The sequence below is a fragment of the Akkermansiaceae bacterium genome, assembly GCA_017798145.1.
Classification (GTDB): domain Bacteria; phylum Verrucomicrobiota; class Verrucomicrobiia; order Verrucomicrobiales; family Akkermansiaceae; genus Luteolibacter.
Genome location: CP059069.1, coordinates 1,324,439 through 1,555,124 on the forward strand (window position 1 = coordinate 1,324,439; position 230,686 = coordinate 1,555,124).

The 230,686-nt window shown below is 61.3% G+C and carries 201 protein-coding genes, 1 tRNA gene, 1 pseudogene, 1 CRISPR repeat array and 1 riboswitch (2 of these 205 cut by a window edge); of the genes and pseudogenes, 98 read left to right on the forward strand and 105 right to left on the reverse strand.

What is annotated here, in order from left to right; translation table 11 throughout:
• The 5 genes from HZ994_05655 to HZ994_05675 all read right to left on the reverse strand — a co-directional run.
• Nucleotides 1-1,262: the 5' portion of a hypothetical protein gene (locus HZ994_05655; GenBank protein ID QTN31834.1), read on the reverse strand. It extends 823 nt beyond the left edge of the window; only the first 1,262 of its 2,085 coding nucleotides appear in the window; the start codon lies at nt 1,260-1,262; its stop codon lies beyond the left edge, outside the window.
• Between the two features lie 62 nt (nt 1,263-1,324).
• On the reverse strand, nt 1,325-2,392 hold the full coding sequence (locus tag HZ994_05660; protein ID QTN31835.1) for an ABC transporter ATP-binding protein: 1,068 nt from the start codon (nt 2,390-2,392) through the stop codon (nt 1,325-1,327).
• Nucleotides 2,393-2,507: 115 nt separating this feature from the next.
• The gene (thiC, locus tag HZ994_05665; GenBank protein ID QTN31836.1) at nt 2,508-4,490 is read right to left on the reverse strand and encodes a phosphomethylpyrimidine synthase ThiC; all 1,983 of its coding nucleotides are present in this window, start codon (nt 4,488-4,490) and stop codon (nt 2,508-2,510) included.
• Nucleotides 4,491-4,546: 56 nt separating this feature from the next.
• A riboswitch (TPP riboswitch) is annotated at nt 4,547-4,660 on the reverse strand.
• Nucleotides 4,661-4,702: 42 nt separating this feature from the next.
• Nucleotides 4,703-5,041 carry a hypothetical protein gene (locus tag HZ994_05670; protein ID QTN31837.1) on the reverse strand — a complete coding sequence of 113 codons (339 nt, stop codon included), beginning with the start codon at nt 5,039-5,041 and terminating at the stop codon, nt 4,703-4,705.
• The gene (locus tag HZ994_05675) at nt 5,025-5,429 is read right to left on the reverse strand and encodes a hypothetical protein (protein QTN31838.1); all 405 of its coding nucleotides are present in this window, start codon (nt 5,427-5,429) and stop codon (nt 5,025-5,027) included. Before HZ994_05675 ends, HZ994_05670 begins: the two co-directional genes overlap by 17 nt.
• A gap of 355 nt (nt 5,430-5,784) precedes the next feature.
• Here HZ994_05675 and lysS point away from each other — a divergent pair, with 355 nt between their 5' ends.
• The 3 genes from lysS (at nt 5,785) to HZ994_05690 (ending at nt 9,984) form a co-directional block, all read left to right on the forward strand.
• Nucleotides 5,785-7,260, forward strand: a complete 1,476-nt coding sequence (lysS, locus tag HZ994_05680) for a lysine--tRNA ligase (GenBank protein ID QTN31839.1) — start codon at nt 5,785-5,787, stop codon at nt 7,258-7,260.
• Nucleotides 7,261-7,477: 217 nt separating this feature from the next.
• Nucleotides 7,478-8,878 carry an RNA polymerase factor sigma-54 gene (gene rpoN, locus HZ994_05685; GenBank protein ID QTN31840.1) on the forward strand — a complete coding sequence of 467 codons (1,401 nt, stop codon included), beginning with the start codon at nt 7,478-7,480 and terminating at the stop codon, nt 8,876-8,878.
• A 26-nt stretch (nt 8,879-8,904) separates the two neighbouring features.
• A complete protein-coding gene (locus HZ994_05690; GenBank protein QTN31841.1) occupies nt 8,905-9,984 on the forward strand; it encodes a M42 family metallopeptidase in 1,080 nt (359 codons plus the stop codon).
• Nucleotides 9,985-9,989: 5 nt separating this feature from the next.
• Here the strand turns inward: HZ994_05690 and HZ994_05695 are convergent, their stop codons facing one another.
• From HZ994_05695 to HZ994_05710, 4 genes are read right to left on the reverse strand one after another with little or no spacing between them, the layout of a single operon-like run.
• A complete protein-coding gene (locus tag HZ994_05695; protein QTN31842.1) occupies nt 9,990-10,589 on the reverse strand; it encodes an alpha-ketoglutarate-dependent dioxygenase AlkB in 600 nt (199 codons plus the stop codon).
• 6 nt (nt 10,590-10,595) lie between these two features.
• Nucleotides 10,596-12,614, reverse strand: a complete 2,019-nt coding sequence (ccsA, locus tag HZ994_05700) for a cytochrome c biogenesis protein CcsA (GenBank protein ID QTN31843.1) — start codon at nt 12,612-12,614, stop codon at nt 10,596-10,598.
• Nucleotides 12,604-13,842 carry a cytochrome c biogenesis protein ResB gene (locus tag HZ994_05705; protein ID QTN31844.1) on the reverse strand — a complete coding sequence of 413 codons (1,239 nt, stop codon included), beginning with the start codon at nt 13,840-13,842 and terminating at the stop codon, nt 12,604-12,606. Before HZ994_05705 ends, ccsA begins: the two co-directional genes overlap by 11 nt.
• An 8-nt stretch (nt 13,843-13,850) precedes the next feature.
• Nucleotides 13,851-14,435, reverse strand: a complete 585-nt coding sequence (locus HZ994_05710) for a hypothetical protein (GenBank protein QTN31845.1) — start codon at nt 14,433-14,435, stop codon at nt 13,851-13,853.
• A 117-nt stretch (nt 14,436-14,552) separates the two neighbouring features.
• Here HZ994_05710 and HZ994_05715 point away from each other — a divergent pair, with 117 nt between their 5' ends.
• The gene (locus HZ994_05715; protein ID QTN31846.1) at nt 14,553-15,443 is read left to right on the forward strand and encodes a phosphatidylserine decarboxylase; all 891 of its coding nucleotides are present in this window, start codon (nt 14,553-14,555) and stop codon (nt 15,441-15,443) included.
• Here the strand turns inward: HZ994_05715 and HZ994_05720 are convergent.
• Nucleotides 15,440-15,811 (reverse strand): DUF3127 domain-containing protein, encoded by a 372-nt coding sequence (locus tag HZ994_05720; GenBank protein ID QTN31847.1) that lies wholly within the window; start codon nt 15,809-15,811, stop codon nt 15,440-15,442. The genes HZ994_05715 and HZ994_05720 overlap by 4 nt on opposite strands.
• A 162-nt stretch (nt 15,812-15,973) precedes the next feature.
• Between HZ994_05720 and HZ994_05725 the strand changes: the two genes are divergently transcribed.
• From HZ994_05725 to HZ994_05740, 4 genes are all read left to right on the forward strand, one after another.
• Entirely contained in the window at nt 15,974-16,921 is a 948-nt protein-coding gene (locus tag HZ994_05725; GenBank protein ID QTN31848.1) for a dihydrodipicolinate synthase family protein, read from the forward strand.
• Between the two features lie 2 nt (nt 16,922-16,923).
• Complete coding sequence (locus HZ994_05730) at nt 16,924-17,907, forward strand: LacI family DNA-binding transcriptional regulator (GenBank protein ID QTN31849.1); 984 nt, start codon at nt 16,924-16,926, stop codon at nt 17,905-17,907.
• Nucleotides 17,908-17,916: 9 nt separating this feature from the next.
• Complete coding sequence (locus HZ994_05735) at nt 17,917-18,729, forward strand: sugar phosphate isomerase/epimerase (protein QTN31850.1); 813 nt, start codon at nt 17,917-17,919, stop codon at nt 18,727-18,729.
• 121 nt (nt 18,730-18,850) lie between these two features.
• Nucleotides 18,851-19,993: a Gfo/Idh/MocA family oxidoreductase gene (locus HZ994_05740; GenBank protein ID QTN31851.1), complete on the forward strand. Its 1,143-nt coding sequence runs from the start codon at nt 18,851-18,853 to the stop codon at nt 19,991-19,993.
• A 24-nt stretch (nt 19,994-20,017) separates the two neighbouring features.
• Here HZ994_05740 and HZ994_05745 read toward each other — a convergent pair whose 3' ends face one another.
• Entirely contained in the window at nt 20,018-20,386 is a 369-nt protein-coding gene (locus tag HZ994_05745) for a type II toxin-antitoxin system death-on-curing family toxin (protein ID QTN31852.1), read from the reverse strand.
• 23 nt (nt 20,387-20,409) lie between these two features.
• Nucleotides 20,410-20,640 carry a hypothetical protein gene (locus HZ994_05750; protein QTN31853.1) on the reverse strand — a complete coding sequence of 77 codons (231 nt, stop codon included), beginning with the start codon at nt 20,638-20,640 and terminating at the stop codon, nt 20,410-20,412.
• A 102-nt stretch (nt 20,641-20,742) separates the two neighbouring features.
• Between HZ994_05750 and HZ994_05755 the strand changes: the two genes are divergently transcribed.
• From HZ994_05755 to HZ994_05770, 4 genes are read left to right on the forward strand one after another with little or no spacing between them, the layout of a single operon-like run.
• Nucleotides 20,743-21,939 carry a phosphoglycerate kinase gene (locus HZ994_05755; protein QTN31854.1) on the forward strand — a complete coding sequence of 399 codons (1,197 nt, stop codon included), beginning with the start codon at nt 20,743-20,745 and terminating at the stop codon, nt 21,937-21,939.
• 30 nt (nt 21,940-21,969) lie between these two features.
• The gene (locus HZ994_05760; GenBank protein ID QTN31855.1) at nt 21,970-22,758 is read left to right on the forward strand and encodes a triose-phosphate isomerase; all 789 of its coding nucleotides are present in this window, start codon (nt 21,970-21,972) and stop codon (nt 22,756-22,758) included.
• A 41-nt stretch (nt 22,759-22,799) separates the two neighbouring features.
• Complete coding sequence (locus HZ994_05765; GenBank protein QTN31856.1) at nt 22,800-23,360, forward strand: heme-binding protein; 561 nt, start codon at nt 22,800-22,802, stop codon at nt 23,358-23,360.
• A 48-nt stretch (nt 23,361-23,408) separates the two neighbouring features.
• On the forward strand, nt 23,409-23,831 hold the full coding sequence (locus HZ994_05770; GenBank protein QTN31857.1) for a hypothetical protein: 423 nt from the start codon (nt 23,409-23,411) through the stop codon (nt 23,829-23,831).
• Between the two features lie 97 nt (nt 23,832-23,928).
• On the opposite strand, the gene HZ994_05775 is transcribed toward HZ994_05770, so the two are convergent.
• The 3 genes from HZ994_05775 to HZ994_05785 are packed head-to-tail and all read right to left on the reverse strand — an operon-like array spanning nt 23,929 to nt 26,346.
• Nucleotides 23,929-25,200, reverse strand: coding sequence for a rhomboid family intramembrane serine protease (locus HZ994_05775; GenBank protein QTN31858.1), 1,272 nt, complete (start codon nt 25,198-25,200; stop codon nt 23,929-23,931).
• 18 nt (nt 25,201-25,218) lie between these two features.
• Nucleotides 25,219-25,779, reverse strand: a complete 561-nt coding sequence (secG, locus tag HZ994_05780) for a preprotein translocase subunit SecG (protein ID QTN31859.1) — start codon at nt 25,777-25,779, stop codon at nt 25,219-25,221.
• Between the two features lie 57 nt (nt 25,780-25,836).
• Nucleotides 25,837-26,346, reverse strand: a complete 510-nt coding sequence (locus HZ994_05785; GenBank protein QTN31860.1) for a DUF5069 domain-containing protein — start codon at nt 26,344-26,346, stop codon at nt 25,837-25,839.
• An 88-nt stretch (nt 26,347-26,434) separates the two neighbouring features.
• On the opposite strand from HZ994_05785, the gene folP reads away from it, so the two are divergent.
• A complete protein-coding gene (folP, locus tag HZ994_05790) occupies nt 26,435-27,265 on the forward strand; it encodes a dihydropteroate synthase (protein ID QTN34326.1) in 831 nt (276 codons plus the stop codon).
• A 65-nt stretch (nt 27,266-27,330) separates the two neighbouring features.
• On the forward strand, nt 27,331-27,663 hold the full coding sequence (locus tag HZ994_05795) for a hypothetical protein (GenBank protein ID QTN31861.1): 333 nt from the start codon (nt 27,331-27,333) through the stop codon (nt 27,661-27,663).
• A 395-nt stretch (nt 27,664-28,058) separates the two neighbouring features.
• On the opposite strand, the gene HZ994_05800 is transcribed toward HZ994_05795, so the two are convergent.
• The 10 genes from HZ994_05800 to HZ994_05845 form a co-directional block, all read right to left on the reverse strand.
• The gene (locus HZ994_05800) at nt 28,059-29,600 is read right to left on the reverse strand and encodes a hypothetical protein (protein ID QTN31862.1); all 1,542 of its coding nucleotides are present in this window, start codon (nt 29,598-29,600) and stop codon (nt 28,059-28,061) included.
• 96 nt (nt 29,601-29,696) lie between these two features.
• Nucleotides 29,697-30,908, reverse strand: a complete 1,212-nt coding sequence (locus HZ994_05805; protein QTN31863.1) for an MFS transporter — start codon at nt 30,906-30,908, stop codon at nt 29,697-29,699.
• 121 nt (nt 30,909-31,029) lie between these two features.
• Nucleotides 31,030-32,088, reverse strand: a complete 1,059-nt coding sequence (locus HZ994_05810) for a host attachment protein (protein QTN31864.1) — start codon at nt 32,086-32,088, stop codon at nt 31,030-31,032.
• A gap of 126 nt (nt 32,089-32,214) precedes the next feature.
• Nucleotides 32,215-33,036: a hypothetical protein gene (locus tag HZ994_05815; protein QTN31865.1), complete on the reverse strand. Its 822-nt coding sequence runs from the start codon at nt 33,034-33,036 to the stop codon at nt 32,215-32,217.
• Nucleotides 33,037-33,098: 62 nt separating this feature from the next.
• Nucleotides 33,099-34,139, reverse strand: coding sequence for an ATP-binding cassette domain-containing protein (locus HZ994_05820; GenBank protein ID QTN31866.1), 1,041 nt, complete (start codon nt 34,137-34,139; stop codon nt 33,099-33,101).
• Nucleotides 34,136-35,116, reverse strand: coding sequence for an ABC transporter ATP-binding protein (locus HZ994_05825; protein ID QTN31867.1), 981 nt, complete (start codon nt 35,114-35,116; stop codon nt 34,136-34,138). The genes HZ994_05820 and HZ994_05825 overlap by 4 nt, the downstream gene beginning before the upstream one ends.
• A complete protein-coding gene (locus tag HZ994_05830; GenBank protein ID QTN31868.1) occupies nt 35,113-37,254 on the reverse strand; it encodes an ABC transporter substrate-binding protein in 2,142 nt (713 codons plus the stop codon). The genes HZ994_05825 and HZ994_05830 overlap by 4 nt, the downstream gene beginning before the upstream one ends.
• Nucleotides 37,254-38,840, reverse strand: a complete 1,587-nt coding sequence (locus HZ994_05835; protein ID QTN31869.1) for an ABC transporter permease subunit — start codon at nt 38,838-38,840, stop codon at nt 37,254-37,256. Before HZ994_05835 ends, HZ994_05830 begins: the two co-directional genes overlap by 1 nt.
• Entirely contained in the window at nt 38,837-40,183 is a 1,347-nt protein-coding gene (locus tag HZ994_05840) for an ABC transporter permease subunit (GenBank protein ID QTN31870.1), read from the reverse strand. Before HZ994_05840 ends, HZ994_05835 begins: the two co-directional genes overlap by 4 nt.
• 53 nt (nt 40,184-40,236) lie before the next feature.
• Nucleotides 40,237-40,539, reverse strand: coding sequence for a hypothetical protein (locus tag HZ994_05845; GenBank protein ID QTN31871.1), 303 nt, complete (start codon nt 40,537-40,539; stop codon nt 40,237-40,239).
• Nucleotides 40,540-40,773: 234 nt separating this feature from the next.
• Between HZ994_05845 and HZ994_05850 the strand changes: the two genes are divergently transcribed.
• The 3 genes from HZ994_05850 to HZ994_05860 all read left to right on the forward strand — a co-directional run bounded on the left by HZ994_05850 (nt 40,774) and on the right by HZ994_05860 (nt 44,279).
• Nucleotides 40,774-41,730: a hypothetical protein gene (locus tag HZ994_05850; protein QTN31872.1), complete on the forward strand. Its 957-nt coding sequence runs from the start codon at nt 40,774-40,776 to the stop codon at nt 41,728-41,730.
• Nucleotides 41,731-41,778: 48 nt separating this feature from the next.
• Nucleotides 41,779-43,542, forward strand: coding sequence for an ATP-binding cassette domain-containing protein (locus HZ994_05855; protein QTN31873.1), 1,764 nt, complete (start codon nt 41,779-41,781; stop codon nt 43,540-43,542).
• A gap of 101 nt (nt 43,543-43,643) precedes the next feature.
• Entirely contained in the window at nt 43,644-44,279 is a 636-nt protein-coding gene (locus tag HZ994_05860; GenBank protein QTN31874.1) for an HAD-IA family hydrolase, read from the forward strand.
• 3 nt (nt 44,280-44,282) lie between these two features.
• Here the strand turns inward: HZ994_05860 and HZ994_05865 are convergent, their stop codons facing one another.
• Nucleotides 44,283-50,132 carry an Ig-like domain-containing protein gene (locus HZ994_05865; GenBank protein ID QTN31875.1) on the reverse strand — a complete coding sequence of 1,950 codons (5,850 nt, stop codon included), beginning with the start codon at nt 50,130-50,132 and terminating at the stop codon, nt 44,283-44,285.
• Between the two features lie 150 nt (nt 50,133-50,282).
• Between HZ994_05865 and HZ994_05870 the strand changes: the two genes are divergently transcribed.
• Nucleotides 50,283-51,497, forward strand: coding sequence for an OmpA family protein (locus HZ994_05870; protein ID QTN31876.1), 1,215 nt, complete (start codon nt 50,283-50,285; stop codon nt 51,495-51,497).
• On the opposite strand, the gene HZ994_05875 is transcribed toward HZ994_05870, so the two are convergent.
• The 8 genes from HZ994_05875 to HZ994_05910 all read right to left on the reverse strand — a co-directional run bounded on the left by HZ994_05875 (nt 51,498) and on the right by HZ994_05910 (nt 58,826).
• Entirely contained in the window at nt 51,498-51,854 is a 357-nt protein-coding gene (locus HZ994_05875; protein QTN31877.1) for a monovalent cation/H(+) antiporter subunit G, read from the reverse strand. It abuts the gene before it with no gap.
• A 21-nt stretch (nt 51,855-51,875) separates the two neighbouring features.
• Nucleotides 51,876-52,187, reverse strand: a complete 312-nt coding sequence (locus HZ994_05880) for a hypothetical protein (GenBank protein ID QTN31878.1) — start codon at nt 52,185-52,187, stop codon at nt 51,876-51,878.
• On the reverse strand, nt 52,159-52,509 hold the full coding sequence (locus HZ994_05885; GenBank protein ID QTN31879.1) for a Na+/H+ antiporter subunit E: 351 nt from the start codon (nt 52,507-52,509) through the stop codon (nt 52,159-52,161). The genes HZ994_05880 and HZ994_05885 overlap by 29 nt, the downstream gene beginning before the upstream one ends.
• On the reverse strand, nt 52,506-54,002 hold the full coding sequence (locus tag HZ994_05890; protein QTN31880.1) for a Na+/H+ antiporter subunit D: 1,497 nt from the start codon (nt 54,000-54,002) through the stop codon (nt 52,506-52,508). Before HZ994_05890 ends, HZ994_05885 begins: the two co-directional genes overlap by 4 nt.
• A complete protein-coding gene (locus HZ994_05895; protein ID QTN31881.1) occupies nt 53,999-54,349 on the reverse strand; it encodes an NADH-quinone oxidoreductase subunit K in 351 nt (116 codons plus the stop codon). The genes HZ994_05890 and HZ994_05895 overlap by 4 nt, the downstream gene beginning before the upstream one ends.
• A complete protein-coding gene (locus HZ994_05900) occupies nt 54,346-54,771 on the reverse strand; it encodes a Na(+)/H(+) antiporter subunit B (GenBank protein ID QTN31882.1) in 426 nt (141 codons plus the stop codon). The genes HZ994_05895 and HZ994_05900 overlap by 4 nt, the downstream gene beginning before the upstream one ends.
• Nucleotides 54,768-57,071 (reverse strand): DUF4040 domain-containing protein, encoded by a 2,304-nt coding sequence (locus tag HZ994_05905; GenBank protein QTN31883.1) that lies wholly within the window; start codon nt 57,069-57,071, stop codon nt 54,768-54,770. Before HZ994_05905 ends, HZ994_05900 begins: the two co-directional genes overlap by 4 nt.
• 168 nt (nt 57,072-57,239) lie before the next feature.
• Nucleotides 57,240-58,826, reverse strand: a complete 1,587-nt coding sequence (locus tag HZ994_05910; protein QTN34327.1) for a putative Na+/H+ antiporter — start codon at nt 58,824-58,826, stop codon at nt 57,240-57,242.
• 167 nt (nt 58,827-58,993) lie between these two features.
• Between HZ994_05910 and proB the strand changes: the two genes are divergently transcribed.
• The 13 genes from proB to HZ994_05975 all read left to right on the forward strand — a co-directional run bounded on the left by proB (nt 58,994) and on the right by HZ994_05975 (nt 73,382).
• On the forward strand, nt 58,994-59,755 hold the full coding sequence (gene proB, locus HZ994_05915) for a glutamate 5-kinase (protein ID QTN31884.1): 762 nt from the start codon (nt 58,994-58,996) through the stop codon (nt 59,753-59,755).
• Between the two features lies 1 nt (nt 59,756).
• Nucleotides 59,757-61,019 carry a glutamate-5-semialdehyde dehydrogenase gene (locus tag HZ994_05920; protein QTN31885.1) on the forward strand — a complete coding sequence of 421 codons (1,263 nt, stop codon included), beginning with the start codon at nt 59,757-59,759 and terminating at the stop codon, nt 61,017-61,019.
• Between the two features lie 46 nt (nt 61,020-61,065).
• Nucleotides 61,066-61,215 carry a hypothetical protein gene (locus tag HZ994_05925; protein QTN31886.1) on the forward strand — a complete coding sequence of 50 codons (150 nt, stop codon included), beginning with the start codon at nt 61,066-61,068 and terminating at the stop codon, nt 61,213-61,215.
• A 388-nt stretch (nt 61,216-61,603) separates the two neighbouring features.
• Nucleotides 61,604-62,056, forward strand: a complete 453-nt coding sequence (locus HZ994_05930) for a hypothetical protein (GenBank protein QTN31887.1) — start codon at nt 61,604-61,606, stop codon at nt 62,054-62,056.
• Nucleotides 62,057-62,540: 484 nt separating this feature from the next.
• Nucleotides 62,541-63,644 carry a 16S rRNA (cytosine(1402)-N(4))-methyltransferase RsmH gene (rsmH, locus tag HZ994_05935; protein QTN31888.1) on the forward strand — a complete coding sequence of 368 codons (1,104 nt, stop codon included), beginning with the start codon at nt 62,541-62,543 and terminating at the stop codon, nt 63,642-63,644.
• A 28-nt stretch (nt 63,645-63,672) separates the two neighbouring features.
• Complete coding sequence (locus tag HZ994_05940) at nt 63,673-64,020, forward strand: hypothetical protein (protein ID QTN31889.1); 348 nt, start codon at nt 63,673-63,675, stop codon at nt 64,018-64,020.
• On the forward strand, nt 64,017-65,930 hold the full coding sequence (locus tag HZ994_05945) for a penicillin-binding protein 2 (protein QTN31890.1): 1,914 nt from the start codon (nt 64,017-64,019) through the stop codon (nt 65,928-65,930). Before HZ994_05940 ends, HZ994_05945 begins: the two co-directional genes overlap by 4 nt.
• A 20-nt stretch (nt 65,931-65,950) precedes the next feature.
• Complete coding sequence (locus tag HZ994_05950; protein ID QTN31891.1) at nt 65,951-67,474, forward strand: UDP-N-acetylmuramoyl-L-alanyl-D-glutamate--2,6-diaminopimelate ligase; 1,524 nt, start codon at nt 65,951-65,953, stop codon at nt 67,472-67,474.
• 39 nt (nt 67,475-67,513) lie between these two features.
• The gene (locus tag HZ994_05955) at nt 67,514-68,875 is read left to right on the forward strand and encodes a UDP-N-acetylmuramoyl-tripeptide--D-alanyl-D-alanine ligase (protein ID QTN31892.1); all 1,362 of its coding nucleotides are present in this window, start codon (nt 67,514-67,516) and stop codon (nt 68,873-68,875) included.
• Nucleotides 68,869-70,083: a phospho-N-acetylmuramoyl-pentapeptide-transferase gene (locus HZ994_05960; protein ID QTN31893.1), complete on the forward strand. Its 1,215-nt coding sequence runs from the start codon at nt 68,869-68,871 to the stop codon at nt 70,081-70,083. The genes HZ994_05955 and HZ994_05960 overlap by 7 nt, the downstream gene beginning before the upstream one ends.
• Nucleotides 70,080-71,399, forward strand: coding sequence for a UDP-N-acetylmuramoyl-L-alanine--D-glutamate ligase (murD, locus tag HZ994_05965; protein ID QTN31894.1), 1,320 nt, complete (start codon nt 70,080-70,082; stop codon nt 71,397-71,399). The genes HZ994_05960 and murD overlap by 4 nt, the downstream gene beginning before the upstream one ends.
• 21 nt (nt 71,400-71,420) lie before the next feature.
• Nucleotides 71,421-72,221 carry a LysM peptidoglycan-binding domain-containing protein gene (locus HZ994_05970; GenBank protein QTN31895.1) on the forward strand — a complete coding sequence of 267 codons (801 nt, stop codon included), beginning with the start codon at nt 71,421-71,423 and terminating at the stop codon, nt 72,219-72,221.
• A 12-nt stretch (nt 72,222-72,233) separates the two neighbouring features.
• Nucleotides 72,234-73,382, forward strand: coding sequence for a cell division protein FtsW (locus HZ994_05975; GenBank protein QTN31896.1), 1,149 nt, complete (start codon nt 72,234-72,236; stop codon nt 73,380-73,382).
• Here the strand turns inward: HZ994_05975 and HZ994_05980 are convergent.
• A complete protein-coding gene (locus tag HZ994_05980; protein ID QTN34328.1) occupies nt 73,379-74,020 on the reverse strand; it encodes an NUDIX hydrolase in 642 nt (213 codons plus the stop codon). The genes HZ994_05975 and HZ994_05980 overlap by 4 nt on opposite strands.
• Before the next feature lie 94 nt (nt 74,021-74,114).
• Between HZ994_05980 and HZ994_05985 the strand changes: the two genes are divergently transcribed.
• Nucleotides 74,115-75,632, forward strand: coding sequence for an arylsulfatase (locus tag HZ994_05985; GenBank protein ID QTN34329.1), 1,518 nt, complete (start codon nt 74,115-74,117; stop codon nt 75,630-75,632).
• The gene (locus HZ994_05990; GenBank protein ID QTN31897.1) at nt 75,629-76,519 is read left to right on the forward strand and encodes an alpha/beta hydrolase; all 891 of its coding nucleotides are present in this window, start codon (nt 75,629-75,631) and stop codon (nt 76,517-76,519) included. Before HZ994_05985 ends, HZ994_05990 begins: the two co-directional genes overlap by 4 nt.
• A gap of 126 nt (nt 76,520-76,645) precedes the next feature.
• Here HZ994_05990 and HZ994_05995 read toward each other — a convergent pair whose 3' ends face one another.
• From HZ994_05995 to HZ994_06010, 4 genes are all read right to left on the reverse strand, one after another.
• On the reverse strand, nt 76,646-77,536 hold the full coding sequence (locus tag HZ994_05995; GenBank protein QTN31898.1) for a pyruvate ferredoxin oxidoreductase: 891 nt from the start codon (nt 77,534-77,536) through the stop codon (nt 76,646-76,648).
• 20 nt (nt 77,537-77,556) lie between these two features.
• Entirely contained in the window at nt 77,557-79,329 is a 1,773-nt protein-coding gene (locus HZ994_06000; GenBank protein QTN31899.1) for a 2-oxoacid:acceptor oxidoreductase subunit alpha, read from the reverse strand.
• 121 nt (nt 79,330-79,450) lie between these two features.
• Nucleotides 79,451-81,568: a sulfatase-like hydrolase/transferase gene (locus HZ994_06005; GenBank protein ID QTN31900.1), complete on the reverse strand. Its 2,118-nt coding sequence runs from the start codon at nt 81,566-81,568 to the stop codon at nt 79,451-79,453.
• 65 nt (nt 81,569-81,633) lie between these two features.
• Nucleotides 81,634-82,749 carry a hypothetical protein gene (locus HZ994_06010; GenBank protein ID QTN31901.1) on the reverse strand — a complete coding sequence of 372 codons (1,116 nt, stop codon included), beginning with the start codon at nt 82,747-82,749 and terminating at the stop codon, nt 81,634-81,636.
• A gap of 71 nt (nt 82,750-82,820) precedes the next feature.
• Between HZ994_06010 and HZ994_06015 the strand changes: the two genes are divergently transcribed.
• The 3 genes from HZ994_06015 to HZ994_06025 all read left to right on the forward strand — a co-directional run bounded on the left by HZ994_06015 (nt 82,821) and on the right by HZ994_06025 (nt 85,857).
• A complete protein-coding gene (locus HZ994_06015) occupies nt 82,821-83,924 on the forward strand; it encodes a hypothetical protein (protein QTN31902.1) in 1,104 nt (367 codons plus the stop codon).
• A 4-nt stretch (nt 83,925-83,928) separates the two neighbouring features.
• Nucleotides 83,929-84,552 carry an HAD family phosphatase gene (locus tag HZ994_06020; protein ID QTN31903.1) on the forward strand — a complete coding sequence of 208 codons (624 nt, stop codon included), beginning with the start codon at nt 83,929-83,931 and terminating at the stop codon, nt 84,550-84,552.
• Between the two features lie 72 nt (nt 84,553-84,624).
• Nucleotides 84,625-85,857: an LL-diaminopimelate aminotransferase gene (locus HZ994_06025; GenBank protein QTN31904.1), complete on the forward strand. Its 1,233-nt coding sequence runs from the start codon at nt 84,625-84,627 to the stop codon at nt 85,855-85,857.
• 99 nt (nt 85,858-85,956) lie between these two features.
• Here the strand turns inward: HZ994_06025 and HZ994_06030 are convergent, their stop codons facing one another.
• Nucleotides 85,957-87,117 carry an FAD-dependent monooxygenase gene (locus HZ994_06030; GenBank protein QTN31905.1) on the reverse strand — a complete coding sequence of 387 codons (1,161 nt, stop codon included), beginning with the start codon at nt 87,115-87,117 and terminating at the stop codon, nt 85,957-85,959.
• The gene (locus tag HZ994_06035) at nt 87,114-88,049 is read right to left on the reverse strand and encodes a TraB/GumN family protein (GenBank protein ID QTN31906.1); all 936 of its coding nucleotides are present in this window, start codon (nt 88,047-88,049) and stop codon (nt 87,114-87,116) included. The genes HZ994_06030 and HZ994_06035 overlap by 4 nt, the downstream gene beginning before the upstream one ends.
• A 102-nt stretch (nt 88,050-88,151) precedes the next feature.
• On the opposite strand from HZ994_06035, the gene HZ994_06040 reads away from it, so the two are divergent.
• Both HZ994_06040 and HZ994_06045 read left to right on the forward strand, forming a co-directional pair.
• Complete coding sequence (locus HZ994_06040; GenBank protein ID QTN31907.1) at nt 88,152-89,066, forward strand: histone deacetylase; 915 nt, start codon at nt 88,152-88,154, stop codon at nt 89,064-89,066.
• An 88-nt stretch (nt 89,067-89,154) separates the two neighbouring features.
• The gene (locus HZ994_06045; GenBank protein QTN31908.1) at nt 89,155-91,056 is read left to right on the forward strand and encodes a serine/threonine protein kinase; all 1,902 of its coding nucleotides are present in this window, start codon (nt 89,155-89,157) and stop codon (nt 91,054-91,056) included.
• Between the two features lie 118 nt (nt 91,057-91,174).
• Here HZ994_06045 and HZ994_06050 read toward each other — a convergent pair whose 3' ends face one another.
• Complete coding sequence (locus tag HZ994_06050; GenBank protein QTN31909.1) at nt 91,175-93,265, reverse strand: elongation factor G; 2,091 nt, start codon at nt 93,263-93,265, stop codon at nt 91,175-91,177.
• A gap of 172 nt (nt 93,266-93,437) precedes the next feature.
• Here HZ994_06050 and pabB point away from each other — a divergent pair, with 172 nt between their 5' ends.
• Both pabB and HZ994_06060 read left to right on the forward strand, forming a co-directional pair.
• Complete coding sequence (gene pabB, locus HZ994_06055; GenBank protein QTN31910.1) at nt 93,438-94,682, forward strand: aminodeoxychorismate synthase component I; 1,245 nt, start codon at nt 93,438-93,440, stop codon at nt 94,680-94,682.
• A 30-nt stretch (nt 94,683-94,712) separates the two neighbouring features.
• The gene (locus tag HZ994_06060; GenBank protein ID QTN31911.1) at nt 94,713-95,177 is read left to right on the forward strand and encodes a biopolymer transporter ExbD; all 465 of its coding nucleotides are present in this window, start codon (nt 94,713-94,715) and stop codon (nt 95,175-95,177) included.
• A 9-nt stretch (nt 95,178-95,186) separates the two neighbouring features.
• On the opposite strand, the pseudogene HZ994_06065 reads toward HZ994_06060, so the two are convergent.
• Together HZ994_06065 and HZ994_06070 are read right to left on the reverse strand one after the other, a co-directional pair.
• Nucleotides 95,187-95,624 (reverse strand): annotated as a pseudogene (locus tag HZ994_06065) (DUF5069 domain-containing protein).
• A gap of 158 nt (nt 95,625-95,782) precedes the next feature.
• Nucleotides 95,783-96,109, reverse strand: a complete 327-nt coding sequence (locus tag HZ994_06070; GenBank protein ID QTN31912.1) for a hypothetical protein — start codon at nt 96,107-96,109, stop codon at nt 95,783-95,785.
• 105 nt (nt 96,110-96,214) lie between these two features.
• On the opposite strand from HZ994_06070, the gene HZ994_06075 reads away from it, so the two are divergent.
• The 6 genes from HZ994_06075 to HZ994_06100 all read left to right on the forward strand — a co-directional run bounded on the left by HZ994_06075 (nt 96,215) and on the right by HZ994_06100 (nt 100,333).
• A complete protein-coding gene (locus tag HZ994_06075; GenBank protein ID QTN31913.1) occupies nt 96,215-96,970 on the forward strand; it encodes a TSUP family transporter in 756 nt (251 codons plus the stop codon).
• Nucleotides 96,971-97,067: 97 nt separating this feature from the next.
• Nucleotides 97,068-97,703, forward strand: coding sequence for a hypothetical protein (locus tag HZ994_06080; GenBank protein QTN31914.1), 636 nt, complete (start codon nt 97,068-97,070; stop codon nt 97,701-97,703).
• Nucleotides 97,704-97,767: 64 nt separating this feature from the next.
• Nucleotides 97,768-98,556 carry a tryptophan synthase subunit alpha gene (locus HZ994_06085; GenBank protein ID QTN31915.1) on the forward strand — a complete coding sequence of 263 codons (789 nt, stop codon included), beginning with the start codon at nt 97,768-97,770 and terminating at the stop codon, nt 98,554-98,556.
• A 53-nt stretch (nt 98,557-98,609) separates the two neighbouring features.
• A complete protein-coding gene (locus HZ994_06090; GenBank protein QTN31916.1) occupies nt 98,610-99,428 on the forward strand; it encodes a diaminopimelate epimerase in 819 nt (272 codons plus the stop codon).
• 83 nt (nt 99,429-99,511) lie between these two features.
• Nucleotides 99,512-100,045: a peptide-methionine (R)-S-oxide reductase MsrB gene (msrB, locus tag HZ994_06095; protein QTN31917.1), complete on the forward strand. Its 534-nt coding sequence runs from the start codon at nt 99,512-99,514 to the stop codon at nt 100,043-100,045.
• Between the two features lie 6 nt (nt 100,046-100,051).
• Entirely contained in the window at nt 100,052-100,333 is a 282-nt protein-coding gene (locus tag HZ994_06100; GenBank protein QTN31918.1) for a hypothetical protein, read from the forward strand.
• 351 nt (nt 100,334-100,684) lie between these two features.
• Here HZ994_06100 and HZ994_06105 read toward each other — a convergent pair whose 3' ends face one another.
• Nucleotides 100,685-100,963 (reverse strand): RNA-binding protein, encoded by a 279-nt coding sequence (locus tag HZ994_06105; GenBank protein ID QTN31919.1) that lies wholly within the window; start codon nt 100,961-100,963, stop codon nt 100,685-100,687.
• Nucleotides 100,964-101,059: 96 nt separating this feature from the next.
• Here HZ994_06105 and HZ994_06110 point away from each other — a divergent pair, with 96 nt between their 5' ends.
• From HZ994_06110 to argB, 5 genes are all read left to right on the forward strand, one after another.
• Complete coding sequence (locus HZ994_06110; GenBank protein QTN31920.1) at nt 101,060-102,523, forward strand: carboxypeptidase M32; 1,464 nt, start codon at nt 101,060-101,062, stop codon at nt 102,521-102,523.
• Nucleotides 102,524-102,564: 41 nt separating this feature from the next.
• Nucleotides 102,565-103,095: a hypothetical protein gene (locus HZ994_06115; GenBank protein QTN31921.1), complete on the forward strand. Its 531-nt coding sequence runs from the start codon at nt 102,565-102,567 to the stop codon at nt 103,093-103,095.
• A gap of 27 nt (nt 103,096-103,122) precedes the next feature.
• Nucleotides 103,123-103,695, forward strand: a complete 573-nt coding sequence (locus HZ994_06120; GenBank protein QTN31922.1) for a dTMP kinase — start codon at nt 103,123-103,125, stop codon at nt 103,693-103,695.
• 60 nt (nt 103,696-103,755) lie between these two features.
• A complete protein-coding gene (locus tag HZ994_06125) occupies nt 103,756-105,153 on the forward strand; it encodes a hypothetical protein (protein ID QTN31923.1) in 1,398 nt (465 codons plus the stop codon).
• 66 nt (nt 105,154-105,219) lie between these two features.
• On the forward strand, nt 105,220-106,089 hold the full coding sequence (gene argB / locus HZ994_06130; GenBank protein ID QTN31924.1) for an acetylglutamate kinase: 870 nt from the start codon (nt 105,220-105,222) through the stop codon (nt 106,087-106,089).
• Here argB and HZ994_06135 read toward each other — a convergent pair.
• The 6 genes from HZ994_06135 to mnmA all read right to left on the reverse strand — a co-directional run bounded on the left by HZ994_06135 (nt 106,086) and on the right by mnmA (nt 109,851).
• Nucleotides 106,086-106,667 (reverse strand): hypothetical protein, encoded by a 582-nt coding sequence (locus tag HZ994_06135; GenBank protein QTN31925.1) that lies wholly within the window; start codon nt 106,665-106,667, stop codon nt 106,086-106,088. The genes argB and HZ994_06135 overlap by 4 nt on opposite strands.
• Before the next feature lie 52 nt (nt 106,668-106,719).
• Nucleotides 106,720-107,031, reverse strand: a complete 312-nt coding sequence (locus HZ994_06140; protein ID QTN34330.1) for a DUF2752 domain-containing protein — start codon at nt 107,029-107,031, stop codon at nt 106,720-106,722.
• A gap of 73 nt (nt 107,032-107,104) precedes the next feature.
• Nucleotides 107,105-107,605 carry a CD225/dispanin family protein gene (locus HZ994_06145; GenBank protein ID QTN31926.1) on the reverse strand — a complete coding sequence of 167 codons (501 nt, stop codon included), beginning with the start codon at nt 107,603-107,605 and terminating at the stop codon, nt 107,105-107,107.
• A 58-nt stretch (nt 107,606-107,663) separates the two neighbouring features.
• Nucleotides 107,664-108,245 (reverse strand): DUF4339 domain-containing protein, encoded by a 582-nt coding sequence (locus HZ994_06150; protein ID QTN31927.1) that lies wholly within the window; start codon nt 108,243-108,245, stop codon nt 107,664-107,666.
• A gap of 53 nt (nt 108,246-108,298) precedes the next feature.
• Entirely contained in the window at nt 108,299-108,676 is a 378-nt protein-coding gene (locus HZ994_06155; GenBank protein QTN31928.1) for a hypothetical protein, read from the reverse strand.
• Between the two features lie 95 nt (nt 108,677-108,771).
• Nucleotides 108,772-109,851 carry a tRNA 2-thiouridine(34) synthase MnmA gene (mnmA, locus tag HZ994_06160; GenBank protein QTN31929.1) on the reverse strand — a complete coding sequence of 360 codons (1,080 nt, stop codon included), beginning with the start codon at nt 109,849-109,851 and terminating at the stop codon, nt 108,772-108,774.
• Nucleotides 109,852-110,422: 571 nt separating this feature from the next.
• Here mnmA and cas9 point away from each other — a divergent pair.
• The 3 genes from cas9 to cas2 are packed head-to-tail and all read left to right on the forward strand — an operon-like array spanning nt 110,423 to nt 114,871.
• Nucleotides 110,423-113,626, forward strand: a complete 3,204-nt coding sequence (gene cas9, locus HZ994_06165) for a type II CRISPR RNA-guided endonuclease Cas9 (protein ID QTN31930.1) — start codon at nt 110,423-110,425, stop codon at nt 113,624-113,626.
• A gap of 10 nt (nt 113,627-113,636) precedes the next feature.
• Nucleotides 113,637-114,539, forward strand: coding sequence for a type II CRISPR-associated endonuclease Cas1 (cas1, locus tag HZ994_06170; protein ID QTN31931.1), 903 nt, complete (start codon nt 113,637-113,639; stop codon nt 114,537-114,539).
• A 2-nt stretch (nt 114,540-114,541) separates the two neighbouring features.
• The gene (gene cas2 / locus HZ994_06175) at nt 114,542-114,871 is read left to right on the forward strand and encodes a CRISPR-associated endonuclease Cas2 (GenBank protein ID QTN31932.1); all 330 of its coding nucleotides are present in this window, start codon (nt 114,542-114,544) and stop codon (nt 114,869-114,871) included.
• A gap of 46 nt (nt 114,872-114,917) precedes the next feature.
• Nucleotides 114,918-116,926: direct repeats of the CRISPR family, unit length 36 nt; unit sequence ATGGTAATTGATCACTGCCTGCGGTCAATCCGCAGC.
• A gap of 480 nt (nt 116,927-117,406) precedes the next feature.
• Here the strand turns inward: cas2 and HZ994_06180 are convergent.
• From HZ994_06180 to HZ994_06190, 3 genes are all read right to left on the reverse strand, one after another.
• Entirely contained in the window at nt 117,407-118,123 is a 717-nt protein-coding gene (locus HZ994_06180) for an AAA family ATPase (protein QTN31933.1), read from the reverse strand.
• Complete coding sequence (locus HZ994_06185) at nt 118,120-118,338, reverse strand: hypothetical protein (GenBank protein ID QTN31934.1); 219 nt, start codon at nt 118,336-118,338, stop codon at nt 118,120-118,122. Before HZ994_06185 ends, HZ994_06180 begins: the two co-directional genes overlap by 4 nt.
• A 408-nt stretch (nt 118,339-118,746) precedes the next feature.
• Nucleotides 118,747-118,908 carry a hypothetical protein gene (locus HZ994_06190; protein ID QTN31935.1) on the reverse strand — a complete coding sequence of 54 codons (162 nt, stop codon included), beginning with the start codon at nt 118,906-118,908 and terminating at the stop codon, nt 118,747-118,749.
• 367 nt (nt 118,909-119,275) lie between these two features.
• Between HZ994_06190 and HZ994_06195 the strand changes: the two genes are divergently transcribed.
• Nucleotides 119,276-119,908 carry a hypothetical protein gene (locus tag HZ994_06195; protein QTN31936.1) on the forward strand — a complete coding sequence of 211 codons (633 nt, stop codon included), beginning with the start codon at nt 119,276-119,278 and terminating at the stop codon, nt 119,906-119,908.
• Nucleotides 119,909-120,536: 628 nt separating this feature from the next.
• Here the strand turns inward: HZ994_06195 and HZ994_06200 are convergent.
• The 3 genes from HZ994_06200 to HZ994_06210 all read right to left on the reverse strand — a co-directional run bounded on the left by HZ994_06200 (nt 120,537) and on the right by HZ994_06210 (nt 123,773).
• Complete coding sequence (locus HZ994_06200) at nt 120,537-121,799, reverse strand: AI-2E family transporter (protein QTN31937.1); 1,263 nt, start codon at nt 121,797-121,799, stop codon at nt 120,537-120,539.
• 207 nt (nt 121,800-122,006) lie between these two features.
• Entirely contained in the window at nt 122,007-122,639 is a 633-nt protein-coding gene (locus tag HZ994_06205; GenBank protein ID QTN31938.1) for a transposase, read from the reverse strand.
• Nucleotides 122,640-122,861: 222 nt separating this feature from the next.
• Nucleotides 122,862-123,773 (reverse strand): class I SAM-dependent rRNA methyltransferase, encoded by a 912-nt coding sequence (locus HZ994_06210; GenBank protein QTN34331.1) that lies wholly within the window; start codon nt 123,771-123,773, stop codon nt 122,862-122,864.
• Nucleotides 123,774-124,205: 432 nt separating this feature from the next.
• Between HZ994_06210 and uxaC the strand changes: the two genes are divergently transcribed.
• The 5 genes from uxaC (at nt 124,206) to HZ994_06235 (ending at nt 129,648) form a co-directional block, all read left to right on the forward strand.
• A complete protein-coding gene (uxaC, locus tag HZ994_06215) occupies nt 124,206-125,609 on the forward strand; it encodes a glucuronate isomerase (GenBank protein QTN31939.1) in 1,404 nt (467 codons plus the stop codon).
• A 138-nt stretch (nt 125,610-125,747) separates the two neighbouring features.
• The gene (locus HZ994_06220; GenBank protein ID QTN31940.1) at nt 125,748-126,818 is read left to right on the forward strand and encodes a lactonase family protein; all 1,071 of its coding nucleotides are present in this window, start codon (nt 125,748-125,750) and stop codon (nt 126,816-126,818) included.
• 65 nt (nt 126,819-126,883) lie between these two features.
• Complete coding sequence (mscL, locus tag HZ994_06225) at nt 126,884-127,261, forward strand: large conductance mechanosensitive channel protein MscL (GenBank protein ID QTN31941.1); 378 nt, start codon at nt 126,884-126,886, stop codon at nt 127,259-127,261.
• 110 nt (nt 127,262-127,371) lie between these two features.
• Nucleotides 127,372-127,848 (forward strand): Lrp/AsnC family transcriptional regulator, encoded by a 477-nt coding sequence (locus HZ994_06230; GenBank protein QTN31942.1) that lies wholly within the window; start codon nt 127,372-127,374, stop codon nt 127,846-127,848.
• Between the two features lie 114 nt (nt 127,849-127,962).
• Entirely contained in the window at nt 127,963-129,648 is a 1,686-nt protein-coding gene (locus HZ994_06235; GenBank protein QTN31943.1) for a DUF4407 domain-containing protein, read from the forward strand.
• A 102-nt stretch (nt 129,649-129,750) separates the two neighbouring features.
• Here the strand turns inward: HZ994_06235 and HZ994_06240 are convergent, their stop codons facing one another.
• The 3 genes from HZ994_06240 to HZ994_06250 all read right to left on the reverse strand — a co-directional run bounded on the left by HZ994_06240 (nt 129,751) and on the right by HZ994_06250 (nt 134,114).
• A complete protein-coding gene (locus tag HZ994_06240) occupies nt 129,751-131,211 on the reverse strand; it encodes an Nramp family divalent metal transporter (protein QTN34332.1) in 1,461 nt (486 codons plus the stop codon).
• 160 nt (nt 131,212-131,371) lie between these two features.
• Nucleotides 131,372-132,430 (reverse strand): alkaline phosphatase family protein, encoded by a 1,059-nt coding sequence (locus HZ994_06245; protein ID QTN31944.1) that lies wholly within the window; start codon nt 132,428-132,430, stop codon nt 131,372-131,374.
• Nucleotides 132,431-132,434: 4 nt separating this feature from the next.
• Nucleotides 132,435-134,114, reverse strand: coding sequence for an FAD-dependent oxidoreductase (locus tag HZ994_06250; GenBank protein ID QTN31945.1), 1,680 nt, complete (start codon nt 134,112-134,114; stop codon nt 132,435-132,437).
• A 248-nt stretch (nt 134,115-134,362) separates the two neighbouring features.
• Between HZ994_06250 and HZ994_06255 the strand changes: the two genes are divergently transcribed.
• The 4 genes from HZ994_06255 (at nt 134,363) to HZ994_06270 (ending at nt 137,475) form a co-directional block, all read left to right on the forward strand.
• Nucleotides 134,363-135,070, forward strand: coding sequence for a PEP-CTERM sorting domain-containing protein (locus tag HZ994_06255; GenBank protein QTN31946.1), 708 nt, complete (start codon nt 134,363-134,365; stop codon nt 135,068-135,070).
• Between the two features lie 105 nt (nt 135,071-135,175).
• A complete protein-coding gene (locus HZ994_06260; GenBank protein ID QTN31947.1) occupies nt 135,176-136,210 on the forward strand; it encodes a ThuA domain-containing protein in 1,035 nt (344 codons plus the stop codon).
• A gap of 15 nt (nt 136,211-136,225) precedes the next feature.
• The gene (locus HZ994_06265) at nt 136,226-136,741 is read left to right on the forward strand and encodes a hypothetical protein (protein QTN31948.1); all 516 of its coding nucleotides are present in this window, start codon (nt 136,226-136,228) and stop codon (nt 136,739-136,741) included.
• Nucleotides 136,742-136,800: 59 nt separating this feature from the next.
• Nucleotides 136,801-137,475 (forward strand): tetratricopeptide repeat protein, encoded by a 675-nt coding sequence (locus HZ994_06270; protein QTN31949.1) that lies wholly within the window; start codon nt 136,801-136,803, stop codon nt 137,473-137,475.
• Between the two features lie 3 nt (nt 137,476-137,478).
• Here HZ994_06270 and HZ994_06275 read toward each other — a convergent pair whose 3' ends face one another.
• From HZ994_06275 to HZ994_06295, 5 genes are all read right to left on the reverse strand, one after another.
• Nucleotides 137,479-138,312 carry a metal ABC transporter permease gene (locus HZ994_06275; protein QTN31950.1) on the reverse strand — a complete coding sequence of 278 codons (834 nt, stop codon included), beginning with the start codon at nt 138,310-138,312 and terminating at the stop codon, nt 137,479-137,481.
• A complete protein-coding gene (locus HZ994_06280) occupies nt 138,309-139,193 on the reverse strand; it encodes a metal ABC transporter permease (GenBank protein ID QTN31951.1) in 885 nt (294 codons plus the stop codon). The genes HZ994_06275 and HZ994_06280 overlap by 4 nt, the downstream gene beginning before the upstream one ends.
• Nucleotides 139,186-140,091: an ATP-binding cassette domain-containing protein gene (locus HZ994_06285; GenBank protein ID QTN31952.1), complete on the reverse strand. Its 906-nt coding sequence runs from the start codon at nt 140,089-140,091 to the stop codon at nt 139,186-139,188. Before HZ994_06285 ends, HZ994_06280 begins: the two co-directional genes overlap by 8 nt.
• Nucleotides 140,088-140,975, reverse strand: a complete 888-nt coding sequence (locus HZ994_06290) for a metal ABC transporter substrate-binding protein (protein QTN31953.1) — start codon at nt 140,973-140,975, stop codon at nt 140,088-140,090. The genes HZ994_06285 and HZ994_06290 overlap by 4 nt, the downstream gene beginning before the upstream one ends.
• Nucleotides 140,976-141,097: 122 nt before the next feature.
• Nucleotides 141,098-141,340 carry a hypothetical protein gene (locus tag HZ994_06295; protein ID QTN30770.1) on the reverse strand — a complete coding sequence of 81 codons (243 nt, stop codon included), beginning with the start codon at nt 141,338-141,340 and terminating at the stop codon, nt 141,098-141,100.
• Nucleotides 141,341-141,555: 215 nt separating this feature from the next.
• On the opposite strand from HZ994_06295, the gene HZ994_06300 reads away from it, so the two are divergent.
• Nucleotides 141,556-142,968, forward strand: a complete 1,413-nt coding sequence (locus HZ994_06300; GenBank protein ID QTN31954.1) for a sulfatase — start codon at nt 141,556-141,558, stop codon at nt 142,966-142,968.
• A gap of 25 nt (nt 142,969-142,993) precedes the next feature.
• Here HZ994_06300 and HZ994_06305 read toward each other — a convergent pair whose 3' ends face one another.
• The 9 genes from HZ994_06305 to HZ994_06345 all read right to left on the reverse strand — a co-directional run bounded on the left by HZ994_06305 (nt 142,994) and on the right by HZ994_06345 (nt 153,666).
• Nucleotides 142,994-144,178: a hypothetical protein gene (locus HZ994_06305; protein ID QTN31955.1), complete on the reverse strand. Its 1,185-nt coding sequence runs from the start codon at nt 144,176-144,178 to the stop codon at nt 142,994-142,996.
• Between the two features lie 44 nt (nt 144,179-144,222).
• Nucleotides 144,223-145,179 (reverse strand): tRNA lysidine(34) synthetase TilS, encoded by a 957-nt coding sequence (gene tilS / locus HZ994_06310; GenBank protein QTN31956.1) that lies wholly within the window; start codon nt 145,177-145,179, stop codon nt 144,223-144,225.
• On the reverse strand, nt 145,169-146,950 hold the full coding sequence (locus HZ994_06315; GenBank protein ID QTN31957.1) for a pseudouridine synthase: 1,782 nt from the start codon (nt 146,948-146,950) through the stop codon (nt 145,169-145,171). Before HZ994_06315 ends, tilS begins: the two co-directional genes overlap by 11 nt.
• A gap of 119 nt (nt 146,951-147,069) precedes the next feature.
• Nucleotides 147,070-147,972 (reverse strand): hypothetical protein, encoded by a 903-nt coding sequence (locus HZ994_06320; GenBank protein QTN31958.1) that lies wholly within the window; start codon nt 147,970-147,972, stop codon nt 147,070-147,072.
• Nucleotides 147,969-148,550, reverse strand: a complete 582-nt coding sequence (locus tag HZ994_06325) for a DUF4339 domain-containing protein (protein ID QTN31959.1) — start codon at nt 148,548-148,550, stop codon at nt 147,969-147,971. The genes HZ994_06320 and HZ994_06325 overlap by 4 nt, the downstream gene beginning before the upstream one ends.
• Nucleotides 148,551-148,561: 11 nt before the next feature.
• Nucleotides 148,562-149,347, reverse strand: coding sequence for a CPBP family intramembrane metalloprotease (locus tag HZ994_06330; GenBank protein ID QTN31960.1), 786 nt, complete (start codon nt 149,345-149,347; stop codon nt 148,562-148,564).
• A 55-nt stretch (nt 149,348-149,402) separates the two neighbouring features.
• Nucleotides 149,403-150,140 (reverse strand): phosphoadenylyl-sulfate reductase, encoded by a 738-nt coding sequence (locus HZ994_06335; protein QTN31961.1) that lies wholly within the window; start codon nt 150,138-150,140, stop codon nt 149,403-149,405.
• A 10-nt stretch (nt 150,141-150,150) separates the two neighbouring features.
• Entirely contained in the window at nt 150,151-151,869 is a 1,719-nt protein-coding gene (locus tag HZ994_06340; protein ID QTN31962.1) for an NADPH-dependent assimilatory sulfite reductase hemoprotein subunit, read from the reverse strand.
• A gap of 33 nt (nt 151,870-151,902) precedes the next feature.
• Nucleotides 151,903-153,666 (reverse strand): assimilatory sulfite reductase (NADPH) flavoprotein subunit, encoded by a 1,764-nt coding sequence (locus tag HZ994_06345; protein ID QTN31963.1) that lies wholly within the window; start codon nt 153,664-153,666, stop codon nt 151,903-151,905.
• Nucleotides 153,667-153,822: 156 nt separating this feature from the next.
• On the opposite strand from HZ994_06345, the gene aroB reads away from it, so the two are divergent.
• A complete protein-coding gene (aroB, locus tag HZ994_06350) occupies nt 153,823-154,905 on the forward strand; it encodes a 3-dehydroquinate synthase (GenBank protein QTN31964.1) in 1,083 nt (360 codons plus the stop codon).
• Between the two features lie 130 nt (nt 154,906-155,035).
• Here the strand turns inward: aroB and HZ994_06355 are convergent, their stop codons facing one another.
• A complete protein-coding gene (locus HZ994_06355) occupies nt 155,036-155,380 on the reverse strand; it encodes a glyoxalase (protein ID QTN31965.1) in 345 nt (114 codons plus the stop codon).
• Between the two features lie 204 nt (nt 155,381-155,584).
• On the opposite strand from HZ994_06355, the gene HZ994_06360 reads away from it, so the two are divergent.
• Nucleotides 155,585-158,305, forward strand: coding sequence for a DEAD/DEAH box helicase family protein (locus HZ994_06360; GenBank protein ID QTN31966.1), 2,721 nt, complete (start codon nt 155,585-155,587; stop codon nt 158,303-158,305).
• Nucleotides 158,306-158,313: 8 nt separating this feature from the next.
• On the opposite strand, the gene HZ994_06365 is transcribed toward HZ994_06360, so the two are convergent.
• The 3 genes from HZ994_06365 to HZ994_06375 are packed head-to-tail and all read right to left on the reverse strand — an operon-like array spanning nt 158,314 to nt 161,409.
• Nucleotides 158,314-159,300 (reverse strand): FAD:protein FMN transferase, encoded by a 987-nt coding sequence (locus HZ994_06365; protein ID QTN31967.1) that lies wholly within the window; start codon nt 159,298-159,300, stop codon nt 158,314-158,316.
• Entirely contained in the window at nt 159,290-160,207 is a 918-nt protein-coding gene (locus HZ994_06370; protein QTN31968.1) for a hypothetical protein, read from the reverse strand. The genes HZ994_06365 and HZ994_06370 overlap by 11 nt, the downstream gene beginning before the upstream one ends.
• A 2-nt stretch (nt 160,208-160,209) precedes the next feature.
• A complete protein-coding gene (locus HZ994_06375) occupies nt 160,210-161,409 on the reverse strand; it encodes an FAD-dependent oxidoreductase (GenBank protein QTN34333.1) in 1,200 nt (399 codons plus the stop codon).
• 196 nt (nt 161,410-161,605) lie between these two features.
• Here HZ994_06375 and HZ994_06380 point away from each other — a divergent pair, with 196 nt between their 5' ends.
• Complete coding sequence (locus HZ994_06380) at nt 161,606-162,712, forward strand: Lrp/AsnC family transcriptional regulator (GenBank protein ID QTN31969.1); 1,107 nt, start codon at nt 161,606-161,608, stop codon at nt 162,710-162,712.
• A 3-nt stretch (nt 162,713-162,715) separates the two neighbouring features.
• Here HZ994_06380 and HZ994_06385 read toward each other — a convergent pair whose 3' ends face one another.
• The gene (locus HZ994_06385) at nt 162,716-163,420 is read right to left on the reverse strand and encodes an acetyl xylan esterase (protein ID QTN31970.1); all 705 of its coding nucleotides are present in this window, start codon (nt 163,418-163,420) and stop codon (nt 162,716-162,718) included.
• 342 nt (nt 163,421-163,762) lie between these two features.
• On the opposite strand from HZ994_06385, the gene HZ994_06390 reads away from it, so the two are divergent.
• The 3 genes from HZ994_06390 to HZ994_06400 all read left to right on the forward strand — a co-directional run bounded on the left by HZ994_06390 (nt 163,763) and on the right by HZ994_06400 (nt 167,982).
• Nucleotides 163,763-164,029, forward strand: a complete 267-nt coding sequence (locus tag HZ994_06390) for a 50S ribosomal protein L28 (GenBank protein QTN31971.1) — start codon at nt 163,763-163,765, stop codon at nt 164,027-164,029.
• Nucleotides 164,030-164,037: 8 nt separating this feature from the next.
• Nucleotides 164,038-165,327, forward strand: a complete 1,290-nt coding sequence (gene lysA, locus HZ994_06395; GenBank protein QTN31972.1) for a diaminopimelate decarboxylase — start codon at nt 164,038-164,040, stop codon at nt 165,325-165,327.
• A gap of 639 nt (nt 165,328-165,966) precedes the next feature.
• A complete protein-coding gene (locus HZ994_06400) occupies nt 165,967-167,982 on the forward strand; it encodes a thioredoxin domain-containing protein (GenBank protein ID QTN31973.1) in 2,016 nt (671 codons plus the stop codon).
• Nucleotides 167,983-167,986: 4 nt separating this feature from the next.
• Here HZ994_06400 and HZ994_06405 read toward each other — a convergent pair whose 3' ends face one another.
• The gene (locus HZ994_06405) at nt 167,987-169,087 is read right to left on the reverse strand and encodes an aminopeptidase (GenBank protein ID QTN31974.1); all 1,101 of its coding nucleotides are present in this window, start codon (nt 169,085-169,087) and stop codon (nt 167,987-167,989) included.
• A 103-nt stretch (nt 169,088-169,190) separates the two neighbouring features.
• On the opposite strand from HZ994_06405, the gene HZ994_06410 reads away from it, so the two are divergent.
• The 7 genes from HZ994_06410 (at nt 169,191) to hemW (ending at nt 174,903) form a co-directional block, all read left to right on the forward strand.
• Nucleotides 169,191-170,297, forward strand: coding sequence for a hypothetical protein (locus HZ994_06410; protein QTN31975.1), 1,107 nt, complete (start codon nt 169,191-169,193; stop codon nt 170,295-170,297).
• Between the two features lie 111 nt (nt 170,298-170,408).
• Nucleotides 170,409-171,518, forward strand: a complete 1,110-nt coding sequence (gene ald, locus HZ994_06415) for an alanine dehydrogenase (protein ID QTN31976.1) — start codon at nt 170,409-170,411, stop codon at nt 171,516-171,518.
• A 31-nt stretch (nt 171,519-171,549) separates the two neighbouring features.
• Nucleotides 171,550-172,326 (forward strand): thiazole synthase, encoded by a 777-nt coding sequence (locus HZ994_06420; protein ID QTN31977.1) that lies wholly within the window; start codon nt 171,550-171,552, stop codon nt 172,324-172,326.
• On the forward strand, nt 172,319-172,615 hold the full coding sequence (locus HZ994_06425) for an N-acetyltransferase (protein QTN31978.1): 297 nt from the start codon (nt 172,319-172,321) through the stop codon (nt 172,613-172,615). The genes HZ994_06420 and HZ994_06425 overlap by 8 nt, the downstream gene beginning before the upstream one ends.
• A gap of 130 nt (nt 172,616-172,745) precedes the next feature.
• Nucleotides 172,746-172,820: transfer RNA gene (locus HZ994_06430), tRNA-Glu, on the forward strand.
• 95 nt (nt 172,821-172,915) lie between these two features.
• On the forward strand, nt 172,916-173,692 hold the full coding sequence (panB, locus tag HZ994_06435; protein ID QTN31979.1) for a 3-methyl-2-oxobutanoate hydroxymethyltransferase: 777 nt from the start codon (nt 172,916-172,918) through the stop codon (nt 173,690-173,692).
• Nucleotides 173,693-173,760: 68 nt separating this feature from the next.
• Nucleotides 173,761-174,903: a radical SAM family heme chaperone HemW gene (gene hemW, locus HZ994_06440; GenBank protein ID QTN34334.1), complete on the forward strand. Its 1,143-nt coding sequence runs from the start codon at nt 173,761-173,763 to the stop codon at nt 174,901-174,903.
• A 59-nt stretch (nt 174,904-174,962) separates the two neighbouring features.
• Here hemW and HZ994_06445 read toward each other — a convergent pair whose 3' ends face one another.
• The 3 genes from HZ994_06445 to HZ994_06455 are packed head-to-tail and all read right to left on the reverse strand — an operon-like array spanning nt 174,963 to nt 178,611.
• Entirely contained in the window at nt 174,963-175,775 is an 813-nt protein-coding gene (locus tag HZ994_06445) for a class I SAM-dependent methyltransferase (protein ID QTN31980.1), read from the reverse strand.
• Between the two features lie 7 nt (nt 175,776-175,782).
• A complete protein-coding gene (locus HZ994_06450; GenBank protein ID QTN31981.1) occupies nt 175,783-177,000 on the reverse strand; it encodes a glycosyltransferase in 1,218 nt (405 codons plus the stop codon).
• A gap of 18 nt (nt 177,001-177,018) precedes the next feature.
• Nucleotides 177,019-178,611 (reverse strand): glycosyltransferase family 39 protein, encoded by a 1,593-nt coding sequence (locus HZ994_06455; protein ID QTN31982.1) that lies wholly within the window; start codon nt 178,609-178,611, stop codon nt 177,019-177,021.
• A gap of 32 nt (nt 178,612-178,643) precedes the next feature.
• On the opposite strand from HZ994_06455, the gene HZ994_06460 reads away from it, so the two are divergent.
• Entirely contained in the window at nt 178,644-179,342 is a 699-nt protein-coding gene (locus HZ994_06460) for a class I SAM-dependent methyltransferase (GenBank protein ID QTN31983.1), read from the forward strand.
• A gap of 6 nt (nt 179,343-179,348) precedes the next feature.
• On the opposite strand, the gene HZ994_06465 is transcribed toward HZ994_06460, so the two are convergent.
• A complete protein-coding gene (locus HZ994_06465; protein QTN31984.1) occupies nt 179,349-180,473 on the reverse strand; it encodes a glycosyltransferase family 2 protein in 1,125 nt (374 codons plus the stop codon).
• 170 nt (nt 180,474-180,643) lie between these two features.
• Here HZ994_06465 and HZ994_06470 point away from each other — a divergent pair, with 170 nt between their 5' ends.
• Nucleotides 180,644-180,889 (forward strand): hypothetical protein, encoded by a 246-nt coding sequence (locus HZ994_06470; GenBank protein ID QTN31985.1) that lies wholly within the window; start codon nt 180,644-180,646, stop codon nt 180,887-180,889.
• Here the strand turns inward: HZ994_06470 and HZ994_06475 are convergent.
• From HZ994_06475 to HZ994_06485, 3 genes are all read right to left on the reverse strand, one after another.
• Nucleotides 180,886-181,983, reverse strand: coding sequence for a hypothetical protein (locus HZ994_06475; protein QTN31986.1), 1,098 nt, complete (start codon nt 181,981-181,983; stop codon nt 180,886-180,888). The two genes, HZ994_06470 and HZ994_06475, sit on opposite strands and share 4 nt — an antisense overlap.
• 7 nt (nt 181,984-181,990) lie before the next feature.
• Nucleotides 181,991-183,121, reverse strand: a complete 1,131-nt coding sequence (locus HZ994_06480) for a glycosyltransferase family 2 protein (protein QTN31987.1) — start codon at nt 183,119-183,121, stop codon at nt 181,991-181,993.
• A 63-nt stretch (nt 183,122-183,184) separates the two neighbouring features.
• Nucleotides 183,185-184,024, reverse strand: a complete 840-nt coding sequence (locus HZ994_06485; protein ID QTN31988.1) for a hypothetical protein — start codon at nt 184,022-184,024, stop codon at nt 183,185-183,187.
• A gap of 171 nt (nt 184,025-184,195) precedes the next feature.
• Here HZ994_06485 and HZ994_06490 point away from each other — a divergent pair, with 171 nt between their 5' ends.
• The 3 genes from HZ994_06490 (at nt 184,196) to HZ994_06500 (ending at nt 186,980) form a co-directional block, all read left to right on the forward strand.
• On the forward strand, nt 184,196-185,527 hold the full coding sequence (locus tag HZ994_06490) for a UDP-glucose/GDP-mannose dehydrogenase family protein (protein QTN31989.1): 1,332 nt from the start codon (nt 184,196-184,198) through the stop codon (nt 185,525-185,527).
• Between the two features lie 84 nt (nt 185,528-185,611).
• The gene (locus HZ994_06495; GenBank protein ID QTN31990.1) at nt 185,612-185,821 is read left to right on the forward strand and encodes a type II secretion system protein; all 210 of its coding nucleotides are present in this window, start codon (nt 185,612-185,614) and stop codon (nt 185,819-185,821) included.
• A 34-nt stretch (nt 185,822-185,855) separates the two neighbouring features.
• A complete protein-coding gene (locus tag HZ994_06500) occupies nt 185,856-186,980 on the forward strand; it encodes an endonuclease/exonuclease/phosphatase family protein (protein ID QTN31991.1) in 1,125 nt (374 codons plus the stop codon).
• Between the two features lie 40 nt (nt 186,981-187,020).
• Here the strand turns inward: HZ994_06500 and HZ994_06505 are convergent, their stop codons facing one another.
• The 3 genes from HZ994_06505 to HZ994_06515 form a co-directional block, all read right to left on the reverse strand.
• On the reverse strand, nt 187,021-188,505 hold the full coding sequence (locus HZ994_06505; protein ID QTN31992.1) for an exopolysaccharide biosynthesis polyprenyl glycosylphosphotransferase: 1,485 nt from the start codon (nt 188,503-188,505) through the stop codon (nt 187,021-187,023).
• Between the two features lie 47 nt (nt 188,506-188,552).
• The gene (locus HZ994_06510; GenBank protein ID QTN31993.1) at nt 188,553-190,766 is read right to left on the reverse strand and encodes a polysaccharide biosynthesis tyrosine autokinase; all 2,214 of its coding nucleotides are present in this window, start codon (nt 190,764-190,766) and stop codon (nt 188,553-188,555) included.
• Nucleotides 190,767-190,833: 67 nt separating this feature from the next.
• Nucleotides 190,834-191,109 (reverse strand): hypothetical protein, encoded by a 276-nt coding sequence (locus HZ994_06515; protein QTN31994.1) that lies wholly within the window; start codon nt 191,107-191,109, stop codon nt 190,834-190,836.
• A 201-nt stretch (nt 191,110-191,310) separates the two neighbouring features.
• On the opposite strand from HZ994_06515, the gene HZ994_06520 reads away from it, so the two are divergent.
• On the forward strand, nt 191,311-192,492 hold the full coding sequence (locus tag HZ994_06520) for a glycosyltransferase (protein QTN31995.1): 1,182 nt from the start codon (nt 191,311-191,313) through the stop codon (nt 192,490-192,492).
• Between the two features lie 15 nt (nt 192,493-192,507).
• Here HZ994_06520 and HZ994_06525 read toward each other — a convergent pair whose 3' ends face one another.
• Both HZ994_06525 and HZ994_06530 read right to left on the reverse strand, forming a co-directional pair.
• Nucleotides 192,508-193,920: an O-antigen ligase family protein gene (locus HZ994_06525; GenBank protein ID QTN31996.1), complete on the reverse strand. Its 1,413-nt coding sequence runs from the start codon at nt 193,918-193,920 to the stop codon at nt 192,508-192,510.
• A gap of 94 nt (nt 193,921-194,014) precedes the next feature.
• Complete coding sequence (locus HZ994_06530; protein ID QTN31997.1) at nt 194,015-195,202, reverse strand: glycosyltransferase; 1,188 nt, start codon at nt 195,200-195,202, stop codon at nt 194,015-194,017.
• A 184-nt stretch (nt 195,203-195,386) separates the two neighbouring features.
• Here HZ994_06530 and HZ994_06535 point away from each other — a divergent pair, with 184 nt between their 5' ends.
• The 4 genes from HZ994_06535 to HZ994_06550 all read left to right on the forward strand — a co-directional run bounded on the left by HZ994_06535 (nt 195,387) and on the right by HZ994_06550 (nt 200,350).
• Nucleotides 195,387-196,817, forward strand: coding sequence for an MBOAT family protein (locus tag HZ994_06535; protein QTN31998.1), 1,431 nt, complete (start codon nt 195,387-195,389; stop codon nt 196,815-196,817).
• A 6-nt stretch (nt 196,818-196,823) separates the two neighbouring features.
• A complete protein-coding gene (locus HZ994_06540; protein ID QTN31999.1) occupies nt 196,824-197,789 on the forward strand; it encodes a hypothetical protein in 966 nt (321 codons plus the stop codon).
• Between the two features lie 93 nt (nt 197,790-197,882).
• Complete coding sequence (locus HZ994_06545) at nt 197,883-199,022, forward strand: glycosyltransferase family 4 protein (GenBank protein ID QTN32000.1); 1,140 nt, start codon at nt 197,883-197,885, stop codon at nt 199,020-199,022.
• Nucleotides 199,019-200,350, forward strand: a complete 1,332-nt coding sequence (locus tag HZ994_06550; protein QTN32001.1) for a hypothetical protein — start codon at nt 199,019-199,021, stop codon at nt 200,348-200,350. The genes HZ994_06545 and HZ994_06550 overlap by 4 nt, the downstream gene beginning before the upstream one ends.
• Nucleotides 200,351-200,369: 19 nt before the next feature.
• Here HZ994_06550 and HZ994_06555 read toward each other — a convergent pair whose 3' ends face one another.
• The 5 genes from HZ994_06555 to HZ994_06575 are packed head-to-tail and all read right to left on the reverse strand — an operon-like array spanning nt 200,370 to nt 205,068.
• On the reverse strand, nt 200,370-201,362 hold the full coding sequence (locus tag HZ994_06555; GenBank protein QTN32002.1) for an SDR family oxidoreductase: 993 nt from the start codon (nt 201,360-201,362) through the stop codon (nt 200,370-200,372).
• Between the two features lie 21 nt (nt 201,363-201,383).
• On the reverse strand, nt 201,384-202,673 hold the full coding sequence (tviB, locus tag HZ994_06560; GenBank protein QTN32003.1) for a Vi polysaccharide biosynthesis UDP-N-acetylglucosamine C-6 dehydrogenase TviB: 1,290 nt from the start codon (nt 202,671-202,673) through the stop codon (nt 201,384-201,386).
• Entirely contained in the window at nt 202,664-203,293 is a 630-nt protein-coding gene (locus tag HZ994_06565) for a serine acetyltransferase (GenBank protein ID QTN32004.1), read from the reverse strand. Before HZ994_06565 ends, tviB begins: the two co-directional genes overlap by 10 nt.
• 44 nt (nt 203,294-203,337) lie before the next feature.
• Nucleotides 203,338-204,105, reverse strand: a complete 768-nt coding sequence (locus tag HZ994_06570; GenBank protein QTN32005.1) for a class I SAM-dependent methyltransferase — start codon at nt 204,103-204,105, stop codon at nt 203,338-203,340.
• A gap of 33 nt (nt 204,106-204,138) precedes the next feature.
• The gene (locus HZ994_06575; GenBank protein QTN32006.1) at nt 204,139-205,068 is read right to left on the reverse strand and encodes a hypothetical protein; all 930 of its coding nucleotides are present in this window, start codon (nt 205,066-205,068) and stop codon (nt 204,139-204,141) included.
• A gap of 229 nt (nt 205,069-205,297) precedes the next feature.
• Here HZ994_06575 and HZ994_06580 point away from each other — a divergent pair, with 229 nt between their 5' ends.
• The 6 genes from HZ994_06580 to HZ994_06605 all read left to right on the forward strand — a co-directional run bounded on the left by HZ994_06580 (nt 205,298) and on the right by HZ994_06605 (nt 216,360).
• Complete coding sequence (locus HZ994_06580) at nt 205,298-206,674, forward strand: hypothetical protein (GenBank protein ID QTN32007.1); 1,377 nt, start codon at nt 205,298-205,300, stop codon at nt 206,672-206,674.
• Nucleotides 206,675-207,093: 419 nt separating this feature from the next.
• Nucleotides 207,094-208,863, forward strand: coding sequence for a DUF5011 domain-containing protein (locus HZ994_06585; protein ID QTN32008.1), 1,770 nt, complete (start codon nt 207,094-207,096; stop codon nt 208,861-208,863).
• Nucleotides 208,764-209,267: a hypothetical protein gene (locus tag HZ994_06590; protein ID QTN32009.1), complete on the forward strand. Its 504-nt coding sequence runs from the start codon at nt 208,764-208,766 to the stop codon at nt 209,265-209,267. The genes HZ994_06585 and HZ994_06590 overlap by 100 nt, the downstream gene beginning before the upstream one ends.
• Nucleotides 209,159-210,223, forward strand: a complete 1,065-nt coding sequence (locus HZ994_06595) for a hypothetical protein (GenBank protein ID QTN32010.1) — start codon at nt 209,159-209,161, stop codon at nt 210,221-210,223. The genes HZ994_06590 and HZ994_06595 overlap by 109 nt, the downstream gene beginning before the upstream one ends.
• Before the next feature lie 757 nt (nt 210,224-210,980).
• A complete protein-coding gene (locus HZ994_06600; GenBank protein QTN32011.1) occupies nt 210,981-215,069 on the forward strand; it encodes a DUF5011 domain-containing protein in 4,089 nt (1,362 codons plus the stop codon).
• 280 nt (nt 215,070-215,349) lie between these two features.
• Nucleotides 215,350-216,360 carry a hypothetical protein gene (locus HZ994_06605; GenBank protein QTN32012.1) on the forward strand — a complete coding sequence of 337 codons (1,011 nt, stop codon included), beginning with the start codon at nt 215,350-215,352 and terminating at the stop codon, nt 216,358-216,360.
• A gap of 75 nt (nt 216,361-216,435) precedes the next feature.
• Here HZ994_06605 and HZ994_06610 read toward each other — a convergent pair whose 3' ends face one another.
• From HZ994_06610 to HZ994_06630, 5 genes are all read right to left on the reverse strand, one after another.
• Nucleotides 216,436-217,185 carry a hypothetical protein gene (locus HZ994_06610; GenBank protein ID QTN32013.1) on the reverse strand — a complete coding sequence of 250 codons (750 nt, stop codon included), beginning with the start codon at nt 217,183-217,185 and terminating at the stop codon, nt 216,436-216,438.
• Between the two features lie 46 nt (nt 217,186-217,231).
• On the reverse strand, nt 217,232-218,761 hold the full coding sequence (locus HZ994_06615; protein ID QTN32014.1) for an oligosaccharide flippase family protein: 1,530 nt from the start codon (nt 218,759-218,761) through the stop codon (nt 217,232-217,234).
• A gap of 70 nt (nt 218,762-218,831) precedes the next feature.
• Nucleotides 218,832-219,392, reverse strand: a complete 561-nt coding sequence (locus tag HZ994_06620) for a polysaccharide biosynthesis/export family protein (GenBank protein QTN32015.1) — start codon at nt 219,390-219,392, stop codon at nt 218,832-218,834.
• Nucleotides 219,393-219,583: 191 nt separating this feature from the next.
• Nucleotides 219,584-220,435: a hypothetical protein gene (locus HZ994_06625; protein ID QTN32016.1), complete on the reverse strand. Its 852-nt coding sequence runs from the start codon at nt 220,433-220,435 to the stop codon at nt 219,584-219,586.
• Between the two features lie 75 nt (nt 220,436-220,510).
• Entirely contained in the window at nt 220,511-222,295 is a 1,785-nt protein-coding gene (locus HZ994_06630) for a hypothetical protein (GenBank protein QTN32017.1), read from the reverse strand.
• A gap of 983 nt (nt 222,296-223,278) precedes the next feature.
• Between HZ994_06630 and HZ994_06635 the strand changes: the two genes are divergently transcribed.
• From HZ994_06635 to HZ994_06650, 4 genes are all read left to right on the forward strand, one after another.
• The gene (locus tag HZ994_06635; protein QTN32018.1) at nt 223,279-223,419 is read left to right on the forward strand and encodes a hypothetical protein; all 141 of its coding nucleotides are present in this window, start codon (nt 223,279-223,281) and stop codon (nt 223,417-223,419) included.
• Nucleotides 223,420-223,744: 325 nt separating this feature from the next.
• Complete coding sequence (locus HZ994_06640) at nt 223,745-225,529, forward strand: GMC family oxidoreductase (protein ID QTN32019.1); 1,785 nt, start codon at nt 223,745-223,747, stop codon at nt 225,527-225,529.
• A gap of 59 nt (nt 225,530-225,588) precedes the next feature.
• Nucleotides 225,589-226,218, forward strand: coding sequence for a gluconate 2-dehydrogenase subunit 3 family protein (locus HZ994_06645; GenBank protein QTN32020.1), 630 nt, complete (start codon nt 225,589-225,591; stop codon nt 226,216-226,218).
• Between the two features lie 564 nt (nt 226,219-226,782).
• On the forward strand, nt 226,783-227,502 hold the full coding sequence (locus HZ994_06650; protein ID QTN32021.1) for a prepilin-type N-terminal cleavage/methylation domain-containing protein: 720 nt from the start codon (nt 226,783-226,785) through the stop codon (nt 227,500-227,502).
• A gap of 5 nt (nt 227,503-227,507) precedes the next feature.
• Here the strand turns inward: HZ994_06650 and HZ994_06655 are convergent, their stop codons facing one another.
• The 3 genes from HZ994_06655 to HZ994_06665 form a co-directional block, all read right to left on the reverse strand.
• Entirely contained in the window at nt 227,508-228,137 is a 630-nt protein-coding gene (locus tag HZ994_06655; protein ID QTN34335.1) for a response regulator transcription factor, read from the reverse strand.
• Nucleotides 228,137-229,759, reverse strand: coding sequence for a hypothetical protein (locus tag HZ994_06660; protein QTN32022.1), 1,623 nt, complete (start codon nt 229,757-229,759; stop codon nt 228,137-228,139). The genes HZ994_06655 and HZ994_06660 overlap by 1 nt, the downstream gene beginning before the upstream one ends.
• A gap of 102 nt (nt 229,760-229,861) precedes the next feature.
• Nucleotides 229,862-230,686 carry the 3' portion of a xylosidase/arabinosidase gene (locus tag HZ994_06665; protein ID QTN32023.1) on the reverse strand. Its footprint extends 516 nt past the window's final position, so 825 of the gene's 1,341 nt are visible here — the last part of the coding sequence; the start codon falls outside the window, past its right edge; the stop codon is at nt 229,862-229,864.

Consider the following 230,686-nt stretch of genomic DNA (forward strand, 5'->3'; position numbering starts at 1 on the left):
TAATTGAGCGCCGCCCCATAGATGCCGATCCCCTCCGGCGAGGTGACGTTCGGCATGGCGAAGATCCCTTCTTTCACCGCATCCGGGTGACCCATCATGCTCGCCGTCGGATCCTTGGATTTTGCGGGATTCGCCACAAGGATGATCGCGGAAACCATCGCCCCCTGCTCCGCCGCCTCGCGGAAGGTTGCGTCCAGCTTGGTCAGCGGCAAAACCCGCATGTGATAGGTGCGGCCCTGCCATTCGGTCGGGACGCTTCCCGCCACGGGGGTGGGGGAGATCAGGCTGCTGAGCATCACGTTCACCGTCACCGAGGAAATGCCGAGCTCCTTGAGCTCTCCGGGAATCCGACCCGCTCCCCAGCCGCCAAGCCCCTTCTTGTTTGCAGGTTTCGCCGGAGGCAGATCATCTCCCCGCGAGTTCACTTTGCCTGCATACCGGGCATGGGAAATCGCCGTGATGGCCGCGTCGTCCCTTCTCACGAGCTGCCAACGGGAAGTAAGCCTGTCGTAGTCCAGACCGTCGCGTTTGCTGAACCTGGGCAGATCCACTTCGAACGAACCGTCATCACCGCAACCAATCGCCACCAACATTTTCCAGCTCCTCGCATCTCCGTGCACGATATCCATCGGGATATCCGCCAGGAAAACCCCGTCGCTCCCCGCCCCCGCATTCCCGGTGATGCGGATCAGATCCGTGCCGACGCTGACCTCCGAGATGCTTGCCGGGAAATCCCTGTCCAGGTAGGCGCGCAGGATGGCAGCATCCGCCGAGGCGGCAGGATTGGCCGCCGGCGGATCGAACTCGCCGGGATTGGCCGCCCTGATGACAGGCTTCCTGATCCGCAGGCTCTGCCCTTCCTTGAGCGGCAGCTCAAGCCGCAGCTGGCGCCAGCCCTTCGGCAAGGGCTGCCCAGCGGTGGATATCCTGGCCGAATAACTCGTCCAACCCTCACTGTGACCTAAGGGTGGTAACATCACGGCGGATTTCTCATCGAAGCCCGGCCCTGCCAGGAGCTTGAATTCCGGCACCGTGCCAACCGAAAAATACTCGAACCCGAGCACCTCATGATGCTCACCTGCTATCCGTTCCGGTGTCGCAAGCACATCCATCGCACCATCGATGACCCACGTTCCGGATTCCTCGGAAAAAGCCTCCGCACCTCCAACCGCCGCCTCCAGTTTCAGGGCAATCTGTCCGGCCGGCGAAATGCCCGCCGCTGCAATTGTGAGAAGGAAAAGAAAGGCTGTCTGGCGTATCATGCGATTTATTTGGGAGGAAAGCTGCATATGACGGAACGCTGCCGCACGCCCGATTCTTGCCATCATTTTCCAAACACCACCACATCCCCATGCTTCGCATGGAGTACGACTTCGTCGCCGATTTCATGGATGACATGCGGGTTCATCTCCACCACCTGCTGCCTGCCCACAAGCGTCTCGATGAAATACTCGATCCTCTGCCCGAGGTAGCTGCGCTCCACGATTTTCCCCGCGATCTCGTTCTCCCCGCCCTCCTTGTGCAGCCTCCACACCTCCGGGCGCACGCTCACCGTCGCCGCATCGCCCGCATTCGGCCGCCAGTTTCCGGAAGTCACCATACCCACCAGCGCCGCCCCGTTGACCTTCACGAAACAATAGCCCTCGTGCATCTCCATCACCTCGCCCTGGATCAGGTTCGTCTCACCGATGAAACCGGCCACATAGGAATTCACCGGCCTGCGGTACACCTCTTCCGGAGTCCCCACCTGCCCGATCTTGCCCCAGGAAAGCACAGCCATCCGGTCGGCCATGGCCAGCGCTTCCTCCTGGTCGTGGGTCACGTAAATCCCCGTCAGGCCGTTCTCTTTGACGATGCGGCGGATTTCCCTCCGCATCTCCACCCGCAGCTGGGCGTCGAGATTCGAAAGCGGCTCATCCAACAACAGGCAGCGCGGCTTCACCACCAGCGCCCGCGCAAGGCTCACGCGCTGCTGCTGGCCGCCTGACATCTGGTCGATGGAGCGCTCCCCGTAACCACCCAGCTGCACCATTTCCAAGGCCTCTGCCACGCGCATTTTGATCTCCGTCTTCGGCACCTTCCGCTCCTCCAGCCCGAAGGCGATGTTCTGCCCCACCGTCAGGTGCGGCCACAGCGCGTAGCTCTGGAAAACCATCGCCGCCTCCCTTTTGTGCGGCGCAAGGGAAGTGACATCGGTCTCCCCGAAAAAGATCTTCCCCTCCGTCGGCGTCTCCAGCCCGGCGATGCAGCGCAGCAAGGTCGTCTTCCCGCAACCCGAGGCACCCAGCAGGAAAAACAGCTCCCCCGCCCCGATCTCGAGGTTCAGCCCATCAAGAGCCGTCACCGTCCCGCCGAAGACCTTCCGCACATTCTCGATCCTTATCGCTTCCATAACCGCCGCGATTCTTCCTGCGGCGGCCACCAAAGCAAGCCCCAAGGAGGAACACGCCCCAGTCCGTGGCAGCAGGCCACAACCGCCAAAACCAGTGTCGGACCAAGGCGCGCGCCTAGGCCTTCACATAAACTTCCGCACCAGCCTCGGTGAACTCCTTCGATTTCTCCTCCATGCCTTTCTCAAGCGCCTCCTCTTCGGAAATCCCCTGGGCGGCCGCATACTGGCGGACATCCTCGGAAATCTTCATCGAGCAGAAATGCGGGCCGCACATCGAGCAGAAGTGCGCTGTCTTCGCGCCTTCCTGCGGGAGCGTCTCATCGTGGAACTCGCGTGCCGTCTCCGGATCGAGGCCGAGGTTGAACTGATCCTCCCAGCGGAACTCAAAGCGGGCTTTGGAGAGGGCGTTGTCGCGGTACTGCGCGCCGGGATGGCCTTTCGCGAGGTCGGCGGCGTGGGCGGCGAGCTTGTAGGTGATCACCCCGTCCTTGACGTCCTTCTTGTTCGGCAGTCCGAGGTGTTCCTTCGGGGTGACGTAGCAGAGCATCGCGCAGCCATACCAACCGATCATCGCGGCACCGATGCCGGAGGTGATGTGGTCGTAGCCGGGGGCGATGTCGGTGGTCAGCGGCCCGAGGGTGTAGAACGGGGCTTCGTGGCACCACTCGAGTTGCTTGGCCATGTTTTCCTCGATCATGTGCATCGGCACATGGCCGGGGCCTTCGTTCATAACCTGGCAGCCTTTCGCCCATGCGCGGGTGGTGAGTTCGCCCTGCACCTGGAGCTCGCCGAACTGCGCCTGGTCGTTGGCATCGGCAACAGAACCCGGGCGGAGACCATCGCCGATGGAGAAGCTCACATCGTAGGCCGCGCAGATGTCGCAGATCTCATCCCAATGGGTGTAGAGGAAATTTTCCTTGTGATGCGAGAGGCACCACTTCGCCATGATGGAGCCGCCGCGCGAGACGATGCCGGTCATGCGGCTGGCAGTCATCGGCACGAAGCGGAGGAGCACTCCGGCGTGGATGGTGAAATAATCGACGCCCTGCTCGGCCTGCTCGATGAGGGTGTCGCGGTAGAGCTCCCAAGTTAGATCCTCGGCCTTGCCGTTCACCTTTTCGAGGGCTTGGTAGATCGGCACGGTGCCGATGGGGACGGGGCTGTTGCGGAGGATCCACTCGCGGGTGGCGTGGATGTTTTTCCCGGTGGAGAGATCCATCACGGTGTCCGCGCCCCACTTGGTGGCCCAACGCATTTTTTCGACTTCCTCTTCGATGGAGGAGGCGACGGCGGAGTTGCCGATGTTCGCGTTGATTTTCACGAGGAAATTGCGCCCGATGATCATCGGCTCGCACTCAGGGTGGTTGATGTTGAGCGGGATGATCGCGCGGCCTGCGGCGACCTCGCTGCGGACGAACTCAGGGGTGATCTCCGCCGGTATGCGTTGCGGGAAGCGCTTGAAGATTCCCGGCGTGTAGGGGCTGTCCGGGGATTGGGTGGAGCCGGCGTGCTGCTTGTTGAGATCGTTGCGGACGATGTCGTCCTTCATGTCGGAAATCTTCGCGCGGCGCATGTTCTCGCGGATCGCGATGAACTCCATCTCCGGCGTGATGATGCCGTTGTCGGCATACCATTTCTGGGTGACCGGCTTGCCTTTCGCGCGCAGCGGCTTGCGGCGCTCGGCGGTCAGGCCGGGGAACTCGACGAACTTGTTCGCGCGCTCCGACTTCGATGCGAACTCCGCGTGCTTTTCCGTTAGATAACCGTTGTCCTGCGGCTGCACCTCGCGGCCATCGTAGGCTTCGACATCCCCGCGTTTCAGGATCCAGTCACGGCGCAGTGCCGGAAGACCTTCCTCGGAAGTCCCCCTGAAATCCGGATCACCCCACGGGCCGGAGCAATCATACACGCGCACCGCCTCGTTCTTCTCGGTCCGCCCGTTGAAAGCCTTGGTGTCGTGCAGGGCGATCTCACGCATCGGCACTCTCACCTCGGGATGGATTTCGCCTTGCAGATAGACGCGGGTGGAAGCTGGCAGCTGTGCCCGGGATTCGTCGTGTTTCGACTCCGTGCCGGTGTTTTCTTCGGGGCTGATCATGTTTTTGTTCGTGTGTTGGATCTCACGGATCAAACGCCCTCGGAAAACAGGAAAACTCAGCTGTTTCCCCGACTCCCTCCGGCGGCATGACCCGCTTCAGGTTCGAAGGGTTCCTTCCGCGCGCCGGAAAATCTCAGCCTCCCGTTCGGGAAGCCCCCCTGTCTTGGGAACATGCTTCGCCACGTGTCGACGCGTGTCAAGGACGGGCGGAATCAGTATTTCTCCTTGAGCCACTTCTCGTGCCCCCAGAGACCCCAGACGACTCCAGCCAGCCCGAAGGTGAGCAAGGTCATCGGCATGATCTTCAGAAGCTCGAATGCGTAGGGGCCGACCGCATCCACGAAGGCCTGGTCCACGAAATGGGGGGCGAGCAGCACATAGACCCGTGCAATGAGCAGCGCTGCGGCGCCGTATGCCATCATCGAGCCACCCCAGGATTTCTTCTCGCGCACAAGACGTGCGGCCGCCATCGCAAGCAACCCGAGGCCGGCGACACCGAGCGCATCCAGCAGGAACCCGTTCAGGACAATGATTTCAAGCAACAGATTCATTAGGGGCGATGGTTTGTGTTTTGGGAAATTTCAGTGCCGCCGGCATCCTGAGCAAACCGGAGTGCAGCGCCAGGCCGAGGCCGAAGACGAGCCATCCGGCATTCATCACGACAAGCTTCACCGCATGCCAGGCAAGGGCGGATGAGGGATCCTGCAAATGCGCCATGGGATGATATTTCTCGATCTGCCCGGCCTCATACATGGGCATCAGGACAGCATACCCGAAGCACAGCAGGAACCCGCCGCCCACCATCAGCCTGGCAGACCAGCCTTCGGTCTCCTTCGCCATCCGCCACACCACGATCATCAGGAAAACCCCCATGACGATCATGAACACCGGACGGACCGCATCGATGGAGGCCAGGGGCAAATTCTGCGGGAAATACATAACCCCGAAGCATGAACCATTTCATAAGTCGCTGAACAAGAGTTATTAACAACGGATGTTCGTACTATGAAGGAGTCGAGAAAACACAGCCCACCTGACATACCTTGATAGGTTGATACTTTGCAAAACCAAGTAATCAGCATGCGCAATTTCCTGACGGTTGGACAGGGAATCGGCTGAAAGACGGATGATTCTCCCTACAGGCAAGCCGAGATCCCCGCTATGTCCCACAGGATCCGCGCCATCCTTGGTCAGAATTCTCCGAATTTGCGGCTTTCCCAAAACACAGGAACCCTGCCGCCCCAACGATTATTTCCCCTGTTCAATCCGGGCGAGCTTACTAAAGTTCGCCCGCATGAGCGAAGCCACCTCCCAACCCCAGTCCACCGAGGCAGAACTAATCAAGGTCCGCCGCGACAAACTCGCGAAACTCCGGGATCTCGGCGTCGATCCCTACGGTGCACGCTTTGAGACAACCGTCTCCCCTGCCGATCTCTTCGCCGGTTTTTCCGATGAAATGCAGGTCACCACCGCAGGCCGCATCACCGAGCTGCGTGACATGGGAAAATCCTGCTTCTTCCGCATCGGGGATGCCCACGGAGCCATCCAAGGATATATCAGCGTCAAGAACCTCGATGAAACCCAGGCCGCCATCTGGAAATGCCTGGATCGCGGCGACTGGATCGGCGTGTCCGGGGAAACCTTCACCACCCGCACCGGCGAGCCGACGATCAAGGTCGATTCTTTCACCGTGCTCTCGAAATCCCTGCGCCCCATGCCGGACAAGTTCCACGGCCTTTCCGACCGGGAGACGAAATACCGCAAGCGCCACCTCGACCTGATCGGGAATCCCGAAAGCGCAACGCTCTTCATCACCCGCTCCAAGATGATTGCGGAGATGCGCAACTTCCTCCACCAGCGCGGCTTCCTCGAAGTGGAGACACCCATGCTCCAGTCCGTCGCCGGAGGCGCCGCAGCCCGCCCCTTCGAGACCCACCACAACGCGCTCGGCATGCCGCTGACCCTGCGCATCGCGCCGGAACTTTTCCTCAAAAGGCTGCTCGTCGGTGGCTTCACCAAGGTCTTCGAGCTCAACCGCAACTTCCGCAACGAGGGCATCTCACGCCGCCACAACCCCGAGTTCACGATGTTGGAAGCCTACTGGGCGTTCTCCGACTTCGAGGAAATGGCGAACATGGTCGAGGAAATGACCTGCCACCTCGCCGAGAAATTCTGCGGCGGCCTCAAGATCGAGCACAAGAACGAGGAGGGCGAAATCACCCGCACCATCGATCTCTCACGCCCTTGGAAGCGCGCGAACTACCACGATCTCATCAAGGGTGTGGCCGGTGACGATTTCTTCGACATCACCCCGGAGCAACGCCGCGCCAAATGCGAAGAGCTCGGCGTCCAGCTTTCCGAAAAAATGGAAGACTACGAGGTCATCCAGCAGGTGTTTGAGAAAAAGGTCGAGGAACACACCTTCGATCCCTGCTTCGTCACCCGCGTCGCCAGCGAGCTGATCCCGCTCGCGAAAGTCAGCCCCGGCGGCAGGACGGTCGAGGTATACGAACTCATCATCAACGGCCAGGAAATCTCCCCCGGCTACTCCGAGCTCAACGATCCAGATCTCCAGCGCGAGCGCCTCGAACACCAGTCCGGCGGCGAGGAGGAACAAAAGGTCGATTACGATTTCATCGAGACACTCGAGCACGGAATGCCCCCCGCAGGCGGCATCGGAATCGGCATCGACCGCCTCGTGATGATGCTCACCGGAGCCCCGACCATCCGCGACGTGGTGCTCTTCCCGCTGCTCAAGAAGAAGGATTGAGGCTACCGACCCACGATTTCCCCGGGACACCCCTCTTCGGCGACTCCAAACGATCGGAAAGCGGCTTGAATCCGCCGACTGTGCCTTCTGGCAAATGGGAGAGGACCTGCATCCCCTATTTCCAAGAACCGTCAAATAATTAAAGTTACGATTGGCACAATTATTGCTTTGTAAATCAGCGCTCCAACCATAAATTGGCCACGTACTCCGCGTGTCCATGGCTGAAGCCTCCCTCCATCACTCCCTCTCCCAGTCCCAGACGCTCGCGCCCCAGATGCGCAAGAGCCTCGAGATCCTGCAGGCGGGCACCATGGAACTCTCCCAGCTGCTGAGACAGGCGCTGGAGACGAACCCCACACTCGAGGATATCACCGAGATCAGCTCCCTCGACGAGGACGCGCCCGATCCTGACGAGGCCGATTCCCTCGACTACATGAACGAGACCGATGACGACTGGCGCGACCGCTCCATCCTCGAAGGCCGGAACAACCAGTGGACCCAGGAGGACGAGGAACGCCGCCAGCGCCTCTACGACAACATCGTCGCCCCGGAAACCCTCCAGCAACACCTCCAGCACCAGCTCGACCTCTCCCTCATCGACCCCGACATCCGCTCAGCCGCCCAGCTCATCCTCGGCAACCTCGACGACCGCGGCTTCCTCGAATTCCCGCTCATGGAAATCGCCGCCAACGGATCCATGCCCATCGGCAAGCTCCGCAAGGCGCTCAACCTCATCAAAACCTTCGAACCCGCCGGTGTCGGCGCTTCCGGCATCCCTGAGGCACTTCTCATCCAGTTGCAAAGATCAACCGGCACCGAAACCCTCGAATACCGCATCGTCCGCGATCACCTCGAGGATCTCGCCCGCAGGCGGCACCCGCAGATCGCCCGCGCCCTCGGGACCACCGTCGAGCGCATCGCCGAGGCTGCGGAAAAAATCGGACGCCTCTCGCCCAACCCCGGCGGCGAATTCGACCCCACCGGCAATCCCTACATCCTCCCCGATGTGGTCATCGAGAAAAACGAGGACGGCGAATGGTCCGCCCGCCTCACCGGCGAGCACCTCCCCAGCCTCCGCATCAACGATTTCTACAAGGACATGATAGGCAAGAGCGGCGTGGACCAGAAAGCCCGCGCCTTCCTCCGCGACCAGATCCGCGACGGCCGCAGCCTGATCCGCTCCATCTCCCTGCGCCAGGAAACCATCCTCGCCATCGCCCACCAGATCATCGACAAACAGAAAGCCTTCCTCGAAAAGGGCCCGCGCCATCTGCGCCCGCTGACGATGAACGACATAGCCGACGAGCTCAGCCTCCACGCCACCACGGTATCCCGCGCCGTCGCCGGAAAATACATCCTCACCCCGCAGGGTCTCATGGAGATGCGCGCCTTCTTCGCCACCGGCTACCAGACCGAGGGCGGCGCCGAGGTCTCCAACGCCGGCGTCCGCGAGGCGATCCAACAACTCATCGCCCAGGAAAACCCCGCCAAACCCATGTCCGACGACGCGATCACCAAAGCCCTCCAGGCACAGGGCATCAAGGTCGCCCGCCGCACCATCGCGAAATACCGCGAGCAGCTCAACATCCTCCCTTCGCATTTGCGGAAATCCTTCTGACCGCTACCCTACTTCCCACACACACCATGAAAAAAGCCGACAAGCAGTTCCTCTTCAACCTCCTCGAAACCCCATCCCCCACCGGCTTCGAAATGCCCGGCCAGAATGTCTGGGCCGCATTCCTCAAACCCATCGCCGCCTCCGTCCAGTGCGATGCCTACGGCTCCACCTGGGCCGTGCTCGAGGGCAAATCGAAGAAGACCGTGATGCTTGAGGCGCACGCCGATGAGATCGGCTACATCATCAAGCACATCGACGACAAGGGGTTCCTCCGCATCGACCGCGTCGGCGGCTCCGATGCCGCCACCGGCCGTGGCCGCCGGGTGCAGATCCTCGGCGACAAGGGCGTCGTCTCCGGCATCATCGGCAACACCGCCATCCACCTCCGCCGCGACGAGCTCGGATCGGAAAAGGCTCCCGCCGTGCACGACCTCTGGGTCGATGTCGGCGCATCCACCGCCAAGGAAGCCTCCGACATGGGCCTGCGCGTTGGCCACCCCATGGTCTATCAGGACGGCCCGGCGGAGCTGGCCCACAAACGCCTGATCGGGCGGGCCCTCGACAACCGCCTCGGCTCCTACATCATCGCGCAGGTGATGAAACGAATCGCCGAGTCCGGCAAGAAACCCGCCGTCACCCTCGTCTGCCTGAACGCGATCCAGGAGGAAATCGGCGGCAACGGCGCAATGATGGCCACCTACCGCCTCAAGCCGGACATGTGCATCTGCCTTGATGTCACCCACGCCACCGACACCCCGGGGATCGATGCCGCAAAATTCGGCCTCATCAAGCTCGGCAAGGGGCCATCCGTTTCGCACGGCACCTGCAACCACCCGCTCATCGCCAAACGCCTACTCAGCATCGCGGAAAAAGAAAATATCGAGATCCAGCACGAGTCCTCCAGTCGTTTCTCCGGCACCGACACCGACAAGATCTTCAACTCCCGCGAGGGCATCCCCTCCGGCCTCGTATCCATCCCGCTGAGGTGCATGCACTCGGTGGTGGAAACCGCCCATCTGGATGACATTGAGGCGACGATCAGGCTGCTGGAGGCCTTCGTGCTCTCCGTGAAGGGCACGGACAACTTCCACCAGAAGCTTGGATAATCCAACTACCCCATCGAGCGGAAAGTCAGGTTCACACGTGGTGTGCTGGCCTTCTTCGTCTTCGGAAGCTGGTGCTGCCAATGCCGCTGCGTCTCACCGCGCATATCGAGCAGGCTGCCGTTTCCCAGAATGACCGAGACGCTTTCCCGCGTCTGCCTGTGGCGGAAAGAAAATTTCCTCTCCGCGCCGAAGCTGAGCGAAGCGATGGAGCTGTCCGGCACAATGCATCTCTCGTCATCGCTGTGCCAGCCCATGCCCTCGGCGCCGTCGTGGTAGAGGTTGAGCAGGCATGAATTGTAGGCCGCACCCGTAAGCCCCTCCGCCGCAGTTTTCAGGCGGAGCAAAAGCTCCGTCCATTCATGCGCCTCCTTCACCGTCCCGGAGTAGGGATAGGGAATCCCATCATCCGCAAACCACGCGACCTTCCGCGCGGTGACAATCCGTTTCCCGAACATCATCAGCTCATCATGCTCCCATGGGATCTCCTTCAGCAGCGAAGCCAGCACCCCATCCGATTCGGATCCGCTGAAAACCGGGCCATGATAAAACGCCTCGCCATCGCGGGGCAGAAGGTTCGCATCCGGATCGGCGGCGAAAAGCTCCATCGCGTGCTACGCCTCGAGACCCTTGACCTCGGCTTGCTTGAACGCCTTTGCGGAAGCCTTGTTGTAGCGCTCCACGAAAATCGCGATCAGGCCGAAGAGGATGAACGCCACCATGACCGCATAGAACGCCCAGATGATCCCCGCCTTCCCGGTGAAGCCGTAGTTGTGCAGGCCCACGCCGAGGAAATTCACATGCCACCATGAGAAGGCGACGATGCAGGCGGTGAAGACGGAGGCGAGATGGATCCCCCATTCCTTCAGGATGCCGCCCATGCGGGCGTGGAGGATGGCGAGCGTCCAGAGGACGATCATCAGCGCACCGTTTTCCTTTGGATCCCAGCCCCAGAAGCGGCCCCACGAATAGTTCGCCCAGATGCCGCCCAGCACGGTGCCGACGAGCGAGAGGAACACCGTGAGGCAGAGGCAGCCGTAAACGGCTTTCGTGAAGGAGCGGCGGAGATCCTTGTCGTTGCCATCGAGGTTGAGCCCGCGCATAAGCACGTATCCGCAGGAGAGGAAGGCCGAAAGCAGCCCGGCCGAATAGCCGAGGGTGATGGTGATGACATGGGTCGCCAGCCAGAAATTCGAGTCGAGCACGGCCACCAGCGGATCGAGGTGGTCGGCTCCGTCGCCGAGCTCATAGCGGCGGGCGAGGATGATGAGCCCCAGGCCGAGTATGGGGGACAGGGCGAGCGCAAAACGTTTCCGCGACATCCACTCCACGAGCAGTGCGAAGATGACCCCTGTCGCCGCGATGAAGATCACGGTGTCGTAGAGATTTCCCACCGGCGGGCGCTCCATGATGAGGCAGCGTTTCACGATGGCGATGACACACAGCACGGCTCCGACTGAAGTGAAGCCGAGGGTCGCCCACGATAGGGCTTTCGCCGCCTTACCGGAGCCGGATGCGAACATCGCCAAGGCGCAAAGCGTTCCGATGAGGAAGAACACCATGGCGTTGAGGAAGTAATCGAACTTGAAATAAGAGACCTCCATGGCGATCCCTTTCATCTCCCCGCGCGAGTTCGCCCGCTTCACGGTGCTCTCCTCGATCTCGACGAAGTGCTTGCGGAACTCCTTTTCCGAAATGGGGACGGAACGCACCGCCGTCTCAAGCAGCCGGATATCGGCGATGGCGGTGGCGGGGTCTTTCGATTGCTCCGTCATCACCTCCATGATCGCGTTACCGGCGGTCAGCCAGGTATCGTCCGAGGCGTTTTTCGGAGGCAGGATGAACAGGCCGAATTTCGAGTAGTTCGCGCCTTCCAGCACCTGTTGCAGGAGATCCTGCATTCGCGCGTCGATCTCCCCGCCCTGCTGCTGGGTGCGGGCGATTTCCCGGCGCAACTGGGGCGCGGTTGTCATCACGGCGCTGAAGTCCGCCCGCTGGTCGGGCTGGCCTTCGCCGCCCGAACCCCGCAAAACCACACCCGACCTCGCGAAGGCGAAGTAGGACAACATGCTCTCATAGTTCCGGACGTTGTAGGCAAGGTCTATGGTCTGCTGCTGGACAGGGTCGCGCTTCTTCTTGTCGATCGGCTCATAGGACTGCGCCAGCTCGATGAGCTTGCCGAGACCGGGGGAAATCTCGGAGTAGCTGTAGCGGTCGCGGCGGCCTTTTGCCTCCACCCCGATGGCTTTGAGAACTTCCGAATTGTCCACCCGGAAAGTCGGAAGATCCACCGCCAGCTGCGGGCGGAACAGGGTGTCCATCATCCACTCGGTGGGCTTCAGCCTGAAGACCTCGCCGCCCTTGCCCTGCACCTTCATGGAGCGTGCGCCATGCAGCTGCAGCATGCGGAAGCCCGCGAAGGTCGAGAGCGGCTTGATCCGGCCGCCGTCCTGCACCGGCAGCGCCTCGACGGCCTCAACCGTGGCTTTTTCCCAAGGCTCGTAACCCTCCACTTTCTGCGCCTCGCCCTTGGGCATGTTGTCGATGAGCATGTTGACGAAGACCAAGCCCAGCGCACCCAGCGCCAGCACGGCCACGACCCAGCGTCCCCAGATTGATCCCTTATCCTTCATGTTTCCGTTTCCTTGAAGAGGCGCCCAGATGGCCGCCGAGTTTTGTTAGAAATGTCACCAGCATCCCGAAGGCGACGATGTATAGGCTGTATTCCGGCCACTTGTCGGCGGGATTCCTCACGATCTCGAAGACCGAATACATCGGCTCGCCCGGCTTCGCACCCGGCGGGCCGTAGCTGGCCTGGAAGAAGGTCAGACCTTCGTAGCGCATCGGCTCGTTCATGCTGATCGTCACCTCGGACTCCTGCCCGTTTTCCTCCCGGCGGATGTCGCTCACAAACTTCGCGGGCCGCGAGGTGCCGGGATGGAACTCCGCGGTGAAGGTGTCCAGCTTCACCTCAAAGGGCATGGGCCACAGCCGCTTGCGCATGTCGATGGTGAATACCCGGTCGCCTTCGCGGACGGTCAGCGGGTGGAAGGTCGCGCCCGCGAGGATGAAGGGATCGGATTTCGTGCCGTCCTTGGAAATCATCCGTGCGTAGCAGCCGGCCATGTTCCGCTCCGTCTCCACCTCGCCGGGAACCGCCTCAAGGTAGTAACCATCGACAAGCAACTCGTTGTTGCGGCGCGGGCGCTCAAGCTGGTTGGAAGGCACCGCGTTGACCAGATAGCCGGAGATTTCCAGCGAGAAAGGGATATCCCTGAGATCGAAGATCCGGGATTTGCCGGCCTTGAGGTCGGTCAGGTATTTCCCGCGGATGACATGGAATTTGTCCCTCTCCCCGTCGACGACTTCCGCGACCTCCACGACATACTCATGATAGTCCTCCGCCACATCGCTGGCCTCGCCCTCGCCGACCGCCATGTTCCCGCGCTCGGAAAAATGGTGTGCGACCCCGCCGCCAAGCAGCATGAAGACAATGCCGAAATGGGAGATGAGGTTGCCGATCTGTTTCGGCCCCTTGCGGATGCGGATGATGCCGCCGAGGATCATGTTGAGCAGGAGGACGGCGCAGACGTAGTAGCCGCCGGGAAGGAAGAACGGCAGCTTCTTGCCGTTGATTTCCGGAACCATGTCCGGGATGAGATACCAGGATTTCCAGCTGAAATATTTGTTCAGTGTCGGGTAAAGGCCGTTGTCGATCTGCTCCAGCGTGGCAAGCCAGGTGAGAAGCAAGAGCAGCAGCAGGGTGACCGTCGCGAGATGGAATCCCGAGAGGAAATCATAGATCTTGCGGAAGCTGGACTTCCCGCCTTCCGGTTTCGTTCTGTCGTTTTTCGTTTCCATCCTGAAAATCACCTTGCCAGTTCAAGGCTCGCGGCGAATGCCCTGAGCGCCTCCCTTTCCGCCGCCACCTCGTCCTCCGCGCCGACCATTTTCAGCGTCAGGATCCTGCCTCCGACCTCCGCGATCACGCCCGCGAGTGCCTGCCCTGCTTTTGCGGGAGCGCCCATGCCGGAGGCATACGATCCGGTGGCCTCCACCCACACCCCCTCGGTTCCGGCGATGGGGGTCTTGGCCAGCACATCCATCTCGGCGGGCGTCAGCGGATCGCGCCCGAACTGGCGGAGCCAGCGGTTCACATTGTCCGCCACCGAACCCGAGGCCAGCGTGACGTAAGCCTCTCCGGACTCGCCGAAGCGGTAGTTCAGCTCGCGGAATTCCCTCGCAGGCAGCACCAGCCAGTTTTCCGGCGGATTGCCCTTCAGCGGGCTGGGCTTGGCGTTGCGGAATCGCTCGTCGCTGGTGGCGAAAAGCTTGGGGGAACGGTCTTTCGAGGTCTCCTTGCGCGTCTCCTCAACGCTCATCCGAACCGCCTTGTTTTCGCAGGCGGAAATCATCAGGCAAACAAGGGCCAGGATAGGGCAAAGGGCTTTCATTTCCGGAGATAGGCGCGGACTCACACGCCCGCAAGTTCAATCACGCCACAATACGCCATTCGCCACCTTCTCTTTCAGGCCTTTGACTTTCCGTTCTCCAGACCTTTCACTGGCTGCGTGGATAGCATCCGATACTTCAACCGCCACACCGGCACGACCGAAACCGAGCAGGTCTATGGCGAATCCTCCCTCCGCTGGGTCTATGGGAACCCGCTCGGGAAACTCTCCCTCCATACCCTCGTCAAGCGCGCCGCCTTTTCGAGATGGTATGGGAAGCGCATGTCAAAACCCGAATCCGCCGCCAGGGTGGGGCCTTTCATCGAGCGCTACGGCCTCGACCCCGCCGACTTCGCCGATGATCCGTCCTCCTTCCGCAGCTTCAACGAATTCTTCTACCGCAAGCTCAAGCCCGAAGCCCGCCCCATCGCGGAATCCCCCATCGTCTTCCCTGCCGACGGTCGCCACCTCGGATTTCCCGACATCTCCAAAATCGATTCCTTCTTCGTGAAAGGACAAATCTTCGACCTCCCCGCCCTGCTCGGCGATTCTGCGCTGGCAGGGAAATTCGCCAAGGGCAGCCTTGTCCTCTCCCGCCTCTGCCCGGTCGATTACCACCGCTTCCACTTTCCCGCCGCCGGAACCCCCTCGGAAACGAAAACCATCCCCGGCCCGCTGTTTTCCGTGTCCCCCATCGCGCTTGCGCAAAACCTCTCCTACCTCTGGACGAACAAGCGCACGATATGCAGCCTCAGAACGGAGGGCTTCGGAACCATCCTCATCCTTGAGATCGGCGCCACCTGCGTCGGAGCCATCCACCAGACATACACCCCCGGAAAGCCGCTGGAGAAAGGCCGGGAAAAAGGCTACTTCGCGTTCGGAGGATCCTCGACCATCACGATCTTCGAACCCGGAAAAGTGAAACTCTCGGATGACCTGTTGGAGCATTCCGCCCTACAAACGGAGCTCTATGCCCGCATCGGCTCTGAAATGGCGACGCCTGCCCGTTAGAAGGGGATGTCGTCGTCATCGAAGTCATCCTCCTTCCGGAGATCCTCCGGCGATGGCTCGTTCTGAGGGGTTTCCTGATTGTATTCGTCCCCGCCACCTCCACCGCCGCCGCCCGAAAGCTTCCAGCACGAAAGGTTCACGTAATACTTGCCGTTGTACTCATTGCCACGGATATCGAAGCTTACGGTCACATCCTGGCCTTCCTTGTAGCTGTCCAGCAGCGAGGTCTTGTCCTTCACCACTTCGAACTTCAGATCCTGGGGATATTTGCCATCCCCCGTCGTCACCACGAACTCCCGCTTCGAGAATCCGCTCGGGTAGGTCTGGGTGTCGCTAATCACTTTGATTTTTCCTGTCGCTTCGTACATGCGCCGATCATTCCCGCAGCGGCCGATATGTCAAACTCAGGAAATGCGGTCGCTAGCTTGGAAAGATCGCGCCGCCTTGTCCGTATCAAGATATGCAGGCAAAGAACAAAGTGGATGTTTTGTGGTTGCCAGGCTTATTGTTTGCATGTAATTAACCAACCCATGTCCATCGCCACGCGCCACAATTCCAAGAAACTCAAGCGCCGCACCACCGGCTATGCCGCCTGCCTGCTGCCTTTCGAAAAGGACGGCAGCATTTCCCGGGAATCGTTCCAGGCCGCCGTCGCCCGCACCACGGATGCCGGCCTCGGCTGTGCGGTGAACATGGACACCGGCTACGCGAATTACCTCGAACCGGCTGAACGCAGCATGATCCTCAGGCTTACCGCCGAAGTCATTGCCGGGCGCAGGGATTTTATCGCAGGCGCATTCGTCGAGGGGCTGGAGGGCGATCTCGTCGGCCTCTACCGCAGCCAGATGGATGAAATCGTCTCCCACGGCGGCACCCCCATCCTGTTCCAAACAACCCGTTTCCACTCCTGGAAACCCTCCGAAATCGTCAATCTTTATTCGCAGGTCTGCGAGGGCTATGAGTCGGTGATCGGCTTTGAGCTTGGTGCCATGTTCGCACCGAACGGCATGATCTTCGACGGGGAAACCATACGTGGCCTCATGGGCATCCCTTCCTTGAAAGGGATCAAGCATTCCTCACTCGACCGTGGCGTGGAGCTCCGCCGCCTGGAAATCCGCGATGAGATCCGGCCGGATTTCAGGATCTTCACCGGCAACGACCTTGCCATCGACATGACCGAATACGGCTCCGACTACCTGCTCGGACTCGCAGCCTTCTGCCCTGAGCTTTTCGCGCTGCGCGACAAATACTGGCTGGAGGGCGACGAACGCTACCACGCCCTCACCGATGCCATCCAGTATCTCGGCAACGTCTCATTCCGCGCCCCCGTGCCCGCCTACAAGCACTCCTGCGCCGTTTTCCAAAACCTCATCGGCCGCTGCCCCTCCCCGCTCACCCATCCAAAATCCGCCACCCGCCCGGAATGGGAAGCAGGCATCCTCGCAGATTGCGCAAAACGCCTGTCCTACGTAGTCTAACAATGATCACCATCACAGACATCGCCAAGGCATTGGATATCTCACCCGCCACGGTGTCGCGGGCCATGAACCAATCCCGCCTCGTGACCCCGGAGCTCACCAAAAACATCCATCGCACCGCCGAGAAACTCGGCTACAAGAAACGCCCCATCCGCCGCCACCGCGGGCGCGCCATCCTCAACATCAAGCTCGTCCTGCCCCGCCACGAGGAACCGGAACGTGCGCTGTTCTATGATCTCGCCGCACTCATCGAGGGCATCCATTCCGGGTTCAAGCACTGCGGCATCAATCTCCTTTGCGAAACGGCCTCGCCGAAATTCAAGCCTTACCCCCACAAAAAAGGCGGCGACCTCAACGGCTTCATCTTCGCGTTCAACCGGCCCAGCACCGCCACGCTTGCCGAGTTGGAAAAATTCGGCACACCCTTCGTCGTACTCAACCGCCAGATCACCGGGCTGCCCTGTGTGGCCTCGGAAAACGCGGAAGGGATTTCGGAAATCATCCGACACCTCAACGAACGCCGCCCCGACCTCAAACCTGCCTTCGTCTCCCTCAAAGGCCTCGGGCAGATCGGAGAGGAACGGCTTGCCGGAATGGCCGCCGCCTGCGCCTCCCGGGGCATCGCCTTCGACCTTGGGAAGGACGTGATTCATTTCGATGAAATTGCCTCCATCAACTCGGAAACCATCCGACCCATGGCGGAAAGTTACAATGCCCTCGTCTGCGTCAACGACATTGTAGGCACCGTGGTCGTCTCCGAACTCGACCGCCTCGGAGTTTCCGTGCCCTTGCAGGTGGCCGTCACCGGCTTCGACAACTCACCGGTGCGCAGGCTTTCACGGCCGATTCTCACCAGTGTCAGCATGCCCATCGGGAAGCTGGCCGGCACCGCAGCAACCATGCTGGAAGAACAGATCATCGAGCACAAGATGCCGCAGGGAATCACCCGCGTTCCCGGCATCCTCATCGTCGGCGAATCCTCCTGAAATTCCCGCATGACGCCCTCACAGCTCGCCATCCACACCTTCACGAACCAACCCTGGGCCATCGGTGAATGCATAGAGAACTACGCCCGCGCCGGCATCGGCGGCATCTCCATCTGGCGCGAAACCATCGCCGGCGAAAATCTGAAAGCCGTCAGGAAACACCTCACTGACTCCGGACTCACCCCCGTCTCCCTCGTGCGCGGCGGCTTCTTCACCGGGAAAACCATCGGTGAGCGCCAATCCGCCATCCCGACAAACCTCGCTGCCCTCAACGAAGCCGAAACCCTTGGCCTCCCCATGATCGTCCTCGTCTGCGGCGCCACACCCGGACAATCCCCGGAGGAAAATCTCGACCAGATCGAGGAAGGCATCCGTGCCATCCTCCCCGCCGCCGAGGCCGCAAACGTCAAGCTCGCCATCGAACCCCTACACCCCATGTATGCGGGCGACCGTTCCGCCGTCGCCTCCATGCGCGACGCAAACCTCCTCGCCCAACGCATCAACCACCCCTTGGTCGGCATCGCCGTGGACACCTTCCACGTCTGGTGGGAAACGAACCTCGAAACAGAAATCCAAACCTGCGCCCTCAACGGCCACCTCTTCGCCTTCCACATCTGCGAGTTCAAGCCCGACTTCGAACACCCCCTCCTCGACCGCGGCCTCCCCGGCGAAGGCGTAAACGCCACGCCGCGCATCCTCAAAATGATCCGCAAAACCAACTTCACCGGCCTCACAGAAGTCGAAATCTTCTCCCGCAAATACTGGGCCATGAACCAACACGACTTCCTCCAAAAAATCCTCGCCTCTACCAAAGATCTCTAACCACAGATACACGCGAATTTCCACGAATCCATTCCAGATATTCCCTAATCATTCGCGAAAATCCGCGTTCATTCGCGGTTAAAACACTGCCTTCGAGTTTAAAGTTTCAAATTTAAAATTTATGAAAAAAATCGGCATCATCCTCAACGGCGTCACCGGACGCATGGGCACCAACCAGCACCTCGTCCGCTCCATCCTCGCGATCCGCGACCAGGGCGGCATCCTCCTCCCCGACGGCTCCCGCCTCATCCCCGATCCCATCCTCACCGGCCGAAACGAAAACAAACTCTCCGACCTCGCAACGAAATACGGTGTCGAACGTTTCACCACCGATCTCGACGCCGCCCTCGCCGATCCCTACAACGAGATCTTCTTCGACGCCTCCGGCACCCCCCACCGCATCCCTTTCCTCGAACGCGCCATCGCCGCCGGGAAACACATCTACTGCGAGAAACCCACCGCCGTCCTCTACTCCGAAGCCCTCCGCATCGCAGAAGTCGCCGAGAAGGCCGGAGTGAAAAATGGCACAGTCCAGGACAAGCTCTGGCTGCCCGGCATCCGCAAATACCAACTCCTCAAGGAGCAGGGCTTCTTCGGAAAAATCCTCTCCGTTCGCGGCGAGTTCGGCTACTGGGTCTTCACCGGCGAGCACGAGGGCCAGCCCATCCAACGCCCTTCCTGGAACTACCGCGCCGAGGACGGCGGCGGCATGATCGTCGACATGCACTGCCACTGGCGCTACGTCATCGACAACCTCTTCGGAAACGTCACCCGCGTCTTCTGCAAGGCCGCCACCCATATCCCCGAGCGTTTCGACGAGGCGGGAAAACCCTTCGATTGCACCGCCGACGATTCCGCCTACGCCATTTTCGAAACCGACACCGGCGTCACCTGCCAGTTCAACTCCTCATGGAATGTCCGCGTTCGCCGCGACGACCTCCTCACCATGCAGGTCGATGGCACCGAAGGCTCCGCCATCGTTGGCCTCCGCAAATGCTGGGCCCAGCACCAATCCGTCACCCCGCGCCCGATCTGGAACCCGGACATCGACTCCCCGATCAATTATTACGACAACTGGACCGAAGTCCCCGACCAGCTGAACTTCGACAACGCCTTCAAGATCCAATGGGAAATGTTCCTCAAGCACGTCGCCATCGACGAGCCATTCAAATGGACCCTGCGCGAAGGCGCAAAAGGCGTCCAGCTCGCCGAGCTTTCCATCAAATCACACGAGGAAGGGCGCTGGGTGGACGTGCCCAAGTAGCGGCGATCTCCGGTCGCCGTCTCCCTATTCCAGCAGCTTCCTCAGCGTGGCGGTGATTTCATCCCGGGAAAGCAGGCTGGCCGCCACCGCGAGAGTCAGGTTTTCCCACGCATCGACGTCCAACTCCTCGTTTTCGAGCAACCCGTTCTCACTCAGGAAAACCAGGCACGTGGCAAGAGCCATGCGCTTGTTCCCATCCACGAACGGGTGGTTGCTGCACAGGTAGAAAAGATAAGCAGCCGCCACCTCGATCGGCTCGCTGATCATCGGCGCACCCATCATCGTCGCTTGGGGTGCCGCGACAGCGGACTCCAGAAGTTCCATCGAACGGATTCCTTCTCCACCGCCGTGAGCGGCCAGAACCTGGGCATGAATGGCAAGAACCGCTTCCACCGTTGGATGCTTCAGAGGAACGCTCACGACAGACGCCTGAAGAGTTCACTGTTCTTTCCGATTAGCCTCTTCGCTGTTTCGGATGCGGTCGATGCCTCAATCAGCGTCTGCTTCATGGGCATTATGGTGATCGCCCCGGTGGGATGGATTTTGAGATCCACCTCATCCCCCGTCTTCAGCCGCGCGAGTTCCATAATCGTATTGTCGAAAATGATCCCCTGCGAGTTGCCGATCTTCGTGATTTTCTTAATCATACCGTAAAACTACGTATTACATGCCTATCTGTCAATTCTCCCTTTCCAGCCGCGTCTAGCCGATCCTTGACACTATGGCATCGCTGGTGCATCACCCCGCCCATGCCGAAACTTTCCATCCGCAACCTCGATGTTTCCTCAAAGGAAATCCTCATGCGTGTTGATTTCAACGTCCCGCTCAAGGATGGCCAAATCACCGACGACACCCGCATCCAGGCAGCCGTCCCATCCATCAAGCACCTCCTCACAGGCGGCGCAAAGCTCGTGCTCTGCTCCCACATGGGACGCCCCGACGGCAAGGCGGATCCGAAATACTCGCTCGCACCGACCGCGAAGCGCCTTTCCGAAATCCTCGGCCAGAATGTGGAACTCGCCCCCGATTGTATCGGCTCGGAAGCTGCGGAGATGAGGAAAAACCTCCAGCCAGGCCAGGTGCTCGTCCTCGAAAACACCCGCTATCACGCCGAAGAGGAAGCGAACGACCCGGCCTTCGCCAAGGAACTCGCCGGCACCGCGCAGATCTTCGTCAACGACGCCTTCGGCACCGCCCACCGCGCCCACGCATCCACGGAGGGAGTCACAAAATTCATCCCCGTCTCAGCGATGGGTTTCCTCATCGAGAGCGAGCTGGAATACCTTGAGGTGAAACTCCAGAATCCGGAACGTCCCTTCCTCGTCATCATGGGCGGCTCCAAGGTTTCCGACAAAATCCAGGTCATCACCGCCCTCATGGAAAAGGCCGACGCCTTCCTCATCGGCGGAGCCATGGCGAACACCTTCCGCAAGGCCCAGGGCTACGAGACCGGCGATTCCCGCGTGGAGTCCGACAAGCTCGACCTCGCCCTCAGCATCCTCGCGAAGGCCAAGGAAAAGGGCGTCGAGTTCCTGCTTCCATCCGATACCCGCATCACCCAGGAGTTCAAGGACGGCGCAACCACCCAAGTCACCGGCATCTACGGCCAGGGCGGCGGGGTTGAAAAAGGCTGGGAGGGCATCGACATCGGCGATGTCGCCATCAAGGAATTCGAGGCTGAAATCGCAAAGGCGAAGACCATCATCTGGAACGGCCCGGTCGGGGTTTTTGAAATCGAGAACTTTGCCCACGGCACCAAGGCGATCGCCGAGGCGATGGCGAAATCAGATGCCGTGACCATCGTCGGCGGCGGGGATTCCGTTACCGCAGTGAACAAATTCGGTCTCGACGACAAAATGACCTTCATTTCCACCGGCGGCGGTGCTTCCCTTGAACTCCTCGAAGGCAAAACCCTCCCCGGCGTCGCAGCGCTTAGCGAAGCGTAATCCATCTCTCACCCCAAACCTCACCACACCATGTCCCGCAAGCCGATCTTCGCCGCCAATTGGAAAATGAACAAGGGAGCCTCCGAAACGGAAGACTTCATCAAATCGTTCCTATCCAAGACCCAAGGTTTCAACCTCCCCGCAGACATCGTCATCGCGCCGCCTTTCACCTCCCTGCCGAAGCTCGCCGACCTGCTCCACAACTCGAACCCCGGCAAGAACGCCCACGCGATCCAGATCGCCGCGCAGAACTGCTCGGAATACGATTCCGGAGCCTACACCGGCGAGGTCAGCGTGCTGATGCTGCGCGAATTCTTCGTCCACTACGTCATACTCGGGCACAGCGAACGCCGCGCCATCTACGGTGAAACGGACGCCACCATCAACGCGAAGATCAAGAAAGCCCGCGAGGCAAACCTCAAGCCGATCTTCTGCATCGGCGAGACCCTCGCCGAGCGCGAGGGCGGCAAGCTCGAATCCGTCCTCCGCACCCAGGTCACCGACGGTCTCAAGGGAGTCTCCGAAAAAGACCTCTCCGACATCGTCATCGCCTACGAGCCCGTCTGGGCCATCGGCACCGGCGTCACCGCCAGCTCCGCGCAAGCGCAGGAAGCCCATGCCTTCGTCCGCTCCCTCATCTCCGATCTCTATGGCTCCGAACCGGCCGCGAAAGTCCGCATCCAATACGGCGGCTCCGTGAAACCCGGCAACGCAGCCGAACTCATGGCCTGCCCGGACATCGATGGCGCCCTCATCGGCGGTGCAGCCCTCGATCCCCAGTCCTTCCTGGAGATCATCAAGAACGGCACCAGCGAATAATTCGTTTGATGTTCTGTTTTCCTAATCGAGCCTTCACCACCATGAAGGCTCTTTTCATTTTGATATGTGGCATCCTCTCGTCCTGCGCGATCGAGAAACCGAAATACGAATCAATCCAGAAAGACGGAAATTTCGAAGTCCGGAAATACGAGGCGATCAAAGTCGTCTCCGCGCCGATGGAAGACATGGGGAAACGCGACCAATCATTCCGCAAGCTTTTCAAATACATCAGCGGGGAAAACGAGGCAAAGCAGAAGATCGCGATGACTTCCCCGGTTTTCATGGATGAAAAAAACGACAAGGCCGCCTCATCGGGGAAAATGAGTTTCATGATACCAGCGGAAGTCGCTGAGAAAGGCGCACCGGCACCGGATGGTGAAGGGGTGGAAGTCACCGAGATCATCGGCGGCACCTACGCAGTCCTCCGCTTCAAGGGATGGGACAAACCGGATAACCGAAAACAGGGAGCAGAAGCCCTCGCAAAACTCATTTCGGAAAAAAAACTCAAGCCCATGGGATCGACGTTTTTCGCCTTCTACGATCCTCCATGGACACCCGAGTTCATGCGCCGCAACGAAATCTGGCAGCGCATCAAGCCGTGACAACATCCCCGGTTGTCATCACCCGGATTCCCTGCATATTACGAGATCATGAGCGATAATCTTCACGACACTTTCAAGGAAATCGACAGGGATCTGAACCATTCCTGGATCGATCTCAGCGCAAAAGTCCGCGACCTCGCCTCCGGCCTCAAGCTGAAAGCCGCAGGGACCAGCCTCGCGCCCGATGCCGATCACCTATCCCAGCAGGCATCCATGCTCTGCGACCACGTGGAGCGGATCCACGCAGATGTTATCAACCTCCTTTCTAGGCTTGAATCCCAACTCCCTCTCCCCGAGTCCGACCCTTCGGCCACCAGCCGTCCAACCAAGCCCAACCCGGACGAGATAGGCAAGGAAGCCGTCCAAATCCAGCGCGAGCACCACGAGCTCCGCAACGACTTCAAGGATGTCCTGAAAGCGCTTTTCATGTGGCGCGATGATCCTGAGGAGCGCTTGCGGGAAAAGCAGTGAGGATACTGAAAACTTCGCTTCTGTCCCGCCACCGCTTCATATTCACGATGATGAGGTAGCTACGAGGTTTTGGGTAACCTCCACTTTTCCTGCCCAATCACCCCGTCATTTTCATGGCAGCCATGATGGCGGCAGCCACAATTGCGGCGATGCTTGCCGTGCCGATCAGCTTGTCTGTCAGGTTCATCTTCGGGCGTAGGACTGAAATGGATTTGGGGAAAACTATCCCTGCGTAGGCCATGCCGGCTAGCAGGCCGCCGAAGTGGGCGGCGTTGTCGATAAACCTGTATCCCACCAAGCCGATCAGCGCAGTCATCACCACGCCGCCTACGAGACGCCTGCGCGCACTGCTGGGAACGAGCTTTGCGTGCAGTGTTTCAAACACCAGCAGGAAGCCGAGCCAGCCCATGAGTCCGCCGGAAGCACCCACGGAGGGAGCGTCAAGAAGACGGGCGGAGGCCTCGCCGCCGACGAGAGCGGAAAAAACAAAAACCATCGGCACATGCGGCCAGCGTGCAAAAACCTCCAGCCGCTTTCCGAGGTAAAGCAGAGCGAGGGCGTTCATCACAAAGTGGACGATGCCGCCGTGGAGCATGGGAGCCGTGAGGAGCCGCCAATACTCGCCACCCCTGTATGCGCCTTTCACAAGCCCCGCCTTCTGCACAGAATCGTGGAATCCGATGATAGATCTGTCATGGATGACCTGCGCGATGAACACGAGCGAGATGACAGCCATGATGACCCATGTGATGGGGGATTTCTGAAAATGGAGCCAGGTCTCGAAGCGGATCACAGGAACCCTGGACGCATGGCCGCACGATGCCCGGGAAATACCCCGCAACCTCTTCTGCGCCTGATACCAAGGGATGAATGCGAAGACCAGGAAAGCCAGGAGCACCATGCCCACCGCCGCAGATGAAGAAAGACCTTTCAACAACAGAGCCGCCTTTTGCATGACATCCAGGGAAACGGCGTTGGCTCTCTCAAAGCCGGGAAAGGTCAGCCAAATCTGGAAGGACATCCATGCAACCAGCGCAACCAGTCCGCCTCCGAAGAGCTTCACCCGTTGCCAGGCATCGGCGAGATCATCGCTCGCCCAGCGCGCCCTGACCTCCCGGACCGATTCCTCAAGGCATGCGATTTCCTCAGGTACGCGGCAGCGGGCGGACTCAGGAGTCCAGACCAGGTCGACCGCACTGTCCTTGTCCTCACGGATGGTATTGGAAAGCGCTTCGGAAGTCTCGCACTCATGCCTGCGCCCCTTGCGGTCCACCCAGCCATACCCCTCACCCGCTTCGGGAAACGCCTCTTCGCGCGCCCAGACCGGCTGATCCAATTCCTCGTTGCCGTCCAGTTCGTCCGCGTTCACACCTTGCAAGCGGCAAGCTTACTCAGGTTTGTCCGCGTTGTTTCCCTCTGTTGCCGGTGCATCAGGAGCGGGAACCGGAACGTCCTCGGCCGGTGCAGGCGCATCTTCGGGCGGTGCAGGCGCATCTTCGGCCGGTGCAGGCGCATCTTCGGCCGGTGCAGGCGCTTCCTCGGCCGGTGCAGGCGCTTCCTCGGCGGGAAGCTCCTCAACGAGAGATTTCGGCACTTCGGGAACTTGCTCCTCTGGCTGTGCCGGCTCAGCGGCTTTCGCCTCGGCCACCGCATCCTTGGGATCCTCCAACAGGGATTTCTGCTTGGACTGCTTGCCGATGAGGATCGCGAGAGTCAGGGCGAGGATAAAAAACAGCGAGCCGAGGTAAACCGTGCCGCGCTGCAGCACGTTGGTCGTGCGGGCACCGAAGACCTGATCCGTCACGCCACCGCCGAACGCCGCGCCGAGGCCTTCCTGCTTCGGGCGCTGCATGAGGATGAGGAGCGCCATGAGCAGGCAGACGATGACGAAGACAACCAGCAGGAGGTTGATGCTAATGTTGAGCCAGTTGATGTCAGCGAAAATCATGGGCGGCGGAATATGGGTATCAGCCCCCGCCTTGTAAAGCAGGGACTTTCCGGTTTTTCAAAGCGATCGGATCCAGGCGGCGACCTTTGCGTCCTCGCCCCCCGAAGCCCATACGTGGCGGAGGAAATCCGCCGGGGCGATGCCGCCGTTGCGGGCGAGGAAATTCCTGTCCCCGCCGCAGCAGAACATCGTATCCGGATCCAGCTCGCCGCGCAGCTTGGCACGGGCTTTCACGAGAATGCGCGGCAGGTAGGCGATCCCCTCGAACTCATCGCCGCGCGCCGGCAGCTCGTCCCTGGAGATCTCCTTGCCGCTCCTCTCGCCCTTCTGCTCCACCAGGAAGTAATCCCTTCGCACCGCCGCAACCAGCAGCGCCGTGCTCACGGAGGGCTCCCCGCCATCCACAAAATCCTCGATGAAATCGAAAAACTCACGTTTCCGATACCCGATGCCTTCGAGGAAATCCAGCTCCCCCTGCGTGTAGCCCGTTTCATAATCAAATTCGCCCTTCCGGTAGGCTTCCGCGCAGCGTTCGAAGGTGGCAATGAATGTATCGTTCCAGTTCATGCGCGGAACATGGAAGCCCCTCGCCACAAATGCCAACGCTTTTTTCCACTTACCCATCGCCGTTTTGCACCTAGTCTCCGGCAGCAAGATGATCTGGAAAACCAAGCGCCGCAACCTCGACCTCGGCACCCGTGCACAGGTCATGGGCATCCTCAACACCACCCCGGACTCCTTTTCGGACGGCGGGAAGTTCGACGCGCCCTCCGCCGCCCTCAAGCATGCCCGAAAAATGATTTCCGAAGGCACCGCCATCATCGACATCGGCGGCGAGTCCACCCGACCCGGCGCTCTCCCCGTTTCCGCCGATGAGGAAATCCGCCGCACCATCCCCGTCATCCGTGCAATCCGCGCGGAATGGGACGGACTGATCTCCATCGACACCACAAAAGCCGCCGTCGCAGGCGAAGCCCTCGCCGCCGGTGCGGACATCATCAACGATGTCTCCGGCCTCACCGCCGATCCCGGAATGGCCGCCATCTGCGCCCCCACGGGCTGCGGCATTGTCGTGATGCACATGCAGGGCACCCCCGCCGACATGCAGGACTCCCCAAGCTACTCCGACGTCGTGGGAGAAGTCCGCTCGTTTTTCCAGGAACGCCTCGAAACACTCACCGCGCTTGGCATAGACCCCGCCCGCCTCTGTTTTGATCCCGGCATCGGTTTCGGAAAAACCCTGGAACACAACCTCGCCCTGATTCGCGCACTCCCCACCCTCGCGCCCTTGGGCCGCCCGCTTCTATTGGGAATCTCCCGCAAATCATTCCTTTCGAAAATCACCGCTGCCAGCGAACCGTCGGAACGCGATGCGCCGACCTGTGCCATCACCGCCCTCGCACGCCGCCAGGGGATCATGCTGCACCGTGTCCATGATGTGAAAGCCAATCTCGCCGCCCTCCATGTCGCGGAAGCGATCGAATGATGGGGAGCCGTCCCTCGTGTTCTTTCAGCCTTTGACTTTCCACCCCGCCCGGCTAGACAAGCGGTATGGAAGATCCGCGCGAACACGGCACCCAGCCCCTTGATGCCCTCATGGAAACATGGGCGCTGACCAACCACGATCTCGTCGAGGCATCCCCCGAGCAACTCAACCACAAGCAGGTCCAGAAAGCCCGCAAAGGACGCCAACTCACCCTCGCCATGATGCAGAAGGTCTGCCGCGCCCTCAACATCAGCATCTGGAACCGCCTCAACAAGGGGCAGAAGGAAACCTACTTCGAATACATGCACCGCCACCTCTTCAACTACGCGAAGAACCACGAGCCGGACTTCGTGGATCCGAACGTGGATCTGTTCCCCAGGAGGGGCTCACCCGAATGACGGTCTCTCCGTCCATCCCAGGACTGCTGCCACACAAGCCGCCGACAGGTGAACCGCCTGCCTCGGTTTGCCCGCTGTTTTCCCAAACACCCGGAGCAACTCCGTTTCCCATATGGATTCTCTCTTGTTTGTCTGGCAAATAGTGGTTGGGTTACGGCGCGGATAAGCCTGGCGGCAGCTTTCCAAGCACTCTTCCTTGCTTGTTCGGCACATGATCCCGGCGAGTGTTTTCATCCGGGTGTCATTCCATTTGGCGCAATGCGCGGAGCAACAGACTTCGGCTCCAGAAAACAAGCCCATACGTTTCCCAACCCATGTCCTTGGGCTGCTTTTCCTGTCCGCAGGACTCTTCAACCCTCGGGGCAAACGGACTTGCGAAGGCGAATCCAATTTTCCTATGCGGAAAAGCCCTTCGTCTGCCCCGCATCGGGGATGATTTCCAGCAGCACAGCCTTCCCATCGCTGCCCGCGCCGTCGAATTCGTCCGCGCGGGTCACTCGCAAATGGTCCATGCCCCATGCCTTGGCGATGGCGCTGAAATCCACAGGTGTCTCCGCTGCCATCCAGGCCTTGGCTTTTTCACCCATGACTGAAAGCCTCGGCACGCGGCCGAAGATCTGTCCGCCGCCGTTGTTGATCACGGCCATGACGCGGCCTTTCGTCACCACCTGGCCGAGCATTTTCAGGCCTGCGAGATCATAGAGCGCGGTGAGGTCGCCGAAGATGCCCCACGCGTTTGCCTCGTGCGCGCTGGCACCGAGCCATGAGCTGATCTGTCCGTCGATGCCGTTGGCTCCCCGGTTCGCGCGCACTGTGCGGACAGGCTTCTCCCACTGCGCGCAGGTGTTCCACTCGCGGATCGGCAGGCTGTTGCCGAGATAGACGCTTCCGGCGATCGATGCGTAAACGGAAAGCGTCCTCATCCAGCCCTGCTCGCTGTCGGGAAATGCCTCGATCGCCTCCTCAATGCGCTCGCCCCTGCCTTCCGCTCCTTCCAAATATTCCGCCCTGTCGCCGATCTCCTCCATCTCGCCCATCGCGGGCAAAATCCTTTCCAATGATCCACGGACGACCTCGGACTCGCGCCCCAGGCCGCGCAGGCCGTTCCTGCAAACCGACCATACCGAAACCTTGGGCATGTCCTCCAGATCGCGCCAGAACCTACCGCTTGGCACCCCGCCCAGGCGCAGGACTTTCGATGGGGGGGCGGCTTTGAGCACCTCGTCCGGGGAGATCACGGCGAGATGTTGGAGCGCCTCGCGAAGCCCGCTCGTCGCCTCCGCCACCACGGGTGCGGCGAGATCCTCGCAGAAATGGAAAACCTCTTCCTGCTCCGCCGGTTCCAGATCACCGATCATCACGACCAGACCGCCCATCGTCCGCTCCCGTATCCACCTCGCGAGACCGCCGACGTTCGGTTTCCCGAAATCCACGGTGAACCCCCCGACATCAAGGCCCCCGAAATCCGTTTCCACTATCGTGAAACCCTCCTCCAGGGCCACATTCAGATGCAGCGGCCGCTTTCCATCCCAGTTTTCCAAGTCATCCGTCGCATAGGTGGAGAAAATCCCAACCTGCTCGATGGCTTGCGGCGCTCCGCTTTCCCGAAAGCCTGCGGGTCGATCCGCGGTCACCAGCACCAGCGGCCTCGCCTGATAAAACGCCTCGACCACAGCCGGCAAAAGTTCCGCCACCGCCGTGCCGCTTGTCACCACCACCGCGCAGGGTTTCCCCGTCGCCATGGTCCTGCCCAAGGAGAAGAACCCGGCCGACCGCTCCTCGAAATGGCTCCAGACCTTGACCTTCCCGGCCTCCTCCATGTTCGAAAGCACCTCCAGCAGCACCGCATTGCGCGCGCCGCCGCAAACCACGAACTCCCCCACCCCGGCTTTCACCGCTCTTTCCAGAATCCCAACAGCCGTTTCCCACGAACCCATGCACAGGTTATTAACCGCCCCGCTTGGCCGACACCAGCCTGCCGTAAGGGTTTTTCAGCAAGGAAACGGGTTGTTCACACGCCGTCCACATGTTGTTCACAGGCGCTTATCCACAGGTTTCGGGCGGATCACAATGAGCCATGCCGCCGCGAGCCCTGCGATCCCGCATGACACCCAGAGCAATCCCGGGCTCATTCCGTATAGCCAAAGCCCGGCCATGGGGCCGACACCGGCGGCGATGTTCCAGCTGAAGGCGCTGAATCCCATGTAGCGGCCTCGCATCTCGTCGGGCGCGAGGTTCGCCACGTAGCTGCTGGCCACGGGGGAGGAAACCATCTCCCCGACGGTCAGCACGACCATGGCGAGGACGAGCATGGCGGCACCGGAGCCAAGCGCGAGGAGTGCGAGGCCGCAACCCATGAGCGCATAACCTGCGGCCATGAGTTTCTGGGCATCGTGGCGGCGGGTCCAGTTGGTCAGGGGGAGCTCGAAAAGCACGATCAGCAGGCCGTTGAGGCCGAGGAGGAAACCGTATGCTTTCTCATCGAGGCCTGAGCCCTCGGTGACTTGCAGGCCTAGCGAGCTTCCGGTTTGCCAGAAAATGCAGGCCATCAGAAACGATGCACAGACCGAGCGCAGAAAAGGCGCATCCCTTGCTATCACGGGAATCGCCGCACTCCAGCCGGCGTTCGAGACGGCCTTTTTGCCTATCCCCCGCTGGAGGCCGAAAAGGATGATGAGCGCGAGGATGACCGTCGTTGCCGCATCCGCGACAAAGAGCCAGAGGAAGGACGTCGCCGCGACCAGCCCGGCGGTCATCATGCCGAGGGCGGTGGCAAGGTTGATGACGAGACGCTGCACCGCGAAGGCTCGGACGCGGAGTTCCTTTCCGATCAGATCCGCCGTCAGCGAACTGCTGGCCGGGTAGTAAAGGCTGGTCATCAGCCCGGAGAGGAAGGCTCCGGCGACGAATTCCGGCATGGATTTCGCGAAGGCGAGGAGCATCATTGTGGCGGCCGCGCCGAAGGTGGAAATGAGCAGGGTCGGCTTCCGGCCTATGCTGTCAGCAAGGTAGCCGCCAAGGATGGATGCGAAAAACCCACCCGCGCCATACGCCGCCAGCGCATAGCCGGTGACCTTCGGCTCAAACCCGAGCTGCCGCAGGTAGATCGCCAGGAAAGGGATGACGAAGTGGCCGAAGCGGTTGATGAAAGACCCCGCCATGAGCAGGTAGAAAGGCCGTGGCAAAAGCCGCAGGTCGGCGATCATGCCGCGCTGCGGATCTGCTGGCCCGGATGCTACGCTCACGCGCTACATTTGCCCCGGACTGCCATCCGGGAGCAACTCGAAAGGGCGGCGGGATTGATCCCGCTCGCGGACTCCTGCGGGAAGGCATCCGGATCATTTGTGAAATCATGTCCCGCGCGCTTCAGACTGCATTGAGGAGGGCTGAACCGCTATCGGGCATGAGGTACCTGAGCAAGCATCCGACGCCCCCGTTTTGCGCCAGCGTCTCGCTGTTGCGCACCGTTTCCACGGGGATGTCCTGTTTCATGGCAAGATGCACGAGCCTTTCGCGATCCGATGTAGGGAGATCCGAGGAAATGACCAGCTGATCCGCCTGATGGCTTTCGATCGCCCGCAGGGTCGGACCATAGCCGAGCACCGCCAGACCGCCGGAAAGAACCGCCGATTCGAGGCGGCGCACGGTATCGTGGCTTTCCATGTTCTCCTGCTGGAGGAAAACGGAGACCGACTGCTGGACGACATGGTTGATGGCGCAGTCCGTTACGCCACCATGGATTTCCCCGGCGATGCGCGACTGGAGATGTTTGGGAAGCTGCTCGCGGAGGCGGTTTATGAAGCGCGGCTCGCCGGCGAGCACCAGGGCGTTGTGCCCGCGCTTCGCCATCAGGCTCTCGATGACTGCCACTTTCTCCTTCACGAAACGGCCATCCCTTTCCCTGCGGTGGTTCTGGTAATGCTCTCGCGTCCATTCCCGGCCCAGGCGCTCGCGCAGCTCGGGGCGCTCCGCGAGGAGGGCTTCGGAGGCATCGCCGAGATTGATTTCATAGACCCGTGCGCTCTCCGAGGAAGAGACCACGAGCACGAAGCGGTGGAACCGGTCTTTCGCCTCCACGAGCGGAAAAATCACAGGTACGGTGCGGGCGTGGAATTGCGGCTCAAGCGGCACCTTGAGGACAAGCGGCAGCACCATGGGAGTCTCCCCCCAGCGGCAGAAAATGGCGGCACTCATCCCGCCGGAGACCATCTCAAGCGCTGCCGAGACCTCCTCTAGCGCATCGTCGAAATCGCGGAGCTGGGTTCCGCGGAAACAATGCCGGACATGCGCGGCCCAGGCATTGAGGCGGATGCGGTTCTCCTGCCGCGGGAGGCCGGCATCGAAATAGGCGCTGATGACCGGGGACTCCGTCTCGGGCAGCGTGGCAAGGGCGATGAGGTGCTTTTTCAGTGATAGTTGGTTCATTTCTGCAGCGCCCTCCGGGGTTTCCCCGATGCACGGGTGCCGGTGAGCATGACAAGATACATCGCACGGATCATACGCAAATGAAATCGTGAATTATTTTTCATGCTTTTACCCACCAGCGGGGCGCTACTTGCCGGCAGGCTGGATGCGGCGCACTTCCTTGACTTTCAGGGGGTTATCAAGGGGATGCATCAGTGAGATGGCGAGGGACTTCGCCTCCCCGGGCTTATCGAGGCCAGAGATGATGAAATTTTTCCCCAGCGGTGCCTGCATGATGACCGGTGCGGTGATGACCTCACCGTCCAGCACAATGGCGATGCGGTCGAGGCTGGGGCGCATGTTTTGGGTGAAGGCGATCATCTTGTCGGTCCCGCTGGCGCTGAGGGTGATGTCAACGGCATCCGGCTGGTGGGGAGAGAGCGAGGCGTTGGCAATGTCCTCAACGCCCAGCGCCTTGCGGCGGCTGATGAGGATGGGCGTTTCGCAATCGATGCCGTCCGCGTCCTTGCCCTTGAGCGTAGAGGCGCGGAAGCCCGGGACGATCTCGTCGCCGTCGTGGACGCGCTGGGCGAGGGTCACTCCGCCGGCGTTGGTTTCGTCGTTCCGAGGGCTCACTCCGTGAAGGCCGAGGGATGAGGGTTTTCCCAGTATGGCGGAGATTCGCGCGGCTTCCTCGGCATCCACACCGGGAACCATGACCCGAAATCTGCCCACATCCTCGCGTGTCACCAGCACCTTGGCGAAGCCCATGTCTCCGAGGCGTCCCTCGACTGCCCGGATCGCCTGGTCAAGCTCCTGCTCGGCGATCGGCAATCTGTTGCCGTCGTCATCCACGCGTCCCTGAACGCTCAGCAGGAAAGAGTGGCCGCCATTTTCCGCGAGCTCATCCTCCGGAGAGGAACACGAGGAAATCACGCAGAGCATGACGCAGAGGAGGAGGTTTTTCATCGGGATGAATGAGGATGCCTGGCGGCGGAGGCGCGTTCTCCAGAAAGCGAGACGCCCGCGATTTATGCTGTGCTCGCGCTCTGCAGAGCGCGGCTCCGAGCGGATATCATTTTCCAATCCTCCGGCTCCAGGCAGCAGGGATCTGCGGCGACCCAGTGGCCGGGGGCGATCTCGCGGAGGGAGAGATCCATGCCTATCGTCTCATCGTACCGGGTGTGCTTGATGCGGTGTCCGAAGGCGCTGCCTGCGGGTGGGTCGATGGGTGATGGCACATCGCCTTCAAGGAGGATTTTTTTGCGCTTCACCTTGGGATCGGCGATGGGGACGGCGGAAAGAAGCGCCTTGGTGTAGGCATGCTTCGGATCGCGGTAGATGGTTTCCGAATCGGCAAGCTCGACGATTTTCCCGAGATACATGACGGCCACCCGGTCGCTGATGTGCTTTACGACGGAGAGGTCATGGGCGATGAAAAGGTAAGAGAGGCCAAATTCCTTCTGGAGATCGACGAGGAGGTTGAGGATCTGCGACTGGACGGAGACATCGAGGGCGGAAACCGGCTCATCGCATACCAACCACTTGGGCTTGAGCGCGAGGGCGCGAGCGATGCCGATGCGCTGGCGCTGGCCTCCGGAGAACTCGAAGGAATAGCGCTCTGCGGCGGCGCGGGAGAGGCCGACGGTGTCTAGCAGCTCATCGACCCATTTTTTCCGCTCCTGGCGGGTACCCATTTTGTGGATGCGGAAGGGCTCCTCGATGAGGGAGCGGACGCTCATCCTGGCATCTAAGGATTCGGAGGGATCCTGGAAGATCATCTGGAAATCCCGGCGCAGCGGGCGCAGGGCGCGCTGGCCGATCTGGGAGATATCCCTGCCTTCGAAATGGATGCTGCCGGAGGTGGGCCTCAGGAGGCGGACGAGTGCCTTGCCGAGGGTGGATTTCCCGCATCCCGACTCGCCGACAAGGCCGAGGGTTTCACCGGCGGCGAGTTCGAGGGAAATGCCGTCCACGGCTTTCACGGCTCCCGTCTGGCGGAGCAGGAGGCCGCTGCGGACGGGGAAATGCACGCGCAGGTCGTTGGCTTGCAGCATGGGGAAATCGCTCATAGGTCGGAACATTCCTTGCAGATTTCCAGCCGGTGCCCCGGCTGGACTTCCTTGAATTTCGGGCGCTCGCGGGTGGCCTCCATCTTGCGGCCGAGGCGCTGGCAGAAGCGGCAGCCATGGGTGAGATCCGCAAGGCCGGCGACGGTGCCGGGGATGGTCGGCAGGACGGATTTCGGCGGGGTGTCGAGGGTGGGGATGGAGCGCAGCAGGGCGCGGGTGTAGGCGTGGAGAGGGTTGCCGAAAAGCTCATCGACCGGTGCGCTCTCGACCACGCGGCCGGCATACATGACCACGACCTCATCGCAGGTTTCCGCGATGACGCCAAGGTCGTGGGTGATGAGCATGACGGACATGTTCATCTCGCTCTGGAGGTTTCTGAGGAGATCGAGGATCTGCGCCTGGACGGTGACATCGAGGGCGGTTGTCGGCTCGTCGGCGATGACGAGATCCGGGCGGCAAGCGAGGGCAAGGGCGATGACGACGCGCTGGCGCATCCCGCCGGAAAGGTGGTGCGGGTAGTCCATCATCCGTTTCTCCGGGGCGGGGATACGGAGCAGGGCCAGCATTTCCGTGGCTGCATCCCATGCATCTTTCTTGGACAGTTTCTTGTGGATGCGGAAAACCTCCGCGACCTGCCTGCCGATGCGGTGGACGGGGTTGAGGGCGGACATGGGCTCCTGGAATATGACGCCGATCTCGCCGCCGCGCACCTCGCGCATGCGCTTGTCGCTGGCGTGGAGGAGATCCTCGCCCTTGAAGTGGATCTCGCCGCCGAGGACTTTTCCGGAGGGCTGGGGAAGGAGCCGCATGATGGACATGGCGGTGACGCTTTTCCCGCAGCCGGACTCGCCGACGATGCCGACGGTCTTCCCGTAGGGGATATTGAAGGAAACCTGATCCACTGCGCGGAGCAGGCCGCGCTCGGTCTCGAAGGAAGTGATGAGGCGATCCACCTCAAGCAGGTTTCCGGAACTCATTCGGGCACCTCCGTTTCCTCTGCGGGTTCTTCGGTAGGTCCGGGTTCTTGGTCGGAGACGCTGTACCGGTAGTCGTCGAAGATGCGGTTCACCTCGCCAAAGCTCTTGCCATCGCGCCGCGCCTCCAGGGTTTCCTTTTCCATGCCCTCGTCGATCCAATGAACGGCTGCCTCGAAGGGTTCGTAGAGGATGGGCGGGCAGAAACGGGTTTCCTCGCAATCCGGCCAGCGCACCCAGCGCCAGCAGCCCAGCCTCACGAAGTCCACCGTGTAACCCGGGACAAAAATCGCCTCATCGTGGATGATGTGCTGGAGCTTGACGGATGCATCGCGCAGCTCTTCCACGGTGCGGGCGTTGCGGACTTTCTCACAGAGAAGGTCGGTGTCGTCCCGTCCCCAGACAAAGAGATTGTTGGTCTGGGGCTTGATGTTGCCCCTTTCGTCGCGGGCGTTGGAGGAATGCATGAACTGGTGGTAATCCGGAACCGGCGGGGTGATCACCCAGCCGGTGAAATTCATCTCATACTGCTTTAGCATGGATTTCTTGTAATCCACCGTAGATTCGTTGGAGTCCAGCCGCAGGTCGAAGCCGCAGGCCTTCGCTTCCTCGCGCAGGATCGCGAACATGCTGTCATAGTCCGGCCTCGCCCGGTAGCTGACGGAAACGGATAGCTTTTTGCCATCCTGCCTCTCAAGGATGCCGTCGCGGCCGGTGCGGGTGAAACCGGCCTTGGCGAAAGCGGCCCGGGCGGCGGATACGGAATAGCGGGGAGCCTTGATCGTGGGATCGCTGAAGAGGAGGTAGCCCTGGTTGAAGGCATCGAGCCGCTTGTAATCGCCCCGGTGGATCACATCGATCACCTTCTGCCAGTTCATCGCATGCTGTATGCCTCTCCTTACGTCCAGGTCATCGAGGAGCGGCGCGGTGACATTCAGGTAGATCCCGATGGGCAGGGCGGGGTACTGGTTGTAGAAGGTGTATCGCTCGATGTAGCCGTTGAAGACCGGATCGACCTCGGATTTCTCGTACCAGTAGTTCGGGCGTGTGAGGTAAAAGGTGTCCAGCTCGCCGGCGCGGAAGAGCTCGAAGGCCTTCGACTCGTCGCGGACGACGACGTGGCGGATGCGGTCGGGGTTGAAACGGTGTTTGTAGTATTTCCTGTCCTTCGCCCACCAGTCCTTTACGCGGGTCTGGGTGATGGAGACGCCTTTCACCACATCCTCCGGCAGCACCTCGTAGGCTCCGGTCGTAGGCGGGAAGACCCACTGGTAGCGCTCCGTGAAATCCGGGCCGTAGTCCTTGTAGAACCCGGGCTGGGAAGGCCTCAGGCCACCGGCGATGGCAGGAGCGTAAAGCTTCGCCTCAGGGAGCGAGATGGAAAGGGTGTGCTCGTCATAGACCACGAAGCCCGCGATCTCCTCTTTCCAATACTGCTTTGCATAGGGATTGACGATGTCGTCGGAGATCCGCAGGTAGGATTCGAAGATGTAATGGGCAGCCTTGACCGGAACGCCATCCGAGTAGCGCGCATCCGGGTCGATTCGGAAATACGCGGTCCGGCCGTCTGCGGAGACGGCCCATTGCCGGGCGATGCCGGGTATCATTTCCATGGTCTTCGGGTGCAGGCCGACGAGCGGCATGTCGATCTCGTCGTAGAGGGTGCCTCGGAAGCCGTTGTTCGAATTGTCCCCGAAAGGCCTGAGAGTGGGCGGGAAGGTGGGGATGAACATCCGCATGGTGCCGCCTTTTTTCGCCCTCGGATCGCCGATCTCCTCATGCTCCATGCCATCCTCCCAAGTGAGGTCTTGGGGGATTTCCGAAGGATCGCCGAAGCGGAAATAATCCCCCAGGCCGAGGCGAAACTCCCATTTTTCCTCCTCGCGTTTCAGGTTGATGAGTTTCCTCTCGATAGATTCGCGCGCTTCGCCCTCGGCGGTGAGCATGCCCCGCTCCGCATCGCGGATGCTCTCCGATGTTCGCTCCTGTTGCTCCAAGAGCCATGCCTTGATGTAGCGGTTGTATTGCGGGATGAAATCCTCGAAGCCGGAAGTCCGCACCGCCTTAACCTCATCGCTGCCACAACCGGCCAAGGCGATGGCGGCTACGGCGATGGGAAGGATTTTGAGGGGCGATTTCATCAACGGTAATAGCTGAATTTTTTCGGGTCGTATGCTTCCCGGACAGCCTCGCCGATGAAGGTGATGAGGACAAGCAGGCCTACGAGGACGAAGAAGGTGGAGGAGACGAGCCACGGGGCTGAGAGGTTGGAGAGCCCGTCGTTGAGAAGGCGCCCCCATGTGGCGTATTCCGGCGGGAGGCCGAAGCCGAGGTAATCCAGGGCGGTGAGGGAGAAAATCAGCGAGGACATGGTGAAGGGCACGAGCGTCACGATGATCGCGACGGTGTTGGGCAGGAGGTGGCGGAAAATGATGCGGGGGGTGCCTGCTCCGAGCACGCGGGTCGCGGCGATGTAGTCCCGTTCCTTGTCGCGATAGGCGGCGGTGCGCATCAGCGAGGTGATGCCCATCCAGCCGAAGAGCATCAGGATGGTGAGGATGACGGGCAGCCCCTTGAACTGCTCCGGCACCATGCTCGACAGGATGATGACGACGAACAGGAAGGGCATGTTGGAGAAAATCTCGATGACGCGGTCCATCACCAGGTCGAACCACCCGCCGAGGTATCCCATGAGCATCCCGATGACGATGCCGACGAGATAGACGATGGGCAGGAAGATGAGGGCTGCCTTGAAATTCACCTGCAGGCCGCCGTAGAGGTAGGCCAGCACATCGTATCCCTGCGATGTGGTGCCCAGCCAGTTTTTCTCGGACTCGCCGAGGATGGGCGGGGAAGGATGGTATTTGAGCGCCCTGATCTCGCCGCTTTCGATGGCGAGGAAATCCTCCACCGTGCCCTCGCCGCTGAATTTCTCCTTCACCTTCTCACCTTTCGCATACTCCGCGGTATAGACCCTCTCGCCAAGCGCATCCCAGCCGTCAACAGCTCCACTCAACTTGCCGTTGCGCATGGTATAGCGGAGGTGGAGGTCGCCTTTTTCGATGTCGTGGTATCTCGCCGCAAGACCGAAGTATGGTTTCCTGCTACCGGTTTCGTGATGGACGCCCTGCTTCTCGACAAGCGCACGGGAGCGGGGCGGCAGGGTGTCATCGGTGGAGCCGAATGGGATGAGGGGCATGATGACACGACCCCCGGTTTGGTTTTTCCGGAAGTCTCTCTTCAGCTTGCGGTAGTTCACCGGGGCGTCTTCCAACTCGCCACCGATGCCGAAATCGGAGCCCTTGTAGGGCTTGGGCGTGAAGGCGGGGAAAAACCATTTCCCCTCGTAGCGGACGGCCAGCGCCTCCTTGCCCACCACCATCTGATCGAGCGATGCGAAACCGGCCAGGCCAAGCAGGATCAAAAGCGAGACGTATCCGCGCCTGATTTCCCGGAAACGCCTCGCCCTGCGCAAAGCCACCGGATTCGGCGGGCCGCCCGTGAAAGATTTCACAAGCATGAAGGAGCCCGCGCAGACCAGGATCGCGGAGCTGAGCCAGCCGAACCAGAGGAACTCCCCCTTGCCGAGATCCCATTTTAGCAAGGGCACATCACGGCTGGACTCGAAGAACCAGCGGGCTGTGGGGAAGTCGATGCCGAACAGCTCCCCGAAGGCCGCAAGCAGCCCGAGCAGGAACATGAAGATGGCGATGGATCGCTTGCTCATTTGAATTTGATCCTGGGGTCAACCATGGCGACAATCATGTCGGAGAGGATTTTTCCTAACAGCATCAGGAACGCGGCGATGGTCAGCGTGCCCATGATGACCGGCACGTCCCGAGCGACCACCGCCTGGTACTGGAGCAGCCCGAAGCCCTGGATGTCGAACACCGTCTCGACGAGGATGGAGCCGCCGATGAAAATCTCGATGAGGCTGCCCGCGCTTGTGGCGACCGGGATCATCGAGTTCCGGAACGCATGGCCGAAGACCGCCTTGCGGAAGCTCACGCCCTTGGAAACGGCCGTGCGCACGTAATCGGCGGAGAGTTGGTCCATGAGGTTGTTTTTCGTGAGCATGGTCAGCATCGCGAAGGAGCCGACGAGGTAGCAGAGCAGCGGCAGCACGGTGTGGTGTGCGAGATCCCTGGCCTGCTCCCACGGCGGCATTTCCGAAAAACCGGGGCTGGTCAGGCCGAAGAGCGGGAAGAGGTTCATGCGGGCGCCAAGGTGGACCAGCAGGATCGCGCCGAGAGCGAAACCCGGGATCGAGTAGCCGATGAAGATCAGGATGGAGCTGGCGCTGTCGATGAAGGTGCGGTGTTTCAGGGCTTTCACGACCCCGAGCGGAAGGCAGACCGCGTAGGTGATGATGGCCGTGAGCAGGCCGAAGTAGAGGGCGACGGGGACGCGCTCCAGGATCATCGTCCAGACCGGATCGTTGTACACGGTCGATCTCCCGAGATCGCCCTGGAGGATACCGCTGAATTCCGTCTTGAAAGCGACCACGCGAGGCGAGTAGCTGGGCACTTCCGCACCGGGCAGGCTGCGACGCAGAAACCTCTCCTGCCGCATGTTCTCGTCCTCGTAGCGCAACTTCCATCCATCCCCGAGGATGCTCATGCGGCTCAGCCGGTATTTCGCGGAAACAATCCCCTCCCCTTTTTTCCTGACCTCCACCAGCCGCCCGTCCCCGCGAAGAACCAAGGTCGCGGTGTTGTCCGGATCGTCGCCGCCGCCGCCGATCACATCGTCGCCCTGCTCTCCGAACTCGCCCTTGGAAAGCATCACCTCGCGGGGCAACGCGCCAAGCCACTGCAGATAGGCCACGGGCATGCTCTTATCGAGGCCGAACTGCTCCTCAAGCTCTTCCATCTGCTCCTCGCTCAGGCCGCCGCCGGACTCGCCGGAGGATTTTTTCCCACCGCCGCCATCCGCGCTTCCCGCCGCCTGCTGGAGCATCCTGTCCATGGGGCCGCCGGGGACGAAACGGGTGATCGCGAAGACCAGGAAGGTGATCCCCAGCAACGTGGGCGGGATCAGCAGGAATCTTCGTAGGAAATAGCTCTTCACTCGTCGGGGGCGACAGTTTCAACGTGCGGAGCGGCTTGGCAAGCCCGGTTGGCCTAAAATTCCTGGCCTTTGCTTTTCTTCACCGCCTTGACGTAGGCGAGCACGGCCGTTTCGTCCGAGGAGGGCAAGCCGGCGTGGCCGATCATTTTCGGCATGGCGTCCTCCCAGTCCATGATATCGACATTCTCGGGGAGCGGGTATTCGTGGCACTGCCCGCAATTGAGCATGTAAACCACATGCCCGCGCTGGAGCTGGTCGAGGGATTTGCCGCTGGCCTTGGCCATCTTCGCATCCGGGTTCGGCACTTCAGAAATGCCGCCGATCGAACCATCGTCGCCTCCAGGCATGTCGCCCATGCCCGCTCCTCCCGGAGCGCACCCTGCCAAGATCATGCAACCGAACGCAAAAGCCAGATCCAACCGTTTCATCCGCGGCAGAATATCCATGCCCAGCGCAAGACACAACACCTAACGCATGATTCAAGCCATTCTTGACATTCCGGAAAAATTGCACACCTTGAGATCCTCCGCAATGAACCGGGTTTGGCAATCCGGGGAACTGTGGATCATGCTGAACCGAAACCAGCCGACATGAAAACCGGACTCGTCACGCTCCTGCTATCCTCCCAGTTCGTGCAGGCCATATCCGTCGCCAATTACAGCGACGCGACCAACGACCGCTTCACCGACAGCCCCTCCTTCATTGGGGCGGCCCATGATTTTTCGGGGGTTGGCAGGTCAACGGACACATCCAGCACCCGCTGGGCCACCCTGATAGGACCCAACTATTTCATCAGCGCAAACCATTTTCACCCCGCCGTCGGATCCACCATCAGTTTCACGGCCGGAAACAACCCGGGTGATCCGACCTACACCTATACCGTCAGCGGCGGATTCACCGTGACCGGGACGGATTTCTGGATCGGCTACACGGAAGCCGCCATGCACCCATCCTTGGCTCGCTACGGGTATTCGACCATCCCTGCGAACACCCTGCAGGAAACTGGTCTTGCCGGAGCCGATCTCTTCATGATGGGCGACCGCATCAGCGGGCAGCCCGGCGCGGCCATGGCGCAGACGGTGGGAACCAACCAGGGGGAAAGTTTCCGCAATACAGGAACAACAGCGATGAACACACCGCAAACCACGGTGAACTTCGGGGATCCGGCCGCTTTCGACCAGATCGTGACATTCGAGAACATCGCCGGTGACAACACTCTCAATATGACAACCCATGAATCCCAGGTGGCCAGTGGGGACTCGGGCAGCCCCCTGTTCTCTCATGGCCTAAGTGGTCTCCTCCTGCAGGGCACTGCGTGGGCTGTTTCAATCGGAATTCCCGGCAATTTCGTTGACACAGGAATCCCGGGTATTGCCGAACCCGGCGACCCGCTCGAATCGCGCAATGCCAGTTTCTACAGCTACATTGGCTCGTATGAGACCGCAATCGGGAACACGATCGCCATGGTTCCAGCACCTGTTCCCGAGCCTTCGGCCCTGCTCATGCCGATCAGCTGCGCCTGCTTGCTGCTCCGCCGCAGGAGATAAAACCCGCCCCCGCCTTGACGCGGCGGCCTTCATCGTTTCCCATCCGCCATGCCTTCGGCGGACAAGAAACCAACCATCTCCTCGAACCGCTGGATCCTTTCCTATCTCCTGAGGGAGAAAAAGGTCTTCATCCCATCGCTTGTCGCGCTGTTTGTCACCGCAGGACTCGCCCTCGCGTTTCCTTATTTCCTCAAGGAACTCGTTGGCAGCCCGGTGGATGGCCTCCGAAATGCCATGCCTCCCGGGGAAATCATGGCGAAGATCAACCGCACGATCATCTACCTGGTCGCCGCCCTCAGCCTCCAGTCCGCCATCGGCTTTTTCCGCGTCCAGGGCTTCATCCGCTCCGGCGAGTCCGCGCTCAACCGGCTCCGCAAAGACCTTTTCACCCACCTCCTGCGCCTGCCCATCCCCTACTTCCAGGAGCAGCGCAGCGGCTCCCTTTCCAACCGCGTCTCGGCAGATCTCGCCCTCGTACGCGAAACGCTCATCTCCACCGTCCCGCAGGCCGTCCGCCAGACCGTCATCCTCATCGGCGGGCTGGTTTTCATCTTCATCTCCTCGTGGAAGCTATCGCTCGTCATGCTCGGCTGCATCCCGGTCGTCGTCCTGCTCATCGCCGTCTTCGGCAGAAAAGTCCGCAATCACTCCAAGGCCGCCCAGGAATCCCTGGCGGACGCATCCACCGTCATCGAGGAATCCGTTCAGAACATCGCCGACGTAAAGGCCTTCACCAACGAAGCCTTCGAGCAAGCCCGCTACCAATGCTCGCTCGCCTCCTTCCTCGCCGTCACCTTCCGCGGAGCGAAAGCCCGCGGCGCCTTCCTATCCTTCATCATCCTCGCCCTCTTCGGCACCATCGCCTTCGTCGTCTGGTACGGCGCGCGCATGTATTCCCAGGGCGGCATCAGCTGGGAGGATTTCTTCGCCTTCATCCTCTTTTCCATCTTCGTCGGCGCATCGCTGGGCTCCTTCCCGGAAATCATCTCCCAGTTCCAACAGACCGCCGGAGCCACCGAGCGGCTGCGAGAAATCCTCGACATGCCCACCGAGCGCGAAACCGGAATCTCCCAAAAAATCACCGGCCAAATCTCCCTCGAAGACCTGTGCTTCACCTACCCCTCGCGCCCGGAAGCGCCCGTACTCGAGAACCTCTCCATCCAACTCCCCTCCGGCCAGCGCACCGCCATCGTCGGCCCCTCCGGCGCGGGGAAATCCACCCTTTTTTCCCTCATCCTCGGATTCAACGAACCCACCAGCGGCAAGCTCCTCTTCGACGGCACGGATTCCAGGGAAATCGCCCTGCAGAGCATGCGCTCCCAGATCGCCATCGTCCCGCAGGAAGTCATGCTCTTCGGCGGAACCATCCTTGAAAACATCGCCTACGGAAAGCCCGGCTCCAGCAAGGAGGAAATCGAGCAAGCCGCCACCCAGGCCAACGCCCACGAATTCATCAGCGGCCTCCCCGAAGGATACCAGACCGTGGTCGGCCCGCGCGGCACCAAGCTTTCCGGCGGCCAGCGCCAGCGCATCGCCATCGCCCGGGCCATTTTGGCAGATCCGAAAATCCTTCTCCTCGATGAGGCCACATCCGCGCTCGACAGCGAGTCCGAGCGCCTCGTCAACGAAGCCCTCGAACGCCTCATGGCCGGCCGCACCTCCCTGGTCATCGCCCACCGCCTCTCCACCGTGCGCCATGCGGATCAAATTCTCGTCCTCACCAAGGGCCGCCTCGCCGAGCAAGGCACCCACGACCAGCTCTATGCCGCAGGCGGCACCTACCGCTTCCTCGCAGAAACCCAGCTTAGCTGAAAGCCCGGATCCGCCATGCGGGAACCGCGACAGGATCCCCGCCGCCCCGGCACAGGTTTTGGCTGGCTAACAGCGGCGCGGGCGCACAGCCTTACCACTTCATGAAATACCGTTCATTGATCTTCGATTTCGACGGCACCATCGCGGACACACTCGGCGAAACCCGCAGGATCTTCAACGAGCTAGCGCCGGACTACGGGATCAGGAACGTGGAGGAACACGAGATCGGGGCGCTGCGCCACCTCTCCCTCAAGCAGATCCTCGCGGAACTGAAAATCCCCAAGCGCCGCGTTCCTTCCATCATTGCCCGTGGCACCGGGATGATGCGTGCGAACATCGACCGCCTCCAGCTCATCGACGGAATGAAGGAAGCCCTCGGCGAATTGCGCGACCGCACGGGAAGCTTCGGCATCCTCACCTCGAACTCCACGGCCAACGTCGATGTTTTCCTCCGTAACCACGGCATACGCGATCTCTTCGAATTCATCTCCTCCACCTCAAAGCTCACCGGCAAGTCACGCCACCTGCGCGCGATCCGGAAAACGTTTTCCCTGCGGCACGAGGAAATGCTCTACATCGGCGATGAGCTGCGCGACGTGAAAGCGGCGCAGAAGGCCAACATCCCTCACGCTGCGGTGACATGGGGTTTCAACTCCCGGGAATCGCTCGCAAAGGCGAAGCCGACCCATCTGTTAGATAGCCCCGGGGAACTCCTGCGCATCATGGAGGAATCCTGACCACTACTCGATGACGATCCGTATCCGGTAAAACCCTCTGCTTCCGGAATACTGGTGCGTCAGGGTTGTTTCCCGAAAAATTCCCTGGGTTTCAGAAGTTGCCACCCCCTGCCCGGTTGGAGGCAGCCCGTTAATCCCTGTTGCGATGGCAGTCCATTCGTTCAGGTCAGGGCTGCACTCCACGATCAGCCTCAGGTTCCTCGCAAGGCTGTTGCGTCCGAAGGTAAGCACACTGTTAGAGCCTTCCAACCGTATCCCAAGCGGCTGACCCCCGCCGAGTGCGAATTCAATGGCGTTTGCCACACCGTCCCCGTTCGCATCGCCGGACGGGCCTGAGAGACCGGGATTCGCCAGCTGGGCGGCAGTCAGCGAAGACGCCGCCCAATCATCGAAGTCCAACACATCAGGGGCGGTGTATAGTTCGGAAATTTCCGCCTGGCTGAGGGCGCGGCGGTAGATGCGGAGATCATCGAGCTGGCCGTTCCAGGAGTTCCCGCCACGTGTCGTATCGCCGATCCGCAGTAATCCGGGCAAGCGTCCACTGGCTCCCGTCGCGAACTCCCCAATGGCGGGGCCGCCGTTGTAATGGACACGTGTGCGCCATGTTCCGGCGACGTTGGTGTTGACCATGGTCACAAGCTGCCAGTTGCCGTTGTTGATCGGATTACCTGAAATATCGTAATTCGGGCCATATTGGCCGCCGTTGACCGGCTGCAGGAAGCCGCCGGTATTGGTCATCCAGAGCCTGTATTGGACATCCCATGGCTCCGTATTCCGGCCTTTTCCGAGGATGGTGTTATAGCCGCCAGTGGTGGTGCTGCGCGCCCAGACGGAGATGGTGTATTCGTCGCCGCGCGGATCGAAATCGAGGTCGGCCTGGTTTGCAGGGAAGAAACCCTGGATGGTCGCGCTGGTGTTGGCGAGCCCGTATGCTCCGCCGAAACGGCCTTCGGGAATCCAGTGCGCGCCGCTGACCTGGGTGCTGTGGTTGTTGGATGCGGTGGCGCTATCCCAAACAACGTTTCCCCCGCCTTCGTCGAAGGTGTAGTGGAGGATGAGATCGGGGTCGGTCGCGAAACCGGCTACCGGTGTGACATCGAGCGAGAGCACCCGCGCATCGCTGCCGGAGGAATCGGAGACGCGGACGGTGAAGCTCGCCACGGCGGGGGCTGCCGTATTCCCGCTGAGCTGGCCAGTGGGGGAAAGTGAGAAGCCGAGCGGCAGTGCGCCCGCATCGAGACTCCAGGTGCGGGACGAAATCCCGCCGCTTGCCGAGAGATTATATGTGTAAGGAACTCCGACAACTGCCGTCGGCAGTGAGGTGCTTGTGACTTGCAGCGGCGGGTTCACCACGATGATCGCCGGGGCGCTGGTGACATTGCCTTGGGCGTTGGAAACGAAGACCGTGTAATCGCCGGAATCGGCGGGCGTCACGGCTGCGATCTCCAGCTCTGGGCTGTTTGTCCCGACAACGGTGCTACCCCGCATCCACTCGAAATCGAAGGGCCCGGTGCCGCTCACGGAAACGAACAGATTCAAACCATTTCCTTCCGCAAGTGTCGCACCCTGGGGTGCGGTGACGATGGCGGGACCGGTCGGCATCGGTGCAGGCGGTGCGGCGAGCGGTGTGCCGTTTGCATCACGTCCGTCGAGTTGCATGAGGTATGCGAAGAGATCGGCGCGGTCTCCGGCTGGCAGCGCATTGACGAGGCGGTGTGGCGCGGCGGCGGCGAGATCGGAGGCATTTGCGATGAGGATGGAATTGAGGGCGAAGTCCGTGTTTCCACGCACCACTTCGATGGTGTTGGTGGCTCCGGGGTTGAGGGTCGCGTTGACGGTCAGGTGCCGCCAGCCGCTGGTTTGCCATGAGTTGTCGGGAAACTGGCGTAGGATGCTGAGCAGTTGTTCCGAGCCGTTGACGCGGATTCGCGCGGTGCCGTTCGAGTAGCGTTTCGCGTAGCGCAAGGTAATGCGAGCCGCGCCTCCTGCCCCCCCATCGACGTTTGTAAAACGGACGCCGGAAGCACCATCGGTGCCGTCGATGTTCATCGCCGTTCCACCGAGGTAGCCGCGCCCGAATCCGCCGCCTCCCTCTGCGGGCGTGTCATTTTCCAAAGTAACCCCACCGCCGAACGACTCGCCAGCCGCCGCCTGGACAAATGTGCCACCCGCGTATCCGAAGAAATCCGTTAGATTTTCCGCCTGCCCGTGATGCAAGTAAAGCCGCGTGGCGTGGAGGCCGTGCAGCGTGGGGGTGTCGATCCCCGGCAGCGCCTGCCCGAGGCGAAGGCCGCTAAGTGCGGACTGCGTGCCGACATCCAGCAAAGCGCTATTCGTGAGTTCCTGCCCGCTGTGGCATGATGCGCAGTTTTGCGCGTTGAAGACCGCCTGGCCACGGACGGCGGCGGTGGTGAGTGTTCCATCGGTATTCCGCGCCGGGCTGCGCGGGGTGTGCTCGTGGGAGAGCGATCTGACATACGCGGCGAGCGCATCAAGATCGGCGCTCAGGCCTGCCTTTCCGCTGGCGGGGCCCGGGTGGCGACTCGCGAATTGCTGCGGGCTGTCCGCAAGAAATCCGGTGCCGCCGAAGGGACCGCGGATATCGTGTTCGAAATCCTGGATCTCATCGAAATTCCCGCTCCAATGCACCGCGCCATGTCCCATGCCGCTGCGGCCGCGCAGGTCGGTGGTGCGGCGGAAGCCCTCGCCGCGCCCGGTGAAATCCCACACCCGCCCGTCGTGGCCCCCATCGATATGGCAGCTCGCACAGGAAATATAACTGTCTGCACTCATGCGCGGATCGGCGGCGTTGTAGAAAATCCGCTTCCCTTGGAGCACATCCGGATCTAACAACTCTGCGCTCACCGCAGCCGTGGTGGCAAGAAGCGGCAGCGAGGTTTCGTTATCATCAAGCAAGGGTGCGGCATCGCGCACGGTCACGCTGCGCCCCATGAAATCCTGCGTGAAGAGCCGCCCGGAAACGGAGTCGATGAGCAGCCCCTGGGGTGCGAGGCCGGTGCCGACATCGAGTGTGAGAACGGCGGGCTGGGTCAGCATGGAGCCGGTGGTGAACGGCACGGACAACGGCGCGAGATTGAGCGCATCAATCCCCGCCACGCGGTTGTTTCCCTCATGGGCGACGAGGATGGTATCGCCGAGCGGCGTGTAGGTCACGGCGCTGGGATTGCCGCTGTTATCGAAGTCCCGGCGGGAGTGAGGGATCTCGGCGTTGGCAGTCAGGTCGATGAATGAAATCACGCTGCGGACGGTGGTTTCATGGGTGAGATCACCAACGCCGAAGAAAGTCCCGCGCTGGATGTTGTCCTGTTTGGAAACAACGGACGCCCGCGTGCCATCGGGTGAGATCGCGATGCCTGAGAGATAGTTCGGAACGCCTGCGGCACGGTCGCCGCCGTCACTGCTGTTAGAACTGGTGAGCGTGATGAGCCGGGTGAAGCCCAGCGTCGCGGAGAACTCGCTGATTTCCCCCTGCAGCTCGGGCGAGATGAAACGGGTGACGAAAACCCGCGAGCCATCCGCGCTGACCGCCAGTGCACGCGGGGTGCTCAGCCCGCCTGCGGACAAGTAGGCGGCTTCCGGATTCGCAGCGGAATAGCGGCGGATTTCACCGGAGCCGTAGAGTGTGACGTAGAGAAATGTGCCGTCCGGCGATGGGGCGACTGCGAAGGGCGCATCGCCATAATCGAGTGTGATGTTTCTGAAAGAAGTGCCGTCGGGATTAAGCACGCGGATCTCATCGCTTCCGTGGCAGGTGATCCAGTAGCGCCCGTTCGCATCCCGGGCGATGCCGCGCGGGCTTTCACCAACCGCGTGCTCGGCAAGTTTCGCGCCGCTGGCCGTGTCGATCACGGTCACTGTATCGGAGTCGGGGTTAACGCTCCACACACGCCTGCCGCCCGGGTCGTCGCCGATGGCGAGGGTTCCGCTTTGGGTAGGCCGGAGTCCGGCAGGAGGCGGGGTGATAACCAGCAGCCGCAGCGAGTCCGTGACGATGTTCCCGCTTGCATCGCGCACCTGCACGATCACCCGCGGACGCCCCGTGGTGGCGTAAGTGTGGATGCCGGCGGGCGAGGCATTCCACGCGCCCCAGCTCCCATCGAAGTTGAAGCGGAACTCCAGCGCGCCCTGGCCGGTGGCAGCCGCGGTCACTGTCACCTGTTCTCCCGGTGCCGGTTGATGGTTATCCGCATCGAGTCCGCTGAAAACCGGCGGCTCAGGCGCGTTCAAGCCGCCGCCCGTGGAGAAGCGGAACGAGTGCGGCTCGATGTAATTTCCCGCCGAATCGCGGAAGCCGATTTCCTGCGCGGGGTCGCTCGGGAAATCCACCTGATAGGTCGTTTCCGCAGTGAGCGGCGCGTCCGGTGTGAAGGTCATGTTTCCGGAAAAATCATGGATCAGGAATCCGGGAACGAAGCTGCCCAGCGATTCGTCCGGATTCACCGCCCGCACCAAGAAATCGATCCCGTTCCGCGGGCCACCGTTTCGCGGATACTCGTGGATCAGGAAACTCAGCGGCGCGTGGCGCGGGTAGTTCGTGCGGCCGGCCTGCGGGATGTGGTAGCTCACGCGCGGCGCGGTGGTGTCCGGCGCCTGTTGGTGAACCCACACGCCCAGCCCCTGGTTCGTGTTGGGGATCGGGTAGCCCCCGGTGAGCCAGAGATTTCCGAGAGGAAGGGACATCTGCGAGGTGTTCACTCCGGCGATTGCGCCTGGCGGCAGGGCGGGCGCACCTGCGGGACGCGGCGGATTTGCCTCGTTGAGCGTGAGCACGATGGGATTCGCATCGCCCGCGAGGAAACGGGTCATATCGACCTTGCGGTTGTGGATGAATCCAAAATTGTCCTGATAGGCCGGGTACGAGGCGTTGGTAAAATCCGGGACGGTCAGGCTAGCCACCGTCTGGAGATTTGGCGTCATGCCAGGCATCGTTGCCGAGGTGATGTCCGCACCGATCAGGATATCCGTGGTGGATCCGATCACATATAGCCCGGTGCCATCGCTGAAAAGATTGGGCCAATAACCCTGGAAACCGCCGCTGAGCGTTCCTACGAGCTGGGGCGTGATGCTGTCGTTGGACGGATCGGCATCGTCCATATTCTGATAGGAAAGCCGGTAAACGACCACCCCATCGCTGGCCGCACCGCCGCTGCGGGCATAGATCAGGAGGTCTCCGAAAAACATCGGATGCCACTCGCCGCCGCCATAGGGTCCGACGTGATCGAAGGTGGCTACGACCCGCCGGTCATGCGTGCCGAAGTTGTTTGGGCGTATCCGGGCGATCTCGAAATCCTGGTCCTCCGTGCCATACCAAAGCATTGAGGCGTCCCACGGCCCGGCCTGCGAGGAGCGGTTGAACCAAAGGGGCAAGTTCGTGATGTATGGGACGCCGTTGCTGCCCGCACGCTCGACCAGCCCGCCGAAGCCAGTGACGCGGATCGGATCTGGCAGCAGGAGATTTCCAGATTGGGCGGTGCCGTGGGCGTTCCAGCCGTAGTTTCCCTGCACCCAGGAGTTGTTAGGATAGCTCAGGCCGAAATCCGATGGCAGCCGCCGCACCGGATTCTGCGGATCGGCAATGTCAAAAACCCGCATCTGAAGATCGGAACCCACCCGCGACCCCGGTGCCTCGCCGCCAACGATGACCCAACCGTTGAGATAATTGATCGAGGTAGTTCTTCCAATCGGCTCTGAACCATTCGTAACCGGATGGCTCAGCAGAGTCCCCGGAGCCTCAGGTCGCGCGAGATTCTGGAAACCGGTGGTGGTGACCTGTGCCGAAAGATGCGGCAGCAGAACCAAGGAAAAGATCAGGCACCTATGAAGCGTGATCATGTTCCTTATGTCATTTTAAAAACCATGCGTCCTTCGGGAAATCATTACATGGTATTTACAGTTACATCAGATTAAATGCAAGCCCGGAGCCTTGCTGCTTTCCCTCATGCCGGATTGACAGGTGGGCTACCCGGCGGACAGGGTTCCTCCATGTCTGAGGAGAAAATCAAGGAGAGCGGCGAAGAAGGGGATAAGGACGCGGATGCCAAGGAAGTGCCGGAGCAGAGCGCTGGGACAGGGACGTTCACCCGCTCCATGGAAAAGGTGAATCCCATCGTCCTCTTGCTTTTCATGATTCTGATCATGGTGGTCGTCCTCGCTGTGATCAATCTGCGCGGAAACGGAGCCAAGGAATCCGGAATTGCCACGGATGATCCGGTGATGGCCGCGCTCAAGGCGGATCTCGAAGCCCGCCGCTCCGAGCTGAACCGCCAGCGCATGGCGATGGGACTCCCTCCCCTCGAAGGCGGCTCCGAACCGATCGAGGACATCGCCGCCCGCCTGAAAAACGACACCGACACACTTGTCGGCCTGGCTGGCAGATTCCAGCAAATGCTTGCTGACAAGGACTCGGAAATCTCTCAGCGGAATGCCGATGTGCTCCGCCTTGAGAAACTCCGCCAAGACATATCCATGGACAACCAAAGGCTACAGGCAGAGGTGAGCCGTGCACAACTTACAGCCTCCGAGGCGGATCAACTCAAGCGCCTCGTCGCGGACTTGCAGGCGCAGCGCGACGCCCTCTCGATGGAACTATCCGATGTCCGCGCGAAGCTTTCCGATGCCGCGGGTGCCGTGAATGCCGATGACTATGCCGATCTCCAGCGCCGCTACGACGAACTGCTGCGCTCCAAGGCGTTTTACGAAAGCCGCGTCGCAGAGCTTGAGGCACAGCTCAACAACACGAAGCTTTTCGCGAAATCAGAAAACGAACTTCTCCCCGCCGCCGTCGAGCTTTTCCGGAGGCTCCGCACCCTGGAGGGCATGAAAGACTCCGATCTCACCACGGAATACAGCAAACTTGGCGTCGATCTCGGCGCCAGCGTCCTGCACACGCTCAGTTACAAAACCGGCTCTAGCGAACTGAGTGCCTCAGACATGGAGCAGCTCGCATCCATCGCAGAGAACGAGGTGCCGGACGGCGATCTCACCCTCATCATCGGCTATGCCTCAAAAACGGGCGACGCCACTGCCAATGAGAAACTCTCGTCCGACCGCGCTACGGCAGCGGCTGAACATTATTCCGGCATCAAGCGCCCCGGCCAGCTCGTACAGGCCGTCTATCTCGGCCAGACCGACCGCTTCAGCAGCCGCATCCCGGAGCGCAACCAGATCTGCGAGATCTGGAGGATACGCGCGAAATGATCATTGCCCTTCCGGGCGATGGCGGGGCAACAAGCCCCCGGCCTCATCCACCACGAAGGGCTTTTCCGGCTCGATCCCGCGCCGGTAGATCGCACGCCCGAGGAAATGACCGGCGAGCGGCAGTGTCATGTAGAAAAACCCGACCACCATGCCGCCGATGAATACGTTGGAAACGCTCGGATTGGAAAGGACATAGGTGATCACAAGGATGCCTCCGCCGAAGGCCACCGCCTTGGTGGCTACGTGCATCCGCACGTAGGAGTCCTTCATCCGCATGCAGCCGAACGCGGAGACGAGGCAGAAGAAACTGCCTGCCAGCAATCCCGCCGATACGATCCATTCCATGATAGTTCCCATGATTCTTATTCCGGTTTGTCGCTAGCCTTTCCCGCCCGGCCTGTCCAGATACCTCGCCAGCGCGACTGTCCCGAGGAACAGCACCAGCGAAAAACCGAGCACCGTCTGCAGGTAGAACTCGCTGCCCGTGGAGACCCCGGTGAGCAGCAGCGAGGCCATCACCAAGCTGGCCAGGAGATCGAAGGCCACGATCCTGTCCGGGGTGTTCGGCCCGCGGAAAAAGCGGATGAAGGCACAGACCACCGCCAGCCCGAGCATCAGCGCGGAAGCGCCGACCACCCATTCCGGGACAACGACGGGGATGTCAGGATAGATCGAGAACGCGGTGAACATAGTTTTTCATCAGGTAGCTGCGGGTGTCCTCGACATCGTGCGAGTAAAGGACGTGGACTAGCAGTTTTGCCCGGTCCGCCGTCAGGTCGAGGGTGAGGCTGCCGGGGGTCATCGTCATCAGGTTGGAGACCAGCAACACCTGGTTATCGGTCATTTCGGAGGGCAGATCGAGTGCGATGATGCTCGGGCAGGTCTTGTCCTCGACGGTGAGCACGTCCCAGACGATGACCATGTTGGAGCGCAAGACCTCCGCCAGATAGAATCCGGCGAAGGAGATCCATCCCCACGCCCTGAGGGCAAACGGCAGGCGTTGCCTTTTCATTCGGTGCCCCCTCCCATCACCGCCTCGATGTAGATGCGCGGATCATGCAGCGCGGCCGCCGCGTTTTCCGATAGCTCGAAAACGAATTTCCCGCAGAAACTGAAGACCAGTGTCAGCAAGCAGAGCATGATGATGGCGGCGTACGGCCTGCCCGGCCAGAGCGGCAAGCTGCCGCACCCGCCCTCCGGCTTGTCCTTCCAGAAAGATTCGTTCCAGATTTTCACCATGGAGAACAAGGTAAGTATGCCGACGGCCAAAGCGATGAAAAGGAACAGCCATTCCCCGGTTTCCACACCCGCCTGGAGGAGGTTGAGCTTCGCCCAGAAACCGGAGAGCGGAGGGATGCCGCCGAGCGACAGGGCTGCGATGAGGAAGCACACGGCCAGCAGCGGATCGCTGCGGTAAAAGCCGCCATGCCTGCGGATATCCGGTGTCCCGGTGCGCATTTCAAGTACGCCGGCGACGAGGAACAGGCAGGTCTTCACCGCGATGTGGTGCAGTGTGTAGAAGATGACTGCGGCGAGCGCAAGCCGGGTGCCGATCGCGATCCCCGCCACCATGTAGCCGATCTGGCTGATGATGTGGAAGGCAAGCAGCCGCCGCACGTGGTATTGCGCCACCGCGCCGAGGACGCCGATCACCATCGTCGCCATGGAAATGGTGAGGATGATGCCGTTGGAGAAGCCGTTCGCATCCGTGAAAACCAGCGTGAATGTCCGCAGCAGCGCATAGACGCCCACTTTCGTCAGCAGCCCCGCAAACAGCGCGGAAACCGCCGGGCCGGCACGGTGGTAGGAGGCGGGCAGCCAGAAATAGAACGGGAACAACCCCGCCTTCGCCGCGAACGCCACGAACAGCAGGGAGCCGGTGGTGTTGACGAACTCGGGATCGTTGACCCCCTGGAGCTTCATCGCCATGTCCGCAAAGTTCAGCGTCCCAAGTTTCCCGTAGAGCAGCCCCGCGCCGCAGAGGAACATCGCGGAGGCGACGAGGTTAAGGATCACGTAGATCAGGCCGCCCTCAAGCTGCTTCCGTCCCTTTTCCCGCACCATCAGGACAAAGGAGGAGATCAGCATTACCTCGAACCATACGTAGAGGTTGAAAAGATCGCCCGTGAGGAAGGATCCGCTCACCCCGAGGAGCAAACCCTGCACCAGCACGTGCACATGCCCGCCTTTTTGCTCCGCAAGCCTGCCCCCAAGGCCGTAGATCATCACCACCAGCACCACGAACGCGCTGATCCAGATCATCAGCGCCGCCAGCAGGTCCGCCACGATCACGATCCCATACGGGGGCCGCCAGCCGCCCATCTCCATGGTCAGCGCCCCGCCGCCATTGACACGGGCCACGAGCAGGGTCGCCACCCCGAGCGTGGCCACCACACTGGAGAAGGAAACCACACGCGCGTCCTTACCCCACATTTCAAGCATCAGGCACACAATGAGGGTGACCAGGGGCAGCAGGATCGGCGCGATGACCAGGAAATCGTTCATTCCATTTCCTCCTTGCCCATTTCCCTGATGTCGTCCGCGCCGCTCCTCATGTAGCACGACCTCGCCAGCACCAGGGTGAAAACACTCAGGCCGAAGCCGATCACGATGGCGGTGAGGATGAGCGCCTGAGGCAGCGGATCGGCGGAATTCGCGACACGCGGCAAACCGTCCTCACCCAAGATCGCCACCTCCCGCGACAGCGGGTCGCTCGTCGCCAGCAGCAGCAGGTTCACACCGTGGCCGAGCAGGAGTATCCCGATGAGCACGCGCATCAGGTTCCTGCGCAGCAGGCAGAACGTCGCCCCTGCGAAAAGCAGTCCAACGAGAATGCAGAGGACGGTGATCATGTCCGTTCCTCCTCCGCCAATGTTCCGGCCAGCAACAGGATGAAACCGATCACCGTCAGGTAAACGCCGATATCGAAAATGAGCGGGGTGCCCAGGTGCACCGAGCCCAGCAGCGGGAGCTCGAAGCCGGGCAGCCAGAAGCCCTTGAGAAAGCCCTCACCCGCAAACAGCCCCGGCACGCCGCTAAGCACCGCTGTCCCCAGGCCGAGGGTGAGGAAGGAAAAGGGCTTGAACGAAAAAAGCCCGCGCTCCGGCCGCCCGTACCCGGAGAGATCATAGAAAAGGAACCCGCTCGCCCCGACCAGTCCGCCGATGAAGCCGCCGCCCGGCAGGTTGTGCCCGCGGTAGAGGATCCAGATCGAAAGGATGAAAAACGGCCACGACAGGAAGCGCGAGGCGATGAGAAGGAGCAGCGATTTCATATCCCGCCCTCCTCCTCCACTTTGCCGCGCCGCAGCCACAGCAGCTTAACGCCCACCGCGGAGAGCGCGATCACCGTGATCTCACCCAGGGTGTCCAGCGCACGGAAATCCACCAGGATCACGTTCACAACGTTCTTGCCCTTGGCCAGCGAGTAACTCCACTCGGTGAGCTGCGTCGAGATCGTGGGATGCAGCTGCACCGTCTGAGATTTCAGGGCAAGCAAGGCCATCACCGCGCCGACCGTGAGCGAGAGCACCACATCGAAAGCCCGCCCCTTGGCGCGCGTGATGTTGCGCAGCTTTGGCAGGCCGTGGACGATGTAGATGAAAAGCACCACCGTCAGCGACTCCACCAACATCAGCGTCAGGGCGAGATCCGGAGCGCCGAGGCGGGCGAAAAGGAACGCCATGCCAAGCCCGATGACTGCCAGGCCAAGCACCGCCGTGATCCGCGAAAGAGTCATCACCACCATGAGAATGGCGAAACCCATCGCGATCACTAACAATCCCTCAAGCACCGGAATTCCCTCAACACCGATGATCAGATCCCCCAGCGTGAACCCCGAACTCCACCATTTGTAACCGACGAGGGAGAGCATTCCGGCGAAAAACAGGTGAAGATATGTCCGCAGGTCGCCGTTCTGCGTTTTCCCGCTGATCCACGTAGCCCCCTTCAGGAGGCCGTGTACCGATGCGTTGTATCCGCCCTCCGCAAAACCGAGGCCGCGCGAGAGGAAATTGGTTTTCCCGTAGCTTCGGGCGGCCCGGTAGATGAACCATCCCCCTGCCAGTGTCGCGACGCTCAGGAACAGCGCCGGCTTGAAGCCATGCCACAGGGCCAGGCGGTAATCCATGGGTTCACCGGTGATGCCGCCGACCACGGAGTTGACCAAGGGGGAAAGAAGCTGCGGAGCCCCGAGACCCAGGATCACGCCCGCCAAAGCCAGCACCAGCGGCCCGGCCATCATCAGCCACGGCAAGGGCTTGGTGTCCGGCATGTCCCGGGTCGCGCGGGCAAGGAATGGCGTGAGCGCGACGCGGAGGATGAGCACCATCATCGAGAGATTCGCCAGGAACAGGAAAGCTCCGAGGGCAAGCGTCCAACCCAGCGCCGGCAGCGTGAGGCCGTAACCATATTCCTTCCCGAGGAACCCGAGCAAGGGAGGGAAACCCACCGCAGAGAGCCCCAGCACCAGCGAGATCCCGCAAAGCAGCGGCAGCGATTTCCCAAGCCCGCCAAGGATCTTAAGGTCGCGCGTTCCCGCCGCCTTGTCGATCGCCCCGGCGGCCATGAACAGCCCGGCCTTGTAGCACGCGTGCCCGAGCAACAGCAGCACCGCCGCCCTGACGGATTCCGGAGTCCCTATCCCCAGCAGAAAGGCCAGCAAGCCGAGGACACTCAGCGTGGTATAGGCCAAGATTTTCTTCAGGTCTGTCTGCACCCATCCCAGCACAAGGCCGGTCGCCGCGGTCACCGCGCCCATTGCCACGATCACCCGCATGATTTCCGCCGAGGAGGCGAACAGCGGGAAGAGCGCCCCGATCAGGAAAATCCCCGCCTTCACCATCGTCGCCGAATGCAGGTAACTGCTCACCGGTGTCGGCGCGCTCATCGCGTTGGGCAGCCAGAAGAAAAACGGGAACAGCGCGGACTTCGTTGCCGCCCCTAACAGAAGCAGCACCAGCGCCGCCATCGAGGGTGCATTCCCAGAGCTTGCAAGGCCGCGCCACGCCTCGAAGGAATAGGTTCCCCACTGCGAGCCGAGCATCAGGAAAGCCGCCAGCAAACACACCCCGCCGCTGCCCGTGACCAGCAAGGCCTGTTGCGCGTTCCACCTCGATGAAAACTCCTTGTGCAGGAACCCGATCAGGAAAAACGAACTGATGCTCGTCAGCTCCCAGAAAAGGAAAACGAGGATCGCATGATCCGCCAGCACCACCCCCAGCATCGCCGCCTCGAAGGCGAGCAACGGCAGATAAAACCTCACCCCTTTTTCCGATGCCCCGAAGTAACCCGCCGCATAGAGAAAAACCAGCAAACCGATCCCGGTGATAAGCGCCGCGAACATCAGCCCCCACGAAGTGCCGAGGAAACTCCATTCCACGATCCCGGTTGGGAAAACCTGCCTGCCGGTTTCAGATGGGCGTCCGCCACCCGCCAAGAGCGCGATGTAATGTCCGGCGATCCCGAGATGCGCCAAACCGCCGAACGCCACAAATGACAGGCGGTGCCGCGCCACCCACCATGGCGACACCATGGCAAACAAGAGGATTAGTAGAATCGGGGCGGACAGGGTCATGTAACTTCTGGATCAAGGAAAAGCGGTATGTAGCACGGCATCTGCCATCTTCGGGGACAAAACCCTCGGATTGGCGCACGAACTCTTCGGGGGTATCCCGGTGCTGTCAACGGAATCAGGGAACAATCGTTCCTCACCGCAAACAACACCGTGATAGGGACCGGAAAATCACTCCTGCACGACCGCCGGAGCACTGATCCCCTCCGGGATGGCCGCATCCGAATCGGGCTCCACCGGTCCGTTTGGCAGAAACACGAATGCAAGATACAGGATGATCGTCGGGAGAAGCGCCCCAAGGAAAAGCCCCACCGGCGAGATCCCGCCGTTGAAGAACCGCGACAGGATGCTTTGCCCCGCAGGATTTGGCGCGTTCGCGATCACCGTCAGTCCGCCGCCTGTCACCGCCCCGGCGACAACCGCGTGCTTTGCTTCGATCGAAAGCCCCTGCACCTGCGCAGCAAGATAGGTGATCGCCGCGTTGTCGTTGAATGCGGTCAGCAAGGTGGCTCCGAACATCAGCGTCTGGTTGCCCAGCGTACGGATCACCGGATCAATCCACCAACCCTGGCATCCGCCATGGATCACCAGGCCGGCAAGGAAGAACCCGACAAGGATGGGGCTTTTCAGCGACACCGAATTCTGGTGGTGCCGGGTCGCCATCAGGAACGCCAGGAAGAACAGGAAGCCGCCGGTGAAAAACACCGGGTAATGCGCCATGTATACCGTCCATGCGAGGAAACCGAGATGGATCACGGTGATCCATGGCGGGATCGGATCCTCGCGCTCCTGCCATGGAAGGCGTTGCCCGGACGAATCCTCTCCGTTCTCCATGTTACGCTCGAGTTGCACGAGTTCCTTGCGGAAAAACGCATAGTAGGAACCGGTGGCCACGAGTATCCCTATCGCGGCCTTCCAACCGAAGTGTTCCAGCATGAACAGGGTGCTCCAGTCCCACGTGGCAGCGACCATAAGCACCGGCGGGGCTGCGAAGTTCGTCAGCGTGCCGCCGACGGAAATGTTCACGAACAGCAGTCCCAGCGTCGCGTAGGCGAACTTCGCCGATGGCTTGTTGCGGTAGAATTTTTTCGCCAGCAGCAGCGCCCCGATGGTCATCGCCGCAGGCTCGGTGATGAAGGATCCCAGCAGCGGCGCGATGATCAGCACGCTCAGCCACCACGCGCCCGGTGAACCTTTTCCTATCCTCGCCGCGACCGCCATCAGCCGCTCCGCAAACCTAAGGATGGGGCGGCTCGCCGCGATCGCCATGATGACCGCCACGAACATCGGCTCGATGAACTCCCTGTCCTCGCTCAAATACAGCTTGAAATCGTCCCACGTGTGGAAATACGCGGCAGCTCCCGCCAGGGCGAAGACCCAGATGCCGAAAATGGCCTCCACCTCGCCGAGGAAATGGAAAAGTGTCGCCTTGAAGGAAACCTCCGGCACGCCGTCCGGATGTTCATCGTCCTTCACCCCGCGTATCCTCAGCTGCTCCTCATGGTCATGCGCCAGACGGTGCGCGATCTTGTTGAGCGGCCCCGCCGCGAAGGTGTGCATGATGGCGAGCAGGAAAATCAACGATGCCGCCACATTGAACGGATCCGCCGCCGCCCGGCCTTTGATTTTCCCCCACAGCCCGGAGCCGGTGTCACCGTAGGTCTCGATGGGTTGTGGAAATGCGGCATATTGCGTCTTTCCGCTGCTAAGCTTGGGATAGGCTGGCTGAATCTCCTCCGCCGCATTCAAGGCGCCCATCGGTAGGAGCAAAATCAACAGCAACAGGAATCTCATTGGGAATTTCATATGTGACCACACCGCCATAAAGACCTTGAGCCCCATCCGCAAGGCGAACTTGCCAAAACCCCCGGCAAGCTTTGGATTGGCATTTTCCGCCCCGGCGGCATATCAATCCGCCCCCGCACATGCTCCCAGACCTCACCATCATCAAGGCCGGCACCGGCGTCCTCACGAAAACCGCCGACGGCACGATCGACCGCGCCGCGCTGGTGCACCTCGTCGCGGCCATTTCCGGGCTGCTGAACGAGGGCCACCGCTGCATGTTCGTCTCATCAGGCGCGGTCGGCTCCGGCGTCTCCGCCCTCGGCCTCAGCGAATACCCGCAGGACATCGAGACCCGCCAGGCCTGCGCCGCTGTCGGCCAGGCGCGGCTGATGAGCACCTACAGCTCATTGTTTTCCAACTTCGATATCCTCGTCTCCCAGATTCTCCTCACCGCGGAGGACATACAAACGGAAGGCCGCTCCGCGAATCTACTCAACACGTTTAACCGCCTGCTCAAGGAACCCCGCATCCTCCCCATCATCAACGAGAACGATTCCGTCGCAATCCGCGAGCTCAGCTTCGGAGACAACGACATGCTCTCCGTCCGCGTCGCGAAACTCGTCGGCGCAAAGCGCGTCATCCTTCTCACCAGCGTCGATGGCCTGCTGGATCCGGAAACGAAAACCCTCATCCCCGAGGTCGGCGACATCTCCTCCGTCCTCCGCCACGTCCGCGACGACAAGGGGAAATTCTCCATGGGCGGAATGGCCTCGAAGCTGGAGGCGGTGAAATTCGCCATCGAGGCCGGGATCGAAACCCACATCGCCAACGGCCGCCACCCCGAGCGCCTCGCGGATATCGTCGCGGGAAATGGCATATCCACGAAATTCAACGCCCACTAGCATGTCCGATCCCATCACCGAGCAAATCCACGAAATGGGCAGGCAGGCGCGCACCGCCGCCTACGCTCTTTCCCAGCTCACCACCGGGGAGAAGGACAACATCCTCCGCGCCATGGCGCAGGGGCTGCGCCATGCCTCGGCGGAAATCCTTTCCGAAAACACCAAGGACATCGCCGCCGGTGAGGCGAAAGGCCTTTCCGCCGCCATGCTCGACCGACTCCGCCTCGACGACGCACGCCTCGAAGCCATCGCCGCAGCATTGGAACACGTCGCCACACTCCCCGACCCCGTCGGACAGGTGCTCGATGAATGGACGCGCCCCAACGGCATCCGCATCGAGCAGATCCGCGTCCCCATCGGCACCATCGGCATCATCTACGAGAGCCGTCCCAACGTCACCGCCGACGCCGCCGCACTCTGCTTCAAGACCGGCAACGCCACCATCCTCCGTGGCGGCTCCGAGGCAATCCACTCGAACCGCGCCATCGCCGCCGCACTCGACGCAGGCGGAAAAAAAGCCGGCCTCCCCGAGCATTCCATCCAGCTCGTCCCCTTCACCGACCGCCAATCCGTCGCCGCCATGGCAGGGATGGATCAATGGCTCGACCTCATCATCCCGCGCGGCGGAAAAAGCCTCATCGAGACCGTCGTCTCCCTCGCCCGCATGCCCGTCATCAAGCACTACGACGGCATCTGCCATCTCTACGTTTCCGAAAAGGCGGATCAGGAAATGGCCCTGAAGCTCACCATAGATTCCAAGACCCAGAAACCCGGCGTCTGCAACGCCCTCGAAACACTCCTCATCCAGCAATCCGTTGCGAAGGAATTTCTCCCCAAAGTCGCCGCCGCACTCCTCGAAAAAGGTGTCGAACTGCGCGGCTGTGAGCAAAGCCTCGCGATCCTCCCCGATCTCATCGCCGCCACCGAGGAGGACTGGAGCACCGAATACCTTGAGAAAATCCTCTCCATCAAAATCGTTGGGGACATCGCGGCCGCAATCTCCCACATCAACCACTACGGCTCCCACCACACCGATTGCATCGTCACCACCGACGAAGCCGAGGCGGAGATTTTCCTCAGATCCATCGATTCCGCCTGCGTCTTCCACAACGTCTCCACCCGCTTCGCCGACGGCGGCGAGTTCGGCTTCGGGGCCGAGATCGGCATCTCCACCGACAAGCTCCACGCCCGCGGCCCCATGGGCCTGCGCGAACTCACCAGCTACCAATATCGCGTCCGTGGAAACGGCCAGACGAAGGTGTGAGGGCGGGCTACCTGTCACCATAACGCCTTAAGTCATTGGTGACTCCATGAAACGAGTCTCGGCCTATTTCGACGGCGACCTGCAAAAGGCGCTGAAAATGAAATCGGCGGTAAAATCAATATCGGTCTCCGAACGGGTCAACGACGCCGTGCGTTCCGCGCTGCGGGAAAAGCACCCCGAATGGCTGCCAACATGAGGCCTTGCCCATTCACAGCTTGTATTTGCCGCACGCTGTCATAGATTACGTATGCCTCCCTAGGTAGGAACAGCTGCTCGCTTGCAGGGCGCGGAGGAAATCCCACACCCACCCGGCAGATCCGTCCCACCAGTACACTACCGTGCCTTTTTTTGAATCCTCAGTACACCAGGTCTAAAATCCCCCAAAAAAACCCTCAAAATGACCTTAGTTTTTAGAAAACCTTCCTTGTTATGACTAAAATTCTACTCGGAATCCGACTGAAATGGTCTCGTAATCCTTTGAAAACAAAGGGATAATCGATTTAATTAAAAAAGTTCAATTTCGTCTTGTATCTTTGTGTACTGGAGTGCATTCTCTGGGTGTTGACGCGATAGTCATCCCCGAAATGAACGACCAATTCCTCCATTACAACGGCACCCAGTCCTACAAGACTGACGCGAAGAATCGCGTGACCGTCGTTGCAGGCTGGCGCCCTCCGCAGGGAGAGCCGATCTACCTGATGGCTTCCGAGGAAGAAGGGGTCAACATCATCAAGGTTCTCACCGCCGGAGCCGTGCAGCACCGGATCGAGACCTTCGAGAAGAACGTCACGGATTCGAAAAAGCTCGCCAAACTGAAAACCAGGCTGAAGAGGGTTCTCCGCGATTCCTCGATCAACGACCAGGGAAAGCTGCTCATTCCCCGCGACCTTGCGGCGCACGCCGGCATAGCCCCCGACACGGAGGTGATGCTTTCCGCCGGCCACAGCCATTTCGAGATCTGGCCCAAGGCCAAGTACGAGGAGCTCTTCGGCACCGCCGCCGTGCCGGAAGAAGAGGACGAATTCGGCGCATTCTAGGTTTTTCCCACTCACCCATCCCACACCCCGAACTGACAACATGCTGTTCAACCCACCAACCCTTGCGAGCGAGACGGTCCACCTCACGGCGGCTTCCGGCGTGTTCGTCCGCTCGCAGGGGTTGGGAACATTTTCCAAACAATCACAAGGCCGCGCGCTCGGGACAGCACGCGGTTTTGAAAATACGAACGCCTCCGCCGCTCCTGGCTGGTTGTCGGCGGAGCGTTCGTTTCCCTTTTCCATCGGCTTTCTGGCTGGGCGCATGAAGTCTCTCGGGACAGAGCTTCATTCGCTATCTGAATCCGTGCGCCGCGCCGCTCCTGGCTGGTTGTCGGCGCGCGCACGGGTTTCCCTTTCTGAAAAATCACAAGGCCGCGCGCTCGGGACAGCACGCGGTCTTGAAAATACGGACGCCCCCGCCGCTCCTGGCTGGTTGTCGGCGGGGCGCCCGTTTCACTTTCGATACGGCTTTCTGGCTGGGCGGATGAGGTCTCTCGGGACAGAGCTTCACCCGCTATCTGAACCGGTGCGTCGCGCTGCTCCTGGCTGGTTGTCAGCGCGGCCGCCGGTTTCCCTTTCCAGACCATCACCCAACCCTGCGCCCGGCACGGCACAGGGTTTCTCCTTTTCGGCGCCAGATGGGTTTCCCGCACGCGGTTACCACCTTCCGGTGCTTGCCGATGAGGTGGCCGGGATGATGCAGGCCGCCCCCGGCAAGTTCATCATCGACGGAACCCTGGGCGGAGGCGGCCATTCCGAGCTGCTACTGAAGGCCGGTGCCACCGTCCTCGGTGTGGATCGCGATCCCGAGGCGCTGGCGCACGCGACGCAGAGGCTTGCCGCCTTCGGGCAGAGGTTTTCCACCTATCAGGCGAATTTTTCCGAAATCCCGAACCATCCCGGCATCCTCTCAGGTGAGCTCGCCGACGGGCTGCTCCTCGATCTAGGCGTTTCCTCCCGCCAGCTCGATTCCGCGCAGCGCGGCTTCTCCTTCATGCGCGAGGGCCCGCTCGACATGCGGATGGGGCCGAATTCGGCGATGACCGCCGCCGATCTCGTCAATACATGGGAGGAAAGCGAGATCGCCCGCATATTGTATACCTTCGGCGAGGAGCCGCGCTCACGCAGGATCGCGGCAGCCATCGTCGAAAGGCGCTCGGTGAAGCCTTTCACCACCACCACGGAACTCGCCGCCTGCATCGAGAAAGCCATCGGGCGCAGCGGGAAAACCCATCCCGCCACCCGCAGTTTCCAGGCGATACGCATGGCGGTCAACGAGGAACTCGAATCGCTCTCCTCCATCCTTTCCTCTGCAGCGAGCATCCTGAAACCAGGCGGCAGGCTCCTCATCATCACATTCCACAGCCTCGAGGATCGCATGGCCAAAAGGCACCTGCGCCATCATTCCCAGCCATACATCGACGATCCCACCTGGCCGGAAGCCCGGCCGAACCCGGACTGCCGGTTCCGGCTGCTGACCAAGAAAGCAATCGCCCCGACCGCCGTGGAAACATCCGCAAACCCACGGGCCCGCAGCGCCAAGCTGCGGGTTGCCGAGCTTTTGGGAGCCGACACGGCCACCACCTGAGAGATCACACCCAAAAACAAGCAACGCCATGAACCGACGCCGCCAGGAAAACCACACACGCATTTCCAAGATCGCGATCTTCTCAATGATCCTCGCAGGAATCATCGGCGCGCTCGGCGGGGTGACTTATGTCGTTTTCCGGAACTCCCAGATCAAGGTGGCCCGTGAGATCGATGCCGTGGAGCGGCGCATCGAGCAGCACCAGCTCGGGATACGGACCGTGCAGATGCGCAGCGACCAGATCCTCAACCTCTTCTCGATCCGCAAAACCCTTGGTGATGTCGGCACGGATCTCGTGCCCATCCCGCCCGGCGTTTCCGAGGACGTGCTTCCGCCGTCCACACCCGCAGTCGCCTCCGCCTCCGCCAGCCTGTGAACCGCGCCTTCCAGCACCGCTGCATCTTCCTTTGCCTGGTTCTCGTGACCTTGCTCAGCGCACTTTCCGCGCGCCTCGTGCAGATCCAGCTCGTTGACCGCCAGCGCTACGCGACATCTTCGGCAAAGGCCTTCCACCGCACCGAGCGCATCATCGCCCAGCGCGGGATGATCGTGGATCGCAACGGCGATCCCATCGCAAAAAGCATTCCCGTCTCATCCGTCTTCGTGGACAAGAACCATCTGATGGACCCCAAGCTCGCGTCCTTCGGCCTCGCCTACCAGGAAGCATCGCAAGAACCGGCATGGCGGACGGTCTCCGCCGAAGACCGCATCCGCCGCATCCATGCCTTGCGCGGTGAGATCCTCGAAAGGGAAAGCCCGGATGCCATCGTCCGCAAGCACCTGGCGCAGGCCATCTCGCTCCTCGCCCGCCCCCTCGGCATGCGCAAGGACGAATTGCGCAAGGAAATCGAAGGCTCCGGGGCGAAGTGGTTCCCCATTGCCAAGGAAATCCCGGACGACATCGCGGAACGGCTCCGCGACATCGTGGATGACAATTACCTGCAAGGCTTCGCCTTCGAGAACTCCCTGAAACGCTGGTATGCGAACCCGCACATCGCCACCCACCTGACGGGCTTCACCGGTGAGGTGGCCGTGAAAGGCGAGGACGGCAAAGACACCTATCGCATGGCAGGCCGCTTCGGCATCGAGTCCGCCATCGAGGAATATCTCGCCGGGCGCGACGGGCGCCGCGAGCACCGCAGGGATTCCCGCGGCCTGGTCGTCCCGGGAAAAGCCAGCAGCCTGCTGCCCCCACGCTCCGGCCTCAATGCCATGCTCACCATCGACATCGGCATCCAGGCCATCGTCGCGGAGGAACTCGAGGCGGGGCTGGCCGAATTCAAATCCAGGCGCGGCTCGGTCATCGTCATGGATCCGAAAACCGGCGAGATCCTCGCCATGGAATCCCGCCCCCACTTCGACCTGAACCACAAGCAGGATCTTGAGGAAAACTCCTTCAACTACGCGATCCAGGCGAAGTATGAACCGGGCTCCACGATCAAGATCCTCGCCACCGCCGCAGCTCTTGAGGAAAAGCTTGTCTCTCCCACAACGATTTTCCACTGCCCCAACGTCCTCCAGGAAAACAAGTTCACGGTGGAGGATTCACACTCCGGGGGGATGCTTTCCTTTGAACAGATCATCCAGAAGTCCAACAACATCGGCTGCTGGAAAATGGCAAAGCAACTCGGCGTCAACCGCTATTACAGGTATGTGCATGGCTTCGGCTTCGGTGAGCGCAGCGGGATCCAGCTCAGCGGGGAAAACCCGGGCACCGCCGCCGTGCCAAAGCTCCCCATCGACTTCTCCCGAGCCGCCTACGGATACTACATCGGCGTGACACCCATCCAGATGGCCACCGCCTACTCGGTCATCGCCGGTGACGGGCGCCTGCTGCGCCCGAAGATCGTCAAGGAACTCGTCGCCAACGATGGCACCGTGATCGAAGATTTCCCCACGGAAGTCCGCGGCCGCCCCATTTCCCCGGAAACCGCGCAGAAAATGCGCACCGCCCTTCACAAGGTCACGCTCCTCGGCGGCACCGCCACCAAAGCCTGTGTGCCAGGCTACAAGGTCTGTGGCAAAACCGGAACCGCCATCAAGCACGATCCCAAGCGCGGCGGATACATCAAGGGCGGTTACGTCGTTTCCTTCGCCGGCTTCATGCCTGCGGATGATCCCGCCTTCGTCTGCTACGTCGTCATCGACGAGCCGCAGACAAACGATGTGCCGCGCTACGGCGGAACCATCGCCGCACCGATCTTTTCCAAGATCGCCACCCGCATCGCCGCCCACATGAACCTCAGGCCGACGGAGCCGATCGAAGAGCCGATCGCCAACCGCTAAGCGCCCCTCACCTTTCCAAAATGCTTCTCCGCACCCTCATATCATCCCTCGACAAAGTCACCGCCTCCGGCCCGCAGGATCTTGAAATCACGGCCTTGACGGCGGACTCGCGCGAGGCCGGCGCCGGAAGCCTCTATGCCGCCATCCGGGGCACCAGCATCGACGGTCACCGCTTCATCCATGATGTCATCGGCAAAGGGGTATCCGCCTTCCTTGCCGAGACCGCACCGCCCTCCGAGCTGCCCGCCACCACCGCCTGGTTGCATGTTCCGGACAGCCGCGCCGCCCTCGCCGCCCTCGCCGCGACATTCCACGGCGTGCCGGCCGCCGATCTCAAGCTCGCCGGGATCACCGGCACGAACGGGAAAACCACCACCGCTTTCCTACTCCACCACATCATGCGGGCGGAGTGGCACCGCGCCGGCTTGCTCGGCACCATCTTCATCGATGACGGCGAAACCCGCACCCCCGCGAAACACACCACCCCCGGCGCCATCGAGCTGAATTCCATCCTCGCCGGCTTCCGCGACAATGCCTGCCGAGGTGCGGTGATGGAGGTCTCCTCCCATGGCATCCACCAGAAGCGCGTCCACCACATCGCCTTCGATGCCGCCGTTTTCACCAACCTCACCCAGGATCACCTCGACTACCACGGCACCATCGAGAGATACATGGAGGTGAAGGCGTCCTGGTTCCACGATCTGGCCGCAGATCCGCTTGGCAAGAAACCTACGGCCGTCATCAACACCGACGACACGCGCGGCACCGACCTCGCCAAAGCCCTGGAAGGGAAAATGCAGGTGCTCCGCTACGGCTTCAATGTGAACTGCGACTTCCGTGCGAACAACTTCCAGCAGAAACGCGACGGCATGGCCTTCGAGCTTTCCGCAAAGGGCAAAACTTTCCTTGTCCGAGCCCCGCTCATCGGCCGCTTCAACGCCTACAACATCCTCGCCGCCATCGCCGCCGCCGCCGCCTGCGGCATCAAGCCCCGCCAGGCCATCGCCGCGCTTGCGGACTCGCCGCAGGTTCCGGGGCGCATGGAAAACGTCGGCAATTCCGGTGGAGCCACGGTCTTCGTCGATTATGCCCACACCCCGGATGCCGTGGAAAACGCCTGCCGCACGCTCAAGGAGCTCGACCCGCGCCGCCTCATCACCGTCTTCGGCTGCGGCGGCGACCGCGACAAGGCCAAGCGCCCGCTCATGGCCGCCGCCGCCGCACGCTACAGCGATGCGGTCGTCATCACCTCCGACAATCCCCGCTCCGAGGATCCGGATGCCATCATCCGCGAGATCGAGAAAGGCCTGCCGAAAAAATGCACCCACATCTCCATCCCTGACCGCGCCGAGGCCATCGATGCCGCCATCGCCAACGCGCTTTCCGGCGATATCATCCTCATCGCCGGGAAAGGCCACGAGACCTACCAGCAATTCGCCGACCGCACCATCGACTTCGACGACCGCAAGAAAGCCGATTTCTCGCTCCGCAGGCGCTCCCAGCAAATCGCTGAAATGCGCGCCAATCCGCCGCCCCGATTCTGAAACCCCGAATCTAACAGCCACTCCGACCGTCCAAAGGCCATGAAAACCGACGCCAGCCAGATCTGCGGTATCCTCGACGCAAAGCTCGTCGCGGGTTCCGCGTCCGCGCAGGTGGATGGTGTTTTCACGGATACGCGCAAGCCGCTCCCGGGCGGGCTTTTCATCGCGCTGCGGGGCGGGAATTTCAACGGCGACCTGTTCGCTGCAAAAGCCCTTGAGGCCGGTGCCACGGTCGCGATCGTGAACCAATGGCCAGGTGGGGATGTCCCCGCAGGGAAAGCGGTCATCGCCGTCCCGGACACGCTTTTCGCCCTCCAGCGACTCGCCCACTGGTGGCGCAGCAAGCTCGATATCCCGGTCGTCTGCATCACCGGATCGAACGGCAAGACCTCGACCAAGGATTTCACCACCGCCGTGCTTTCACAGGCGTTCCACGTCAACGCCACCAAGGGCAATCTCAACAACCACATCGGCCTGCCCCTCACCGTCCTATCGACAGAGGAGAACCACACCGCCGCGATCTACGAGATCGGCATGAACCATGGCGGCGAGCTCGCACCACTCTGTGAGATCGCGCGCCCGAAATACGGGATCATCACCAACATCGGCACGGCCCACATCGAGTTCCTCGGCTCCCGCGAGGCCATCGCCGAGGAAAAAGGCACACTGGCGCGCTACCTTCCCGAGGATGGCCTGCTGTTCACCCCGGCCAGCTGCGATTTCAACGATTACTTCCGCTCCCGCACCAAGGCGCGGATGATCCCCGTCGGCAACGGGCGGGGCATTGTCCGTGCGGAAAACCTCCGCCCGCAGACCGGCGGCACGCACTTCACGCTCGTCATCGAAGGCGATGAATCCGCTGAGGTCTTTCTCCCCGTGCCCGGAAAGCACATGGTTACGAACGCTCTCCTCGCCGCCGCCCTTGGCTGGAAGCTGGGGATCCCCACGCGGAAAATCGCGGCCGGGCTTTCCTCCGTGAACCTCACCACAGGCCGCATGAGACGAATCGAATGCGATGGAATCACCCTCCTTGACGATACCTACAACGCGAATCCGGAATCCATGGAAGCCGCCATCGACACACTTGCCGAAATTCAGGTTCCCGAAGGCTCGCAACGCATCATCGTGCTCGGGAAAATGGGCGAGCTCGGAGCATATGCGGAATCCGCCCACCTCAGGATCGGCAAGGCCGCCGTCGCCAAGGGGCTTGTCCTAATCGCCGTCGGTGAAGGCGCGGAAGGCATCGCCGAGGGCGGCTCCGCACCCCATTTCCCGGACATCCGCAAGGCAGCCGAATGGCTGCTCGAAAACTCACGCCCCGGCGATGCCATCCTCTTCAAGGGCAGCCGCACCGCCGCCATCGAACAAGTCCTCCAAACCGCCTTCCCGACCGCATGCTGACCGCCATCTACGATTACTGGTACGCCGCCTTCCAAGCCGAGAAAACATCCGGCACCGAAGGCTGGGCTCACACCTTCTCTTTCCTTAACCTCTTCGGTTACGTCACCTTCCGCGCCGCCACGGCGGGGCTGCTTTCCTTCGCCGTCTCCATACTCATCGGCCCACGCATCATCCGGAAACTCATTTCGCTCAAGGTCGGCCAGCCGATCCGGACTGCGGAGGAAGTCCACAAACTCGCGGAACTGCACGGCGGGAAACTCGGCACGCCGACGATGGGCGGCGTTCTCATCATCGCCAGCGTCCTCATCTCCACCTTGGTCTGCGCTCGCGTCTTCAACCCCTTCGTCGCCGTCTGCGCCTGCACCATGTGCGCCTGCGGATTGCTCGGGTTCGTGGACGACTACGCCAAGGTGAAGAAAAAAAACTCAGATGGCGTCTCCAGCCGCACCAAGCTCGGATGGCAGTTCGTCATCGCCCTCATCGCCGCCTGCTTCATCTATTTCAAGACCGAGATTTCCGGCTACGGCGCCACCGCAGCCCAGATCGCGGACAACGCCGCGGGCTTCCGCCTCGGCGACCAGAGGATAGGCATCGGGCAGATCTGCTTCCCGCTCTTCAAGGTGCCGCTCATCGATCTCGGCATCCTCATCATCCCCTTCTTCGTGCTGGTCATCATCGGCTGCTCCAACGCAGTGAACCTCACCGACGGCCTCGACGGCCTCGCCACCGGCTGCACGATCTCCGTCGCCCTCAGCTACTCGGTGCTCGCCTACCTCGCCGGCCACTTCTTCATGGCCACCGATTACCTCGTCATCCCGCACAACCGCTTCATCGCAGAGCTCGCCGTTTTCCTCATGGCCCTGGCCGGCGCCTCCTTCGGGTTCCTGTGGTTCAATTGCCACCCTGCCAAAGTCTTCATGGGCGACACCGGCTCGCTCGCCATCGGCGGGGCGCTCGGCACGGCCGCCATCTGCACCAAGCAGGAACTCCTGCTCGTCATCATCGGCGGGGTCTTCGTGGCGGAGGCTCTTTCCGTCATGCTCCAGGTCGGCTCCTTCAAGCTGCGCAAGAAACGCATCTTCAAGATGGCACCCATCCACCACCACTTCGAGCTGTTGGGATGGCATGAGTCCCAGGTCATCATCCGTTTCTGGATCCTTTCCATCATGCTCGCCCTCTTCGGGCTGGCCTTACTCAAGATCGCGTGAAAGCACCCGCAGACATCACCGGAAAACACATTGCCATACTCGGGGCCGGGCGCTCCGGGGTCGCAGCGGCGGCCTTGGCCCTGCGCAAGGGAGCCGCCGTCTCCATCTGGGACAAGGGCGATGCCGCGGCCTTCAGGAAAGTCCCGGAAGGCGTGGAAATCCATGCCGGGATGCAGGAGAGCGATGCCGCCTCGTTTTCCGCAGACCTTATCGTCATCAGCCCCGGCATCGACACCTACTCGCACCTCGTGCAGGCCTTCGCAGCCAAGGCTCCGCTCATCGGGGAGACGGAATTTGCGTCACGATACTACCATGGTGGCATCATCGGCATCACCGGAACGAACGGCAAGACCACCACCACCGAGCTGGTCTCGCTCATCCTCAGGCAGGCCGGGCTCGGCGGAACCCCTTGCGGGAACTACGGCGCACCGCTCTCCGAGATCGTCCTCTCTCCGGACGTCCCCGCCGCCATCGCCCTAGAGCTTTCCTCCTTCCAGCTCGAAACCATCGAAGCCCTCCGCCCCAAAGTGTCCATCTGGCTGAATTTCGCGCCGGATCACATGGATCGCTACCCTACCGTGGAGGCTTACAAGAACGCCAAGCTCCGCATTTTCGACAACCAGACGGCGGAGGACGCCGTCGTCATGCGCCACGGAGAGGAACTGGGGAAACTCCTGCCGCGGGTGATCACATTCTCCACCGAGACCCGAGATGCGGATTTCTTCTCGGACGGCGTCACCATCAGCCAGGGCGGGCGCATCCTCCTGGATCTTGAGGCGGAGACTTCCCTGCGCGGCCTCCACAATGCGGAAAACGCCATGGCCGCCATGGCCGCCTGCATGGCTTATGGCATCGATCCTTCCATCATCCCCGCCGCCCTCCACGGCTACGCCCCTCCGCCACACCGCTGCGAACTCATCCGCACCCTCGACGGCGTCGAGTACCTCAACGACTCGAAGGCCACGAACCTCCACGCCCTCCACTGCGCCCTGCGCTCCCAGACACGCCCTGTCGTCCTCATTGCGGGCGGAAAGGACAAAGGCCTTGATTATTCACCTATCCTTACTATTCTCGCGCAGCAGGCGATCTCCGCAGTCACCTTCGGACAAATCGCCCGCCCCTTGGCCGACCTCTTCAACCAGGCCGTCCGCACCAGCGCCGTCGCAACGATGGAGGAGGCGATCCACGTCGCCCGCTCCCTCGCCCCGCGCGGCTCCACCATACTGCTTTCACCCGGAACATCGTCCTTCGACCAATTCACTGGCTACGAGCAGAGGGGCGATACCTTCCGGGATCTCGTCCACCAGCTCCACTGAACCATTCCACCCTATCCCAAGATGAAATACGACCGACTCCCCACCCGCCGCGGCCCCGTCCGCAAAACGCTCTACGCACGCCTCTTCAACAAGGCGAAGCCGAAGCGTCAGCGTGCTGCGGCAGCAACCGCGGATGCCGATGACATGGAAGAGGGCGGCGTGAATTTCTCGCGCTCGCTGAGCATCATTTTCGCCATCCACATCGTCGCCATCGGGATGATTTTCTTCCACAAGCAATACCTCTCCAAGCGCACCGATGCGCCGGAGGCTTCGACAAAGGCGGAACCGGCGAAACCGGCCGCCGCCGCCGCAGTTGCCATGCCTCCCGTGGCGGAGGGCGCGCGCCCGACGCTCAGCAACGGAGACAACACCTACATGGTCAAGAAGGGCGACAATTACCCGCTCATCGCCGCCAAGCACGGCGTCGATGAGAGCGAGCTGCGCAACATGAACCGCAGCGCCGTGATCCAGCCCGGCGTCGTCCTCCGCATCCCGCAGCGCAAGCGCATCGTCGCCGAGGATCCGCCGGAAGTTGCCGCACTCCGCAACCCATCCGTGCCTGCCTCGGATCAGGGCCTCGTGGAAATCCTTCCCCCTCCCGATGCCGCCCAGGCCCAGCTGATCCGTCCAGCTACGCTGCGCACCGAGGACGCACCACGCGCCGTTCCCGTGACATCCGCACGCACCCACACGGTGAAATCCGGCGAGAACATCTGGCGCATTTCCAACCACTACAAGATCAGCCAGAAAGAGATCCTCAGCCTCAACGGCATCACCGACCCGAGCAAACTCCAGATCGGCCAGGTGCTCAAGCTCCCCTGAAACACATAGCAAGTGCTGCGCCATAGCTCCACTCTCCTGATCTCCGCCGTCGCCCTCCTTTGCGGGCTGGGGCTGGTGATGCTGGCGAGCACCGGCGTATGGGTGCGCGGCCTGGAGCAGCCGTATCACTTCGTCATCCGCCAGTCGTTCATGGTCGCCATCGGCCTTGCCGCCGCCTTCGCCATGGCCCGGATGCCCGTGGAGCTGATCCGCAAAGGCCTGCCCTACGCCTACGTCGCGGCCTGCATCCTGCTTTTCCTCTGCTTCGTCCCCGGCTTCAGCAAGGAGATCTACGGCTCCAAGCGCTGGATCATGCTCCCCGGAATAGGCCAGTTCCAGCCCTCCGAGGCCGCGAAAATGGTCATCGTCATCGCCCTCGCCGCATGGTTCACCCGCTGGCAGTCCGAGGTGAAAACCTTCTGGCGCGGCTTCGTACTGCCCGGCGCCATCGTCGCCCTTCCGCTCGGCCTCATCGCGGCGGAAACGGATGTAGGCACCGCCCTTTCCCTTAGCGTAACCGCGGGAGCCATCATGTTCTGCGTCGGCACCCGCCTCATCTACACCGTCCCCGCCGGCATAATCGCCATGGCCGGCGCATACCATTACATCCGCAACGATGCGAACCGCTGGGGCCGCATCGAGGCATGGCTGGACCTGGAAAACCCCATCCACCAGCTCGACCGTGGCATGCAGCAGTGGCGCGCCCTGCTCGCCCTAGGCAACGGCGGCCCATGGGGCGTCGGCCTCGGAAACGGGGTTGAGAAATTCGGCACCCTCACCTTCGCCCACATCGACTTCATCTTCCCCGTCATCGGCGAGGAGCTGGGCCTCCCCGCCACGCTGGGCGTGGTCATCTGCTACGTTGCCATCGCCGTGGGTGGCATCGGCATCGCCCTGCAGGCGAAGAACATCTTCGAGCGCTGCATCGCCCTGGGCCTCACTTGCGTGATCGTCGTCCCCGCGATGGTGAACATCGGCGTCACCACCGCCGCCCTGCCCAACGACGGCCTTCCCCTACCCTTCGTCAGCTACGGCGGCACCAGCCTCATCTTCAGCCTTGCAGCCGTCGGCCTGCTCGTCGGCATCCACCGCCGCTCCCAGTCACCCGCTGCCAAGCTCTTCCCCCTCGGCAAGGAAGTCCGGCTCGCCGTACGGCTCTAACGCAGCCCCGGCGATCCAGGGAAACCGCCAGGCAGCCCGGCCCTTCGCTTCGCGGCATCATGGGGCGAGGCACTGATCCCCTCCCCGGAAACAAAAGATCTGAGCGCCTTCCACTTCTCCACCATGCGCTTCATGGAAGGCTCACCGGTGAGCGTCTCCACATCGTCGGGCTTCACCCAGCGGAGGTCATGGGATTCATCGCTGACAATGTAATCCGTGCTTCCGTTCGCACGCAGCAGGTAGCGGACATCATAATGCAGATGCTCCGGCTCGCCTTTCCGTGCCGGGATCGGATGGATGTCGATATCGAAAATCCCATCCCCGATGTGAGTGAAACCAACCAGGCCCGATTCCTCCTCCGCCTCTTTCATCGCCACGCAAAGAACATCGCTTTCCCCGTCCGCGTGGCCGCCAAGCTGGAGCCAGCGGTCAAGCTTGCGGTGATGCGTGAGCAGGACTTCGGAGCCATCCCCGTTCACCACCCATGCCGAGCCGGTGATGTGCCCCACCGCAAGGCTACGGCAGAAACATTCCGGCTCGGACTCCACGAAAGCCAGGAACGCCGCCACGGTTTCCCCTTCCTCCGGATGCCGGAGGGCGTAATCCCTGATCTGTTCCATGAGCGGATGGCGGTGCATGCCGCGGAACCATGCCGGGATATGCGTGAAAGGCAAGGCCGGGGGCTTTCCCTTTGACAGACCGCCCCCGGAGGAAGGGTAATGAGTCATGATGATGCCACGAACGCCCCAAACCACCCTGCTCGTTTCCCTCTTGGCCGCCGGGATCGCATTCTCAGCGCCGAACATCATCTTCATCCTCGCCGATGACATGGGCTACGGCGACCCCGCCTACGCCGGTGGCAAGATCCCCACCCCGCACCTCGACCGCATGGCGAAGGAGGGCATGGATTTCACCGACGCCCACACATCCTCCGCCGTCTGCACCCCCACCCGCTATGGCATCCTAACCGGCCGCTACAACTGGCGCTCGCCGATGAAAAAAGGCGTGCTCAACGGCTTCAGCGATCCCCTCATCCCCGAGTCCCGCATGACCGTCGCCAAGCTGTTGGGCAATGCCGGATACCGTTCCTCAGTCATCGGGAAATGGCACCTCGGGCTGGCATGGGAAAAACTGGACAAGCCAAAAGCAGGCAAAGGCCCGGGTTGGGACATCGATTACTCCAAGCCCGCCCGCCGCGGGCCGCTTGCGCTGGGCTTCACCGAGGATTTCCTTTTCCCGGCATCGCTCGACATGCCGCCGTATGTCTATCTGCGCAATGACAAGCCGATCGGCATCCCCACGGTCACGAAAGCCTTCAAGCAACCCAACCGCCCCGGCCCTGCGACGGAAGACTTCGAGGCGGCCGATGTCCTCACCGACCTCGCCCGCGAAAGCCGCGAATTCATCGCCAGGCAAACGGCTGAAAAGCCCTTCTTCCTCTACCTGCCCCTGACCAGCCCGCACACACCGCTGGTGCCTTCGGAAAAATGGCAGGGAAAATCCGGCATGGGCGACTATGCGGATTTCATGATGGAGACGGATTGGGTTGTCGGTGAGGTGCTTGCGGAGCTTGATGCGCGGGGCATCGCGGAAAACACCCTCGTCATTTTCACTTCGGACAACGGCTGCTCGCCGATGGCGGACATCCCGGATCTCGCCAAAATGGGGCACCTCGTCAACGGCCCGCTGCGCGGCCACAAGGCGGACATTTTCGAGGGCGGGCATCGCGTGCCTTTCCTCGTCCGCTGGCCGGAGAAGGTGAAGGCGGGCAGCAAGTGCCCGGTAACCGTATGCACCACCGATTTCTTCGCCACGGCGGCGGATGTCGCGGGCATGGAATTCCCCGAAACGGCCGCTGAAGACAGCTTTTCCATGCTCCCCCTGTTAGATGGCAAGGAGGGTTTCGGCAGGAAATCCACGATCCACCACTCGATCAACGGTTCCTTCGCGATCCGTGAGGGGAAATGGAAACTCATCCTCTGCCCCGGCTCCGGTGGCTGGTCGGATCCCAAGCCCGGCAAGGCGGAGAAAGGGCTCTACCCCGTGCAACTCTACGACCTCGAAGCGGATCTCGCGGAAACAAACAACCTCGCCGAAAATGACCCGGAGCGCGTCAAGGCGCTGGCCGACCTGCTTTCAAAATCCATCCGCGACGGCCGCAGCACACCCGGCGCGAAACAGGAAAACGACGGCTGGCCGGGCACAACCCCCGCCGCCGCACTCGAACTTCTCCCCCAGCTCAAACCATGAAAACCATCACCATCCTCAGCCTCGCGCTGCTATCCCCGCTTTGCGCGAAAACCGAAAAGCTCGATCTCCCCGGTGCGCGCGCGGAGATCTACAAGAAGGCTTCCGGCGACGACCTTTACCTCTACATCTTCGAACCGGAAGGCCACGATGCGTCGGAGGACAAGCGCCCCGCCGCCGTGTTTTTCTTCGGCGGCGGATGGTCCAGCGGAACCCCCACCCAATTCGAGCAGCAATCCCGCTACCTCGCCAAGCGCGGCATGGTCGCGATCTGCGCGGACTACCGCGTTGCCAGCAGGCAGAAAACCTCACCCAAGGAATGCGTCGCCGACGGGAAATCGGCGATCCGCTGGGTGAGGGCGAATGCGAAACGCCTCGGCATCGATCCCGACCGCATCGCCGCAGGCGGTGGCTCCGCCGGGGGCCATGTGGCAGCCGCCGCAGGCATGACCGATGGCCTCGACGATCCCGCCGATGAGAACCCTGAGGTCTCCTCGAAGCCGAACGCCCTGCTGCTTTTCAACCCCGTCTATGACAACGGGCCGGATGGCTACGGCCACTCGAGGGCGAAGAAGTGGTTTCCGCTCATCTCGCCTGCGCACAACATCAGCAAGGACGATCCACCCGCCATTGTTTTCCTTGGCAGCAAGGACGACCTCATCCCCGTTGCCACGGCGGAAAAATTCAAGGCCCAGATGGAGAAGGCCGGGCTGAAATCGGAACTCCACGTGTACGAAGGCCAGCTGCACGGCTTCTTCAACGAGAGCAAGGGAGGCACGAAGCATTTCCTCGACACCCTGCGCAAGACCGATGAGTTCCTCGCCGGCCTCGGCTATCTCGAAGGGGAACCCGATGAGGCGGCGATGAAGGCGGAATGCAAGGGCAAGTGACGGATTCCTTCCAAGGAAAATCCGTGGCCCCCGGTCCCGTAGGTTCTGCCGCCCTGAAGGGGGGAAATCATGCCAGCATGGGGCCACCCGTTGGGCTGCGGATCCGGGAAAGACATCGCTCCGACATCAGCGCATCGAGGCGAAGCGCTTCCTGAGCAGATCCTTTCCGGAAAGATCCGGCGACTTCGACTGCGCATCCTTCACCCATGCCCATTCGTTCTCGTTCTTTGTCGGTAGCTTATTCTCATAATACACACCGAACTTCCCGGGCGAGTTGTCCTCGGCGAGTTTCAGCGCCTCGGCCGTGGAGGTGAGATCCTGGGTGGTCTCATCGACGAGATCGAAGGCTCCGCCCTTCCTTGGGTTTCCGCTGTCGAAGGCGCCGGGATAGAACATCGTGCACTCGGAAAGCGTCTCCACCACCGCGAAACCGGGATGCAGGATGGCCCGCTCGAACATCTCGTTCATGTGCTTCACCTGCGCCGCGTGGGTGCGGGCGACGAAGGTCGCGCCGGTGGCGACGAGCTGGGTCATCGGGTTGATGGGACGATCCATCGCGCCGCGCGGATCGGTCTTCGATTTCCTGCCGATGGGCGTGGTGGGCGAGGTCTGGTTTTTCGTGAGGCCATACACGTAGTTGTCCATGATCACGTAGGAGAGGTTCACGTTTTTCCTCGCAGCATGCGTCAGGTGGTTGCCGCCGATGGAGTAGCCGTCGCCATCGCCGCCGAAGACGAAAACATGGAGATCGGGGCGCGATAGCGAGATCCCGGTGGCCAGCGGCAGGGCGCGGCCGTGGATGAAATGGATGCCGTGGGTGTTGACGAAATACGGGAAGCGCGAGGAGCAGCCGATGCCCGCAACGCAGACGATCTTCTCGTGCGGGATCTGGAGTTTCTCGACGACGTTGAAGAAGGACGCGAGCACGGCGAAATCGCCGCAGGCCGGGCACCAGGTCGGGTGGTCGGCGCGGAGGGCTTTCTTGGTGAGCGGTTCGGCAGGAGGTGTGGTGGACATGATGGTTGGTTTTCCGGGGTTCAGAGAGCGAGTGTTTTCAAGGCTCCATCGACGATCTCCTTCACGCGGAAGGTGATGCCCTGGATCTTGTTGAGCGAGCGGATGTTAGGGTTGCAGGTGACGGAGCGCAGCAGGGTGGCGAGCTGGCCATGGCCGTAGATCCCCGGATCGTTCATTTCCGGCACGAGGATATGCGTGTATCGGTGGAAAATGTCGCCCAGCCCGTTGCGCAGCGGGTGGATGTGGCGCAGGTGCAGCGAGCCGACCTTGTGGCCGGCGGCACGGAGCTGGTCCGTGGCTTCCTTGATCGGCCCGTAGGTGGAGCCCCAGCCGACGAAGAGGAGATCGCCCTGCTCGTCGCCGAAAAAGTCCGGGGCGGGCAGGGAGTTGGCGAGCTGGATGAGTTTTTCGCGGCGCTTCGCGGACATCGACTCGTGGTTGATCGGATTTGAGGAAGGGTGCCCCCATTCGTCGTGCTCCAGGCCGGTGACGACGGGATATTTCCCTTCCGTGGAGCGCGCGCCCGGCGGCGAATGGCGGGTGATTTTCCCGAGCGGATACGGTTTGAAATCAGCGCCGCGATCGCTGAGATCCAGCGTCGGCTCCATCCAGTGCTTTTCCAGGTCCGGCTCCGGGAAGGCCTCGATGCGCGAAGAGATCGCCTGATCGGAAAGGATGATGACAGGCGTGGAATACTCGCGCGCGATCCGGCAGGCCTCGATGGCGGTGTAGAAACAATCCTGCACATCGCGAGGCGCGAGCACGACGCGCGGGGCGTCGCCATGCGAGCCGTAGATCGCCTGCATGAGGTCGGATTGCTCCACGGAGGTAGGCAAACCCGTCGATGGCCCGCCGCGCTGGATGTTCACCACGATGAGCGGGATTTCCGCCATGCAGGCGTAGCCGATTGCCTCGGATTTCAGCGATAAACCCGGGCCGGAGGAACCTGTGATGGCGAGGTGGCCGGAGTAGGCCGCGCCGATCGCGATGGCGACCGCGGCGAGCTCGTCCTCCGCCTGGATGAACATGCCGCCGTATTTCGGAAGCTCTGAGCGCAGCAGCTCCATGATGCTCGACCACGGCGTGATCGGGTAGCCCGCGCCGAAACGGACCCCGCCGGCGATGAGGCCGAGAGAGAGCATGGTGTTGCCATCGGTGGAGAGGCGGTTCGCCTCCTCGTTCTCGCCGGGGGCGAAGGGCATGTGGTTGATGTCGTGAACCGGCCAGGCGTAGCCTGCATCGAAGGCCAGCAGGGCATTGCGGAGGATGTCCTCTTTTTTCCCGCCGAACTTCCGCGAAATGATCGCGGTGAGCTTTTCCTTATCGAGCTTGTAAACGGCGCAGAGCATTCCGAGCACGAAGATGTTCTTGCCGCGATCCTTCGCTGAGCCGCCGATCGCCTCGATGGCTGCGGAGGTGAAGGGGACTCCAATGTGGATGATCTCGCGGTCGGTGTTGAGCTCCTTGACCTGATCGCTGTCGTAGAAACAGATGCCGCCCTCACGCAGGGATTTCAGATGGTTGTCGTAGGAATCCTGGTAGAAGGCCACGAGCGTATCCGCCTCGTCGCCGGGGTGCAGGACTTTTCCCGATCCCAGGTGAACCTGGAAAATCGACGGCCCGCCGGAAATGGTGGATGGGATGGTCATGTAGGTCATCACATCCTGCGCGGTCGATCCCGCGAGCTGGGCGAGGAACGCGCCGATGGATTGGATTCCGTCCTGCGAATATCCGGCGAGCCGGATCACGGCGTTCCGGAGAGCCTCCGGAGGGCTTGCTTGTGCTGATGTCATTGCAATGGGTTTTTCAATGGAAAGCACCATTCATAGCAGCCTCACGGCTATGCGGAAGCCAAAAAGGCGGGCAATCAAAGGCCGCTCTGCCCATTCAGCCCCCATCGAAGCGCCATGGTTTTCAATCACGCCGCCACGCCCGGAAGACATCTTCTGCGGGCGTCTCGGTTTTCGTGTCCATCCATTTCTCCAAGGCCGCTTTCATGGCTGCGTGGATTTCTGGGTTTTCCGCGGAAACATCCTCGATGCCGAAGTCGCCCCCGCTGCGCTCGAATAGCGCGAAGTGGCGGCTGCCATTCGCTGCGGGGGTGCAGATGAGCTGCCAATCGTCGGTCATGAGGCAGCGCTGCTTGGCGGCGACGAGCGGTTCCTGCCATTCCTTCTTCAGGACGAACTGGTAGTTGAAGGAATCATCGATGAATGTCATCCCATCCATGGGCGGCAACTTGGGGCGCGTGACACCGGGCACTCGGAACTGAACGAAGGGGAAGCCGGTCTCACCGTAGTAAGCGCGGCTGCTGGGAGGCTCCGTACCATCCAGCCATTTGGCGAAGCTTTTCCCCTCCCAGGAGGCGGGCTTCTCCGCTCCGAGGAGATCGGCAATGGTTGGGACGATATCGATGATGCTGACCGTGGCAGGGATTTCCTGCGGCTGCGCGCCGGGGATATGGAATACGAGCGGCACGTGGTTCCCGCCCATGCCACCCCCGAAGGTGAGGCCGTGACCGAGGGTGACACCCTCCTCGTAAAGGTTGTCCCCATGATCCGCAGTGACGATGACGATGGTGTTTTCATCCAGCCCCTTCGATTTCAGGGCATCGAGGATCTGCCCGACGTTGTCATCGAACTGTCGGGTGCAGCCGTCGTAGAGATCCCGGATCTGGCGGATTTCCTTTTCCGGGAGCGCCTTCCACTTGTTCTCCAGATCCGTGCCGCCGATGAAGGAGTCGATGTCGAAATCGACCCCGCTTTTGTTAGGGCCGGCGTATCCGGGATCCGCGAACATGGTGGAGTATGGCTCCGGGCTGCGGTAAGGGAGGTGGTTGCAGGAGTAGAACACGTGCCAGAAAAACGGCTTGCCGCTTTCCGCCACCTGTTCCAGGCGCCCCTTCACCCGCTCGGTGACAACCTCCGGGGTGACGAAGCTCGCAAAGGAGCCGAGCTGCGGAAAAACCGCGTAGCCCAAGGGGTGGTCAAAGTAGAGCGGGATGACGAAGTGAGCCATCACCACCGCCTGGGACATGTAGATCTTGAAATTGTCGAACGAGGAGACGGAGATGTGCCCGAAGCCCATGGGCATGAGCTCGTAGTAGCCTGCACACCAATCGCCGAAGGCGGCGGTATCGTAACCTTTCGCCGCAAGGATGGGGGCGATGGGCGAGATCCTCGCCTTGGTCGCGGCAACCGTTTCCTCATCCGGATACATGTGCCGCAACCCGTGGGTGTGCGGGTATTGCGAAACCATCAGGGAGGTGCCGGACTCCAGGGTGGAGGCAATGGGGGTATAGCAGCCGGTGAAATTCGCGGAGCGCGAGGCGAGGGCATCGATGCGCGGCGAAACCCCTCCTGCGGCCAGCCCGTCGCCACGTCGCGGGACGTAGCCGTTGCAGCCGAGCTTGTCTGCGCGCAGGGAGTCGGAGCCGATGATGATCACGTTCGGCACCTCATCCTTTTCCGCCACCGGCGCTTTGCCCGCGGCTGCCATGAATCCGGATTTCCAGACGAAAAGCGCAAGCAGTACGGCGACCACCGCAGGAGCTGCGATGCGCCCGCGACGCGAAAGGCCAGCCCAGTGCCACCAAACCACATAGGCCGCCACGGCAAGCGGCAGCGCCTTGAACAGGAAGAAAAACACGGCGGGTTTCACCACCTCAGGCACCACATTGAGCACCTCGTAGTACCAGTGGCCGAACTTCGCGTCACCCAGGAAATACGGGCGCGTATCCACCAGCCTGAGAATGAAATACCCGTGGATCAGGAATGCGCCAGCAAGCACCACCGTGACCCTCCAGCGTGCTTTCCCGATGCCATAGCGCAGGCAGATCGCGGAACAGAATGGTTGCAGCACGATCGCGAACAAAAGTGCGAGCAGCACGTAGGCGATAAGCACCTGCACGTTTTGCCAAACCAGGAAGCCCATGTATTCGTCACGCGCAAGCGCACTGAACTTGTTCTCCATCGCTCCCGAGGATGACCCCAGGCGGGCCAATCCGACAAGATACTGGATGAGGAAAAACATCCCGCATCCGGCAAGCACCGCGCCGAAAGGCAATCTCCGCCCCGTTGCCATGCCTACACCACGCATCAGGGCTTATCCTTTTCCGGATCTTCCAAAAAGATCCATCGCGGCGCGACCATTTCCCTAACCACCACCCCGCGCCTGGAGAGCACCCCGCCGGGAAGGTGCAGCCGCAGCATCATGGGCGTCGCGGCACCCCTGTTATGCCCGATGGCCTCGTTCATCCTCGCCTCAAGCTCCGTACCGCGGGCCACATAGCCGTAGAGGGTTTCCTCACCGCCCAATGCCGTCAGGCGGAACGAGGCATAGGTGGCGCTGTCCGCGAACTCGAAGCTATAGTAGTTGTCCGGCTCCACATATACCCGGAAATCCCCCGTGTAGCCGCCAGGGCGGCCCTTTGCGAATTCATCCCAGTCCATCGGCTGGTAGCAGACGAAGGTCTCCCAATCCACCTTCGCCTCCCCTGCGGAGAGCACCTCCACCAGAACCTGGCTCTTGCCGCCGCCGGGAAACACGCACGACACCATCCAGAATGTCGCCAGGTTCTCGATGGTCAGCGGCTCCAGGCCGGCCATCCTCTCCACCCGCACGGGAACAGGCGGCGAGTCCAGGTAGTGCCTCTCCATCAGCGGCTCGACACGGTCCGGCTGCCTGACATAGCGCCTCATTTCCTCCACCGTCCGGGAGTCGAAGAAAGCACGCACTGTCGTCTCGATTGCATCGACCATCAAAACCGCATCCATATCTTCCTGCATCTCCTTTTCCAGGGTATGCTTCGCCGCGCCCTCGATGCGCACCCGCTTGTCCTTCGCCCCGCCCACCTGCATGAGCGACCACAGGATGGCACCCGAAAAAACGCACCCAAGCAAGGCGACCCAACCCCAGGGGATCCTGCTTCTGGCTGCAGGAGCGGCGTTCCACTGGTCCTCCTCACGGATCTCCTCCCTCTCGATCAGAGATCCCACGTGAGGCTCGTTCGAGCGCGTCTTGAGCTCCTCCCTCGTCGCCGCCATCAGCCTTGCCTCCGGGGTATCCATGGCGCCGACACGCACCGGCGGGAGTTCGACGACCTCCTCCACGGCATCCGGATGCAGGCGGACGAATCGCGAGACCTTCTCCGCCTCCTCGTCCACCGGCTTCAACTCGATGCTTTTCTTTTCCGTTTCCTTCGCCATCGGCATGGATAGGAAAGCAGAAAAGCCCATCGACGCAATGCCTCGTTGTCACGTAAAGTCAGCCCAGAAACCGCCCGATGCCCGAGAAAAAGAGAATCCTCATCATCACCGCAGCCTTCGGCGAGGGACACAACAGCGCCGCACGGAACCTCGCCCTCGCCCTCAGCTCCATGGGTGCGGAGACCCGCGTCGCCGATCCCTGCGTCCTTTCCGCCCCACAATCCACCGCCGTCATCCAGTGGGGTTACCGCCTTGTCACCACCCACCTCCCCCTGGTCTGGGAAAAAATCTACAAGGCAACCGACAACTGCGATTTCTCCCGGCCCAACCTCCCGCTCATGCGCGCCCCGGAGAGCTACCTGGAAACGCTCGTCACCGAGTGGCGGCCCGATGCCATTGTCTCCACCTACCCGGTCTATCCGTATTTCCTGGAGCGCCATTTCAAGGATGCCGGCACCCGCGTGCCGGTGTTCACCGTCGTCACCGACTCCATCGAGATCAACGCCTCATGGCTCCGCGCCCCCACGGACTGGTTCCTCGTCACCGACCGCACGACGCTCGAGACCATGCGCTGCTGGGGCATCCCCCAGGAAAAGATCATCGCCACCGGCTTCCCGGTGAACCCCATCTTCACGCATCTCCCCACGGTCGATGCCACCGATCCCTGCAAGCCCTTCCGCATCCTCTATTTCCCCACCGCCAAGAAACCCTTCGTCCGCCGCCACAGCAAGGCGCTCCTGGAAGCCTCCCCGGAGGTCCACCTCACCATCGTCATGGGGAAAAACTTCCGCCTGCTCCAATCCCGCGCCCGCGAGATCAAGGCCGCCCACCCCGGCCGGGTCCGCCTGCTCGGCTGGACGAAAAAAGTCCCCCAGCTCATCACGAAACACCACATGGTCGTCGGCAAGGCCGGCGGAGCCACCGTCCACGAAGCCATCGCCGCCCGCTGCCCGATGCTCATCCACCACCTCGTCCCCGGCCAGGAGGAGGGAAATCTCCAACTCCTCCAGCAGCTCGGCGCTGGCGATCTCGCCGAGAACCCGAAAGACCTCACCGCCGCCGTCTCCGACATGCTCGCCGACGGCGCCGCCAAGTGGCGCAAGATGAAAGCCGCCCTCACCGCCCACAACTGCAGCGACGGTGCCATCACCGCCTCCAGATTCATCCTCTCGAAAATCTGAACCCATGGCCGATTTCCTCTACGACATCGGGAAAGTCCTGCTCGACTTCGATTTCGAGCCTTCCCTCGCAAAACTCCTTCCGCCCGCCCACCCGGATCCCGCCGCGGCCATGGCAAGGCTCCTCGGCAAAAAAGACGAGTTCGAGACCGGCCGCATCTCCACGGAAGACTACACCGCCTGGGCCATCGAAACCCTCGGCACGGACGCCTCCCCGGAGACATTCCACTCCGCCTGGCAGAACATCTTCACGCCGAACCTGCCCATGTGGGATACCGTCCGCAGCCTCGCCGCCGCAGGCCACCGCCTCATCCTCTTCTCCAACACCAACTCCATCCACTGCCCCTGGGTTTTCGAAACCTACCCCGAATTCTCCGTCTTCCACGGCTCCGTCCTCTCCTACGAGACCGGCTCCATCAAGCCCCACCCCGACATCTACCGGCACGCCATCGAAAAATACTCCCTCACCCCGGGGAAAACCCTCTACATCGACGACCTCCCCGCCAACATCGCCACCGGCAACGAATTCGGTTTCCGCACGCACCAATACGAGCTGACCAACCACGCCGCATTCGAACAATGGCTCGCCGGGGAGCTCCCCTCGCCGGACATCCCGCATTCCCGGGGATGATGCGGGGGAAAACCGCCATAAAATCGCACCCCGCACTTGCCCCGCCCGCCCGCCGCGCCTACACCCTCCGGCATGGCAACGATCAATTCCAACTTCCTCAAACTCAAGGCAGGCTACCTCTTTCCGGAAATCGCCCGCCGCGTAAAGGCTTACACCGAGGCAAACCCGGACAAGGCCGCCCGCATCATCCGCTGCGGCATCGGCGATGTCACCGAGCCGCTGCCATCCGCCGTGCGCGATGCAATGCACGCCGCCGTCGATGAACAGGGCGACCGCTCCACCTTCAAGGGCTACGGCCCGGAGCAAGGCTATGAGTTCTTGCGGCAGGCGATCGTGGACAACCAGTTCGCCGGCCTCGGCATCTCGGCGGACGAGGTCTTCATCTCCGACGGCTCCAAATGCGACACCGGCAACATCCTCGACATCTTCGGAAAAGGCAACGTCATCGCGATCACCGATCCCGTCTATCCGGTCTATGTCGATACCAACGTGATGGCGGGAAACACCGGGGACGCCGATGAAAACGGCGCCTACGCCGGCCTGCTCTACATGGAGTGCAACGCGGAAAACTATTTCGTCGCCGATGTCCCCTCGGAAAAGGCGGACCTCATCTATCTCTGCTTCCCCAACAACCCCACCGGGGCCGTTGCCACCCGCGCCCAGCTCGAGGCATGGGTCAGATATGCGAAGCAAAACGACGCGATCATCCTCTTCGATGCCGCCTACGAGGCCTTCATCCAGGACAGCGACATCCCCCGCTCCATCTACGAGATCGAGGGAGCCAGGGATTGCGCGATCGAGTTCCGCTCCTTCTCCAAGAACGGCGGCTTCACCGGTGTCCGCTGCGCCTACACCATCATCCCGAAAACCGTCTCCGGCCGCACCGAGGAGGGCACCCCGGTGCCCATCCACCAGCTCTGGAACCGCCGCCACGCCACCAAGTTCAACGGCGCCTCCTACCCCGTCCAGAAGGGCGCCGCCGCAGTCTTCTCCGAGGAAGGGAAAGCCCAGGTCTCCGCACTCATCGCCCACTACATGGGCAATGCGAAACTGCTGCGCGAGGCCTGCCTCTCGCTCGGGCTCAGGGTCTTCGGCGGCGAGAACGCACCCTACGTTTGGGTCGGCTGCCCGCCGGGCGTCACCTCATGGCAGATGTTCGACAAGATGCTCGGCGAAGCCCAGGTGGTCATCACCCCCGGCTCCGGTTTCGGCTCCGCCGGCGAGGGATACTTCCGCATCTCCGCGTTCAACTCCCGCGAGAACGTCGTGGAAGTCTGCGCCCGCCTCAAGGCTCTCATCGCATGATCGCCGCCCGGATGGGCCGCACCTAACTAAGCCGAATCCGCAAAAGAACAGGGATACGTCGGGAAAGCGCCGGAGACGAAGCTCCCCCACCCTGCCCCCTCAGATCCCCCTCATCATTCCGGCCATCGAGAGCGTCATCGTTTTCCTGACAGGCGCGAGCCGCTGGGAAACCCGGAAGCCTGCATGACGGAACGGAGTGATCCACTTGTGATCCGATTGGAAAACCGGGGTCAGCCAGCGGGTGGCGAGCTGGTAGTAGCGCAGGATTGGGCCGCGGCGGCGGGAGTATTCGGGGAGGGCTTTCTCCACGGGCATTTCACGCAGGCAGGCGGCGAGGCAGCTTGCATCCGCGAGGGCGAGGTTGACGCCCTGGCCGAGCTGCGGGCTCATCGCATGTCCCGCATCACCGAGAAAGACCAGCCTCTCGCCATGCCATTTCCGCAACCTCACATCGCCGTAGCGGGCGGTGAGCACCTGCTCCCAGGAGCCGATCTGGGCGAGGAGATTTTCCGCCATGGGGCAGAGGCCGAGGATTTCGCCCTTCCAGTCATCGAGCGGGAGATTCCGCATCGCCGCATCGCGGGCGATCTCGATGCTCCAGAACAGGCTGATGAGCTCTTCGCTGCCGCCAGTCTCGCGGCCGGTCGGCAGGAAACCGGCGAGCTGACTTGTGCCGTGCACCACCTGGTGCAGGTCCCCGGAAGGGAAAACCCCGTTGTTTTTCCCGATGAACCAGTGCGCCCCCCAGGCGTAGCCCCGGTCACGACCCGCGCCGAGAAGGAACTTGCGCATGGCGGAGCGTGCGCCATCCGCCACCAACAGGAGGTCAAATTTTTCCCCGCAGAGCTCCCAGCCATCCGGCAGCCTGCGGGCCGTCTCCACCCGGCTTCCCCATCGGATTTCCACGCCCTCCCTCTCCGCCAGACCGGTGAGAGCAGACATCAGCACCGGCCTATGCAAACCGGCCCCGAACATGCCCTGGCCGATCTCCGCGTAGCTCAGCTCCATGAGATCGCGCCCGTCCTTTTCGAGCACGTGCAGCCGCCTGACGACGGAGGCATGGGAAATCACCCTTTCATGGATCCCCAGTTCGCGCAGCACATCCATCCCGCTTGGCTGCATCAGGAAGCCCGCGCCGACGGCGCGGCTCTCCGGCGCCTGCTCGAAGGCCACCACCCGATGGCCGTCCCGCCTCAGGAAAACGGCGGCCGCAGCCCCTGCCGCGCCGCAGCCGATCACGGCGACCTTCATCGGGTTCATCCCCCGATCCGGGTGATCGTGTAGCCCGCTTTCTCCAGATGGCTGCGTATGCTGGTCTTCGAGCAAAAATGCCCCGCACCCGCGGCGAAGAAATGAACGCTTCCGGGTTCCTTGGCGAGGATCTCCGCGATGGTGGCTGCCATGATCACATCGCGGTCGGCGATAAGGCGTTTCATCAATCTCTCCCCAAGCTCCCGGTGCTCGCTTTCCGCCAGCTCCCTCATCGCCCTCTGCATCTCCGCCTCCACCTTCGCCACATCCCCGCTGACGTAGGCCGCCGTCAATTCCGCCACAGAGTTGCGCCCCGCATCCCTGTCCTTCTTGAGCATGCGCATGGTTTCGGAAAGCAGCGCCACCTGTTCCTTTTCCGTCAGCTCCGCGAAAATTCCGAGCTGGCCGGCCAAGGTTTCGAGCGCACCGGTTTTCTTCCCGGCTTCCGCCGCCTGCTCCCAGAGCTGCATATCGAGCGCCTTTTTCCCAGCCATCTGATCCGGCAAGAGCGGCAGGCTCATCCCGACAAGCCATGTGGCCATCGGCTGGAACGGTGTGGAATCGAGTGCCGGATTGATGAGCTTCAGCTCCTCATCGAGGCGGTCGGAAAGCTCCTTGCCGATGGACTCCGCGAGGGTTTTGCCGTCCTTCCTCATCATCATCGGTGCCGCCGCAAGCTGGGATGCGACATCAAACGGCACCTCGGTGTACAACGCATCCGCCGAGTCGAAGGCCTTGCGGGCCTCCGGGTGCAGAGTCGTGACCTGCTCTGAGCCGAGGTGGATGGTGCCGAAAAGGTAGGAGGGGGTTTCAAGCCCTTTGCCCTCGATTTTCCACAGCAGGGGCTTGAGCGGGTGTTTTTGCTCCTGGGCGAATCCCTGCCCACCAAGCAGGGCGATGGATGCGAGGGAATAGGCGGCGCAACGGATGGATCGTTTCATCGGGCATGAGACTGCATGCTTTTTCACGAGACCGCCATACCATAGTTCCGCATCGCGGGGACTCTTCCTTGATGTTTAAGGTTTAAAATTTAAGGTTTCCCCATGCGCTGCTTTTACTCCCAGGCCTTTGAGCTGGAACTCCCTGCGGGACACCCCTTCCCGATGGATAAGTTCCGTGTCTCCAAGGACATGCTGCTCACCGAGAAAATCCTCCGCCCGGAGGAGGTCATCGAGGTGAAGGCCGCGGATTTCCACCACCTGCTGCGCGTCCATGAGCGCGGCTACATCGAGAAAATCCAGTCCTCCGCCCTCGACCGCAAGGAGCAGATCCTGCTCGGCCTCCCCGCCTCGCCCAACCTGTTCACCCGCTCCGCCACCGAGGTGGAGGCCACCCGGCTCGCCTGCAACGCCGCCCTTGAGGAGGGTGTGGGCGTATGCCTTGCGGGCGGCACTCACCATGCCTTCAGCAACCACGGCGAGGGCTACTGCGTCTTCAACGACATCGCCATCGCCATCCGCGATCTCCAGGACAAGCGCCCCGGCATCAAGGTCATGGTCGTCGATACGGACGCACACCAGGGCAACGGCACAGCCTCCCTGCTTGGAGACGATCCGCGCGTTTTCACCTACTCGATCCACGTCGGGAAAAACTATCCGACGAAAAAAATCGCCTCCACCCTGGATGTGGAAACCGTCAGATACGTGGAGGGAGAGATGTATCTCCAGCAACTCTTCAAAACCCTGGCCGACTCGCTCGACAAATTCTCCCCGGATCTTGTCATCTGGATCTCCGGCGCTGACAACCACCGCAACGACCGCTTCGGCCAGATGCACCTTTCCCTCAAGGAAATCCAGCGCCGCGACGAGGTCTTGCTGCGGGCCATGATCAAAAACCGCATCCCTGTCGCCATCCTCTACGGCGGCGGCTACAACCGCCAGCCGGAGTTCACCGCCAAGCTCCACCGCAACACAATCGCCACCGCGAAACGCCTCGCCGCGGAATACCGGGGGCTTTGAGATGGCGGGGCTCCCGGGAAAAAAATCATGTAATTCCGCTACGTGATTGCCCCGCCTTGCGGATGCTGATAGAAGCCGCGCAATCACCATGAGCGACGAAGCCTTCCGAGCACCCACGCCACAGGCTCTCGCAGGTCTGCTTCCCCAATACGGCATCGAATCCTTCATCGCCCAGGGCGGGATGGGAGCCGTTTACAAAGGCCGCCAGATCTCGCTCGACCGTGATGTGGCGATCAAGGTGCTGCCCAAGGAACTCGGGGGCGATGCGGAATTCCGCGAATCATTCATCACCGAGGCCAAGGCCATGGCCCGCCTCAATCATCCGAACCTGCTGGGCGTGTTCGATTACGGCGATGTCGATGGGATGCCATACATCGTCATGGAATACGTGGAGGGGGGATCTCTCCACCAGGCGGCCTGGAACCAGGCGATCGAGCCTGCGGCGGCGGTGGCCATCGTCAAAGGCATCTGCGACGGGCTCGCCCACGCCCACGAGAACGGCATTGTCCACCGCGACATCAAGCCTTCCAACATCCTGCTCACCACCAAGGCGGAGCCAAAGATCGCGGACTTCGGCCTGGCCCACTCCTCGGACTCGGGCGATTCCGGCCTGATGATGGGCACGCCGGGCTACACCGCCCCGGAGGTTTTCCACGATCCCGGCCAGGCGGGTGAGCTTGCGGACATCTACTCGGTGGGAGTCATCCTCCACCAGATCCTTTCCGGCATCGATCCGGCAGGCTCCATGGGGCCGCCCAGCCAGCCGACAGGCAGCCTGCGGCTTGACACGATCTGGCGCAAGGCGACCCACCTCACCCCGTCCCAGCGCTACCCATCCGTGGCCGCGATGGCTGCTGATTTGGAAAAATGGGCTGTCGCCTTCCAGAAACAGGCAGCCGCCACCCCTGCGGGCAACACCCCCTACCGTCCCGCTGCCAGGCCGCTGGCCAGTGCCCGAAGCGGCGGCGGCGGTGGCTTTGTCGGGAGATTCCTCATCATCGGGATACTCGCCCTAGGTGCGATTTTCGCCTACCAAATGCTCAAGGGAAAGTCCGGGGAAACCGACAAAGCCATGGCGGATGCAAACGCGGACGCCATCCCGGAAACGCCCGCCGCCGCCCCGGAGCCGGAACCCAGCCCCCAGCCGCCCGCAGAGGGAGAACCCGAACCGATGCCCGAGCCGGAAATCGTCGTGAACGACACGCCCGAAGAACCTGAACTCCCTCCCGTCGTGGGGAACGAACCGGAACCCGGGGAGGAAGCCGCTCCCGGAGACCCGGAACTGCGCACAAAAGCCATCGCATTGATTTCCGAGGCCAGAAAGAAGCGCGACAAGGAAATCCAGGACAACGGCGGCGCACTCGCTTCCAGCCTGGATGCCAGCGCCCGCAGCGCCAAGAAGGATGAGGCGGCTTCCATGGAGCGGCTCAAGGGCGATATCGTCGATGGCATCATCCCCGATTCTGAGGGAGTCATCGGCCTTCCATCAGGAGTCGCCATGACCATTGCGGACGCCCGATCCAGGGAAGCGGCGATCATGAGAAGCCACGAGTCCGATCTCACCCGCATCCGCGATGCCTACGTGGCGCGCCTCCAAGGGGCCGCCGCAGAGTCCACGGACGAGAGCCTCAAGCGGCGCTTGCTGGCACAGGCGGATGAGGCGGAAGACCAGGAAGCATGGATCGCACTGCTTTCGCCCGAGCCGGTGAAAACCCCGAAAAGGAGCACCGGAGCCTTCGGAACGGGCGGCATCGTCGGCAACTGGGATCAGCACTCCGAGGGCAAGACGGCACGCTGGATCGCCCATCCCGACGGCCGGATGGAAATCGTCGGGAAAACCTGGGACGTCACCTGGAAAATCCTCGATAACGGCACACTTGAGGTGGATTGGAAGAAGGTGAGGCCATACACCTTCGAACGCGATGGCGAGGGCTGGAAAGGCAAGACCACCTTCGGGCAGGAAGCCATCCTCACTCGCGGGGATTGGTGAGTTCACGGCGCTGCCGCTTGGCGGAGGCCATGCGCAATTTCCGGCGCGAAAAACCCGCCGTCCGTTTCCGGAGCGGCGGGCTTCGAAAGGCATCGCGGTTGGAAACCGCCGCCACGGATCACTTGCGCAGCTCTTCCTCGCGGGCCTTGGCCTTGGCGATCACCTCGTCGGAGATGTTTTTCGGGCAAGCGGCGTAGTGGCTGAACTCCATCGAGAACTGGCCGCGGCCGGAAGTCATGGTGCGGAGGTCGCCGATATAGCCGAACATCGCGGAAAGCGGAGCCTCGGCCTTGACGCGGACACCGCCCGGTGTCGGCTCCTGTCCCTGGATCATGCCGCGGCGGCGGTTCAGGTCGCCGATGACATCGCCGACCTTTTCCTCGGGGGCGAAGACATCGAGCTTCATCATCGGCTCGAGGATCTGCGGGCCGGCCTTGACCATGGTCTGGCGGTAGGCCGCCTTGGCGGCGATCTCGAAGGCGATGTTGCTGGAGTCAACGGCGTGGAAGCCACCCTCGTTGAGCGTCACCTTGAAATCAAGGCAGGGGTAACCGGCGAGCGGCCCCTTGTCGATGGAGGTCTTGAAGCCTTTTTCGACGGCGGGGATGAATTCCTTCGGGATGCTGCCGCCGACGACCTTCGATTCGAAGATGAACCCCGTGCCCGGCTCGCCCGGCTCGATGGTGTAGTCGATCTTGGCGAACTGGCCGGAACCGCCGGACTGCTTCTTGTGGGTGTAGCTGTCATTGACGGGCTTGGTGATGGTTTCGCGGTAAGCGACCTGCGGGGCACCGACGGTGACCTCGACCTTGTGCGTGCGCTTGAGGATGTCGATCTTGATGTCGAGGTGGAGTTCGCCCATGCCCTTGAGGATCATCTCGTTGGTTTCCTCGTCGGTCTCGACGCGGAACGAGGGGTCTTCCTGGATCATCTTGCCGATGGCGTTGGCGAGTTTCTCGGCGTTCGCCTTGTCCTTGGGGGCGACGGCGATGGAGATGACGGGATCGGGGAACACCATCGGCTCGAGGGTGGCCGGGTTTTTCTCGTCGCAGAGGGTGTGACCGGTCTGGACGTTCTTGAGGCCGACGATGGCGACGATGTCGCCCGCCTGCGCGGAGTCGATTTCCTTTCGGTCATCGGCGTGCATCTCGACCATGCGGCTGATGCGCTCGGTCTTGCCGGTGAAGGAGTTGAGGACGGTGTCGCCCTTCCTGATCGTGCCCGAGTAGATGCGGGTGAAGGTCAGTGCGCCGAACTTGTCGTCCATGATCTTGAACGCCAGGCCACGGAACGGGGCGGTCGGGTCGATGATGGCGAACTTGCCGGTCTCGTTGCCCTCCTCGTCCACTTCGGGGAGGGGTTTGACATCGATGGGGGCGGGAAGGTAATCCACGACGGCATCGAGCACGAGCTGGAGACCCTTGTTCTTGAACGAGGAACCGCAGTAGGTCGGGAAAAACGCGAGGTCGATGGTGCCCCTGCGGATGCACTTCTTGATCTGGTCTATGGTCGGTTCGGTGCCTTCGAGGTAGGCTTCCATGATCTCGTCGTCCTGCTCGACGGCGGTCTCGATGAGCTGGGCGCGGTATTCCTTGGCCTTGTCAACCATGTCGGCGGGGATTTCCTCGACCTTGAAGTTCTCCGGCTGTCCGGATTCGTCCCAGATGTGGGCTTTCATGGTGAGGAGATCGACGACGCCGACGAAATCGGATTCCGTCCCGATGGGCAGGACCATGACGAGCGGGGTTGCGCCGAGGATCTTTTTCACCTGGGCGACGACGCGGTAGAAATCGGCGCCGATGCGGTCGAGCTTGTTGACGTAGATGACACGGGAAACCTTGGAGTCGTTGGCGTAGCGCCAGTTGGTTTCCGATTGTGGCTCAACGCCGCCGGAGCCGCAGAACACGCCGATGCCGCCGTCGAGAACCTTGAGCGAGCGGTATACCTCGATGGTGAAGTCGACGTGGCCGGGGGTGTCGATGACGTTGAACTGGTGGCCCTGCCAGAAGCAGGTGGTGGCGGCGGACTGGATGGTGATGCCGCGCTCGGCCTCCTGCTCCATGAAGTCCATGGTGGATGCACCGTCGTGAACCTCGCCGATCTTGTGGATCTTGCCCGTAAGTTTGAGAATGCGCTCGGTGGTGGTCGTTTTGCCGGCGTCAACGTGGGCGAAAATGCCGATGTTGCGGTATTTGCTGAGATCCTTCATGGCTGATGTGTGTGATGTTTGGTGGCCGGGGGTATCCCGGCGGGGGCGGGTTTTTAGCCAAGGAAGCGGGTTTTGCAACCTTTGATTGCTGAAACGGCGGGAGACGCAAGTTTGGGGTTGAGACGCCGGCTTTGGAGGACATTGTTTCGGCGTGACAAAACTTGCTGTTGGAATGACCCGGGTGCCCGGGCTATGTGGACTTGCGGCGGACGAGGTTGCGGATCGCCTGCGCCACCTGGGAGGACTGGTTTTTTTCGATACCGCCGGGAACATCCCCGAAAAAGCGGGCAGGCCGGTGTCGGTGATCGCGGCGAATCCGGCTCGGATCCACAGAGGCTCCATTTTTTCGGAATCGGATCTCGGACTGCTGAGGGAGGCGCTGGCGGGGAACGCCCGCGCGGGTGGCGACCACGGTTTCCCGGACGGCGGGCTGTGCGGGTGGGTGGATTACGAGGGGGATTTCGTTTTCGGGGAATACCTGGAAATGCTCGTCCGGGATGAGGAAAGCGGGGAATGGTGGGAACGCGGCGGGCTTTCCGCGAAAATGCGAAATGCGGTGGAGGAGCCGGTGGCGGTGGGGGATTTCCGGGGTGAAACAGGCAGGGACGATTTCCTGGAGTCCGTCCGGCGTGTGAAGGAATGGATCGCGGCGGGGGACATTTACCAGGTCAATGTGGCACGGGAGTTCTCGGCGGAGGTTTGGGGGGACGGATCGCTCTACGGGCTGTACGAGGCGCTCCGGGAAGCAAGTCCCGCGCCGATGGCGGCGTGGATGGCGCTGGACGGGAAGGAAGTCCTGAGCACCTCACCGGAGCTTTTCCTGAAAGTTTCCGGGAAAGGGATAGAGACCCGCCCGATCAAGGGTACGCGGCCGCGTTTCCACGATGCGGATGAGGACAGGCGCTCCGCCGTGGAGCTCCAGACCTCGCCCAAGGAGGTGGCGGAGCTGGTCATGATCACCGACCTCCTGCGCAACGATCTCGGGCAGGTCTGCGAGTTCGGCAGCGTGGAGGTCACGCAGATGCTCCAGCTTGAGAGCCTGGCGCAGGTCCATCATCTCGTCTCGACCGTTCAAGGGAGGCTTGCGGAAGGCGAGGACGCGATCTCCGCGCTCGCCGCGTGCTTCCCCGGAGGCAGCATCACCGGCGCGCCAAAACAACGCGCCATGGAGATCATCGGGGAGCTGGAAGGCAAGCCGCGCGGCATCTATTGCGGGGCGATAGGCTGGCTGGGCTTCAACGGCGAGAGCCAGTTCAGCATCGCGATCCGCACCCTCGTCCGCGAGGAAGGAAAGCTCCGCTACCACGTCGGTGCGGGCATTGTTGCGGATTCCGTGCCGGAGGCGGAATACGAGGAAACCGAGCACAAGGCGGCGGGGATACGCCTCGGAATTTCGCGCTGGCTGGGACTGGCCTAAGGTTTTCCCGGTCCTCTGCGTTCCGGAAACATGGCACTCCACAAATCCGCCGAACGCCCTGTCCTCCCCGAAGCCGATCTCGATATCTCCTCGCTCATCGATATCTGCTTCCTGCTGCTGATCTATTTCCTCGTCTCCACGACCATCGTCCCCAGGGAGCGTGATCTCGCGATGAGCCTGCCTGGGGATCAGGGAAGCCCCGGGACGCCTTCCATCCCTCCCATGGTGATCAGGATAGACGGCCTGGGTGCCTTGTATGCCGGCCACGGCCTTTCCGAACGGCAGCTCGACACAAGCATGGAAAGCCGCGAGCTCCCGCTGCTTTCCAGCCAGCTGGCGCTCTACCACGACGCCGCACGAAGCGCCGGAAACGAGCCGATGGTCATGCTGCGCGTCGACCAAGCCGTGCGCCAGCAACGGGTGATCGATGTGCTCAACGCCCTGGCCGCCGCCGGGATCTCATCGGTCACCTTCGAGGATCTCGTGGCGATGTGAAACGCCGCCTCAGGCGATCTCCGCGGCGTGGAATTCCTGCCAGTCGTCGAGATTGTTCAGGTTGACCGCATCCGTCGGCTTGCCGTCGGGCAGCCCGGCGGCGGAAAGGATCGCCTGCCGCGTCTCGTCCGTGTGCTGGTAGCCGGTGATCGCCGCGTTCAGTTCGGAAACCGAAGCCTCGGTCAGCTTGGTCGCGTTTTCGGAAACGAATTTCTCGAACTCCACATACGCCGGCCTCTTCGCCGAAACGAACTCCACGAGCGCCTCGCGGTCTACGCCGAGCGCATCGAGGACCATCATGTCGTAGCCGGGGCCGCAGTTCGCATATCCGTCTGCGAGTTTCCCGGCCGCGCCGAGGCACATCTTCTGCCAGAGGCGCGGAAGGTGAAGGACTCAAGCGGGGCCGGCGGTGCCGGATGAAATGGTGGGAACGATTTTGTTGCTCATGGTGGCACGACACTAAACGCCGATTCCCGGTTTTCAACCCGCAATCAGGTGGTTAGTGGAGAGATGCCATTCTTACAGGCACTTGCAATTGCCGGGATTCCCAAGGTTGCGGCGACCTCCGCCGGCGGAAGCCCCTGGAGACCGGTGAACTTTCTTGCTCAGGATTTCCCAATCTGGTGCTCCAGCTGCGAGGTCATGGGTTTTGTCGCAGGCATCAAAAAATCTTCAAGCTTCATAACACCCCTTTGGAGCGGCCTGCTGCGGATCGGATCCCCAACCGTGCAGATTCGTTGCCGAATGATCTGATGATGGATTCCACCCCGTTCCAGCTGCATGGCAAACGATTGCTTCCGGCCAACACTCACCGGACAGGTAAAAACAGAACCGCCATCGGGAAAGGGGTTGATCCGGACGATGATCATGGGCTTGCCTTGCCGTGTGATCGATTTGACAGATCTGCCAACGAAGCTCTTGAGCAGGCTCACTTCGTTGGATAGGGTCTTCGGCGGAATCCGCACCCACCGAGTCATTCCCTCGGGTCGATTCGCTCGCCAGTCGCACGCATCTGATCCCGGCCCACAACGATTCCCATGTCGCCGCTGACATACCTGCTGCTTTTCCTGGCCGGCTTCTGCGGAGGATTCATCGACTCTATCGCAGGCGGTGGCGGCCTCATCACCGTCCCCGCACTGCTGGCCGCCGGATTGCCCCCTCAGATCGCGCTGGGCACCAACAAGCTCCAATCCTCCTTCGGCACGTCCATGGCCGCCCTGCGCTATGCCCGCGCCGGGCTCATGGATACGCCGGGGCTGAAACACGCGGCCTGCCTGGCCTTCTTCGCCAGCATGGGCGGTGCGCTCGCCGTCACCATGCTCGACAAGGAGCTGCTCAGGCTAGCCGTCCCATGGATGCTGGCCGCCGTGGCCGTTTACACCGCGCTCAACCGCCGTTTCGGAATCCACCCCGGACATGCCAAGCTGCCACCAATCCTCTTCGCCTTCGTCTTCGGGATCTCGCTGGGCTTTTACGACGGCTTCTTCGGCCCCGGCACCGGATCGTTCTGGATGGTGGCGCTGGTCGCGCTACTCGGCCTGGATCTGCGCGCCGCGACTGGTTACACAAAAGCCACCAACCTCGCCAGCAACCTCGGGGCGCTGGCGTTTTTCCTCGCGGCTGGCTCCATCCATCTCGGTGCCGGCGGGGTCATGATCGCCGGCCAACTGCTCGGCGCACGGCTGGGCTCCGGCCTTGTCCTTAAAAATGGGGCCGCTTTCATCCGCCCCATCTTCCTCGCCGTGGTTTTCGCCATGACCATCAAGCTGCTGTGGGATGCGATGGCGGGGTGACCCGCATGGCAACCGTCTCCCCGGATGTGCCCAAAAGACTGCATTGCCATGCCACAGGATGGCTCATACCATCCGGCCAACCTCAGGATAGAACATGATGAAACGAAGATCATTCATAGCTCTCGCAACATCGGCTCCCATCGGGTTGGCCCTCTCCGCGGAGAATCAGGAAGCCGTTGTTTTTGCAACCAAGCTCAATGAGGCAAAGGAAGCGTGGCATGGTAAAACGGAGGACGTTGAATCAGGTGTTTTTGTCTCAACCGATGGCAATCTCCGCCTCGAGGTCTCGCTGATCGGAAAGAACGAACACATCGAGGAAAAGTCCGTGGAAACCGAGGACGGGGTTGAAACGATCTACGTTTACAATGGCGAAAGACTGCCCCGGTGGGTTCATCCGCAGGATGGGGTGATCAAGCAGTTCCGTTTTTTCTGGGACAATGGGGAAATCCCCATCGAGAAACGTTTCTGGAACGATTTCGGCGGATGCAGGATCGGACAAACCACGGTATCCAAGGAAAGCATCCCTGATGACCTCATGATCGAGTTTGAGGATTTTTTGGGAAATCTCGACGGCCCCAAGGTGATCCTGTCCGCAGATGGCGGCACCGCCCTCATCCACTGGCGAATCATCGACATGGATGCCTGCTGCGGACATCGCGCCGATGTGCGGTGGATCATCTCCAGAAGCGGCGCGGTCATGAGACACCGGCACACGACACCCAGCGCTTGCTAGATGGTGAATCGCGACCGCTCATTTAGCGCTTCAAGTTTCTGAAACGGCGCTTACCTTCCGCGCCATGCGACTCGACGACACCTTCGCCACCCTGAAAGCCAATGGCCGGAAAGCCTTCATCGCCTACGTGGCGGCGGGTGACCCCAGCTTCGACCTCTCGCTGGAGGTGATGCATGCGCTCGCGGAAACCGGTGCGGATGTCATTGAGCTCGGCCTGCCGTTTTCCGATCCGCTTGCGGACGGGATCGTCAACCAGATGGCCGCCGACCGCGCCCTCAAAGCCGGGATGACGACAAAGCGCACGCTGGACCTGATCCGCGCCTTCCGGGAAACAGACACCCAGACCCCCATCGTCCTGTTCACCTATTTGAACCCGATTTTCACCTACGGCTTCGCAAAATTCCAGCAGGACGCGGCAGCGGCCGGGGCGGACGGGGTTCTGCTCCTTGACTTGCCGCCGGATGAGGCGGAACTGTCAGGGGAACTGGCGGAAAACAAGTCCCTCTCCCACATCCGGCTCATCGCACCGTCCACCCCACCGGAGCGTGTGAAAATGCTCGCCGCGCAGGCTGAGGGCTTCATCTACGCGCTTTCCCGCAGCGGGGTGACCGGCGGGCACTCGGCACCTGCGGAGACCATTCCGGCCCAGGTCGCGGCGATCAAGGCGCACACGGAAGTGCCTGTCTGCGTCGGCTTCGGCATCTCGAACCCGGAACAGGCAGCCATGGTCGCGAAATCGGCGGATGGGATCATCGTTGGATCCGCCATCGTCAAACAGGTGGAGCTCAACCAGCAAAAACCCGCCGAGGCGGTGCGGGCATTCACAAAGCCGCTCATCGATGCCATCCGCTGAGCGGCTCACATAGGGTTTGGAATTTCGGATTCCGCGCCTAGTATCCCTTCCGCATGCTTCTCCACTTCTACAAAATGAACGGCGCCGGGAATGACTTCATCGTCATCGACAACCGCGACCTCACCATCTCCCTCGACGAGGACACCATCGCCGCCCTCTGCGACCGCCACCGCGGCATCGGTGCCGACGGCCTGCTCGCCGTGGAACCCGCAGAAAAAGGGGCCGACTACAAATTCCGCTACTACAACGCCGATGGCGGCGAAGCGGAGATGTGCGGCAACGGCGCGCGCTGTTTCGGGTTTTTCACCGCTCACCTCTCGGAACAGGAGGAACTCCCCTCCTCCGTCTCGTTCGAGACCATCGCCGGCACGCTCACCGCGGAGATCGTTGGCGATGATGTCCGCATCGCCATGTCGGAACCCAAGGATCTCGCAATCAAGACCGGTGCGAGCATCGAGAATTTCCACGATGACATTCATTTCATAAACACCGGTGTGCCCCACGCCGTCGCCTTCGTGGATGACTTGGAAAACACCGATGTCTTCAACCACGGCCGCGCGATCCGCGAGCATCGGCATTTCGCCCCCGCAGGGACCAATGCGAACTTCGCGAAGGTTCTGGCCCCTGACCACATCGCCATCCGCACCTATGAGCGCGGAGTCGAGGACGAGACCCTTGCCTGCGGCACCGGCATGGTCGCCTGCGCCCTCATCCACCACCTCCTCACCGGCGCGGAAAGCCCGGTCAAGGTCGATGTCGAGGGCGGCGACACCCTATCCATCGGATTCAGGAAAACCGGCGACACCACCTTTTGCGACGTCACCCTCACCGGCCCGGCGGACTTCGTCTTCGAGGGCGAGATCGAGATCTGAGCCGGGGCAAATCTCGCCCCATCCGATCCCTTCCCGGAAAAAAATGGACTAAGTGGGCCGTCGCAGCGCTCCCATATGCAATCATGAACCCAATCCCACATCTAGGAAGAATCTCCCTGTGCCTCCTCGCCGCCACGCTGGCGGGATGCAGCGAGCCTGCGGAAGAGCGAACCAAGGAACAGGCCGGACAGCAGCGGAACCTGAAAAAGGAACTCACCGCCCTGCAATATAAGGTCACCATGGAGAACGGCACCGAGCCGCCCTTCAACAACGAATACTGGAACAACCACAAGTCCGGCATCTACGTCTGCATCGTCAGCGGCGAGCCGCTTTTCAGCTCGAAGGACAAGTTCGAGTCGGGCACCGGCTGGCCCAGCTTCACGAAACCCATCTCTGAGGGCGTGGTGAAGGTCGGCACCGACACCTCGCATGGCATGACCCGCGACGAGGTTCGCTCCGTCAAGGCGAACACCCACCTCGGCCACGTCTTCGACGATGGCCCGGAGCCGACCGGGAAACGCTATTGCATGAACTCCGCAGCGATGAAGTTCATCCCGGCCGAAAAACTCGAGGAGGCCGGTCACGGGAAATTCCTCAAGGATTTCGAGAAAGAATGAGCGGCCATGCCATCGCGCGGACGCCACCAATCCACCTCGAAAGAGTGCAAGGAAACGATACGCAGGATTGAGGCGATTGATGGCGTCATCGCCCTCATCATAGGCCGTTCCTATGGCGGGAAATCGCTCGGCAAGGGCACCAGCACCGGCTCGGTGCGGGTCCAGCGGAAAATATCCGGGGGCATCAAGGCCGTGACGCAGACGGAGAAGGGCTTGCAGGAGATCTTCATCCGCACGCATGACGGCGCGGAGGACAGGGTGATGGAAACGGTGCGCAGTTGGGAATAGCCGTTCGGACGCCTGCTTCAGGGAAGTTGGGGCGACACTCTGCACCGGGGATATCACCCCATTGCGCAATACAAGGGACCGAAGAATGCCGAAATGTGTCATGATGCAATCCTCGGGCTGAACCAACCCACCCGCCCCCCTGCTCGCCCGCAAGGGCGAATCCCCCGCCGCCCCCCATGAAAGCCGGCGGCGAAACGATCCGAAACGGCAGCGGCTATCTTTCTGCGCCGACCTGATCGGAAAAGCGCCCGACCAGGCCAACCAGAGCTACGCTCGCAGCAGATTCGAGCCTGATGGCCATTCCGGATCTCCGTCCGATGCCATGGCCGGCATGCGGCGCGTGGCGGGCTGCTAGCGCGCGCCGGGCTTGCCTTGGTGCTTGGCGACTGTCGAGTTCGCGGCGCGCTTTACCCGCAAGGCAGAGGATCCGAGCTTCATGCCATTGAGTGCCTCGATGGCTTTCATCGCCTCGTCGAGGTTCGGCATTTCCGCAAAACCGAAGCCCTTGGACTGGCCGGTCTTCGCGTCCTTGACAACCTCGCAGGACTTCACTTTCCCGAACTTGCGGAAGTGGCAGACAATCTCGGGCTGGGTCAGCGAGCGGTCGATGTTGCGGATGAGGATTTGCATGGTCTCGCGGGCATGTTGGCCACGCATCCGCCGGATGACGAGTTTTTCCTGAAATCAAAAACTGGCCATCCGCACACCCATGGTCAAACTCCGCGCATGGACATCTACGACCGCAGCCGCGAAATCGCCCTTGTCGGCAGCACCACCTCGATACTCTCGTGGGACCAGGAAGCCTACCTGCCCTCCGGCTCCGCCGATTACCGCGCGGAGCAGCTCTCCTACCTCGCCGCCCTCGCCCACAGGCTCGCCACCTCGGAGGGTTTCCTAACATCCCTCGCCGATGCCGAAGCATCCGATGATGCCAGCGACCCCACCCGCACCGCCAACCTGCGCGAACTGCGCCGGGAGAGCGACCGCTCGGTGAAGCTGCCGACGGAGCTCGTCGCCCGCCAGTCCACCGCCGAGTCCGCGGCGCACCACGCATGGATCGCCGCACGCAAGGCATCGGATTTCTCGCTCTTCGCCCCCCATCTTCAGAAACTCGTCGATCTCGCCTTGGAAAAGGCCGATCTCTGGGGCTTTGCGGAGGAACCTTACGACGCGCTTTTGGAAGGCTTCGAGCGCGGCACCTCCACCGCCGCCATCGCCGCGCTCTTCGATGATCTGTTGAAACAGCTCGCGCCCCTTTCCGCCAAGGCCGTCGCGAAGGCGAAAGCCGCCTGCCCCACCCTGCCGGACGGCCCGTATCCTGTGAGCGCGCAGATGGATTTCAATGCGCTCATCGCGGCGGAGATCGGCTTTGATTTCCAGACCGGACGCATCGACACCACCACGCATCCGTTCTGCACCACGCTCGGCCCCAAGGACATACGCCTGACCACACGCTACGATGAAACCGATTTCACCTCCTCGCTTTTCGGCATAATGCACGAGGCCGGGCACGGCATGTATGAGCAGGGTGTCCCGGCAAGCGACTTCGGCCTGCCCTCCGGATCCGCCGTCTCGCTTGGCATCCACGAGTCGCAATCGCGGCTGTGGGAAAACCAGGTCGGGCGCTCGCCGGAGTTCTGGGGGAAATTCTATCCGGTCGCGCAGGAGTTCTTCCCACCACTCAAGGGGTTTCCGCTCGCGGATTTCCTAGGATACATCCACCGCGCCGAGCTCTCGCCGATCCGAGTCGAGGCGGACGAGGCGACCTATGACCTGCATATCATCCTGCGTTTCCGCATCGAACGCATGCTGCTAAACCGTGAGATCGGCGTCACCCAGGTGCCGGAGACATGGAACGCGTTGTTCGAGGAATCCTTCGGCTTCGCCCCGCCGGATGATGCCCATGGCTGCCTCCAGGACATCCATTGGTCCATGGGCGGGATCGGCTACTTCCCCACCTACACGCTGGGCAACATCAACGCCGCCCAGCTCTTCGCCGCCGCCACCGCGATCCCGGAGATCGCACGAGCCACCGCCGCCGCAAACTACTCCCCACTCCTCGCATGGCTCCGCGAAAACATCCACCGACACGGCGGCACCATCGACCCTCCGGCCCTGATGGAGAAGGCCACCGGGAAGCCCCCGTCCACCGACGACTACCTCGCCCACCTAACAGCCCGGTATCTCTGACCTCTTCCACTGATCACCCGGCACTTTTACACTCCACAACCATGACCATGCTCATCGAGCGAGACATAATCCGGCTCCAGCTTCTGACGCCACCGGTTTTGAAGCGTATCAGAATCGCAATTCTTACATTCATCGCTTTGCAAGGAGCCGCCACTGCCTCCAGCATATCCGACGGAAAGGGATTTTTCCCTGTGGTTGTTCAGGTAATCGACGCGGATGCAGGGACACCGGTAGCGGGTGCCGAGGTAAAGGTTGTAAGTTCAACCCCTTTCCGAGAGACGGAACTCGACGCTGACCCGCGGACCAAGGCTCTCAAAGAATCACTGGGACTTCCCGTGGAAACGAATGGACTGGGTGCTGCTGTGGCTTTCTATTATGGCAGGTGGTCTGAAACTGTCGTCAATGAGGTTGTCACATATTCCAGATCCATGGATGCGGTGGTCACAGTCAATTACGGCGGCAAGGAAATCTTCAGGTCCAATTTGAAGGACTGGGCTAAAAAGAATCACCATGAAACCAGTTCGAGTTCCGCACCTGTTATAAGCGTATCCGTTTCTTCCACTGATCACTGATCACTCGGCACTTCCCACTTTCTTACCATGTTCATCGTCCTCGAAGGCATCGACGGCACCGGAAAATCCACCCAGGCGCGGAAACTCGCCGAGCATTTCATCGAGCGGGGTCGCACCGTCGCCCTATCCCGCGAACCCACCGACGGCCCGTGGGGCACGCTCCTGCGCAACTCCGCCGAGACCGGACGGCTGTCTCCGGAGGAGGAACTGGGGACATTCCTCAAGGATCGCCGCCAGCATGTCGAGGAACTCATCGCCCCCGCGCTTGCGGCGGGCAATGTGGTGATCCTGGATCGCTACTATTTCTCCACCATGGCCTACCAGGGCGCACGGGGTTTTGATCCGCAGCAGATCCGCGAGGACAACGAGGCTTTCGCACCCGTCCCCGATCTCCTTCTCATCCTCGACCTCGATGTTGACACCGCGCTGAAACGAATCGGCTCGCGCGGCGACACGGCAAACGAGTTCGAGCAACGTGCGAACCTTCAGCGCTGCCGGGAGATTTTCCTCTCGGTGAAGGACGAGCCCTTCGCCCGGGTCATCGATGCATCCGCTGCGCCCGACGATGTCACCGCAGCCATCCTCGCCGCCCTTCCCTGAGCCTGCGGCGGGGCAATCTTGCTTGTTGGAAATCCCGCCCCGTCGTTTCATCCTCCCGACATGACACGCCGCCTCAAAACATTCTTCATCTGCGAGGCGGTCGCTGTTCTGGCATGGCTCCTCGTCCCCGGCACCGCCATCGACCGCGCATTCTTCCGGTTGACGGCGAATTCCTTTTCCAAATCGGCCCACTTCGTTTCCGGGACGGGGGAGGAAGACAAACCCTTCACGCTCCATACGCTGCGGGACAGCCCGCCGGACGTTTCCGGGAGCCTTCCCGCGGATATCGTCATCGGGGACGATCCTGAGAAAGTGTTCCAGACTTCGCCGCCCTCGCCGGTTGATTTCGCGGTGATCCTGAGGAATCTCCGGCGCATGGGCAGGGAAAGGGTTGCCATCGGCATGCCGCTGTCGTGGCCTGAACCGGATGTGATCTCGCTTACGGCGCTCGACCAACAGCTCGATGCCTTTCCCGGCATCGTCACATCCGCCCCGCTTTCGCGTAACCCTGTGGCCAGCCCCATCCCACCGGCCTTCCGCCGCGCATCCGTCCCGCTTTTCTCGGTCAAGGGCGACAGCTCCCTGCTGCCTGCGGTCAACCACATACCCATCCCCGATGTGGTGCTTGGAAACGAAAGCTCGCTGGCCGGTTTCACCCAGCTTGAGTCCTTGGAAACGACCGATCTCCCCCAGCTCCTGGCGCGCTGGGACGACCGCGTGGTTCTGTCCTTCCACCTGCTGGTTGCGCTACAACATTTCAAGGTGCCGCCACATGCCATCCAGATCCGCCTGGGGGAGTGGATCTCGCTCGGTGCCGACGGCCCGTTCATCCCGCTCGATGGATTCGGGCGGCTTGCCATAAGACCTCCGCGCCATTCCCTGCCCGGGATCCCTGCGGAGAACCTCGTCGACGCTCCCGACGATTTCCTCACCGCGAGCCCCGCAGTGATCCGCAACGGACTGTCCGCCGCGGAGCCCGCCGCCATCCGTTATTCGGAAAGCCTGGTGCCCACGGTGGCGATGCTCACCCATCCGGAGGGCACATCGGCGAACCGCAGCTTCCCGCGCCCGCCATGGTATGCGGAGCTGCTGCTCATCGCCTCCGCCCTCTGCCTCATCTACGGCTTCCGCAATTACACCCGGCTTTCCGGGAAACTACCCCTGGCCGTCCTTGCGGGTTCCCTGCTCATCCTCCATTTCATCCTCGTCCCCGCAGCCTCCACCTGGATCCCGACCCTGCCCATGCTGGCCTGCACCCTCACCGCCATCGCCTTCACCTTCACCTCAAGCCCCGCAACACCAAGGCCAGCCCCTCCCGCCGAGAAGACCATTCCTGAAAAAAAGGCAGCAAAGAAATCGCCAAAAAAGACCGCGAAGAAAGCGGCGAAGAAGGCCGCGCAAAAAACAGCCAGGAAAGCCCCTGCGAAAAAGACTCCGCGCAACCGCAAGGGAGCGTGAGATCATACCCGTAAAAATCGATACTTTCACTGATCACCGATTACTGATCACTTTTCACCCTCTCCCATGAACCCCGCCGAAAAAGCCGACGCCCTCATCGAAGCCCTGCCCTACCTCCAGGCCTTCCGTTCCAAGACCATCCTCATCAAGATGGGCGGTTCCGCCATGGAGGATCCGGATCTCGTCGCGAACGTGATGCGTGACATCGTCTTTCTCGAAGTGGCGGGTATCAACCCCATCGTCGTCCACGGCGGCGGCAAGGCGATCTCCGCCGCCATGGAGAAATCCGGAATCGAGGCGAAGTTCATCAACGGTCTCCGCTACACCTCCGACGAGGCCATCGACATCGTCTCCCGCGTGCTTTCCAACGAGATCAACCCCGGCCTCGTCCGCATGATCCGCGACTTCGGCGGCAAGGCCATCGGCATCCCCGGCACCGACATCTTCCTCGGCGAGAAAATGAAAGCCACCGGCTCCGACGGCGGACAGGTCGATCTCGGGCGCGTCGGCGAGGTCATCGGCTGCCAGCTCGCGAACATGGACACCGCCCACAAGGCGGGCATCGTTCCGGTCATTTCCCCCCTCGCCTCCGAGCTCGCCACCGGCAAGCCGCTCAACATCAACGCCGACCTCGCCGCCGCCGCCCTCGCCAAGGAACTCCGCGTCTCCAAGCTCGTCTATCTCTCCGACGTCCCCGGCCTGCTTTCCGACGCGAAAGATACCTCCACCCTCATCAAATCCATCAACCGCGCCCAAGCCGACGCGCTCATCGCCGACGGCACGATCTCCGGCGGCATGATCCCCAAAGTCCGCTCCGCCGTGGACGCCCTCAACGCCGGGGTCCGCAAGGTCCACTTCGTCGATGGCCGCCTGCCGCACGCGCTGCTTCTGGAAATTTTCACCGATGGCGGCATCGGCACGGAGGTCATCCGTTAGATCCGACCCTCGCGGAACATCCTTTTCCTATCATTCACCTGCAGGATGATGATCGCGATGAAGCAAAAGATGAAGAGCATGAAGGAAAGGATCAGCCCTTCCAGCATAGTGGTCAGATAGACTTCCATGAAGCCGGGAACGGCACCGCTTCCGCCATCCAAGCGATCGAAGAGCGTAGCCTTGTAGCCGAGGAAATCATAACCCCAGGCAACTGCCGCTGCGGCGATCCGTCCGCACCACAAATCCGGAGTCAGCATCAGCATGGGGCCGAACGGGATCAACGTCACCGTGATCACCGATATGACCAGCCTGACGAGGAGGCCGGCGTTCATCGCCCTTGCAAACAGGCTGTCATTTCTCGAAAGCGGCCCCGGAAGCGATGTCAGCACCGAATACGCCAGCACAAAGGTGAACACCGCGCAAAACATCGCCACATGGGAAACGGGAAAGGCCCAAAGCCCCAGCCACACCACCGCTATCAGATAACTGGGCAAGGCATTGATCAGGCAGTGCCAGAACCATTTCTTCAGACACGAGGGGAAAAGTTCCCTGAACTCCTTGCAGGATTCCGGTTTCATCTGAACGGAATATGTGTATCTCCGCGCCAAGGAGCAACCTTTCCCCAGCCACCTACCAAACATTCCGCCCCACCCACCATACGATCACCACCACCGCGATCACCGTCGCCCCCCAGCGCCCGGGGTTGATCCGGAAGGGCAGCGGCTTCCCCCTGACCCAGCCAAGCACCTCGATTCCGAGGCCCAGCAGCGCCAGCGGCAGCAGCACCATGCCGACTGGATTGAATGAGAACGCCTTGGCCACATCGCCGTGCAGCAGCGCATAGGTTCCCCGCGTCATCCCGCAGCCCGGGCAATCAAGCCCGGTCAGCTTCCGGAACGCGCAGCCAGGCATCCATCCGGCGCCACCCGTCTCCCTCAGCATGTAGGCGGCGAATGCCAGGCCGAGCACCGCAAGCGAAGCCCACAATGCGCGGTCCCTGTGCACGTCGCGGGCTTTAGTTCAGGGATCCGCTCGCGGCACCAATGATGATCAGCAAGACATATGCCACGAGCACAAAAAGCCCGCAACCGACGGCGACGCTCATCCAGGTCTTGGCGGACTTCGATGCTGCGTTGGCACCGGCGATATCGCCGCGTGCGACAAGGCCGTCCACCTTTGCGGCATACACGATCGCCACAACGCCGAAAGGCATGCAACATAGCACGGTCGCCACGATCGACTGCCAGAGATAGTTCGGGATCTGCGGGGCGTATCCGGCGGGATACGCGGCAGGCTGCTGCATCGGCACGGAACCCATCTGGCCGAGTGCCGGCACCTGGGGAGAAATTCCGCCGGGATGCAGCTCGGGAACCTGGCCGTAGGCTTTCCAATCCGCCATCCCCTCCTTCCAGACGAGATCCGTGGCGAGAACCTCGCCGCTGCTTGCCTTCGCTTTGAGTTCCTCGTCCGTGAGCGGGCCGAGCTGCGTTCCGTTTTTCGAATAATACCAGGACATGAGACCATTAGAATCCACGTCCGCATGGCGGAGTCAAGTTTCACATCGGGCAAAGAATTCAGAAACTGCCGACGGCGAAGAAAACGAACATCCCGATGAGACCCAGGAGGATCAGTCCCGAAAGCGCAAAAGAAACGATCATCCAGACCTTTGCGGATTTCGAGGCGGACTCGGCCTCGATGAGCCTGCCCTGAACCCGCAACCCCTCGACCTTGTTGGCGTAAACCAAGGCCACGATCGCGAACGGCATCCCGATGGGCAGGCAGATCAGCAACATCAGCACGCCACTGAGCACCAGCGCGACGATGGACTGCCACATGTAGTTGGGGATCTGGGGCGCGATGTAATTCCCTTGGTAAGCGGGTGGCTGAGGCAGCGGGATGTGACCCGGCTGCGGGTTCGCAGGCTGCCGTTCCGGCGCCATCACAGGAGCTAGGCCACCCGGTGCATCCGCTGTGGGTGTCGCAAGGGGGGATTCCTGAAGCTCGGCAACCCCTGAAATCGGCAGCCAGCCCGCCATGCCCTCGCGCCACACAAGCGTAGTTGGCCCAATCTCGCCCCTGCGTATCTTCTGGCGCAGCTCGTCCTCCGGCACTGGCCCTTGCTGCAATCCCATCTTCGTGTAGTTCCAGAGCGTCATACGGGAAACCATCCTTCGGACACGCCCGGGGTGTCAATCCCACCGGACAGCCCTCACCACCTTTCGTCCCCGGAATCGACCACAGGCAGGGCGGATTCAAACTCCTCAAAAGTCAGGAAAAGCCGATCCGGAGGGTCATGGGGCGAGAGACCGAGCGGCATCACACCGGACAAAGGGGCTACAGGTTTCCTTCTCACGGGATTTTGAACCGGGCAGCTGATCATGCCTCCGCATGTCGTCTTTTCCTCTCCGGCAAACATCACGAACTGCGGCCGGTAATCCGGCACCTTCCGCAGCTTCACCCCATCCATCACGACCGCGCCCAGAACCACGAACACCAGTCCGGCCACCATCCCCAAGAGAGCCGCAGTCACCCGCTCCCAATGCACTCGGCGCTTCGCTGAAATGGATGTTTCAAAATGCAGGCTCATGGTGTTTCCACCTTCAACAACGCACTCCCACCGGAAACCCTTAGGTCACACAAGCCCAGTCTTCCCACTGATCACCGATCACTGATCACCCGGCACTAGCAAACTCCCTCCACCACCCCGCCCCCCAGCATCCTCCCGCCGTCGTAGAACGCCATGATCTGCCCCGCCACGATGGCCCGCTGCGCCTTTCCGAAAAACAGTTTCACCCTCCCGCCGTCTACCGCCTCCACCCTCGCGAGCTCCGCCTTCGCCCGGTAGCGCGGCTGTGCCTCCACCCGCTTTAGCGAGGCGATGTCCTCGTTGATCGAGCTGATACTGCCAACCATGCATTCCTTCGAGTAGAGCCCCTCCGTGTCCTCCCTGTCCCAGCCGATCACCAGCTGGTTCTCCGCCGCCTTTTTCCCCACCACCACATACGCCATCCCATCCCTCGGCGAGGCGACCCCATGCCCTTTCCTCTGCCCTATCGTATAGAAGTGCAGCCCCCTGTGCTCGCCCATCACCTTGCCATCCAGATCCACGATCTCGCCCGGCTTGTCCGGCAGATAATGCGCCAGGAAATCCCCCATCTTCACCTGACCAAGGAAACATATCCCCTGCGAATCCTTCTTCTCCGCCACCGGGAGGCCGAAACGCCGCGCCACCTCCCGCACCTCCGGCTTCAGCATTTCCCCTGTCGGAAAAAGCGCGTGCGCCACCTGGTGCTGCGTCATCAGCGAGAGAAAATAGCTCTGATCCTTGTTAGGATCCGCCCCGCGAAGCACTGCCGCCTGTCCATTGGAAAGCACCCGCCGCCGCGCATAGTGCCCAGTGCCGACCGCCTCGAATCCCTGGCTGATCGCGTAATCAAGGAACACCCCGAACTTCATCTCCCGGTTGCACCACACATCGGGATTCGGCGTCAGCCCCTCCTCATATCCGTTCACCAGATACTCCACGATCTTCTCCTTATACTGGTCTATCAGATCGATCACCCGGAACTCGATCCCCAGCCTTTTCGCAACCGCATGCGCATCCGCTATGTCCTGCTCCCAAGGACAATCGCCCGGAATCCCCTCCTCGTTCATCCAGTTTTTCATGTAACCGCCCACCACCTCATGCCCCTGCTCCACGAGCAGCGCCGCCGCCACCGCGCTATCCACACCCCCGGACAAACCAACCATCACCTTCGACATTCCCGCAGCTTAAATTCCAAATCCCAAACCTCAAACTTCAAATCAAGCCCCAAGGAGGGGCGCGCCCTATCGCCGCCCGGCAAGCCAAGCCATTTCCCAAGGAGGGGCGTGCCCTATGGCCGCCGACACAACCCAAGTCTTCCCAAGGAGCGGCGGATGTCATCCGCCAGACAACCCAAGCACCCAACCAAAGTCTTCCTGAACACTGAAAACTGCCAACTGGCAAACTCCTCTCCTCCATTCTTATCCGGCGGCCATAGGGCGCGCCGCTCCTTGTTCACCCTTCTTTCGCCAACGCCTCCTCCACCACGCGCTACTCCGCCGTTCTGAATAATTCCCTCAGCCCTTTGTTCCCCATTCCGCTTTGTTCCCCATTCCGGAGACACTCCAGGAGAACCCGCCCTCATTCAATCCGGTATTCTCTCTTCCCCTGATTAGCCCTCGCTGGCAAAAAAAGGGCGGGGTGTCCCGTAGGACAGAGCCCGCTAAATCTGATTATTGCTACGAAAAGACAACAAGCAGTGATCAATTACCGTAGACATGATGTCAAAAACCGAGAGTATGTCAACCTATGAATTACACATTGGGATTGGACATGGGAGTGGCATCGCTGGGTTGGTCGGTCGTTTCCGAAGAGGATGAGTTTATCGATACCGGGGTCAGGGTGTTCCCCGCCGCTGTTGACGCCTTCAATTCTTCCAAAGAGAAACACCCAAACCAAGACCGCCGTGGAGCCAGGGGCATGCGGAGGAGGATCAGACGCAAGGCGGAGAGGAAGAAAGCAATTTCCGAAGCGCTAGTTTCCCTAGGTTGGAAACCGGCGGAAGACGAAGCTCGCGAGGAATGGTTCGCTTTGGACGTATATGAACTCAGGCACCGCGCCATCCTTGAAAAGATTTCCCTCCAGGAACTAGGGCGCATCATCTATCACCTGAACCAACGTCGGGGCTTTCTTTCCCTGCGCAAGACGGAGGCTAATACGGATGACAAGGAGACAAAGGGGATGCTTGGCGAGATCTCAGACCTCCAAAAAACCATCTCGACATCCGGTGCAAAGACCTTGGGAAACCACCTCTACGAAACCTACAAAAAGGAAGGCATTTCCACTCGACTCCGGAACAGGCATTTCAGTCGAAGGATGCTGCACGATGAATTCGGTCTCATTTGGGAAACGCAGGCACAATGGCACCCTGAGCTCACCCCCATCATAAGGCATGGAACCGAGGGGATTCCCAAAAACGGAATCAAAGTCGTAAAACCTACCCCCGCCGCACCTGGACAGAACCTTCTCGAACAATTCGGAATTGAAGGCATGACCTTCTTCCAGCGGAAGGTTTATTGGAAAGAGGGGTCCATCGGCAAATGCGAGCTGGAGGCAGGCGACACCCGCGCTCCAGTCGCAGACCGCCGCTTCCAAGAGTTCCGGATGCTCCAGGAGGTCAACAACCTAAAGATAACTGATCTTTCTGAACCCGGTAACCCGTTAGAAAGGCGGCTCCATGAAGATGAACGCCTTGCTGCTGTCGCTTACCTGACAGGAAAGGACAAACCGAAGCTAGATGCACTCAAAGTCAATCTCTGTAAGAACCGCAAATTGGAATCCTTCCCCCGGGAGCCAGCCCTCGTCACTTTCAACCTCGAAAACAGCGGGCGCACCACCATTGCAGGCACAACGACCGACGCCAAGCTCAAGGGTGCGAAAATCCTCGGCAAGACCTGGGACAACTTCACGGAATCACAGCTGAACGGTATCGTCGAAGCCCTCACCCTCCCCGCCGCCACGGATGAGGATATCCGGGAAGCCTTAGAAAAACTCGGCTTCCTCAAGGAACCCCAGATCGACAAACTCCTGTCCCTCTCACTTCCCACGGGTTACGGCCATCTATCCATCAAAGCTCTCGAAAGGCTCCTGCCTCACATGCGCAGCGGCATGCTCTACATGCACAAATCACCCGAGAGATCAGCAATGGCAGCAGCAGGCTACCAGCGCCGCGACGAACACGATAAGGAAAGCCTCGATCTCCTGCCCCGCCTTGAGGAAGTGCTGGATTCGGAGTCTCCCTTCTACGATCCCCAGCAGGTCGTCATCAACAATCCCGTCGTGCTTCGATCCCTTACCGAGATGCGCAAGGTCGTCAACGGCCTCATCCGGAAATACGGCAAGCCATCCCGCATCCATCTGGAGATGGCGCGCTCCCTGAAGATGGGGCCAAAGCAGCGAAAGGAACATGAAAAGGAAACGCGGGGATATGAGAGGGAACGGGAAAAGGCCGCCGCATTCCTCGAAAGCCACGACGTCATCCCCACCGGGGATGCACTCCAGCTTGTCCGCCTATGGGAGGAACAGGAAAAGCAGTGCCCCTACTGCGACAAGGCCATCTCACAATCCCAACTTCTCGGTGGAGCTGGCGAGATCGACATCGACCACATCTTCCCCTTCAGCCGCTCCGCTGACAACAGCATGGCAAACAAGGTTGTCTGCCATCGTGGATGTAACAGGGACAAACTAAACAAGACACCCCGGGAGTGGCTAGAGTTCACCGATCCGGACGGCTACGAAGCCATGATCCAGCGCACCCGCAGCCTCCAGTCGAACAAGCGCAAACGCTTCTACGCGGAGGAAATCCCCGAGGGTTTTGCAAACAGGGATCTCAACGACACGGCATGGATGGCGAAAGCCGCCCGCCAATACCTCGCCCGCCTGATGGAAAAATCCCACCTCGTGCAGGGCACAAAGGGAACCCACACCGCCCTCCTCCGGGATCACTGGCAGCTACATTCCCTCCTCCGGAACGACGGTATCGATCTCAAGAACAGGGACGACCACCGCCACCACGCCCTTGATGCCGTTCTCATAGCCCTCTGCGACCAAAGGCGTATCCGTGCGTTGCTGGACAAGCACCATTTCTCTCTCGTTGCAAAGGAGGCGAAGGAAAAGGGGAAACGCATCTACCGCCTCACGAATAGCGGTGAAAACATCGCCCCCCCTTGGCCGAACTTCCGGACGTCTGTCGAGTCCTCGCTCAATTCCATTTGGGTATCCCACCGTCCGCGCCGCAAGCTATCCGGAGCGCTCCATAAGGAAACAAACTATGGCAAGACTGCGGATGGGCTTCTCGTCGTTCGCAAGCCGATCCAGAACCTCAGCGCGAAGGAAATCGCCGGCATCCGCGATTCAGGTATCGCCGCCATCATCCGCGAGTATATCAATAGCCACGGGGGTGATGCCGCCTGCCTCAAGGCCATTACCCCGGAGAATCCGCTCCTGATGCCTTCCGGCACGCCCATACGCAAAGTCCGCACTGCCATCCCCTACTCCCATCTCACCATCCGTGAAGGCACCGACCACGAAACCCACGTCCAGTCCGCCTCCACCCACCACCTTGCCATCTTCTCTCTCGGCGATGGGAAATTCCACTTCGAGCCCGTAACCCTCTACGAGGCATCCCGCCGCCACCGTGCCAAAGAACCTGTCATCCAAAGGACTTTCGCGGGAATGCCGCCGGAAGCCGAGTTCCTCATGCACCTCTGCTCTGGTGACAGCATGATGGCCACGGTCGACGGTGAGGATGTCCTGTTCGTGTTCAACACCATGGCGACTTCAACACTCCAGGTCTGGTTTGCCCATCATACCGACGCCGCACAGCAACACAAAGATCCGGAGACGGGACAGTCCTTGCTAAGATCGTGCATGCCCGGTTCTTTCGGCAAAAAGTTCCCGAATGCTCGAAAGGTTCAGATCCTACCCACCGGGGAAGTGCGTAACACCCAATAAGTAAAAGAGGATGATCAAGCATACCCTCGAGATCTCCCAACGAGCAGCACGCCTGTCCCTTAAGCAGCGACAGCTCGTCATCCATCTCGATGAAGGGGAGACACGCAGCTTCGCCTGCGAGGACATCGGCGTGCTCATCCTCCAGCATCCCGCCATCTCACTGAGTTCTGCCCTGCTCAATGCCTTGCTTGAATCGGGAGCCGTCGTGGTCATCTGCAACGAAAAGCACCTGCCCTCAGGCCTCATCCTCCCCACCCTCACCCACACCGAGCTGGTACCCAGGATGATGGCGCAGATGGGAGCTTCCCTCCCGGCACGCGAGCAGGCATGGAAGGCCATCGTCCAGGCGAAGATCCGCGCCCAGGCAAACGACCTCTCCCCATCCATCAAAGCCAGATTGCAAACACTCGCCGCAAACGTGAAATCCGGGGACGCGGAGAACCACGAAGCCCGCGCCGCACGCCTCTATTGGCAGGCACGCTTCCCGGACCGATATCTTCAGGACGACAAGCGCGATCCCATGAGCGAATCCTTCTTCAACTCCCTACTAAACTATGGTTACGCCATCATCCGTGCCGCCACCGCCCGCGCATTGGTATCAGCGGGGCTCCAGCCCGCCCTCGGCGTCTTCCACCACAGGCGGGACAACCCTTTCTGCCTTGCTGACGACGTGATGGAGCCTCTTCGCCCCTTGGTTGACCGGACAGTCCAGGCTCTTCTCGAAAACGAACCGGATCTCCAGACCGCAGCCATAGAAAGCCGCCACCGCAAGGAACTGCTTTCCCTTCTTGCCGCACCGGTGACCTTCGGCGAAACAAGCGGCCCGCTCATGGCCGTCCTCCCGCGCTACATCAATAGCTTCTACCGGTTGCTTGTCCGTGAAAGCGAACTGCTCGTCGTGCCAACCTACTGAACATGAACATCTCAGGCTACCGCTGTATGTGGATCATCGTTCTTTTCGACCTCCCAACCGACACCAAAAAGGCTCGGAGGCAATACACCGACTTCCGCAAAAGCCTGCTGGAGGATGGTTTTGCCATGATGCAGTATTCCGTCTACTTCCGCCACTGCGCCAGCAAGGAGAACGCGGAAGTCCACCAGCAGCGTGTCCGTATGAGCGTCCCGCCGGATGGTGAAGTCCGTGTCATCCAGTTCACAGACAAGCAGTTCGCAAGGATGGAAGTGTATTTTGGAAAACGCCGCACCCGAACCGAAGGAGCGCCTGCCCAACTGGAAATGTTTTGAAGGAAACTTCGGAACCGACTGCAAATCAGTCGGTTCCGAATCTCCTATGGTAATTGATCACTGCCTGCGGTCAATCCGCAGCTCCCGCCATAATCTCTCCGCTCGGCCTCATATGGTAATTGATCACTGCCTGCGGTCAATCCGCAGCTCGCTGGACTGCCGCGCCGTCGAATTTAAATGGTAATTGATCACTGCCTGCGGTCAATCCGCAGCTAACCTACAAAGGCTAGTATCAGAACTACCATGGTAATTGATCACTGCCTGCGGTCAATCCGCAGCGACTTTCGCCGCTTGGACGGTTTTGTATTTATGGTAATTGATCACTGCCTGCGGTCAATCCGCAGCTTTATGCTTCATGTCTTCGACCGCTACTGGATGGTAATTGATCACTGCCTGCGGTCAATCCGCAGCCGATTTCACAAATCATTTCCGGCTGGCGCATGGTAATTGATCACTGCCTGCGGTCAATCCGCAGCTGGAGCTGGCAAGCGGCGCGGGGTGGCGTGATGGTAATTGATCACTGCCTGCGGTCAATCCGCAGCTAGGGCGGCGAGGCCGTCCACAACCCCAAGATGGTAATTGATCACTGCCTGCGGTCAATCCGCAGCTAGCGTCAACACCGGACTGGAATCCGACTGATGGTAATTGATCACTGCCTGCGGTCAATCCGCAGCATCGCGTCCCTTGACCAAAATGCACCTGCGATGGTAATTGATCACTGCCTGCGGTCAATCCGCAGCCCCGGCCGCTGGGGCACTCTCTTCCCTCATATGGTAATTGATCACTGCCTGCGGTCAATCCGCAGCCAGAAGGCGACGCCGATGAGAGCGTCTGAATGGTAATTGATCACTGCCTGCGGTCAATCCGCAGCCGGCGGATGTCGGCAGAGCTGGCGGCGCGGATGGTAATTGATCACTGCCTGCGGTCAATCCGCAGCAATCCCGGCGATGGCTTCGACATGTGCCTTATGGTAATTGATCACTGCCTGCGGTCAATCCGCAGCCGGACGGATGGACTGGCGAGGTCGATGACGATGGTAATTGATCACTGCCTGCGGTCAATCCGCAGCTCCGTGAAGGTTACATCCGATGACAAGGGTATGGTAATTGATCACTGCCTGCGGTCAATCCGCAGCTATACGTTCTAACCTATCGTGGAAAGCCTGATGGTAATTGATCACTGCCTGCGGTCAATCCGCAGCGCGATACCATGCGGAGCGGCTGGCTGGCATATGGTAATTGATCACTGCCTGCGGTCAATCCGCAGCCATCCTTGCCGACATCAAAAACAGCAACAAATGGTAATTGATCACTGCCTGCGGTCAATCCGCAGCGTAAGCGTGGAACTAACCAATTCGGCCATCATGGTAATTGATCACTGCCTGCGGTCAATCCGCAGCAGGGGGTTCTGGAAGATCAATGCCCCTGCAATGGTAATTGATCACTGCCTGCGGTCAATCCGCAGCATTGCCGCTTGCCAGAAACATCTTCGCGCCATGGTAATTGATCACTGCCTGCGGTCAATCCGCAGCTAGCTTGCCGGGCCATGGATCAACGCGCCTATGGTAATTGATCACTGCCTGCGGTCAATCCGCAGCTTCGTGGATGTCTTCCGGCATTCCGTAGTATGGTAATTGATCACTGCCTGCGGTCAATCCGCAGCTAGATGGCGACCTCGATGAAGGTGGCTGCATGGTAATTGATCACTGCCTGCGGTCAATCCGCAGCTAGATGGGCGACCCCCAGAGCCGTCCTGATATGGTAATTGATCACTGCCTGCGGTCAATCCGCAGCGCAAAATGCAAGACAAAGGCGTCCACCTACATGGTAATTGATCACTGCCTGCGGTCAATCCGCAGCTGAATCGCCTGGAGCCGGGCTGGTTGCGGATGGTAATTGATCACTGCCTGCGGTCAATCCGCAGCGAGGCCGAGGAGATCCGGAAGGAGCTGCTATGGTAATTGATCACTGCCTGCGGTCAATCCGCAGCCAAGTCATCGAAGCAAAACGGCGCCAAGGGATGGTAATTGATCACTGCCTGCGGTCAATCCGTTGCTTGGGGGCGTCCTAACACTGGCGAAACCTAATGGTAATCGGTCACTGTTCCGAGTGGTTCTCCGGCGGCCATAGGCACGCCGCTCCTTGGGACTTTTGCAACATGTGTAAGATTTATTGATCAACTCTTCGATCTTGGATGTCCGTGATACGAAGAAACCTTGGTCCAATCGCTTCCTGTGTGGAGCTTGCCGCATGTCCGTATTAAATGGACTCGGCAACCTCTTCAAGCTTCACGATCCTCCAAACTTGTTCCGCCCGTTGATTCCTGTTGGTCACCCCTGTGGGGCAGCCCGGGATACCGTGCTGTCTGTCTCCGCTGCGCTCCGGCAAGGGCTCTGATTCTCCGGGGGTGAGTGACCCAGGGCGTTTCCCTGGGCTGGTATGTTTCGCCCCGTTGGGGCTGTAGAATCCTTTGGGGTTTCCTCCTTCGCCAAGGCTACTGCGGACGAGGGAGAGGCGATGGAACGGGCGCGAGACATCAGGGTTGCTTGGGGAGATCCTCGGGATTGCTGACGATGGGCTCCAAGCCAGCGGCGCGGGCTTTCGCGATGGCTTTGGCGGAGGCGCGTTTGAGGGCAGCCTCCGCACCGATGAAATCGGGATCGTCGAGGGGTTTGACGGGCATGGTTTTACCGGTGTCCGTGAGGTAAGGGGTGACGTCTTCCATGAGCTTTTCAGGGGCGGGGTTATCGCCGGTATCGATCAGGATTGGCGGGGTGCAGGAAGCATCGTAGATCGCCCATTCATCGACAATGCCAATGTAGGCGGCTTGCAGGTTCACCCACCCGCGCGCGTAGCGGCGGCGTATGGTTTCCGTTGGGATATCGTGGCCACCCAAGCGGACGCGTTGGGCAACCCGGTGGATGGCAAACTCCGCATCGGGCAGTTTCAGGAAATAAAGTTTCACCACATAGCCTGCCTTTTTCCAAACAGGGATGAGACGGAGATAGGTCCGGGTGGAGAGTGTGGTCTCGAACGCAAAGCTTTTCCCTGCAGCAACCAGATCCGCGATCCGCTCCAGCATCAGCCGGCCTGCCGCAAAGGCCACCTGCTCCGGCTGGAAGGGGCTCAGTCCGGCGGCGATGAGATCTGCATTCACGAATTCCGGGCAACCCGCTTCGTTTGGGAGGAGTTCCTCCGCAAAGGTGGTCTTCCCTGCCCCGTTCGGCCCGGCGATGATGAGGATTTTCTTCACGCGACGAGGATTGCGTTGAGTTCCTCGATGATGCCGAGAGCCTTGCCATCGACAAAGAGGATGTAGTCGGCGGGACCGCCAAAAGATTGCAGCTCGCGGACGGCGACGCCACGGGAGGCGGAGAGGTTCAGCTCCTTGATGTCCTGCACCGCCCAGCCCGCCGCCGCCAATTGGGCGTCGATGGTTTCGCGGGCGGATTGTTCAGGAGTCGGCATCTGTCATTGGGTTTCTAACCAATCCACTGCATTCGGGAAGGGCAAAGTGCAGCCAAGGAGGGGCGGATGGCGATGTGGGGGGCGATCTTCGGTCGCCGCTTCCTTCTGACATGCTACGGGTGTGCGACCGGAGCTGAGCGCTCCAGATGGAGGGACTGTTAAAAAATTATCCTATCCCTCAACCGTGCCTATGGCCGCCTGCACCGGCACGGGAGAGGGCTGGGGTTGCCATATCCGGGTGCTTCTCCGGCGGCCATAGGCACGCCGCTCCTTGGGACTTTTGCAACATGTGTAAGATTAGTTAATCATCTTCCGGATATGTATCTCTTTGATAATCAAAGGGATAGGATTTCGATTCCCGTTTCCCTTGCCATTTTTCGCGGATCCGTGCATATGTGAACCATGTCATTAGGGCTTCCAGTCCGGGGCGGTGAGGGAGGGTTGGGAGTAGGGGTGCAGGCGGGATTTGCGGATCTGGGAAATCAATTGTCCGCCCGGGAAAACGGCTTGTTCGACCGGGAAAACGGCTTGTCCGACCGGGGAAACGAATTGTCCGACCTGGGAAATCAATTATCCGACCGGGGGAATGGCTTATCCGTCCGGGGAAGTGAATTATCCGACCGGGGGAACGGCTTGTCCGGCCGGGGAAATGGCTTGTCCGACCGGGGAAATGGCTTATCCGACCGGGGAAACGGCGTGTCCGACCGGGGAAACGGCGTGTCCGACCGGGGGAACGGCGTTTCCGACCGGGGAGATCCGCCCGCTCATCGAAGAAAAACCCTTTCCCGGGCGCGAGCGCGCCCACCCGAGGGACCCGGAAGGGTCTTGCCAACACCAACCCGATACGACCCCTGATGGAGGGAAGTCCCGGACTCGCCGGCAAGTGCCGCTGCGGGCAGGCGTCGCATCAAACGCATACCAACCGAAAGATAAGAAAATGCAAAAGTTAACCATAAGCTTTTCGAAGCTGAATAACAACGACCTGTATGCCAAGGCCAGCCATATCATGGCCACCTTGGCGGGGATACCGGGGGATACCTATTTCCCGGAACCATTCCCCTCCCCCATCCCGGGGCTCGCGGATATCAACACGGCGGCGCAGGCGCTCAAGGCGGCGATGGACAAGATCACGTCCACCGCAGTGACGGCGGAGCGCAACGCGCTACGCGAGCCGCTCATCCTGCTGTTGCAGCAGCTCGCCCCGTATCTGGAGATCGTGGCGCAGGACAACCCCGAATGGCTGGAATACACCGGCTACGACCTGCGCAAGACGCCGGAACACACACACATGCCTCCGGGGATGCCGCAGGATGTGCGTGTGCGCTCCACCGGCATCACCGGGTTCATCCAGACGAAGTGCAAGCCGGAGCCGCTCGCGGACTTCTACGAGCTGGAGTCCTCGCCGGATCCCGCGACAGGGCCATGGACATACCGGGGTTCCTATCCGAACTCGCAGAACATGGAGACCGGCGGCTTCGCCCACGGCGAGGACGTCTTCGTCCACGTCCGCGCGGTGGGCACGAACGGCCCCGGCCCGTGGTCCGATCCCGCGCTGGTGCTTGTCTCGTAGCCGGGTGACTCCCCCCTGGAAACAAAAACATGGGTGTCTCCGCAAGATGCGGGGGCACCCTTTTTTGCCAAGGAGGGGCGCGCCCTATGGCCGCCCGGCAAGCCGAGTCTTCCCAAGGAGCGGCGGATGTCATCCGCCAGACAACCCAAGCACCCAACCAAAGTCTTCCTGAACACTGAGAACTGCCAAACTCCTCTCCTCCATTCTTATCCGGCGGCCATAGGGCGCGCCGCTCCTTGTCCCTTTTCCCAAGGAGGGGCGTGCCCTATGGCCGCCCGGCAACCCGAGTCTTCCCAAGGAGCGGCGGATGTCATCCGCCAGACAACCCAAGCACCCAACCAAAGTCTTCCTGAACACTGAAAACTGCCAACTGGCAAACTCCTCTCCTCCATTCTTATCCGGCGGCCATAGGGCGCGCCGCTCCTTGTCCCTTTTCCCAAGGAGGGGCGTGCCCTATGGCCGCCCGGCAAGCCGAGTCTTCCCAAGGAGCGGCGGATGTCATCCGCCAGACAACCCAAGCACCCAACCAAAGTCTTCCTGAACGCTGAAAACTGCCAACTGGCAAACTCCTCTCCTCCATTCTTATCCGGCGGCCATAGGGCGCGCCGCTCCTTGTCCCTTTTCCCAATCAGGCGCTGAGCAGGCGCCGGAACTTCGACATCCTGTCGGTGTTCTCGCAGACGATCTTGAAGATCACCAGGGCAGGCATGGCGATGAGCATCCCGGCGATGCCCCAGAACCCCGCCCATGCGAAGATCCAGACGAAGACGACGAGGGGATTGATGCGGAAGCGGCCACCGAGGACGGCGGGCGTCACCAGGTTTCCCTCAACGGCGGTGAGGGCGAAATAGACGATGGGCACCGCGATCACCGTCCCGGGATCCTGGAAGCTCACCGCTGCGGCAAGGAAAACCACGAGCGTCCCTCCCAAGGCGCCGACATAGGGGATGAAGTTCAGGATCATCGCCATCACACCCCACAGCAAAGGGCGCGGCATCCCCAGCGCCCACATCGCCGCGGCGATGCAGATGCCGAGGCAGGCGTTGATGATGGTGATGGTGAACATGTAGCGCGAGACCTCGCTGCCCATCCTGTCGAGGATGGCCTCAAGGTTCGCATCGCGGTAGAGTTGGCCGACGATGCGGTGGCCGTACGCGAGGATGAAAAAGACCATCAGCAGGAAGGCGGCGAAGCCCAGCCCGAAGTCGCGCGTCTCCGTGAGCAGGATGCCGACGGGATCCTCGTGGATCTCGACCATCACGGGTTTGTCGGCCTTGGATTCCTGGGCATCCGCAGCCTCCTCTGTCTTCCCGGTTCCGGATGGTTTCTCCTTTTCCCTGGAGACCTTCGGATCGGGGGCCGTCACATCCTCCACCACCTCATCGAATTTCTCCGCCGTTCCCTCCCCCGCTTTCCTGGGAGCCGCCTCCTCAGGCTGTTCCGGAGGAGCGGTTTCGTTCGCCGCCTTCTCCACCCTGCTCGCCATTTCCTTGATCCCATCCTGCGCCTCTTTCATCGGCCGGAAGACCTCCCTCACCCGACCCAGCACCTCTTCCTCATCCACATTGCGCAGCCACTCGGCGCCCGGGAGGATCGCATTGTAGGCACCGAGGGAAAGGATCGCCATCAACCCCACCACAGTCAGGCCGGAGCACAGCAGGCGCGGCAGGCGGAGCTTCCGGAAGATTAGGTAAACCGGATTCAGGATCAGGGAGACGAGAACCGCGAGAACGAGCGGCAGCAGCACCGGCTTCATCTCGTGGAGCACGTAGCAGAGCACGATCACAAACAGCCCGACCTGTGAGAATCCGACCGCGCTCATCCCGGTCGGCGTTGTCGGCCAATGGAAGCGCTTCGGCTGCGGCCGGGTCTCGGATTCTTCTGGGTTCATCGGGGCGAGCTTCGCGAGAATCCGCAGACAATGCCAGCGGAGTTTGGAATGTTCTTTCGATCGCCGACATGCCAAGGAGGGGCGTGCCCTATGGCCGCCCGGCAACCCTAGTCTTCCCAAGGAGGGGCGTGCCCTATGGCCGCCCGGCAACCCGAGCCATATCCTCCATTCTTATCCGGCGGCCATAGGGCACGCCGCTCCTTGTTGTCACCCGAGCATTCGTTTCACGAATGAGGCTTCATATAGCGCGAAAGCATCCTCTTGCAGCCCGGCCTTTCCGGGATTCCGGCGGATGTAGTTCGCCACGCGGAAGAAGTGCTCCCAGTCGCGGATGATGCGGTCAAAGTAATCCTTCTGCCAGAGAGACCCGCTTCCCTCCCCGATCTCCCGGTTGATCAGCCGGGCGCTGTAGCTTTTCCAGTCACGGACTGTGTCCTCCATCTTCCGCGTCTCCGCTGGGGTGACGAGAAGATGGACATGGTTCGGCATGACGACGGATGAGTGGATGGTGTATCTGGATCCATCGAACTTTGCGAAGCTGCCGGAAACGATCGCGCGGACAGGAGGGCGGCGCAGGACGCAGGAGCCGTGGCCTTTGTCCATAATGCGGTCGATCTCCGTGGAGAAGATGCGATGGTATTCGGCTTCGAGGGCTTCGTCCCAAGGCTCGGGATTTTTCGCGAGCCACTCCGCCCTCTCCCGCTTCCACTTCGCCATGAGTTCCTGTGGAATCGAATCGGCAAGGCGCCAGGTGATGAAACAGGTGGCTGCGGCCTGCTGCCAATGCGGGAGACGGTTCCGCGTTGTGGAGGTATCCGCGAGATCGTCAAGAAAACGCATGGGAGGAATGGTTGTGACGGCGCTGCAAAACTCAAGGATGGAATACAAGGAGACCCAAGGAGGGGCGTGCCCCATGGCCGCCCGGCAACCGAAGCAATTTCCCCGGTGCTTATCCGGCGGCCATAGGGCGCGCCGCTCCTTGTTGTGACCCAAGCCATATCCTCCATTCTTATCCGGCGGCCATAGGGCGCGCCGCTCCTTGCTCGCAATCCAAGCCCCGCACTAGCCACACCACACGCTTTTCAAATACCCCTCCTCCGGGAAATCCTCCGGCATCGCCACCGACTCCATCCCAGGCATTGCAATCATCCGCATGAAGTCGTTCTCCGAAATCCCCCGGAAATTCGTGCAGCAGAGCATCCATCCGCCCCTCGCCAGCACCTTCCCCGCAAGCGCGGCCAGCTCCCCGAAATCCTTCTCCACACGAAAAACCTTGCCCTTCTCGTCGCGGGAAAACGTCGGCGGATCGATCACGATCCCATCGAATTTCCGCCCCTGCTTCGCGAAGCGTTTCAACCAATGGAACGCATCGCCCTTGCAGAAATGATGCCGCGTATGATCCAGCCCATTGTGGCGGAAGTTCCGCTTCGCCCATTCCAGATAAGGCGCGGAGAGATCCAGCGTGGTCGTTTCCGCCCCGCCCATCGCCCCTGCCACCGAGAAGCCGCCGGTGTAGGAAAACAGGTTGAGCAGCTTCCCGCCTCCCGCCATCCGCCGCATCACCTCCGCCCGGTTCAGCCGCTGATCCAGGAAAATTCCCTGCGAGTATCCGCTTTGGAACGAGACCTCGAAGTCCAGCCCGTTCTCCTTGATCAGGAACGACCCGTTCACCGCCTCGCCATAGAGATGCATCGGAGATTCCTTCTGGTGCTGATCCAGCCGCTTCCAATAGACGCTCCGCCCGCTAGCCTTCAGCCAATCTTTGACATCCGCCCGGATCTCGCTGCCCGGCGTCATCGCCATCCACTTCCCAGCATATGCCTCCAGCGCAAATCCCGGCAGCCCGTCCCCCGCGCCGTCCACCAACCGCAGCGCATTGGTCGCCCCGCCGCAAAGGATTCCCTCACGCCCCGCCATCGCCTTGTCCAATACTTGCCCGTTCACCGCCCGATCAAACGCCGCCAGTCCGATCATGCCAAGCTGACATTGGCCCAGGCGAGATCCACAATCCGGCGAGTCGGCGTACCAGGGCCCCATCTCCGACCAATGCATCCCCCGCGCCGACCAGTTGCCGATCGTCTGGTTGCGGGGCAAATGATCCGCCAGGACGAACCCGCCCTGGGTGTCTGCCAGCGATTCCTCGGCAAGGGATAGCAATGCCGAAACGGAAGATGCCGGGGGCTTCATCCGGCTAACAGAAAATTGCATGGGGATGCGACAAATGCCGTTCCCGCCCCCTGGCAGACAAAAGCCTCGGAAAAACGGGAACGCATGAAATCACCCGGAAAAACCGCGCCACTGCCATGGCGCCAGGAAAATCCAGATCGCCGAGCACCTCGCCCAGTGACGGCACCCGCCGATTCATCCTTTCCAGAGCGCAGGGAATCCGTTGGAATCCATGCAGCCATGGCCTACCTAGACGAAAATTTCCTGCTCTATTCCGACACATCCCGCCGCCTTTTCCACGAGGTCGCCTCCCGGCAGCCCATCATCGACTACCACAACCACCTCTCGCCCAAGGAAATCGCCGAGGACAAGCGCTGGGACAACATCGCCGACATGTGGCTAGGGCACGACCATTACAAGTGGAGGCTGCTGCGCGCCAACGGCATCGACGAGGAGCGCATCACCGGCAATGCCGATCCACGCGATAAATTCCAGGCCTTTGCGGAGACCGTACCCTACACCCTCCGCAACCCCATGCACCACTGGGTGCACATGGAACTCCAGCGCTACTTCGGCATCGACACCCTGCTCACACCCGACACCGCCGACGAAATCTGGGACAAGGCCAACGCACGCCTCGCCGAGCCAGGCTTCTCCGCCCGTGCCCTGCTGGAAAAATTCGACGTCCGCGTGGTCGGCACCACGGACGATCCCGCCGATCCCATCGACGACCACCTTGCCATCGCCGCAGCGGGCATACCCACCAAGGTCGTGCCCACCTTCCGCCCGGACAAGGCCTTCCAGGTGGACAGGCCGGATCTGCTCAACCCCTGGCTTGCGAAGCTCGAGTCAGCCTCAGATATCTCCATCATCCATCTCTCCGATCTCCTCGCGGCCCTCCAGAAACGCCACGACGATTTCCACGCCGCCGGCGGCCGCCTTTCCGACCACGGCCTCGACCGCTGCCCCGCCCTCCCCTGCTCGGATGCGGAGGCCTCCACGATCTTCGACAAGGCCCGCTCCGGGAACGCCGTCTCCGCGGAGGAACAGGAAAAGTTCTCTTTCTACCTCCTCATCTTCACCGGTCAGCTCGATGCGGCACGCGGCTGGACGAAGCAGCTCCACCTCACCCCCGTCCGCAACACGAACTCGCTGATGTATGAAAGGATAGGCGCAGACGCAGGCTTCGACACGATGGGCGACACCCTCCAGGGCAAGTCCCTCTACACCTTCCTCGACTCCCTCGCCTCCCGGGAGTCGCTGCCGAAAATGGTCCTCTACAACATGAACCCGCGCGACAACTACCTCTTCGCCGCGATGACCGGCGCGTTCCAGGACGGCACCGTCCCCGGCAAGATCCAGTTCGGCTCCGGATGGTGGTTCCTCGACCAGAAAGAAGGCATGGAAATGCAGCTCAACGCCCTATCCAACTGCGGCCTGCTGTCCCGCTTCGTCGGCATGCTCACCGATTCCCGCTCCTTCCTCTCCTTCCCGCGCCACGAGTACTTCCGCCGCATCCTCTGCAACCTCATCGGCACCGAGGCGGAAAAGGGCGAACTCCCCGACGACTTCGAAACCCTCTCGAAACTCATCGCCGACATCTGCTTCCACAACGCGAACAGGCACTTTGGGTTCAACGTGTGACCTCCCCCGGCTTTCCGGGAGCCCTGCCAAGCCTCGGATGATAGGCAAGGGGGCGGATGCGGGAAGAAAAAGGGATGGGAGCGGCGGCGATCCGGATTTCGCCTCGCCTGCGGCCTGAGGCCACCGTATCATCAGTGCATGAGAAATCTCCTCCTCGCCGCACTCGCCATTCCCCTTGCCCACGCCCAGCCGGTCTTCATCGGCACCGGTGCGGACGGCATTTACCTCGCCGATTTCGATGCGGAAAAGGGAAGCCTCAGCGAGCCGAAGCTTGCCGTCGCATATGAGCGCCCCGGCTTTCTCGCCCTCCATCCGGAGCTGCCCGTCCTCCTCGCAATAGGCGGAAAAAACAAGGTCGCCTCCTTCGCCATCGGCGATGATTACGCCCTTACCTTACTCGGCGATGCGGATTCCGGCGGCAAAGGCCCCTGCCACCTCGCCGTCGATGCCTCCGGCCGCACCGTGGCCGTCGCAAACTATGGCGGCGGCTCCGTCGCCACCATCCGTCTCGATGCGGACGGCAAGCCCGGGGCAACGGTTTCCTTGTTCAAGATCGAGGGTTCCGGCCCGAACAAGCAGCGCCAGAACGAGGCGCACGCCCACGGCGTCTATTTCGACAACGCCAACCGCTTCCTCTTCGTCCCGGATCTGGGCATCGACAAGACTCTGATCTACGCCTTCGACCCCGCCACATCCGAGTTGAGGAAAAACGAACCCGACGGCCTGAAATCCGCCCCCGGGGCCGGCCCGCGCCATATGGCTTTTTCGCCGGACGAGAAGCACGCATACGTCGTCAACGAACTCGACAACACCGTCACCGCAGCTTCCTTCGACGCCTCCACCGGAGCCCTCACCACAATCGCTTCCGTCCCCACCCTGCCGGAGGATTTCAAGGGGCAGAGCACCACCGCCGAGATCGAGGTGCATCCCACCGGGAAATTCGTCTATGCCTCGAACCGCGGCCACGACTCCATCGCCGTTTTCCAACGCGACCCGCAATCCGGACAGCTCACCTTCCTCCAGCACGCCCCCTGCGGAGGAGCCATCCCCCGCCATTTCAAGATCCACCCATCAGGCAAATGGCTGCTCTGCGGCCACCAGAAGGACAACACCATTTCCGTCCTCCCGCTCAACCCCGAAACGGGTCTCCTCGGCGACCCGCAATCCACCGTGAAGGCACCCGCCCCGATCTGCCTGCTTTTCCCCTGACCCACCGCGGGGAAGGCTGGCTTTTTTTATTCCCATTTACGGAAAAAATGTCATAAACGGTCGTTATGTCATCACCAACAGTCATCAGCGAATTCAAGGACTTCATCCTCAAGGGCAACGCAATCAGCCTGGCGGTCGGGGTCATCATCGGTGCCGCCTTCGGGAAAATCGTCGAGGCGATCACCAAAGGGATCATCGAGCCCATGATCAACCTGGCGGGCGGAAATCCCGAGGTTTCACTCAAGCTCTGGGTCTTTGACCTCGGCATGGTGATCAATGCAATCCTCGCCCTTCTCATCACCGGTGCGGTACTCTTCTTCGTCTTCGTCCGGCCCATGAACCGGCTCCTCAAAAAGGAAGAAGCAGCGCCTGCCGCACCACCGGAGCCATCCGCCGAGGAAAAACTCCTCACCGAGATCCGCGACCTGCTCGCAAAGAACTGAAACCGGACCAAACAAACCAACCGCATTCGGGCGGCGGGAGCTTGGCTTCCCCCGCCCGTTTCCTTTCCATTGACCTCCGCTCCGCCACAAATATCCTCTCCCCCGACCACATGAAACTCCTCAGCGTCCTCCGCCGCAAAGCCCGCGCCTCCTTCAAGGAACTCGCCGACATGATCGACTCCACGGAAGACGAGGTCGCCGGAAAAATCGCCGCCTGGGAGAAAGACCGCACCATCCTCGGATACCACGCCGTCACCAACCCGGAGATCGTCGGCGACACCTCCGTCTCCGCCTTCATCGAGGTTCGCCTCACCCCAGAGCGCGGCGGCGGCTTCGACCGCCTCGCCATGCGCATAGCCCGCTTCGACCAGGTCGTCTCCTGTTACCTTGCCAGCGGCGGATACGACCTAATGGTCGTCGTCGAGGGGCCGGATCTCCGGGAGGTCGCCCGTTTCGTCTCGGAGAAACTTTCCTCGCTCGATGGCGTGCTGTCGACCGCCACCCACTTCCGCCTCAAGACCTACAAGGAAAACGGATTCCTCTTCGAGAGCGAGCCGGAGACAGAGCGCCTTGTGGTTTCCCCATGAGGGCCCCGGACAGGCTGCCCATGGTTTCCGCTCACCGCCAGCCGCTCCAAACTTTTCCGATCCGCTGATAAGCCGTCCCCGCAGCCGAAGTATCCTTAGGGTATGACCAACCCCATGAAGCGCGCCTTTTTCTGGCTGTCCGGTGCGGGAACCGAAACCCTCGAGCGCTGTCCCAACTGGGAACAGCGGAAATACGTCGCCTTCGGAGCCACCGTCCTCGTCCCCTGCGCTTTCGCGTTCATCGCCTGCGCCTATGCGCTTTCCACGATCACCGACAAGCCCGGCGTCATCTATCCCGTCGCCGCGGTCTGGTCATTCATCATTCTCACCATAGACCGCGCCCTCCTCGCCGGATACAGGCCCTACCTGTCGGTGTCCCGGAAAATGGCCCAGTTCTCGCTGCGCCTCGTGGTCGCCATACTGATGGGAATCACCATCGCCCACCCCCTCGTCCTGCTGCTCTTCCGCGATACCGTCTCCTCGGTGATCGAGACCGACCGCGCCGCTGACATCGAGATCGTCCGCGGGGACTTCGCGGCGGAGAAGGACAAGGTCAGGAGCCGCATCGGATCGCTCGAAACGGCCTTGGCAGACCAGCGCACCCGCTGGAACGAGTCCTTCCAGGCGAAGTTCATCCTCCAGGAAAACGACTACGCCTCCTCCGCCATACCCGGCCTGACCGCCGAACAGCAGACCGAGCTGAAAGCCGCCACCGATGAGGCCACCGCCCCGTTCCGCGCCCGCCTCGATGTCGTCCAGAAGCAATCCGACGAACTGACCCCGCAATACGCCACCCTCCAGACCGAGCTTTCCTTCTGGCAGGCGGAGTTCGAGCGCGAGCTCAACGGCCAGCGTTCCGGCCTCGCCGGCGAGGGGCCGCGCGCCCGCTCGATCCGCTCCGACCAGCTTGAGCCGCGCCGCGAGGAAACGAAACGGCTCGGGGCATTGCTTGAACACCTGACCGCCGAGAAAGCCACACTCCAAACCCTCGCCCGCGAGGCAGAGGCGGGAGCCATCGCCCTTTTCGAAGCGAAGCTCGCGGAGATCGAACTCGCCAACAAAGCCGAGGCCGAGCGTGTCGCAGGTCTGCGCCAAAAGGTCGAGAGCGACCAGGCCGAGCAATTCGTCACCCAGCAGAACGCGCTGCGGGAAACCATCAAGCAGCAGATCGACACCCACCTCGTCGAGCTCCAGCGCACCCAGGACGAGCTGGCTGCGGTTGGCACCGAGGAATCGGATCGCCTCGCCGCAATCCGGGCGGAGCCCCGCCGCGACATCCTCACCCAGACTCTCGCGCTGCATCGCCTTTTCAAAGCCGGCAACGAAGGAGGCCAGTTCGCCTTCTACACCTACATCATCCTCACCCTGCTCTTCATGCTGGTGGACACGATCCCGCTCATCGTGAAATTCTTCACCAAGCCCGGCCCCTACGACACGCTGGTGGATCGCGACGAGATGACCTTCGACTCCGAGCATAAGGCCTTCCGCCAGACCCGCGGCCGCTACATGGATCAGCTCACCTCGGGGAACCTCATCGCCGTCACCCGCAACGCGAATCTGGAGCACGCCCTCGTCGATGGCGTGGAGCACACCCGCGCCGCCCGCGAGTTCCTCGATTCACTGATCGAAATGGAGCGCTCGTTCGCGGAGAAAATGCGGGCTGAGGAGGAGCGCATCGCCCATCACGACACCGACAAGCGCGCCGCCATCGATGCGATCAAGAAACGCTTCTACGACGACCTCCACCACCGCATGGAGCTGTTTTTCACAACCAGGCACGCAACCGCGCCCGGAGCCTAGGAGAGGAACCGTGATTTGGAGATCACGCCTGCAACGGGAACGGGCTTTCCCGGCGACTCGCCAAGATTGACGGGATTTCCTGTCCGCCTCACCCGCAACAGGTCACCCGACAAGCTCAAGAATCTTGCTGTAGAGCGCATAGCCGCCCGCGACGAACAACCCCGCGATGCTCACCCACAGCCCGGTGTCCCACAGCCGCCCCGGAGCCAGCCTGGCATCGCAGCGGCGGTAGCGGAAATGCAATGCCGCCACGCCGAGAAGGGGCAGCATCAGCGCACCCATGAAACCGCCGGCCAGAACCAGTTGCTTCGGCGTCTTGAAAAACGCATAGCTTCCCAGAAAAAGCAGCGGCAGGGCTATGCAGAACGCCCGCACCCACCAGCGGTAGGTCGTTTCATCCCCTTTCGAGACGCCGAAGACACGCAGCGCATCCGCACAGACACGGGCATGGCTCGCGGTGGCCACGAAGAACGTCGAGTAAAGCACCGCAAACGCCCCGAAAAGGAACACCGCCTGCGCAGCCTCGCCGAAGACGGGGACATACATCTGCCCGAGCGTGCGCACCATCTGCTCGCCTTCCGGATCGAGGCCGGTGCGCCCCAGGATCGCGGCACCGAGGATGTAGAAACCGACCGTTGCGAAGGTGTAGACGATCATCGAGCACCACGCATCCCAGCGCAGCACGCGCACCCAGCCACGCGCCCTTTTCTCCCAATCCGCGGTGTCATCGCGCGGCCCCGTCCATTTTGCGTAGCCCTTCTCAAGGCACCAATAGGGGTATTGGATCAGCTCCGTCGCACCCACACCGATGATGCCGAAGGCCGCGAGCGCAACGGCAAGCCCCTTGCCCTCCGGGATGCGGAAACTCATGCCGTCCAAAAGCTCCGCCCACGAAACCCGCCACTCCGGCAGTGCCTGGAGGTAAAAGACGTTCACGATCGTCACCAGCGTGAAGCTCGCCACCAGCGCGGTGGAAACGTTCTGGATCATGCGGTAGCGCCCGACCACGAGCAGCACGATGGAGATGAGGGTGATCCCCGTGGCCCAGATCATCGAGTCGTGGGAAACGGCGGGTTCCTGCCCTTCAATTTCGGCCAGCACGGCCTTTGCGCCCGCAATCTCCTTTTCCAAGGCCTCCAGCTTCGGAGCCATTTCCTCCCGCCCCTCGAAACGCTTCGCGATGCTTTCCGCCACCTGGATCTGGATCCTCGCATCCTGCTCGGCGTTCACAATATGCCCCGCCTCGGTGACCGGCTGCTGGATCGCCAACGCCTGCCCCACCCCGCCGATGATGCCGCCGAGCTGGATCAGCGCAACCACGATGAAGACCAGCCAGAACCACATGATCCAGTTCACCTTCGCCCGCGGCCCGGGAACCTCGTTGAGGCCTTCGAGCGTGGTGCTACCCGAGGTGATCGTGAAACGGCCGAACTCGATCTGGACGAAGACCTTGATCACGCAGCCGATGATGATGAGCCACATGAGGACAAACCCCGCCTCCGCGCCGACGGCCGTGGTGGCGATCAACTCGCCGGAACCGACGATGGAGCCGGCGATGATCAGGCCGGGGCCTAGCTGGCGGAGGATGCCACGTATGGTGGTTGGCGGATCTGCGATCTCGGTCGGCTCCATGGGTTTGCTCACGGATGAAATGCTCTTCCGGCCAACGGTTTCGCGTCAACCCTCATATCATGCCGACCCGAGCCCGATCGCCCTTCCTAGCCTAGCGGAATTCGAGATCGGAAAACCTGAGCGGCTGGCGGAGGATTTTTTCCCCGTCCTTGTCGATGATGCCCAGTTCGAGGGTCTTGCCTTCCCAATCGATCTCGATGAGCCCGGCATTGATCACGGGATGCGATTCGCCGACGCGGAAAGGGTTTTTGCGGCGGCCCCAGCCCTTGCTGGTGTTGGTCAGGCCGCTGCTGGTGAGATCGTAAAACGGGTAGGTTCCGAGATCCGATTTCGACAGCTCGGCGAAGTGGACATCCCCGGAGATCGCGAAGCTATGGTGCGCCTTGTGCTTTTTGAGCAGATCGGTGAGCCGCTGCCTTTCGTGCGGCACATTGCCCCAGTTCTCCATGCCCTTTTCATGAGCCAGGATCTGGATGCTGCTGGCGATGATGCGGACATCGGCAGTGACCTGGAGTTGCTCTTCCAGCCATTGCCATTGCGCCTCGCCCAGAAGCGTCTTCGAGGTGTCTGCGGTCGGTTCGTACCAGCCGACCGCACCCTTTTTCACCGGGCTTTTCGCCCGAGGCAGCTCGTCGCGGAAATAGCGGGTGTCGAGCAGCAGGATCTGGCAGGTTTTTCCGGGCGCCCCATAGGTGTAGGAAGCATAGACACCGGCGCGCTTGCGCCTCGGGGAGGTCTCCGCATCCTGGAAGAAATCGAGGAAAATCTTCTGGGACTCGTCTCGCATGCGATAGGATTTCCCGCCATCGTTCACCCCGTAGTCGTGATCGTCCCACGTCGCGAGGATCTCGGTGTTTTCGCGGAGCTTGCCGAAGCCATCGGACTCGGCGAGTTCGTTCCATTTTTTCTTCAGCAGATCCATGTCCTCGGTGTCGCCATAGATGTTGTCGCCGAGGAAAACGAACGTGTCCGGAGAGTGCTTGAGGATGGCCCCGAACATGGGAGTGCCGCCTTTGCTCGGATCCATGCAGGAGCCGAAGGCGATTTTCGTGATCACTTTTTCGTCATGGAAATCGCTCACCGGATCCGCCTGTGCGGAGCAGGAGAGCGCGATCCAGAACGCCATCCATGGGTATGCAGGTATTTTCATGGTCTCAATCCAGTTTCTGTCCGTCCGCGACGAGGCGCTCCTTGAGTTTTCCATAAGGCACGTCCTGGACGGGAATGCCGGCGTCTATCGCCATGCAGGCCGCCGTCGCGGCGCTCTGGCCCAGGATCATGAACACCGGCTCCATCCGGATCGACCCGAAGGCGATGTGTGTGGAGGAAAGCGCCCAGGGCACCAGCAGGTTCTCGCACTCGGATTTTTTCGGGACGATGGAGCGGTAGGAAATCCCATAGGGTTTGCCGCTGAGGTAGGTCTGTATGTCGCCCTCGTTCATCACCATGCCGTTGTGGACAAAGCGCTGGGTGTTGTGCGAGTCGAGCGTGTATGCCCCCTGCCCGACCGGATCCTCGACCGGCAGCTTCAGCTTGCAGTGGTTCTCGGTCATCACGAAATCGGATTTCATCCGCCGCGCCTCGCGGACGTAGAGGTTGTAGGGCCAGTGGCCGTTGTCGGTGAACTCGTCCTTGGGCAGCCCCCAAGGTGCGTGGCTCTTGCGGATCGCCTCCGGCACGCGCTCATGGTGCTGGAGCGTCCAAACCAGCCCGAGCTGCCAGTTGCGGTGCTTCGCGGCCAAGGCCTCGCGCTCCTTGTGGCCGAGGGTGGACCAGTCCCAGCCGTCCCCGTAGTTTTCGCCGATGAAATCCGTGGAGATGCCGCCGTTGTTGTTCGAATCGGTCTTGCGGTTTGGCATCAGGGAGAGCTTGAAGAAACCCCATTTCTGCCCGGCCTCGATGGCGCGGAACAGCAACTCGTAATCCTTCTCGTCATAGCCCGCCGGCTTTTCGATGGCGACCCGGTTGTCCTCCGCATCGGTCAGCACCATGCGGTAGCAGTAGGCCTGGAGCTTCGCATCACCGTCGCCTTGTTCTCCTCCCATGCCGGGGTTCACGCCGGGAAGCAGGCCGCTGGCCGCATCGCCTTTCACCACGTAGGGATCGATGCCCTCGGGGAGCTGGTTTTTCTTCGATGGCCCGGTGATGCCGTTGCCGCTTTCGCCGTAGAGCTTGTTCGGTTCCCTGCCGATCATGAACGACACCCCGGCCTTGGCCAGCAGGTCGCCCTCATAGGATGCGTCGATGAACATTTTCCCGGATACGCTTGCCCCGCCCTCAAGCATGATGCGGATGATTCGCCCTTCGGATTTCTCGACATCCTTCCCGAGATCGAGCCGGCCTTTCACGATCTCCACCCCGGCTTTCGCGACCATGCCGTCGAAAATCGCCTCCGCGACCTTCGGTTCGAAGACCGAGGCGAGTTCGCTCTCGGGGTTGAGCGCCTTCGTGCCCTGCCCCTCGTTCTTGAAATCAGCGCGTGCCTCCTGTTTCCATGAGGCATCGTTTTCGTAGTGCTTGTATGCCGCGTGGTAGAACTCGCGGGAAATCCCTCCGAGGATCGCGGTATTGCCGATGTCCGTCCAGCCCAGCCCGCTGGTGGTCAGCCCGCCGAGGTGGCCGTATTGGGAAACAAGGATCACCTTTTTCCCCATCCGCGCCGCCTGCACCGCCGCCGTCACGCCACCGGAGGCATCGCCATAGACGACGACGTCCGCCTTGTGCTCTACCGCTGCGGTAAGGGTGGCCAGCTGCGCACTTGCGAGCAGCGCGCAGAGGCTTGCCAGGATTGCATGGAATGGGACGGAGCGTTTGACGGGAGCGTGTGGATTCATCTGAGTTGTGTGCATGTAACGGCTTTGATAGTGAATTCCGGTTTACTCAGGCGCACGAGGTTTTTTGTCACTTATCGCAAACGAATATCGGCAAAATGGAAAAAATGGTGCCCGATAATGCGTTGCGCCACATAGGAAATTTGCACACCGAGAAATAAATACTTGCCCACTTCTGCCATCATGATTCTATGGGTGCGATTTTTTCCAGGTAGATCATAGGAAAAACCCAAAGATCACAGCACCAGCCGATGAAACCCCTAAGACACTTATCCACGCCCGTTTTTTTCTCCCTGCTTCTCACAGCCCACACGCTTCCTGGCGCGATCGTTCTCGCCGATGCATTCGCCGATGTCGGGGATGCACAGAAAACCGGAAACACGGCGACATTCGGCTCCTGGGACACAGTCAACGGCATCATCGCCCCCGCGGCTTCGCTATCATTCTTCGATGCGGATGACGGAACGACTGCCGTGGGATTTCACTCTGCCACAGATGGGGAACTCGATGTGAACCAGAACATGACCGCCGGCGGATGGGTGACGAGCTTCGCGCTTGTTCTCGACGGTTCGACCTCGTCGATCGACCTGACATCCATCGTTTTCGACATGCGCCTCGCAAATGGAAGCGGAGGAAATAACACCACGGGAAGCAAGCAGGGCCAGATGGCGTTTCGGCTCGTTGGGAGCAGCAGCGGAACACTCGGCACCATCGATCTCGGCGGGGATCAGGGCTATCCCAGTGTTGAGTATCAGAGGACGCTCGACCTATCCTCGCTACCCTCATTGGGCACCAGCGAGACATACACCGCCTTCATCAGTGCCACCGGCTCGGGATTCGGCCACCATAAATCCCTGCAGGCCTTCGTGCTCAACGGCGACATCGCGGCCGTCCCGGAGCCTTCTGCCACCCTGTTGCTCTCGTTGACAGCACTCGGTCTGCTGCGTCGCAAACGCTAGAAGCCATCGATGCCTTCCGATCGTCATACACCTGGAAATGCATCCGGTGGCTGCCATCTACTGTTTGCATAGGGGACGGCGATGGCTTATTGGTTTCCCAACACCATGAGAATCAACTTCCCGCCCAGTTTCCTGAAATACATACGCATCCCATTGCTCTGCAGCGGAATCGCCACGGCCGAGGATGCGAAATGGCTCACCTACGAAGGCGGCGAAGGCCCCGGAAAAGGCAAACACATCGTCCTCATCGCCGCAGATCAGGAATACCGCAGCGAGCAGGCGATGCCGATGCTGGCGCGAATCTTATCCACCCACCATGGCTTCGATACCACCGTGCTTTTTTGCCTGAACGGAGACGGCCTGGTCGATCCCACCATGCCGGTCCATCCGGAAAAGGGAAAGGAAGCCGATTTCAAAACCCACAGCATCCCCGGCACCGAAAAACTCGCCGACGCGGATCTGGTGATCTTTTTCAATAGGATGCTGACCTTGCCCGAGGATCAGCTCAAAAACATCGTCACCTACCTCGACTCCGGAAAGCCCTTCATCGCGCTGCGCACCGCGAACCACGGGTTCATCGGCAGGCTGCCCTACGAGATCGATGGGAAGCAGGTGTCCTTCGGCGAGATCGTCGGTGGCGCTTTCATGAACCACCACGGGAATTGGTCGCGAGATTCCACAAGGGGCGATATTGTCCCTGAGCAGAAAGACCATCCCATTCTAACAGGAGTGAAGGACATCTGGGGGCTCACCGACGTCTATCGCACCTTCAAAGAAGGCACCGGCCTCCCCGAGGGCTGCACCGCCCTGGTCATGGGACAACCGCTCATCGGCCGCGAGCAGGGCGGCGCCGACAACCCCGAGAAGGAACCCCTCCCCGTCGTATGGACTAAGCATTGGACCACCACGGATAGCAAGAAAGCCCGCGTCCTCCACTCAACCATGGGCAGCGGAACGGATTTTGAAAATCCCGGCCTGCGCCGTCTCCTCGTCAATGGGGTTTACTGGTGCATCGGGATGGAAAAAGAAATTTCCCCGGACAGCAAGATCGACTACATCGGAGATTATACTCCCCTCTCCAACGGATTCAATTACGAGAAACTCGGTGTGAAGCCGAGGCCGGTATCCTACTACAAATAAAATTTCTCAAGACATATGAAACTCACAAGCATCCTACTCTCCTCCCTTCTCTGCACCGCCTGCCTTTCCGCAGAAACGATACTCGACGCGGGCGGCGACGGCGCCACGAAAACCGAGGTGAGCGACTCGATGATAGGCTTCCGCGACACCCTTCGATTTTACGAATTTGCGCAGCAACACGCGATCCTGCTAGTCCGCATCGACAACAGGGATACGAAATTTGCCATTTCTGCGAAGCTGTTTCTCTTCGCCGAAGGGACGACCGCCGAGGACATGGGGAAATGGGTCAACAACCAGCATTCCGACGGCCTTTTCGCGGACGCACCCGATCCGAAGGCATCCCATGAGATCCCTGCCGCAAGCTGCAAGGTGCTGGAACATGCGGCTGCGGATCTGGTTGAGGCACCCAACGGAAAATTCACCAATTACACCGTGACCTTCGCAATCAAGGACGTGCCACCCATCGGCGATATCAGGATCAAGGACTTCACCGACAAGGCATCCGTCAAGGTCAAGTCGGTGGAGGGCTGAAAACACAGCATTGATTCCGGCCTTGGATTCGTTGCTCCCGGAGATATCCTTGCGCTCACATGAGCGAACCCAGCATCGAATTCTACAACGCCGCAGTGGATGCGATCCAGTCCGGCGATCTCACCTCCGCCCTCTCGGCAGCGGAAAACTCCCTCACGGAAAACCCCTCAGACCCCGAGACCTGGCAGCTCTATGTCATGGTGCTCAGCGCCCTCGGCCGCAAGGAAGATGCCGCAAAAGCTACCGAAAAACTCAAGGAGCTCGGCCTCAGCGAAGCCGATGAATTCCTCATGAAAGCGGCCGAAGCAGTATCCGCAGGCGATCTCAACAACGCCCTCCGCCACTACGAATCCGCTTTCCTCGCCGCCCCCGAGCGCCCGGAAATCCACTCCGCCTACGCCCTCGCCCTCATGCAGGCAGGCAAGGCCAACGAAGCGCAGGCCGCTGCGGAGAAAGCCGTCTCGCTCGCCCCCGATGACTCCCGCGCAAACTACGCACTCGGCCACATCCTCCGAGTTAGCGGGGATAAGGACGCCGCTCTGGAGGCTCTCACAAAAGCAGTTTCCGCAGAGCCGGAAATGATGATCGCCCTTTACGAGCAAGGCATGATCCTCGCCGAGAAAGGTCGTCTCGAGGAGGCACTCTCAAACTTCGAGAAATTCCTCGAAATCCACCCCGATGACCCAAGCGCCTCCGAGGCGTTGGCAACAATCAGGGAACAAATGGGTGCTTGATCCCTAGCCTTTCCGCCTCCGCGCAATGATCCCGTATTTGGGAGCGAAGAGCAGGGAGACGAAAAAGAATGATGCCTGAACGAGGACGATGCAGCCACCTGTGGACGCATCGATGTGGTAGCTGATGAGGATCCCCATCACCGTGGCGATCACTGCGGACACGCAGGCGATGGCCAACATGCGGTCAAAGCGATCCGTCCACAGGTGCGCCACGCAACCCGGCGTGACAAGCATCGCAACAACCAGGATAATCCCGACCGCCTGCAGCGCGACGACGATGGCCAGAGCGAGCAAGCCGAGCAGCAGGTAGTTCAGGAAGCGATCGGGCAGCGCCATCACCCGCGCCTGGCCGGGGTCGAAGCAGATCAGCAGCAGGTCTTTTCTCAGCAGCAGCGTCACCAGCATCACCGCGCCGCCCATTCCCATCGTTTCCCAAAACTGGAATCTTGTGATCCCGAGGATGTTTCCGAAAAGTATATGATCGAGGTGGAGATCCGAGGGCGTCTTGCTGAACAGCACCAGTCCGAATGCGAACAGGCCGGTGAAAACCACTCCCATGGCTGTGTCTTCCTTGATGCGGCTGTTGCGTTTCACAAAGCCGGTGCTCGTCGCGCAAAACAACCCGGCGAGGAACGCACCGATCGCCAACGGGATGCCTGCGATGTAGGCGAGGACGATGCCGGGCAGGACGGAGTGCGAGACAGCATCGCCCATCAACGACCAGCCTTTCAGTATCAGGAAACAGGAAAGCAGCGCACACATCGCTCCGACCAGCCCGCCGACAAGCAGGGCGTCCTGCATGAAAGGGTAACGGAAAGGCTCCAGGAAATCGCTCATGGCAGCTGGATGGGAGAGGATTTCACCGCACCCTTGTGCAAAGCGCGGCGGGCGGCGAGGATGCCTTGCTTCGGAGCGAAAACGAAAGCTGTTAGAAAAACAAGCGTCTGGAGGGTGACGATACAACCACCGGTGGCGCCGTTGAGAAAATAGCTGGCGTAGGCACCGGCCAGAGAGGTGGCGACACCCAGCCCGGCGGAAATCCACAGCATTTTCCCGAAGCGATCTGTTAGGAGGTAGGCCGTCGCGCCCGGTGTCACCAGCATCGCCAAAACCAGGATGGCACCGACTGCCTGAAGCGCAGCCACAGAGGTCGCCGCCAGCAAGGCGAGCAATGTGAGGTGAAGGGCACCGGCATTCAGGCCGAGCGTCCTCGCCTGATTCGGATCAAAGCAGAAGAGCATGAGATCCCGCCATTTCAGCCCAAGCACGATCAGGGTCACCACGCTGATCCCGACCACCTGCACGATGTCCTCACTGGCAATACCCAAAATATTTCCATAGATGATGGCTTTAAGATCCACCCCAGCCGGAAACAGGGTAATCAATACCAGCCCGAGAGCGAAGAAGGCGGTGAAGACGATGCCTATCGTCGCGTCCTCGCGGATCCGGCTCTGGGCGCGGATGAAGGCCATCGCCCCCGCCGCGAGGATGCCAGCGATGAATGCGCCGAGCGCGAAGGGCACGCCGATGATGTAAGCGACAGCCACCCCCGGCACCACTGCATGGGAGAGAGCATCGCCCATCAGCGACCAGCCTTTCAGAGTAACAAAGGAGGAAAGGAAACCGCAGGTGCCGCCGACCAGTGCGCTGACCCAGATGGCGCGCAGCATGTAGTCGTATTGGAATGGAACCAGAAGTTCGTGGAAAAGCTCAGTCATTTTCCTCGGAGCGTTCGCGGAGAAGCTCGCCGTGCTTCTCGCGGTCCATGTATTCAAGGTGTCCGTCCTTGCCGAAGACCAGCGGCCTCTCGTCATCGGAAAGCACGCGCACCTGCCTCCCGTCGTGCTCTTGGATCGTCGATTGCTCGAACTGGAATTCCCGCAGCACCCCGCCGAAGGCCATGGCGAGATTTTGCGCGGTGAAAACATCTGCAGTCGCCCCGTAGGCCAGCACGGTGCGGTTGATGAGCACCACCTGATCACAGAATTCCGGAACGCTGCCGAGGTTGTGCGTAGAGACAAAAATGATGCAACCCGCTTCACGTAGTTCTTGGAGCAGGGCGATGATCGCATCCTCCGTTTTCACATCCACCCCCGTGAACGGCTCATCTAACAGGATCACCTGGCCGCCCTGTGCCAGGGCCCGGGCGAGGAAGACACGTTTCTTCTGCCCGCCGCTCAGCTCGCCGATCTGACGATCGCGGAACTCCCACATCGAGACGCGCCTGAGGCTTTCCTCGACCTTGCTTTTGTCGATTGCACGCGGGATGCGCAGGAAATTCATCGCGCCATAGCGGCCCATCATCACCACATCCCTGACGCTGACGGGGAACTGCCAGTCCACATCCTCTGACTGCGGGACGTATGCGACAGCATGTTTTTTGAGCGATTCCCGCACCGGCATCCCGTTGATGCGGACGCTGCCCGAGGTGGGGTTCACAAATCCCATGATGCTCTTGAACAGGGTCGATTTCCCGCTGCCGTTCACGCCGACAAGCGCACAGATCGTGCCAGCCCCGAGGCGGAAGCTGGCCTCCTTGAGTGCCTGGTGCCCGTTCGGATAGATCACGGAGACACCCTCCACTTCAAGGGAGACGTTATCTGAATCATCGTTCATTGGCTTTCCGTGAATCCTTTCAAAATCGTTTCCGCATTTGTCTCCAGCAGCTTCAGATAGCTCGGAGCCGGGCCGTCCGCCGCCGTGAGCGAGTCAACATACAGCACGCCGCCGTAGCGCGCACCGGTTTCCTGTGCCACTTGCCGAGCTGGCTTGTCACTCACGGTGCTTTCCGAAAAAATCACCGGGATCTCATTTTCGCGCACCGCGTCGATCACCTTCCGCACCTGCTGTGGAGTCCCCTGCGCATCCGCATTGATGGGCCACAGATAGAGCTGGCGCAGGCCCAAGTCCTCGCACAGATAGGAAAACGCACCTTCGCTCGTCACCAGCCAGCGCTGCGCCTCCGGGATGGCCGCAAGCTTTTCACGCACCGGCCCGCCGACTGCCTTGATGCGCGTGGTGTAATCCGCCGCGTTTGCGTTGTAGGTTTCCGCATTCGCAGGATCCATCTCCACCAGCGCCTTGCGGATGTTCTCCACATAGATCACCGCATTCGATGGCGACATCCACGCATGAGGATTCGGCTTCCCAGTGTATGGCCCTTCGGAAATCCCAATCGGGGAAATTCCTTCCGTGAGCACCGCTCCGGGCACATCCTTGACGTTGGCGAAGAATTTCTCAAACCACAGCTCCAGGTTCATCCCGTTCCAAAGCACCAGATCCGCCTGCTGCGCCTTGACGATGTCCTTTGGCGTCGGGTCGTAGCCATGGATCTCCGCGCCGGGCTTGGTGATGGATTCCACGATCGCCGCATCGCCAGCCACCTCCCGCGCCATGTCGGCGATGATCGTGAAGCTGGTGACCACACGCTTCTTGCCCGCCGTTTCCCCGCCGCCATTTTCGGAGCAGGAAGCGGAGCCGAAGCCAACCAGGAGCGCCATCGCTCCCGCAAGGCCAACGAACTTAATCTTAGTGAATTTTCCCTGAAGCATCCTGTGATTCATAGTCTTGATACGTTATTGTTTGTTTCAATGTAAAAAATTAGCCGCGCCTAAATATTTGCTCAGAGTTTCGTGATGAAACCAAGGAAGGGAGAGTAATCCTCCGCGTCTTTGCCCAGGCTCACGCGCACCCCGCCATCGAGTCGTAAGGCCTTTGTCATGCCATACTTCATGTTGAGCTCGCCGATCCCGTAGGAACTTTGCCCGCCATCCCCGCTTATCGAAGCGCTCTCCATTGCGAATTTGAAATGCCCGGCATCCACCGTTTGCGGGCTCTCCGTCGTGTCCGGGCGATCCGTGCTCAAAGGCCGCAGATGCCCCCCTTGCCCCGCTGCCATGGCTCCCCCCGCCGCAGCGGCCAAAAACCGTTATCGTCATAGACGCAATGTTTTTCATGAGAACCTAAAGAAGCTTAAGCTAATAAATTTAGTCAAGGCTAATTTCAGAATCCGAAAGCCGCAAGGTCATCGTTTTCCCGTGCGTATCTGTCCCATCCGTTCCGTTGACTTCAACAGATCCCATGAAACCATCCAAATCCCTCACCATCCTCATGGCGCTGGCTGCCATGCTGGCAGTCCCCGCCACGGCCGCCGCACGCAAACCCAACGTGATCCTCATCTTCGTCGACGACATGGGCTACAACGACCTTTCCTGCTACGGATCGGAGAAGATCAAGACCCCCAACCTCGACCGCCTCGCCTCGGAGGGGAAACGCTTCACCAGTTTCATGGTGCCTTCCTCCGTATGCTCCCCGTCGCGCGCCGCGCTGCTGACCGGCTGCTACCCGAAGCGGGTTGACATGGAAAAGCATGTCCTTTTTCCGCAGAGCAGAAAGGGCATCAACCCGGACGAATACACTCTCGCCGACCACTTCTCATCCGCCGGTTACGCCACCACCGCCATCGGCAAATGGCACCTCGGCCACTACCCGGAGACGCTTCCGCGTGTACTAGGATTCGGCTCCTACTACGGCATACCCTACTCGAACGACATGAACCACCCGGACAACAAGGGCAAGGCGAGCCCCGCGAGTGACGAAAGCTGGGAAAACCAGTCGGAATCCGTGAAACTCTGGCACACGCCCCTCGTGGAGAACGAGACGATCATCGAGCTGCCCGCCGACCAGCGCACCATCACCCGCCGCTACACCGAACGCGCCATCGGCTTCATCGATGCGAACAAGGAAAAGCCTTTCTTCATCTACCTCCCCCACTCCATGCCGCACATCCCGCTCTTTGTCCCGGAGGATGTCCTCGATCCAGATCCGGCCAACGCCTACACCTGCACCATCGAACACATCGACGCGGAGATCGGCCGCATCATGGCGAAGGTGAGGGAAGAGGGCTTGGACAAGGAAACCATCATCATTTTCACCAGCGATAACGGCCCGTGGATCAGGTTCAAGAACCACGGCGGCAACGCCGACCCTCTCCGCGAGGGGAAAGGCACGCCCTTCGAGGGCGGGCAGCGTGTGCCATGCATCATGTGGGCTCCTGGGCGCATCCCGGCTGGCACGGTCTCGGACGAGCTCGTCACGTCCATGGATCTGCTCCCTACGCTGGCCGCGATGACGGATATTCCCCTCCCGGAAAACGGGAAGCCAATCGATGGCATCAACCTTTCGCCCACCATCACCGGGCAATCCCCGTCCGCCCGCCACGAATTCATCTATTACACCGCCAACGGCGAACTGATCGGCCTGCGCAAGGACGGCTGGAAATTGCTGCTCAACCCTGCGGGCAAGAAGCGGGAACCCATGCTCTTCAACATCACCAAGGACATGGGCGAGAAGAAAGACCTCTCCGCCACAAACAAGGAAATCGTGGGGGAAATGACAACCCGGATGCTTGAACTCGACAAGGAGATCGAAAGCAACAGGCGTCCCGCATGGACCACCCGCGAAGACCACCCGTGGCCGGACGAGATCAGGTGACGCATACGCTCAGCCCCGGGCAAACTCACTCCGCAACCACCCAACCGTCCGCGACATACTCCTCGATGATCACCTGGTTGGCCGATTTCGCATCCTCCGGAAAGCGGATTTTCACCATCACCGCGACGGTCACAGCCTGCTCGCCGGGGCGCAATCTCTGGTCGAGCAGCGAGTTCCGCTCCGCGTAGCCGTAGAGCGTCGCCACACCATCCGGCGAGGTGAGCCGGTAGGAGCGCCACTTCGACTCATCCGCAAATCCGAAGTTGTAGTAGTCCACCCATTTCAGCTTCGCCCTCACCAGCACGGGCTTGGACGGTTTCTGCGCCATGATCTCATCCCATGGCATCTCCGACCATCCGGCCCAGCTCTCCCAGTCGATCTTCAGGCCGTCCGCACCCTCGATGAAGGCAAGCTGCTTTTGCTCGAAATCCTCCGTCGTGATGCTCACCGCCGCAAAGTTCGACCTGTAGCTAACGCGTCCGGAGGAATTGAATTTGGAGATACCCACCGGCTCCAGCACCCCGCCCGGATAATGGGCGCGTATCTTTTCCACAACTTGCTCCGGATTGTGAACGAGAGGCAGGATTTCCGCTATGCTCTTCGCGGCGAAAAAACGCTCGGCGAGCGGCTCGGCGAGCGCGAGGAACTCCGTCTCGCTGCGTTTCATCACCGCAGGCAGCTCCACCGGATCGGCGAGCTCCGCATCGGGCAGGATCAGCGGAGCCTTGACCAGATCATCGAAATCGTCGCGTTCACCCCATTCCGGGATGTCCGCCGCTTCGCCATCATCCTGCTCGCTGGCTTTCACGAGGAGGAAAACACAGCCGAAAACCGCCAGGATGGAACCCGCAAACACCGCCACCGTCTGCACGGTGCGTTTGCCTTTCTTTCTGCTCGCGCGCCATTTTCCGGAACTCGCGTCCCAGCCCTGCTCTTCCGCCTCCCTCTGCTTTTTCTTCCTCTTGGATCTTGTCCGCTTCTCGCCGCGCGGATCCGGCTCACTCTCCGCAAAAGCGATCTTCTGTAGAGGCGCCATCAGCGGGGCGGTTGAATCGCCCTCACCCGGAATGCGCAGCATGCGGCGGCACGATGGGCAGATGATCCCCTCGCCATCGTGATCCCGCGGGACGCGGAACACGAAACGGCAATCCGGACAAACATAGCCGCTCCAGCGCCTCACCTTCCCTGCATCCGTCTCGCTCTGCACCATGGGAGGAAGTTGCCCCCATCCCCATGCCGGTGGCAAGCCCCGGCTCAACCCACATCCACGAAAATCCTCCCCGCCCGCCTGCGCAGCCTGCCACCACCGGGAAGATTCAAGCTCGGAGAGGCATCCGAACCGGCCAGCCCGACACCCCTGGCCACCAGGTCCGAGCTGATCCCCCCCACGCCATTGCGCTTGAGGAAAACCGCCATCACCTCGGCCTGCAAAACCTCGGGCAAACCTCGGAAAACCCCGAGATGCAAGCGTCCCTGCGGATCCAGCGCGTCCGCCCGCTCCGCCGCCCAGCCCGCGATCACGCGCAAACCCTCCGCCGCCTCCGCCGCCCTTGCCAGCATCGGTGAAACATCGCGCCCGGCGATCTCGCCGAGCAAGGGCAGCACCTCGATCCTGATTCGGTTCCTCACCACATCGCATTCCGCATTGCTCGCATCCTCACGCCATTTGAAACCATGGGACAGCATCCAATCCCGCATCTCCGCCTTCCGCACCCGGAGCAGCGGTCTCACCACCTCCATCCTCCGCCCGCCCATCCCGATTTCCGCAGCCTCCCTCATCCCCCGGCACCCGTGCGACCCGCGCATCAGGTTCCACAAAACCGTTTCCGCCTGATCATCCGCATGGTGCGCCAGCAGCAAACGCCCGCAACGATGCCTCTTCCCGCACTCCCCGAAAAAACCATGCCTCGCCAGCCTCGCAACCGTTTCCAGGGAGCCGCCGCCCTCCTTGATCATGCCGCGCACATCCGCCTTCCCCATTTCCACCGCGTAACCCATCCCCTCCGCCACCCTCTTCACAAACCGCGCATCCCCCGTCGATTCCCTGCCGCGTAACCCGTGATCCAGATGGCAGACCACCACATCACGGAAGCCGCCCTCCTTGAGCAAATGCAACAGCGCCATCGAATCCATTCCCCCGGAAACCCCGAGCAGCCAACGCTTCCTCCGCGAAACCCCGGCGAGCCATGGAATGTTTAGTTCAATCTTCACCGTGTCTGAACCCGTTCACAAACTCCATCCTCTTCCCGCTCACCGGATGCGTGAAAACCAATTTCCAGGCCTCCAGCTCCATCGGCGCATCCCCCACCTCCAGCGTCTGCTTGCCGCCCATTTCCCGACCTAACAGATAACACGGATCACCCACCACAGGAAAACCCATCTCCCACAGATGCACCCGGATCTGGTTCGTCCGCCCGCTGCCCAGCCTCGCCTCCAGCCAGGCCGTACCGTCCGCACATCTCTCCTTCACGGAAAAATCCGTGCTCGCCGCCAGGCCGTCCTCGTCATCCACCATCCGGCCACCCGGCCCCACCGGCTTCGCCGAAATCGCGGACTCGCACGTTTTCACCTCCCACCCCGGATGCCCATGCACCCGCACACGATAGATCTTCTCCACCTTCCCCTCCAGGAACTGCCGCTGCAGGAGCCGGCAGAAATGCCGGGTTCGTGCAAATAGCACAAGACCACGCGTATTCGCATCCAGCCTGTGAACCGGCCTCAGATACTTCGGCTCATACACTTGGTTCACCAAAAATTGCAGCGTGTTCCGGTGATACCTCCCGCTCGCGTGCATCGGCAGCGGCGCGGGTTTTTCCACCACCACCACCGCCTCATCGTCCCAAACAATCCGGATCCCCTTCGCCACCTCAGGCTCCACCTCGGGCGGGAAAACCTGCAGGATCCTCTCCCCCGCGCGCACCAAATGATCCATCCCCCGCACCTTCCCGCCATAGCTCACGAAGCGCCCCGCATCACACCGCTCCGCCCATTCCCCGCGCGCAACCTGCGGGAACTGATCCACCAGCATATCCCCCAGCGTCCATCTGTCATACCTCGCGGAAACATTCACCGGCCTCCTGTTCTCCTGCGCCACCGATCCCGGCAAAACCTCGCACACCGCATCCAGCTTCGCCTGCGACAGCGCGATCCGCTCCGCCATTTTCTCCGGCTCCGCCACAAAGCAATACGGGCAGGTTTTCCCCGCTACATACCTCACATCCTCCTGATCCTCCGCATCCAGCGGTGCCTGGCACGCATAGCACACCGCCGTATCCGTCTCCCTTAACGCCGGATCCACCCCCACCCGCTGGTCGAACACAAAGCACTCCCCGTCGTAGTGATCCCCACCGCATTCCTCGAAATATTTCAGGATCCCCCCATCGAGCTGATAGATGTTCTTGAAGCCCTCCATCTCCATGAACGGCCCCGCCTTCTCACAGCGGATCCCTCCGGTGCAAAACATCACCACCGTCTCATGCTTCATTTCCTCGGGAAGCTCCCGGACAGCTTTCGGAAACTCCCGGAAGGTCTTGATATCCGGCACCACCGCACCTGCGAAGGTCCCGAGTTTCACCTCATAATCGTTCCGCGTATCCAGCAGCGTCACCTTGCGCCCCTCATCCAGCCACCGCTTGAGTTCCTTTGCGGAAAGCTTGGGCGAAGTCCGTTTCCCCGGCTCCACACCCTCCACCCCGAAGGAAATGATCTCTTTCTTGATCCTCACCAGCATCCTCCGGAACGGCTGATCCTCGCTCTCGCTGGTTTTTCCCTCGAAATCCCCCAGCCCTGGGATTTCACGCAGCCGACCCATCAGCCTCCTCACCGCGTCACCCGAGCCCGCCACGAATAGGTTGATGCCCTCCACGCTCAGCAAAATCGTCCCCTTGAGCCCCACCCCCTTGCACAGCGCGATCAATTCCTCGCGCAACTCCTTCAAGCCCGCCAGCTCCACAAACCTGTATGCCGCCAAATTCGTAACCATGTCCGTCACCAAAACCTGCCAACCGCCGCAGCGCTTTGCAACCGCCCAGCGAAAGAAATCTGGGCTCCGAGGCGGCGATCACCTCGCTCAGAAATCACTTTCCGCCACTCCGCCTAAGCCTAAGGCCGAAGAACGGCACTGGCGATCCTCTGCTCGGATTTCACGAAAACGGCCACTTCCATGGACTCCTCCATGAGCAGCTCCCTGGTATCGATCTCCCGGCTGCCGAGCAGTTGCTTTTCCTTGCCGTAAAGCTCGATTCGGAAACGCCCGGAATGGATCGCCATCAGGGTTGAGAACTCTTTCCAATCGCCCTGGGCGGCATCGCCGGGCTTGGCTTGCATCGCTACCTCCCAGGCGCTGCCACGCGCCAGATGGAAGACAAGGGCGTTCTTGCCGTTGTCCACCGCCACGAGCCTGAAGGTGATGTAATCCCCTGAAAAGCCGCGTTGGAGGATGAGCTCCTCCTTGCTGAGCGGCGCAAGCCGGTCTCGGGCGCTGAGGAAGGTCTTGCGGTAGTCGATGAAAAAGGTGGAGACGAAAAGCAGCAGGAGCAGCCCGATGGCGGCCGGGAAAAATGCACGTCGCAGGGATGCGGGGGTGATCTCCGGCGGGGCATCTTCCGTTGCTGCTTCCACCGTCCTCCTCTCCACGGCCACCCGTCCGTCCATACCGATCGCGTAGAGCGATTGCACCGCACTGCCAGCCCTGAACTCCTCGCTGCGCACCGTCGAGAACGCAGCGGAAACCGCCGCCTGCGGGATGAGCTCCAGCAGAGCGTTGATCCCTTCGGAAAGCGCCGCGCCGAGCTCGCTTCCCTTGAGTCCCGAGGTTTTCCGGGGGGTGGGATCGGCGACGAGGGAGAATGAGCCACCCTCAATGCCCAGATGGAAAAGCAGGCCGGCGTCGCCGGCCGATTTCACCCATGCCCTGATGTCCGCAATCATGCGCTCATCCTGCGGCAAGGGTGCCTGGAGCATCCCGTCCAGACGGTATGTGCCTGCGGTCGGCTTGGCGTTCATGCCGGGAAAAGGTTGGGGATTGTCCCAGCCGGCTGCCAATCCGCCATACCCTCCACCCATACCAGGGTATCGGGCGAAAGGCTGCCCTGCCTGGCGCGTGAGTTGAGCAATGCGAATGTGTATGGCCCGCCCTGCTGCCCGCCTTCGTTCGCATACCAGCCTTGCGCCGGGTATCCGGGCGGCGGCACCGCCGGGCTGTTGCCGGTCAGCAGCACCGGCTTGGGCAGGTTCCCCAGGTTCAGTCCGGGGGCCGCGCTGCGGGTATCCATGCCCAGCTTCTCGTCATGCAGGTCCAGCCGGGCGATGGTGTGCTGGCGCAGCGCGTCGTTCTTCAACTGCTCCTGCCTGAGCTGCTCGCGCAGGCGGCGTTGCTCGATCTCGTTCGCGCTCCACTTCGCCTGCTCTTCCTTGAGGTTCGAGAGGCAGAGTATGATGATGAGCGAAATGCAGCCGAAGAAAAACCCCAGGAAAAACCAGCCCACCGTGTTGCGACCCTTGGAGGATGCGATGGCTGCCGTGATGCCGCCCATGACAAGGCCTATCACCAACTGCATGACAAGCTGCTCGCCATTTCCCATGGGTGCGGAGGCTAGGTGTCGAAAAGGCTGATAACAACCAAATTATGGGCGAAATGGGCGAGCATAGGCGGGTACAGGCTGCCGCTTTTCCACTTCATCCAGCCCAAAAGCGCACCCAGTCCCGCAAGGTATGGGCCGGACAGGATGGACATGTGCGCGGCGGAGAAAAGCACCGATGAGGCCGCAATCGCGACCCATGGCCCGACGACCGATTCGAAGCGATGCTGGATGATGCCACGGAACGCGATCTCCTCAACGACGGCGGGCATGACGCAAATGAAAAGGATGGCACCCGCCCTGGAGCCGAAGAAGCTGCCATAGTCCTCCATTTCGATGTCGAGCAACGCCACCAAAACACTGTGATACCCATAGTTCAGGGCCAACATGGGGATGAGCAGTGCCAGCCCCGCCCAAGCTGCGGTTTTCCCGAAGCCCGTGACAGCCAGCAAGGGCCGCACGTCCGCCCAATACCTGACCAGGGCGAATGCGGTGGTGACGAAAATCGCCAGCTGCACCAACAGCATGACCGGGCCGAGGTTGTCCTTGCCCCAGATGGCCAGGCCGATGAAGGCGGACACCATCATCGCGGAGAGGAATGCGAAGAACACCGTCCAGACATCCGGCGCACCGGTCCGCAGCCGTGTCTCGATGTTCTCGAACTTCGGCATGGAAGGCGTCAGGCCAAGCTCGATGGAGCGGTGGGGCTTGGCGCAGCCCGGGCAAAAATACACCCTGGAATCGAGATGATGCCCGCAATATCCGCAGGTGCCGTCCGTGGGCATGAGATCTTCCGACATGATACGGCAGGACGCTGGCATGAAAGGGCGCAGCGCGCGAGGAAATACGGGTGCGTCAGATCTGGAAGTCGGAAGTGCCGGAATCGAGGTGCAGGCCGCACTCGAATTTCTCACCGTTGAAGCGGGTGCCTTCGGCGGAGCCGTTTTCCGCAGGGCGTGTGCTGTGCCAATCGCCCATGGTCAGGTAGCCTTTTTCGGAGAGCGGGTGGCGCGGGAGATCGTGCTGCTGGAGATAGAGATCCACCTGGGCATCCGCCCAGTCGAGGATGGGATAGGCTTTGAGGGTTTTTTTCTGCTGCTCGACGAAGGGGCGGTCGCTGCGGGTCTTCGACTGCGAGCGGCGCAGCCCGCTCAGCCAGACATCCGCGCCGAGCTCGCGCAGGGCGCGGTTCATCGGCTCGATCTTGGTGAGCATGCCGTAGCGCTCCTGGTCTTCTGCGGAGCCTTCCCAGAGATTTCCCCACAAGGACTGCATCCGGGCGGCGGAAACCGATGGCTGATAGACGCGGAGGTCGAGCTTGGGCATGATGGTGCAAAGCTGCTCGGCGTACTGGTATGTCTCCGGAAAAAGGAAACCGGTGTCGATGAACACGACCGGGATTTCCGGAGCATTCTCATGGATGAGATGAAGCATCACCGCAGCCTGCAGGCCAAAGCTGGTGGTGGCGACGAGGTGGTCCCCGAGCCGCCCGTGCAGCAGGCGCACCCGCTCCCCGGCGCGCATCGGCGCAATCTCGGCGGACAGGCTCGCGGGGTCGAAATCCGGCTCCGCATGGAATTTTAGTGCTTGCATGGCGATTTGGTCAGGCGCTGACGGCCTCTTCCTTCACGTTCTTGTGGAAATCCTGGCCTTGCTCGGTGGCGGCGACGTATCCCGTGCGGATGCAGAAATCCCCGAAGCGTTCGCCTTCGTTGCGTTCCTTCGCGTAACGGCGGATGATGGGAGCCAGAAGATCCTTGATCTCGTTTCCGGGAAAATTCTCGCGATAGAGCTTCGACAGACGCTGCCCCGCAAAGCCACCGCCGAGATAGACGTTGTAGCAACCCGGTGAGCGGCCGACGAATCCGATCTCGGAAATGTAGGGGCGCGCGCAGCCGTTAGGGCAGCCGGTCATGCGGATGGTGATCGCATCGTGGCGCAGTCCAGCTTCCTCGATCACTTCCTCAAGCTCAGTGAGGAGATCCGGGAGGTATCTTTCTGCTTCCGCGAGGGAAAGGCCGCAGGTCGGCAGGGCGACGCAGGCAAGCGAGTTGAGCCGCAGGCCGCTTTTCTCGTGACTGTCCTTCATGCCGTATTGCTCGAGGAGCTTCTCGATCTCCGGGCGTTTCTCCGGCGAGACATTCGCGATCATCAGGTTCTGGTTCGCGGTGAGGCGGAAGTCGCCGTCGTGAACCTTGGCGATCTCGCGCAGGCCGGTGCGCATCGGATAGGAAGGCGTATCAAGCACGCGCCCGCCCTGGATGAAGAGGGTGAGGTTGTGCTTGCCGTTGGTGCCCTCGACCCAACCGAAGCGGTCCCCGTTGTCCTCGAATTTGAAATCCCGGACAGGCCCGAGCTCGTAGCCGAGGTATTCGTTGAGCTTCGCAAGGATCCACTCCGGGCCATGGTCATCGACGGTGTATTTCATGCGCGCGTGCTTGCGCTCGGTGCGGCAGCCGTGGTCGCGCTGGAGGATCACCACCTTTTCGGCAACGTCGTTCACCTGTTCCGGCGCGCAGAAGCCGATCACATCCGCGAGGCGCGGGTAGGTTTTCTCATCGCCGTGGGTCATGCCCATGCCGCCGCCGACGGCGACGTTGAAACCAACGAGCTTGCCTTCTTCGACGATGGCGATGAAGGAAAGGCAATTCGCATAGATATCCACATCGTTGGACGGCGGGACGGCGACGGTGATCTTGAATTTCCGCGGCAGGTAGGTCTTGCCGTAGATCGGCTCGACCTCTTCCTCGCTGCTCTCGACTTTTTCGCCATCCAGCCAGATCTCATGGTAGGCGCGGGTGGCGGGCGTTAGGTGCTCGGATATTCCCTGCGAAATTCTCAGCACCTCCGCGTGGACGGAGGAGAGATATGGGTTCGGGTTGCACATCACGTTGCGGTTCACGTCGCCGCAGGCCGCGATCGTATCCATCGCCGCCTGGTTGATCTCCGCGATCGTGCGTTTCAGATTCGACTTGATGATGCCGTGGAACTGGAACGCCTGCCGGGTGGTCAGCTTGATCGTGCTGTTGGCAAACTGAGTGGCCATGCGATCCGTCTCCAGCCACTGCTGCGGCGTAGCGACCCCACCCGGCACGCGGATGCGGATCATGAAGCTGTAAGCCTTCTCAAGCTTGTGCTTGCGGCGGTTCGGGCGCAGGTCGCGGTCGTCCTGCTGGTAGGTACCGTGGAATTTCAGGAGCTGCTGATCGTCCTCGGCCATGGAACCGGTGGACAGGTCGGCGAGACCTTCCTCGATGGTTCCCCGGAGGTAGTTGCTGCGGATCTTGATGCCTTCGTTGGCCGCTAGTTTTTGTTCGGACATTGGAAATGAGATTTGGAATTAGGGATTTGGAATTCAGTAAACGTCGCGTTGGTAGCGTTTCGATTTCTTGAGGCCCTCGACGTAGGCCTCGGCCTCTTCGCGGCTTTTCGCGCCGTAGTTTTTCACGATGGAGATGAGCGCCTCGTGGACATCGGCGGCCATGCGGCTGGCGTCGCCGCAGACATAGAAGTGTGCGCCTTCCTCGAGCCAGGCATAGAGCTCCGCTCCCTTTTCGAGCATCTTGTCCTGCACGTAGACCTTCTCGGGCTGATCGCGGGAAAATGCGAGGTCGAGCTTGGTGAGATGACCGTTTTTCAGGAAATCCTGCCATTCGAGCTGATAGAGGAAGTCGTAGGTGTAGCGCTGGTCGCCGAAGAAAAGCCAATTTTTCCCGCTCGCCCCGAGAGCCGCGCGGTGCTCCACGAAGGAGCGGAACGGTGCGATCCCCGTGCCCGGCCCGACCATGATGATGGGCGTGCCGCCATCGGCGGGGAGGCGGAAATTCTTGTTCGGCTGGACGAAGACCGAAACCTTCTGCCCGGCCTTCGCGACATCGGCGAGATAGGTCGAGCATACGCCTTTCCTCAAGCGGCCGTGCGTTTCATACCTCACGGCGGCGACGGTCAGATGCACCTCGTCCGGATGCGCAAGCTGGCTCGATGCGATCGAATACAGGCGGATCGGCAGCTTGCGGAAAATGCCCGCCAGCGACTCGGCGGAAAGCCCCTTGGGGGCGTAGTCGATGAGCGCGTCGATGATCTCCCGGCCGTTGATGTACTCGTGGAGCCTTTCCTTGGCGTCGTCCTCAAGCAGTGCGGCAAGCGTTGCGGAACCGGATGCCTCGGCGAGCTTCTTGAGCACCGCCTTGGAGAGCGCGGTGATGTCGAAATCCTCACGCAGCGCGTCCGCCAAAAGCTTTTTCCCGGCGCCTTTGACCTCGATTTCCTCGGTGCCGGTGAGTTTCGCGGCAGCGAGGATGTCTTTCACCATGGACGGGCAGTTCGTCGGCTGCACGGCCAGCGCGTCGCCGGGCTCGTAGCCCATGCCGCTGCCATCGAGCGATAGCTCCACATGGATCGTCTCCTTCGCGGAGCCTTCGCCGTTGAGCAACAGGTTGTCGATCACCTCGGAGGGGAACGGGTTCTTCTTCCCATACTCCACACCGCCGGAAAGCAGCGGCTGCAATTCCTCCAGGGGGGCTGCGGCAGCAGGGCCGAGCGCCTTCATCGCCGCATCGAACCAACCCGCATACGCATCCTCATAGTCCACATCGCAATCGACCCTGGGGGCGATCCGCGTTGCGCCGAGTTTCTCCAGACGGGAATCGAACTGCTTCCCGATCTCGCAGAATTTTTCGTAGGAAGTGTCGCCGAGCGCGCAGACGCTGAACTTCACCTTGCCCAGCTTGAGATCCGCTGCCATGAAATCCTTGTGGAAGGATACCGCAGTCTCCGGTGCCTCCCCATCTCCCCAGGTTGATACGATCACCAGCAGGTTCTCTTCCTTTTCCAGATCCTTGGGAGCGAGATCCGCCATGTTCTTCATCACCGCCTTGAAGCCCTTTTTCTTCGCCTCTTTCATGGCGCGATCGGCCAACTCCTCGGAATTCCCGCTCTCCGTCCCATAAAGCACCGTGAGCTTCCCTGCGGAAACAGGAGCCGCCGCCACGGCGGGCGCGGCCGATCCGGCGGCTAGGAACCCGCTGAGCCATCCGCGCTGCAGCGCATCAAATCCGGCAAGCAATGAATCCAGCGCCTTGCGCTGGTCGGGTGAAAACGGCGAATTGTCTGGAAGCATAATCCTTAGCTTGTTACCTTTTTTTGTCAGGTTTCTGGCAGGATCTTTCCCCAGCCCACGAAAAACGCAACACCTATCTTGGAAAAAGTGGCTGACCGCCGCCTCAAGCCTTCCGTTCTTCCTTGAAGTTTGAATGTTGAAATTTGAAGTTTCCCCATGCCCACCGTCCATGTCGATCTCGCCGACCGCTCCTATCCTGTCATCGTAGGGGAAGGCCTGCTTGGGAAAACAGCCGATCTGCTCGCCGAACACAAGCTTTCCGGCCTGCGTGCGGCCATCATCTCGGATGCGACCGTCGCCTCCCATCACGCCGAAACCCTGCTTGCCGGATTCTCCGGCACGAAACCCACCCTCCACACAGTCCCGTCAGGCGAAGCCTCGAAATCCCTCACCCATGCGGAAAACATCTGCCGGGAAATGATCCGCGCCAGCCACGACCGCCGCTCGCTGATCATCGCCCTGGGCGGCGGTGTCGTCGGCGACCTCGCCGGCTTCGTCGCATCCATCTTCTACCGCGGCATCCCTTTTGTACAGATCCCCACCACCATCGTCTCACAGGTGGATTCATCCGTCGGGGGGAAAACCGGGGTGAACGTCGCCGAGGGGAAAAACCTGCTCGGTGCCTTCCACCAGCCCAAGCTCGTCATCGTCGATCCCGAAACGCTCCGCACCCTCCCCGCCCGCGAGTTCCACGAAGGCTTCGCCGAGGCGGTTAAGCACGCCGCAATCCGCGACGCCCACATGCTCGCCGATCTCCTCGCCATCGATCCGGAAAAACGCGAAGTCCCCGCCGAACTCCTCGCCCACAACATCGCGATCAAGGCGCGCATCGTCGAGGCTGACGAATACGAGACCAAGGACATCCGCGCACTCCTAAACTTCGGCCACACCATCGGCCACGGCATCGAAGCATCCCTCCCCTACGGCGAAATGCTACACGGCGAGGCCATCGCGCTCGGCATCCGCGCCGCCCTTCACATCTCCGAAAAACACTCAGGCCTCGCACCCGAAGCCTCGCAGGAAATCATCACCCTGCTCCAGCATTTCAAGCTCCCGCTCACCATCCCGGAATCCATCCCGACCGCCACCGTCATGGATCGTCTCGCCCGCGATAAGAAATTCAAATCCGGAAGGATCCGCTTCGTCACCCTCTCGGAAATCGGGCAAGCACAGGTCATCGAAACCGTCACCTTGGCCGAGCTCGAGGCCGCCATCGAGCACCTGCGGTCAAAGCCCTGAACGCAAATTCAGAAACCGATGGGATGCGATCCGCGTTCACCCGACGCCCCTATTCGTCGAAACCACGGTGTCCGCCCTCGCCACCGGTGGAGCCGATCCCATCCGAGCCGGGCTTACGCCCACTCCCCGATTACCTCTTCATCGTCATCATGAACTCGTTCCCCTCCGTATCGATGCACATCGCGAGGTGGAGCGGATCCTCCTCGGTGTCGTTCGGCTCGGCCGCGAGGTCTCCACCGCAATCCTTGAGCCTGACGATCCCCGCGCGCAGATCATCCACCTGGAAGGACAGCCCCGTCCACGTCCTCTTGCCCTCGCCACCGCCGTGGACGCCGATGGTTGCGCCGGCGATGACGATCTCGCTCCATACCTCCATGCGGAAGGAGACGACCCCGCCGAATAGGTTTTCATAAAACGCCAGGCACCGCTCCCAGTCCGCCGCCCACAGCACGTATTTCACCTTTTCAACCTTCATGAACCGAGATTGCCGGATCCGGTTGGAATTTCAACGGTTAAAACGGATCGTGGGAACCGCAGCCAACATCGAGGCGTCGCAGAGGTGGTCGCATCCGCATCCCGTCACCTCATCTGCTTGCAGCCGCGCTTCCTCTTCCATTCCATCCGGGACGGAGCCATGTCTTGTAATCGGATTTCGCACGGATAGGGTTCCCGCCACTTCATGATCCCCGGCCAGCGATACATCAGCACCTCAGAACCCGCCCTCGGCCTCGGCCATGTCCTTTCCGAAGAAAACGGCCTGGTGGAAATCTGTTTCCCCGCCGCCGAGGACACCCGCACCTACGCCGTCGGCTCAGCCCCGCTTGTCCGCGTCCGCTTCGCGCCGGGGGACGCGATTTCCGACCACTCGAAGAACCACCTCACCGTCGAGGATGTCACCGAGGAGAACGACCTGCTGACCTACCATGGCCAGGGGAAATCCATCCATGAGTCAGACCTATTGGACTCGCTCTCCTTCGTCCGGCCGGAGAAACGCCTGCTCGCCGGATTGACGGACCACCCCATCGATTTCGACCAGCGCCTGGACGCACTGCGATGGAACGCAAACATCCGCCGCTCCCCCGCCCGCGGCTACACCGGCGCACGCATCGACCTCATCCCCCACCAGCTTTCCATCGTCGCCGAGGCCTCGAACCGGCTCCATCCCCGCGTGCTGCTCGCCGACGAGGTGGGCCTTGGGAAAACCATCGAGGCCTGCCTCATCCTCCACCGCCTGCACCTGACGGGACGCGCCGACCGCATCCTCATCCTCGTGCCCGAGCCGCTGGTGCACCAGTGGTTCGTGGAGCTGCTGCGGCGCTTCAACCTCCTTTTCGCAATCTATGACGAAGGCCGCTGCCAGGCATCGAACCGCATCGAGGACGGACTGCTGCCCTCGGACGGCGACGTGAACCCGTTCACCGAGTCCCAGCTCATCCTCTGCGCCACCGGCTTCCTCGCGGACGACAAGCACCGCGCCGAACAGGCGCGCGAGGCTGGCTTCGACCTGCTCATCGTCGATGAGGCCCACCACCTCGAATGGCACGAGGACGGCCCCTCGCCCGCCTACGCGATGGTGGAAGCGCTGGCCAAGGAAACCCCTTCCCTGCTCCTCCTGACCGCCACCCCCCAGCAGCTCGGGCCGGAGGGCCACTTCGCGCGCCTCCGGCTGCTAGACCCCGCCCGTTACTGCGATCTCGCAGATTTCCTGGAGGAAACGGAATCATACACCCCGCTTGCAGAGGCGGTGGAGGAGCTTTCCAACGGCGGCATCCCGAAAAACATCACCGACTTCACCCTCACCTCCCCGCGTGCGGAAAAACATCTCACCGCCCTCCGCAAAGGCGACGAATCAGCTCGCCCGCCCCTCATTTCCGAGCTCATCGATTCCTTCGGAACCGGCCGCGTGCTGTTCCGCAACACCCGCGAACGCCTCGCCGGGTTTCCGAAGCGGCTGCCCATCCTGCATCCCTTGGAGAAGGGCGTTTCTCCATACACATGGCTCGCAGACCTCCTACGCGAGCTTCCCGAAACGGAAAAGATCCTGCTCATCACCAACTCACCGGAGGCGGCGATCACGGTGCAGGGAAAACTCCTGGAACTGCTCCACACCGAGACCGCGCTTTTCCACGAGGATCTCTCCATGCTCCAGCGCGACCGCAACGCCGCCTATTTCCAGGAAGAGGAGGGCGCCCGCATCCTGATCTGTTCGGAAATCGGCAGCGAGGGGCGGAATTTCCAGTTCGCCCGCCACCTCGTGCTCTTCGGGCTGCCACGCGATCCGGAAGTCCTCGAACAACGCATCGGGCGGCTGGACCGCATCGGCCAGACGGGCGACATCCACATCCACATACCCTACGGAAAAGACAGCCGGTCCGAACTCCAGGCACGCTGGCTGCACGAGGCGCTCGATGTTTTCTCGGAGCCGCTCAAGGGCGCGACCACCCTTTCCACCGAGCTTCTCCCGGAGCTCGACGAACTCGCCGACGCATCCCCGACCTCCGGGAAATTCAAGGATTTCCTGAAACGCTCCACCGCCCTCAAAGCCGAGGTCGTCCACAGCCTAGCAACCGGCCACGACCGGCTCTTGGAACTAGGTGCACCTCCCGCCTCTCAATCGGCGGAACTCCTGGAGGCCATCGAGACTGCGGATGAGGATGCCCGCTTCGCGAAATTCATCCTCAAGCTCTTCGATCACCTCGGGCTCGAGGTTTCGGATCTCTCTTCGCGATCCTACGTCTTCAAGCGCGGCCCGCGTCAGTCGGAGGCATTTGCGGATCTGCCGGAGGACGGGCTTTCCGCCACCTTCGACCGCACCACCGCCCTCTCGCGGGAAGACCTCCAGTTCCTCACCATTGACCACCCGCTTTTCCGCGATGCCCTCGGGCAACTCCTCGACAGCCCCTCCGGCAACGCCTCCTTTGCGAACCTCGCGACCGGGAAAGGGAAATCCATCCTGCTGGAGTGCGCCTTCGTGCTCGAAACCATCGCACCGGCCCGCCTCCAGCTCGACCGCTTCCTGCCGCCGACGCTGCTGCGGGTGATCGTCGATCACACAGGTGCCGCGCAGACCAAGGCCCCGCCCGCCTCGCTGTTGCAACCCGGAGACGCCCGCCGCATCGTCTCCCAGGAAGCATTCAAGACCGCCCTGTTCCCGAAAATGCTTGAGGCCGCGAAAGCAGTCGCCACCCGCGCCTCCGCAAAGCCCACCGAGGCCGCCCAAGCACTCGCCCGGGAGACCATCGAAAGGCAAATCGCCCGCCTCAAGGATCTCGCCACCCGCAACCCATGCATCCCGGCATCCGAGATCAAGTCCCTGGAAGCCAGCCTCAGCGAGACGCTCACAGCCCTGAAAGGCGCCCGCGTCCGCCTCGATTCCCTGCGCCTGATCTACTGCCAGTGATGGGAAACCTATCTCCCCCAGCCCGCCGTCCGGACATCGGTTCCATCTGCTAGGAGGAACAATGCCTCCGCCTCCGCATGGGAATCGACAAGCTTCAAGCCCTCTTCGGGCCCCAATACAAAGCAGGCCGTGGCGAGGCCGTCCGCCAAAGCGCATGTCGGTGCGGTGACACTCACGCTGCGCAATTTCCCATCGACCGGCATCCCTGACCTCGGGTCGATGATGTGGGTGTAGCGGCGGCCGTTGCGGGTGATGAAGCGCTGCGAATTGCCGCTGGTGGCAACCGCTCCGCGGCTCATCCGCATCCGCCCGGCCAATCCTTCGACACCGATCAGCCAGCCACCCCCGTCTTCCCGCATGCCCGTGGCGCGAACCTCGCCCCCTATGTTGACCAGGTGATTCCGAATCCCCTCTTGCCCGAGGAAATCGGCGACGAGATCGACCGCATGGCCTTTTGCGACGGCGGAAAGGTTGAGTTCCATCCCCTCCACCCGCTTGGAGACGGCCCGCTTCCCACTGTTGAAATCCAGTTTCCCATGGCCACAACGTGCGAGTTCTCCCCTGATCTCCGATTCATGCGGCGGCTCTTGTGGTTCCGGGCTTTCGCCGAATCCCCACAACTCGACAAGCGGGGACACGGTGGGATCAAGCGCACCATCCGTCCTGCGGGCGAGCTCCATGGAAAGCTCCAGCACCTGCAAGGCGTGCGGCGGGCAGTTGATCTCCTCATCTTTCCCAGCGCGATTGAACCGGCTCACCCAACTCTCGGGGTTCCAGTTGGAAAGCTCACCGTCCACCGCGGCGAAAAGGCTTAGTATCCCATCGTGAATTTTTTCCGAACCCACGCCGGGTGGCAGCCGGCAGGTGATCGAGTAATATGTCCCCATCGTCTCGCCGCTCAGGTGTGCCGTGCGCATCCCTTCCGGCTCCTTGCGCGAGCATCCTGTTGGGATCCCGGCAAGCAGGATGGCTGAAATGACGGCCCTACGGTTCACTCCTATCGATTTCCAAAAGCGCGCTGTCGATCAGCCTCAGCGCAGAGCCGAAACCGCCGTCCACATAATAGAGCGCCCAGGCTTCCTTGCCGCCCTCATCCTCGCGCGCCGGATACCCCTCCAGCTCCAGCAGCTGATAGATGCGTGGGTCGAGGTTGTCGACTTCCACCGAATAAACCAGCGATGGCTGGTCGGGGATTTCACCATGGGCATCTCCCGGCTGGTTGATTTCCAAAAGCAACCTGTAGGGGGTGGAGCTCCCGGGATCGGCAGGGAGAATGTAATCGGCGGGATCGAAGGAGCCGTTCGGCGTCGCGGAAGTGATGGCGTCCACCTGCCCCTCCTCCTCGGCCTCGCGCCTGGCCTTTTGCCAGCCTTTCACCTTGAAATCCCAATATGGCAGGCTCCCGGTTTCGCCTGCCTCCGGCGCGTGGAGGGTCTTGATGTGGTAACCGCCTTGGTTCTCCAGCCAGACCGCGAAACGGGGAGGCTTCGCTGCGTCATATGAGGCCCCTCCCCTAACTGTCAGATTCATCCGGTAGGCGGGCGAGGGGCTGTATTGATAGGCCATCCCGTCCTCCCGCAGCTCGAAGCGATCCATCGCGGGGCCCAGGTTGCCGCTGAGGCCCAGCAGGGCTTTCACAGGTGCGGGCTGCAGCCAGAGCACCGTTGCGAAGATGGCCGTGATGGCTCCTGTGACCCATAGCGTCATGCTGCGGAGGTGCCGCTTCATGGGCGCGAGACTGTTCGCCACATGCAGGCACACAAGCGCCACGAAAAGGAAGCCCATCAGCGAGTGCAGCCCGACAACGCGCAGCGAGAACGGGCCGATGTAGGCAATCACCCCCGTGACGGCGATGACAACGAAGGTCAGGGTCGTTAGGAGGGTGACGAATCGCCGGTTCATGCCTATCGGGACTTTCCGGGGATGATCGCCCCATGCTCCCGGAGTGCGGCATGGATATCGGCCAAAGGGACTTCCAGCGGTGTGCTGCCGGCCTTCGCCGCCAGCGCGGCGGCCACCCCGGCGGCCTGGCCCATGCCCATGCACGATGCCTGGACACGCAGGCCGGAGTTTGCAAGGCGGTCGCTGGAGACGCTCCGGCCGGCCACGATGATGTTGCGGCTGCCTTTGGGAATCAGGGCGCGTAGCGGAACCGTTGGCACGGTGCCGGGTTTGAGCGGCTTCGGCTTCACTCCACTTCTGGTGTGGAGATCCACCGGGTAAAAGGCATTGCAAATGGCATCCTCGAAAAGTCTTCCGCTGGTGTAGTCGTTCACCGTGATGAGCGTTTCCCCGACAATGCGGTAGCTTTCCCGGAAACCGGCTTCCGGCTGGAGATGCATCAGCCGTTTCTTGTCTTTCCTGACCTTTTCCAGAACCGACCTGCGGCCTGTCAGGTTCGCATGTGTAACCGTCCGGGAGTTCGAGGAATCCGCACCATGGACGTAAAGGGCATGGAGCTGATGCCTGCCGGGATCGTTGGCCTCGCCCATGTAGAACAACATGGATCCCGGCTGCGTCTCCTCCTCGCGCATCCTTTCCAACCCGAGCATCCCCGCCACCTCCGCACCGCCGGTGCAATCGATGATCTGCTTGCAGAGGACACTGCGCCGGGTGCCGAAGCCAACGCACTCCACCTTCCATCCGCCGGGGGTTTTGGCGATGGATTGCGGAAACTCGTGGTAGGCGATCCCAACCCCTGCCTGCGCGCATTTCTCCTCAGCAAGAATGGCGAAGAGAAACTGGTTCACATGAAGCTGGTTCATCCAGTGCCGCTGGGGCACTTTCGCAAAGTTCGGAAGTTCCCCGCCATCAAGTTCCACCGCTTCCCTGACCAGCTCCCAGCCTATCCCCGCGATGACCTGTTTGCCCCAGGCATCGAACAGCCCCGGGAAAGCCACGCCGCCGGTGGTGGTCATGCCACCCAATTGTGCGCCACGCTCCACGAGCAAGGTCTTCGCCCCCGCCCGTCCTGCCTGGATGGCGGCTATGTTCCCCGCCGTCCCGCCCCCGACAACCAGCACATCGACCTCGTCGCCGATCTCCGGACCCACCCCGCCTGGCACGGCCTGCGCGACGATCTCCGTAGTCGATGAGACACCCATGCCAAGGCCAGCGGTTCCGAAAAATGTCCGCTGGATGAATTTCCTGCGGCCGGCTAACGGGCACCCCAGATCCGGTGTGTCATTTGGTTCGTTCACACGGCAGGACTAGCAAACATAGCACAGGGCGACCAGTGGAATCAGCCCGCTCACTGATTCGTGCTGGAATCTCCCGCAACCCCGCCTAGGCTTTCCCCACATGACCTCAGAGATCCCCACCGCCATTTCCGATCCGACAAATGCCAGCATCCTCGCCGTTTCCGAAGATCTGGTCGCCGGATTCCAGAGAAAGCCATTCCATGTCATCGCCGAGAAATCCGGCGTTCCGCTTGAAACCGTGATCGAAAGGATCCGCGCCATGCAGGAGGCCGGCATCATCCGCCGCGTCCGCCAGACCATGCTCGCCACCAAGCTCGCCCACGGTGCCTTGGTCGCATGGAAAGTCCCCGAGGAGAAACTCAACGCCGCCTTCGATTTCATGGCCAAGGAAGACCCCTTCTCCGGCCATGTCGTCATCCGCTCCACCGATTCCGAGGTCTCCGGCTCCGGCTACCGCCTGTGGACCACCCTGAAAGTGCCCGTCGGCGAGTCCCTCGATTTCCACGCCACCAAGCTCCTCGCCCTCACCGGGGCGACCGAATACCTGCTCATGCCCGCCAACGGGGTCTTCGCCCTCGGCGTCGGCCACATGCGCCGCCGCGCCATGGAGCCGGGTGAGAAATCCGACGATCCCGCCGTGATGATGACCACCGTCCCCGCCGATCTCAGCCCGGAGGAATGGGAAGTCCTGCTCGTCCTCAAGGAGGAACTCACCCTTGAGGAGATTTGCGAAAATCCATGGGAAGGCCGCGCCGTCCAGGCGGGTGTTTCACTGGACCGCTTCTGCGAGATCGCGGAAGCCCTGAACGAAAAAAAGGTCATCGGCCGTTTCTCAACCTTCCTCGAGCACGTGAAACCATCCGCCGAGACCGGCGAGCGCGTCACCCGCTTCAACGGCCTCTTCCACTGGGCCGTGCCGAAAGGCCGCGAGATCGAGGGCGGCTCACAGGTCGGCCGCCACTACTGCATGACCCATTGCTACTGGCGCGAGGGCGGCCCGCAGTTCGGCGATGTGAACATCATGGGCGTCGTGCACGGCACCGAGAAAGACCGCGTCCTCGCCCACAAGGCGGCCATCGACAAGCATCTCGAATCCGTCGGCATCCCCGTTTCCTACACGAATGTGTTCTGGGGCGGGCGCTCCGAGATCAAGCCATCGGAAATCTCGCCGAAGGTGTACAAGCAGTGGCACGCGAAGCACGCCTAGGCGTCACCCGCCGATCAGCCTGATCGCCGCATCGGCGAGGCGCTGCCCGAAGATCACGTAGCCATCCTTGGAGTAGTGGAGGTCGTCCTTGATCTCCTTGCCGCCCCGGTTCTTGCCGTCGTTCAGATCATCCGTATCCACCCATGCACCCTTTGCGGCATCCCCGGCAACCTTCATCTGCGCCTTTCTGACGATATCCCAGTCCTTGTAGCCGGGCTTTTTCAAACCGAAATCGCTCAGCCTGCCGATCACCACATTGACATCCTTGCCGCCAAGATCCTCGGAAACCTGATTCACCAGCCCCTTCATGCTAGCTTCGTAGACGGATCCATGGCCTTCCTTCGCGTCCCGCTCCCCCTGCATCCACAGAAAAGTAACCGTCGCAAGATCCTCGCCTTGGATCGCGGCTTTCACCTTTCCCATCAGCCGGTCGTAGAGGTCGCCGTTCTTTTCCGGCTTCGGCCCCTCCGTAGGCTTCCAGTCCCTGTACCATCTCCGCATCGGCTGGCCGCCATGGGCATCGAAGACAACCAGCACCCTCTCTTTCCCGAACTTTTTCTCCAGCGTCGGCGTGAACGACTCCTCTGGCTTCAGCCCCGCCATGTTGGATTGGCCGGACAGGATGAAGAGATGCTTGCCCTCCTCCGCGGAAACGGCACCCGCTGCCAGGAAAAGGAGGGCAATGATCGAAAGGGGCGCATTCAACATGCACCCAGCCTGGCACACCGACCAGGCGCTGGCAACCCTCGACTCCGGCATCTAGGCACAGCGTTCCCGCACCAGGGATGTGCCCACCCAAAGCCTTGCCAGCGGAAGGGTTTTGAACCGCGAAGCGCTGGTGTCACCGTCCGCGTGAAAATCCGGATCTTGCGGCATCGCTGGCACCGGTTTTGGCATACAGCCCGCCGCTTGCGTCGTCCTCCGGCGAGTTTTAGTCCCCATTCCCGAAAGACACGGGCTGCGGATCGGAATTTTAATTTTAGGCTACGATTCGTCTTGACGGATCCGAATCCAAAGCCATTCTCCGCCCCCCGCTAACCAATTTTCATCATGGCACGTATTTGCAGCATCAGAGGAACCCGCGTCCGCTCCGGCGGTAGAATTCACCGCTCCGGCTTGGCCAAGAAAAAGGGCGGTATCGGTCGCCACGTCACCAAGGTCGTGAAGCGCACCGTGTCCCCTAACCTCCAAAACAAGCGCATCTGGGTTCCGGAACTGGGCAAGTTCGTCCGTATCAAGCTTTCCTGCCGTGCACTGAAGACCATCAACAAGAATGGTGCTTACGTGACACTCAAGAAGGCCGGCGTCGTCAAGTAAAGGCGGCAATGCACGGCTTTTCCTACAAAAGCGGAGAGCTTTTCTGCGAAGACGTTTCCCTCCAAGCCCTCGCCGCCGAGCACGGAACGCCCCTCTACGTTTACTCTGCAGGGACGATCACCGACCACTACACGCGACTCGACAAGGCGCTGTCCGGGGTAGATCACGAAATCGCCTACGCGGTGAAGGCGAATTCCAACCTCTCCGTCCTGCGCCTGCTTGCCACCAAGGGCGCCGGCTTCGATATTGTCTCCGGCGGCGAGCTCTTCCGCGTCCTCAAGGCCGGAGGCGACCCCTCCCACTGCACCTTCGCCGGTGTCGGCAAGACCCGTGAGGAAATCATCTACGCCCTTGAGCAGGGCATCTACTCCTTCAATGTCGAGAGCGAGGAGGAACTCCGCTACCTCAACGAGGTTGGCGGAGAGCTAGGAAAAATCGCACCCGCTGCCGTCCGCGTGAACCCGAACGTGGATGCGAAGACCCACAAATACATCTCCACCGGCAAGAGCGAGAACAAGTTCGGCGTCGATTTCGGCGCGATCGAGAGCCTCTACGAAAGGGCAGCCGCCGAGCTACCGAACATACGCCTGCGCGGCCTCCAGATGCACATCGGATCCCAGCTCACCTCGATCGACCCATTCATCGAGGCGGTGGAAAAGGTCATCCCGCTTGTCACCGCTCTCAAGGCAAAACACGGCATCGAGTTCTGGTCCATCGGCGGCGGCATCGGCATCGTCTATCAGGACTCCCTCCAGTCCGGAACCCCGGATTGGTGGTCGGCCAAATCCGAGGATGAGCGCCCACTCACCATCGAGAAATACGGCCAGGAACTCGTCCCCCGCATCAAGGATCTCGGGCTGAAAATCCTCCTCGAACCAGGCCGCTACATCGTCGGCAACGCCGCGTGCTTAGTCACCCGCTGCCTCTACGAGAAAAAAGGATCCGCCAAGACTTTCAAGATCGTCGATGCGGGCATGAACGACCTCATCCGCCCCGCCCTATACGAAGGCCATCACGAGATCGTCCCCCTCACCGAGCCGACCTCTTCCGATCTGATCAAGGTCGATGTCGTCGGCCCCATCTGCGAAAGCGGCGACTTCTTTTGCCAGGACAGGGAACTCCCGGATTTCAATCCCGGCGATACCATCGCCCTCATGTCCGCCGGAGCCTACGGCTTCGTCATGGCATCGAACTACAACTCCCGCCCCCTCCCCGCCGAGATCCTCGTCGAGGGTGAGGATGCAACCCTGGTTCGCAAGCGCCAGACGCTGGAGGATCTGATCGAGGGAGAGCTGTAGCTGCGTGCCGCAGCGAGTCTTCCAATACTAAGACTCTCACAGAACACTTTCCCCACTCGTTCTTTCATCAATCCGCTCGATATTCACCCGTATTCGTGCATGTTTCGTGCATGGCAACTAAGACAATCACCTTGGGGCTTGGATGCCTATGAAAAGCTGGCCGCCGCCAAGCGGGGGCGTGAATCGTTCTCATCGGTAGTGCGCCGTTGTATCCTGCCCGATGGCCCAAGGACAGGAGCCTCCGTCCTCGCCATTCTCAGGGGCCGCGACAATCTTTCTGGAACAGCTACCTGCAAGCCGGATCTGTATCACACCGACCATCGCCGGGGAGTTCCGCTCAGGAACTTCGATGGCGAAACGGGCGATATGGGATAAAGCGTTCGCATCCCTACGAGATGCTGGACATCACTGCCGAAACTTCTTGGATCTACTGGGAAATTTACCGGGATCTCGCTGGAGAAGGACAATCGATCGGAGCAAATGAGATCTGGATCGCAGCAACCGCTCTAACTCACCAACTCCCAGTCGCCACCGGAAACACCCGGGAATTCGGACGGGTGGGAGGTTTGGTCGTGGTTACGGTCTAGCCATCCCACCATTGAGGTTTAAGATTTAGGATTTGGGGTTTAGGATTCTTCCATGCCCAACTACCTCGCGAACGAGACCTCCCCCTACCTGCTCCAGCATGCCAACAATCCCGTCAATTGGATGCCATGGGGCGAGGAGGCTTTCGCGAAGGCGAAGAAGGAGGACAAGCTGGTGTTCCTCTCCATCGGCTATTCCACCTGCCACTGGTGCCACGTGATGGAACACGAGTCCTTCGAGAACGAAGCGATTGCCGCTGTGATGAACAAAAATTTCATCAACATCAAGGTGGACCGCGAGGAGCGCCCGGACATCGATGCGACTTACATGGCCTTCGTGCAGGCGACCACCGGACAAGGCGGCTGGCCGCTCAGCGCCTGGATCACACCGGATGCGTTGCCGGTGGTGGGCGGCACCTATTTCCCGCCGGAAGACAAGTTCGGTCGCCCGGGTTTCCCGAAAATCTGCGAACAGCTCGGCAAGGCCTACCGTGAGGACAGGGCGAAGGTTCTCGAAAGCGCCGCCAGGGTGATGGCCCATCTCCGAAAGGAGGCGGATGTGGCATCCACTCTGCGGGGCATGCCGGTGGAAAAGGTCTTCGGCGATTATCTCGACAAGTGCGAGCGGCTGTTCGACCCGCATCAGGGAGGCTTCGGCGATGCTCCGAAATTCCCCCGCCCCACGATCATGCTGGCGCTGATGCAGCTCCATGAGCGCTTTCCCGAAGGATCCGACGAACGCAACATGGCCTGGGAGATGGCAGGCCAAACCCTGCGCCAGATCGCGAAAGGCGGCATCCACGACCACCTCGGCGGAGGATTCCACCGCTACTCGGTCGATGAATTCTGGCACGTCCCGCACTACGAGAAAATGCTCTATGATCAGGCGCAGCTCGCGCTCGCCTTCACCGAGGCATGGCAGATCTCGAAGGAGGAGCTTTTCAGGAAAACAACCGAGGACACGCTGGATTACGTCATCACGGAGATGGGCGATCCCGGCGGCGCATTCCATTCCGCCGAGGACGCCGACAGCTACCGCAAGGAAGGCGACGAGCACAAGCACGAGGGAGCTTACTGGACGTGGACAGCGCAGGAAATCTCTTCACTGCTCGATCCCAAGCCCGCCGCCATTTTCTCCCTCGCATACGGCGTGGAGGCGGAAGGCAACGCCCGTCCGCAAAGCGACCCCCACGGCGATCTCGAAGGCCAGAACACCCTCTTCCGCGCCGTCGGAAATGCCATCCTCGCGGAAAAATTCGGCATCTCCGGAGACGAGGCCGAAGCCTGCCTGGAACGCTCCCGGAAAACCCTCCTCGCCCACCGCGCCACCCGCCCGAGGCCGCACCGAGACGACAAGATCATCACCGCATGGAACGGCCTGATGATCGCCGCCCTCGCCAAAGCTTCCGCCGTTTTCTCACACGAAAGATTCACCTCCGCCGCCAGTTCCGCCGCCAACTTCATCCGCAAGAAGCTCTGGGACGCGGAAACCAAAACCCTGTTCCGCAGCCATCGCGGCAAACGCGGCGGGGCGGAGGGCTTTCCCGCAGATTACGCCTTCCTCATCTTCGGACTCATCGAGCTCCACGCCGCCGACCCCACCGGCAATTGGCTGCCATGGGCGCTCGAACTCCAGGAAGCGATGGACACCCGCACCTGGGACGAGGAAAAAATCGGCTACGTGATGTCTGCGCAAATGGCCGGCCATCCCCTCCTCACCATCCGTGAGGATTACGATGGCGCAGAGCCATCCCCCAATCACATCGCTGCCCTCAACCTACTCAAGCTCGCCGTCCTGGCCGACTCCGAAGCCTACGCCAAACGCGCCGAATCCCTCCTCCGCTCCGGTGCCAACGCCATGGAGGCACAGGTGTTTTCCGTTCCGGCCCTCCTCGCCGCCCACGACCTGCACGACCGCGGCATCTCCCATTTCCAGATCCCCGCAGAAGACTACCCGGCGATCCTCGCGAAGCTCGCCTCAAACCACCGCCCGCGCGCAGTCTTCAGCTCCCACGATGGTGACGATATCCTGCTCTGCGAGGGATTGAGCTGCCGGATCTTCGGAAAATGAAACCTCATCCGTTCAGCTTCGCGAGGTTCTTGGGGATGAACACCCCATCCTTGCGTATCACCTTCCCGTCGAAGCGGATCTCGCCGCCACCGTAGTCCTTGCGCTGGATGTTCACCATGTCCCAATGCACCTGCGACTGGTTGCCGTTGTCGGCGATCTCATACGCCTGCCCCGGCGTGAAGTGGAAGGAACCCGCGATTTTCTCATCGAAGAGGATATCCCGCATCGGCTCGCGGATCACCGGGTGGAAGCCGATGGCGAACTCGCCGATATAGCGCGCCCCCGGATCCGTATCCAGGATGCGGTTGAGCTCCTTGGTTTTCCCGCCGGCCTCCGCCTTGGTGATCTTCCCTTTCGCGAACTCCAGGCGTATCGAATCGAAGGCGATCCCCTGATAGATCGTCGGCGCGTTGTGGGTCACAAAACCCTCCACGGAATCCTTCACAGGTGCGGTGAAAACCTCGCCGTCCGGGATGTTGTAATTCCCGCCGCACACAACCGCCGGAATGCCCTTGATGGAAAACCTCAGGTCCGTGCCGGGGCCGGTGATGTGTACCTGGTCGGTGCTTTCCATCAGGCGCTTGAGCGCGTTCATCGCCGGAAGCAGCGCCCTGTAGTCGAGCAGGCAGACCTTGAAGTAGAAATCCTCGAACGCCTCGGTGCTCATGGATGCCTGCTGCGCCATCGCCGGGGTGGGCCAGCGCAGGACACACCACTTCGTCTTCTTCACGCGATGGTCGATGACAGGGCGCATGTGCTTCATGGCGAGCTGCATCCTGTCCTGTTTCACGTCGGATGTTTCGGAAATGTTGTTGCTGCCGCGCACCGCGATGTAGGCATCCATGTCCTTCATCTCGGCAAGGAGGTTCTTCGCGATCGTGGCGTATTGCCCATCCTCCGCCCCGAGCAGCATCTCCCGGTTGATCGCCGCGCTGTGGATGCGCACAACCGGGATGGCCTTCCTTTTGCGAACCTCCCGGATCAGCGCGATGCCGATGGAATCCGGGACATCGTAGAGATCGAGCAAAACCTTCTCACCCTTCCTGAGATCCGTGGAGTATCCTGCAAGCTGCTTGGCGAGGGCGTCGATTCGTGGGTCGTGCATGCCCTGAGCCTAGGCCATGATTCCTGAAATGAAATTCCAAATTGCCTGAGCCAGCGCAGATCTTCCTTGGCGGGCGGCGCGGCGGATTTAGGCTTCCCTGCAAATGAAAACCATCCACGGAGCCCCCTCCTTCTCCCTCTCAAATGATCTCGTATCCCTGCACCTTACGAAAGACGGGGGGCACCTCGCCCCTGTGCATTTCAAGCTCGCGGAGAGAATGGTGTCACCCTACGCGCTGGCACCGTGGCAGCCGGACGGGATCGATGCAGGCCTGCCGGTATTGCTCAAAAGCCTGCGCGGGGATTTCCTCTGCCTCCCCTTCGGCCCGCAGGAAAACGGCCCGCCCCACGGGGAGACGGCAAACGGGGTTTGGGAGATGGTTTCGGAAACGCAGGGCTCCATCACGCTTGGCATCGATGCGGCGGACATCGGGGCGCGGGTCGAGAAATCCATCGCACTGCGGGATGGCGAGACGGCTCTTTACGTTTCCCATCGCATCCAGGGACTGGAGGGCGACTGGTCCTACGGCACCCATCCCATCCTCGATCTCTCGGCGATGCCGGAGGGCACGGCGCGCGTCAGCGTCTCACCATTCCGCTGGGCATCGGTGTATCCCGAGTGGTTCTCGAATCCCGCCGACGGCGCAAACCAGGCGCTCATGATCGGTGCGGTCTTCTCCGATCTGAGCGAAGTCCCGCTGGCCGATGGCGGCACGGCGGATCTCACCCACGCCCCGGCTCGCCCCGCCACCGACGATCTGGTGATGATGGTCTCCGAAGCTGCGACGGAAGCGCAGCCCTTTGCATGGTCGGCGGTGGTGATGGACGGCTACGTCTGGTTCTCGCTGAAAAACCCCGCCGATTTCCCCGCGACACTTTTCTGGCTCTCCAACGGCGGCCGCTCCGCATCGCCATGGGACGGGCGCCATTCCGGGCGGCTTGGCATCGAGGACGTATGCTCGCATTTCTGCGATTCCGTGGATATCTCCCGAAAAAACCTGCTGCGCAACCTCTCCATCCCCACCGTGCGGGCGTTTTCCAAGAACACACCCGTCACCCTGCACACGATACAGGCGGTCGCGGCGGTGCCGGAGGGCTTCGGGAAAGTCGAGGCCATCACGCCGGACGGAAACCTCGGGCTGACCATCACGGATGAAAATGGTCGCACGATTTCCACTCGGATCCGCTGGGAACATGTCGCGAAGGGCTAGGCATTCCGAACCGCAGCCGTGATTTCATCGTAGGGAGAGCCCTACCTTTATTGAATTGCCACCCCGGAATGGCTGGCATTGCCGGTCATCACGTGTAAGGTCTCACGCAGCATGATCATCGGCATCCCTAGGGAAACAAAGGCACAGGAAAACCGGGTGAGCATGACACCCGGCTCCGTGGTGGAGCTCACCAAGCGCGGCCACCGGGTGCTTGTCCAACGCGGTGCCGGGGAGGGCGCAAGCTACCCGGATGCCCAATACCTGGCCGCAGGCGCAGAGATCGCTGCGGATGCGGCAGCGGTATTCTCCGAGGCGGAAATGATCGTGAAAGTCAAGGAACCCCAGCCCCCGGAAGTGGCCATACTCCGCCCGGGCCAAATCCTATTCACCTACCTCCACCTGGCCGCCAACAAGTCCCTCACGGAAAGCCTCGCCAAGAGCGGCTGCACCGGGATCGCCTACGAGACGGTGGAGGTGAACGGCCACCTGCCCCTCCTGGAACCCATGTCCGAGATCGCCGGACGCATGTCCGCCATCGTCGGCGCCTACCATCTTGCCAAGCATCGCGGCGGGCGCGGCTGCCTGCTCGGCGGCGTGCCGGGCGTCGCACCCGGGCGCGTGGTCATCCTCGGCGGGGGCACCGCTGGCGTGAACGCAGCCCGGGTGGCCCGCGGCATCGGTGCGGATGTCACCATCCTTGAGGTTGATGTCGAGCGGATGCGCTTCCTGGACATCACCATGGAGTGCGCGCGCACCGTTTACTCCAACGAGGCGAACCTCTCCGAGCTGCTCCCCCGCGTCGATCTCATCATAGGAGCCGTCCTTTTGCCCGGCGCGAAGGCGCCCAAGCTCATCACCCGCGAAATGCTGCGCCGCATGACGGAAGGCAGCGTACTTGTGGACATCGCCGTGGATCAGGGAGGCTGCGCGGAAACCACCCGCGCCACAACCCATGAGGATCCCACCTATGTCGAGGAGGGCGTGCTGCATTACTGCGTCGCAAACATGCCAGGTGCCTACTCCCGCACCGCCACCCAGGCGCTCAACAACGTCACCCAACCATGGATCACGCTGATCGCGGAAAAAGGCGTTGCCGGTGCCTGCGCGATCCGCAAGGAATTGCTCGGCGGCATCAACGTCATGGGCGGGAACATCACCTGCAAACCGGTTGCCGAAGCCCACGGCCTCAACTTCGCCGAACCGTCCGAAATCCTTGCCTGAACCACCAAGCCCCCTCCACCAAGCCATCACCATGCTAAACATCGCTGGCAAAGCCTTCGCCTCACGCCTCCTCCTCGGCACCGGAAAATTCCCCTCCAACGAATCCATGCGCGACGCCCTCGCCGCATCCGGCACCGAGATCGTCACCGTCGCGCTCCGCCGCGCCGACCTATCCGGAAACAAGGATCAGTTCGCCAACATCCTCGATTTCGTCGACCCGGAAAAATACCTCCTCCTTGCCAACACCAGTGGAGCCATGAACGCGGAGGAAGCCGTCCGCCTCGCCCGACTCGCCCACTCCGCCGGCCTGCCGAAATGGATCAAACTGGAAATCCACCCCGATCCCACCTACCTGCTCCCCGATCCCATAGAGACCCTCAAGGCCGCCGAAATCCTCGTCAAGGAAGGCTTCACCGTCCTACCCTACATCAACGCCGACCCCGTCCTCGCCAAGCGCCTCCAGGAAGCCGGTTGCGCCACCGTCATGCCCCTCGGCTCCCCGATCGGCTCCAACAAGGGCATCACCACCCGCGACCAGATCGCCATCATCATCGCCCAGGCCACCGTCCCTGTCGTCGTCGATGCCGGCATCGGAGCCCCCTCCCACGCCGCCGAGGCCATGGAACTCGGTGCCGATGCCGTCCTCGTCAACACTGCCATCGCCATCGCCTCCGATCCCGTGAAAATGGCCATCGCCTTCCAACAAGCCGTCGCCGCCGGCCGCACCGCCTTCGAGCTCGGCCTGCCCGAGCCCTCCCAAACAGCCCACCCCACCAGCCCCCTCACGGCGTTTCTGGATCATGCCTGAAAAATCCACCCAGCACCGCGCCACCCATTTCCCAGGCAAACAGCGCTTCGAGCTGCGCTCCGGCTCCGGCGAACCCGCCGTGCTCTCCTACCCGGACAGGGACGAGAACATCGTCATGGATCACACCTATGTCCCCGCCCAGCTCCGCGGCCAGGGCATCGCCGCCGCCATCACGCGCGACGCCCTCCTCGAAGCCCGCCGCCTCGGCTGGAAAATCGTCCCGGATTGTTCCTACGTGGAGACCTTCATCCTCCGCAACCCGGAGTTCGCAGACCTTCTCGCCCGCTGAGATCCCCCCTTCTTCCCATAGCGGGGATCAAGGATTCCCATGGTTCAGGAAATTTTAATGGGTTTATCCTCTAAAAAAACTTGCAACCGATCCGCCCGTCCGCTTTCTTGCCCCCCGCACCGCGACCAACGACCCGTTCGTCTATCGGTTAGGACTCCAGGTTTTCATCCTGGCAAGAAGGGTTCGACTCCCTTACGGGTCGCCATTGTTTTCTAGGAAACGCTGGCATTTCATGGCAAACAGCCTCCGACAAGAGCCTCGCTCCCCGGAGGCTTTTCCATTTACCAATCTTACATCCTTGTGATCCCCCAGGAAAAAGTCGCCGCCATATCAGCCCGCAAAGGCACAGGCGGCATCGCGGCGCTCACATGCTATGATTACCCGATGGCCCGGCTGCTTGATGAGGCGGGTACGGACATTCTGCTCGTCGGCGATTCGCTGGGCATGGTCGTCCTCGGCTTTCCGGACACCACCCACGTCACCCTCGCCCACATCCTGCACCACCTGGAGGCCGTCGCCCGCGCAAAATCCAATGCTCTCGTCATCGCGGATCTCCCGATCAACACCTACGACACCCCGGCTCAGGCATTGGAGACCGCCCGCGCCCTCACCGCCGCCGGAGCCGATGCGGTGAAGCTCGAAGGCGGCATCCGCCAGGCGGAAAAAGTCCGCGCCATCACCGCAGCGGGCATCCCCGTATGCGGACACCTCGGGATGCTCCCACAGCGCGTCCTTCAGGAAGGCGGCTACCGCAAAAAAGGCAAAACCCCGGAACAGACCCGCGAGATCCTCGCCGGTGCAAAAGCCCTCATCGACGCCGGCGTCTTTGCCATCGTCCTGGAATCCGTCACCCCATCCGCCGCCGCGGAAATCACCTCCGCCATCCCCGTCCCCACCATCGGCATCGGCTGTGGAGACGGCACCTGCGACGGGGAAATCGCCGTCATCACCGATCTCCTCGGCTCCTTTCCATGGTTCGTCCCCCCATTCGCGAAACCGGAAACCGATCTCGCATCATCCACCACCGAAGCAGCGAAAAAATACATTGCCCGTGTGCGGCGTGCCGAACGTGATTGACGTGGTGGCAAGATGTCCCCACGTCGGATCGGGACTGCAAGTCCCGGCAACGCATTGAGGCCTAAAGTCTGGAATTTAAAGTTTTGCTCCTCTACGTCCACATACCCTTCTGCCACCGGATCTGCCCGTATTGCTCCTTTTACAAGCACACCCCGGGCGGCACGAAGATCGGCGAGTTCATCCAAGCGCTCGGAAAAGAGGCAATCTGGCGCAGGGATTCCCAATCCCTTTCAGACAACCCGAGCCAATCCAAAGCGATTTCAAATCCCTTCTCCATATACCTTGGGGGCGGCACACCCTCCATGCTTTCACCCAGGCACCTCAACGACCTTTTCGCCTCGCTCAGGGCGGCCTTCGACTTCTCCGAAACCACAGAGATCACCCTTGAGGCAAATCCCGCCACCTTCGACCTGGAAAAAGCCCGGCTCCTCAAATCCCTCGGCGTCACCCGCGTCTCCCTTGGCATCCAGTCCTTCGAACCGCATGTCCTCGAAACCCTCGGCCGCGAACACTCCCCGGAACAGGCCTCGGAATCCGTCCGCATCCTCCGCGAGGCCGGCATACCTTCCATCAACATCGACCTCATGTTCTCCATCCCCGGCCAATCCCTTGCCGATTGGGAACACACCCTGCTCCACGCCATCTCCCTGAAGCCAGACCACATCTCCGCCTACAACCTCACCTACGAGGAGGACACCGCTTTCTTCGAGTCCCTGAAAAACGGCACCTACCAGGAAAACGAGGATCACGACGCCGACCACTACCACCTCGCCGACAAGCTGCTGACCGCTGCGGGATTCGACCACTACGAGACCTCGAACTACGCCCGCCCCGGCCACCACTCTCAGCACAACCAAGGCTACTGGCGCGGCGACGACTATCTCGGCCTCGGCCCCTCCGCCGTCTCCACGCTCGGCGGAGTCCGCCACCGCAACATCCCCGACACCGCCGCCTACATCAGCCAGGTGGGCTCCATCGGCAACGCGATCCACGAAACCGAAACCCTCACGCCCGCCCAGCGCCGCATCGAGCTCATCGCCCTCGGCCTGCGGACGGCGGAAGGCATCCCAAACGAACTGCTGGATCCGCGGTCGCTGGAAAACGCCCGCAACCTTGCCGCCGAAAACCTTCTCATCCTCGGCGCGACCCGCCTCCGCCTCACCCGGCTGGGCCGCCCGCTCGTCGATCCCATCGCCGCAGAGCTCATCTGACCGCACGCGGCCCCCCTTGCGGCGCCACCCATGCCTCCTGGCGGAGTCATGGCCTGGCTTCACCGCCTGCCGACGATCGTGACCGATTTGTAGATGCGCCCGCTGATCGCTTTTCGCAGGCCGGAGGGCAAGATCCCGACAACAGACTCCACCACCTTGTTGATCTCGGCAACGAGCCTTGAAGGCTGGTAGCAGCCCCCCCGGAAAACCCGGACATCTCCAAACCCTGCGGATTTCAATCGATCCTCCAGAGAACGGAACGTCCATTCCTGGAAATGGAAACACACCAACTCATCGCCGAAATAGCGTGAGATGTCGTGCGGGCCTGAGAACCTGTGCGGGGTGTCGAGAACATAGGATCCCCCGGGCTTCAGAAGGCGGTGCACGAGCCGCAGGTGAGGCTCCACATCATCGGGATGGAGGTGCTCTAGGAACTGGTAGCTGAATGCGACATCCGCGACAGCATCCGGCAGATCGACCTGATAACCATCGTAAACCTTGAGGGAAAAATTGTCCGGAACCTCGGCGCCGTCGCCTTGCTGATCGGAAATATCCACCCCGATCACCTTTCCGCACAAGCGGCTGGCCGCATGCGCCAGCCGGCAATCCCCGGGGGCAATCTCAAGCAATGTGGAATCTGTTGTGAGGAAGGGGCGAAGCAGGCGGAGCTGCCCCTCCACCTTGCGGCGGCTGTCCTCAGGGGTTTCGCGACGCACCACCCGGGGATGGTCGGGCACCCGCTCGAAAAGCTCCGTATAGAGCGTCTTGAAGAGCTCGGTGCGTTGGGCAGGGCTTGAGGCGCGCAGCTTCGCCGCAAGTTCCCTCTCCACCTCGTAGTGATGGCGTATTCTCTCTGGTGTTCTCGGTTCCATGATTCTCTTAGGGCTGTTTCACGTTGTTGCAGAGCCGGAGGAAGGTTTCCGTCACCTTGTCCCAGCCGTTCTCCCGGACCAAGCGCTCATGCGCGGCATCCGCGAGGCTCCGCCGCCGACTGATATCCGCAAGCAGGCTCGCAGTGATCTCCGCAAACCCTTCCGCATCGTCGGCGATCTCCAGGTGCACACCCGCCCCAAGCTCCAGCCCCTCCGCCCCGATCTTCGTGGAAACCACCGGCACACCCATCGCCATCGCCTCCAGGATCTTGATGCGCGTCCCGCCCCCGGTGAGCAAAGGCACGACCATCAGGTCGCACCCCTTCAGATACGGCCTGACATCCTCCACCGATCCGGTCACCGTGATCGAGTCATCCTCCTTGGCCAGATCGATCAGCGATTTCGGCGGATTGCGCCCTATCACCATGAAACTCACATCGGGCAGCGCAGCCTTGATGCGCGGATAGATTTCGGCTACGAAATACCTGACCGCCTGGATGTTCGCCAGCCAGTCCATCGATCCGAGAAACCCGATGACACGGCTGTCAGCAAGGATCTCTTTGCGCGGCGAGAAATGTCCGGCGTCCACGCCCGTAGGCACATGCCCAAGGACATTTTCCAGCCCGTAGCGATCCCTCGCGTAGCGCGAATCATCCTCGGAAACGGTGATCACACCGTCAAACAGCAGCGACAGCCGCCTCTCCCATCTCTCGAATCTCATGAACTGGCCCTTGAGGTAAAACCGCTTCACCGGATTGCGGGAGCTTTCCGCAAGCCGTTTCCAGATCATCGCCTCCATGTTGTGCTGGAAAGGATGAGGCGGGACACTTGTCCGCAGATTGCGGAAATTCGTGGCCGGGATCAGGAAGTCGCAGACCACCAGGTCGAAGCGGCCCGCCGGGAGCTGGCCTTCCAGCCAGCGCATCATCGGGACGGACTGGTATTTTTCCAAGGCATACGGGAAGCGGGAAAAAAGGAGATTGCGCAGAAGGGCGATCGGGAAACGCCATGACCGCTTGTTCGTCTCACGCCAAGGCAACCATACCTTTTCGGCCGCATAGGTCGCGGCGCCCTCTTCGGGATGGAGCTCCTGCCCCTCAGCCAGCAGTGCAAGATAGGTGACGCGATGCTGTCTGCCGATCTCCTCAAGCATCGCGTGGGTGCGCTTCTTGCCCCCGCTGTCCAAAGGGAACAGCGGCCCCGATTTCACCCAAAGTATTCTCATAGGCCGGTCGTTCATGCTTCAGTCTGGGAGTTCCGCGATTCTCAGGCGGCTCCGGAGATCCCGCCGCCGCGAGGGCTGCTCCGTCACACGGGGGAACAGGTCGCGCCGGCCCTGGATCGCCTTGCTCACCGCAGCCTGGTGCGGCCACACGGCGGATTCCGGCACCCCTTCATCCACGATGACATGCGTGATCGCCGCAGTTTCCAACAATTCCCACATCTCCTCATCCGTGGAAAAATTCGCCGCATAGCCACGCCCGAGCCAGTCGCTGGTGGAAAGCAGCTTGGTGCCCCTCCGGACCACGATGCGATCTGGCGCCAGGAGCGCCGCTGCCGCCACAACAGCCCCCTCGCCATGCGGGTCGGAACAAACCAACAGCGACACTGGGCCGTCGGACGCCGTGAGCAAGCCGCTCACTGCCTGGGTCTGCCCTTGGAAAACCTTCACCGCAGGTGCCGATGCCTCCCAGATGACCGCCACCGCAATCGCCACGACCAAGGCCGCGGATGGGATGGCCGTATGCCTGGCACACACGGCGGTCGAGATCCGATCCACCGCAGCGAAGGCAAGCAGCAGCACGGCAGGTATCACCGGCAACAGATAACGCCCGTCAAGACCCGATGGCACTGCGCTGTAAAAGACGACCACGGCGGCGGCCAAGGCCCACAGCACCGCCTCGGTCTCCGCAAGAGAATTTCCCCGCCTCACCCTCCACACCGCACACGCCGCAGAGACCGCCGTGAGGACGCACAACGCAACCCCGAGCAATGCCAACGCATTTTTCAGGTAAAAGGGAAATGCCTGGATCAGGTATGAGCCAAGAGGCACCGAGGACATCCCCTCTTCGGTGATGTGTGCGGTCAACGCCAGCCATGGAACCGCAAGGAGAAGGACAGGGAGCGGCGCCAGCCACAGCTTCGGGGCAAGCAGGACACGCCAGCGCGCCGTCAGCAAGATCGCCAGCGGTGGCACCAAGGCCAGCAACAATCCCGATCCCTTGGTCAGGATCGCCGCAGCGGCCAGCAGGCCGAACGCCAGCGACCAGCGCGCCGTGCCGGTTGCGAGGAAACGCGAGAATGCCAGGGCAGACAGCAAGCACAGCAGCACCAGGAGCATGTCGGACATCACGATCGCCGTGTAGGTCTGGACAAGGTGCACCAGAGGGAAGACGGCTGCCGCTGCGACTGCGGCGGGCAAGCTCATCATCCCCCTGCCCGCCGCGAAAACGATCCATGCCGTGGCCGCAGTGAGCAGCGCAGGCAGCAGCAGCACCGCCGTCCTCGTCCGTGAGGGCAGCAGCCACAAGCCCTCGACCACGTAGAAGCCCGGAGGGTAATGGCCGAGAGCCACCTTCGGGAACCGGTCGTAATAATCCTCGGCATATCTCATCGGATGAACTCCCTCCCATACCGGGCCCGCCAGGTAATCGCGCACCATCAGGCCGGTGACAACATGCGCAGCCTCATCGGCATGCCCGCCGAAATCCGATTCGTAGGCCCCGCTGCGCACCTGCAACGCCAGCGTCAGCGCGAGAAGGATGCCGCACACCAGCAGCGAAACCACATGCGAACTTGCATACGGCCGCCTTACGCCCTTAGCTGCGCCGGGCATGGATAATTTTTTTGAAGGGAGATTCTGAAACGATGCGTTCACCGGATGATGAGGATTTTGATGCGAGCGCCGCAAACTATGACGAGCAGCTCCAGAGGGGCTTGTCGATCAGCGGGGAAACCAAGGAATTCTTCGCCGTCGAACGCGTGAAATGGCTCCGACGGCGCTTCGCCCCCATGGATTTCACGGCTGGCAGATGCCTCGATTTCGGCTGTGGCATCGGCACCGCGACACCATACCTGCTCGATGTGCTTGGAGCCACGTCGGTCGTCGGCACGGATCCTTCCGAGGCATCCCTTGAGATCGCACGCAGCGATTGGAAATCGCGGCCGGCCGATTTTGTCCCTGCGGGCCAGATCACCCCGGGCAGCATGGACCTGGCATTCTGCAACGGGGTCTTCCACCACATCGATCCGTCGAACCGTGTTGGGGCGGCCTCACTCGTGTACCGGAGCCTTCGGCCCGGAGGCCTGTTCGCGCTCTGGGAAAACAACCCCTGGAACCCGCTGACACGGCTTTCCATGAGCCGTGTCCCCTTCGACGCGGATGCGATCATGCTCTGGCCGGGCGAAACCCGCCGCCTGCTGGTGCAATGTGGTTTTGAGGTGCTCTTCACGGATTACAAATTCTTTTTCCCACGCCCGCTGGCGGCACTGCGTTTCCTGGAGCCCAGCCTACGCCGTTGCGTGATGGGGGCGCAATATCTCGTATTGGCGCGCAAGCCTTCCTGAGCGCCATCAGGACTCGCCCTTCTTGAAAACATGGATGGCCAAGAGGCCTATCGCCCACAGCCCCGGCACACTCAGGAAATGGACCAGCGGGAAAAGGATCGCCGTCAGGTCCAAGCCCCCGAAGTGAACCATCCCCCACCGCACCGCAATCGCCCCCACACACAGCAACTCAAGCACCAGCAGGCCCAGCAGAAGGAAAAACAGGCTGTCCTCTTCCAGGCTGAGAACCTTGCGGGTGAGGGCGGTGGATCGCTCGTTGCCGCGCAGGAACAGCACGCAGCTGAATACGTAGAGCTGCCCGCCGGTCAGCCCGCCGAGCAGGAACAGCGCCTGCGAGTGCAGGTCGAACACGTTGAAGATCCCTATCTTTATCGGCCCGAAGACCAAGGTCGCCACCTGCAGCAAGGTGCTGGCGGTGAGCAGCAAAAGCCCGACCGACTCGAAAAACTGGGGGCGCTCGGAAAGGATGAAGAGCAGATGGCGCATGCCGTCGCGCCAGGTCTTGAGGTGGGCGATGCGCCCCTCGCGGTGGGGACGCAGACCTGAAGGGATTTCCACCATCCTGGCACCCGCCTTGAGCGCCTTGATCAGGAGCTCCGAGGCGAACTCCATTCCCGAGGAACGGATGCGCCAGGTCTCGTAGGCCTCCCTGCGCACACAGCGGAACCCTGAATTGCAATCGCTCAGCCTGCCCTTGAAAAACAGGTTGATCAGGCCGGTGAGCACCGGCGTCCCAAGGTAATGGTGCAGGAAGGGCATCGCGCCGGGCTGCACCGTCCCTTTCAGCCGCGATGCGATCGCCATATCCCCATCCTCCCTGACCGCCGCCTCATAAAGTTCCAGGCTGTGCTCTAGCATGTAGGTCGCATCGGCATCCGCGAACATCACATAGCGCCCGGCCGCCGCTCCGAAGCCGCCGCGCAAGGCCGCACCATATCCCTTTTCGCTGACCTCCACCACCCTGGCCCCGTTCGCCCTGGCAATCTCGCGGGATTCGTCGGTGCTGCCGTTGTCGGCCACCAGGATTTCATATTCGAGGGAGCCGCCGTCCAGCGATTTCCTCACCTCGGCGATACAGGAGGCAAGGGTTTCCGCCTCGTTGAGGCAGGGGAAAAGGAATGTCAGATCCATGGATCGGTGTTTCTGTGGTGTTAGGATATCAGTTCGCGCAGAGGGTCATCGGTGCCGCTTGCCTTTAACAAGGAGAAAATGGGACATGCGGCATATATCGGGGATTGCGTGTTGCACTAATGCCTGAACTCCTGCTACACATTCCCCCGAACCTCCACATTAACAAAAACATGAATATCCCAGCACCTGCGATCCGCCTGGCCAGAATCATTGGCATTTCCGCCATAGCAGCGGCCGCTCTCGGCCTGTGCAGCTGCGTTTCGCAGAGCGAGAAAGATTTCGCCGCACAACACGGCTACAAGCGTTCCGACTACTTCGGGGCCGGCCAGAACAAGAACTTTGTGCCTGCGGGCGTGCGCCGCCCGGAATACTTCTACAGCGAAAGCGAGCCGCCGATGGGACGCCCCGGGTTTTAGCGGTTCCGCAGGATTTCCGGCCTGCCGTAGATATGGTCCCGGTGGCCGTTCGGATCCCCAGAGTGCCCGTCTTCCGCGGCGTGGATCAGGTTTGCCATCTCGCGGGCCGAAACATAATGTAACCTCACACCTCCCGGCAGCCCGTTTGCCAGAGCTTTGTGGAAACTGTGTGCCGGATCTCCGAGAAGGGCCGGCATGTTGCGCTCCAGGGCCGCGTGGGTGTGGAGCTTCACGAACACCCAGTTCGGGCTGTTTTTCACACAGATGCCCTGGCGCAGCCAGAGGCCGAACCTGCACATGTCCGGAGGGTTCGCTCCGCTCAGCTCGGCATTTTCAATCCGTGGCAGGATGCCCCATTTCCGGCGACCCAGATTGAGCGCCAGCGGCCCCTGGACACAAAGCAGCTGGTCCCGCTCATCCCGGAGCCCGACAGTGCGCCCAACCTCCGCGTGGATCCCCGTGTCATGCGACTTGGGCAGATCCGTCTCCTTGGCGTAGTAGAGGGAGTTCACCGTCCTTGTCTGTGTCGGGTGCGGGGCCGAGGGCATCGTGAAATCCGCATAGCACCCCGCCTCGCGCAGCACCTCCAACTCCCGGTCCACACCGCAGTTGGCTCCGCTCGGATCGGAATTGTCCAAGGCCCAGTTCCCGTGCACGAAGCCGAAACGCGGCGATCCGGATGGATCGCTAGCCAGAAACCCGTGGCTCCGGTAGCGCGCAACGCCCTCCTTCAGGGCCGCTGCGACATCCCCGGCCGTATCGTCCTTGTGATGGAGCTGCACCTCCACCTCGCTCCCGGTTTCCCGGCACAATGCGGCAAGGCGCTCCAGCACTTCAGGGTCATACTGCTCCAGCGGGTAGAAAAACGTCTGCTTGGGAGGCGCACCGTCCGCATCGCGGAACCGCCGGGTGAGCTGTGCGAACTTGTCCTGCCACTCGTCCATCCTGCGCAGCGCCCCCTCACGGTCGGTGCGGTGATACGGCTCGAAATGGTCGGAGACGCAAAGCATGACATCCGTCGGCTGGGAGGGATCGGGATTTTCCGGGCGGCGGAGAAGCCAGGGGAGCAACCATTTTTCGGCGGAGCGCATCATTGGGTTTTCACCAGCCGACCGGAGTTTTTGCAACCCGCGATTTCAAAAACCGCAACAAACCCATGAAACAAAGAATCTGAAGGTAGAGAAAGCCGCCCGGAACACTGAAAACCCTCATCCGCCGGGATGGGCAGGCGATCCCCACGGCCGCGAGGAGATATAGCAGCAGTTGCAAGGCCAGGCTTAGCGCATAGACAGGCGCTGCGGAGGCCAGCAAGGCGTTGCATGAAAAACAAACCGCCAGCAGCAGCGGCACCGCCAACCTGAGATATTTGTGCGAAACAAGCTGCCACCACAGCCGGTTGCGCACGGGGATCAGCCAGCCGGGATGGCGGAATAGCATCTGGAAATTCCCCGCCAGCGTCCGCGTCTTCCGCCGCCGCTCGCTCTCCACCGTCAGCGGCTGCGGATCGTAGGCGCAGGCGGTGGGCTCGAAGAGTATGCGCCCGCCCGCCAGCATAGCCCGCATCGGCACGACAACATCATCCAGCAGCGTATCGGGAGGCAGGGGCTCGTAGCTTTCCGCGCGCAGGGCGTAGATGGCTCCGGTGCAGCCTATGCAAGAGTCGATCCGCGATTCCGACAAGCGGATGAACTTCTCGAGTTTCCAATAGACATCGATCCCCTTCCCCGGCCCGTCGGTCGCAGCCTTGATTTCCAGGCTACCGCTCACCCCGGACACACCGGGATCGGAAAAGTGCGCCACGAGCCGCCGGATTGCATCCGCTTCGAATACCTGCCTCACATCGGCGAACACAAGGATCTCACCCTTCGCCGCGGCGACCCCCCGGTTGAGCCCCTCCGCCTTCCCGCAGCGGGCCGCTTCGATTGTCCGCACCCTCCCGCCTCCGAAGCTCCGGCTGACATCGGCGGTGGAATCATCGCAGCCATCGCAAACCACGATCACCTCAAGCTCCCCGGGATAGCCGTTTTCCAGCAGGTTCCCCAGCTTCGCCGGGATGCGCGCGGCCTCATTGTGGGCGACAATCACCACCGACACCATGGGCCAAACACCGTCGAAACCGCCGCCCCGCTGCCGCTGCGGAAGGATCCGGACGAGCAGCCAAAGCAATAGCGGATAGCCCAGGTTCGCATAGGCTACCAACAACAGACTAAACCAGAAAAAGAACTCGATCATGATCAGCCTCGCGCGGCGGCTCCCCCGCAAGCCCCGCACCATGGCAAAGGGTCTTTGCCGCCGTCAAGGGCCGTCGGGAACGATTGCTTCCGTTTCCCTCAGCAGCCGAACGCCGAGGAGCCGGAACGCCCGCGCGGGCTGGGCTTCCCCCGTATGGAGCACAACCCGCACAAGCCTCCCGTCCCAAGGCTCCGCAGACCATCGCGCAAGCTGCTCCGAGCGCCCGCGAGGAACAGCTACGCTGCCTCTCCACCTGCTACCGCCCGCGCCGTCCATCCTGATCCCGAGTTCAAAAGGGCTCCCTCGATTTTCCGCCTCGATGAGCAGGCCGGCAAAGCCCTCCGTAACAACGCCTCCGGGAACGGTGTAGCGCAGCCCCTCGTAGCTGCCACCCGCCATCTGCACATCCAGCCCGCCGCCGGATCCGGACACGCGCAACCGGGTGCCTCCCTGCGCCTGCCAAAGCCCATCCGCGCTGCCCGCGACCCATAGCTGCGGAAAAGCCTCCCGCTTCTCGCCGGCGGCTTGCATCTCCGCAAGCAACGGCCTCGCCGCAAACAGCATCATCCCGCAGCCGGCGGACAGGAATGCCAGGCGGGCGACAGCGCTGCGCCGGCTGCGGCCTTGCGGTAAAATCACACACCCCAGCAGGATGCCCCCGCAGTCCGCAAGGAAATCCCCCCATGCGGGGTTCCGACCTGTGAAACCCTGTGCCACCTCGGAAGCGACCGCCAGCAGGAGAGCGGCGAGGACGCAGACGGACGGCGAGCGATAGCGCGGCGGCAGGGAAAGCTGCAAAAAACGCAACAACAGGGTGACAAACGCAAACAATGGGACATGCAGCAGGTTGCGCAGGTTCTCCGCGAAAATAACCCCATGCTCCGGGCCTGGAAGCGGAATCACCAGGGAGAAACCCAACACCGACAGCCCGGCCAAAGCAAAACCTCGGAATTTGGTGGCCGATGCAGTTGGTTCCATCCCGGTAGCTGGAGAGACACTCTCCGTGCCTAGGCTAGCCCATTGTGCCGACCTTGGCATTGACTTTCTGAAGGCTATTCCCAAAGTTCGCCGCCCATGACACTTGAGACAATGTCCAACCAGCAGCTTTCCATCAGCGTCTTCGGGCTCGGGTATGTCGGCAGTGTCGTCGCCGCACTCCTTGCCAGCCGCGGCCATTCCGTCATCGGGGTGGATGTCATCCAGTCCAAGGTCGATGCCATGAACGCCGGCCGGGCCACCTTCCACGAGCCGGAACTCGCCGAGCTCACCTCCGGGGCATGGGGACTAAAGCGCCTCCGGGCGACGACCAGCACCGCCGAGGCGATCGCCTCAACGGATGTATCCCTGATCTGCGTCGGCACCCCTTCGACCGCGGCCGGATCCCTCGACCTCACCTTCGTGGAGGAGGTCACCGCCAACATTGCGGACGCACTGCGCAGCAAGCCGGGCAAACACCATCTTGTCTATCGCAGCACCATGCTGCCGGGCTCCACGCGGGGCCTGGTGGAGAAACATCTCAAGGATCTCGTCGATGACGGCGGGCTGGAGGTTTTCTTCTACCCGGAGTTCCTGCGCCAGGGATCTGCCGTCCAGGACATGGTCGAGCCCAGCCTCTCGGTCATCGGGTCTTACCGCAAGGGCGGCGACATCTCCCCGATCAACGAACTCATCGGCCCCCATGCGGACCAAACCGATCTCGAATCCGCAGAACTGATCAAATACGCCTGCAACGCATTCCACGCCTCCAAGGTCGCATTCGCCAACGAGATCGGGCGCATCGCCAAGAGCATCGGCGTGGATGGTGTCGATGTCATGCGGGTGCTCTGCCAGGACACCCGGCTCAACATTTCCACATACTACCTCCGCCCGGGAACGCCTTTCGGGGGATCCTGCTTGCCCAAGGATGTCAGCGCGCTCGCGCAGCTTGCCAGGAACAAGGCGCTAGCGACGCCCATGCTCGAAAGCCTGCTCGCCAGCAACGCGGATCACATGGATCACCTCACCGAGATGGCGGAGCAAGCCGCCGGAAAATCCGGAATCCTGCTGCTAGGGCTTTCGTTCAAGGACCAAACCGACGATCTGCGCGGCAGCGCCGCATTCGAGCTTGCGACCCGCCTCCTGCTGAGGAACCACAAAATCGCGATCTATGACCCCTTGTTGGCGCCGGAAAAATTCACAGGCGCCCTGGAGCGCATCGCCAGCCTCCGTCTCCCTAACCTCGCCTCGCTCATGAAGGACGACCTCGGGACGGCGATCAGCCAGAACCAGACCATCATCGTCTTCAACCGCTGCGCCGGGCTCGAGGATCTACGCCCCCACCTGACCCCGGCCCACCGCATCATCGATGTCACCCGCTGGCCGGAACTGGCCGGACTTCCGGGCGAATACACCGGCATTTGCTGGTAGGCGCGGGATCGCCGCCACAATCCTTGCCGCTTTGGTTGCAACCTCCCCGCTTTCCCGCTAAGAAACAGCCAACAACAACTCACCATGGTCACCACAACCCGGCACCCGCGCCACCCAAGAGCATACACCATCATCGAGAGCCTCGTCGTGCTAACCGTTCTTGCGGTGATCACCATGGTGGTCATCGCGCTGCTGAATCACCGCCAGGAGGCCGCGCAAACATCCGGCGCACCCACCAGCGGCCTGTCCCCAAGCACTCCGCAACCTGCATCCGGCGGGAAAAAAACCGAGTGAGCCCTGATCCGGCAGCGCCACCATGCTTGATGCCTTGCTCGATAGACTCGGAACCGCGCTCAGGGATGCCGGATCGAGGAAACGGTTCCTGCATCGCATCACCCGCATCATCCGCAGGGTGCTCATCGCCCTCACCATCTGCTACGTAGGGCTGCTCTTGCTTTTGCCGGTGCTCGCCGCGTGGATCGGGGAAAGGAACGTCACCCTTGCATTCCTGCTCTACATGCCGCGCGTGATCGCCTTGCTGCCCTTGCCCTTCCTGCTTGCCCCAACCTTGCTCTTCAGCAGGAGGATGGCACTCGTCCAGATCGCCGCCGGGTTGCTCTTCCTGACCTTCGGGATGGGTTTCGAATGGCGCAGGGACACCAGCCGGAAATTCGCAGCCCCCCCCGCCCCATCCGAACTGACGGCGCTCACCTGGAACCGTGGCCAACATGCCAACCAAAGCCTGCAGCCTTTCAAGAACCTTACCAAACCCGATCTCATCGCACTCCAGGAAACATCCGGGCGCTCCAAGCGCTACCTTGCGGACCCCAACTACTCCGAGTTCGGGCACGGGATGGATGTCGGGGAGCATGCGCTTCTCAGCCGCCATCCCATCCTTTCGGGAAATCTCGTCCAGCTTGGGACGGATCTCCAGGACAACACGCCGGCCGCTCGCTTTGTGATCGATTTCCAGGGGAAAGAGGTGGTCGTCTACAGCGTTCACTTCATCACCGCGCGCGACACACTTCTCCACTACCGGAGGGGCGCTTTCCTCTACGGGATACTGGGTATCGTCCCGGGCACCGGGTTTCACAGCAAAATGAAGGACTACCAGGCCTATTGGCTGGAACGCATCCGCACGGCCGAGGCGCTCAAGCGCGAAATCGAGGGCGAATCCCTGCCCACACTCGTCCTTGGCGATTTCAACGCCCCGTCCGGCGGCTACATCCACCGACTCATGTCAGACGGATTGCGGGACTCGCACCAAGCCGCGGGAAGTGGCTGCGGCTACAGCTTCCCGGGAGCAACCCGCAACCCACTCAGCCTCGGCGGCCCGTGGATGCGCATCGATTACATCCTCGCCAGCGATCAATGGGAGGTGCTGGCCAGCCTTGCGGAGGATGGCCGCCCCTCGCAGCACCGCGCCGTCGCGGCAAGGTTCCGGCTGAAATGAATTCAGCCTGAAACCGGCGCGGACATCACCCATCCCGGGACTAGGCGTCAAGAAGCATGGGAAGATTGCATTCAATCCCCACTTCCTTCCGGGCATACTTCAGGCTCTCCTCAAACTCCTCCAGTTTTTCTCCCCGGCGGCGAGACGCACCGCCCAGCAGAACGATCTTGACGGTGTCAAGGATCACGAAGAGATCCATCATCAGCCCCATATGCTTGAGGTAATAGAGATCAAACTCAAGCTTGCGCCTGGCATCCTCCACCGTCGCCCCATAGGGATAACATACCTGGGCCCAGCCGGTCAGGCCCGGATGGATGAGCAGCCTCTCCGAGAAATACGGGATCTCTGCGGATAGTTTCTCGGTAAATTCACGGCGCTCCGGCCTGGGCCCTACGAAGGACATGTCGCCGCGCAGGATATTCCATAGCTGGGGGATCTCATCGATCCTGAACTTTCTCAGGAAACGCCCCGCAAGGGTCACCCGCGGGTCGTTTGCCGTGGCCCACTGCGCGCCGCCGGCCTCCGCATCCACGCACATCGTCCTGAGCTTGAGCACCTCAAAGGGCCGCCCGAAGCGCCCCAGGCGCTCCTGACGGAAGATCAGAGGCCCCGCACCGCCCCAAAAGCGGACGAGCACCATCCCGAGCAAGAGGAACGGAAGCAGCACTGCGCCGATGGAGATGGAGGCAACGATGTCCGTCAGCCTCTTGATCTTGGCGATATAGACATGATCCGGCTGGCTGCATGCGTGCAGCAGCCATTCGTCGTCAATGAGATCCAGCGGGATGGCCTGATACGCCTCCTCACAGGCAAGCGAGGTGGCGGAAATCGATATCCCGCTGTATCGCAGCCGCCTGAGCAGATGCGCCACTTCCGGTTCCCTCAGGCTGTCGGCCGTGCAATAGACCCGGTCAACAAGTGAATTGTCCGCCTGCATCCGGAGATCGTCCAGATCCCCCAGAACCAAAAGCGTGGATTTCGGCTCGTATCCCTTCCTCAGGTAGCAGCCCTGCAGCACGCAATTCCTGAGTTCCATGGAATGCAGGAGCAGGGCTTCCGATTCATCCCCCTCGCTGGAAACGACAACCACGGCCCGCTCCTTGAAGCCATAGCTGATCTTGTGGATGAGCATGTGGTGGAGCCAAACCAAAAGGGTGGCCGGCAGGACACTGAGCAACAGCACGCCACGGCCGACCTTCCAGGAATAATTGATCGAACCGAGGACAAGCAGAACGACGGCCGCCGCAAAAAGGCAACAGACGATCAGGATCGTGCGCCGCCGCAGCCGCAGCCTCAACCCGCCTATGGAGTAAAGGCCACAGATGTAGGCGGCGGCCACCAACCCAAGCGAACTCAGCACGAGGCCCGGGGCATAGTTCGTGACCGCTTCGTGGTACCTTTCCGGATTGCCGAAAAAACGTATCCCCGCACCGGCGAAGAAAGAGCCGATCCAGATCACCATATCCACGACGATGCGCCTCGCCGCGGAAAACTGGTCTTGGCTTTTATGGGTGGAGAGTCGCATGGTTCCGCTTGGTCTGCTGTGGTTTGCCGCAGGGGCGGCCGGTCTTGTCAGGCACGCACGCCCGCAAGCCGTGCAGGCTGGGCCTCGGCGTCCACCTGATCGTAATAAGGGGCCGAGTAATAGTAGTAGTTGTAGTAGTTGCCGATCTTAGACAGATCGACGGCGTTGAGCACGAATCCGAAGAAGTGCGCGTTGGCACGCTCAAGCAGGCTGATCGCGTCCGTCACATCCTTGCGTCCGGTCGTTTCGGCGCGGACAACCAGCACCGTGCCATCAACCACCTGCTGGAGCGAGGTGGTCTCGCTCAGCCCCAGGCAGGGCGGGGCATCGATCACGATGCGGTCGTAGCTGCCGCGGAAATCCTCAAGCAAATCCCTGAAAACCTGCTGGCAAAGCAAATCCGTGGTGCCGGCGATCACCGGGCCGCGGGTGATCACATCGAAGCTCTCCGGGCTGATGCTGGATATCGCCTCCTCCTTGGTGCATTCTCCGAGCAGCAGGCGGGTCATTCCCGGGCTGTTGTCGAGGCCGGTGACTCCATGGACACGGCCGCGCCTGAGGTCTGAATCAATCAGCAGCGTCCTTTCGCCCATCGACTGGAAGGCCCATGCAAGGTTTGTCGCCTGGGTGGTCTTTCCTTCCTGTGGCCGGGCGCTTGTCACCAGCACCACCTGGGACCTGTTCTGGGAATTGGGGTGCAGGATGATGTTGGCACGGATCACCCGGAAGCATTCGAGGAGATAATTGGGCACGCTGGCTCCCTGGGCGGGAGATCTCGCAACATCCTCAAGCACTTCCCTAGGGGTGAGCGGCACGATGCCGATCCCGCGCAGGCCTGTCGCCAGCTCAAGCTGGGGAACGGTGCTCGCAGAGGTATCCATGAGATTGAGGAGGGTGGCGGCACCAAAGGCACCCGCCAGGCCGAGGGCGACGGAGAGGATGGCCAGCTTGCCCTTGTTGGGCGAGATCGGCACATCGTCACGCAAGCTGATGTGCCCCTTGTAGCGGAGCTCCACCCAGTCGAAATCCTCGGCGAATGTGATCGTGGCGAGCTTTTCGGCAAGGCGCTCCCTGGCCTGGTCCCACATCTGCTGCTTGGCGGCGATGGATGCGTAGGCATGTGAGGATTTGCCGACCTGCTCGGTGATGGCATGGTACTCGGGCACCCTCGCCTGCAGCATCTTTTCCTTTTCCTCGAGGCCAGCGTAATTCAGGTCGAACTTCTGCCGCATCATCCTGAACTCGGTTTCCAAGGCGCTTTCGGCGGCGGCCAGCTTGGCCTCCAGGTCTTTCATCACCCGATGTTCCGGCAGATAGATCCCGGCGTTCTGGGCGATCTGGTTGATGATGGTCCTCCTCTCCTTATCGAGCTTGCGCCACGGCTCGATCGGATCCACATCGGACGGACTGATGATATGGGTGGAATCGCCGGAATTTGACCTGACGGTCGTGGTCCTTGTTCCCGAGGACGGGATCACATCCCCCACATTCACATCGGTGTCATCCTCAAAGGAACCGAGCAACGAAAGCAGGGACATCATGTTGCCCATCTTCCCTCCGGGGCCGTCACCTAGGGACGGATCTCCGGGTTTTTCGGGCTGGCTTTCGAGAGTCTCGAGCAAAACCCTGACATCCCTCATCCGCGCCAGGCGCTCGCGCGTCTGGATGAGCTGCTTGGGGATTTCCAGAAGGCTCTTCTGCTCAAGGATCGCCTCGGTGAGGTTCTGGTCGCGCTCCACGGAGGAGAGCGAAGACATCGTTTCGGTGATCTCAGTCTCCAGGCGTTCGACCTGCTCCGCATACCTGAGGAGGGCTTCGTTTCGGTATTCCTCGTAATTTTGCTGCTGGAGGTCTTGATATGCGGAGACCATGGCCTTGGCGAAATCCCTGACCACCGCAGGGTCATGGGCCACGACCGTAAGCTCAAGGCTGCGGCTGTCGATCGGTACGACCACGACGCTCGGGATGATGCGCAGGAGATCCTCGCTGGTGGCCGTCTTGCCGATCAGACCCAGGCTCCTCGCTGCGGCAAGCTGCACGTTCGAGGAGCGGAAGCTGGTGAGGAACGCGCGGTGGAACGTGGACGTCTGGTATGTCTCCGGAATCTCACGGTCGACCATTGGCGCGCCGAATCCGTGCACGCTGAGCAGTGAGGTCGAACGGTATGCCGGAGTGGAATACATGTAGGCAACGATGCCCGCAAGCAAACCCAGCGCGAGCATGAGCAACATGAGCCTCACATGCTTTGCATATGAAAGCACTTGGGAAAAAAGCCTGAGTGGATCAAACTTTGGTTTATTATGGGAAACGCTCATGTGTAATGCTGAATCAGGCTTTGGCCGCAGGGTTTCCGGATGCGACTGTCCTGGATATCTGCCTGTCGAGGCGGCGCGATTGGAAGAAGGGCGCGATGATCTGCCAGTTTCCGGCCAGGAGGCAGCGGAGGGCATATGCAGCCAGACCGAGGATGGGCAAAGCGAGGATGGCAAGGAACCAGGCGACCTTCGCCGCGGTGGCGATGGATAGGCTGCGGACGCTCATGAATGCGGAAATGAGAAGCAGGAGCCATGCCGCAGCAACCCCCCAATAGACCGCAGGATGCATGTTCAGGATCTCTAGGCTAAAAAAACGGATGACAATATCTCTCATAACGGATAGCGAGAGCCAGATGTTCTCTCTAACGTATTCCCTGTCAAGGTTCATGTTCCCCGAAGGCCTCCGGATCCGTGCGTCGGGCTCTTCTGCCGCGTTTCCGGCACCCCGCACCGGCACCGTCCGTCATTCGCGCCACGAGCCGGGAAAACCATGAATGCCACGATTTCCCCTTCTCCCGGCGAGGCCGCAGCCGGGCGCATCCACATCCTGCAGCTGGTTACGTCCCTGGAGCCCGGCGGTTTGGAAAACGGTGTCGTGAACCTCGCAAACGGCCTCGATCCGGCCCGCTTCCGGACAAGCGTGGCCTGCCTGGAGCGGGTGGGGGATTTTGCCGGTAGGCTCGGAGAGGGAATTGGCGTCACCTGCCTGGGCAAAGCCCCGGGATTCCGTTTTTCCGCAGCGCGGATGCTGGCGCGCACGGTTCGCAGCGAGAGCATCGACATCATCCACAGCCACAATCTGGGTCCGCTGATCTACGGAGCGCTCGCCAGCGTGCTGGCAGGTGGCCGTGCCGTGCTGCTTCAGGGGGAGCACGGCCAGCTCCGGCCGGATGAGATGACCGCAAAGCGCAAATGGTTGCGGCAGGCCGGTTACGGGGTCTGCGGCGGCGTCCATGCCGTATCGGGCGGCCTCAGGGACGATCTGGTAAGCCATGGTTTTCCCGGAACCAAGATCCGGGTCATTCTCAACGGTGTGGACTGCGCCCGTTTCACACCAGTATCGGACGAGCGGAGGGCTGCGCTGCGCGGCGACTGGGGGCTATGCGGGGATTCCATCGTGGTTGGCATTGTCGGCCGTTTCGTGGCGCTGAAGGGGCATGAGAGGTTGATCGGGGCGTTCGAACAGCTCGCCCCCGACCATCCCCGCCTCCGGCTGCTCATCGTCGGGGATCACGGCCCGGAGAGGGAGAGGATACTCGGGCGGATCAAGGGCAGTGCGTTTGCCGACAGGATCGCCTGGAGCGGATATCAGCCGGAGACCGTGGATTTTTACCGGATGATGGATCTGCTGGTGGTGCCCTCGGAGAGCGAGGGGCTGTCCAACGTGATGCTGGAATCAATGGCTTGCGGGATCCCCTGCCTGGCCCATCCGGCATGCGGTGCAAGCGAGGTGATAGCAGATGGGGAAAACGGCCTGCTGCGGGACATGTCCACATCTCAGGGACTGGCCTCGGCTCTCGGCGGGATCGCCTTCAATCCATCGCTTTTGGGTGACCTTGGGGTGGCTGCGCGCCAAACCGCAGTCGAGAGGTTCTCGCTGGCCGCCATGATCGCAGGCTACGCCAGCCTTTACGAGGAACTTGTCCGGGACAAACGTGCGCTGGCGCATTGAATGCCCTGCCCGGACTCAGATATTGATCAGGATGTAGTCCCATACCCAGAAGACCAGCGAGGTCAGGGCTATGCAGGCCACCACATCGATCACTCCCAGCCTGTTCCAGAAGGGTTTTTCGGGCGCTTCCGCATCGTCTTTCCGCGTGCTGAATGCGGGGGTTTGCGCACTCGCCACCCGCAAAGGCGGCAAGCCCCCGGAAAGGTTCGCCACGTCCGCTTCCGGGCTGGGATCCGGTGTTTCCTTGGCCAATTCCTCGCCTTTGCGCAACCTGTGGAGAGCCGCAACGGCAGCTATCAGCAGGAAATACTCGGCATGGTATTGCCGGTTTATCATCCACCCGGAGACAGCGGTGGCAAGCAGCAGCACCCCGAGAATCCTCCTGCACCTGTCCTGATCGTCGTCCGCCGGCCGGAACCTGAGCAGGGTGTGTAGCGCACACCAGAGGCCGGCCACATAGATTAGCAGTCCGTAGCGCCCAAGGTCTGCGCCAACCTGCACGTAGCTCGAATGCGTTGCTTTCGGGATGTCATGGATGGTGGTATTCCCTTCCTTCCAGTCGATCAGGGCTACGAATTCCTGCCAGCCGGCCCCGGTTGCCCGCGTCTTGCTGATGCCCCTTGCCATATCCCATGCCAGAAGCCGCCCCTGCACCCCCTCGTCCGAACTGAGATCTCCCATCTGCGACATCCGGGGCAGGAAATTGAGAGCCCCGACCCCCAGCGTGAGCGCCACCACCAAGGCACCGATCTGGACGTATTTCGGCCTGCCTATCACGAATACGCTGACCAAGATGATACCTCCGACCAGGAAGGCTCCTTTGGATTCGGTCTGGTAGACGCACCAGTAGGCCAATCCCGCGCACAAGGGGAAAAGCAGCCACTTGCCGAGGGAGGTTCCACGCCAGAAGAACAGCAGGTAAGAGACCGGGATGGCCACCACGGCGGAGTGTGCGAGGGCGTTCGGGTTGTTGTGCAGCCAGGTTCCAAGGGAAAGCCGCCCCACGAACCGCTCCGTGTAACCCTTTCCTCCGGTGATATCGATCCCATACGGGATCAGGACAGCCATCAGAGCCAGGATCACCAGCGCGATCGTCCACCACCTGAGATATGAAAGCAGCCGCTGCCAGGAATTGAGGGATTGCACGGTGAGGGCATAAAAGGCGACCAAAGGCAGGAATCCTGTCAGAGATGACATCGAGTTCGGCGCAGTGAAAACCACATACACAAGGTATGTGAGCATGACCCAGTCATGAGGGGTTCTCAGCACCCCCGGGAGCGGCGAGGCGAGGGAGCGGTTGGCAAGCAGGACGCCGAGCCAAACCGCGATGATGGGCTTGATGAGGGTCAAGCCGATGAGTCCCGGCATCCAGTCCTGCGGACGCAGGAAGTAGAAAAGCAGGAAAAAAACGGCGAGAACAAATTCCATTAGTGCGCAGGCCGTGACGTTGGGGGTTCTGCGGGGATTTGTGAAGCAAGATATAAGCGATGGGCTGCGGCACTTGCCGGATGCCGGGTGGATGCTACATCCTCACACAGGCCGGAGCCTGGATGGCGGACTCGATGACCTCCGCGTATTTTTTTGCCGCTCCCGCCCAGCTCCAATCGTCGATCCCTGCGGATTGCGGCTCCGTCCCCCCGCCCTCCAGCGCCTCCTCGAGGGCCCCTGCGTAGGCATCCAGATCACCTGTCCCCACCAGCAGCCCCCTGCCCCGGTGTGTCACCAATTCCCCGATGCCGCCCACATCGGTGCTGACAACCCTCAGGCCGCTGGCCATCGCCTCGAGGATCACGTTGGGGAAACCCTCGTTGTGGCTCGAGAGGCAGAGCAAGTCCGCCGCGTTCATCCATCGGGCCACCTCCCGGGGAACCTCGCGCCCGCGCAGATCCACGTTTGTCACGGAATGGGCTGCGGCTACCGCATCCTGCATGGTGGGGCGCAAGGGCCCGTCCCCGATGAGCACCAGCCTGGCAGGGGGCATGCCGCGAGCTGCGCGCCGCCGGTTGAGCTCGGCATGCGCCCGGATCAGGAACATGGGGTTCTTCACGGGCAGGTAGTTGCCCACGAAAAGCAGCACCGGCAGCTGCGGATCGAGACCCAGCTCCCGGCGGGCGCCATCGCGCTCGCGCGGCCGGAAAGTTCCGGTGTCCACGCCGTTGTAGATGACCTTGAGGGAGCCCTCCGCAACGCCCGCTTCCTGCAGGCGGTGCGCCAGGTTGCCGCTGCGGCAGATGACCGCCGAGCTGCGGCTGATCGCGGAAACGATACTGCGTCGCCTCGCCGGGATACGGAGATAGCCATGGGTGTCCGTCCCCTGGGTAACGAGGACGAGGGGCAATCGGTGCCGCCCCGCAAGCCGCGCAACCGCACAACCGTCCGGATAGAGCCAGGAGCAAAGCACCGCCTCCGGCCTGAAATCCTTCACAAGCCTCGCAAAGGCGGGTGCCATCGCCATGGCCATCAGGCGGTCGTTGCACCAGCTTCCCACCTTCGGCACGTACGGGCAGCCCACATAGCGCGGGGAGAAGGCCAGATCCTCCCCCCTGGGAAGGGCTCCCTCCCTCCGCCAGGGCGGCATGGCCGGGCGCGGGCTGAGGACACGGATTTCCCATCCGGAGCCGAGGGAATGCAGCAGGGTGGAGTTGTCCAGCCCGCGGATGGGGTTTGCGGAATCCGGGAAAAGGTTGGATACGAAGAGCAGGCGTTTCATGGTGCTGTGCATTTCCTGGGAAGCCCGCCCGCCCGGCACGGCGGGAAGACGCTTCGGGAATCGAGGCCCGCGGAACGGAGATTGGTTGCCATCGTTCTGACTTTCAGGTTGCCAACGGCAGGAACTTCTCCTGCCATCGTGGCGGCCGAGGCAATGACATGTCCCGCTCCCGGACGCAATCCCAATGCTTTTCAACAGTTACACATTTTGGATCTTCTTCGGCCTCGTTGCATTGCTTTACCGCTTCCTGGATCACAGGCGGCGGAACCACCTCCTCCTCCTTGCCAGCTACGTTTTCTATGGATACTGGGACTGGCGCTTCCTCGGGCTCATCGCAATCTCCACGTTGATCGACTTCGTGGCCGCACAGAGGATCGCGGATGCGGAGGGGCACGCCCGCAGGCGCAAAGCCTGGCTGATGGTCTCCATATCCGCTAACCTCGGGCTGCTAGGGATTTTCAAATACCTCGGGTTTTTCGTCACGGAATTCAACACGCTCATGGAGCGGATCGGGTTAGCCGGCCCCTTGCCGGGGATTGACCTCATACTTCCTGTCGGCATCTCCTTCTACACCTTCCAGACGCTCAGCTACACCATCGATGTCTATCGGGGCCACACGCAACCGGCCCGCGGCCTCATGGACTTCTCGCTTTATGTCACCTTTTTCCCGCAGCTTGTCGCCGGGCCGATCGAACGCTCATCGCACCTGCTGCCACAGGTCGTGAACCCCCGCAAGCCGCTCGACGGCGAGCGTTTCCGGGAAGGGCTCTACTACGTGCTCAACGGGCTGTTCCGCAAGGTGGTGATCGCGGACAACATGGCCCTGATCGCAAACCATGTGTTCTCACAGCCTCCGGGGGAGCTCAGCGGCTGGCAGGTGATGCTGGGCGTGTATGCGTTCGCATTCCAGATCTACGGTGATTTCTCAGGCTATTCCTCGATCGCCCAGGGCACGGCAAAATGGCTCGGGTTCGACCTGATGGACAATTTCCGCAACCCGTATTTCGCGAAGTCTCCGCAGGAATTCTGGCAACGCTGGCATATCAGCCTCTCCAGCTGGCTGCGGGACTACCTGTACATCCCGCTGGGCGGCAACCGCAACGGCACCATCCTGACGTACCGGAACCTCACCCTCACCATGTTGCTCGGCGGCCTCTGGCACGGGGCGGCCTGGACTTTCGTGATCTGGGGCGCGATTCACGGCCTCTGGCTGGCAGCCCACCGACTCGCCACAAGCGGGCGCGGGAGGGACGGCAAGGCGGTGCGCGGCGGGAAGCCATGGGCGCTCGCAAGGATGCTGGTGACCTTCCACATCGTCTGCCTGTGCTGGCTGTTCTTCCGCGCTGACTCGGCCGGCCAGGCGGTCTCGATGCTCGGCCAACTCTCGCTCGGCGGATGGCAGTGGGGTGCTTTGGAGAACGGGATCGCCTCGCTGATGGCGCTCTATCTGGCGCCCTTGCTCGCCTATGAGTTCTGGTGCGAGCGCAAGGGCGACCTGCTCGCCCTGACCCGGGCACATTGGGGCTGGCGGGCGGCGGCCTACCTCTACATCCTTTGGATGATCCTGTTCTTCGGATCCCCGGTTCAGCAGGAGTTCATCTATTTCAGGTTCTGAGCAAAAATGACTGAGGAAACAACCAACGCGAACACCGTCAGCCCGGCCAGGGATGAATGGAAGGTGCTCTTCGTGCTTGCGATATCCCTGCTGCTCATGGAGGGCTTGGTGCGCTGCTTTGCCGGATCGCTTTCCATCGATCTCCGCAACACCATCGCAACGCCTCAGACATCGGAGCGCATCGCCCGCGCTCCCGGCAATGTCCGGACGATACTTGTGGTTGGCAACTCGCTGGCGCGGCGCGGCGTGGACACCGCCTTGCTCGGCGGCGGGGAGCACCCGGCCGAGGTGGAGGTCTTCGCACCGGACGGCAGTTCCGTCGCGCAGTGGGACTGGGGTGTGAAACGATATTTCGCAAATGCCGGGGCGCATCCCGATATGATCCTCGTGATGACCGGGCGAACCCATTTGCTGGACATCCCCGCCTCCCCGGAAACCCTGGGTGCCTACTTCGTCGGTGCTCAGGATCTCGGCGCGGCGCTCAGGTCCATGCCGGACGGGGAAAGCTCACTCCGCCTGCTACTGGGCGCAGGATCGCACCTCCTTGCGAACCGCGACCGGGTCCGCACCCGCATCGGCTATTCCTTCATGCCCGGCTTTGAGACCGCCTGGCCGGAGCTCACCGCAGGAAAGGAACCAGGCCAGCCGGACGGGCGGGAGCAGGCGGTCGGCACGGAATCCCTGCGACGCCTGGTATCCACCGCCCGCTCCATGGGTTCCGACCTCCGTGTCTTCAGCGTTCCCTTGCCGGAGCCCTATCGGTTGCCACAGCCGGTGCTGGGATTCCTTTCCGAGACAGGCACCCCGTATGCTGATCTTTCCGTGGTGCCGGGCATCACACCGGAGCATTTCCCGGACGGCTATCACCTTGATGAGGATGGGGCGAAAATTTTCACCCGGGCAATCCTGGACTCCCTTCGCAGGCAATCCACCGGGGAGAAACTTAGCGGAGATGCCCCACATGACAGATAAGCCCGCCCACAGCCACATTTTCCTGACCACGGAAATCTTCCACCCCGACCAGATGGGGGGGGGCTGCTGCAGTTCGCCCGCTACGCACCCGGATTGCGCAGGCACGGGATCACCGTGCATGTCTGCACCGCGCTCCGGCCGCATCACCTTTGCGATAGCGAGGAATGGAACTCGATCCATATCCTGAGGTTTCCGGATTGCGTGGATGAAAGCCATCACCGCGAGCGCGAGCTGATCCTTGCCAAGGCACTGGGCCTGATCCGGGGAATGGATCCGGGCAAGGGCTGCATCCAGCCCAACGGCGAGACCTGGCGAACCACGTTCGCGTTGGCCAGGGCGCGGATGATGGGGATCCCCTCCACGTTCTATTTCAGCATGTTCCCCCCGGAGTCCGATCTCAGGGGATGGGCCAAGCTCAGGGCGAGGCTGCGCATCTCCCTCTGCCTGCTTCCATTCCGGCGGCTGGTCTTCTGCAGCCGCGCCCTCAGCCGCGCCTACGGCTCGCTCGGCTGCATCCGTGCCGGGCGCATGGCGCTGGTGCCGAACGGGGTCGATCTCGAAAGGTTCAGGCCGCCCGGCAACACCGGCGAGAAAGAGGCGGAACGCCGCCAACTCGGCCTTCCCGAGAAGGGCTTGATGATCCTGTACGTTGGCGGCTTCATGCCGCGCAAAGGCTGCGACCTGCTGCTGGAGGCATGGGCACGGGCGGAGAGCCTCCACCCGGATGCCTTCCTCGTTTGCGTCGGCAGCCAGGGCATGCGGCAGACCTTCCGCGATCCTGAGCTGCAACGGGAGATGGGGGATTTCCAGTCCTCGATGGCCGGCCTGGCTGAGAGGCTGGAATCACGGGGGCGGCTGAACATGGCGGGCGAGGTGAACAATGTTGACGCATACTACCGGGCGGCCGACGTGTTCGTGTTCCCCTCCCGCCGGGAAGGGCTGCCCAATGCCGTGCTGGAAGCCATGGCCTCAGGGCTGCCATGCCTGCTCGCACCCTTCCATGGGTTCCCTGAGAGCGGGGAGGAATTCGGAGCGGCCGGGAACGAGTTCCTGCGGGTTCCGCATGACGCGGATTCGTGGGTGGCCGCCATTTCCGAAATTTTGGGCGATGCGGGGCGGAGGGCGGAGCTGGGTCAGAACGCGCGCCGCCTGATGGAACGCACCCAGGGCTGGGACGCCACGGTTGCAGGCTTGGCGAACACATATCTCGGGCTGATGGGAGGGGACAAATGACACGGGACACGTTTTTGCCCGGAAAGCTGAAACGAGCAGCCGGGGATCTGCTACGGTATTCCCCGCTTTCCAGGCGGGCGTTCTCGGCGATCAAGGGATTTGGGGCTGCGTTCGCCCGCGATGGGAGCATGAGGCTTGTCAGGTGGCTTGACAGCTATCGCTTCGCCACCGGCGGCGGCGCGTGGGAAGGCCTCACCCGGAATCGCCTTTCACAGTGGCACGGGACGGCAAGCGCCGGGATCTGGAGGGACTCACGGATCGGCTGGGACCGATTCAAGGGCTGGCAGCAATCTGGCCCGCTCAGCCGCACCGTGGTGCTCAAGGCCCCGGCGCAGGCCGAAAGAGGGGTGCTGCTTGTCACCTTCGAATACAATTGGTTCAAGCTCCTCAGGGATGCGGATGTAGCCCGGCGCATCGAGTCGGAATACGACATCATCTTTTCCACCAGCTCTTCCCCAGGGGATTACGCCATGCTCGGACTGGCGCTCTCCACCCTGGCCGGCCCGGTGTATGTCATGGCTTGCAATTATGGCGAGATAGCCAAGCTCGAGGGATTCCATCCCCGCGTGCGCTGCCTGCCCATGCTGCCCTGCGACTGGCTGGACCCATCCGCGTACCGGCCGAAACCATGGGAAGACCGAAGCATCGACATCCTGATGGTGGCCGGTTGGGGGCCGGTCAAACGCCACTGGCATTTCTTTGATGCCCTGCGGTCGCTGCCACCGGGTCTCAGCGTGGTTTTGGTCGGCCAGCCGGATGGCGCATATGACCGCAATTCGATTCTCCGGCTGGCGCGCGAGTTCCGTGTTCCTCAGAAACTCGTGGTTCACGAGAGCCTTGGCATCGATCAGGTCCGCGAGCTGCAGTGCGACAGCCGGATCTCCGCCGTGTTCAGCAGGCGCGAAGGATGCTGCGTTGCTGTCGCCGAATCCCTGATGGCTGACTCTCCCGTCGCCCTGGTCACAGGAACCCACATGGGGCCGGCGGAATACATCAACGGCCAAACCGGCTGCTTCCTACCGCTCCGCGGGACGGGGCCGGCGCTGGCGGAATTCCTCAGGCGGGCGGAATCCTGCCGCGCGCGGGAATGGGCCGTGCAACACATCGCGAACACGGTTTCCGCAGACAGGCTCGGGATCTTTTTCGCCGCGGAGCGGGTTGAGCGCGGGGAGCCATGGTCCGGCGGGCTGGCTGTGCCGAAATGGAGCCCCCACCCCATGATCCCCGAGGGTGCCGCACACGACAGCCTGGCGGGCGCATTCGAGGGCCTGCACCGCAGTTTTCCCGGGCTCTTCCCCAGGGATCTCATCCATACGAGCAGGCTGTGAGCGCGCCGCGGCCGCGCGTTCAGAGATCCCGGAGATTTTCGTAATACCACCTTGCGGCGGCAGCGATGCCCTGGGAAAAATCGAACCGTGGGGCGTAGCCAAGCAAGGCGGTCGCCTTGGCTATCGATGCCTGGGAGTGCGGGATATCGCCTACGCGTGAGGGCCCGTGGACCGGCTTGACCGCCCTGACCTGCGGATCGAACTCGCCCAGATGTTCCTGCAGCGCCGCGACCAGATCGTTCAGGTTGGTGCGCCCCCCGCAGGCGGCGTTGTAAACCGTGTTGACCGCCGCCGGATCCGAGGCCAAGGCCGCCAGCTGGTTGATCTGCACGACATTGTCCACATACGTGAAATCGCGCGAGAACAGCCCGTCGCCATTGATGACGGGGCTTTCATGCCGCAGCAGGGAGATGGCAAACTTGGGGATCACGGCAGCATACGCGCCGAAAGGGTCCTGCCGGGCGCCGAAGACATTGAAGTAGCGCAGGCCCACCGTTTCCATCCCGTAGAGCTCGGAAAAATTCCCGGCATACAGCTCATCCACATACTTGGTGATGGCATAGGGCGAGAGCGGCCTGCCGATGTTATCCTCGACCTTGGGCAGCGCCGTGCTGTCGCCGTAGGTGGAGCTGCTGGCCGCATAGACGAAGCGTTTCACCTTCGCATCGCGGCTGGCCAAAAGCATGTTGAGGAAGCCCATGACATTGACCTCGGTGGAGAGGATGGGATCCTCGATCGAGCGGGGCACCGATCCCACCGCCGCCTGATGCAGCACGTAGTCCGCTCCATCGCACGCCTTGCGGCAGGCCGCCAGGTCGCGGATATCCCCCTCGATGAGGGTGAAATTCGCATCGGATGCATGATGGGCGATGTTTTCCCTCTTCCCGGTGAAAAAATTGTCCAGGCATACGACTTCGTTGCCCTGGCCGAGGAGCGCATCGGTCAGGTTCGAGCCGATGAAGCCCGCCCCGCCGGTGACGAGGACGCGTGAGTTGGTGATCGTTCGGTTCATGAATTTCGGGAAATCTTTCTTCTACAACCTTCCATCCACGGCGTCCTGCGGGAGGAGATATTTCACATCATACAGGATGCCCTGCGGGGTGGTCAGGCTGCGTACCCAACGATGCCCCGCCTTGCGGAATTCCTCATGGGCGACGGCAACGATCACCGCATCGTAAGTGCCGGCCACAAGCTCCGCGCCGGATGCGATGAGCTTCAGGCCGTGGATCCGCAAAACCTCCTCCGGCTCGGGCCACGGGTCGTGCACGTCAACGTGGCAGCCATAGGATTCTAGCTGCCGGATCACGTCGATGACCTTGGTGTTGCGGATATCCGGACAGTTTTCCTTGAAGGAAAGCCCCATCACAAGCACCCGTGCACCGTTGACAGGCAACCTGCGCAAAAGGAAAAGTTTGATCACCTCCGAGACGATGTAGCCGCTCATGTTGTCGTTGATGCGGCGTCCGGCGAGGATCATCTCCGGGTGGTAGCCGCATTGCTGCGCCTTGTGGGTCAGGTAATAGGGATCCACGCCGATACAGTGGCCGCCGACAAGCCCCGGGCGGAAAGGCAGGAAATTCCATTTGCTGCCGGCCGCCTCAAGCACATCGAGGGTATCGAGTCCCATCCGGTTGAAAATGAGGGCCAGCTCGTTGACCAGCGCGATGTTCACGTCCCGCTGGGTGTTCTCGATGACCTTCGCGGCCTCGGCGGTGCGGATCGAGGCGGCCTTGTGGGTGCCCGCCGTGATGATGCCCGAATAGAGGGAATCGACAAACTCCGCGGCCTCGGGTGTCGATCCGGATGTGACTTTCCGTATCATCGTCAGGCGGTGCACCTTGTCCCCGGGGTTGATGCGCTCGGGGCTGTAGCCTGCGTAAAAATCCTCATTGAGCCTGAGCCCGCTGACTCTTTCCACCACCGGGATGCAATCCTCCTCTGTCGCCCCGGGATAGACCGTGGATTCATAAATGACGAAATCCCCCCGGGCGATGACACCCCCCACCGTCTCGCTTGCGCGCAGCAAGGGGGTGAGGTCGGGGCGGTTGGATGAGTCGATCGGTGTCGGCACGGTGACGATATAGACATTGCATTCGCCCAGATCCCCGGGGTCGCATGTGAAGGAAAGCCGCCCGGCGGATGCAAGCTCTTCGGGCGAGCATTCCAGGGTCGAGTCCCTACCTTCCCTGAGCGCCGCGATGCGGGAGGGATCTATGTCAAAGCCGCGGACTTCGTGCCGCTTGCCGAACTCGACCGCCAGCGGCAGCCCCACATAGCCAAGGCCGATCACGGCGATCTTCGTCTCTTTGGGGTTCAGTTGCATGCGTTTCCATTGTCTTCGGTTTGGGGCGGCTGATAGGCTTCGGATCCGGGGAGCGTGTTGTTCACATATCCGGCGGACCCGTCTTGCGAAATCACCTTGCCGGGGATCCCTACGACCACCGAGCCGGGCGGGACATCCTTCGTGACAACGGCATTTGCGCCAATCGCGGCATGGTCTCCGAGGCGGATCGCCCCGAAGACAACCGCACCCGGGCCGATATACACATGGTCACCTATCTCCGGAGTTCCCGGTTTCGGGCCTCGGTTGGCGATCCCGAGGGTCACGCCGTGGGAGATGTTCACGTTGCGGCCGATGCGGCAGCGGCGGTTCACCACGATGTTGAGCGCGTGCGCGAGATAGAGACCGCCGCCGACATCCATCATCGGATCCATGAAAACGCCATGCCGTACGGCAGCCCTCCGGTGCAGGGAGGAGGCGATGTGATAGATGCCGTATCGGGTGGCGCTGTGGCTCCTGAGCATCCTGCACAAACGCATCAGAAAAGTGATGCGGAACCCCGACTCATGCCTCCACGCATGGAGGAAGGCGCCCGCCCCCAGCCGCCCCTCGTAGCGGTAGAGATCCTCGCGGACCAGCAGTGTGAACTCCCTTTTGGTCATTGTCTCATAAGGCGCGCGCGGCGATGGAGCGCGCGCGGGGATTGTCATGGCTTCACGCCGATGCGCGCGGATGCGTCCACCCGGCAGAGCATGGGACCGGGAGGGTGGCTTTGGAAATACTCATCGACAGCCTTTCTTGCACCCTGCCAGAAACCGTAGTCGTCGATGATGAGAATGCCGCCCGGAACCAGCCTGGGATAGAGGTGCTCCAACTCATGTTTCGTCGATTCATACCAATCCGTGTCGAGCCTCAGCAATGCGATGCGGTCGGGCACCGTTTGCGGGATGGTGTCTTCCACCTTACCCTTCACCAGTGTGATCCTTTCCGCCGGATAGCTGGTGGACGCCATGTTTGCGCGCACTTCGTCGAGCGGTGAAATGCACCAAACGGATCTGGCATCCGATTTTTCCGTACGGGCAAGCTGCCGGGCGGCAAGCTCCCCGTCATAGCTAGTGTCCGCCTCGGTAGGCTCGCTCATGCCCTCAAAGGTATCGTAGAGCCATAGATGACGCTCGGTGGAACCGCGCTTGATGAGCGTCTCGGCCATCGCCATCGCCGAACCGCCCCGCCAGACACCGCATTCCACAATATCGCCCTCGATCCGGCGCGCCTCAATGTGCTGGATCGCATCGACGAGAACCGCGATGCGCTCCGGCGTCGTCATCGTGAAGGGTTCCACCTTTCCAAGCACCTCGCGCTGCAGGCCTGAGAGATCGTATGGCCATGCGTCGCCCTTCTCGGGAGAGCGCCTGAGTTCGAGGCGCAGCGGCCTCAGGATTGAGTTGGCGATTTTTTTGAGTAAGGATGTCATGTCTGGCGTTTTCAGGGATACGGGCGGCGGAGTTCAGGCGCCCGGGGCGTGGATCGGAATGCTGCGCTGCGGCCGATTTTCCAGCATCATGCACTCGTCGATGGAGCGCACAAGGGTTACCCCATCCTGCATCCTTTTTTTGTGCATCCGAGCCCAGCGGAAGGAGTCGTATCGGACAAGCAACCGTTCCGGCAGGATGCCGCGCAGGCAGCGCCGGAGCGGGCTTGCTGCCGCGCCGGGGCCCGCCTTGGCTGTGCCCTGCTTCCATGTCGCGGAGTAGTCGCTTTGGTAAGGTGGCGCGGATAATGCGGGCGAGGGATCGCAGCGCTGGGCTATCATCACAAGCTCCAAGGGTCCATCGCCGGGAAAGCTGATACGCCGACCCAGATCCGCGGGATCCTGCACACGGAAAATCCTCTTGCGCCCCGCCGATTCGGACAGCGCCATCATCAGAACCCGGAAGCCGTTCACGCCATTGAACAGCCGGAAAAAAAGCTCGGGGCTGAATTGGTAGAAACCATGGCCGTTGTAATTGTTGCTCGGCGTGGCGCTTACGAACACCCCGCCTACCTTCACCAGGTTCATCGCGTTGGCGATCGCGTTGGGAAAATGGAAAACGTGCTCCAGCGTACCTCCGTCGAAGACAATGTCATAACGCCCGTGCCACTCCTCGGGAATGGGATTGTTGAGATCGTGGAGCAGGGAGCAGGACTCGTAGGCGGAGGCATCCATGGATTCGACCGTGCCCACGCCCACCGCCTTGAAGAAAGGCTCGGCGAAGGCATCGCCGCCCAAGGTCAGTTCCGGATTGGCGGCCATGATTTCCGAAAGGCCAGGCACATCCCGGACATCGCGGGGTGAAACCGCAAAGTGCTGCCGCCCGAATGTCAGCAGGGAACCCATCGGGATACCCCGTCCCTTCATGCTCAGGAATGTCGCCGCTCCGATTCTTTCTAGACCCATGTCATCTGCTTTCGGCGGACGCTGGGGCACCATGGCGTGATAGTCAATAGGCTTCGGGCGCGGACGCCCGTCGCGGTGATTCCGCGGGTGGATCCGCCTGCATGGCCACCGCTTGCCAAGCCGCTGGAATTCGAGGCTGGAATTCGAGGCTGGACGGGCGCGGAGTGGCGTGTTTCGCTCCATCATCAGTTTCCGATTCCACAGGAAAGGAATTTTTCCCCCTCCTACGATGCGCTCCATCTCCCACATTGCCGCGTTCCCCGCCTTGCTGGCCTGCTTCTTCGCCGCTTGGGGAATCGGGACAACGGCCGCCCAGACACAGAGCCCGTGGGTGTCGCGGACATCCGCATCAACCCAATCGCTCAGCTCCGTCGCCTTCGGGGCGGGTCTCTACGTCGCCGTCGGAGATGGGGGCGCCATCGTCACCTCACCGGATGCGGTGGCTTGGAGCCCGCGCACCTCCGGGACAACTGCGCCGCTCCGGGGCATCTGCTTTGGGGCTGGCCAGTTCGTTGCCGTCGGCGGCTCCGGCACCATCCTGAGCTCCCCGGACGGCATCACATGGACAGTTCGCACATCCCCCACAACGCTTTTCCTTTCCGGGGTGGCGCACGGTGCCGGGAAATTTGTGGCGGTTGGCGCCTTCGGGGTGGCTCTGACATCTCCCGATGGCATCGCCTGGGCTTCGGTCGATTCCACGGCGGACGGGAAATTCCTCCAAGGAATCATCTATGCGGGAGACCTGTTTCTCGCCTTCGGCCAGGAGGCCGTGATGATCGATGGGGAACTCCACGGCACGTTGCGCTCCTCCGCAGACGGACTGGAGTGGGAAACCGTCACCATGCCGATAAGCAGCGACGTCTATGCAGCCACTTATTTCCGTGGCCGCTACTACACCGGCGGCATCTACGGCGAGTGCTTCTCATCCGCCGACCTCTTGCTCTGGCGGCAGGAGGATCTCGGAACGTTCTTCAGCATCCGCGCCATGGCCACCGACGGCCACACCCTGGTGGCGACAAGCGAATCCGGGAACATCCATTCCTCCAAGGACGGCGCGACATGGACCTCTCGCGCCTCGGGCGTTCCCGCAACCCTCTTCGGCGCGGCATACGCAAACGGCATCTTCGTCATGGCGGGCGCAGTCAATGTGGGCAGCGGAACCATCCTCACCAGTCTCCAGGATCCCATCGTATCTGCCTATGATGCCTGGAAATCGCTCAAATTCACGGAAATCGAACAGGCAGATCCGGAGATCAGCGGCCCCGGCGCGGATTTCGACCGCGATGGCATCCCCAATCTCGCCGAGTTCGCCCACGCACTCGCACCCAAGTCCCCCGATTACGGAACCGACAGGCTGCTTTCCATGCAGTTCGGAGCCCCTTACACGTCCGTCAGCCTGACATGGACCTACGACAACATCGCAGCAGAGTACGTCACCATCCGGATCCGCTACAGCGACACCCTCGCCCCCGGAAGCTGGATGACCCTGCCCAACCCCATCGAGATCCTAGGCAGCGACGGCGATCTGCGCAACGCACTGACCGTGGATTCCGGACCGCTCGAAGGGACTCGGTTCTACCGGCTCGAATACACCCTGGTTGAGTGAATGCGATAGTCCTGGCGGGTAATCGCTTATATGATGATTCCAGCAGATTGCCGTGTTTGCAGATTAGCCTAAAAGGGAGACAAGAATAGGCAGTCACAACATCCCGGAGTTTTTTCTTGCTTTTGTGGACGGCTTTCATAGTAACTTCTCATTCCCCCTTTCTAGGGTGATGTATGGCTAACAAATCGATTCCTCCTATGAAAACAAACCAATTACAATCACCCCGAGACAACCACACTCCACTTGCCGAGTCACCCTCCAGACCCAACTGCCGGTTGAGAGGGCTATTTTTCGCTTGGTTAGTCCTGATGTGCGGCGGCTTTGCTTATGGGGTGGAGACCGTGATTGTCTCTCCCAACGTTCTGACCGTTGGCGGACCAGGAGGATTCCCTGACGCCGATGATTCGTTTTCCGGCCCAGTGCCGATCGGTTTCACCTTCACCTACGGCGGTGTTGGATACACCACCTGCCAGATGAGCACCAATGGGGTGCTCTTCTTTACCAATCCGACATCCCAATTCAGCAACACTGCTCTGACTTCGATAACCAACAGCCAGGGCATCTATCCTCTCTGGGACGATCTTTATGTCGGACCCAGCGGCAACCCGATACCTTCCACCGCGGTTTACGCCACAACAGGCGCGCCCGGCAGCCGCATCTTCGTCATGCAGTGGACCAACTGGTATAGCTTTGGCGAAAGTTTCGAGGTTGGAACTTTCAATGTTGTCTTATACGAAGGTTCAAATAAAATCGACATCTACTATAGGAACATGCTGGGAGCAAGTGCCCAGCGCGGTTACGGGGCATCAGCCACCATCGGACTCGTGTCCTCCGGCGGCTACGTGAATCAATATTCCCTCAACTCGCCGGTAGCCACCGAAGGAAGGTTGCTGACCTACACCCCCGCTGCGGGTGGCAACACCCCTTACTCCCTTTCCGTCCAGGACGTGACCCCGGCGACCGCAGCCGCCATCCCGACCTATTTCCTATTCGCCGTCACGAATCCGAAGCAGCCTTTGAACCTATCCGCCAATCCAGGCTCACCGAACGCCACCTCGGCAACCCTTACATGGAGCCTCGGGAACAATGGCGTAGACCCTAGCAACTTCACCATCCGCTACTCCACAAGCCCCTCCATGGCAGGCTTTATCGAAACTTCCGCCATCGCAGCTCCCGGCCAGCCATATGTTCTCACCGGCCTCACCCAGGGAGTGACATATTACTGGCAGGTCGTATCGCGCAACGCGACGAATTACTCGACATCAACCACTTCCACATTCGTGCAGACACCCAACACCCCGCCTGTTGCGTTCGCGGGTTCTTTCACCACACAGCTCGACACTTCCTACAGCGGCACACTTGTGGCCACCGATGCAGACAATTCGCCACCCAGCAGCGGACTCATCTACTCCATCACCACCCCTCCCGCGCATGGAAGCGCGGTGATTACAAATTCTGCGACGGGGGCTTTCACCTACACCCCCACAACGGGTGTTTCCGGAGCCACCAGCTTCGGATTCAGGGCATTCGATGGCACCGCATTCTCCAACGAAGCATTCATCAGCCTCAACGTGATTTCCAATCTCCCCCCCGTCGTCACGCTCAACGGCCCGAGCAGCGTGACCCTGGAGTGCTTCGTGGATTTCTACACCGAACTGGGCGCCACCGCGACGGATCCCGAGGACGGCTCCCGCCCGGTGGTCATCAGCGGCACGGTTGACCGCACGAAGGTCGGGGTATACACCAGGACATACACCGCCACCGACAGCGAGGGCGCCACCGGCACGGCCACCCGCACCATCAACGTGGTGGACACCCTCCCACCCGTCATCTCCGCCCCCTCCGGCATCCTCGTGCCCTCCGCCATCGGCGGCCTCAGCGAGAGGATCTTCTACTCCCCGACGATCACCGCCAGCGACAGGGCGCAGGGCAACGTGGCCGTGCACCCATATCGCACCCGACGGGCACCAGGTTCCCGGTCGGCAAGACCACCGTCACCTGCACCGCCACCGACCTCTACGGCAACTCCGCGACGGCCGCATTCGATGTCATCGTCCTCGAGCTGCAGGAATCGCCCGGCACCCGCTACATGGATGTCGTCAGCTTCCGCGGCGATGCTGTGCCTGCGGGAGCCTCCGGTGAGATCTTCAACGTCAACAACGCCTTCATCAACAACGCCGGCGACGTGATCTACGACGCACGCCTCTCCGGCGCGGGCTCCAATGACGCCGCCGTGTTCTTCGGCCCGGCGGGCGGGGTCCAGACCGCCATTGCGGTCAAGGGCACGCCTGCGGGAGCGGGCAACTTCGGCGCTTTCAGCAAGCTGACGCTCAACAACCTCGGCAACGCCGGCTTCGAGTCGCTTGTCGGAACCACCCCGGGCCACTTCGCCAACACCGGAGGAGCCGTCCTGGCCTCCGCCCAGAAGGGTGCGGCCTCGCCGCTTGCCGGCAGCCGACATACAACGCCCTCTACCAGCCCGCCATGGCCTCCAACGGCGATCTGCTCACCCCGGCCTACCTGCTCCTGGGCTCCGGAAGCGGGGTCACGATCGCCGACGACACGGTCATCACCGGCAGCGCCGGCACGGTGATCGCACGGGAAGGCTCGCCCAGCTCCATCCCGGCGACAAACTACGGCCAGCTCCACCAGCGCGTGGTGACCAGCGAGGCGGGCGAAAGGTATGCCTTCCCCGCGTTCCTTGAGGAGGCGGTCTTCGACCCAGCCACCAACACCGGCCTCTTCGTCGGCACCCTCGGTGCCGGCCAGCCCTCGCTCGTCGTCCGCGAAGGCGATGCGGCCGGCGGGGTGAGCGGCGCGGCCTTCTTCCAGTTCCTCGGCGAGGCGGTCAACAGCGCCGGTGAAATCGCCATGCGCGCCAACGTGACGGGCACCGGATCACCTCCTCAACAACGAGGCGATATAACCAACGCGGGCAACACCTCGCTGCCGCCGGTCCTCGTCGCCAGGGAGGGTGCCGTCGCCCCTTGCGCACCTAGGAACAGGGTCGCCTTCGCAAGGTTCACCACCCTGCACATGAACGATGACGGCTCGGTGGTCTTCCACGCATACCTCAAGGATGCCACCGGGATCCCCACGGTCACTTCCGCCAACGACGGCAGCATCTGGCGCTGGAGCGGCGGAGCACTCAGCCTCGTCGCCCGCGAGGGCGAGCTTGCCAACAACACCGCCGGTGCGCGCCTGCTGAGCATCAACGGCTTCGACTGCAACGATGTGGGCGGCGTCGTCTATGACGCGACCCTCGTGCCGGGTGTCGGCGATGCCACCACCGCCACCAACCAGGCGGTCTTCGTCGACCGCGGCGCCTCGGATCCCGCCCCGCTGCTGGTGATGCGCCGCAACGATTCCTTCGATGTCGATGGAACCACCCACAGCGTGGCCGGGATCAAGATCAGCACCGAGTCGAACGTGGGCGGCGGCACCGGCGGCTACGGCCGCGCCATCAACGACTCCGGGGACATCGTCTTCAACCTGACACTCTCGGGCAACAAGTCGGGGATCTTCATCCTCGGCACGCCTCCTCCCTGAAACCGGATCCGAACGCACTTTTGCCCAGCGGGGCCGCTCCAGACCGGGGCGGCCCCGCTCGCTTCGGGGGGGCTTTGATAAGCGGCGGCATTGGTAGGTGCTGGACGACGAAACCGAAAAAACCTGCCCGCAACAAATCAAGGGTGTTTCCATTTCCGTAACCGGCGGACGGGGACTTTGTCGCGCCATTTGCCCGGCTTTGCTCAACCTTCGGCGCTTGCACACCAATCACCTTGCCGTGCTTGAGCAACTGACACAGGTGGTTTGATCTTCTCATTGGAAACGACGGATTCAACATGACGAGTTGATTGTTGGAAATACTGGCTCCGAATTCGGAAATCTCCGCCCTTGCGGCTTCCCTCCGTGTTGATCGGCAAGTTTCAGGAAAAACGCGGCGCTGCAACCCACTTCGAGCATACATCAGGTCTTCTTGAATTTTCCGAGCTTGTTCAGGAGGCGGGTCAGCTTGTGCTCGTTGCGGATCACATACTCGCCAGTCACCTGCCGGTTGGTCGGATGGCGCACGTGTTCGGTGGATTTGACCAGCTACCGCGTAAAATTGATTCCATTTTTAGGACGGAATCTAACTGGCCGGCAGATATCGAAATTCGGGACTTTTTACGAATCATCTTGACCCTGAATGGCTCTATGAATAAGGACTTTTAGGCGTTTTTTGTCAGTCGCATACATCACCTGTTTCAATACGGAACTCCAGCTCTCCGCCAAAACGCCGCCACAATTGCACCAACATACGATCATGAAGAAGCCAACCGCACTCATCACGGCAGCCGCACTGCTGACCACCGCCTGCCTGGCAGCGACACCAAGCGGCACATCCACCGGAATTCCAAGCATCACCGAGCAGCAGCTCTCGGAGATCGCCGCCGCCGCCGCCATGCGATGGGAGGCCACCGGACTGACTGATTCACAGAAAGAAACGCTGCGCGGCCTGCGCTACGAGATTTCAGACATGCAAGGTAGCGTGCTTGGCTCCTACCGGGAGGGCAAGGTCTGCATCGACACGAACGCCGCCGCCAAGGCTGGGTACATTGATGCCACCCCGGGCTCCGACGAGGAATTCCGCAGCTTTGGATCGTCCACACAACTTGCCGCCAAAGAGGGCATCTCCGGAGGGTTGGACCTTCTCAGCGTTGTGCTACAGGAGCAGGGTCATGCGCTCGGCCTGAAGGACAGCTTCAGGGATGCCGACAACGTGATGTTCGCCTTCAATGCGAAGGGCATACGCCTTCTCCCTGCGGCGGGACAGGCCGAGGGATCGATTCCCGGCAGCCTCACCGGCACGCATTTCTCCCACTACCGCGGCGGCTCCGTGACCCACACGGTCAGCGCCACTGGCCTGGTGACCATCGAGGTGTTTTCCGTCTGGGGATCATTCATCAGCCAACCCACATTCCAAATGTACACGGGTCCGAGCCAAGGAGGATCTTTTTTGGGTAACTTCGTTACACTTCAAGATACACCGAACTACGCCTCCGGAACGGAATTGGGCGGAGCAGGATTCACGGTGTCTCGCTATGTGGCCGTTTACCAATTGCCTTCCGCAGGCACATACTATGCGACATGGAATTCCTGTTGCAGGGTTGACGGCATCAACAACGCGCCCGCAAACAGTTGGGAACTCGAGACCGGCATCGTATGGAACGGATCCACGGCTTCCGCAAGCCCTACCCAGCGGGAGGCAACCATCGATGTCGTTGCTAGGGGATTCAATTACGTGCAGAACCTCAATAGCGTCGATCCCGACGGATCACCTGTTAGCTATGGTTTCCTGGTTGGAGCAGGTGATCCCCAATACGGGGCGGCAACGCAAATCCCTGGTATCAATCTTGACGGATTGGGTAACGTCAACATTTCCAGCGCCAACACAGCATCCCTAGCCTTGGGTCGCTGGATTTACAAGACACGGGTGACCGACGGGCAGGGAGCCTACTCTGACCGGGATGTGATGATCGTCGTGGAGAACGCATCCTCCGGCCCCGGCTTGAACCCGAATGCCCCCGTGCTTGCTCCCATCGCGAACCGGACCGTTGCAGTGGGATCGCCCCTGAGCTTCGTTGTCTCAGCAACCGATGCGGACAACGACTCGTTGACGATACGCGCTCAGTTGCTGCCCAGCGGCTCGACCCTTCCGCAGGCCACCGCCGTGGGCACGGTGAACTCAACCTTCAACTGGACTCCCGCTCCCGGGCAGGAGGGTGTATACACCATCAACGTCGAGGCCTTCGATAATGTGGCCGTGCCCATCATTGCCAGCCAGCAGGTTCAGATCACCGTCACAGGAGCCAACGACCCGCCGGTGTTGGATCCGATCGGAAACAAGAGCGTCGCCAACGGCGGAACGCTATCATTCACCATCAGCGGCAGCGATCCGGATATGGATGGACTCACCTACAGCGCATTCTTCCTGCCCTCCGGAGCCTCCTTCAATCCCGGTACCAGGACATTCACTTGGACGCCGACCGCTGGGCAATACAACAATACCTTCACCAATGTCCGCTTCCGTGTCACCGATGACGGGGTGCCAAACCTTTTCACCGAGGAGGCCATCAATATCACGGTGGGCGCAGGAAACGTGGCACCTGTGATCGCACCGGTCGCAACCGTGACAGCCCAACTCAACCAGCCACTGACGATCCCCATCTCAGTTACGGATTCCGCAGGGCAGACGATCAGTGTCACCGCCCCTATCATACCGGCGGGCGGCTCCTTCACTTCGACCCCCGGAACCAGCCCTGTAAGCGGCACATTCACCTGGACCCCGACAGTTGCCGGGCCTGCAACCCTGCGGATTCGTGCCGAAGACAATGGCGCCCCTATCCTGAGCAGTTTCCAGGATATTACCATCAACGTAACCTCCAATCTCCCCCCCGTCGTCACGCTCAACGGCCCGAGCAGCGTGACCCTGGAGTGCTTCGTGGATTTCTACACCGAACTGGGCGCCACCGCGACGGATCCCGAGGACGGCTCCCGCCCGGTGGTCATCAGCGGCACGGTTGACCGCACGAAGGTCGGGGTATACACCAGGACATACACCGCCACCGACAGCGAGGGCGCCACCGGCACGGCCACCCGCACCATCAACGTGGTGGACACCCTCCCACCCGTCATCTCCGCCCCCTCCGGCATCCTCGTGCCCTCCGCCATCGGCGGCCTCAGCGAGAGGATCTTCTACTCCCCGACGATCACCGCCAGCGACAGGGCGCAGGGCAACGTGGCCGTGGTCCTATCGCACCCGACGGGCACCAGGTTCCCGGTCGGCAAGACCACCGTCACCTGCACCGCCACCGACCTCTACGGCAACTCCGCGACGGCCGCATTCGATGTCATCGTCCTCGAGCTGCAGGAATCGCCCGGCACCCGCTACATGGATGTCGTCAGCTTCCGCGGCGATGTGCCTGCGGGAGCCTCCGGTGAGATCTTCAACGTCAACAACGCCTTCATCAACAACGCCGGCGACGTGATCTACGACGCACGCCTCTCCGGCGCGGGCTCCAATGACGCCGCCGTGTTCTTCGGCCCGGCGGGCGGGGTCCAGACCGCCATTGCGGTCAAGGGCACGCCTGCGGGAGCGGGCAACTTCGGCGCTTTCAGCAAGCTGACGCTCAACAACCTCGGCAACGCCGGCTTCGAGTCGCTTGTCGGAACCACCCCGGGCCACTTCGCCAACACCGGAGGAGCCGTCCTGGCCTCCGCCCAGAAGGGTGCGGCCTCGCCGCTTGCCGGCAGCCCGACATACAACGCCCTCTACCAGCCCGCCATGGCCTCCAACGGCGATCTGCTCACCCCGGCCTACCTGCTCCTGGGCTCCGGAAGCGGGGTCACGATCGCCGACGACACGGTCATCACCGGCAGCGCCGGCACGGTGATCGCACGGGAAGGCTCGCCCAGCTCCATCCCGGCGACAAACTACGGCCAGCTCCACCAGCGCGTGGTGACCAGCGAGGCCGGCGAAAGGTATGCCTTCCCCGCGTTCCTTGAGGAGGCGGTCTTCGACCCAGCCACCAACACCGGCCTCTTCGTCGGCACCCTCGGTGCCGGCCAGCCCTCGCTCGTCGTCCGCGAAGGCGATGCGGCCGGCGGGGTGAGCGGCGCGGCCTTCTTCCAGTTCCTCGGCGAGGCGGTCAACAGCGCCGGTGAAATCGCCATGCGCGCCAACGTGACGGGCACCGGGATCACCTCCCTCAACAACGAGGCGATATGGACCAACGCGGGCAACACCTCGCTGCCGCCGGTCCTCGTCGCCAGGGAGGGTGCCGTCGCCCCTTGCGCACCTAGGAACAGGGTCGCCTTCGCAAGGTTCACCACCCTGCACATGAACGATGACGGCTCGGTGGTCTTCCACGCATACCTCAAGGATGCCACCGGGATCCCCACGGTCACTTCCGCCAACGACGGCAGCATCTGGCGCTGGAGCGGCGGAGTCCTCAGCCTCGTCGCCCGCGAGGGCGAGCTTGCCAACAACACCGCCGGTGCGCGCCTGCTGAGCATCAACGGCTTCGACTGCAACGATGTGGGCGGCGTCGTCTATGACGCGACCCTCGTGCCGGGTGTCGGCGATGCCACCACCGCCACCAACCAGGCGGTCTTCGTCGACCGCGGCGCCTCGGATCCCGCCCCGCTGCTGGTGATGCGCCGCAACGATTCCTTCGATGTCGACGGCACCACCCACAGCGTGGCCGGGATCAAGATCAGCACCGAGTCGAACACGGGCGGCGGCACCGGCGGCTACGGCCGCGCCATCAACGACTCCGGGGACATCGTCTTCAACCTGACACTCTCGGGCAACAAGTCGGGGATCTTCATCCTCGGCACGCCTCCTCCCTGAAACCGGATCCGAACGCACTTTTGCCCAGCGGGGCCGCTCCAGACCGGGGCGGCCCCGCTCGCTTCGGGGGGGCTTTGGCACCATCAATACGGTTCATAGGATGTGGTATCGGATTATCCTGATTCGGCCCGGAGCCAAAGCGACTTACATCCTTGACTTGCCCTTACCGGGCTGGTGTGCTTGATCAAGCAATATAAAACACGATCTGTAAGAGGGCTTACAGCATGCGTGATACGGAATGCTGACAGGCTCCTGACAAAACCAGCGTTTAAGACTTCCTATGAAATTATCAAAATGCCTGCTGACATTGGTTCCGATGGCACTTTGCGGGCTATTGCCGGCGCAGACGATCTCGCGCCCGCCACTCGTTCCCCTCATCCCCTCGCTGCACGATATTCCCGGCTACATGGACAACAAGGATCATGTTTTCATCTATGAAAGGGACGGCAAGCTTCAAACAGGAATATACGAGCGCCATGCCCAACCCTTGATCGTGGGACAGCCGATCCCTCCGGGAGATCCGGTAAATATCAGGACCCAGTGGCGCATCTTCGAAGGCGAGCTTTTCCATACGACCGACTTCAACGGCAATCCTGCATGTCGAAGCGACCGGCCGGGATGGGCGAACGACCCTTCGGAGCTGCTGGATGATTATTCCCTGACCCCTGGCAGCAGCATAGGCATAACAGCACTTGCTTTCGAAATCGATGGTAAGCGCGGCAACCTTTTCTATTGGGATGGAAACGGGGACACACCCAAATTCGGGCAGGCTCCCCAAGGCCTCCTCATGCAGCTTTGGAACCAGGACATGGTTTACCCACAGAAATCATTGCTGGATGGCTCCGATGAGGACAGGCAGGGGCCGGAGCTGGCAAGGGTCGAGCCAAGCGGAAAGTTCAAGGGGCACCACGCACACCGTGACTTTTCAATTGTGGAAATACCCGTCGGGCAAAAAGTGCCGGAAGGAATTTTCCTGATCAAATTCTCCGTGAGGTCAAGCGCCGTCGGGGTGGCGCCGGCTGATCCCATCTACTGGATTCTGAATTTGGGGCTCGCTTCGGAAAAACGTGTCGCTGCTTCGGAATGGGTGCACCGCAACCTGGTTCCCGCCCCCCAGAAGGCCGCGATCGCGGCAACCAAGGTGATGAACCCGCCAGATCCCAACGCCACCTCCTGCAATTGCCAGGGGACCATCTGCAAGAAAACGGGAGCACCCAAGAGCGAAGGCGGCTACACCGAGCCCGCGACTGACACCAAAGACGGCACGCGCCAGGGCGGCGGCCAAGAATGAGTGCAGCAACCGGAAAGCCTTGGGGCTTCCAATGAGTGCCGGTAATGGGTGGGCGGCAGATGGTATTCCGTTCGCCTAGTCTTCGATTCTCATGAGCCGTTCATCGAATTTTACCGAGTTGGCCTTCCACCACCCGTTGGCCTCATCCAATGAATCGAACCGTGCGTTAATGAGGGTGCTAAGCTCGTCATTCACCTTCATCGAAAAATCAGGATCCCCATAGCCCAGGCCTTGGAAAAGAAGTTCCAGAGCCGGCTTGGATTTCATGCGCCCCAGTTCCAGAACCGTCATTTCCCGAACCTCGGCAAGAGGTGATCCAAGGGTTGTTGCATATACCTTGAGTTTTGTCTCGGATGGCTGCTCGTTGAGCATTTGCAGCGCATGGCTGCGGACTTCCGCACTGTCATCGCAACTTGCAGCGGCAAGGATATCCGTGGCATCCTCTGGGAATTGGTAGATGCTCGGTGTCATCATGACAGCATGGATGCGCAGCCCTTCATCGGGATTGAGCAGTGCGCGCCGCAGGACGTTTGCCAGAGAGCCAGGGTCGGATGCCTCCAGCTTAGCAAGCACCGTCTGCTTCTCCCCCGCTGTGGTGGCATCCTCGTAAGCCCGTTCCGAAGCCGTAGTCGGCTCGCCCAGATTCCAATTCTTCTCGGCGTATTGGTTTCTCGCCGCCCGCTCGGACGGGTTGCGTGGCGAGCCTTTGGTTTTTGTTACATCATGCGGGGCCGGAGATCCGGAAGCAGTGTTTTCCCGGTTTGCGAAGTATGCGGCAACGAGAATGAGGAGACAAACAAGGATAGCTGATACGGTGAGTTTCATGGGTGGATTCTGGGAGGTTATGGCGTTTCTGTTAATGCGGAAAACGTCACGGCTGTGGCTTTGTGGACGGTTTCAGGATCGATCTCATCTTTTCCAGAAGCTGGCTTCGCTCCCTAGGGGCGAATACAAGGAACCAGGTGGAGACGGAGATGGCAGCCAAATACCCGGAGCCAAGCAGGAAAAGGCGATCATAGGCCGGCACGATGAATGAGTGCAACGCCAGCCAATACGCAACGGATACAAGCGTAACTTTCATTCCAGTGATGACTATCTGCCCAAGATACCGCTCCAAGGGTATGGCACAGACCTTTGTGACCAACCATGGGGTTACGATGCCGAACGCTATCGCCATTTCCACACAGGTCGCCCAGACCACACCCATCCAGCCTATTTGCCAGGCCAGGTAAAAACTGAGCGTCAAATTGAATATCCCGCTCACCAATGTGAAAATCGCCAGCCAATGTTGCTTGTTCTGGCTGTAGAACAGGCTCCACACCGGATACTGGCACAAGGATAGAGCTGTCACAGGAGTGAGGATCCAGAGCACCTTGCCGGACATCTCAAAATCGGGACCGACCCAACGCTCGATGAAAGCAGGGCCGAACATCATAAGCGAGCATCCGCCCAAGGCAGCGGCAAGCGTACAGTAGCGGATCGCCTCTAGGAATCTGCTGTTCAGCACCTCCTGATCCCCGCGCCCATGCAGCTGGCTGAAGGCCGACATGAAGTTTCCTCCGAAGATGGCGTTGATCACATCCGTGAAAACACCCAGGAAGCGTGCGCCAACACTGTAGGGTGGAAGGGTCGCCACTCCAGAGACATGGGTGATGATGAGCGGATCAATCCCCTGCCGCAGGCTTTGTCCTGCAACCGTCACCATTGCCGTCGCACTGTAGCGTAGCAGCTCGCCCGTTCTCGCCGCGCCCCCTGATGACTTGCCAAGGCCGAGACCCGACTCAATCCGTCTTGCAAAGAACACCAGCAACACCTGATCCAAAATATCGATCAGGATGTGTGCGACCAGGAGCGCCATCAGGCCCTTGCCGGCAATCAGGAGACCAATGATAAGCCCTGACTGGAGTATCGTTTTCATGATCGAGGATATCCCGATCAGGTCATATCTGACGTGGCTCTTGAGTATCACCTCGTAGATCCTCGTGAAGAACCTCAATGCGGTAGTCACCCCCAGACCTGCGACCATGACCCTTACCGTGGCAGACATGCCGGGATCCGATATGAAGAGTGGCAGCGCCAAGACCGTGAGCGCTGTCAGGGCAAGTGCAGCAATTCCAATACGGACGAAAAGCCTGCAGAGATTTCGTGCCAAGGATTGGTATTCCTGCCGGTCGCCTGACCCGAGGGCCGTTCCAAGAAAACGCGAGCCCGCAAAGGAAACACCAAGGTCGAGAAGGCGGAAATAGGCAATGATGGCGATTGCCAGGAGCCAGATGCCATAGTCCTCCTTGCCAAGACGACTGATCATGAGCGGTGTGGTGATGAACATCACCACTACTTTCAGGCCGTGTTCAATCAGATTGACCGACGCGCCGCGAGCCAATTTGGCGAAAAGTGACAAGACTGGTATTGGGATGGCAGCTACTGGGAGCTTGGCCGGTTACAAGCGAGATATGGGCTGGGTGTTGTTGCTAAAACCCGAAAACCTTCTCGGGAACTACGACCACATCGCCCTGCCCGATCGCGGGATCCGGGGTTTCGCCTTGGCGGATGAGCTTGATGTTGACTGGAATGCGGTGTCTCACTCGCTTGGCGTCCATGCGCAGGACATGTACCTTTTGCTCGTCTGCGAACCGTCCTGTCCCCCCTGAGATCAGAATCGCCTCATAAACCCCGAGCGGCCTGCCTTCAGGCACGGTCAACATGTGTTGTCCGGGTTTCTGAACCGCGCCGGTCATGTAAACGAGCATTCTGCTGGCTCCGGCAACCGCAGGCCCTGGACCCGTATCCCTGATCCTGTCGAGAATTACGGTGGCATCCTTGATTTGCCCCTGCTCAAGGCGGCTTTCGACCCTCCGCTCCGCAGATTCGACATTCAGCCCCTGCAACTGGATGCGCCCGATGTCGGGGATGATGATGTCCCCGCGCTCCCGCACCAGATACCTGCCGTTGAACACAGGGTCTTCGGTGACGAACAGCTCCAACTCATCACCGACCTTGATGGTGCCGTTGTCGGCCTGGCTTGCAGCCACGGGCATGGAGGCCGGGGGTGCATCGCTTGATTCTGACGATACGTTGGAACATCCGGAACCGGACATGAGCAATGCAGCCAGCAACGCCGGTCCAGACAACAGAAAGGCCTTGTTAATCACTGATGATTTGTTCGTTATGGGAACTGCAACTGGGTGCGTGGCAAAGCGAGCTGCCGCCTTGCCACCAGCACTTACGGCTTGATCCACACGCCTTCGGCGTTGTTATTGATGAAGTCCTTCTTCATCGGGGTAGGTGTGACCGTAAAGAGCATGTGGTCGAAGGTTGTTCGAAAGGTTTTGATGCCCCTTTTCCTATCTTCCGCGTATGTTTCCGCAGTTACACCGTGCGAACGATGAGTCACAGTGGTCAGCACCCTTAGGTCACCGGAATAGGCTCCGGAAGGACGAACTCCCTCCACGTAGAAAGTGCGAGGAACAGTGCCCGGCAAGTTGGCTGGGTATTTCGAGGCATCCATCACAAACTCATGAACCAGTTTGTCGCTTTTGCCCGAATCAAGCAACAACTCGGACTTCGCGGCATCCCGCCAGACCCGGATGCGTCCGACTGCGGCCTGCTCTTCCTCAAAGGATTCGAAGGTGCCAGATGCTACAGAACGGTTGATTCCTGCAACCTCGATCGTCACAACCACATCGCCCTGGTAGTCGATGCGGTATGGGATCAGGCGGAGAACCAGCTTCGAGAGCTCACCGACACCCACCACAAGGCCGGGAGGGGTGTTCTGGAATGCTCCATTGTCAGCCGGATCCTCATTGGAAATGGTGCCGTCGTAATTGAGATCACCGTCCAGGTCGAGCTTGGCCACCTTCCTCTCGCCATCCCTGTAATAGTTTACATTCTGCCCGTAATATTTGTGGAATGATCCCGGCAGATCCATTTGCGTTTCCACTCCGCGCGCAGTGAGATCCTGCGCCGGGGTATTTTCATCCCCGGCGAGAAGGGTGCCAGCCAAGCCGACCAGGCTTGCCACTGCACACAGTGAAATCTTGTTTCCTGTGGATGGAAATATGGTATTTGGTTTCATTGTATTTACTTGCTGTTGTTTTGTTGATTCTGAGGGAATTGGTTCGTTTCTGGACTCGGTCGCCCTTGGATTTGATCAGAAATACTGCCGGATGGTAAGCCCGAAAAGCTGTTCGTTGAAACTTGGGAAAACCGTTGATTCTTCGTATTGGTAGAAAAGTTCAGCAGTGGTGCGGGAATACAGCATCTGAGTGTAACTCAGGCGGCCAAGCCAGCGGTCGCCATTCTGTGAACCATGGCGATTTTCGTAGGCTCCGCGCAGAACCAGGGCGCTGCTATCCCCGCCGAACAATGCGTATCGGAGAATTCCGGTAACATTTGTGCGCTCTCCGTCAAAAAACCTGCCATCCTGTTCCGAATACTGAACCCAGGCCGCGCCGCTGAGTGACCTGGTGAAGGTGTGGTTGAGGGAGTAGCGGATGTAGCTGGCGACCGTTGACTCGCCGGTCAGTTCATAATTGAAGTATTCCTTTCCTGCCGAAAGGGAGTGCGAGGTGTAGCGGGACAGCTCATGCAAGAGCGCCAGCGAATACAGGTAACTGTCGTCGATACCGCCCACTCCGTTTTGCCAAAAGTATCCAACCCGCGCCTGGGCACTTAGATTTTCCGTAATCCTGCCATTCAGGCTGAGGTAGAAGCGCTGATGCACGGCGGAATTGTTGTTCTGGTAGTATTCGAAGTGGTCGAGGTAGTATTCGAAGGCTGGGGAAAAAATGATGTCGTTTCCGTTGTAGCCGAGGCGGGAATAGAGCGAATTGTGACCCAAGCGGTCATCAAAGCCCCAAGTGCGCCATGTGTCCGAATGTTTGCCTGACAGCCAGAACCGCCAGTCTTCCCATGCAGGGGTGGTGGCGTCGAAACCGATGGCATTGGTGAAATAGGAATTGTCACCGTCATAGAAACCGCTTGCGCCCTGACGGCGGTCGTTGAACCCGAAGCTGTAGCGCCCGGCCCTATCGAAGGCACCGCTTTCCAAGTTGGCGAAGAGGTCGTCGCCGATGCCGGCGTAGATCGTATCATAGAGAAGAACATCCCAGGATCCGCTCTCGAACCGGTATTTCAGGTCGGCGATGACTGTGGGAATCCCTCCCGAGCCGAGCCGGATCCCGACCTCATTCTCAAGCGGGAGATAGACAAGGACACCGGCAAGGCTCAGATAGAATTGGTCGGTGAACTGCACCAGGCCCCTCAGTCCGAACTCGACGCCCATGAGCCATCCATCCTCGCTGCCATTCGGAAACGCTTGCTGCCCTTGGTAATCGGAGTGCAGGACTGTCATACCGACAAAGAGCAGGTCGAAATAGGTCGGACCCGCCTTCAGCGTCGCCCTCTCTGGGGAGAAATCCCTCACAAGCAAGGGAAATGAGCTGTCGAGCTCGAGGTTCAGACCACGTGGCCAATCCTCGCCCTCGGTGATCAGTGCCTCCCTGGGAGCCAGGAAGCCGAGGAACGGGTTCAAGGGGGAAAGTGGTTCTGCCCATGGAGCCTCGTAGCCTCCGCCGGGATTCGGATGAGGATAAAGGCCCTGGGCTGTGAGCATCCGGCTGTCCGGAGTGTAGTTGAGTTGGCCGTCCCTTGACCGAGGATAGTCGCCACCCAGAAGAAGCGTTTCATCGATCGTCGGGTAGAAGCCCTCGTCATCCGTGGGCAATTCAACGTCGGGCTCAGCCGCGATGTTATCAAGCGGAGCTTCCAGCACAGGCTCCACATCGACTGCATCAGAACCCGGCGGCACTAGCGGGAGGGGCGCCGTCTCGGCAGCCCGGGCACCCGCGATAAGCACGGCGGCAAGCGCCGCAGTGATTCCGAAGCCGATCAGATGGAACGGAAAAATGTATCCTTGGCGAACCCTATGTATCATCGAACTCATGATATGATTTTTACTCAAATTGACAGTGGCCAAGGTCAAATACCTACCACACACACCTGCATAGGCCGATCTAATCGCTCATCACATGGGAAGGCAAGTCAGAAATGAATGTTTGTAAGCGAACCCCTATTCGCAATAGCGGGCGGTTAGGAGGAAGGTCGGCTCCAAGACTCGGCTCCAAGACTCGACTCCGAGAGTTCCATCTCCCATCCATCCTCTCCGGCAGATAAAGCCGCCAAGGCGGACTAGATCCCGTCCCAAGAATCCGAGCGGTTCCAGCACGTGCACCCCCACCCTGCCAGAACCGGGGAACCCGGTCGCTTCAGTGTGCAGAAAAGCTTTAGACCGTTTCTCAAAAGTCTTTTTGTGAAAACCGCATTTTGGGCTGAACCGCGCCGGAGGGACTGCGTTCCTTGTGCATCTGCCGCACCCGTCAACTTCCCGATCCTGAGAACTGCCCCGTTGGGGGGGGGGCGGATTGCCATCGACTGCTGCCCCGACCGGAAGGCACGGAAGCGCCTCAACGCAATCCACCTGCTACTCTGCGGAAGTTCCTTCGAACTCACGCTTGCCCACGGCGGCGTCACCTAGCGCTGCCTCCAGCTCTGGATCTCGCGCTTCAATTCCATGGGGCTCGACGGCATCTCCTACAGCCCCCGCCCGGGTCGCCCGAGGACACTCCCGCCCGGCTCGATCCGTGGGGAGATCCTGCCCTTGGTCGACGACCCGTCCATCGCGGGGGAGAGCGCCGCTGGACGGCGGTCAAGCTCTGCGGCTGGCTGCCCAGGCGCATCCCCAGGCCCGTGCCCGAGCCGCCAGACAGGGAACTCTGGATCGGGCAGCACGAAGACTTCCCGCAGAGCTCCTCGGCCTTCTCTCCGATCATTGCGTCAAAACGTTTTTTGGCGACGAGACCGGCTTCGAGTGCGACCCGCGCGCCCGCCAGCCCTACTACGTAGGGTATGTCCGGCAGAATGTCGTTAAGGGCCGTCAATCCCGCCGACGGCCAGCTCGTCCCCCACAACGACACGGAGGCCTGCCTGGACACCATGCCGAAGGAGGTTCCCGATGAGGATGGGAAACGCGTCGTGCTGGTTCTCGACAATACGAACTGATAGAAGTCGCAGTGCCTGTGCTGGCACCACATCGAACGGCTCTGGCAGCACCTCAAGAGCCACCACCTGGCGGGCTTCCTCACCAAGTGCGGCAAGGAACCCTCCGAGAAACTCTTCGACACCATACGCGGACTGCTCGCTAAGCCCGAAATCCTGCGCTCGGTCTGCACAACGCACTCCCCATGGGCGAACGAACTATTGAGAAACGGTCTAACATGCGAATTGCCATCCATGGAAGCCGTTGCCTTGTCAGCACTTTGGGGACGTTACAAAAGCCGGGCATTGCTTCTTAATGTAGCTGAAAACCTCACCCAAGAAGAAACCCATGGCCATCCTCACCGACAGAAAAACCCTCCCCGAATATGACGCAATCATCGTAGGCTCCGGAGCCGGTGGCGGGATGATGGCGATGCAGCTCGCCCTCGGCGGCATGAAAGTGCTGATGGTCGAGGCCGGTAGGAACTACGAGCCCGCCAGCGAGACGCCCATGTTCAACACCCCGGAGCAAGCCCCGCTCCGCGGCAAGAGCACCACGGAAAAGCCCTTTGGCTACTACGACGCCACCATCGACGGCGGCTGGCAGGTTCCCGGCGAGCCCTACTCCGACAAATCCGGCACCGAACACAATTTCATGTGGTGGCGCGCCCGCATGCTCGGCGGCCGCACCAACCACTGGGGCCGCATCTCCCTCCGTTTCGGCCCCTACGATTTCAAGCCCTTCACCCGCGACGGCCTCGGCTACGACTGGCCCATCTCGTACGAGGATCTTGCGCCCTACTACGATAAGACCCAACTCATAACCGGCATCTACGGCACGAACGTCGGCATGGAAAACATCCCGGACTCCCCGCCCGGCATCCTCCAGCCCCCGCCGAAAGCCCGCGCCAACGAGCTCCTCGCGAAAAAGCACGCCGCGAAGCTCGGCGTCCCCATCCACCCCATCCACCGCGCCGTCCTCAGCGAGCCCCTCGACGGCCCGGCACGTGCCGCACGGATGTTCCCGGACAACCCGCTCGCCCGGAAGCTCGTCGCCAAGGACATGTCGAACCGCGCCGCCTGCTTCTGGGCCACGGATTGCGGACGCGGCTGCTCGATCCGCGCGAATTTCCAGTCGACCACCGTCCTCATTCCGCCCGCCCTCGCCTCCGGCAACCTCGACATCATCACCGATGCCATGGTCCGCGAGGTCATGCTCGACGCCTCCGGGAAAGCCACCGGCATCCGCTATATCGACAAGCCCACCGGCCGCGATGCCGAGGTGAAAGCCCGCGTGGTCATCCTCTCCGCCTCCACCTGCGAGACCGCCCGCATCCTGCTCAACTCCAAGTCCAAGCTTTTCCCCGATGGCCTCGCCAACAGCTCGGGACAGGTCGGGAAAAACCTCGTCGATTCCGTGGGATCCGCGCTTGGCGGCCACATCCCCGCCTTGGAAAACCTCCCGCCCTACAATGCGGATGGCGCCGGCGGCGGCCACGTCTATGCCCCGTGGTGGAACCATGGCAAGCACGACAAGCTGGATTTCCCACGCGGCTACCACATCGAGGTCGGAGGCGGCATAAGGATGCCCAACATGAACTCCCTCGCGATCCTCGACGGCAAATCCCCCTCCACCTACGGGAAAAAGCTCATGGAGGAAGCCCGCCGCTACTACGGCGCTTCCATCAGTTTCGAGGGTCGCGGCGAAATGGTTCCGAACGAGCACTGCTACACCGAGCTCGATCCCGACCGCGTTGACAAATGGGGCATCCCCATCCTCCGCTTCCACTGGAAGTGGTCCGACCACGAGCTCAACCAGGTCAAGCACATGCAGGAGACCTTCGCGGGGATCATCACCGAGATGGGCGGCTCAGCCAGCCCCCGCCCCGCCGCACAGGCCATCAACAAGCCCGGCGAAATCATCCACGAAGCCGGCACCGCCCGCATGGGTCCCACGGCCAAAGACTCCGTCTGCAACTCCTTCGGCCAGACATGGGATGTGAAAAACCTCTTCCTCATGGACGGCTCCATTTTCCCTTCCAACCCCGACAAAAACCTCACCATCACCATCATGGCCCTAGCATGGCGCTCCTCCGAATACCTGATGGCCGAAATGAAATCCGGAAACATCTAACAGTCTTCCATCACAACCCAAGTCTTCCACTGCTCACTGATCACTTTCCACTTCTTTAAATGCAACCCTCACTCCTCTCCCGCCGTGACATGTTCCGGCTTCTCGCCGCCGCCAGCGCCGCCGGGGCCATGCTCCCCAGCCACATCGTCGCCGAGGAAGCAAAACGCCCGCCCGGCAACCCTTGGGATCCGGATTTCCTCAATCCCACAATCCACTGGGAAAAGCCGCTCACCAAGGCCGAGCTCGCCACACTCACCGTCCTCTGCGACCTGCTCATCCCCGGTGATGAAAACGCCCCCTCCCCCTCCAAATTGGGACTCGCCGATTTTCTCAACGAATGGGTCGGAGCACCTTACGACCAGAACATCGCCGACCTAAAAGCGATACGCGGCGGCCTCACCTGGATCGATGACCGCTCCGCCTCGCTCCACGGAAAAAACTTCGTTTCCCTCGAACCCGCGCAGCAGACCACCATCCTGGACAGCATCTGCGGCTCCGGGAAAATCACTGAGGAGCTCAAGCCTGGAAATGCCTTCTTCCGCAAGCTACGCAATCTCACCCTCGGCGGATACTACAGCCATAGTAGCACATGGAAATCCCTCGGCTACGTCGGCAACGTCCCCATCGGAGGCCCCTACCCCGGCGTCCCGGAGGAAATCCTAGCCAAGCTCGGCGTGGAAAACATCTGAGGCCATCCGCCCTCAGAACAGAACGACAAGTCTTACGCCCGGGCAGGGACGTTTGTCTCCAAACGTCCATATCTGACGGCCTTAGAGATCCCATCGGCTCCTTTCCGTGAAAACCGCCGCGAGATATGGACGGCAAGGATTGCCGTCCCTGCCTGTTTCACGCGCCCGGGCAGGGACGTTTGTCCCCAACGTCCATATCTGACGGCCTGGGTGATCCCATCGGCTCCTTTCCGTGAAAACCGCCGCGAGATATGGACGGCAAGGATTGCCGTCCCTGCCTGCTTCACGCGCCCGGGCAGGGACGTTTGTCCCCAAACGTCCATATCTGACGGCCTGGCTGATCCCATCGGTTCCTTTCCGTGAAAACCGCTGCGAGATATGGACGGCAAGGATTGCCGTCCCTGCCTGTTTTACGCGGCATTCCCTGGGTCAGCCGCCCTTGTCGTCGATTTGGGGACTAGGTATGCCGGGCGGCTCCTGATATCTATTACTCACTTCCCCACCATCGGATGCAACCGATGCCAACCCGTCCGGGAAGCAAACCCAAGACGAAACCCAAGACACATGAAATTGCCACACAAAGCAGGAGGAGACCGCATCGCTGCGGAAAAGGGCTTCACTCTTGTCGAGTTGCTGATCGTCATCGCGATCATTGCTGTCCTTGCCGTCCTCTCATTCTTGGGTGCGTCGAAATTCAAGTCCAGGGCAAAAGGAATCACCTGCGCATCGAATCTCCGGCAGATCGGAACGGCCATGATTTCCTACGCGCAGGAACGCAACGGCCAGCTGCCCGCCTTGGAGGCCAAAAACCCGAACGGCAGCGGCAACGGTAACTGGGCTGTTTTGATGGCTAGGGAGGGCTACCTCTGGGACACCAGCATGCCCGGCCCGCCGAAATTAGGCGAGGGCGTGTGGGCTTGTCCGGACTGCGATTTCCGCAACAACAACCAGCGTGGCTACGGCGTGGTCGAAGGCACGATTTTCCAATACAGCGACAGGATGAGCACGGTGAACTCCCGGCTCGGCAGAACGGAAAAAGGATCATTGCGGCTCAGCGCGATCGAAGATCCAGCCCGTACCTGGCTCGTCGGCGACGCAGCGGAAAAGCCAGACCAAATCAACAAGAGCTGGTTCGCGATCTGGCCGCAGCCCACGCGTTGGGCCTCCAGCCACCCGCCAGCCTCGCGCCATGGGGGCAAAGTGAATGTTTGCATGGTGGACGGCCACGTCAGGGCGATGACGATGCAGGATCTCACCGACGGGAACTACACCATGTATAAATAACCCGCTCAAGATAGATACTTGATGATCGCCTCGACCTTGCTGCGGACGTGGAGCTTGAAGCAGATGCGCTTCACGTAGGTGCGGACCGTCGGGAGGGTGATGCCCATCTCGTCGGCGACTTCCTTGTGGATGTATCCGGCGGCGAGGAGCCGGAGCACCTCGGTCTCGCGGGGCGAGAGGGATTCCCGCTCGTCCTCGATCTCACGCTTCTCGCGGAAGAACATCGCCATTTTCCGTGCGATGGGGCCGGAGAAAGGGGACTCGCCGGCGAAGACATCGCGGATCGCCTCGATGATGTCCTTCGAGTTGCTGGATTTCAGGATGTATCCGCTGGCTCCTTCCTTGAGGGCGCGGAAGATATTGTCCTCCTCTTCGTAGGCGGTGAGCATGACGACCTCGAGCTTAGGCAGGCGGCGCTTCAGTTCGCGGATGCACTCGATGCCGGATTTGCCAGGCAGGTTTATGTCCATGAGGACGACATCAGGGTGAAGGCCGGGGATGAAATCCTCCGCCTCCTCAGCGGATCCAACGGCGCCGAGGAACTCGATGTCATCGGCGACCTTGAGGATCTCGATGAGGTGTTCCTGGATCTGGATGTCATCCTCGACGATGACGACGGTCTTTTTCTTGGGGATCATGCTGCTGGTTTCCTATTGGGTTTCCGGGACAAGGGGGCGTTGAGCACGATGCGCATCCCGCCCTCTTCAAGCTGGTCGATGTTACAGGAACCGCCAATCGATTTCATCCGGCGGGTCAGGTTCGCCAGGCCGAGTCCGTCGCTGCGCGACTCTTCAGTCATCCCGATGCCGTTGTCGGTGATGGCAATGGTGAGGATGCGCTGGTGGAGCTCGATCTTCATCTTGAACTCGGTTGCCTCGGAGTGCTTGAGGACGTTGTTGATGCTTTCCTTCACCGCCAGGCTCACGTTGTGCCTGAAATCGTAGGGGATCGGCTCGTTCTCGGTGATGAAGGCTGCATCCACGCGGCAGCGAATCCTCTTGAGGCGGCAGAGCTCGGTGGCGAGGCGGTAAAGGAAATCGACAAGCGACTCGAGGTCGTCGTTCTTCGGGTTGAGCATCCAGACGGTTTCCGAAAGGGCGCCGATGAGATCCCGTGACATGGATGAGATCTGGCCGAAGGCCTTTTGCGCAGCCTCGTTGGGGATGGTGTTGTCCGCATGGGAGGCCACAAGCGAGATGTGGGAGATGCGGGTGCCGATGTCGTCGTGGAGATCGAGCGCGATGCGGCGGCGTTCCTCTGAGATCATCTGTTCCTGGAGGAGGTGGAGGCGGATCCTGCGCCGGATGAGATAGCGCCCGACCACGACCGAGACGGAGGCAATGATGACCCAGAACCACGGGGTTTTCCAGAAGATCGCCGGTACCGTGAGCCCGACCACCGCACCCGATCCCCGAGGGTTGCCATTCATGGTCAGATCCTCCACCAACAGCCTGTATTTGCCGGGAGGCAGGCGGTCGTAGGTCACGGTGAAATTGTCGCCGAGCCCCATGTTGTAGGTTTCCTTCCAACTCATCTGGATCGTATCTCCGGGCTTCATTCCCACCGGGCCGCGGATTATCGACACGAGATCCGCGTGTGCGTTCACATCGTAGTCGGTGATCACGAGGACGGGCGATCCTTCGCCTTCTCCATCGAGTTTCGTGACCGAGGACATCGACGGATGCGTGCCGGATTTCGCCCATGCCGCCTTGCCGTTTTCCGCGAGGCGGCTGTCCGCCATGAGGGTGACGGGCGGCTCACCGGATTTAGGCACCAGCACGACGCCGAAATCCTTGATCGCGAAGGTGCCAACCAGCGCCGCCGGCCCCGCGCTGGACATCACGACGACAACATTCGCCGCACCGGGCGGCACGGTGAGAGTGACATCCCTGGGTGTGAATTCCGACGCCTCAAGGGAGCCTTTCCAACCCGCGCTGCTACCTGACACGGGAAACGGAAACCTCCGGACAATGTCTCCGCGCCGGTTGGTGAAACGCACCCACAGGAGGTTCGGTTCGGAACGCTCGTCCCATTCCTCATCCAGCCCTTCAAGCATGAAGCGGACCCGCGGAGCCTTAGACTTGATCTGGAACCTGAGAGTGTTGGTTCCCGCCGGGATCTCGAGTTTGTCGCCATGCCTTGGCTCGGCTTCCCTGTCCACGAAAACGTCGATCGTCGTGGCTCCCTCCGCCGCAAGAGCCGACTGCGACCCGCTAAAGAGTGCGCAAAGTGCCAGGGCTAGGTGGGATTTTTTCACATCGTGGTTTTTGTGGAAACGGGAGATCGGTTGACGACCGTGGCCACCCTAGCGAATCGCACGGCGTGAGGGAAGCAAGGACTGGAGTCGGGGCGACTGCTCTCAGTTCCTCGCGGCCGCAACCGGGATCTCCGGGACGGACTCCTGGATCTTGCGCTCGCCGCGGAGGAGTCGCCCGCCTTCGCCGGTGAGCCGCAGGTAGAAATCGCTTGGCAGCCCCTCATAGGTGAGGAACGGATTTGCGCCGACCGGGGGCGAGTTCGTGCATTTGAAGATCGCCGTGCCCTCATCGACCTCGTCGAACATCGCCACGTAGATCATGTTGGCTCCGGCTCTTTTCGCGCCAACGAACTGGGACCAGAGGAATTCGCCCTTTAGCCTCGGGATGGTATTTAAGGCATCCTCCGGCTTCAGATTGTGCCAGCTGAAACCGGGAAAAACCACGGGCAGATAGTCCATTGAATTCCGCCTGCACCATTCCATGTCCTTTCGATGATACTTCGCGGCGTGAAGCTTGGCTTGCCCGGGCGTTCTGTATCTGCCGACCGTCCATGGGCTGATGATGTCGGCGAGTTTCAGCAAATCATGGAACCCGGCATCCTTTGTGGAATCGCGGTATTGGTCGCGCCATCCGGTGGGAACTCCGAGCATCACCGCGCAGCCGTCGGCCTTCAGGAACTCCACCAGCACCCGGCACTCCTCGAGGGTGTATTTGCGCGAGTCTCCAAAACCGAGGCCCCAGACCGCCACGAGCGGTTTGCCCTCGTGATGCAGGTATGCGCGATCCTGCCCCATTTTCATTTTCATCCTCAGCATCTTCCAGTCTTCGGAAACGGCCCTGGTCCCTCCGGCGCCCAGTCCGCTCAGGTCATACATCACCGCATAGGCGCGGCCGGCCAAGTTCGCCCCTTCCCGGGAATTCGAAAG

Excerpts from the sequence above, each read along its gene's own strand:
- HZ994_05980 (QTN34328.1), bottom strand. The coding sequence starts at position 74,020 with ATGCACCGCCATCCGCTCATGGAACAGATCAGGGATTACGCCCTCCGG.
- lysA (QTN31972.1), top strand. The coding sequence starts at position 164,038 with ATGCACGGCTTTTCCTACAAAAGCGGAGAGCTTTTCTGCGAAGACGTT.
- HZ994_05930 (QTN31887.1), top strand. The coding sequence starts at position 61,604 with ATGAACGACCAATTCCTCCATTACAACGGCACCCAGTCCTACAAGACT.
- HZ994_05940 (QTN31889.1), top strand. The coding sequence starts at position 63,673 with ATGAACCGACGCCGCCAGGAAAACCACACACGCATTTCCAAGATCGCG.
- ccsA (QTN31843.1), bottom strand. The coding sequence starts at position 12,614 with ATGAAGGATAAGGGATCAATCTGGGGACGCTGGGTCGTGGCCGTGCTG.
- HZ994_06465 (QTN31984.1), bottom strand. The coding sequence starts at position 180,473 with ATGGATCTGACATTCCTTTTCCCCTGCCTCAACGAGGCGGAAACCCTT.
- HZ994_06445 (QTN31980.1), bottom strand. The coding sequence starts at position 175,775 with ATGGAACCGAGAACACCAGAGAGAATACGCCATCACTACGAGGTGGAG.
- HZ994_06525 (QTN31996.1), bottom strand. The coding sequence starts at position 193,920 with ATGGAATTTGTTCTCGCCGTTTTTTTCCTGCTTTTCTACTTCCTGCGT.
- HZ994_06120 (QTN31922.1), top strand. The coding sequence starts at position 103,123 with ATGTTCATCGTCCTCGAAGGCATCGACGGCACCGGAAAATCCACCCAG.
- HZ994_05960 (QTN31893.1), top strand. The coding sequence starts at position 68,869 with ATGCTGACCGCCATCTACGATTACTGGTACGCCGCCTTCCAAGCCGAG.
- rpoN (QTN31840.1), top strand. The coding sequence starts at position 7,478 with ATGGCTGAAGCCTCCCTCCATCACTCCCTCTCCCAGTCCCAGACGCTC.
- HZ994_06200 (QTN31937.1), bottom strand. The coding sequence starts at position 121,799 with ATGAACCCAGAAGAATCCGAGACCCGGCCGCAGCCGAAGCGCTTCCAT.
- HZ994_06230 (QTN31942.1), top strand. The coding sequence starts at position 127,372 with ATGAAACTCCTCAGCGTCCTCCGCCGCAAAGCCCGCGCCTCCTTCAAG.
- HZ994_06250 (QTN31945.1), bottom strand. The coding sequence starts at position 134,114 with ATGAATCCACACGCTCCCGTCAAACGCTCCGTCCCATTCCATGCAATC.
- HZ994_06595 (QTN32010.1), top strand. The coding sequence starts at position 209,159 with ATGGCCTCCAACGGCGATCTGCTCACCCCGGCCTACCTGCTCCTGGGC.
- HZ994_06265 (QTN31948.1), top strand. The coding sequence starts at position 136,226 with ATGAAACTCACAAGCATCCTACTCTCCTCCCTTCTCTGCACCGCCTGC.
- HZ994_06330 (QTN31960.1), bottom strand. The coding sequence starts at position 149,347 with ATGTCGGAAGATCTCATGCCCACGGACGGCACCTGCGGATATTGCGGG.
- HZ994_06260 (QTN31947.1), top strand. The coding sequence starts at position 135,176 with ATGAGAATCAACTTCCCGCCCAGTTTCCTGAAATACATACGCATCCCA.
- HZ994_05885 (QTN31879.1), bottom strand. The coding sequence starts at position 52,509 with ATGAAAAGGCAACGCCTGCCGTTTGCCCTCAGGGCGTGGGGATGGATC.
- HZ994_06290 (QTN31953.1), bottom strand. The coding sequence starts at position 140,975 with ATGGCGCTCCTGGTTGGCTTCGGCTCCGCTTCCTGCTCCGAAAATGGC.
- HZ994_06300 (QTN31954.1), top strand. The coding sequence starts at position 141,556 with ATGAAACCATCCAAATCCCTCACCATCCTCATGGCGCTGGCTGCCATG.
- HZ994_06455 (QTN31982.1), bottom strand. The coding sequence starts at position 178,611 with ATGCCCGGCGCAGCTAAGGGCGTAAGGCGGCCGTATGCAAGTTCGCAT.
- HZ994_06530 (QTN31997.1), bottom strand. The coding sequence starts at position 195,202 with ATGAAACGCCTGCTCTTCGTATCCAACCTTTTCCCGGATTCCGCAAAC.
- HZ994_06575 (QTN32006.1), bottom strand. The coding sequence starts at position 205,068 with ATGGGTCTAGAAAGAATCGGAGCGGCGACATTCCTGAGCATGAAGGGA.
- HZ994_06325 (QTN31959.1), bottom strand. The coding sequence starts at position 148,550 with ATGGGAAATGGCGAGCAGCTTGTCATGCAGTTGGTGATAGGCCTTGTC.
- HZ994_06255 (QTN31946.1), top strand. The coding sequence starts at position 134,363 with ATGAAACCCCTAAGACACTTATCCACGCCCGTTTTTTTCTCCCTGCTT.
- HZ994_06380 (QTN31969.1), top strand. The coding sequence starts at position 161,606 with ATGACCTCAGAGATCCCCACCGCCATTTCCGATCCGACAAATGCCAGC.
- thiC (QTN31836.1), bottom strand. The coding sequence starts at position 4,490 with ATGATCAGCCCCGAAGAAAACACCGGCACGGAGTCGAAACACGACGAA.
- HZ994_06420 (QTN31977.1), top strand. The coding sequence starts at position 171,550 with ATGCTAAACATCGCTGGCAAAGCCTTCGCCTCACGCCTCCTCCTCGGC.
- HZ994_06035 (QTN31906.1), bottom strand. The coding sequence starts at position 88,049 with ATGAAACGATCCATCCGTTGCGCCGCCTATTCCCTCGCATCCATCGCC.
- proB (QTN31884.1), top strand. The coding sequence starts at position 58,994 with ATGCTCCCAGACCTCACCATCATCAAGGCCGGCACCGGCGTCCTCACG.
- HZ994_05985 (QTN34329.1), top strand. The coding sequence starts at position 74,115 with ATGCCACGAACGCCCCAAACCACCCTGCTCGTTTCCCTCTTGGCCGCC.
- HZ994_05660 (QTN31835.1), bottom strand. The coding sequence starts at position 2,392 with ATGGAAGCGATAAGGATCGAGAATGTGCGGAAGGTCTTCGGCGGGACG.
- msrB (QTN31917.1), top strand. The coding sequence starts at position 99,512 with ATGAACCCAATCCCACATCTAGGAAGAATCTCCCTGTGCCTCCTCGCC.
- HZ994_05755 (QTN31854.1), top strand. The coding sequence starts at position 20,743 with ATGCCGAAACTTTCCATCCGCAACCTCGATGTTTCCTCAAAGGAAATC.
- HZ994_06015 (QTN31902.1), top strand. The coding sequence starts at position 82,821 with ATGCCCGAGAAAAAGAGAATCCTCATCATCACCGCAGCCTTCGGCGAG.
- HZ994_06025 (QTN31904.1), top strand. The coding sequence starts at position 84,625 with ATGGCAACGATCAATTCCAACTTCCTCAAACTCAAGGCAGGCTACCTC.
- HZ994_05995 (QTN31898.1), bottom strand. The coding sequence starts at position 77,536 with ATGTCCACCACACCTCCTGCCGAACCGCTCACCAAGAAAGCCCTCCGC.
- HZ994_06145 (QTN31926.1), bottom strand. The coding sequence starts at position 107,605 with ATGTCCTGGTATTATTCGAAAAACGGAACGCAGCTCGGCCCGCTCACG.
- HZ994_06155 (QTN31928.1), bottom strand. The coding sequence starts at position 108,676 with ATGAGCCTGCATTTTGAAACATCCATTTCAGCGAAGCGCCGAGTGCAT.
- HZ994_05860 (QTN31874.1), top strand. The coding sequence starts at position 43,644 with ATGAAATACCGTTCATTGATCTTCGATTTCGACGGCACCATCGCGGAC.
- HZ994_06050 (QTN31909.1), bottom strand. The coding sequence starts at position 93,265 with ATGAAGGATCTCAGCAAATACCGCAACATCGGCATTTTCGCCCACGTT.
- HZ994_05845 (QTN31871.1), bottom strand. The coding sequence starts at position 40,539 with ATGGGCGACATGCCTGGAGGCGACGATGGTTCGATCGGCGGCATTTCT.
- uxaC (QTN31939.1), top strand. The coding sequence starts at position 124,206 with ATGGCCTACCTAGACGAAAATTTCCTGCTCTATTCCGACACATCCCGC.
- HZ994_06390 (QTN31971.1), top strand. The coding sequence starts at position 163,763 with ATGGCACGTATTTGCAGCATCAGAGGAACCCGCGTCCGCTCCGGCGGT.
- HZ994_06470 (QTN31985.1), top strand. The coding sequence starts at position 180,644 with ATGAATATCCCAGCACCTGCGATCCGCCTGGCCAGAATCATTGGCATT.
- HZ994_05695 (QTN31842.1), bottom strand. The coding sequence starts at position 10,589 with ATGGAGCTTTTCGCCGCCGATCCGGATGCGAACCTTCTGCCCCGCGAT.
- HZ994_05955 (QTN31892.1), top strand. The coding sequence starts at position 67,514 with ATGAAAACCGACGCCAGCCAGATCTGCGGTATCCTCGACGCAAAGCTC.
- HZ994_06505 (QTN31992.1), bottom strand. The coding sequence starts at position 188,505 with ATGCGACTCTCCACCCATAAAAGCCAAGACCAGTTTTCCGCGGCGAGG.
- HZ994_06000 (QTN31899.1), bottom strand. The coding sequence starts at position 79,329 with ATGACATCAGCACAAGCAAGCCCTCCGGAGGCTCTCCGGAACGCCGTG.
- HZ994_05800 (QTN31862.1), bottom strand. The coding sequence starts at position 29,600 with ATGGGTTCGTGGGAAACGGCTGTTGGGATTCTGGAAAGAGCGGTGAAA.
- HZ994_05830 (QTN31868.1), bottom strand. The coding sequence starts at position 37,254 with ATGAAATCGCCCCTCAAAATCCTTCCCATCGCCGTAGCCGCCATCGCC.
- HZ994_06375 (QTN34333.1), bottom strand. The coding sequence starts at position 161,409 with ATGGGTGTCTCATCGACTACGGAGATCGTCGCGCAGGCCGTGCCAGGC.
- HZ994_06570 (QTN32005.1), bottom strand. The coding sequence starts at position 204,105 with ATGACATCCTTACTCAAAAAAATCGCCAACTCAATCCTGAGGCCGCTG.
- HZ994_06105 (QTN31919.1), bottom strand. The coding sequence starts at position 100,963 with ATGCAAATCCTCATCCGCAACATCGACCGCTCGCTGACCCAGCCCGAG.
- HZ994_06010 (QTN31901.1), bottom strand. The coding sequence starts at position 82,749 with ATGCCGATGGCGAAGGAAACGGAAAAGAAAAGCATCGAGTTGAAGCCG.
- cas1 (QTN31931.1), top strand. The coding sequence starts at position 113,637 with ATGATCAAGCATACCCTCGAGATCTCCCAACGAGCAGCACGCCTGTCC.
- HZ994_06550 (QTN32001.1), top strand. The coding sequence starts at position 199,019 with ATGACACGGGACACGTTTTTGCCCGGAAAGCTGAAACGAGCAGCCGGG.
- HZ994_06315 (QTN31957.1), bottom strand. The coding sequence starts at position 146,950 with ATGGTTACGAATTTGGCGGCATACAGGTTTGTGGAGCTGGCGGGCTTG.
- HZ994_06280 (QTN31951.1), bottom strand. The coding sequence starts at position 139,193 with ATGACTGAGCTTTTCCACGAACTTCTGGTTCCATTCCAATACGACTAC.
- HZ994_06400 (QTN31973.1), top strand. The coding sequence starts at position 165,967 with ATGCCCAACTACCTCGCGAACGAGACCTCCCCCTACCTGCTCCAGCAT.
- HZ994_05875 (QTN31877.1), bottom strand. The coding sequence starts at position 51,854 with ATGGGAACTATCATGGAATGGATCGTATCGGCGGGATTGCTGGCAGGC.
- pabB (QTN31910.1), top strand. The coding sequence starts at position 93,438 with ATGACCCGGGTGCCCGGGCTATGTGGACTTGCGGCGGACGAGGTTGCG.
- HZ994_06630 (QTN32017.1), bottom strand. The coding sequence starts at position 222,295 with ATGATACATAGGGTTCGCCAAGGATACATTTTTCCGTTCCATCTGATC.
- HZ994_06460 (QTN31983.1), top strand. The coding sequence starts at position 178,644 with ATGCGTTCACCGGATGATGAGGATTTTGATGCGAGCGCCGCAAACTAT.
- HZ994_06210 (QTN34331.1), bottom strand. The coding sequence starts at position 123,773 with ATGATCGGACTGGCGGCGTTTGATCGGGCGGTGAACGGGCAAGTATTG.
- HZ994_05760 (QTN31855.1), top strand. The coding sequence starts at position 21,970 with ATGTCCCGCAAGCCGATCTTCGCCGCCAATTGGAAAATGAACAAGGGA.
- HZ994_06235 (QTN31943.1), top strand. The coding sequence starts at position 127,963 with ATGAAGCGCGCCTTTTTCTGGCTGTCCGGTGCGGGAACCGAAACCCTC.
- HZ994_06030 (QTN31905.1), bottom strand. The coding sequence starts at position 87,117 with ATGAACCCGATGAAGGTCGCCGTGATCGGCTGCGGCGCGGCAGGGGCT.
- HZ994_06135 (QTN31925.1), bottom strand. The coding sequence starts at position 106,667 with ATGAAACCGGAATCCTGCAAGGAGTTCAGGGAACTTTTCCCCTCGTGT.
- HZ994_06355 (QTN31965.1), bottom strand. The coding sequence starts at position 155,380 with ATGAAGGTTGAAAAGGTGAAATACGTGCTGTGGGCGGCGGACTGGGAG.
- HZ994_05950 (QTN31891.1), top strand. The coding sequence starts at position 65,951 with ATGCTTCTCCGCACCCTCATATCATCCCTCGACAAAGTCACCGCCTCC.
- HZ994_05710 (QTN31845.1), bottom strand. The coding sequence starts at position 14,435 with ATGAAAGCCCTTTGCCCTATCCTGGCCCTTGTTTGCCTGATGATTTCC.
- HZ994_05820 (QTN31866.1), bottom strand. The coding sequence starts at position 34,139 with ATGAGCGATTTCCCCATGCTGCAAGCCAACGACCTGCGCGTGCATTTC.
- HZ994_05865 (QTN31875.1), bottom strand. The coding sequence starts at position 50,132 with ATGATCACGCTTCATAGGTGCCTGATCTTTTCCTTGGTTCTGCTGCCG.
- HZ994_05990 (QTN31897.1), top strand. The coding sequence starts at position 75,629 with ATGAAAACCATCACCATCCTCAGCCTCGCGCTGCTATCCCCGCTTTGC.
- HZ994_06410 (QTN31975.1), top strand. The coding sequence starts at position 169,191 with ATGAAAACCATCCACGGAGCCCCCTCCTTCTCCCTCTCAAATGATCTC.
- HZ994_05705 (QTN31844.1), bottom strand. The coding sequence starts at position 13,842 with ATGGAAACGAAAAACGACAGAACGAAACCGGAAGGCGGGAAGTCCAGC.
- HZ994_06650 (QTN32021.1), top strand. The coding sequence starts at position 226,783 with ATGAAATTGCCACACAAAGCAGGAGGAGACCGCATCGCTGCGGAAAAG.
- HZ994_05690 (QTN31841.1), top strand. The coding sequence starts at position 8,905 with ATGAAAAAAGCCGACAAGCAGTTCCTCTTCAACCTCCTCGAAACCCCA.
- HZ994_06370 (QTN31968.1), bottom strand. The coding sequence starts at position 160,207 with ATGAACCGGCGATTCGTCACCCTCCTAACGACCCTGACCTTCGTTGTC.
- HZ994_06005 (QTN31900.1), bottom strand. The coding sequence starts at position 81,568 with ATGTTTTTCCTCATCCAGTATCTTGTCGGATTGGCCCGCCTGGGGTCA.
- HZ994_06285 (QTN31952.1), bottom strand. The coding sequence starts at position 140,091 with ATGAACGATGATTCAGATAACGTCTCCCTTGAAGTGGAGGGTGTCTCC.
- HZ994_06345 (QTN31963.1), bottom strand. The coding sequence starts at position 153,666 with ATGCTTCCAGACAATTCGCCGTTTTCACCCGACCAGCGCAAGGCGCTG.
- HZ994_06405 (QTN31974.1), bottom strand. The coding sequence starts at position 169,087 with ATGCACGACCCACGAATCGACGCCCTCGCCAAGCAGCTTGCAGGATAC.
- HZ994_05785 (QTN31860.1), bottom strand. The coding sequence starts at position 26,346 with ATGAACTGGAACGATACATTCATTGCCACCTTCGAACGCTGCGCGGAA.
- folP (QTN34326.1), top strand. The coding sequence starts at position 26,435 with ATGATCTGGAAAACCAAGCGCCGCAACCTCGACCTCGGCACCCGTGCA.
- HZ994_06045 (QTN31908.1), top strand. The coding sequence starts at position 89,155 with ATGAGCGACGAAGCCTTCCGAGCACCCACGCCACAGGCTCTCGCAGGT.
- HZ994_05880 (QTN31878.1), bottom strand. The coding sequence starts at position 52,187 with ATGTTCACCGCGTTCTCGATCTATCCTGACATCCCCGTCGTTGTCCCG.
- HZ994_05910 (QTN34327.1), bottom strand. The coding sequence starts at position 58,826 with ATGGGCGCCTTGAATGCGGCGGAGGAGATTCAGCCAGCCTATCCCAAG.
- HZ994_06495 (QTN31990.1), top strand. The coding sequence starts at position 185,612 with ATGGTCACCACAACCCGGCACCCGCGCCACCCAAGAGCATACACCATC.
- lysS (QTN31839.1), top strand. The coding sequence starts at position 5,785 with ATGAGCGAAGCCACCTCCCAACCCCAGTCCACCGAGGCAGAACTAATC.
- HZ994_05740 (QTN31851.1), top strand. The coding sequence starts at position 18,851 with ATGAAAAAAATCGGCATCATCCTCAACGGCGTCACCGGACGCATGGGC.
- tviB (QTN32003.1), bottom strand. The coding sequence starts at position 202,673 with ATGCAACTGAACCCCAAAGAGACGAAGATCGCCGTGATCGGCCTTGGC.
- HZ994_06625 (QTN32016.1), bottom strand. The coding sequence starts at position 220,435 with ATGAAACCAAATACCATATTTCCATCCACAGGAAACAAGATTTCACTG.
- HZ994_06480 (QTN31987.1), bottom strand. The coding sequence starts at position 183,121 with ATGATCGAGTTCTTTTTCTGGTTTAGTCTGTTGTTGGTAGCCTATGCG.
- aroB (QTN31964.1), top strand. The coding sequence starts at position 153,823 with ATGCCCACCGTCCATGTCGATCTCGCCGACCGCTCCTATCCTGTCATC.
- HZ994_06090 (QTN31916.1), top strand. The coding sequence starts at position 98,610 with ATGCTTCTCCACTTCTACAAAATGAACGGCGCCGGGAATGACTTCATC.
- HZ994_05735 (QTN31850.1), top strand. The coding sequence starts at position 17,917 with ATGACGCCCTCACAGCTCGCCATCCACACCTTCACGAACCAACCCTGG.
- HZ994_05810 (QTN31864.1), bottom strand. The coding sequence starts at position 32,088 with ATGAACCAACTATCACTGAAAAAGCACCTCATCGCCCTTGCCACGCTG.
- HZ994_06515 (QTN31994.1), bottom strand. The coding sequence starts at position 191,109 with ATGCATCCTGCGGTCTATTGGGGGGTTGCTGCGGCATGGCTCCTGCTT.
- HZ994_06600 (QTN32011.1), top strand. The coding sequence starts at position 210,981 with ATGAAGAAGCCAACCGCACTCATCACGGCAGCCGCACTGCTGACCACC.
- HZ994_06110 (QTN31920.1), top strand. The coding sequence starts at position 101,060 with ATGGACATCTACGACCGCAGCCGCGAAATCGCCCTTGTCGGCAGCACC.
- secG (QTN31859.1), bottom strand. The coding sequence starts at position 25,779 with ATGATTTTCGCTGACATCAACTGGCTCAACATTAGCATCAACCTCCTG.
- HZ994_06140 (QTN34330.1), bottom strand. The coding sequence starts at position 107,031 with ATGCTGAGGGAGACGGGTGGCGCCGGATGGATGCCTGGCTGCGCGTTC.
- HZ994_06305 (QTN31955.1), bottom strand. The coding sequence starts at position 144,178 with ATGGTGCAGAGCGAGACGGATGCAGGGAAGGTGAGGCGCTGGAGCGGC.
- HZ994_06520 (QTN31995.1), top strand. The coding sequence starts at position 191,311 with ATGAATGCCACGATTTCCCCTTCTCCCGGCGAGGCCGCAGCCGGGCGC.
- HZ994_06610 (QTN32013.1), bottom strand. The coding sequence starts at position 217,185 with ATGAAACTCACCGTATCAGCTATCCTTGTTTGTCTCCTCATTCTCGTT.
- HZ994_06100 (QTN31918.1), top strand. The coding sequence starts at position 100,052 with ATGCCATCGCGCGGACGCCACCAATCCACCTCGAAAGAGTGCAAGGAA.
- HZ994_06360 (QTN31966.1), top strand. The coding sequence starts at position 155,585 with ATGATCCCCGGCCAGCGATACATCAGCACCTCAGAACCCGCCCTCGGC.
- HZ994_05900 (QTN31882.1), bottom strand. The coding sequence starts at position 54,771 with ATGAAATCGCTGCTCCTTCTCATCGCCTCGCGCTTCCTGTCGTGGCCG.
- HZ994_05870 (QTN31876.1), top strand. The coding sequence starts at position 50,283 with ATGTCTGAGGAGAAAATCAAGGAGAGCGGCGAAGAAGGGGATAAGGAC.
- HZ994_06205 (QTN31938.1), bottom strand. The coding sequence starts at position 122,639 with ATGCGTTTTCTTGACGATCTCGCGGATACCTCCACAACGCGGAACCGT.
- HZ994_06340 (QTN31962.1), bottom strand. The coding sequence starts at position 151,869 with ATGTCCGAACAAAAACTAGCGGCCAACGAAGGCATCAAGATCCGCAGC.
- HZ994_05725 (QTN31848.1), top strand. The coding sequence starts at position 15,974 with ATGTCCATCGCCACGCGCCACAATTCCAAGAAACTCAAGCGCCGCACC.
- HZ994_06150 (QTN31927.1), bottom strand. The coding sequence starts at position 108,245 with ATGACGCTCTGGAACTACACGAAGATGGGATTGCAGCAAGGGCCAGTG.
- HZ994_06475 (QTN31986.1), bottom strand. The coding sequence starts at position 181,983 with ATGATGCGCTCCGCCGAAAAATGGTTGCTCCCCTGGCTTCTCCGCCGC.
- HZ994_06580 (QTN32007.1), top strand. The coding sequence starts at position 205,298 with ATGCGCTCCATCTCCCACATTGCCGCGTTCCCCGCCTTGCTGGCCTGC.
- rsmH (QTN31888.1), top strand. The coding sequence starts at position 62,541 with ATGAGGTCTCTCGGGACAGAGCTTCACCCGCTATCTGAACCGGTGCGT.
- HZ994_05720 (QTN31847.1), bottom strand. The coding sequence starts at position 15,811 with ATGTACGAAGCGACAGGAAAAATCAAAGTGATTAGCGACACCCAGACC.
- HZ994_05750 (QTN31853.1), bottom strand. The coding sequence starts at position 20,640 with ATGATTAAGAAAATCACGAAGATCGGCAACTCGCAGGGGATCATTTTC.
- HZ994_06590 (QTN32009.1), top strand. The coding sequence starts at position 208,764 with ATGGATGTCGTCAGCTTCCGCGGCGATGCTGTGCCTGCGGGAGCCTCC.
- HZ994_05905 (QTN31883.1), bottom strand. The coding sequence starts at position 57,071 with ATGACCCTGTCCGCCCCGATTCTACTAATCCTCTTGTTTGCCATGGTG.
- HZ994_06220 (QTN31940.1), top strand. The coding sequence starts at position 125,748 with ATGAGAAATCTCCTCCTCGCCGCACTCGCCATTCCCCTTGCCCACGCC.
- HZ994_06080 (QTN31914.1), top strand. The coding sequence starts at position 97,068 with ATGAAACGAAGATCATTCATAGCTCTCGCAACATCGGCTCCCATCGGG.
- HZ994_06645 (QTN32020.1), top strand. The coding sequence starts at position 225,589 with ATGCAACCCTCACTCCTCTCCCGCCGTGACATGTTCCGGCTTCTCGCC.
- HZ994_06335 (QTN31961.1), bottom strand. The coding sequence starts at position 150,140 with ATGCAAGCACTAAAATTCCATGCGGAGCCGGATTTCGACCCCGCGAGC.
- HZ994_05835 (QTN31869.1), bottom strand. The coding sequence starts at position 38,840 with ATGAGCAAGCGATCCATCGCCATCTTCATGTTCCTGCTCGGGCTGCTT.
- mscL (QTN31941.1), top strand. The coding sequence starts at position 126,884 with ATGTCATCACCAACAGTCATCAGCGAATTCAAGGACTTCATCCTCAAG.
- HZ994_06535 (QTN31998.1), top strand. The coding sequence starts at position 195,387 with ATGCTTTTCAACAGTTACACATTTTGGATCTTCTTCGGCCTCGTTGCA.
- HZ994_06060 (QTN31911.1), top strand. The coding sequence starts at position 94,713 with ATGGCACTCCACAAATCCGCCGAACGCCCTGTCCTCCCCGAAGCCGAT.
- HZ994_05675 (QTN31838.1), bottom strand. The coding sequence starts at position 5,429 with ATGTATTTCCCGCAGAATTTGCCCCTGGCCTCCATCGATGCGGTCCGT.
- mnmA (QTN31929.1), bottom strand. The coding sequence starts at position 109,851 with ATGTCGAAGGTGATGGTTGGTTTGTCCGGGGGTGTGGATAGCGCGGTG.
- HZ994_06385 (QTN31970.1), bottom strand. The coding sequence starts at position 163,420 with ATGTTGAATGCGCCCCTTTCGATCATTGCCCTCCTTTTCCTGGCAGCG.
- HZ994_05850 (QTN31872.1), top strand. The coding sequence starts at position 40,774 with ATGAAAACCGGACTCGTCACGCTCCTGCTATCCTCCCAGTTCGTGCAG.
- HZ994_06185 (QTN31934.1), bottom strand. The coding sequence starts at position 118,338 with ATGCCGACTCCTGAACAATCCGCCCGCGAAACCATCGACGCCCAATTG.
- HZ994_06605 (QTN32012.1), top strand. The coding sequence starts at position 215,350 with ATGAAATTATCAAAATGCCTGCTGACATTGGTTCCGATGGCACTTTGC.
- HZ994_06075 (QTN31913.1), top strand. The coding sequence starts at position 96,215 with ATGTCGCCGCTGACATACCTGCTGCTTTTCCTGGCCGGCTTCTGCGGA.
- HZ994_06115 (QTN31921.1), top strand. The coding sequence starts at position 102,565 with ATGACCATGCTCATCGAGCGAGACATAATCCGGCTCCAGCTTCTGACG.
- ald (QTN31976.1), top strand. The coding sequence starts at position 170,409 with ATGATCATCGGCATCCCTAGGGAAACAAAGGCACAGGAAAACCGGGTG.
- HZ994_05765 (QTN31856.1), top strand. The coding sequence starts at position 22,800 with ATGAAGGCTCTTTTCATTTTGATATGTGGCATCCTCTCGTCCTGCGCG.
- HZ994_06195 (QTN31936.1), top strand. The coding sequence starts at position 119,276 with ATGCAAAAGTTAACCATAAGCTTTTCGAAGCTGAATAACAACGACCTG.
- HZ994_06125 (QTN31923.1), top strand. The coding sequence starts at position 103,756 with ATGACACGCCGCCTCAAAACATTCTTCATCTGCGAGGCGGTCGCTGTT.
- HZ994_05855 (QTN31873.1), top strand. The coding sequence starts at position 41,779 with ATGCCTTCGGCGGACAAGAAACCAACCATCTCCTCGAACCGCTGGATC.
- HZ994_06270 (QTN31949.1), top strand. The coding sequence starts at position 136,801 with ATGAGCGAACCCAGCATCGAATTCTACAACGCCGCAGTGGATGCGATC.
- HZ994_06040 (QTN31907.1), top strand. The coding sequence starts at position 88,152 with ATGCGCTGCTTTTACTCCCAGGCCTTTGAGCTGGAACTCCCTGCGGGA.
- HZ994_06450 (QTN31981.1), bottom strand. The coding sequence starts at position 177,000 with ATGAGAATACTTTGGGTGAAATCGGGGCCGCTGTTCCCTTTGGACAGC.
- HZ994_05825 (QTN31867.1), bottom strand. The coding sequence starts at position 35,116 with ATGAGTTCCGGAAACCTGCTTGAGGTGGATCGCCTCATCACTTCCTTC.
- HZ994_05925 (QTN31886.1), top strand. The coding sequence starts at position 61,066 with ATGAAACGAGTCTCGGCCTATTTCGACGGCGACCTGCAAAAGGCGCTG.
- cas2 (QTN31932.1), top strand. The coding sequence starts at position 114,542 with ATGAACATCTCAGGCTACCGCTGTATGTGGATCATCGTTCTTTTCGAC.
- HZ994_06425 (QTN31978.1), top strand. The coding sequence starts at position 172,319 with ATGCCTGAAAAATCCACCCAGCACCGCGCCACCCATTTCCCAGGCAAA.
- HZ994_06320 (QTN31958.1), bottom strand. The coding sequence starts at position 147,972 with ATGAACGCCAAGCCGACCGCAGGCACATACCGTCTGGACGGGATGCTC.
- HZ994_06555 (QTN32002.1), bottom strand. The coding sequence starts at position 201,362 with ATGAACCGAACGATCACCAACTCACGCGTCCTCGTCACCGGCGGGGCG.
- cas9 (QTN31930.1), top strand. The coding sequence starts at position 110,423 with ATGAATTACACATTGGGATTGGACATGGGAGTGGCATCGCTGGGTTGG.
- HZ994_06540 (QTN31999.1), top strand. The coding sequence starts at position 196,824 with ATGACTGAGGAAACAACCAACGCGAACACCGTCAGCCCGGCCAGGGAT.
- HZ994_06245 (QTN31944.1), bottom strand. The coding sequence starts at position 132,430 with ATGAAAATACCTGCATACCCATGGATGGCGTTCTGGATCGCGCTCTCC.
- HZ994_05890 (QTN31880.1), bottom strand. The coding sequence starts at position 54,002 with ATGAACGATTTCCTGGTCATCGCGCCGATCCTGCTGCCCCTGGTCACC.
- HZ994_06020 (QTN31903.1), top strand. The coding sequence starts at position 83,929 with ATGGCCGATTTCCTCTACGACATCGGGAAAGTCCTGCTCGACTTCGAT.
- HZ994_06635 (QTN32018.1), top strand. The coding sequence starts at position 223,279 with ATGTCGTTAAGGGCCGTCAATCCCGCCGACGGCCAGCTCGTCCCCCAC.
- HZ994_05920 (QTN31885.1), top strand. The coding sequence starts at position 59,757 with ATGTCCGATCCCATCACCGAGCAAATCCACGAAATGGGCAGGCAGGCG.
- HZ994_05895 (QTN31881.1), bottom strand. The coding sequence starts at position 54,349 with ATGATCACCGTCCTCTGCATTCTCGTTGGACTGCTTTTCGCAGGGGCG.
- HZ994_06085 (QTN31915.1), top strand. The coding sequence starts at position 97,768 with ATGCGACTCGACGACACCTTCGCCACCCTGAAAGCCAATGGCCGGAAA.
- HZ994_06565 (QTN32004.1), bottom strand. The coding sequence starts at position 203,293 with ATGACCAAAAGGGAGTTCACACTGCTGGTCCGCGAGGATCTCTACCGC.
- HZ994_05795 (QTN31861.1), top strand. The coding sequence starts at position 27,331 with ATGGAAGATCCGCGCGAACACGGCACCCAGCCCCTTGATGCCCTCATG.
- argB (QTN31924.1), top strand. The coding sequence starts at position 105,220 with ATGAACCCCGCCGAAAAAGCCGACGCCCTCATCGAAGCCCTGCCCTAC.
- HZ994_05770 (QTN31857.1), top strand. The coding sequence starts at position 23,409 with ATGAGCGATAATCTTCACGACACTTTCAAGGAAATCGACAGGGATCTG.
- HZ994_06640 (QTN32019.1), top strand. The coding sequence starts at position 223,745 with ATGGCCATCCTCACCGACAGAAAAACCCTCCCCGAATATGACGCAATC.
- HZ994_05815 (QTN31865.1), bottom strand. The coding sequence starts at position 33,036 with ATGAAAAACCTCCTCCTCTGCGTCATGCTCTGCGTGATTTCCTCGTGT.
- HZ994_06275 (QTN31950.1), bottom strand. The coding sequence starts at position 138,312 with ATGAGCGATTTCCTGGAGCCTTTCCGTTACCCTTTCATGCAGGACGCC.
- HZ994_05670 (QTN31837.1), bottom strand. The coding sequence starts at position 5,041 with ATGAATCTGTTGCTTGAAATCATTGTCCTGAACGGGTTCCTGCTGGAT.
- HZ994_05970 (QTN31895.1), top strand. The coding sequence starts at position 71,421 with ATGAAATACGACCGACTCCCCACCCGCCGCGGCCCCGTCCGCAAAACG.
- HZ994_06490 (QTN31989.1), top strand. The coding sequence starts at position 184,196 with ATGACACTTGAGACAATGTCCAACCAGCAGCTTTCCATCAGCGTCTTC.
- HZ994_05730 (QTN31849.1), top strand. The coding sequence starts at position 16,924 with ATGATCACCATCACAGACATCGCCAAGGCATTGGATATCTCACCCGCC.